Genomic DNA, 199,619 nt, shown 5'->3' with positions numbered 1-199,619 from the left:
CCGGCGAGGCCGCTGCCGCCGGTGTCGGTGGAGGCGGTCCAGGTGAGGGTGGCTCCGGTTGAGGTGAGGTTGGCGGCGGTGGGGGTGCCGGGGGTCGTCGGCGGCGTCGTGTCGGTGCTGCCACCGCTGTAGATGGTCGCCTCCTTGGCGGTGGACGAGATGCCGTTCGCGCCGTTGAAGATCCGCTGGCCCCAGGAGGTGAGGCTGCCGGCGTCGAAGTTGTTCGTCATGTCGAGATAGCCCACGTCGCTGCTGTTGCCGCTCCAGGACCAGCCGATGTAGCCGAGGCCGCGCGACTGCGCCTCCGACATGATCGTGTCCTCGTCGGGGTTGCCGTCGCTGTGGTTGTGCCCGAACTCGCCGATCACCAGCGGCAGCCCGGCGGTCTGGAAGGCGTTGAGGTAGGAGGTGACCTCGGCGGCGGTGTCGAAGACGCCGTACATGTGGACGGAGAAGACCGTGTTCCGGTCGGGGTCGGCGTTGAAGACGGTTCGGGCGTTGTCGCGCATGGTGAAGCCCCAGTCCTGGCCCCAGTTGGGGGCGTCGACCATGAGCAGGTGGTCGAAGCCCGCGTCGCGCATCCTGGTGATCGCGCTGGTGGTGGCCTGGGTCCAGCCCGGAGTGGTGGCGTTGTTGCCGAACGGCTCGTTGCCGATGTTGATGATGATGTTGTTCTCCTGGCCGTCCAGCGCGCTCTTGACGCTGATCCAGTAGCTGACGGCGGCGTCCAGGGTGACCGCGCCGCTCTGCTCGCCGTACCCGGTCGTGTCGTGGTTTTCGAGCACGCAGATCAACCGGTTCGTCTTGCAGAGGGCGACCACGTTGGCCACGTCGGCGGCGGTGTTGGCAGTCCAGCGGCCGCCGCTCAGTACGACGCGCACGGTGTTCGCGCGCAGTGACTTGATGCCGGCGAAGGACGCGGTCTGGCCGGTGTACCAAGTGTGTGCGTGGCTGGTGCCGCGCATGACGAAGGTGCTGCCGTTGGCCTCGACGATGTTCGTGCCGCTCACTCTCAGCCCGACGGCGGCGTTCGCGGGCGGCGCGGCCACCAGCATCGAGAAGAGCAGCGACAAGATCGCCGCCCCTATGAGTCCGAGTCGCGTTCTCATGGACTGCCTTTCATTGCATTAACCGGTTAAGTGAATGGTGTCGATTGATCGCCGGCGTGTGGGGAACACGGTTCCCGCGAGATCGGCGGGAGCGCTCGCATGGTCCTCAAATTCGGCGCGCGTGTATAGCGCGGCACCGCCCCGGATGGCGTCCGCCGTGTCCGGAGGGCCTGCGACATCGGCGCTTGTCGCCGGTGCGGGTGGCCGGCGGTTGAAAGTTTCAGGTCGGCTGCCGTGTCCCGGGCGGGAGCGTCCCGGTGCCGGTCGGGGGGCGATGCGGACGCTCCGGCGTCACGGAGGCCGGCCTCGTCGACCCCCTCGGGCCGCTGCCTGAAGGCATGATCCGCACGTCCGGCGGAGGTGAGTGCTTTGTGAGGGAAATGCCAGCGGGCCTGCCTAGATTCGTCATCGCCTGGGAAACAGGACGACGAACGGAGAACATCATGCGAACCAAGGGTTGTCTCGCACACGGCGGAGCCGTCTGCGGCAGGAGCGTCCGCGTCACCTGGCGGGGGGCGGGGGGGCCCTGGGGCGGGGGGGCGCCCGGGGGGGGGCCCCGGGGGCCCGCCCCGGCACGTCAGGTGACCGGTCGCATCGGGGCGATGACTCCCGCCGCGGTGGTGCCCGGGGAAGCGAGAAGGAGACGGGGTGGTCGGAGTGCGGTGGTATCAGGGGAACCGGCGACGGCGGGCGCGGTCCGTTACGACGTGGGGCGGCCAGGTGCTGAGGAAATGGTTTCGGCGAGACGCCGCTGGAGGGCGTCAGCGCGGGCGTCGTCGAGGGCGGTGAAGATCGCGGCGGCCGCGCGCCAGTGGGACCGGGCCGTCGCGAGGTCGCCCGACTCGCGTACGGCGTCGCCGAGCCGGCTGAGGAGGTCCGCCTCGCCTCGCCGGTCCTCGGACTCCCGCATCAGGTCGAGCGCCCGCTGGAACACCTGGGCCGCCTCGCCGTACTCGCCCAGGCCGGTGTGGGCGACGCCGAGGATGCGCAGGGCGTCGGCGCTGCGGTGGCGGTCGCCGAGGGCGGTGTAGAGGGTGAGCGCCTGGCCCGCGCCGGCCAGGGCCTCCGCGTGGCGGCCCGCCTCGTTGTCGTTCTGCGCGATGTCGTCGAGGGCCTCCGCCTCCAGCCGCCGATCGCCGATCTCGCGGGCGATGTCCAGCGCCTGGCCGTAGCAGTCGGAGGAGTCGGTCAGGCGGCCCAGCCGGAAGTACGCGGTGCCCAGGTTGACCAGCACGTCGCCTTCGAGATCGCGGTCACCGGTGCGGCGGGCCAGTTCCAGCGCCTCGCCGTGGCGGATGACGGCCTCGTCGACCCGGCCGAGCCGGGTGAGCACCAGAGCGAGATGGTTGAGGGCCAGACCCTCCTCCAGCGGCTCGCCCGCCAGCCCGCTCGACCGCGCCGCGACCTGGTAGAGCGCCGCCCACGCGGCTCCGGGAACGTGGAAGTCGAGGAAGGAGGCCAGCACCCTGGGCAGCCGCCAGGCGAGGTCGTGCCGGCCGCGCGCCGCCGCCAGGTGGGCGGCGGCCATCAGGTTCGGCAACTCCTCCTCGTACCATTCGACGGCGTCCTCCGCGTCGGCGAACGCGAGCGGGGTGACGTCGGCGGGCGCGGGACCGGGGAAGAAGGGACGGCCTCCCGGGGGGAGGTGCCTGGCGGCGTCGCCGGCGGTGTGGAGGTACCAGTCGAGCATCCGCCGCAGCGCGGAGTCCTGGTCCGCGTCCGCGCGGGCCCGTTCGGCGGCGTAGTCGCGCAGCAGGTCGTGGAAGTCGTAGCGGCCGGGAGAACGGGACCGGAGCAGGTGGTCGGCGGTGAGCCGGTCGAGGGACCGGGACACGGCCGCGACGTCCGTGCCCGCCAGGGCCGCCGCCGCGCCCGTGCTCACCTCCGACCCCGGATGCAGGCCGAGCAGCCGGAACAGGCGGGCCGAGCCGGGCTCCAGCGCGCCGTACGTCCAGGAGAAGACCATCCGCAGGTCGGTGTCGTCGCCGTCGCCGGTGTCGAGCGCGGCCAGCCGGGTGCGTTCGTCCCGCAGGTCGGCCACCAGCTTGCCGAGCCGTACCCCGGGGAACCGCGCCGCCCGCTCGGCGAAGATCCGGAGCGCCAGCGGCAGCCGGGCGCAGCGCTGCACGATCTCGCGCACCGCCTCGGGATCGGCGGCGACGCGCTCCCGGCCGAGCACCTCCGACAGCAGTTCGGCCGCCTCGGCGGCGGGCATCAGGTCGAGCACGACGCGCCGCGCGCCGTGTTGCACGACCAGGCCGCGCAGCTGGTTGCGGCTGGTGACCACGACGAGGCCGTCGGAACCGGGCATCAAGGGCCGGACCTGGTCGCTGCTGCCCGCGTTGTCGAGCAGGACGAGCATCCGGCGGCCGTTGAGCAGGGTGCGGAACAGGGCCGCGCGTTCGTCCAGCCCGGTGGGGATCCGGGCGGCCGGGGTGCCCAGGCCGCGGAGCAGGGTCTCCAGCGCGGTGGCCGGGTCGACCGGCGGCTGCGGGCCGTACCCGTGCAGGTCGAGGTAGAGCTGGCCGTCCGGGAAGTGATCGCGCACGCGGTGCGCCCAGTGGATGGCCAGCGCGGTCTTGCCCGAGCCCGCGGTGCCCTGCAGCGAGACGATCCTCGGGCCCGGGGACGGGGCGGTGCTCTCCAGCAGCCGGTCGAGGGAGGCCAGTTCCGCCCTGCGCCCGGCGAAACCTGGGATGTCGGGCCGCAGCTGGCGGGGCACCGGCTCGGCACGGGCGCCGTCGGTCGGGCCGAGCGCCGGGTCGTCGGTCAGAATCGCCTGGTAGGTGGCGCGCAGCGACGGGCCGGGGTCGACGCCCAGCTCCTCGGACAGCAGCTCGCTCACCGCGTGGTACGCCTGGAGGGCCTCGGCGTGCCGGCCGCCTCGGTGCAGGGCGAGCAGCAGACGCTCCCAGAACGGCTCGCGCAACGGGTGCGAGCGGGTCAGCTCCCGGAGGGCCGGGACGAGGTCGGCATGCCTGCCGGTCCGCAGCCCGACGTCCAGCCACTGCTCCTGGACCAGCAGCCACTCCTCCGTGACCGGCCCGGCCTCCTCGGCGTGCAGGGCGGCGGAGTCGACGTTGGACAGCACCGGCCCGCGCCAGAGCCCGATCGCGGCGGACAGGTCACGCGCGGCCGTCACCAGGTCGCCGGCCGCCGCAGAGGTCCGCCCCGACCTCGCGAGGGCGCGGAAGCGGAGCAGGTCGAGAGAGCCGGCGTCCACCTCGGCGCGGTAGCCGTCCTGGACGGTGCGGACCACCTCGCGCAGTCCCGGCTGGCGGCGCAGCCGGTTCACGTAACTGTGCACGGTCGCCTTGGCCCGGTCGGGGTCGTCGATCTCGCCCTCCCACAGCCAGGCCGCCAGCCGGGTGGCGGGCACGGTCTCGCCGGGGCGGAGCAGCAGGCCGGAGAGCACCACACGCAGCTTGTTGCCGCCCAGCGGCAGCTCGTGGCCGTCGTCGGCCACAACAAGTGGCCCAAGCACCCGAAATTTCACAAAATCACCCCCTGTTGACCTGCATAACATGCAAGGTCACGCTATCGCGTGCGGAAGGGGTGTCGATGATTATTCGACAGGGGACGAAGTGTCAGTGCCCGCCGACTCAGGCCGCGCCGCCTGATGGTTCGACGGACTGCGCGTGCCGGAAGACGTTGTTCGGGTCCCAGCGCTTCTTGGCCCGCTGCAGCCGGGCGTAGTTGGTGCCGTAGTAGAGGGTCGACCAGGGCACGCCGGAGGTGTTCCACTCCGGGGAGCCGAGGTCGACGTCCGGGTAGCCGATGTAGCAGCCGTCCGTGTGCGCGCTGTGCGCGGGCACGCCGTACGGGTACATGTCCCGGTACAGCGAGCGGATCCACCGCAGCTGGTCATCACCCGTCTGCCCCGCCGGCCAGTATGCCTGGTGCTGCAGTTTCATGACGGAGTCGCGCTGCACCGTCGCGGTGTCATCGGGCCGCCGCCGGTTGATCGCGGAGCCGTAGGAGTCGATCTGCACCACCGCGTCGAGGGGGACCGTGGTGTTCCTCTTCAGATAATCCCACAGCACGCCCACCTGGTCCTCCGGCAGCCGGGTGCGCATGTAGGCCGACTTGTGCTTGCCGCACCGGGCGTTGCTGTGCGGCACGCCGATGATCCTTTCGACTACATCCCAGGGCAGGGGGGCGGGTTCGGCCGCGCCGGTGAAGAGGTCGCCCAGCATGGCCAGGGCGGCGAACTCCCCGCGAGCCTCGGTGAGCGGATCGAGATCCCGCCCCACGCCCGCGTTGATCTCGTGCTGGAAGTCGGTGATCAACCTCCGGGCGTCGCGGACCCCGGAGTCGATCTGGGCGACCAGGCCGATCTCCTTGCCGCTGCCGTGGCTCAGCAACAGCATTCCGAACAGGGCGGCGTACTCGTCGTCCGGGCCGCCCTGGTGCCGCTCGAAGAAGGCGCCGTAGTTCTCCACGATCCGCCGGAAGCGATCCTCGTCGACGTGCTCCCACTTCCAGCCGCCGGTGGCGAGGAAGGCGCTCTTGGGGGCTTTGGGCAGACCGCGGAACCATAGTCGGGTGATGACGCCGAAGTTGCCGCCGCCGCCCCCGGTGTGCGCCCACCACAGGTCCGCGAGGGCCGGGTCGGTGTCGTCGGCGGTGGCGGTGACCAGCTCGACCTCGCCGTTCGCCGCCACGACGGCGACCTCGACGGCGTGCAGGTAGTCGACGGTGAGCCCGTGCTGACGCGACAACAGCCCGAACCCGCCGGCCACCACGTGCCCGCCGATCCCCACCGTGGCGCACGAGCCGCCGGGCAGCGTCCGGCCGGCCCCCACGTACAGCATCTTGTTGAGGTACCCGATGGTGACGCCCGCCTCGACGCAGACGGTGTCGGTGGCCGTGTCGACCTGGACGCCGTCCATGAGCGACATGTCGATGATCACCCGGACGTCGGGAGCGCACACGAAATCCTCGTAGCAGTGCCCGCCGGACCGGATGGTGATGCGCGACTTCTCCGGCGTCGACGGTTCGGCGAGGGCCTCCCGCAGGGCGTGCTTGACCTCCTCGCCGGTCCTGGGCAGCCGGATGTACTCGGGCTCGGCCCGCCATCTGGGGTTGTAACCGCGGCTGAGCGGGCCGTAACGGGGGTCGTCGGGCTCGATCTTGACGCCGGATCGCCGGTCTGGCCGCACCGCTGTCACATCCTCCAGGTCGGGGTACGGCCAGCGGAAGCTGGGCGGAGGGCGTGCCGTACCGGGTTGGTTCATACCCGGACGTGTACAATGTGTAGTTATGTGACTTCTAAAGGTGTCGGCCGGTGACGATTTCAGCCCGCTGGGTGTCACGGGCTCGCCTGCGATCGTGCCGGGGAGCCGCTGGGCTCGGCAGTGCCGCCGGTGCCGCCGGTCCTATCGGTCCTGTCGGCCGGGCGCAGGGCGCCGGCGCACAGCGCCATGGCCGCGATGACGCAGGTGATCAGGCCGAACGCGACCGGCAGCGAGGACGCACCGGCTATCCAGCCGGTGACGGCGGGCGCGACGAGCGTCGACAGGTAGGTGATCGTCGTGGCGCCCGCGACGCCCTCGCCGGCGGTCGGGGCGGCGTTGCCGGCGGCGGCGATGACCAGCGGCACGACCACCGCGACACCCAGGCCGATCAGCGCGAATCCCACGATCCCCAGGGCCGGTGCACGGGCCGCCACGACCACGACGCCGCCGGCCGTGGCGAGCACGGCGCCGGCGCGGACGGTCGCGACCGGCCCGAAGCGGCGGATCACCAGGTTGCCGCCCAGCCGGGCGAGGGCCATGCAGGAGGCGAAGACGGCGAAGCAGGCCGCCGCCACCCCGGCCCCGCCGCCGGTCACCTGGCCGATATAGATGGCCGACCAGTTTCCGCTGGCGCCCTCGGCGAAGGTCGCGCAGAAGCCGACGAAGCCGATGGCCGCGATCGACCGCGTGGGCACGGCGAAACGCGGCGGTGCCACACCCCCGGGCTCCGGGCGCGTGTCGGGCAGGCCCCGGCCCACCAGGCCGCCCGCCACCAGCAACGTCAGAGCCATCAGGCCGAGGTGGACCCGGGCGTCGACGCCGGCCTGTGCCGCCAGCACCCCGACACCGGCGCCCGCCAGGCTGCCTACGCTCCACATGCCGTGCAGTCCTGACATGATCGACCGACCCAGCCGCCGCTCGACCAGCACTCCCTGGGCCGGCACCGGCTCGACGCCCCCGTCGTCCTGGAGAACGAGGTGAACCTGGCCGCCATCGCCGAGCATCGCGCGGGCTCGGCACGGGGCAGGGACGACTTCGTCCTGCTCTGGCTCGACGACGGGGTGGGCGCCGCCGTCGTGCTCGACGGCAGGCTGCGCCGGGGGGTGTCGGGCGGCGCGGGGGAGATCGGGTACCTCGACGTGTCGGGAACCCGGCTCTGCGATCTGGTGGGGGCCGCCGCCGTGCGGAACCTGGAGGCGGACGCCGTGGCCGAACGGATCGCCAGGGGCGTCTTCCCCATGGTCGCCGTGCTCGACCCCGGGCTCGTCGTCCTCGGAGGTGAGATGGGCCGGTCGGGCGGCGAGGCGCTGGCGGCCCTGGTGGGCGTGCGCCTGGCCGCCCTGAGCCCGATTCCCACCCAGGTCAGGCCCGCCACCACCGGCGACGACCCGGTCCTGCGGGGAGCGGTGTTCACCGCGCTCGCCACGGCGCGCGACGACCTCTTCGGGCCTCCCGTGCCGTCGTCGGCAGGGTGACCGCCGCCGCGATCAGCGGCGGGGACGGTCGAGCCGCGCACGACGAGTCCGGGACGCATCAGCGGGGAACGGCTGGTGAGCTTCGCGTTGAGAGGCCGTCGGTTGAGCGGGTCTGATGGTTATGCTGGGGCTGCGGAGCGAAATGAGTGGGAAGTGGTCTGGGGGAGATCATGATCGTGGTGGGTGTGGACGGGTCCCGTGCCGGCTTGGAGGCGGTCGGCTGGGCCGTCAGGGAGGCCGCGCTGCGGCGGGCCGGCGTGCGGATGGTGCACGCCGTGCCGAAGTGGTCGATGGAGATGTCGGAGACCGTGCCGTACGCCGAGGTGGGCCGGTGGATGCGGGAGTGCGCGGCCGGCGTGCTCGCGGAGGCGGTCGAACGGGCCGCGCGGGAAGGGCTTGACGTGGCCGTCGAGTCCGAGTGCCTGCCGGGCGACCCCCGGCCGGTCCTGATCGAGTCGGCTGGTGATGCCGAGCTGCTGGTGGTCGGCAACCACGGGCTGGGCGGCTTCCGCGGGTTGCTCGTGGGATCGGTGGCCCTCGGGATCACCGGGCGCGCGCCGTGCCCCGTGGTGATGGTGAGCGGTGCGCCCGCCGTCGCGGACGACACGGACGAGGCCGCCCCGGCCGGCCCGGCGGCGCTGCCGCATGGCGAGGTGGTCGTGGGGGTCGACGGGTCCGACGGCGGATCGGCGGCGATCGGGTTCGCGTTCGCGGAGGCGGCGCTGCGGGGCGCCGAGTTGCGTGCCGTACACGCGTGGAATCATCTGGCCCCGGGGGCGGGGTTCGACCCGATACCGGTGATTCCGGAGGAGGGTGCGGAGCGGCGGTTGCTGGCGCAGGCGCTGGCGGGCTGGCGCGAGCGGTATCCGTCGGTGAAGGTGACCGAACAGGCCGATCGCGGACATCCGGTGGACGTGCTGCGCAACGCCTCGGCCCACGCCGACCTGCTGGTCGTGGGATCGCGGGGGCGCGGCGGGATGACCGGGCTGATCCTCGGCTCGGTGAGCCACGCCGTGCTGCACCACGCGAGCGGTCCCGTCGCGGTCGTGCCCGACGGCTGGCAGCAGCCGGTGCTCTCGCAGGCGTAGTCCCGCGCGGCTTCCGAGCTCTCAGACGATCATGTCCAGCCGGTGGTGGCGTGGCCTCGTGCGCGGGTTCCGCGGATGACCGGCGACGTGTGCATGCGCGGGCGTGGCCCGGCGGCGGATGTGAGAGTGCGGGGGCGTGACACCGGCCGGTCCGGGTTCCGTGGATGACCGGTGGACGTGGGGGCGTGGCCCGGCCGGATCGGGTCGTGTACCGGGCGGTCAGGTGGTGGCGGTGCGGTCGGCGTAGATCTGGGGGTTGCGGCCCTCGGTGACGATGGTGGCGGGCCAGCCGGGGTCGTACGTTCCGGCGGTCGCGATGCGTTGGTACGCCTGGCGTTTGTGCTCGCCGTCCAGCAGGAGGACCAGGCGGCGGGACAGGCCCGCGATGGTGGCGGGGCCGACGGTGACGCCGTGGTCGGGGACCTCCGCCGATGAGGCGAAGGCCGGGAAGGTGCCCAGGTTGTCGCGCTTGGTGGTCTCGGCCAGGCGGACGATCCTGGTGGCGGCCTCGCGCGGGGTGCCGGGCGGGTTGAACGCGACGTGCCCGTCCGAGCCGCCGCTGGCCAGGATGAACAGGTCGATGCCGCCGGCGTCGCGCAGCCGCTCGTCGTACTGCTCGGGAGCCGCGGGGTCCGGCAGCCACAGCCCCCCGACCGGTTCGGGCGCGGCGGCGGAGAGCGGGCCCGCGATCTCCTCCCTGCCGAACCGCCGGCAGCTGAAGTGCGCGTCCGCCGGCACGTGCGCGAACCCGCCGCTGGGACCGGGCACCACGTAGTCGTCCATCATCGCGATGACGAGGTGCCCCAGCGGCAGACGCCGCCGTGCCACCTCTGCGGCGAGCGCCGCGTAGGTGGGCCGGGGGGTGCGCCCACCGGGACAGCCGAGCAGGTACGGCACGCCTTCGGTCCGTGCCTTCTCGATGCCGTCGGCGATCTCCGCGGCGAGGACGCGGCCGATCGTGGCGGCGTCGGGGAACACCTGGACGGGGATGGTCATGGCGAGCCTTCCTTCCGCGTGGCCGGGCACCGTGGACGAGTTCCCGTCACCGGACCCGGGTGGGCGTGCTCTGGGGTGGATGCGATCGGGGTGGTGAGGGCTCGGTGGGATGGGGACCGAGCGGGCGGAACTTGGTGGACGCGATCGAGGTGGTGAGGGCTCAGGGGATGGGGACCGAGCGGGCGGAACCTGGTGGACGCGATCTAGGTGGTGGGGGAGCGGGCGTCGGGCGCTGGGGCGGCGGGGGCCTGGGTGGCGAGGGCGGCGCCGATCACGCCGGCGTCGGGGCCGAGGGTGGCGGTGACCATCCGTGGTCCGAGCGGGCGGCGGGCGGTGAGTTCGGCGAACCGGCGGGCGGCGGTCCGGGTGACCTCGGCTCCGCTGGTGCCGAGGCCGCCGCCGAGCACGACGAGGTCGGGGTCGAGCAGCGAGACGAGCCAGTCGGCGACCGTGCCGAGGGCGCGGCCCGCGCTGTCGGCGACGGCCCGCGCGGTGGAGTCGCCGGGCAGTTCCCTGGCTCCCGCCACGGGGACGCCGGTGGCGGCGGTGTAGCGCTCGGCCATGCCCTGCCCGGAGGCGTACCGCTCCAGGTTCCCCCGCCAGCCGGGGTCCACGACGGAGGGCACGCCCAGCTCGCCGAGCGCGATGGCCTCGCCGCGGCGGCCGGCGACGCAGACGCCGTCGAGGACGAGGGTGTGCGAGAGTCCCGTGCCCCAGGAGATGTAGAGGACCGACCGGAGGCCGGCGCCGGCGCCGAGCCGGGCCTCGGCGAGCGCTCCGCAGCGCACGTCGGACTCGATCACCACCGGTATCCCCGGCAGCAGCCGGGCGAGCAGGTCTCCCGGCTGCTCGCGCCAGGCCACCACCTCGTCACTGGTCAGCCTGCCCGCGCTGATGTACTCGGGGAACCCCGCGCCCACGGCGGTGATCGTCAGCCCGGCGGCTCCGGCGCGGGCGGCCAGTTCCGCCGCGACCCGCAGCGTGACCTCCGAGCCCGGATCGGCGCCGCGTTCGTCCCTGCTGGGCAGTGACCACGTCTCGCGGACCGTGCCGTCGCGGTGCACGAGAGCGCCGAGAACCTTGGTGCCACCGACGTCGATTCCCAGCAGAACATCGTGATCAAAAGGGTGCAATTGCAGTCTCCGGCCGCGTTTAGCCTGGTCGTCAGAGGTCTATATCAATCAGCGACCATACAACAGATCCACCTAATGTCTTAACAAAGTTTGACACGACCGCCCGTCTGCCAGTAGAAATCGTGCATACGGCGACAAACCGCCCCGAGTGCGTCTCTGTAGCCACTCGTCCCTGTAAGAGAGGGTATGCGCCTGATGTCCGGTGGTACCGATCTGCTCACCGTCGATGCGAGCCTGCCCGCGCCAGACCCCGATCTGCACTATCTCCACTACCCGATGGACGTGCCGGAGGGCTGCGCGGAGATCGAGCTCGTGCTGGAGTACGACAAGATCATGGACGTCGTCCAGATCTACGCCGTGCTGCTGGAGCCGGACGGCACCTTCCGCGGCCACGTCCAGTGCCCCGGCGGGCCCGGCCCTCGCCGCCTGACCATCGGGATCGGTACGGCCACCGCCACCCCCGGCTGCGTGCCCGGGCCGATCCCCGCGGGCCGCTGGACCGTCCGCCTCGACCTCGACCGGCACAAGCTGCCCGCGCCGTACCGGCTCACGGTGACCGCCACGCGGGGCACCGGCACGCCGGGCGGGCCCGCGAGGGAGATCGGGCCGGTGCCCGCCGAGCCCACGGGCGGCCCCGGCTGGTACCGGGGTGAGCTGCACAGCCACTCGATCCACTCCGACGGGCGCAGGCCCGTCGGAGACCTCGTCGCCGCCGCCCGCGCCGCGGGCCTCGACTTCCTCGCGGTGACCGACCACTTCACCGCGAGCCACTGGCAGGACCTGCCGGACCACGAGGACGACGGGATCGTGCTCCTGCACTCCATGGAGCTGACCAGCCACCGGGGCCACGCGAACCTGCACGGGCTCAGCCGGTGGGTGGACACCTACGTCGACCGGCCCGGTCACACCATGACCGACGTCGCCGCCGACGTGCACGCGCAGGGCGGGCTGGTGTGCGTCAACCACGCCTTCAGCGGCGACCAGTCGTGGCGGCGGTTCGAGACCGACTGGCGGGACGTGGACCTGATCGAGGTCTTCCACCTCCAGCAGGGCTCCAACAACGACGCCCAGGTCGGCCTGTGGGACCGGCTGCTGACCGCCGGCCACCGGGTGATCGGCGTGGCCGGCAGCGACTGCCACGACCCGCACGACCCGGGACAGGCGCTCGGCCAGGCGATCACCGTGGTGCACGCCGAGGAGGGCACCGAACGCGGCATCGTCGAGGGCCTGCGGGCCGGCCGGGTGTGGCTCCGCCGCGGCGCCGACCTCGACATGCGCGTCCACGGCGCGCCCATGGGCGCCACGGTCAGCGTGCCGGGCGGCGAGGTGCTGCTGGAGGCGGACGTGCGCGCGGAGGAACCCGTCGTGCTGTTCGTCATCCGCGACGGCCTGCTCCAGGCCGTGCTCCCGGTCGAGGAGAAGCCCGGGGAGTGGCAGCGGCTGACCCTCGCCGACCGGATCACCGCCCCCGGCTACTACCGGGTCGAGGTGCACGCGGATCCGGGTCGTCATGATCCCCAGTTCTGGGCGAGCTGCCTTCGGGACCACGGCTCGCTACGCGCCGCGGGCAACCCGGTGTGGGTACGGCCCAGCTAGGTGCTGGATCGTGCCAATCCCCCCGATTTCCTTCAGGAGAAGTCTCTGATGCGCTATTTGAAGGTTCTGAGTGTCGGCCTGCTCGCCGTCAGCCTGTCCACCTGCTCCGGCGTGCTGACCAACAACGCCAGCGGTTCCGGCAAGGGCGACGGCAAGTCCCTGACGCTCTACTCCGTCAGCGGTCCCGAGGTGACCGACCCCATCCTCGCGGAGTTCAAGAAGAGTCACCCGGACATCGTGGTGACCAAGATCGCCCTGCCGGGGACCGGTGAGGCGTTCGCACGGGTCAGGGCGGAGAAGGACCGGCCGCTGGGCGACGTCATCTGGGGCGGCTCGTCGGAGATCTACTCCTCGAACGCCGACCTGCTCGCCGCCGCCGAACTGCCGAACGACGCGGCGACCGCCGCGAAGGACCCCAAGCACATCTGGCACGCGACGGACCTGCTCTTCCAGGCGATCGCCGTCAACACCGAGAAGTTCCCCGACGAGTCCAAGCACCCCAAGACCTTCGAGGACCTGGTCCGGCCCGGCTGGGCCGGCGGGAAGATCGCGTTCGCCACGCCGAAGTCCTCGGGCACGTCCTACAGCCTGCTCACCACCATGGTCACGCTGCACGACTGGGACTACGTCACGAAGTTCGCCGCCAACGCGCGGATGCTCGACGGCTCGACCGCGATGTTCAACCTCGTCAAGGACGGCGAGGTCGGCACCTCCTTCATCAACGAGGACCTCGGCGCCAAGTGGGTCGCGGCCGGCGTCAAGCTGAAGCTGATCTACCCGGCCGACGGCGTGTCCAGCCAGATCGGGTCGGCCGGCATCATCAAGGGCGCCAAGAACGAGGCCGCCGCCAAGACCTTCGTCGACTTCCTGATGTCGAAGGAGGCGCAGCAGGTCATGGTGGACAAGGTCCAGCGCCGCTCGTCCCGCACGGACGTCACCGCGCCCCTGGGGCTGCCGCCCGTCGAGCAGCTCAAGCGCGCCGAGATCGACGAGACCTGGGCGGCCGGCGACAAGGACGAGATCCTCGACAAGTTCGACGCGGCCGTGAAGAGCGCCCGCTGATGACGGTGACCGAAGCGCCGCCACGACCGGGCAGGACGGCGGCCGTCAAGGCCGCGCGGTCCCGGTCGTGGCGTGACCCCTGGCGGCTCGCCGCCCTCTTCGCCCTGCTCATCCTGCTGATCTTCATCGTCTACCCGCAGCTCTGGATCGTCAGGTCGGCGTTCACGAGCGACGACGGCGCGTTCACCCTGGCCCGCTTCGTCGCCTTCGTCGGCGACGACACCTTCACCACCCCGCTGGTGCACAGCGTCGTCGTCAGCGTGGCCGTCGGGATCGGCGCCGCGCTGATCGCGGTGCCGTTCGCGTTCGTCATGGCGAGGTACCGCATCCCGGGCCGCGAGGGCATCCTCACCATGCTCACGATGGCCACCACCTCGCCGCCGTTCCTCGGCGCCTACGCGTGGCTGCTGCTCCTCGGCAGCGGCGGGATCATCACCAAGGGGGCGAAGGAGGCGGGGATCCCGCTGCCCTTCGACACGATCCTCGGCGTCGGCGGCATCATCTGGGTCGGCGTCTGGTTCACCTTCGCGCTGATCTTCCTGATGGTGTACGACGCGTTCCGCGCGGTGGACCCGGCACTGGAGGAGGCCGCCGCGTCCGTCGGGTCGCGCCCGCTGCGCACCCACTGGAAGCTCACGCTGCCGCTGGCCGTACCGGCCATCGCGACCGGGTTGTACCTGGCCTCGATGCGGATCTTCGCCGACTTCGGCACCCCCATGCTGATCGGCGGCGGCTTCCAGATGCTGCCCGTGGTGGTCTACCAGAACTTCCTGTCCGAGGTGCAGACCAGCACCGGCACGGCGGCGGCGGCCAGCGTGATGATGGTGCTCGTCTCGGCGGCGGCGCTCGTCGTGCAGCGCAGGATCGTGTCCAGGCGGTCCTTCGCCGTGACGGGCAGCAAGGTCCAGCCCCTGCGAGAGCTGCGGCCCGTGCCCCGGGCGTTCGTGCTGGCCGGCATCTGGATCACGCTGCTGATCTCCTTCGTCCCGCACATCGTGGTCGTCGGCACCAGCTTCCTGCGCTGGCAGTCGGGCATCCTGCAGTGGGAGCCGACCATGGAGAACTACAGCACCCTGCTGGCGGACTCCCTCCAGCCGATCGTGCTCAGCTTCGTCTTCGCCGGGATCGCCTGCCTGCTGGCGCTCGTGATGGGCGTGGTGGTGGCCTACATCGTGGCGCGCAAGAAGTTCAGGATCTCGGCCCCGCTGCTGAACAACCTGGTGATGGTGCCCTACATCCTGCCCGGCACGGTGTTCGCGATCGGGTTCATCCTGGCCTTCAACCACCTGCCGGTGATCCTCACCGGCACGGCCCTGATCCTGGTGGTCGCCTACTTCATCAGGCGCCTGCCGTACGTCATGAAGTCGATCGAGACGGCGCTCGGGCAGGTGCACCCCTCGCTGGAGGAGGCCGCGATGAGCGTCGGGGCCGCGCCGCGCCGCAGCTTCCGCGACATCGTGATCCCGATCATCCGGCCGGCGGTGATCTCGGGCGGCACGGTCGGCTTCCTGCAGATGATCACGGAGCTGTCGGCGACCGTCATGCTCTACGCCGTTCCCTGGGTGACCATGACCGTGGTCATCTTCACCAACGCCATGCAGCCGGGCAGCCCCTTCGGCGTCGCCTCGGCCATGACGACGGTGCTGATGGTGTCGATCTACATCCCGCTGTACCTGCTTCGCCGCAAATACAGGACCCTGTCCTTCTGATCCGGAGCCCCACCATGAAATCCACCAGCCTCGACATCCGCGTGGACGGCATCTCGAAGTCGTTCGGGCCGGTCAGCGCGTTGGAGTCGGTAGATCTGCACGTGCCCGCCGGGCAGCTCGCCACGCTGCTCGGAGCCTCGGGGTGCGGGAAGACCACACTGCTGCGGATCATCGCCGGCTTCGAGACGGCCGACGACGGCGGCATCCGGTTCGGCGAGAAGGACATCGCCAAGGTGCCCGTCTGGAAGCGGCGCATCGGATTCGTCTTCCAGAGCTACGCCCTGTGGCCGCACATGACCGTCGAGGAGAACGTCGCGTACGGCCTGCGCCTCCGCAAACTCCCCAAGGACGACGTCAAGGCGAAGGTCGCCCACGGCCTGGCCATGGTCGGCCTCACCGGCAGGGAGAACCGCCACCCCGGCCAGCTCTCCGGCGGCCAGCAGCAGCGGGTCGCGCTGGCCCGCGCCCTGGCGCTGGAACCCGACGTGCTGCTGATGGACGAGCCGCTGTCCAACCTGGACGCCAAGCTGCGCGTCGAGATGCGCAGGGAGATCCGCAGGATCCAGCAGGAGACCGGGATCACCGCGATCTACGTGACCCACGACCAGGACGAGGCGCTGGAGATCTCCGACGTCGTCGCGGTGATGAACGGCGGCAGGGTCGAGCAGGTCGGCACCCCCGAGGAGATCTACGAACGGCCGGAGACGACCTTCGTGGCCTCCTTCGTCGGCAGCGTCACCCTCCTCGCGGGCACCGTCGCGCCGGGCGGCGGGCTCGACCTCGACGGCCTGGGAACCGTGGAGTTCGGCGGCCCGCTCGGCGAGGCGGGCCGGCCGGTGACCGTCGCGCTGCGCCCGGAAGACATGAGCATCGTCGACGGTGGGCAGGCTCAGTTCACCGGGCGGGTGGTGCACAGCAGCTTCCAGGGCAGCACCCGCGAGTCGGTCGCCGAGCTTCCCGGCGGCCAGCGGCTCTGCTTCGAGCACCGGCGTCCCCTGACCACCGGCTCCGTCGTGGGCCTGACCGCCGACCGTCACACCGTCATCGTCAAGGACACGGGCGTCGCCTGACGTCCCCTCGCGTAACAGAGAGAAGTCATCCATTGCGTCTCGGCATCATCGGCCTCGGGCTCATCGCGCAGGCCGTACACCTGCAGAATCTCCAGACGCTGCGTGAGTCCTACCAGGTGACCCACGTGTGCGACCTGTCGTCCGCGCTCGCCGCGCAGGTCGCCGCCGAGTACGGCGGCGCGGTCAGGCACTCCGCCGACGCCGCCGAGGTGTTCGCCGACCCCGAGGTGGACGCCGTCCTCATCCTCACCCCCGGCACCCACGCCGCCCTGGCGCACCGGGCGTTGTCGGCGGGCAAGCACGTGCTGGCGGAGAAGCCGCTGGCGCACACCGTGGCCGAGGCCGCGGCGCTGGGCGAACTGGCCGCCGCGAAGGGCCTGGTGCTGCAGGTCGGCTACATGAAGATGTACGACCCGATCATGGCGAGGGCCCGCGCCGAACTGGCGAACATCGGCGCCCCCCGGCTGGTCCGGGTCACCGTCCTGCACCCGGACGACGAGCCGCAGTTCGCGCACGCCCGTCAGGTCAGGCACGGCGACGCCGACCCCGCCGCGATCCAGGCCGCCGTCGCGAGCGAACGGGACAGGGCGGCCGAGGCACTCGGCGACATCGGCGAACCGTTCATGTCGATCTACACCGACGTGCTCCAGGGGTCGGTCGTGCACGAGCTGTCGGTGCTGCGCGCCCTGTTCGGCGAGCAGCCGCTGACCATCGCGCACGCCCAGGCGGGAGACCTCCGGGCCGGCGTCAGGCTCACCGAGCCGCCGCAGCTCCAGGCGCTCGGCACCCTCGGCGCGAGCCAGCTCTCGCTGTCGTGGAACTGGCTGCCCGACCACCCCGAGTACGGCGAGGAGATCGCGGTGTTCGGCTCGGCCGGGCGGCTCTACCTGCGCATGCCGGGCCCCTACCTGCGCGACGCCCGCGCCGAACTGACCGTCGAGACGGTGCAGGGCGGCGAGCGGGCCACCACCCGGCTGCTCTCGGAGCACCGCACCGGCTTCGTGCACGAACTGCTCGCCTTCCACGCCTCGGTCACCGAGGGCGCGCCCGTCCTGTCCACCGCCGCCGGCGCGGCCTACGACATCGCCGCGCTGCAACAGCTCGCGTCGGTGCTGGCGCAGGCGCACGGCGTGAAGTCCGGAGGAGAATCCCGTTGAAGATCGCATCGGCCCCCTGCAGTTACGGCGTCCACGGACACTCGACCATCGACCTCCCGCCCGCCGAACTGCTCACCGCCATGGCCGCCGCCGGATACACCGGCAGTGAGCTCGGCCCGCCCGGGTTCTTCGGCACCCCTGAGGAGACCGCCCGCGTCTTCGCCGACAACGGCCTGACCGTCGTGGCCGCCTACGTGCCGCTGCATCTCTCGCTCTCCGACGAGGCGATGGCCGCCGACCTCGCCGGGATGCGGCACACGCTCGAAGAACTGCGCGCCTCCGGCAACCCCGACGCCAGGGCGGTGCTCGCCGACGAGGGCGATGACGCCCTGCGCGCCGACCCGTGGCGGGCCCCCGGCGAACGCGGCCTGGACCGCGCCGGATGGCAGCGCGCCGCCGAGCGGATCGCCGCCGCCTGCGAGGTCGTCAGATCGTACGGCGTGACCCCCACCTTCCACCCGCACTACGCCACCTACGTCGAGCAGGCGCAGGAGATCGACACGCTGCTGGAGCTGACCGACGTCGGGCTCTGCCTGGACAGCGGCCACTTCGCGCTCGGCGGCGCCGAACCGGCCGAGTACGCCGCCAAGTACGCCGACCGGATCAACCACGTCCACGTCAAGGACGTCAGGCACGCCGTCGTCGCCGAGGCGAAGGCCGCCGGGAACACCGACCTGGAGGACTGGTGGTCCCAGGTGAGCTGCCCGCTCGGCGAGGGCGACGTCGCGCTGACCGGCTTCCTCGCCGCGCTGGCGGCCGGCGGCTACGACGGCTGGCTCGTCATCGAACAGGACCGCGCCGCCGTCACCCCGCAGACCTGGGACGAGACCGCCGCCCACCAGCTGCACAACCGCGAATGGCTGTCCCGTGCCCTTTGACGTGCTGACCATGGGCAGGATCGGGGTCGACGTCTACCCGCTGGAGATCGGCGTCTCGCTCCGCGAGGTCAAGACCTTCGGCAAGTATCTCGGCGGCAGCGCCACCAACGTGGCCGTCGCCGCGGCTCGCCACGGCCGCGCGGCCGCGGTCGTCACCAGGACGGGCGCCGACCCGTTCGGCGAGTTCCTGCACGACGCGCTGCGCGGCTTCGGGGTGGACGACCGGTACGTCACCGCCGTGCCCGGAATGCCGACTCCGGTGACCTTCTGCGAGGTGTTCCCGCCCGACGACTTCCCGCTGTACTTCTACCGGTTCCCGACGGCTCCCGACCTGCAGATCCGCGCCGCCGAGCTGGATCTCGACGCGATCCGCGACACCGGGATCTTCTGGGTGACCGGCACCGGCCTCTGTCAGGAGCCCAGCCGGACCGCGACGCTGGCCGCCCTGGAGGCCCGCGCCAGAAGCGGCATCACGGTGCTCGACCTCGACTACCGGCCGATGTTCTGGGAGTCGCGGCAGGCCGCCGCCGAACAGGTCCGGCGGGCGCTGCCGTACGCCACCGTCGCGGTCGGGAACCTCGACGAGTGCGAGACCGCGGTCGGCACCCGCGACGCCGGGCGGGCGGCGGCGGCGCTGCTCGCGGCCGGCGTCGAACTGGCCGTGGTGAAGCAGGGCCCCGACGGCGTGCTGGCCACCGACGGGACGCGGACCGTGGTCGCGCCGCCGCTGCCGATCGAGGTCGTCAACGGGCTCGGCGCGGGCGACGCGTTCGGCGGCGCCCTGTGCCACGGGCTGCTGGCGGGCTGGGACCTCGCCAGGGTCATCCGCTTCGCCAACGCGGCCGGGGCGTTCGTCGCCGCCCGGCTCGCGTGCGCCGACGCCATGCCAACAGCCTCCGAGGTGGAGGCACTGCTGCGGGAAGGGCCTGATGATTAGAGACACGCTGGCGACGCTGGTCACCACGAGGGCCAACCGGCCCTCCGCGATCGCCGAGGCCGCTGCGCTGCGCGTGCGTCCCACCGGACTGCTCGGCGAGCACGGGAAGCTCATGGTGATCGCCGCCGACCACCCGGCGCGCGGCTCACTGCGCGCCGGGCGGCGGCCGCACGCCATGGCCGACCGGATGGACCTGCTCGACCGGTTGTGCACCGCGCTGGCCCGCCCCGGCGTCAACGGGGTGCTCGGCACGCCCGACATCATCGAGGACCTGCTCCTGCTCGGCGCCCTCGACGGGAAGGTGGTCGTCGGCTCGATGAACCGCGGCGGGCTCGCCGGCTCCGCCTTCGAGATGGACGACCGCTTCACCGGCTACGACGCGGGCAGGATCGCGGCGATGCGCTTCGAGGGCGGCAAGACGCTGACCCGGATCGACTACGAGGACCCCGCGTCGGTCTCCACCCTGGAGGCCACCGCCCGCGCCGTCAGCGACCTGGCCTCCCATGACCTGCTGGCGATGGTCGAGCCGTTCATCTCCAGCCGCGTAGACGGCGCGGTACGCAACCAGCTCACCACGGACGCCATGCTGAAGGCCGCCACCATCGCGGCCGGGCTCGGCAGCACCTCCGCCTACACCTGGCTCAAACTCCCCGTCGTGGACGACATGGAACGGGTGATGGCCGCCACCACCCTGCCCGTGGTGATCCTCGGCGGCGAGGTCGACGAGGACCAGGACGCCACGTTCGCGCGCTGGGGCAAGGCGCTCGCCTGTCCCACCGCCCGGGGCCTCGCCGTCGGGCGATCCCTCCTCTATCCGCCGGACGACGATGTCGTCTCCGCCGTCGACGCCGCTGTGGGGCTGCTGTGAACGTCTACCGGAAGGGCGAGCTGGCCGCCGGGCCGTACGAGCTGGAGGTAACGCCGGTGACCGCCGGGTGGGGGTTCTCCGGGCTGCGCGTCCTCGAACTGCCCGCCGGGGGCGAGCACACGTTCGGCACCGGCGAGGAGGAACTGATCGTGCTGCCGCTGCGCGGCGGTTGCGTGGTCACCGTGGACGGGGAACGGTTCGAGGTGACCGGCCGCGACGGCGTGTTCGAGCGGGTCACCGACTTCGTCTACGCGCCCAGGGACGCGGAGGTGCGGATCGCCTCGGCCGCCGGTGGCCGGTTCGCGCTGCCGTCCGCACGGGCCGGCCGCCGGCTGCCCGCGAGGTACGGCCCGGCGGAGGCGGTACCGGTCGAGATCCGGGGGAGCGGTACGGCGAGCCGCCAGGTCAACAACTTCGCCGCCGCCGACGTCTTCGAAGCCGACCGGCTGATCGCCGTGGAGGTGATCACCCCGGGCGGCAACTGGTCGTCGTACCCGCCGCACAAGCACGACGAGGAACGGCCGGGGGAGTCCAGGCTGGAGGAGATCTACTACTTCGAGGGCAACGGGTTCCAGCGGGTGTACACCTCGGGGCCGGGCCGCGAGATCGACGTGTGCGCCGAGGTCGGGCCCGGCGACGTGGTGCTGATCCCGCACGGCTACCACGGCCCGTCGATGGCGCCCCCCGGCTACGACCTCTACTACCTCAACGTGATGGCGGGCCCCGGCGAGCGGGTCTGGCTCGCCTGCGACGACCCCCGCCACGCCTGGGTGCGCGACACCTGGGCCGGCCAGGCCGCCGACCCCCGGCTGCCCCTCACCACCGCACAGGGGAGGACCTCGTGAAGCTCACCGTCGCCCAGGCGACCGTACGGTTCCTGGCCGCCCAGTGGAGCGAGCGGGACGGCACGCGGCAACGGCTGTTCGCCGGCTGCCTCGGCATCTTCGGCCACGGCAACGTCGCCGGCCTCGGCCAGGCGCTGCTGGAGGCCGGCGACGACCTGCGCTACTACCTCGCGCGCAACGAGCAGGCCATGGTGCACACCGCCGTCGGCTACGCCCGGATGCGCGACCGGCTGTCCACCTTCGCCTGCACCACGTCCATCGGGCCCGGGGCCACCAACATGGTCACCGGCGCGGCCCTGGCCACCATCAACCGGATCCCGGTCCTGCTGCTCCCGGCCGACACCTTCGCCACCAGGGTCGCCAATCCGGTGCTTCAGGAGCTGGAGGACCCCCGCAGCCACGACGTGTCGGTCAACGACTGCTTCAAACCGGTCTCCGTCTACTGGGACCGGATCCAGCGCCCCGAGCAGCTCGCCTCCGCGCTGCTCGCCGCCATGCGGGTGCTCACCGACCCGGCGGCCACCGGCGCGGTGACCCTCGCCATGCCGCAGGACGTGCAGGCCGAGGCGTACGACTTCCCCGACGAGCTGTTCGCCGAGCGCGTCTGGCGGATCCGCCGTCCCGTTCCCACGCCCGAGGACCTGGCCGACGCGGTGGAGCTCCTGCGCGCCTCCGCCGCGCCGCTGATCGTCGCCGGCGGCGGCGCCGTCTACTCGGGCGCGACCGACGCGCTGCGCCTGCTGGCGGAGACCACCGGCATCCCGGTCGCGGAGACCCAGGCGGGCAAGGGCGCGCTGCCGTACGATCATCCGTCCGCGGTGGGGGCGATCGGCGCCACCGGGACCACCGCCGCGAACGAGCTGGCCCGCGACGCCGACGTGGTGATCGGCGTCGGCACCCGGTGGAGCGACTTCACCACCGGGTCCCGCACGGTCTTCGCCCACCCCGGCGTCCGGTTCGTCAACCTCAACGTGGCTCCGGTGGACGCCTACAAGCATGCCGGCGTGCCGCTGCTCGCCGACGCCCGCGCCGGCCTGGAAGCCCTGTCCGCGCAGCTGTCCGGCTGGTCGGTGCCCACCGCCCACCGCGAGCGCGCCACGACGCTGGCCCGCGCGTGGGACGCGGTCGTCGAGCGGGCCTACACGCGTCGCCACCGGCCGTTGCCCGCCCAGTCGGAGATCATCGGCGTGGTCAACGCGCTGAGCGGCCCTCGCGACGTGGTCGTGTGCGCGGCCGGTTCGATGCCGGGCGACCTGCACAAGCTGTGGCGTACCCGCGACCCCAAGGGCTACCACGTGGAGTACGGCTTCTCGTGCATGGGTTACGAGATCGCGGGCGGGCTCGGCGTCAAGCTGGCGGACCCGGAGCGCGAGGTGTTCGTGCTGGTCGGCGACGGCTCCTACCTGATGATGGCGCAGGAACTGGCGACCGCCGTGCAGGAGGGGATCAAGCTCACCGTCGTGCTGGTGCAGAACCACGGCTTCGCCTCCATCGGCGCGCTGTCGGAGTCGGTCGGCTCCCAGCGGTTCGGCACCGGCTACCGGTACCGCGACGATTCCGGCCGGCTGGCCGGTGACCTGCTGCCCGTGGACCTCGCCGCCAACGCCGCCAGCCTCGGCGCCCGGGTGCTGCGGGCCACCACCGTCGACTCCTTCCGCGACGCGCTCGCCGAGGCCAAGGCGTCGCCGGTCACCACCGTCGTGCACGTCGAGACCGACCCGTACGTGCCCGCCCCCGACTCCGGCGTCTGGTGGGACGTGCCGGTCGCCGAGGTGGCCGCGCTCGACTCCACCCGCGAGGCCCGCGCCGGATACCTCGAGAACAAGCGCGCGCAGCGCGACTACCTGTGAAGGGCTGACATCTTGCGAACGATCGGTCACTGGATCGGCGGACGGCCGTCCACCGGCTCCGCCACCCGGCACGCCCCCGTCTTCGACCCCGCCACCGGGGCCGAGCAGGCCCGGGTGGTGCTCGGCGAGGCCGCCGACGTCGACCTCGCCGTCCGCGCCGCGGCCAAGGCGTTCGAGTCGTGGGGCACGGCCTCGCTGACCAGCCGCACCCGCGTCATGTTCCGCTTCCGCGACCTCGTCGAGCGGCACCTCGACGAGCTGGCCGAACTGGTCGCCGCCGAGCACGGCAAGGTCGTCGACGACGCGCGCGGCGAGGTCGTGCGGGGCATGGAGGTCGCGGAGTACGCCTGCGGCCTGGCCGAGCTGCTCAAGGGGGAGTACTCCCAGCAGGCGTCCACCGGCGTCGACGTCTTCTCCGTCCGCGAGCCGCTGGGCGTGTGCGCCGGTGTCTCGCCGTTCAACTTCCCGGTGATGGTGCCGATGTGGATGCATCCCGTCGCCATCGCCTGCGGCAACACCTTCGTGCTCAAGCCGTCGGAGCGCGACCCCTCCGCCTCGATCAGGATCGCCGAGCTGTACGCCGAGGCGGGGCTTCCCGAGGGCGTCTTCAACGTGGTCCAAGGCGACCGGGTGACCGTGGACGCGCTGCTCGACCATCCCGGGGTGGCGGCGGTGTCGTTCGTCGGCTCCACGCCCGTCGCGAGACACGTCCACGAGCGGGCCGGGCGCAGCGGGAAGCGGGTGCAGGCGCTGGGCGGCGCGAAGAACCACGCGGTGGTGCTGCCCGACGCCGACCTCGACTTCGCCGCCGACCAGATCGCCGGCGCCGCGTACGGCTCGGCCGGCCAGCGCTGCATGGCGATCTCGGCCGTCGTCGCGGTCGGCGACGCCGCCGGTCCGCTGGTGGAACGGCTCGCCGAGCGGGCCAGAGCGATCAAGGTCGGCCCCGGCCGGGACCCGGGGTCCGAGATGGGGCCGGTCGTCACCCACGCGTCCAGGGAGCGGATCACCGCGATCATCGAAGGCGCGGACGGCGTGCTCGTGGACGGCCGTGACGTGGCGGTGCCCGGGCATCCGGACGGCTTCTTCGTCGGCCCCACGCTGGTCGACGGCGTCACGCCCGGCATGGAGGTCTACACGGAGGAGGTCTTCGGGCCGGTCCTCGCCGTCCTGCGCGCCGAGACCCTGGACGACGCGATCGAGGTGATCAACGCCAACCCCTACGGCAACGGCACCGCGATCTTCACGAACAGCGGCGAGGCCGCCCAGACCTTCCGGCGCCGGGTCCACGTGGGCATGATCGGGGTGAACGTCCCGATCCCCGTGCCGATGGCCTACCACTCCTTCGGCGGCTGGAAGGACTCCCTCTTCGGCGACACCCACGTCCACGGCCCCGAAGGCGTTCGTTTCTACACCCGCGCCAAGGTGACCACCACCCGCTGGCCCCGATCCACCCCGGCCGGGCACACCTCCCTCAGCTTCCCCACCTCCGCCTGACCCCGGCACCCGTGCGGCGTGTCCACCAGGAACACGCCGCACGGGCGGCGGCAGGTCAGGGAAGGACGGCCAGTACCGTCCCGGCGCCGACGGTCAGCCCGCCCTCGCGGATCGCGAAGCCGAGCCCGGCCTCCAGAGCCACCGACCTGCCCAGCTCGACGATCGCCTCGACCGTCTCACCCGGCAGCGCCGTCCCGTCGCCGGGAAGCTCCATCCGTCCGGGCACGTCGGTCGTGCGCAGATAGAACTGCGGCCGGTACCCGCTGGCGACGCCCGTGCCGCGACCGCCCTCCTGCGCGCTCAGGAAATAGATCCTCGCCGACATCCGGCGATGGGCGGACTGGCTGCCGGGCGCGGCCAGGATCTGGCCTCGGCGCACCTGCTCGCGCCGTACCCCGCGGAGTAGCAGCGCGGCGTTGTCGCCGGCCTCGCCCCGCTCCATCGTCTTGCCGAAGGTCTCCACGCCGGTCACCACGGCGGTGAGCCGCTCGCCCAGCCCGACGGTCTCGACGGTGTCGCCGACCCTGACCGTGCCGCGCTCGATCGCCCCGGTCACCACGGTGCCGCGCCCGGCGACGGTGAGCACGCTCTCCACCGGCATCAGGAACGGCGCGTCCGTGTAGCGGACCGGCAGCGGCACGTGCTCGTCCACGGCCTGGAGCAGCGCCTCGATGGAGTCCACCCACTCCGGGTCGCCCGCCAGCGCCCGCAGCCCGGAGACCCGCACCACGGGCACGTCGTGGTAGCCGTGCTCGGTGAACAGGTCCGCCAGCTCCAGCTCGACGAGGTCGGCCAGCTCCGGGTCGGCGCCGTCGGCCTTGTTGAGCGCGACGACGAGGTGCTCGACGCCCACCCGGCGGGCGAGCAGCACGTGCTCCCGCGTCTGCGGCATGATCCCGTCGCGCGCGGACACCACCAGGATCGCCCCGTCGAGCTGCGCCGCCCCCGTGATCATGTTCTTCACGTAGTCGGCGTGGCCTGGCATGTCCACATGGGCGTAGTGGCGGGTGCCGGTCTCGTACTCCACGTGGGACACGTTGATGGTGATCCCGCGCACGGCCTCCTCGGGGGTCCGGTCGATCCGCTCGAATGGCACGTACTTCGCGCCGCCCCGGTCGCTCAGCACCTTGGTGATCGCGGCCGTCAGCGTCGTCTTGCCGTGGTCGACGTGACCCATCGTGCCGATGTTGAGGTGCGGCTTGGACCGCACATAGGCCTGCTTGGCCATTTCCCTGTCCTTCGATGCTGGTTCCTGCGGTGACCCGCGCGATCGCCCACCCTCCCCCGCCGGGTCACTCAGGACGACCGGGAAAGGGTCAGCGCTCCGCGCCGTCTAGCCGCACGGCGGCCGGCATCGGGGCACGCTCACGCACACCCGCGGCTGCGGGCGTCACGAGACAGGCGTGCCGGAACATGCCCCCAATGCTCAGGTACGGCCCGCCGGACCCGCAACCGGTTTTATCGCCGCGCGGCGAACCGTGGCGGCCCGGCCCGTTCCGGTCAGGGCGGTCGATGGAGCGCGTCGTCCGAAATTCCGGGTTCGAGGGTCGGGATCAGCGGGAATCCCGTTTATAAATCCTCGTCGAGGGGCCTGGAGGCGGCGCTGAGCACGCGAGATGTGGTCACCGTGCTGGCGGCCGCCGTGGTCATGTTGTCGCTGGCGGCGGCCCCGCGCCAGGGCACCGTGGCGCGATTCGCCCCGCTCGACAATCCCAGCGGCACGCAGCCGGGACTCGCGCCCACCACGTCGGCCGGCGACCGGGCGGAGGCGGTCAGGCTGATCAGGAGACTGCCGGTCGACGGCCGCGGCGCCAAGACGGGCTACGAGCGGACCAGGTACGGCGGCGCCTGGATCGACACCGCCCGCGACGTGCCGATGTCGCGCAACGGCTGCAGCACCCGCGACGATCTGCTCGCCCGCGACGGGCAGAAGGTCACGTACCAGAAGGGGTCCGACTGCTTGGTCACCTCGCTGAGGCTGCGCGACCCCTACACGGGCAAGACGATCGAGTGGCGCAGGGACCGCGACGTGGTGCAGGTGGACCACGTGGTCCCGCTCGCCTACGGCTGGCGGATGGGCGCCTCGCGGTGGACGGAGTCCAAGCGGCTGCGTTTCGCCAACGATCCGCTCAACCTGCTGCCCGTGCTCGGCACGGTCAACGAGGCGAAGGGCGGCTCCGGGCCCGCCTCGTGGCTGCCGCCCTCGCGCCGGGCCCGCTGCTCCTACTCCGTCCGCTTCGCCCAGGTCGCGCTGAAGTACCACCTGCCCGTGACGAGACGTGACAAGGCGGCGATGCTCGCCCAGTGCCGGTGACCCTCCGCGGAGCCGGGTACGCCCGGCTCATCGCACCTTTCCCGCCGTGAGGGCGGGCGCGTCCGGGTTCGGCCAGGGGTTGGGGCGGCACCCGCCGAGGGACTTGGTCTGCTGCGCCATCACCGGGGCCCGCCTGCCGGGCCCGGGGCAGGACTCGTGACCGTGGCCGAGCGCGTGGCCGACCTCGTGGTTGACGACGTACTCGCGGTAGGAGGCGAGGTCCCCGCCGTACTCCTTGACGCCGTGTGCCCAGCGCATCGCGTTGATGACCGAACGCGTGCCGTTCCAGCAGGACAGTTCGCCGCCCGTGCGCAGCGGCAGGCACTGGGCGTCGGTCAGCGCCGGGCTCGACAACGCCACCCTGACCCGCGCCGGAGGCCGGTCCACGCGCTGGAAGCGGTGACCCCAGCCGCGCGGGTCGTTGAGGATGCGGTGCACGGCGGCGGCGAACGCGCGCGGCCGGAAGGGCAGACCCCGCTCCACCTCCACCAGGTAGCGGACCACCTGCCCGCGCCCGTGCCCCGGAGGTGCAGTGCCGGAGACGACGCGGAAACGGCCACTCGCCGACCTCGGCACCCGCGTGACCTTCCGCTCCTTCCGCTCCTTCCGCTCCTTCCGCGCGGTGGCGGGCGTCGCCGAAGGGCTGACCGCGGGCGTGGCGCGCGGCGGCGGAGGGCCGGCGGCAGGAGGCGGTGACGGCGGGGGCGTGCCGCGGAGGAGCAGGAGCAGCGCACCCGTCGCGAGCACGCAGACCAGGAGCACGATTCGCCGCACCGGCCCGCCTCCCCATCGCGATTGGGGAGGGTTTGGTCATACCCGGTCTAGGTCGTGGTGATTCGTCGCCAGAGGGGATCGCGGTAGAGCACCATGGAGCCGTCGTTGCCGAGCAGCTCGTCGGGGGCCGAGACCATGACGAGCTCGCCCTCCTGTTCGAGCCGGAGGAGCAGGTCGCGGACCCGGGGGCCGACCGGCAGCCGCCCGGCGGGCAGGCCGAGCATGCCACGGACCGCGTCGGCCGCCTGCGACAGCGCGAACGGCTCGGGAAGCCGCCTGGTCACCTGCCGCACCAGGCCCACCGTGATCACCTGCTCGGCCTCGCCGTACGCCGTCTCCCACATCAGCTGGGCGCCGCGCCGGCCGGTGCCCGCGCAGGCCCGGCACGCCTCGGTGAACCCCGGGAGGACCTCGCGCGACGCCCGGCCGAAGCACGTCGAGCACTGGTCGGTCTCCATCGCGTGCAGCTCGGCCTTCACCCGCTCGCCGAGGGGGATGCCGCAGGCGCAACGGTAGGTCCGGTGGGCCCCGTCGAGCAGGGCACGATCGTCGGCATCTTCGGGGATCTCGTCCCAGTCCACGGAAATCGGGTGCTCGTTCATCGAGAGCTCCTTCGCTGGAGACCCTGGGCTTCAGCCCTGGGGAGGAATGCGAACCCGCCGCGTAGCGGCGTAAGGGAGGTCGGTCCGCGGTCATGGCGGAATGACATACCCAGGGGCGGTGTCGTTGTTAGGTTCCTGGTGTGCGGACGGCGTACAAGTGTCGGGCCTACCCGACCCCCGGACAGGCGGCGGCGCTGAACCGCACGTTCGGGTGTGTGCGCGTGGTGTGGAACCAGACCCTCGCCTGGCGGCGCCGCCGCTGGCATATCGAGCGGGTGTCCACGGACATGTCGCAGGCCAGCGCGTTTCTCACCGGGCTGAAACGTGCCGAGGGGTATGCCTGGCTGAACGAGGTGTCCTCGGTGCCGCTGCAGCAGGTGCTGCGCACCCAGCAGCAGGCGTTCGCGAACTTCTTCGCCCGCCGGGCGAAATACCCGCGTTTTAAGTCGCGGCACGGCCGGCAGAGCGCGGAGTACACCCGCAGCGGGTTCCGCTACCGCGACGGGCGGCTGCAGTTGGCGAAGATGGATACACCACTTGCGCTGGTGTGGTCCTGGCCCGGGGTGGACCCGGCGGCGATCGACCCGTCCACGGTGACCGTCTCCCGCGACCCCGACGGCCGCTGGTACGTCTCGCTGGCCGTCGAGGTCGCCGACCCCGGGCAGGCCCCCGCGACCGGCGTGGTGGTCGGGATCGACCTGGGCATCAAGGACTTCGTGGTCACCTCCGGCGGGCTGAAGGTCGCGAACCCTCGGGCTTTGGCCGCGCGGGAACGTAACCTGGCCCGGTATCAGCGCAGGATGGCCCGCAAGGTGAAGGGCTCGAACAACCGGGTGAAGGCGAAGGCGAAGGTCGCCCGGGCGCATCGGAAGGTCCGCGCGTCCCGCACGGATTTCCTGCACCGCACCTCGGCCGGGCTGGTCCGCGACCACGATGTGATCGTGATCGAGGACCTGGCGGTGCAGAACATGGTCCGCAACCGGTCGCTGGCCAGGGCGATCTCCGACTGCGGCTGGGGCGCCTTCCGCCGGATGCTCGAATACAAGTGCGCCAGGTACGGCCGCCGTCTGGTCGTGGTGGATCGCTGGTTTCCCTCCTCGAAGACGTGTAGCGGGTGCGGGCATCTGCTCGCGAAGCTTTCGCTTTCCATCCGGACGTGGCAGTGCCCGTCCTGCGGCACCCGGCACGACCGGGACGTCAACGCCGCGAAGAACATCCTGGCGGCAGGTCGTGCCGTGACCGCCTGTGGAGGTGACGTCAGACATTCCGGGCCTGCCCGGGTGCGGTCGCCGGTGAAGCAGGAAACCCAGCCTGTGAAGGTTGGAATCCCCTGCCTTCTTTAGGCGTGGGGAGGAAGTCAACGCCGCCACACTACCGAGCGGTCACCGGAATGGATCGCCCCGCTGCGCTGTTCGATCCGGGCGGAGACACGTTGTCGAGATCATGGAGGTTGACATGGGGAAACTGCCAGCAGGCGCGCAGGAACTGCTCCGCAAGCCGGTGCACGCGTGGGTCACCACCGTCCGGCCCGACGGATCGCTGCACAGCACGGTGGTCTGGGTCGACCTCGACGGTGACGAGATCATCTTCAACACGGCCGTCGGCCGGGCCAAGGAACGTCACCTGCGCGAGGACCCCCGGGTGTCGGTCAGCGTCCTGGACCCGGCGGACCCCTTCCACCTGGTGAGCGTCTCCGGCGAGGGCAGGCTCGATCTGGAGGGGGCCGACGACGTGATCGACGGCCTCGCCAAGAAGTATCTGGGCGTGGACAGCTATCCCTACCGGAGCCCGGACGAGCAGCGGATCAACGTGCGGGTCACGCCCGACGACGTGATCTTCAGCGCCGGGCGCTGAGTCACCAGCCGTACCTCGCGCGCAGAGCCGCGGCGACCTTGTCGAAGGGGGCGCGGCCGAGCGCGGCGGCCTCGCGCCGCATGCCATCGGGATGCACCCGCAGGATCCGGCTCGTGTCCACCCACGAGGGCCGGTTCTCCCCGTCCCAGGAGCCACGGCCGATGGCGACCCAGCCGGGGTCGCCGTCGTGGTTCCTGCTGGAGAGCTGAACGGCCAGCAGGGTGCCGGCTGTCTCCTGGGCGACGATGAGGACCGGCCGGTCCTTGCCCCTGCCGCGGTCCTCCTCGAACGGCACCCAGGTCCAGACGATCTCGCCGGGGTCGGGGTCGCCGTCGGTGCTCGGGTTGTAGGTGACGCGGACCCGGCCGACCCGCCCGGCCGACCCGGTGGAGTGCGGCCCGGTGGAGTGCGGCCCGGCCTGTCCGGGAGGGGCCGCCGGGCGGCGACGGAACAGGAGTCTTCTGAGGAGATCACGCAGACGGGACACTGCGGCACCCTACCGCCTGCCGGTGAACCCGGCGGGCGGGAGGTGCGTACCTCAAGGGTGTTGACATATCTTCGCCAGACCGCGCTGCCCGCCACGCTGCTGATCCTCGCCGCCGCCTGCGCGTCGGCCTGCTCCGCGGCTCCGGCCGCCGACGCCCCGAAGAAGGCTCAGGCGGCCGTACCCACGGAGACCGGCCCGCCGCCCACGGTGGAGGAGCTCGCCGCCCAGGTGGGATGCAAGCCCCGGATGCAGGTCGACGCCGAGGAACTGCGGACGGGCTACTGCAAGACCGAGCTCGGCAGGTTCTTCCTGTCCACCTTCGCCACCCAGCAGGGCAAGGACGAGTGGATGGACCGTGCCCCCGAGTACAACCCGCATCTCGTCGGCAACCTGTGGACCGCGCTCGCCGACCGGGCCGTGCTCGACCGGCTCCAGGCGGAGATCGGCGGCGACCTGCACCTGAAGGACCACCGGGTGACCCCGACCCCGTCTCCCGGCTAGCCGGTCAGCGGAAGGCCGGAGTGCCGGTGAGGACCTGGCCGAGGGTGAGCGCGTGCACCTCCTCGGTGCCCTCGTAGGTCGCGACCGACTCCAGGTTGAGCATGTGGCGCATGACGGGGTACTCCAGCGTGATGCCGTTGGCGCCGTGCACGCCCCGGGCCACGGCGGCGACCCGCTGGGCGGCCCGGACGTTGGCGAGCTTGCCGAAGCTGATGTGGGAGTGGTGCGCCCGGCCCTCGTCCTTGAGACGGCCGATCCGCAGCGCCGTCATGGTGGCGTGGTTGACGTCGATGAGCATGTCCGCGAGCTTGCGCTGGGTGAGCTGGAAGCCGGCGATCGGGCGGCCGAACTGCGTGCGGCTCTCCGCGTAGTCGAGCGCGGAGGTGAAACAGGAGCGCGCCGCCCCCGCCGCGCCCCACACGATGCCGTACCGGGCCTCCGACAGGCACGACAGCGGCCCTCGCAGGCCCTCCGCGCCGGGAAGCAGGGCGTCACCGGGCAGCCGCGCGTCCTGCAGGACCAGCTCGGAGGTGATCGAGGCGCGCAGCGACAGCTTCTTGTGGATCACGTTGGCGGAGAAGCCGGGGGTGTCCCGGGGCACGATGAAGCCGCGGATGCCGTCGTCGGTGGCCGCCCACACGACGGCGACGTCGGCGACGGAGCCGTTGGTGATCCACATCTTGGTGCCGTTCAGGATCCAGTCGGAGCCGTCGCGCCTGGCCCTGGTCCGCATGGAGCCGGGGTCGCTGCCCGAGTCGGGCTCGGTCAGGCCGAAGCAGCCCAGGGCGTCACCGGACGCCATCCTGGGCAGCCACTCCTGACGCTGCTCCTCGCTGCCGTAACGGTGGATCGCGGTCATCGCCAGCGAGCCCTGCACGGAGACGAAGCTGCGCAGCCCGCTGTCGACCGCCTCCAGTTCGCGGCAGGCCAGGCCGTAGCTGACGGCGTTGGTGCCCGCGCAGCCGTACCCGGACAGGTGCATGCCGAACACGCCGAGCGCGCCCAGGCCCTTGGCGACGCCGCGCGGGTCGGGAATCGTGCCGGCGTCGAACCAGTCGGCGACGTGCGGGAGCAGTTCGGCGGTGGCGTAGTCGCGCACCGTGTCGCGGATCGCGCGCTCCTCGTCGGTGAGGTCGTGATCGACGGCGAGAAAGTCGTGTGCGTCGGGTGTGTTCAACGGTTCGCACCTTCCTGGACGGGCGTCTTGGCCTGGACGGGCGTCTCGGCCTCGGCGGGCATCTGGGCTTGACGGACCACGCCGTCGCTCTCCAGACGGCGGATCTCATCGGGGGTCAGGTCGAGCTCGGCCAGCAGTTCCCTGGTGTGCTGACCCTGTAGCGGCGGGGGTTCGGTGCGGGGCGTGCCGCCGGCCAGCGTGAAACCGGTGCGCATCAGCTCCAGTAGCCCGGCGGTCGGATGGTCCACGGTGATCGTGGCGGGATCCTCGGCGGCGCGGATCGCCTCCAGCACGCCGCGGATCTTCCCGACGGGCACGCCCGCGTCGAGCAGCACCGTGGTCCACTCGGCGGCGGTCCTGGTCAGGAAGACGGCCTCCAGTTCGGGGATCAGCTCGTCCCGGTGCTCGATCCGCAGCGGATTGGTGCCGTAGCGGGGGTCGGCGGCCAGATCGGGGCGGCCGATGGCCACGCACAGGGCGCGGAAGAGCGCGTCGTTGCCCGCCGCGACGGTGAAGCCGCCGTCGGCGGCCTGGAACGTCTGGTACGGCACGACCGTCGGGTGCGCGTTGCCGTAGCTCACCGCCTCCTGCCCGGAGACCAGCGCGCTCTGCGCCACGTTGCCCAGCGCGGAGAGGGCCGAGTGCAGCAACGACACCTCCACCCGCTCACCGGCGCCGGTGAGCGCCCGCCGGTAGAGCGGCCCGAGGATCGCCACCGCGGCGTTGAGCCCGGCCAGCACGTCGGCGATGGCCACGCCCACCTTGGTCGGGGTTTCGCCGGTGATGTGCATCAGCCCGCTCTCGGCCTGCACGACCGCGTCGAACCCCGGCCGGTCGTCCTTGCCGAACCCGGTGATCGAACAGTAGACGACGCCGGGGTTGCTCAGCCGTACGGACTCGTAGCCGATGCCCAGGCGGTCGGCGACGCCCGGCCGGAAGTTCTCGATGATCACGTCGGCGCGCTCGCACAGGCGGGCGGCGACACGGCGGCCCTCCGGGTGCTTCAGGTCGAGCGCGATGTCGCGTTTGTTGCGGTTGACCGACAGGTAGTAGGCGGCCTCACCGCCCGCGGACGGCGGCCCCCACGCCCGCGTCTCGTCGCCGAGCCCGGGATGCTCGACCTTGACGACGTCGGCGCCCATCTCGGCGAGCAACATGGTCGCGTACGGCCCGGCGAGCACGCGGGAGAAATCGGCGACCCGGATCCCGGTGAGGGGACCGCTCATCAATGTCCTCCATAAGTTGGATCCAATATTAAGTCTTCAATCTGTGACAGGATAACCCCATGACGGACAGCCGCGTCGGACCGCCCCAGACCACCCAGCAATACGTGCTGGGAGAGCTGCGGCGGGCGATCCTCAGCGGAAGCCTGGCCCCGGGCAGCCCGATCAGGCAGGACGCGCTGGCCGAGCAGTTCGGGGTGAGCAGGGTCCCGCTGCGCGAGGCGTTGAAGATCCTGGAGGGCGAGGGCCAGGTGATCTATCGGCCGCGCCGGGGATACGCCGTGGCCGAGCTGGCGCTGGCGGACTTCCTGGAGGTCTACCGGATCAGGCAGATCCTGGAGGAGGAGGCGGCCAGGCAGGCGATCGGCCGGATCACCGAGGAGGACATCGAGCGGCTGGAGGAGGCGCACGCGGACGTCGTGGCCGCCGGGCGGGCCGGTGAGATCACCGCCATGGCCGCCGCCAACCGCCGCTTCCACTTCACCCTGATCGACGCGGCGGGCATGCCCCGGATCCGCCGGTTCCTGCGCATCCTCTGGGACGCCACCGACGTCTACCGCTCCCTCTACTACGGCGACGCCGGCAACCGCGACCGGGTCGACCACGAGCACCACGCCATCATCGACGCCGTCCGGGCCAGGGACGCCGACGAACTGGTCCGCCGCCTGGACGAGCACCGCTCGGGCACCATCGAGACCTTCAGCGCCTTCATCGAGGGACGCGAGGTCCGGGACGGCCATCACTGAGACGGCCGGAATCGGCGGGCCGGCTCGACCGGCGCCCCGCGATCGAGGTGCTGCTCGCGGCGGGCGCGGTCAGTGCCCGCCACCGAGCCGGGCGGGGAAGCCCCCGGTCGCCACCGGCCCCCAGCTAACGGGTGTGATGCGCAGCAGCGACTTGTCCTGCTTGACCATGGCCGCGCGGTAGTCGTCCCAGTCGGGGTGCTCGCCGGAGATCGACCGGTAGTAGTCGACCAGCGGCTCCAGCGCCTCCGGCATGTCGAGCACCTCCGCCTCCCCGTCGACCTGCACCCACGGCCCGTTGAAGTCGTCGGACAGCACCACCACGCTCACCCGGGGATCCCGCCGCGCGTTCACCGCCTTGGCCCGCTCCGGGTAGGTGGACACCACGATCCGCCCGGCCTCGTCGAGGCCGCAGGTCACCGGCGACGCCTGCGGCCCGCCGTCCCGCCGGGCGGTGATGACCAGCGCCCGGTGCCGGTCACGCACGAAGTCGAGCAACTGCTCCCGGGAGACGACCTCTGTCGTCGCGATCTTCGGACTCATACCTTCACTGTACGGCGAGCCACACCGGCGACCCGGGTGGGGCAGCCGCCTCCGGGGAGGGCCGTGTCAGCACGGCCCGGCACGGCGACCGCCCCCGCCACCATCGAGGGCGGCGACGTGCCAGCACGGTCCGGCACGGCGACTGCCCTCGTCACCATCGAGGGCGGCGACGTGCCGGCGCGGGCAGACTAGGAGCCGCCCTCCTCTTCCTCGATCCGCTTGTTCCACTCGCGCTTGGAGGACTGCCAGCCGTCCTCGTCGCTGCCGCGCCGCCAGTAGCCGGAGATGGACATCCGCTCCAGCGGAACGCCCCGCTCATTGCGCAGGTGACGGCGGAGATCCTTGACGAAGTGGGCTTCGCCGTGGACGAACACGTGCACGTCGCCCGCGGGGAAGTCGAGGGAGCGAACGGCCTCCGTCAGAGCCTCGCCGACAGGCGCGTCGCCACGGTGCAGCCAGACGACGGAGACCTCACCGGCGGTGTCCAGCTTCACCTCCTCCAGCGGGCCCTCCACCTCGACGAACACCCTGGCGGGCGCACCGGCGGGGAGCCGTTCCAGCGCGGCGGCGATGGCCGGCAGCGCGCTCTCGTCGCCCGCGAGCAGGTGCCAGTCGGCGGCGGGGTCGGGGACGTAGGCGCCACCGGGACCGGCGAAGTGGAGCACCTGGCCCGGCAGCGCGGCCTTGGCCCACGGGCCGGCCAGTCCTTCGTCGCCGTGGTAGACGAAGTCGATGGTCAACTCCAGGCTGTCCGGGTCCCACCGGCGTACGGTGTAGGTGCGCGAGCGCGGCCACTCCGCACGGGGCAGATCGCGGCGGATGACCGCCATGTCGAACGGCTCGGGATAGCTCACCCCCGGCACCGGGAACTGCAGCTTCACATAGTGGTCGGTGAAGTCGCCCGCGCCGAAGCCGCGCAGCCCTTCGCCGCCGAGGACCACCCGGATCATGTGCGGGGTCAGCTGTTCCACCCGGCGTACGACACCCCGGATGGTCTTGGGCGCCTTGCGCGCCGGTGCCTCTGCCATCAGCCACTCCGATCAATCGACTTAGGCCAGCCTAAGTTATGTGAGACACCGGTGGGGCGTCTGACCCCCGCAGGGCGGCTGGGTGCCAATGATCACCAGGAGCCGGGACGGCCAGACCTTTTCGCGTCATATGCGGGTCTGGCGGCGCCGATGGGGTGTACGCGCTGAGGGCGACTCCGGAGGGGGAGCCTTCCTGGCCCTTCGATATGCCGGGCCGGTGGTCACCCGGGGTGAGTTGACAGATACGGAGAGGCCTTGTTAGCTGTTCTCAACCACGCCATCGGACTCGTGCCGATGGAGGCAGGCCCCGCCCTTTCGGACGGGGCCTCATTCATTTATCGGATCTGCGGGAGCCAGGCCGCAGGACACTGGATCTCTCCGTCGTCGCCGTGCAGTTTCGTCGGAAACTGACTGGCTTCGAGCGCGCGCGTTTTGATCTGGCGTATGAAGGTCGGGCGAACTCGTTCGAGTGCGCCGCTCTGCCGGTTGATTCGTTGCGGGTTGAGGATGCCCACGGGCCGGCCATAGTCGTGACAGGCCATGCGGATGGGCTCGGCCAGATCCGCGTCGTTGCTGATCACCACGGCGGCTTCGCAGTCTCCTGCCAGGGCGTCGGCAATCAGGTATGCCCCGAGGTTGACGTCGGTGCCTTTCTCTTCGACCTTGATGACCTCCACGGTCTTGGGTCCGAGCACGGGAGGATGGGCGAGACGCATGCGTGTGGTGCTCACCTGGAAGCGGCCCAGGTGGATGCTGACGTGCGGGATCGTGCCGAGTGCTCGCAGGTAGAGATCCTGGCGATTGGGCTTGTCCGGGTCGTCCGGCCAGGCCCTGATCTTGGCCGTGAAGTATCTGACCCGATGGATGTCGTCTTCGGGCAGCAGACGCCGGGCCAGCGCGTCGAGATCCAGCCATTTGTACGGCGTGCCCTTGAGGCGTCCGTAGAAGAGGTTGAGGGCGTCGACGTAGACGTTGGTTATCACTCGGTAAAGACATCGCTACCGACTGTCACTATCATCCCTCTCGAATAATAGTTCGGGTGCGCAGTGGGACGGACGTAAACGGAGTTTCTGGGTCTAATTGAATTGCCCGTGATGTGCGCTTATTTCTGTTATTTCGGGATCATTCCGGGTTATCGTCGGCCCCGTTCGGGCGCGGTCGGCGGAGGGATGGGCGGATGAGCGGGTTACGGGTGGCCGTGGTCGGCGGCGGGCTGGGCGGGCTGGCGGCGGCGTTGTTCCTGCGGGCGGCCGGGGTCGAGGCCACGGTCTACGAGCAGGCGCGGGAGTTGCGCGAGGTGGGGGCGGGCGTGGGCGTCGCGCCCAACATGGTGCGCCTGATCGACAAGCTGGGGGTCGGCGAGCGGTTCCGTGACCTCGCGGTGTCGATGGAGGCCGCGTGGGAGTTCCGGCGCTGGCAGAACGGCGACGTGTTGTTCAGCCAGCCGATGGGAGCGGAGTGCGAGCGACTGTACGGCGCGAACTACTTCATGGCACACCGCGCCGACCTGCTCACGATGCTGCACGAGGCCCTGCCGGGCGACGCCGTACGGCTGGGCAGCAGGTGCGTGGCCGTACGGCAGGACGACGCGGAGGCCGAGGTGATCTTCGCCGAAGGCGGCTCCGTGACCGCCGACGTCGTGATCGGAGCCGACGGCATCCACTCGGTGATCCGCCCCGGCGTGGTGGCGGAACGGCCGGCGAGGTTCTCCGGGCTGTGCGCCTACCGCTGCCTGGTGCCCGCGGAGCTGGCGCCGCCGTTCGCGCGCCGGCCGGTGCAGACGCTCTGGCTGGGGCCGGGCCGTCACTTCGTGCACTACCCGATCAGCGGTGGCCGGGTGGTGAACGTCGTGGCCATCGTCCCGGCGGGTGACTGGCGGATCGAGTCGTGGACCGCCGACGGCGACCTCGGCGAGCTGGCCGCCGATTTCGACGGCTGGGACGAGCGGGTGCACCGGCTGATCAGCCCGGCCACCGTGACCAAGCGCTGGGCGTTGTACGACCGTTCGCCGCTGGAGCGCTGGACCGACGGGCGGGTAACGCTGCTCGGCGACGCCGCGCACGCGATGCTCCCGTTCTTCGCGCAGGGCGCCGCCCAGGCGATCGAGGACGGCGCGGTGCTGGCCGGCTGCCTGCGCGGGCGCACGGCCGCCGAGGTCCCCGCCGCACTGGCGCGGTATGAGGCGATCCGCCGGCCGCGCGCCGCCGAGGTCCAGCTCATGAGTCGTGGCCGGGAGGTGGCCAACCACCTCCCGGACGGGCCGGAGCAGGCGAAGCGGGACGCCGGGTTCGCCGACGGCGACCTGCTGCGGAAGAGCGCCTGGCTCTACGGCTACGACGCCGAGTCCGCACTGGCCTGAACGCCTCCCGCGCGCCGGGCGCAGGCCGGTGACCCGCATCGTCCCGAACCCTTGACCCCGCCCGGGTGCGCGGTCCTCACCTTTGTGCCACCCCGGGAGTCGTGCGGGAACCGCTGTGCCACCCCGGGAGCCGTGCGGGAATCGCTGTGCCATCCCGGGAGTCGTGCGGGAACCCGCGCGATAGTCGTACGGCGGAGCGCCCCCGACCCCCCGCTCGCGGTCGGGAAAAGGAGGGCCGACGTCGGCCCCGTTCTGGACGCGCGCGGTGGGCCGATGTGGAACACTCGGCTGGCCGCCGCCTCGCTCGCCGCGCCGCCGATCCCGGTGGTGTTCGCCGTGGCGTGGAATCGGTTCGTCGAAGGCTCGCGCACACCGGCCTGAAGGGCTGAACTTCCGGCGTCCCAGGCTTAGTCTGGTCTTGCGTCAACGGTCATCCTGGCGGGCGTTGACGTTGCCTACCTACTTTTCCTACATTGTAAGTAGGTTATTCTCTGGGAGGGGACATGGGCACTCCGCTCGACGCCGCGGTCGAGGCGGGCCGCTGGATCCGGTCGGCCGCAGTCGACGGGGACCAGGGACGATGGTGGCGTGCCAATCCCGATCCGAACGGCGCCTCGGCGGTCACCGGGCAGCCGCTGTCCCTCTACGCGGGGGCGGCCGGCATCGTGCTCTTCTTCGTCGAGCTGGCCGCCGCGACCGGCGACGCCTCCTATCTGGAGGACGCCACGCAGGGCGGCCGTCATCTGGCGGCCGCCGCAGGCCGGATGAACGACCTGACCCTGCACCACGGTCTCGCCGGCGTCGCGTTCGCGCTGGCCGAGGCCGGCTGGGCCACCGGCGAGGAGTCCTTCGAGGTCGCCGCCAGGGCCGCCGCCGACCGCATCGTCAGGAGCGTCCGCACCGTGGGCCCGGGCCTCGGCTGGACGGGCGACCCCGCCCAGAGCGGCGACGGCGGGATCATCCTCGCGTTGCTGCACGCCTCGGGAATCCTCGGCGTGCGGGCGTACGAGGAGGTCGCCGTGGAGGCCGGACGGCGGGCCGCCGACCAGGTCGTGCCCGGTCACCGGTTCGGTGAGGACGGCTGCGCCGGGCTGCCCGCCGACGCCGTCACCCCCGGTTTCCTGTCCGGCACCGCCGGGACCGCGTTCCTGCTCGCCCGGCTGTACGGCGTGACCCGCGAGGAGCCCTTCCTCACCGCCGCGCGCCGGGGGGCCGACTTCGTCCGCACCGTGAGCACCGTCGCCGGCCGGTGCGCGGTCGTGCCCCACCACGTCCCGCAGGGCCGGTCCCTGCACTACCTGGGCTTCTGCTCGGGCTCCGCGGGCGTGGCCAGGATGTTCTACGAGCTCTACCGGGTCACCGGCGACCCCGGCGACCTCGACTGGGTCGAGCGGCTCGCCCGCGGCATCATCCAGAGCGGCGCCCCCCACCAGCGGACGGACGGGTTCTGGGACGTCGACTGCCAGTGTTGCGGCGCGGCGGGCCTGCTCGAACTCTTCGTCGGCCTGTGGTCCGCGACCGGCCACCAGCCCTACCTCGACTTCGCCCACGTCCTGGCCGACTACCTCGCCGGCCGTGCCACCTCCCACGACGGCGCCGGCTATCGGTGGTACCAGTCCTACCGCCGACTCCGCCCCTGGGAGGTCACCGCCGACACCGGCTACATGGTCGGCGCCGCCGGCATCGCCTCCGCCTTCCTCCACCTGCACGCCGCCGACCACCCGGCCGAGTCCCCCCGCCTCATCCTGCTCCCCGACAACCCGTTCCCGGCGATCCCCATCCCCACCCCCACCCTCCAGGGTCCTGCCGCGGAGTGACCGGACAGGGCCCGGTCACCGGATCCGCGTCGTGTCGTCCAGGTCCCCGACCCGGCGGTCCTGCCGCGGAGTGACCGGACAGGGCCCGGTCACCGCCGTCCGCCGTCGCAGGTGAGGGCCCGCGGGAGTCGCCGCTTTTCCCCTGATGGCGCGGCGCCGTATCGGCCGGCCGTGTAGTGAGTTCTCCGGTTCGGGGCCGCGCGCGGCCCCGGCGCGTAGCGCGCGGACGACCCTCCCGGTCCGCCCCGGACGGAGCCCGGGACTCCTCCGGCCCTCGGGCTTCCGCCCACCCGGCCAGGTAACAGGATGACGAATGCCCATGGGACGCGCAATCATGATGCATCGACGGGCCATCCACAGGAGGAAACCCATGCACGGTCGCGTCCGGACCGTTCTGGTGGGGCGGGACGACGCGCTGCGCGCACTCGGGCAGGCGGCCGAGGAACCTGGGTTCACCTTCACCGTCGTCGTCGGCGATCCGGGGGTCGGCAAGAGCCGGCTGTTGTCGGAGCTCGCGGACCTGGCCGGCGAGCGGAAACTCGTCACGCTGGCGGGCCGGGCGACCGAGTTCGAGCAGGAGTTGCCGCTCGGCCCGCTGATCGACGCGCTCGACGACCACCTGGAGGGGCGCGCGGAGCAGATCGCCGAGCACCTGCCGGCCGCGCCGATGCGCCTGCTGGCCGCCGCCATCCCCGCGCTCGCCCCGCTGGCCGGCTCGGCGCCGGAGACCGACCTTTCGGGGCTGGGCCGCTACCGTCTCTACCGCGCGGTCAGGCAGCTGCTGGAGGAGCTGGCCGTGCCATCGGGCCTCGCGCTCATCCTCGACGACGTGCACTGGGCCGACGCGACGTCGATCGAGCTGCTCGACCACCTCGTACGTCATCCGCCACGAGGCAAGGTCATGGTGGCCGTCGCCTACCGGCCCGCGCAGGCGGGGCCCCGGCTGGCCGCCACCGCCGAACACGGCACCCGGATCGACGTGCGCCCGCTGACCAGGGCCCAGACGGAGGAACTGCTCGGCTCCGCGGTCGGCCGCGCGCAGATCCGCACGTTGTACCAGGCCAGCGGCGGCAACCCGTTCTACCTGGAGGCGCTGACCCGGACCGGCGGCGAGCCCGCCGCAGGCGAGGGCGAGAAGGGGGAGCTGCCGCCCGCGGTCTGGGCGGCGCTCCAGGTCGAGCTGAGCGGCCTGGACGCGGCGGCGCTGCTGGCCGCGCGGGCGGCGGCGGTGACCGCCGACGAGTTCGAGCCCGCGCTGGTCGCGGTCGCGGCGGAGATGACGGAGCCCGACGTCCTGCGGGCGCTCAACGAGATGGTGGCCCGCGACATCGTACGGCCGGCCGGCGCGGGCAGGTTCGGTTTCCGCCACCCCCTCGTGCGCCGCGCGGCCTACGCCTCGGCTGCTCCCGGCTGGCGTTACGCCGCGCACGCCAGGCTCGCCGACCATCTGCGCGACCTCGGGGCCCCCGCCACCGCGCGGGCCCATCACGTCGAGCGGTCGGGCAGGTTCGGCGACCGGGCGGCCGTCGGCACCCTGGTCGACGCGGCGCGCGCGGTCGCGGCCCGAGCTCCCGAGACCGCCGCGCACTGGCTGGAGGCGGCCATGCGGCTGTTGCCGGAGGTGGGCGGCGACCTGTCGGGCGACCGGCTGGAGCTGCTCCTCGAACTGGCGCGGGTGCAGAGCGTCAGCGGGCGGCTCGCGGAGGGCCGCGACTCCGCGCGCGAGCTGCTGCGCCTGCTCCCGGCGGGCGACCACGCGCGCCGGGCCCGGGCCGCGCGGCTGTGCGCGCTGATGGAACGCCAGCTCGACCGCCCGCACGAGGCGCGGACGCTGCTCCTCGACGAACTGCGGCAGATGCCCGACCCGAGGGCGCCGGCGGCGGTGCCGCTGCGAATGCGGCTGGTGGCCGAGAGCCTGATGCGGGTCGACTTCCGGGCCGCCCAGGCCGTGCTCGACCTGATGCCCGACGAGGCGGCCGACTGGGAGCCCGGCCTCTCGACCGGGGTGGCCGCGCTGCGGCCGATGCCCGCCTACGCGGCCGGGCGGATCGACGACGCCATGCGCTACATCGAGGTGGCCGACCGGCTCATCGGCGCGGCCCCCGACGACCATCTCGCCGAGTGGCTGGACGCCGTCGCCTGGCTGTGCTGGACCCAGACCAGCATGGGACGCCACGCGGGCGCGTTGCGGCACTTCGAGCGGGCCGTCGGCGTGGCCCGCTCCACCGGGCAGGCGTACATCCTCACCAACCTGCTGGCGGGCCAGGCCAGGACCTACAGCATGCTCGGCCGGCTGGCCGAGGCGCGGGCCACGGCGGAGGAGTCCGTCGAGGACGCCCGGCTGCTCGGCTCCGGCCAGCAGCTCGTCTTCGCCCTCACCCAGCAGTGCCTGTCGGCCTCCTGGTCGGGCGACGACGACGCGGCGCTGCGCGCGGGCGAGGAGGCGCTGCGCACGGGCGTCGGCGGGGGCGAGGTGTGGGGCGCGATGGCCCGGCACGCCATGGGGCTCGCGCTGATCAACGCCGGGCGGCCGGAGGAGGGCGCGAGCGCCGTGCTCGACGCCTGCGACCGGTTCGAGTCCCCGCGCCTGGACCGCGGCACCCTGTTGTGGTGCTGCGAGGCGCTGGCCCAGCTCGACGCGGCGGCCGGCCGGGTGGAGGAAGCCGGCGCCTGGGCGGCCAGGGCGAGCAGCCTGTCCCGGCCGGAACTGCCGGCCTTCGCGGGGCTGGCGAAACTCGCCCGTTCGCACGCGCTGCGCCCGCACGACCCCACCTCGGCCGCCGTGCTCGCCACCCAGGCCGCCGAACTGCTCGGCGGCGAACGGTTGATCGACGGAGGCCGCGCCCTGCTCGCCGCCGGTCTGGCGTACGGCGAGGCGGGGGAGCGGGAGGCCGGCCGTGAGCGGCTGCGCGCCGCCGCCGAGGTCTTCGCGGGCTGCGGCGCGCACAACCTGCACGCCCAGACCCTGCGTGAGCAGCGCCGTCTCGGCGTGCGGGTCGGCGCGTCCGCCCGTACCGCGAACGCCCGCGTGGCGAGCGGGCCGTACGGGCTGTCGCCGAGGGAGTCGGAGATCGCCGAGCTCGTCGTTCAGGGACACACCAACCAGCAGATAGCGGAGAAGTTGTTCCTCAGCGTGCGCACCGTCGAAACGCATCTGTCGAGGGTCTTCACCAAACTGGGCGTCACCTCACGTGTCGGCGTCGCCACCACACTCAACGCACGTGACTAGATATGTACGGGTTTTCCACGATGCCTGATCATCCGTGAAGTTGGCATTGTTGAGGCGTTCGCAAACGGGGAGGGCTGAGATGGAGCATCGCATCGCGCGCTTCACTCTCGACGGGGTCGAGGACGCGGAGATCTCCGTGCATCCTTTCGCCACGGAGGACGAGCTGGGCCTGAAGCTGACCAGGTTCCGCCGGGGTGAGAGCGACGACGTGGTGCTGCTCATCCACGGCCTGACCTCCTCCAGCGACATCTTCGTCATGCCCGAGATCCGGAACATGACGAACTTCCTGCTCGACAACGGGTTCGGCGACGTGTGGGCGCTCGACTTCCGGATGAGCAGCCACTTCCCCTACGACGTGGAGACGCGCGACCACACCCTCGACGACATCGCCCACTACGACCACCCGGCCGCCCTGGCGGAGATCAGGCGGCACGTGGGCGACCGCAGGATCCACGTCATCGCCCACTGCCTGGGCTCGGTGTCGTTCGCGATGAGCCTGTTCGGCGGGGCCGTCGACGGGATCACCAGCATGGTCGCCAACAGCGTCGCGCTGACCCCGCGGGTGTCGCCCTGGTCGAAGGTGAAACTGGCCTTCGGCGCGACCGCCTTCGAGTACCTCCTCGGCCTGCCGTACATCGACCCGCGTTTCCACGGCGCGCCCCCGCTCACCCGCAGGTGGCTGTTCGCGCGGGCGGTGTCGATGTTCCACCCCGAGTGCCGGGAGCCCGCCTGCCACATGCAGAGTTTCATGTGGGGGAGCGGCCGTCCCGCGATGTACCTGCACCGCAACCTCGCGCCCCGGACGCACCTCCACGAGCGGCTCGCCGACCTCAACGGGGCCTCCGGGGTGCACTACTACCGGCACATCCGCAAGATGGTGGCGGCCGGCCGCGCGGTGCAGAACGATCCGCACGACGCGCGGCACGAGGCGTTGCCGGCCGACTACCTGAAGGACGCCGGGAAGATCACCACGCCGGTCCTGTTCCTGACCGGTGACCACAACCGTGTCTTCACCGACTCCAACGTGTTCTGCCACAAGGTGCTGGAGAAGCTCGCTCCGGGCCGCCACGAGCTGCAGATGCTGCCCGGCTACGGCCACATCGACCCGATCATCGGCAAGGACGCGCACCTGGACGTCTTCCCGCGGATCGTCGACTTCATCAAGCGCCAGGCGGGCTGACCGGTGACCGTACGTGAGCATGTGGACGCCGTGGTGGTCGGCTCCGGGTTCGGCGGGTCCGTCACGGCCTGCCGGTTGGCCGAGGCCGGGCTGGGCGTGGTGCTGCTCGAACGCGGCCGCGACTATCCGCCCGGCAGCTTCGCGCGCACCCCCGCCCAGATGACCAGGGCGTTCTGGGATCCCGACGCCGACCTGTACGGGATGTTCGACGTGTGGGGGTTCAGGGGGTTCGACTCGGTCGTCGCCAGCGGCCTCGGCGGCGGATCGCTGATCTACGCCAACGTGCTGCTGCGCAAGGACGAGCACTGGTTCGCGCAGGACGAGGCGCAACCCGGCGGCGGGTACGAGAACTGGCCGGTCACCAGGGCCGACCTCGACCCGCACTACGACGAGGTCGAGCGGATGCTCGGCGCCACGCCGTACCCCCTGCACCGTCCCGCCTACGCGGGCACCGGCAAGACGCACGCCATGCAGGACGCGGCGGCCGAGCTGGGCCTGGAGTGGCGGCTGCCGCCGCTCGCGGTGAGCTTCGCGCCGTCGGCCGGGGCCGAGCCGGCGATCGGGGTGCCCGTCGCCGAGCCGTCCTACGGCAACCTGCACGGCGTCTCGCGGCTGACGTGCCGGCTGTGCGGCGAGTGCAACATCGGCTGCAACGACGGCGCCAAGAACAGCCTCGACCACACCTACCTGTCGGCCGCCGCGCACCACGGCGCCGACCTGCGCCCGTTGCACGAGGTCAAGGGCATCCGGCCACGGCAGCGCGGCGGCTACGAGGTCGACTACGTCGTGCACGACCCCGACTCCGGCGGCCGGAGCCCGGTCACCACGATCACCTGCGACCGGCTCGTGCTCGCCGCCGGCTCCTACGGCACCGCCTTCCTGCTGCTGCGCAACCGCGCGGCGTTCCCCGGGCTCAGCGATACGCTCGGCACCCGGTTCTCCGGCAACGGCGACCTGCTCACCTTCCTGCTCCGCGCCAAGGACCGCGGCAGGGTCAGGCCGCTCGACGCCAGCAGGGGCCCGGTCATCACCAGCGCCATCCGGCTCCCCGACGACCTCGACGGCGTCCCCGGATCGGGTCGCGGCGCCTACATCGAGGACGGCGGCTACCCCGCCTTCATCGACTGGATGATGGAGGAGGCCGATCTCGGCGACAACGTGGCCCGCGCGGCGAAGTTCCTGTTCGAGCGGTTCCTCGCGTTCTTCTCGCACGCTCCCGACACCAACTTGTCCAAGGAGTTGTCCGACCTCATCGGCTCGGGGGCGCTGTCCGTCAGCTCGCTGCCGTTGCTCGGCATGGGCCGCGACGTGGCCGACGGGGTGCTGCGCCTGCGCGGCGGGCGGCTCGACGCCAACTGGTCGGCGGTCACCAGCGAGGCCTACTTCGAGCGGGTCCGCAAGACCATGCAGCGGATCGCCGACGTGCTCGGCGCCGAGTACGCCGACAACCCCGCGTGGTTCCGCAAGCGGGTGATCACCGTTCACCCGGTCGGCGGGGCCCCGATCGGGCGGCACCCGGGCGAGGGCGTGTGCGACCCGTACGGCGAGGTGTTCGGTTATCCCGGCCTCTACGTCGCCGACGGCGCGGCGATGCCCGGTCCGGTGGGGACCAATCCGTCTCTCACGATCGCCGCCATGGCCGATCGCATGTGCACGCGTCTGCTGGAAACCCGGCCGGTGGGCGCTACGAAGGGGAGCAGGCCGGTGGGCGCCACCACCGGTCTGGCGGGAGGGGGTGGGGACGACGCGACGTGTGATCTCCCCGGGGCCGGCGGTCGTGCGGGCCGCGACGGCCGGGAAGATCACACGTCGCTGTCGTTCACGGAGGAGATGAAGGGCTTCTACCGGAACGGTGTGCGCAACCCTGACTCGCTGGGAGAGCCCTTCTCCTTCCAGCTAACGATCACCGCGGAGGACGTGGACGGCTTCCTGGACGACCAGGAGCACCTCGCCCGGGCCGAGGGATGGATTGACGCCGCTGCTTGCGGGGGCCGGCGTCCTGTCGAGCGGGGCTGGTTCAATCTGTTCGCGCCGGGGGGCGCGCCGGATCGCAGGCTCATGCGTTACCGCCTGCATTTCACCGACGGTGAGAACCGGCCCCGCACCCTCATCGGCTGGAAGAACGTCTTCCACGGGCCACCGTCCGACATCTGGCCGGCGACCACCACGCTGTACTTCCGGCTGCTCGACGGGCACATCGCCGAGGGTGACGACGACACGGCTCCGATCGCGGGGGCCGGAACGTTGCACATCGAACTGAGCGACTTCATCCGGCAGCTCACGTCGTTCCGCACGGAGGGACCGCGCGGGGTGGCGGCGCTCGACCGGTTCGCCCGGTTCTTCGCCGGCAACCTGTGGGACGTGTACGGTCCCGGCTGACCGGACCGCGTACGGCGGGCCGGGCCGGCGCCCCAGCGCCTGCAGCCGGCCGCCGGAGAGGTTCTCCTGCTCGCCGCCGCGTTCCCGGAAGTGTCGGGGGCGGGCCATAGGGTGAACGCATGGCGGATGTCGAGGTCGTGGGGGTCGCCGGGCGCGAGGTGAGGGTGACGAGCCCGGGGAAGGTGATCTTTCCCGAGGCCGGTCACACCAAGCTCGATCTGGTGCGTTACTACCTGTCGGTGGCCGAGGGGGCGCTGCGGGGGGTCGAGGGCAGGCCGATGATCCTCAAGCGGTTCGTGCGGGGGATCCAGACGGAGGCGTTCTTCCAGAAGCGGGCGCCGGACAAGCGGCCGGACTGGGTCGAGGTCGTCGAGCTGCGCTACCCGTCGGGGCGCACGGCGGACGAGGTGGTGGTGCGGGACGCGGCGCAGCTCGCCTGGGTGGTGAACCTCGGTTGTGTGGACCTCAACCCGCATCCGGTGCTGGCGGCCGACCTCGACCATCCCGACGAACTGCGGATCGACCTCGATCCCGTGCCGGGCGTCGAGTGGCCGCAGATCGTCGCGGTCGCGCAGGTCGCCAGGCGGGTGCTGGAGGACTTCGGGCTGACCGCCTGGCCCAAGACCTCGGGCTCGCGGGGTTTCCACGTATACGCGCGCATCGAGCCCCGGTGGACCTTCCCCGAGGTACGGCAGGCCGCCGAGGCGGTGGCCCGCGAGGTCGAGCGCCGGGCCCCCGGCATGGCCACCAGCAGATGGTGGAAGGAGGAGCGGGAGGGCGTCTTCGTCGACTACAACCAGAACGCGCGCGACCGCACCGTGGCCTCCGCCTACTCGGTCAGGCCCACCGCGGACGGCCGGGTCTCCACCCCGCTCGCCTGGGACGAGGTCGCCGCCTGCCACCCGGAAGACTTCACGGTCGCGACGATCCCCGGCAGGTTCGCCGAGCGCGGCGACCCCTGGGAGGGCATCGAGCGGTCGCACGGCTCGCTGGCGGATCTGCTGGAGTTCGCCGAGTCGCTGCCGCCGCACCCGTCGGCCAAGGGCACGATCCCGGTCGTGGAGGTGGCCAGGGCGCGTACCAAGGAGGAGGCGCTGGCGGGCCTGGAGGTCTGGAAGGCCCGCCACCCCGGGGTGGTCGCCCGGCTGCGTCCCGCCGACGTGCTGGTCGACGGCATGCGCGGCCGAAGCTCCGTCTGGTACCGCATCCGGATCAACCTCCAGCACGTCCCGGAGCCGGAGCGGCCCGAGCAGGAGCCGCTGGAGGTCGACTACGACCCCTGGGCGGGGCTGCGCGATCAGGAGGGATAGGATCGCCCGCCATGGCGGCAGATGCGATCGTGCGGCAGATCTCCACCGAGGTCGTCTACGTCAACGCGTGGATGAGCGTCAGGGAGGACCAGGTCGAGTGGCCTGACGGGACTCGCGGGATCTACGGGGTGATCGACAAACCCGACTTCGCGGTGGTGATCCCGATGGAGGACGACGGGTTCCACCTGGTGCAGGAGTACCGCTACCCGGTCGGGCGGCGCTCGTGGAGCTTCCCGCAGGGGACCGTCGCGGACGCGCCCGGCCCGGCGGAGATGGCCAGGACCGAGCTGGTGGAGGAGACCGGGCTGACGGCCGGCAGCCTGGTGGCCCTGGGCCGGCTCGACAACGCCCACGGCACCCTCGCCCAGGGCTTCCACGCGTTCCTCGCCACCGACCTCACCCGGGGGGCCGCCCGCCGCGAACCCTCGGAACAGGACATGGTCCAGCGGCACGTGCCGCGCGCGGAGTTCGAGGCGATGATCGGCGACGGTGAGATCACCGACGGCTGCTCGATCGCCGCCTACACCCTGCTGCTGCTCCATGAGCGAACCGGATGAAGCCCGCGGCGGATGGGTAGAGCAGTCTCGCCGGGGGCCCGATGACATGAGGAGTCGTGATGACGCACGAGCGTGCGGGGACACCTGCGAGGACGTCCGACCTGGTTGACGTGGCCAGGCTGGTGACGGCCTACTACGCACGGCACCCGGACCCGGGCGAGGTCGGGCAGCGGGTGGCGTTCGGCACCTCGGGGCACCGGGGGACCTCGTTCGGCACCTCGTTCAACGAGGATCACATCCTGGCGACCAGCCAGGCGATCTGCGAGTACCGCACGGCCCAGGGCGTGGACGGCCCGCTGTTCCTCGGGGCCGACACGCACGCGCTGTCCGAGCCGGCCAGGGTGTCGGCCGTGGAGGTCTTCGCCGCGAACGGCGTCCGGGTGCTGATGGACGTCCGCGACGGCTACACGCCGACGCCCGCGGTGTCGCACGCGATCCTCACCCACAACCGGGGAGGCGGGCGCGGCACGGCCGACGGCGTGGTGGTCACACCGTCGCACAACCCGCCCGCCGACGGCGGGTTCAAGTACAACCCGCCCGACGGCGGACCGGCCGGCTCCGAGGCCACCTCCTGGATCCAGGACCGGGCCAACGCGCTGATCGCCGGCGGCCTGAAGGAGGTGCGCCGGATCCCGTACGAGCGGGCCCTGGCCGCCGACACCACCGGCAGGTACGACTTCCTGGCCGCCTACGCCGACGACCTGCCCGCCGTGCTCGACCTCGACGCCGTCCGCGCGGCCGGGGTGCGGATCGGGGCCGACCCGATGGGCGGCGCGAGCGTGGAGTACTGGGGGGAGATCGCCGAGCGGCATCGGCTGGACCTCACCGTGGTGAACCCCGACGTCGATCCGACGTGGCGGTTCATGACGCTCGACTGGGACGGCAAGATCAGAATGGACTGCTCCTCGCCGTACGCCATGGCGTCACTGATCAAGAATCGCGACGCCTACCAGATCTCGACGGGCAACGACGCCGACGCCGACCGGCACGGCATCGTCACGCCCGACGGCGGCCTGATGAACCCCAACCACTTCCTGGCCGTCGCGATCTCCTATCTCTACTCCCACCGGCCGGGCTGGCCGGGGGCGACCGGCGTGGGCAAGACCCTGGTCAGCAGCAGCATGATCGACCGGGTGGCGGCCGATCTGGGGCGGCGGCTGGTGGAGGTGCCCGTTGGATTCAAGTGGTTCGTCCCTGGTCTGCTCGACGGGTCGCTCGGGTTCGGCGGCGAGGAGAGCGCGGGGGCGTCCTTCCTGCGCAGGGACGGGTCGCCGTGGACCACCGACAAGGACGGACTCATCCTCGCCCTGCTGGCCGCGGAGATCCTCGCCGTCACCGGGCGTTCGCCGAGCGAGCTCTACGCCCAGCTGACGGGCCGGTTCGGCGAGCCGGCGTACGCCAGGGTCGACGCCCCGGCCACCCGGGAGCAGAAGGCGGTGCTGGCCCGGTTGTCGGCCGACGACGTGCAGGCCGACGAGCTGGCGGGCGAGCCGGTCACCGCCGTGCTCACCGCCGCACCCGGCAACGGCGCGCCGCTGGGCGGTGTCAAGGTCTGCACCGCGAACGCCTGGTTCGCCGCCCGCCCCTCGGGCACCGAGGACGTCTACAAGATCTATGCGGAGTCCTTCGAGGGACCCGGGCACCTGGCGAACGTCCAGGAGGAGGCGCGGGCGATGGTCTCGGCGGCCCTGGGCTCCGCTTGAGCGGCGGCCGACGGCGTCTCCCGGTGTCTGCACGCCTGGCTAGGGTGGGGATGTGGCACAGCTTCCGTTGGACGTTCGTGAACTCGCCGTCGGCCAGCTCGCCGAACGGAGCGGGGTGGCGGTGTCCACCCTGCACTTCTACGAGTCGAAAGGGCTGATCTCCAGCCGTCGTACGGCGGGCAACCAGCGCCGCTACCCCAGGGACACGTTGCGCAGGGTCTCCTTCATCCGGTTGTCGCAGCGGGTCGGCATCCCGTTGACCCAGATCAAGGAGGCGCTGGACCGGCTGCCCGCCGGCCGTACCCCGACGCGGGCCGACTGGGTGAGCCTGTCCGAAGGCTGGCGGGCCGATCTCGACGCGCGGATCGAGCGGCTGCTGCAACTGCGCGACGACCTCACCGACTGCATCGGCTGCGGCTGCCTGTCGCTGGACAGGTGCGCGCTGGCCAACCCGCACGACCTGCTCGGTGAGCAGGGCACGGGCCCGCGCAGGCTGATCGCGGCGTCGGAGGCGCGGGCCGCCGCGGCCGCCTGCGAGCCCGAGCGGGGCTGTGCGGGCGGCGAGACCTGACGGCGCGGTAGTAGCGTCAGCACATGAGACTTGGAGTTCTTGACGTCGGTTCCAACACCGTGCATCTGCTGGTGGTGGACGCCCATCGGGGCGCCAAGCCGTTACCGGCCTTCTCCCACAAGGTGGACCTGCGGCTCTCCGAGCACCTGGAGGACGGCGATCGGTTGTCCGACAGCGGCGCCGAGCGGCTGCGTGAGTTCGTGGTGAAGGCCCTGGACGTCGCCGAGGACAAGGGCGTCGAGGATCTCGTGGCCTTCGCCACCTCCGCCGTGCGCGACGCCTCGAACGGGGAGTCGGTGCTCGCGGAGATCAAGGACGCGACCGGCGTGGGCATCCGGGTGCTCGCCGGGAAGGACGAGGCCCGGCTGACCTTTCTCGCCGTGCGGCGCTGGTTCGGCTGGTCCGCGGGGCGGTTGCTGGTGCTCGACATCGGCGGCGGATCGCTGGAGGTCGCCTCGGGCATCGACGAGGAGCCCGACGTGGCCGTGTCGCTGCCGCTGGGGGCCGGACGGTTGACGCGCGACTGGCTCACCTCCGATCCGCCGAAGCCCGACGAGGCGCGGAAACTGCGCAAGCACGTGCGGGCCGAGATCGCCCGCACGGTCGGCGACGTGGTCAGGTACGGCGTGGCCGACCGCGCGGTCGCCACCTCCAAGACCTTCAGGCAACTAGCCAGGATCGCCGGAGCCGCCCCCTCCAGCGAGGGGGTGCACGTCCGCCGCCTGCTCCGGCACGAACAGGTCACCGAGCTGGCCGACCGCCTCGTGCGCGCCACGTCCGCCGAGCGGGCCCGGCTGCCCGGGGTCTCCGAGGGGCGCGCGCCGCAGCTCGCGGCGGGTGCGGTCGTCGCCGACGCGGTGATGGACCTGCTCGGGATCGACGAGCTGGAGATCTGCCCGTGGGCGCTGCGCGAGGGGGTCATACTGCGGCGGCTCGACGTGATGCCGTTCCCTTCCTGAACAGGTGGGCGTGGGCCGCGGCGGCCCTCGTACCCTGAGAGCACCCTGAGTTGTCCCTGACTTCGGCGCCCGAGCCCGCCACGGTATGAATCGACCGCATACCGTGGTGGGCATGGGAAAGATTCTCTTGGGCATCGCGATCGTCGTGGTCGCGTTCATGGCGTTCGGCTGGTTGCTGGGGCTGCTCGGCACGCTGCTGAAATGGGCACTGATCATCGGGGCCGTCGTCCTCGTCGTCGGAGCCGTCTCCCGCTTCGCGCGGACGAGTAAGGACTGACCGTTACCGGTCCGCCGACGGGGTAGACCTACCGTCATGCGGGTCCACGTGGGCACCTCCGGCTGGCAGTACGCCGACTGGCGCGGCCGGCTGTACCCCCGTGGGCTGCCGCAGCGGCTGTGGCTGGAGAGATACGCCGAGTGCTTCGGCACGGTCGAGAGCAACAACGCGTTCTATCGGCTGCCGTCGGCGGAGATCTTCGCGAGCTGGCGTGAGCGCACGCCGCCCGGTTTCGTGATGGCGGTGAAGGCCAGCCGGTTCCTGACGCACATCAAGCGGCTGAAGGAGCCGCGCGAGCCGGTCGAGCGCCTGCTGGGGGCCGTCGCCGGGCTGGGCGACCGGCTCGGCCCGATCCTGCTGCAACTACCGCCCACGCTGCGCGCCGACCCGGCGCGCCTGGCGGAGTGCCTCGGCTGTTTCCCCGCCGCGATCCGGGTGGCCGTCGAGCCGCGCCACGAGTCGTGGTGGACCGACGAGGTCCGCGAGGTGCTCTCGGCGCGCGGGGCGGCGCTCTGCTGGGCCGACCGGCTCGGCCGCCCGGTCACCCCGCTGTGGCGCACCGCCGACTGGGGCTACCTGCGGCTGCACGAGGGCCGCGCCACCCCCCGCCCCTCGTACGGCGACGCGTCCCTGACGTCCTGGGTGCGGCGGATCGGCGACGGCTGGAGCGAGGTCTACGTCTATTTCAACAACGACCTGGACGGCGCGGCGGTGCGGGACGCCGAGCGATTTGGCCGCCTTGTCAAGGAAAGAGACGACAGTGTCGTCTAATGAGCAGACTTTGGTTGTGAGTTAAGCTTAAGACGCTTAGGGGCGGATGAAACGGGCAGCATCGTCTCTCGAACGGGCGAGGAGGATGCGGCGATGTTTTGGGAGCTCACGGGGACGGCTGTCTCGGTGGGGATGGTACTGGTCATGATCGTGCTGGCGCTGCCGGTGATCTCGGTTCTGGTGCTCGGGGTGCTCGCCTTACTGGCGTGGAACACGGGCAACCTCGAACGGCCGGGCGCGGCCCGTGCGAGGCGGGCGCTGAAGAAGCGGGCACGGAACGATCAGCGGGCGCAGGTGCGGACATCCGCCGTCCTGCGCCGGCTCAGCGGTCCCCGAGAGGGCAGTGCAGCGCCCGGGCGGGCGCACCCTCGACGAAACGCAGAGTTTTCTCCACACTGACCTCCGATCCGTGATCGACGGGCGTGACGCGCATGTCGTCGGCGAGTGCCCGCATGATCTGCAGGCCCCGACCATGCTCGGCGGTTCTGGGGGCTTCGCCGACGTCGTCCGGGTCGAACCCGCCGCCGTGATCGGTGATCTTTATGGTGCAGCGTTCCTCGTCGACCGACGCGCTCACGGTGTAGTTGGAGCTGGGGGCGGCGTGCCTGACGACGTTCGAACAGGCTTCGGACAAGATGATGCGGATGTCGTCGCGCACGGGGGGAATCACGCCCAGCGAGCGCAGGGCCGTGTCGAGCAGGTGCCGGATGAAGGGGACGCTCGAGGCCTCCCGTGGCAGTCGTAGTGCGATAGTGGCCTCCATGCTCTGTCAACTGCCCGGAGCGCCGCGTTCAAACCTCCGGAATCGGGCCCAGGGCGTCGTTTCGCCCGTCGTCCCGGATCATCTGGTTGATCGTCTCCACGAGCTCCTCCTGGTCGTAGTCGCCTTCGGGGAGCTTGTCGAAGTAGGACATCACATCGGCGGGCAGGCCGGCGGTGATCATCCGTTCCAGGATCGCCACTCGGTTGACCCGCTCCTGCCCGGTGTAGAGCCCGTCGATGAGGTCTCTGACGTGCGTCGTCTCGCCGTTCTCCGTCATGCGACGGTGGTTCCCCCGGCTGGACGGCCGCAACCAGGGAGAAGAACGTTTTAACACCCTCGCCCCCTGGTGGCCGGTACTTCTCGGCCGGAGTGGCGTTTTGGGAGTTGATTCGTTTTAATCGTGGGTCATGAGCATCTATGCGGCCGTCGATCTCGGCGCGTCCAGCGGCCGGGTCATGACGGTGGAGCTGTCGGGCGGTGAGGTGCGGCTGGCGGAGACGCATCGCTTCGCCAACCGCCCGGTGCGCGCGGGCGGCACGCTGTACTGGGACGTCCTCTCGCTCTACCAGGGGGTGCTCGACGGGTTGCGGCGGGCGGGCCCCGGCGTCTCCTCGATCGGCCTGGACTCCTGGGCGGTCGACTACGGGCTGCTCGACGGCGGCGGCCGGCTCCTCGGCAACCCCGTGCACTACCGCGACGAGCGGGCCGCCGGGATCATGGAACGGGTGGTCGCCGAGCTCGGCGCGGACACCCTCTACGCGACGAGCGGGCTGCAGTTCCTCCCGTTCAACACGATCTACCAGCTGCTCGCCGACCGTCTCGACGGCGCGGAGACGCTGCTGATGATCCCCGACCTCCTCACCTACTGGCTGACCGGGTCGGTGGGAGCCGAGGTGACGAACGCCTCGACCACCGGCCTCTACGACGTGCGGACCGGGGAGTGGGCCCGGCCGCTGATGGACCGGCTCGGCCTACCCGGCCGGATCCTGCCGCCCCTGCGGCAACCGGGAACCCCGGCCGGAACCCTGCGCGCGGATCTGGATCTCGGGCCGATCCCGGTGACCGCCGTCGCCTCCCACGACACCGCCTCCGCCGTGGTCGCGGTGCCCGCCGCCACGGACAGGTTCGCCTACATCTCCTCGGGCACCTGGTCCCTGGTCGGGGTCGAGTTGCCCGCCCCCGTCCTGTCCGAGGCGGGGCGGCTGGCGAACTTCACCAACGAGGCGGGCGTCGACGGCACCACCCGCTACCTGCGCAACGTGATGGGCCTGTGGATCCTGCAGGAGTGCCTGCGCGTCTGGGGCGGGCCCGACCTGCCCGCCCTGCTGGCGGAGGCCGGGCAGGCTCCGCCGTACCAGGCGGTCATCGACCCCGACGACCCGTCCTTCCTGCCCCCGGGCGACATGCCCGCGCGCATCGCGGAGTTCTGCGCCCGCACCGGTCAGCGCCCGCCGGAGGGCCGCCCCGCCGTCGTGCGCTGCGTGCTGGAGAGCCTCGCGCTGGCCTACCGCCGCGCCCTGCGCGACGCCGTACGGCTCAGCGGTCGCGACGTCGAGGTGATCCACGTCGTGGGCGGCGGGGCGCGCAACGAGCTGCTGTGCCGTCTCACCGCCGACGCCTGCGGCCTGCCGGTGCTCGCCGGGCCGGTCGAGGCCGCCGCCCTCGGCAACGCGCTGATCCAGGCCCGCGCCCGTGGCGAGGTCGGCGACCTCGCCGAACTGCGCGCCCTGGTACGGCGGAGCGAGCCGATCGCCGCCTACGAGCCGCGGGGCGACCCGTCGAACTGGGACGCGCTGGAGTCGCGTCTCTAGCCCTCAGCGGTGGGGACGCGCCTCCCGGTCCCGGAGCGCGGGGCATGGCGATCATCTCCGGGGAGAGGGTGCCTAGGCGTGGGACTCGCGCGGAGAGTGCCAGGCCTGTGACTTGGATCGAATGACGTCTTTGCTCGGTATCTGTCGTGGTCGCTTCGGCCGTTGTGGTGGGTTGTGCTCTGAACGCCGCTGCCCGGTCCGGATTTCCGGACCGGGCAGCGGCGTTCAGATGAAGGTGTATCCAGAAACCGTACAGTCCCAAGCCGGGACGACGAGGACGTCCGGGCGGGCCGGATGACCTCCAGGGTGACGCCCTCTGACCCGGCGCCGGTCGCCGTGCCGGCCTACGACCTCATTCCCATCTCAGCAGGCGTGACAGTGTGATGAGGTGCGAGGCGTTGGTGGGGGTGAAGTTCGTGTATTTGGTGGCGGTGAGCGTCCATACCTGCCTGTCGAACTCGGTGAGTTCCAGCCAGGAGTGCAGGTAGTAGTCGACGCCGTTGGGCGCTCCGGTGCCGTCGACGTAGAGGGCGAAGACGGGGGCGGTGGCGGAGCCGTTCCACATTTTGGTTTTGAGGGTGTTTTTGAAAGCGGTCATGTCTGTGGCCGTGAAGACCTGGCCGCGTCGGTAGGACTCCACGAAGGCGGACAGGTCTACGTTGCCGTGCGACAGGTCCTCTTTCTTGGTGGTGTAGGTGCCGTAGTTCCAGATGTAGGCGCCGGCGGAATTGATGAGCTTGCTTTTGGTCCATTGGGCGATCTTGGTGGCTCTGGCAAGGTAGGTGGGGTTGCCGTTGATCTCGTGCAGGATCGTGAGCATGTTGGCGAATGCCAGGGACATGTTGAAGGGCAGGTCGTCGTAGGCCCTGGTGTGGCTGAAGGTGTCGACGTTGGGTGGCTGCTGATAGGAGGTGCCGTTCCAGGTGTTACCGAGATATGTGCTTTGTTCCCAGCGGGGGATGATCTGGGTCTCCAGGAACGTCTGGTAGGCGGCAGCCTTAGCGCCATATCCCGATAGAGCCGGATTTTTCGCGACAAGTCTGATGAATTCTGCGATCGGTATGCCGATCATGCCGTCGTGCACGATGTAGGGGAATATCCCGCTGAGCCGGACGTCGTCGAAGTAGGCGGAACCGCTGACCGTATACGAAGCATGCTCCAGCCATACCTCCGGCGACCGCCCGGCCGGAATGTCGCAGGTGGTCTGCTTCAGCGCCCAGGTGCTGGTGGTGTACTCCAGCATGCACAGCGTCGTGGACCCGTCGCGCAGCACGATGCGCCCGACGACCGAGCCGGTGCGCTTGCCCCAACCTCGCAGGACATGCCTGGTGCCGCCCTCGTAACTTGCGCCGATCTTCTGCCGGAGCTTCTTCCACTTCGTCTGATCGGACACCACCCGCACGGACTGGGTGCCCGCGCTGCTGCCGGGAACGTCCGTGGTCCGATAGATATGGCTGCCGGTGTCCTGGAACCTGCTCCAGTTGGCGGGCAGGGTGGCATCGCCGGAAGCCGCCGTCTCGAAGCTCGGATTGGCCAGTTCGGGGGGCGAGTACTGGCTCGTGCTCCAGCCGCGGAAGCCGTCGCCGTCGACATCGTCGGCGTTCGCGATGATCGTGTCCGCATGCGTGACGATCTTGTCCAGCCAGGCGGTGTCCTGCGTCGCGGCGTAGACGTCGAGGTAGCTCCGCATGATGTAGCTCTCGCCCCACGCCAGGTTCGCGCTGTTCGGATCGGTGTAGACGGCCTGGCCGATCTGCGCCTCGAGCGCCTTGTACTTGGTGAGCCACACGCTCTCGGCGGCAGCCGGAGTGGGCAGCAGCAGGGCTGCGGCCACGATCAGGTTGCCTATCATCACTGCCCCCTGCGGGCGTGCCAGTTGAGGTAGGCGACGCAGCCCAGATAGGAGCCCAGCTGCGGCGGCACGGCGCGTGCGTCGTAGATCGAGCGGGAGTGGCTGAACACCGCGTCGTCCCACTGCGCCACCGCCATCCACCGGGGCGCCTGCAGGTACTGCCCGGCGCTGGTGGTGCTGCCGGTGCCGTTGACCCGCTGGTAGGCGGTCGGATGCCCATCGGCGCCGACGGGCGCGATCAGGTTCCGGCTGTAGGTGCGCGCGAACCTGGCCATGTCCTCGCCCTTGTAGAACAGCCGGTTACGGAAGACGACCGCGGCGAACTCGACGTCGATCGCACCATGGCTGAGATCCTCGAGAGCCCGCCCCGGAGTGGCGGACGGGGTGTACTCGGAGACGCCGTCCGCCTTGGCGAAGCCGTTGTAGACCTTGCCGAACTTCGGCCAGTACGACCACACGTAGGCGTCGTCCGCGTCCAGCGTGAGCTCGCGGGCGAACGTGCGCGCCAGCCGCTGCGTCCGGTCCCGGTAGAACGGATCCCCGGTGGCCGCGGCCAGTTCGGCGTAGGTCTGGCCGAGCGCGAGACTCTGGTTCGTGGGCTGCTCGGTGCCGTCGTTCGGCAGCGGCGTCCCCTTGTTCCACACGAAGTAGCCGTAACCATCCTCGGTCTGCCGCCACTCGTCATCGTGGACCGCCGCCGCGTTCCTGGCCGCCTTGAGGTACTCCACCGCCTTCTGCCGATATTTGGGTACGGCCAGCAGCCTCGGGCTACGGAAGACGATCTTCGCGAACGACGCCATCGGATAGGTGATCATCCCGGTGTGCACGGTGAAGACCACCGGCTGGGAGGTGAACGGGGTCGTCCCCAGCACAGGCGAGGCGTTCCCCGACGGCGACGGCCTGAGCTCCCGCGCCGTCACCAGCGTCGGCGTCGGATAGGCGTCCAAGATCCGGCGCACGGCATAGTCGGCGGCCGCTGGGTCCATCGACAGGTCGGGGAAGGTGGCGACCAAATTCGTCCGGTCATTCTTCACCTCAAGGGTGAAGCGGCCCTCGACGCTGCCTGCCCGGACCGTGGCGACCGCGTTGTCCGCATAGGCAAGGGTCCGCACCTCCAGTAGCGGCGTGCCGTCCGCGTCCTTCAGGGTGGCGATGCCCGCCGAGTAGGGAGCCATGGCCCGCCAGGCGGGCGATGACAGGCCCCGGTGGTCCTTGACCCCGCGCACCGAGTCGCGGGTGGCCAGCACCAGGTCGATATTCGTGATGAGCCGGTCGAGGTAGTAGGTGTCGTGGTAGGCCTCGTACATCCGGATGAACCCCGCCATGATGTACGACTGACCCCAGGCCAGCCCGCCGTGCTCGTTGTCGTCGGTCGGCTGGCCGCCGTTGCCGCTCTCGTGGAAGGCCTTGTCGAACAGGTCGAATGTCTCGCGCGAGGTGTAGTCGTAGCCCGCGGTGGCGCGGGCCGTGCCAGAGAGGGGTCCGAGGGCGCCCAGGGCCAGGGCGCCGACGATGAATTGCCTGCGGGACAGTTTCATGCGACTACCTCCGGGGGTGAGAGGAACGGCGTCAGCCCTTGACCGCGCCGCGCATGCCTTCGAGGACGTGTCGTTGCATGAGCATGAAGACGACTACGACTGGGATGATCGGTCCCGGCGGGGAGCGTGCGGACGTTTGTGCCGGTGAGCCCGGCGCGGTAGGCGATCCCGAGCGCGATGGGTTCCCCACGTGCAGGAAACCAGGATGGCTGTGATCATTGGGCCGAACAGCGGAGAGGCGCTTCGCGTGACCGCCGTTTACCGGACACACCCGTCAGCGGGGGGAGATGGCTATGCGGATGAGGTTGCGGCCCTTGATGCCGTAGAGGGCCTTGTGCGATGGGTCGATGTTGAGCTTGGAGCCGCCGCCGAACCAGTCGCTGGCCAGGCCGGTCACGATCTTCTTCGCCGTCCAGGCGCGGAGGTCGATGCGGTAGACCGCGTCGACGTCGCTGGTGTAGGCGGTGAAGCCGGCGATGAGCAGATCGCCGCCGCGGTTGTTCACCTTGAGGGTGCGGGTGATCTTGCGCTTCAGCAGGTGATACTCGAACAGGATGCCGGTGTTGGTGATGCCGTAGACCGCGAGTGGGGTGTGCGCGAGGTCGGTGACACTGGCGATGCCGGGCAGCGGCTCGAGTTCCCATTTCACCTTGCGGGTGCGCAGGTCGAAGGCGGCCAGTTTGGCCGTCGGAGTCACCGGCGGCGAGCCGAGGCCCTCCTGGGTGCTGGTCCCGAGGTAGAGGGTGCCGAGGTGGGCGGTCACCGAGAAGACGGTCTGCCGCTCCACGACGGGGCGGTAGGTGTCGACCTTGCCGGTTCTGGGGTCGTAGATGTCCAGGGCGCCGTTGGGGTGGCCGGGCTCCGGCTGGGTGGGCATGGCGATGAGGCCGGTCAACGGGTCGTGGCACAGGTCTTTGGGGCGGTCCTGGTTGTGGCCGGTGCGGAAGAGGAGTTCGGCCTCGGGGTCACCCGCGTGGTGGGAGTAGAGCGCGGCCTGGGTGTAGATGCCGAGGTAGGTGGTGTCCTTGATGGTGATCATGGTCTTCGGCTCGCCGGGGATGGGGAGCCTGGTGACCTTGCCTGTGGCCAGGTCGTGGAGGTCGGCGCCGCTCTTGCCGCCGACGTAGACGCGCTCGCCGTCGGAGTGCACGGACATGGGCGCCTCGGGCGCCGCCCTGAAGCCCCGCTGCACGTGGCTGAGGTAGTCGATCTTCCCGGTCGCCGGGTGGTAGACGAAGATCCCGCTGTCCTGCAGGCCGTAGATCTGCCCCTCGAACTCCAGGATCCGGCTGGTTGCCGCCTCCGGGAAGGGCACGCCGAGTACCTCGTACTTGTCGTCAGCGATGTGGTAGCGGTAGAGGGTCCCGGAAGGACGGCCGGCGAAATAGACCCAGCCGTCGTGGATCAGCACCGCGACGACGTACTTCTCGCCCGGCCCCGTCGCTTTGACGATCTTGTAGTTGGCCGGGTTCGCCTTCTCCACCACGACCAGTTCGGCCAGCGACAGCACGCCGCCCGCGACATGTGTGTCGGAGCTGGACATGCTCGACACCCAGTCACGGTCGGCCAACTCGGCGGGGAGCAGGTCGCGCTTCTCGCCGGTCTTCCTGTCGATCGCGATGAGGTGGGCGTTGCTGCCGATGCCGGCGTATACGTGGGTGGCGTCGGCCTGGATGCTGCGCACGTACGACTCGCCGGGCGCGGGCTGGCCCAGGTCGCGGCTGATGCCGGTGGCGGGGTCGTACTCCACGACCCGGCCGGGCTCCGACATGCCCAGGTAGATCTTGCCGTCCGGCGAGGCGGCCATGGTCCAGATGAAATGGTCCGGGTACTCGGCGAGCTTGGTGGTCGTGCCGGTGAGCGTGTCGATCTTGTAGAGGTCGGATCTGGAGTGCGTGCCCACGTAGACGTCGGTGCCCACCTTGCACATCGCCCAGATGCCCACGCCGGTGGGGATCTCAAAATGGGTGGTGACCGTATCCTTTTCAAGGTCCCACGCGCCCACGACATTGGGCGACAGGCCGCGTGAGCCCATGTAGAGGACGTTGCCGACGAACTCGCCGTTGCCGAGGGGGCTGGCGACGCTGGCCGGGCCGAGGTCGGTGATCATGCCCTCCGGTTCGCCGGTGGCGGCGGACGCGGGGGTGGACGGCAGGGAAACCGTGACGGCGGACGCGGCTGCGGCCTGGAGGAAACGGCGGCGGGGGATCATTCGCTGGTGCTCCCTTGTGAAGTTTGGCCGCACGCTATAACGGCCTAGGCCGTAATGTCTAGATCGAAGAGTGGTACGGCCTTGCGCCACGCACGACCGCGAGGCCGATCTGGACCGGATCGAGGAGGTCACCTGTCATTCAGGATTGGCGCGCCGGCCTGCTCACCGATGTCGGCACCCTGCACCTATGACTCCGGTGCGGTCCGAGATCGTCTCCGCGCCGCCGGGATCGACCAGTCCGCGATCCAACTGCGAGGAGCCCAGGTCTCCGGCGTGAAGAAAGCAACCGATCCATCTCGGACCGCGATGGATCGTCGAAGCGACCAGCACGTGGTGGTCGAACTACGGCCGGCTTCGCCGCACCACCGACCGCGGAGCCCGGGACCGCCACGCCGCGCTCTGCCGCGCCATGACGGTCCTCATCGTCGGTCGGCTCATCGGCCGGCGCGACCGATGGAGCCCTGTGACGCCTATCTGCTCAGGTCCCTATTCGCTGGAGACCAGTTCGAAGGCGACCTCCAGGGCGGCCTCCTTGCGCTCCTCGTCGGTGATGCCTTCGCTCATCGGCAGGAATGCGGCGGCGTGCACCGCGAACAGCCCCAGCGAGCTTTTCACCCTGGTGACAGGGGAGGCGTCGGGCGCGTGCAGCAGGGCGACCAGGTCCATCATGAGCTCGCGGTTCTTACCGACCGTCGGGTGGTCGCGCAGCGCCGTCTGGTTGCGCTCGAAGAAACGCATGATCGCGGTACGGTGGGCGCTGTAGAGGTCGTCGCAGTAACGGCGGACGATCTCCCTGCGGGTCTCCACAGTCTGGGGTTGGCCGCGCGCCCAGTCAAGGATGCGCTGGATGTCACCCAGGCGGCCCTCTGCCAGGCTCGCCACGATGTCGTCCTTTGACCGGAAATGGTAGTAAAGGGCCGCTTTGGTCACGCCGAGCTCCTCGGCGATCTCACGCAGGGAGGTCGCCTCGTAGCCCTTCTCGTTGAACAGCTCAAGGGCCACCCGCTGGATCCGGGTACGAGTGTCGGCCTGGTCCCTCATATGTTTTTGCATCCTTATTAACTTGACGGCCGGTAAGTAGCCTTCTAATCTCGTCATCCTACCGAACGCTTGCCGGTCGGCAAGTAAGGAAGCTGGGGGACACGTGAACGAGATCACCGAGGTGCCCGGACGGCGACGAGAAGTCATGATCGTACTGCCCGGGTTGATGCTGGCCATCGTCCTGGCGATGCTGGACAACATGATCGTCGGTACGGCGATGCCCCGCATCGTCGGCGAGCTCGGCGGGCTGGCGCACCTGTCCTGGGTCGTCACCGCCTACGTGCTCGGCACCACCGTCTCGACCCCGATCTGGGGCAAGATCGGTGACCTGTACGGCAGGAAGTCCATCTTCATGGCCTCGATCGTGATCTTCATGATCGGCTCGGCCCTGTGCGGGATGGCCGGTTCCGCGCTGCTGGGCGGGCCCGCGGACGGCATGGCGGAACTGATCGCCTTCCGCGCCCTGCAGGGTCTCGGCGCCGGTGGCCTGATGGTGAACGCGATGGCCATCATCGGCGACCTGGTCCCGCCCCGCGAGCGCGGGCAGTACCAGGGCATCATGGCCGGCGCCATGTCCCTGGCGATGATCGCCGGGCCGCTGGTCGGCGGGTTCATCACCGACCACCTCGACTGGCGCTGGGCCTTCTACGTCAACCTGCCGTTCGGCGCGGTCGCCCTGGTGCTGCTGGCACTGCGGCTGAAGCTGCCGAAGTACCGCACCGAGCACCGCATCGACTGGCTGGGCGCCGCCCTGCTCTCGGTCGGCATCACCGCACTGGTCCTGATCGCCACCTGGGGCGGCAACCAGTACGAGTGGGGCTCCCCGCAGATCCTCGGCCTCGGCGCGCTCGCGGTGGTCACACTGGTCCTGTTCATCCCGGTCGAGCGCCGGGCGGCCGAGCCCATCATGCCGCTGAACCTCTTCAGAAACCGCAACTTCACGCTGATCTCGCTGATCGGCTTCCTGCTGGGCTTCGCGATGTTCGGCGCCATCACCTTCCTGCCCCTCTTCCAGCAGACGGTCCAGGGGGCGTCGGCGACCAACTCCGGCCTGCTGCTGCTCCCGATGATGGCCACCGCCATGGTGGTGTCGCTGTTCGTCGGGCGCGCGATCACCAAGACCGGCAAGTACAAGATCTATCCGGTGATCGGCGGCGTCGGCATGGCGGTGGGCATGTGGCTGCTCTCGCTGCAGGGCGTGCACACCCCCACCTGGCAGACCGGGGTGTTCATCGCGGTGCTCGGCCTCGGGATGGGCTTCCTGATGCAGACCACCATGCTGATCGCGCAGAACAGCGTCGAGCAGCGCGACCTCGGGGTGGCCAGCAGCGCCTCCACGTTCTTCCGGTCCATCGGCGGCTCGTTCGGGGTCTCCCTGTTCGGCGCGGTCTTCAACAGCCGCCTGGTGGCGGACCTGACGGAGAAGCTCGGACCCCAGGGGGCCAAGCTCGCGGACGCGGGGGGCCAGCTGTCCCCGGCGGCCCTGGGGCAGTTGCCCGCGCCGGTGCGCTCCGGGTTCCTGGAGTCGCTCGCCTCGGCGATCTCCGGCGTGTTCTGGTGGGCTGTGCTCTTCGCGGTGGTGGTTCCCCTGCTGGCGGCCTTCCTGAAGGAGATCCCGCTCCGCGGCGCCGCCCCGGGCGAAGCCGTCCCCGATCCCAAGGACACGGTGACCGCACACGACTGACCTCCCGTTACCGATGCCGGGGGATGGGCAGCAACCGGGGAGAGGGGAACTGAGGCAGGGAGGTCACCGTGAATGAGAACATGCCCGAGCGCGACCCGCGTTCGAGATTCGAGGACGAGGGCATCCCCGACCTGCAGGACGGCATTCCCGGCCAGCAGTGGGCGGTCGACCCGCAGGAGGCCCCGCTGCCCGGCGACGAGCCGGTCGCGATCGACGACTACGGCACCACGGCCGCGGAGGAGCACGGCCACGAGTCGCTGGACGGCCGCCTCGACCGTGAGATGCCCGAGGAGCAGGCGCTCTTCGACTCCCCTCCCCAGGCGGACGAACTGGAGGGGGAGGAACCGCTGGGTGAGGCCGAGGAGGAGGAGGTTTTGACCGAGGAGAGTGGTCTCGGGGTGGGTTCCGACCTCGACACCCGCTACCAGCGGGACACCGGAACCGACCCGGAGTGGACCGCCCAGCCCGAGGAGCCGTCGGGGACGGTGTGGGACGAGCCCCGCCGGGCCGGCCGGCTCGTCGGCCCCGGCGAGGGCGCCCACGCGGACACCGAGGCCGACGAGATCGCCACCGAGGTCGGTCCCGACGGCGGCGGCTTCTCGGCGGAGGAGTCCGCGGTGCGCGTCGATCCCGAGTGAGACCGGGCGGCGATAATTCACATGCCGGCGGCTGGGGGTCAGGGTCACACTGACCCCATGGAGACGACGGAACCGCTCGCCGGCCACGTGATCAGGCGGCCCCGGATCGAGGACGCGGCGCAGATCCACGAGTTGGTGGCCGCCTGCGACACCCGGGTGCTCGGCAGGCCGGACACGACGCTGGACGACATCGCCGACGAGCTGGGCGAGCCCGGCTTCGACCGGGACCTCGACGGCTGGCTGGTCCATGACCTCGACGGCGCGCTGGCCGGCTGGGGGTGGGCCTGCCGGAAGGGCGCGGGCGACATCGTGGACATCGACGTCGTCACCCGTCCGGACGTGCCCGAGGTCACCGCGTGGTTGTGGGAGACCGTGACCGAGCGGGGCCGGCGGATCGCCGCCGGCCTCGGCCACCCTGGCGTACGGCTCGACATCGGGCTCTACCGGGGAGACCACGGCAAACGGGCGGTCGCCGCCGCCCACGGGTTCGCCCCCGCGACCAGCTTTCACCGGCTCCGCGCCGACCACGAGGGACCGGCGGCCGCGAAGGCGGCGATCCTGCCGGGCGTCACCTTCCACCAGGGACTCACCGAAGAGGTACGCCGGCAGGCGCATCTGGTGAAGCAGCGGGGATTCGCCGGGCACTTCGGGTTCGCGCCCCTGCCCTACGACGAGTGGTGCGCGGAACTGGTCTCCTCCAGCAGCCACGACTGGGCGCAGCTGCTGCTCGCCCGGGTGCATGGGGCGCCCGCCGGGATGCTGCTCGGCACCGACCACTTCGCCGCCGACGACAACTGCGGTTATGTGCGCAACATCGCCGTGCTTCCCGCCTTCAGAGGCAGGGGGCTGGGGCGCGCGCTGCTGCTGCGGGCCTTCGCGGCCGACGCGGGCCGTGGCAGGGTGGGCACCTACCTGCACGTCGACGCGGGCAACAGCACCCCGGCGCTGGCGCTCTACCTGTCGGCGGGGATGCGGGAGGTGCTCGTCATCGACGTGTGGCGCAAGACGCTCTGACCGGTCCGCGCCATCTCCGGCGGGGACGAATCGACGACGACCTCCGCACCCGTTGGTCGCCTGAGATCGGCGAGCCGGGTCTTCCGCCGCCGGACGTGGCCCCGCCCGCCCGATCCTGTCACGGAGTGACCCGGTGGGCCGCCAGATGGGTGAGGACCGACTGGTTGGCCTCCCACCCGTCGGGGAACTTCACCGGCACCCCGAGCTGCACCGGCTCCGCCGAGGGGTGGGCGTCGAGCAGTTCGGGGATGCCCGCCCTGGCGACCACGACGCAGGCGTGCCGGTGCCGCGACGTCAGCACGCACAGCCTGCCGGACTCCAGGTGGAAGGCGGTCGCGTCGCGCCGCCCCGACAGCGGGTGCAGCACGATCGTCACGTCGTACTCCCTGCCCTGGAGGCGGTTCGCGGTGTCCACGGTGATCTCGGGCGGCACCCCGGCCGCGCGGATCGCCGCCACCTGGTCGCGGTGCGCGGCGCCGACCGCGATGCGGTCCGGGCCGACCGGGTGCTCGCCTCGCTCGGAGACCGCCACGGGGGCGCGCTGCACCAGACGGGTGGCGAGCAGCGCCACGGCCCGTACGGCCTCCGCGTCGGTGCGCACCGTGTGCCGTTCCGGCAGCTCGTACAGCGCCCAGCCGGTCGCCGCCGCCTCCTCTAGGGCCCGGTCGAAGGAGGTGCGCATGCCGTCGGCGGTGAAGCGCAGGCTCCGGTCGTCCGGCCCGGTGCCCGCCCGGAATCCGGTGAACGGGTAGAACGCCTCGGACACGACGGGAGCCGCCGAGGCGGGCAGTCGCCAGGAGACCGGCAGCCGGTGCACCGGCAGGTCCGGGTTGTGCCGCAGCAGCACCGACACGGCGCTCTGCACCGGATCCCACGACAGGCCCGCCCAGCGATCGCCGTCCACGACGGAGAACGGGTCGAGCTGTCCGGGGTCGCCGACGAACAACGCACGCTCGAAGTTGCGGGCGATGCGCAGCAGCTTGTCCGAGCGCATCTGGTACGCCTCGTCCACGATCGCCCACGGCCAGGTCCGCTCGCCGATCCACGCCCACTTGTCGGCGGTCGCCACCACCACCGCCGGGTCGCCCAGATCGGGCACCTTGGCGGCGACCCGCACGTTGCCGTGCGCGAGCAGCCGGGCCGGTGCGCGGTACGCGGAGGCGGACAGCCGCCCGATCGGCAGGCCGGGATGCTCCGCGGCGAGCCGGTCGATCAAGTCGTCGACCTGCTCGTTCGTCTGCGCCACGATCATCAGGGGGTCGCCGGTCTCGGCGATGTGCCCGGCGGCGCGCACCACCAGCGTCGACTTGCCCGCCCCCGGCGGCGAGTCCACCACCACCCCCCGGTGCCCCGGCAGATCGGCCAGCACCGCCGCCACCACCGCCCCGGCCTCCGCCTGCGGGGTCCCGGCCAGGCTCGTTCGTGAGGTCATCGAAACTCCTTAGGCGTGAAGAACCCTGGCTTCGGGCGGGGCAGGGAACGCGGCGCGGGCCCGCAGGACCCCGGTTCAGGGAGAGGAGGGGTCATTCCCAGTGTTCGGCCGCGTCCGCGTCGTCGGGGACCCATTCCTCCGGCGGCCCGCCGTGGGTCCACGGGGTCAGGTCGGGGTCGGGCAGCGACGCGGACGCCTGGAAGTCGTCGGTCAGCGAGGTGTAGCAGACCCGCTCGCCCACCGCGGGCACCGCGCCCGGGGACGGGGTTTTGCCGCGCCCCATCCCCTTGGTGATCTTCAAGGTGATCTCGCCGCCGTCGGTGGCGACCAGCTCCGCCTCCTGGCCGCGCCGGTCCGGAGTGCCCACGGCGGTGCCCGCGGCGAGCCGTACGGGATCGACGGTGCGGATCGTCACCAGCGGGCGGAGCTTGCGCGAGCGGCCCTCGCCCTCGGTGTGCTCGGGATCGGCGGCGATGACCTCGCCGGCGAACGCCTCACCGGTCAGCCGGTACTCCGCCATGATCAGCGGATCGTCGTAGGCGCGCTGGACGTCGAAGGACACCCGGGCCCGCTCCATCCTGGCCAGCCGGGACGCGGCGGCGACCGCTCCGTCGCGGCGGGCCTGCGGCGGCCCGCCCTCGGCCACCCGGCCGAGGAACTCGGTGAAGGCGCCGCGGTCGTACTCCCAGCGCCGGGTCACGCTCGCCCCCGCGGGCAGCCCGCGCAGCAGCTCGGCCGCCCGCCACACCAGCCGCCACGTCGGTTCGAGCTGGGTGCGCACCGCCTCGCGCACCCGCTCCACCGCGCGGGCCGTCGGCGCGCGCGTGTACCCCTCGATGGCGGGCGCGAGCACCTCGTTGTCGAAACCCGGATCGGTCGCCGGCCCCGCGGGCGGCCACAGGAGCGGATCCTCGGCCTCCTGCGCGGCGCGCAGGCCGGTCAGGCCGGGCGGCGGGTCGATCCAGCCGAGCAACGCGGCCAGATTGGCGTCCTCCAGGCCGCTCTGCCCGCTCGTCCAGTGCAGAGCCAGCGCGTCGGTGGCGGAGACCAGCAGCGAGGAGCCGGGGTACGCGGCCCGCTCGGCGAAGAACGTCAGCCACCTGCCGAGCACCGGAACCGAGGGATGCACGGGATAGGGGCCCTCGGCCCGCCGGAACCTGGTGGACCGGCCGAGCAACCCGGTGAACGCCGCCGCCTGCCCGTTCGGCACCAGCACCTGCGGCGCGGACAGACACCGCTCGTACGGCTCCGCCCCCCGCCGCGTGGCGGTCTCGGTCTCCTTCGCGAACCCCTCCACGTACGGCAGGAGCACCTCGGCCAGCTCGGCGGCGAACGCGAACCGCAGATCCCGGTCACGCGGCTGCGGCACCACCAGCAGCCGCGGCGAGCCGGGATCGGTCCCGATCATGGCCGCCAGCGGCGCGGCCGCCTCGCCCGCCATCCGCAACGGGATGAACACCATGGGCGCCTCGGCGATGTGGCAGTGCCGTACCGTGGCGGCCGGCTGGGCCCGGCCCTCCCGCACCGCGCGCAGCCGCGCGAGGGCCGTGAGCGCGCTCATCGGGCGGGTTCCAGCGACTCGGCGCGCAGCCGGTCGGCGAGGCGGAGAAGACGGGCGATCTCCTCCTGGCCGTCGGCGGGGCCGCGGGTGCCCTCGGCGAGGGCCAGCGCCTCGTCCACGCCGGCGACGCCGCCCAGCTCGTCGCGCACGTGCCGGCCGAGCAGGTCGGTGGAACCCTCGTCGCGCGCCTCGTCGCGGCAGAACAGGCACATGTCGCAGGTGGATCGGCATTCCGGGGCGTAGCGGGCGGCGACCGTGCCGATCGCCTCGGCCAGCTCGGCCACCGGGCGGGTGGGCACGCCGTCCGCGTCGGCCGCCAGGTCGAAGGTCAGCCCGGACGGCAGGCCGGAGACGAGGTCGCCCACCCCCGTCATCCTGGCGAGCTGCCTGCGCAGCACGGCGAGTTGCCTGCGCACGTCGACCAGGGTCGCGACGGGCCGGTTGGCGAAGTTCTCCGGGCAGACCAGGATGACCTCGTGGGAGACGCGGCCGGGATCGTGTCCGAGCTCCTCGACCAGCCGGCGCAGGGCCAGCACGTAGACGGCCGCCTGACGGGCCGCGGCGGCGACCTTCGCCGGTTCGGCCTGCCCGTCGATCACCGCGAAGGACTTGATCTCCACGATGTGGAAGCGGCCGCCGAGCCGGAAGGCGACCACGTCGGGCTCCAGGTAGGAGGTGTGGCCGGCGATCTCCAGGCTGAGCAGCGGGTGGTCGTAGAAGGTGCCGGCGTCGTCGCTGTCGCGGGCGGCCCGGTCGATCAGCGCCCGGGTGTGGGCGTGCCGGAGGTGGGCGCCGACGTCGGCGGCGTCGTGGTACGCGACCAGCGGGATGGGCAGGCCGAGCACCTCGCGCAGCAGCCGCAGCAGGCCGGCGCAGCCGTTCGCCTTCACCTGGGCCTCGAAGACGTCGCCGCGGGTGATGGCGAAGCGTGACTGGCCGAAGGGCGCGGGGAAGCCCAGGTGCCTGGCGGTGGAGTCTTTGTCGATGCCCGCGGCGTCGAGCACCGCGCGGCGCGCACAGCCGGGGTTCGCGGCCAGGGCCGCGATGGCCCGGGCGTCGTGCGGGCGTGGCGGCACGGGCCCCCTCAGGGCGTCGAGCCGGTCGGTCGCCATCATGCTCCTCTCTGGGCGTGACTCAGCGTAGCTGCTCCGAACAGCTGTTCCACGTCGCCGAGCTGTCGCGCGGCGCGTTCCGCGGTGCCGGCCCGGCCGGCCGTGTCGGCCTCCAGGTGCACCGTGAGCTCCGCGGCGGCGGCACGGATCACCGTCTGCGGCTCGGCGCCGCCGAACCGCTCCACGGCGCCGGGGATGTTCTGCGCCATCCGCGACAGCAGCCGCAGCGCGCCGGGCGGGGCGTCCTCGCCGGCCCTGGTCAGCCTGCCGAGGTGCTCGGCGATCCGGCTGGCGGAGACGAGGAAGTCGACGCGGTGGCTGAGCGGGCCGACGATCCTTTGTTCGAGCGGCCAGGTGCTGACGGCGAGCAGGCCGCGGGCGGGGGACAGGCGGTCGGTCAGCGCCGCGCACAGGTAGTAGGGCCGGGAGAAGGGCGCGGTGCGGAAGGACCGTTCCTCGTCGCGGCGCAGGCTGGTGAGCCGCCCGGCGCTCAGCCCGCCGGCGAAGAACGCCTCGTGTACGGCTACGACCAGCCGGGCGGCGGTAGGCACGCCGAGCAGGGCCAGGGCCTGGTGGACCTGTTCGCGCACGGGCAGCAGCGACGGCGTCCCGGCGGGCTCGGGGGCGTCGCCGTGCTCGGCGGACACCGCGTCGTCCCAGGCCAGCTCGGCTTTTCGCAGCTCGCCCCGGAGCGAGCGCGCCAGCGTGCTCTGCCTGGCCTTCACCGCCCGGCGGACCTCGCCCCTCAGCTCGCCGATCCGCCGCTCCAGGGCGTCTAACGGGTCACTCACGGCGGGCAGCGTAGCAGGAGCTTCCGCGTGTCTCCCTTGAGTTCCACGGATTTCCAGCATTAAAGTGAAGGCCATGCTTCGGTAATGGTGCGAAAGGGGCAGGCGATGCGGAACCTCTCGTTTGGCCGGACAGTCCACCTGCTGGATGTGGAGAACCTCGTCGGATCGGCCCGCCCGGGCACCCGCGAGGTGGCCACGATGATGACCCATTACCGCAGGCGCGTGCCCGCCGGAGTCATGGACCAGTACGTCGTGGCCGTCAACCACGGGGCTCTGCTCACGGTCGGCATGGCCCTGACCGGAGTTCAGCTGCTGGCCCGCTCCGGCCGCGACGGCGCCGACAACGCGCTGCGCGAGGTGATCATGCTGGACCACCTCGACGCCAGGTTCGAGCGGGTGGTGATCGGCTCGGGCGACGGCATCTTCACCGAGCTCGCCGCCTGGCTCGCCGGCCTGGGCATGCTCGTGGTGGTGGTCTCCCGGCCGGGCGCCCTCAGCCACGGGCTCCGCCGTACGGCCCGCGAGGTCATCCCCCTCGATCTGGCCGCGTGATTGAACACCTGTGATCGTTTGGGTAACGCTATGGTGACATATCGCCTGTCAGAGGATGAGGACCGACAGACTGGGGCCCATGGTGAAGTGGATTCTGGTGGTCGTGGGGGTGCTGCTGGCCCTGATGGGGATCCTGTGGACCCTTCAGGGGCTCGGGTTCGTGGGCGGCAGCGTGATGTCGGGCGCCACGGAGTGGGCGGTGATCGGCCCGATCACGGCACTCGTCGGAGTGGGCCTGGCCGTGGTCGGCCTGCGCCGGGCACGCTGACTCCAGCGCGCGGCCGGGCACGCTGACCACTGGCACGGCACCCACTGGTACGGAGCCGGGCACGTCGGCCTGCCGGCGGGTGAGCCGGGTGTGGACCCGGGGGTGACTCCGGTGACTCCCGCCGTACGGCCGACGACGGTGTGCCGCCGGCCGTACGGTTCGGTCAGGTCGCGGTCGTCGTCGGCGCGGGGGGCGCCTCCGTCGGCGAGGGAGCGGTCGTGCCGTCCAGCTCGAGGTCCTTGACGCGGGGGTCGCCCTCGTCGGCGAGGTAGTGGTCGGGCCGGGTGGTGTCGGTGCCCTCGGCGACGCCGGCGCGGCGGCAGATCACGGTGGCCACGGCGGCCACCACCAGGTTGACGATCAGGGCCAGCAGGCCGGCGTAGACGGTGGTCGTGGTGTCGAAGCCGAGGTTCCCCAGTGAGAAGGCCGAGCCGCCGAAGTGCGCCTTGCCGCTGACCGGGTTGGGGATCGTGTAGAGCATCATGACGCCCGCGGCCATGCCCGCGACCCAGCCGGCGACCAGGCCGCCACGGTGGAACCAGCGGGTGTAGAGGCCGATGGCGACCGACGGGAGCGTCTGCAGGATCACGACGCCGCCGATGAGCTGCAGGTCGATGGCGAACTGCAGATCGAGGAAGATGATGCAGAGCACCGCGCCGATCTTGACGGCCAGCGAGACCAGCTTGGAGACGCGTGCCTCCTCGGCGTCGGTCGCGTCCGGCTTGAGATATTCGCGGTAGATGTTGCGGGTGAACAGGTTGGCCGCGGCGATCGACATGATGGCCGCGGGAACCAGCGCGCCGATGGCGATCGCGGCGTAGGCGACGCCGGTGAACCAGTCGGGGAACATCTGGTCGAACAACCGGGGCACGATCGTGTTGTTGTCCTTGCCGATCGGGGTGGTCCCGGCCGCGATCGCCATGTAGCCGAGGATCGCGATCAGCCCGAGCAGCAGGCTGTAGGCGGGCAGCGCCGACATGTTCCGCTTGATCACGTTACGGTTCCGCGAGGCGAGGACGCCGGTGATGCTGTGCGGATAGAGGAACAGCGCCAGGGCGGAGCCGAGCGCCAGCGTGACGTACTGGAGCTGGTTGCCCGCGTTGAGCAGGATCCCGTCGCCCTTCGCCGCGGAGTCGGTGAACTTCTGCTGGGCCTTGTCGAAGATGCTGTCCCAGCCGCCGAGCCGGGTCGGAATGTAGACGATCGCCACCAGGATCACGATGTAGATGAGCGTGTCCTTGACGAAGGCGATCAGCGCGGGTGCGCGCAGCCCGGACTGGTAGGTGTACGCGGCCAGGATCGCGAACGCGATGATGATCGGCAACTGGCTGAAGAACCCGGTGCCGGTGATGCCCATCGACTTCAGCACCGCCTCGATCCCGACGAGCTGCAGCGCGATGTAGGGCATCGTCGCCACGATGCCGGTGATCGCGATCAGCAGCGCCAGCGTCGGCGAGCCGAACCTGGCCCTGACGAAGTCGGCCGGGGTGACGAACCCGTGCACGTGCGACACCGACCAGAGCCTGAGCAACACCAGGAACACGATCGGATAGACGATCACGGTGTACGGCACGGCGAAGAAGCCCATCGCGCCCGCGCCGAAGACCAGGGCGGGCACGGCGACGAAGGTGTAGGCCGTGTAGAGGTCGCCTCCCACCAGGAACCAGGTGATCCACGAGCCGAAGTTGCGCCCGCCCAGCCCCCACTCGTTCAAGCTGTCCAGATTCTCCGGCCGCCGCCAGCGGGCCGCCACGAAACCCATCACGCTGACCGTCAGGAAGAGCACCGTGAAGATGATGATCTCGGTTACGTGCTCGCTCATCGGCCGTTCCTCCGAGACACGCGATAGACGATCGTGGTGCAGGTGACGCCGATGGCGATGAAGGCGAGTTGCAGCCAGTAGAAGAGCGGGAAGCCGAAGAGGCGGGGTTCGTCGGAGTTGAACAGGAACGGCAGCAGGGGGATGATGATCGGCAGCACCAGCAGCCAGTTCCACGGGCTGTGGTCACTTCTGGCGGTCGGCGGCCGGTCGGTGTTCGGTGCGCTCAACGGATCTCCTTGGGCGTGCGGAGAGAATGCTGACACGGGAGCGTAGTTTCACCCCGGCGTGCGGAAGCTCACCGATCGCCGAACGGGCGTGTTGGCGCGGTGAACGGCTGAGGGGGGCTTGCGGACGCCGGACGGCCGAGGGCGGTCACACGGTCCGGTCCGCCGCTGTCCTCGGCTCGTGCCTGACGTCGCCGGGCTGGTCCAGTTCGCGGATCCAGGCGGCGAACTCCACCAGGATGCCGTCGGGGTCCTTGAAGTAGATCGAGCGGACGAAGACGCCCTCCCGCATCGTCGGCGCGATCCCGAACTCGCTGTCGTCGTGGTTGAGCAGCACGCTCACGTCGACACCTTTGGCGACGAGCTTGTCGCGGTACTCCTCGATCTTCTCGGGGGACACGTCGAAGGCGACGTGGTTCATCGATCCCACGGCCGAGAGCAGTTCGCCCCGGTCCGGGAGGTTCCTCGGGGCCGAGACGCCCGGCACCGGCTCGGGGGCGTCGGGGAACCAGAAGAACGCCAGCGCGTCGCCTCCGCCGCAGTCGAAGAAGAAGTGCTGCCCCCAGCCCATCGGCAGCTCGATCGTCTTGATCAGCGGCATGCCGAGCACGCCGGAGTAGAAGTCGATCGTCCGCCGCATGTCGGAGCACACGAGCGCCAGGTGGTTCACCCCGCGCAACTCGAACTCGCTGTTGATCCTGCCGGCCATGGTTCGCCTCCCGTCGCGGTAATCGACTGCTTATCACAGGTGCGCGGGCGACACCACGCTCCCGCCGCGAACGGTTCGTTGCATGATCACCGCAGTGGGCGGTAATCTGTACGGCATGCGACACCGTCCAGCCCTTCAGTGGTGGCGCCGTCAGTAGGCGGCGCTGGTTTCGCATTCGCGATTTTCTCGACGGCCGCCCCGAGTGGCGGCCTTCTGCGTGTCCGCCCCGGGGCATCGATCAACCGGACTAAGGGGCGACACAGGGTGGAGATCAGCGGATATACCACTGCGGGGGGAATCGGAGTCGAGGTCTCGACGTCCGACGTCCCCGAGACGGTGCTGGAGGAGGTCGTCAGCACGCTGGGGGAGCGGCGCGGCGGCGTGCTCTCCTCCGGGATGGAGTACCCGGGCCGCTACAGCCGCTGGCACCTCGCCTACATCGACCCGTGCCTGGAGATCGTGGCCAGGGGACGGCGGATCTCGGCCCGCGCGCTCAACGCCCGCGGCAAAGTGGTCCTGCCGGCCGTGGTGACCTGCCTGCTCGCGGCGGGCAAGCCCACCGGGGAGCCCTCGGACGAGCACATAGAGATCTACGTGGCCGAGTCGGAGGACCTCCTCCCCGAGGAGATGCGCAGCCGCCGCCCGACGGTCTTCACCGCGCTCCGCGAGGTGATCGCCGCCTTCCGGGGCGACGACGAGCACCTCGGTCTGTACGGCGCGTTCGGCTACGACCTGGCCTTCCAGTTCGAGCCGATCCGCCAGGTGCTCACCCGCCCCGCCGACCAGCGTGACCTGGTGCTGCACCTGCCCGACCGGGTCATGGTCATCGACCGCAAGCGGGAGACCAGCAAGGAGTACCGCTACGAGTTCACCGTCGACGGGGTCTCGACCAGCGGCCTCGCGCGCTCGGGGGAATCGGTGCCGTTGCCGTCCGCGCCCCCCGAGGTCCCGGCGGACCCGGAGCGTGGGACCTACGCCGAGGTCGTCGCCGCGGCCAAGGAGAAGTTCGTCAGGGGCGACCTGTTCGAGGTCGTCCCCGGGCAGGTCTTCCACGCGCCCTGCACCGACCCCGCCTCGTTCTACCGGGGCCTGCGGCACAGCAACCCGGCGCCGTTCGAGTTCCTGTTCAACCTCGGGGAGGGCGAGCACCTGGTCGGCGCGTCCCCCGAGATGTACGTCAGGGTGAGCGGCGACCGCGTCGAGACCTGCCCGATCTCGGGCACCATCGCCCGGGGCAGCACCCCCGTCGAGGACGCCGAGGCGATCAGGACCCTGTTGTCCTCCGTGAAGGAGGAGTCCGAGCTGACGATGTGCACCGACGTCGACCGCAACGACAAGTCGCGGATCTGCGTGCCCGGGAGCGTCCAGGTCATCGGCCGCCGCCAGATCGAGATGTACTCCCGGCTGATCCACACCGTCGACCACATCGAGGGCCGGCTGCGCCCCGAGTTCGACGCCCTCGACGCCTTCCTCACCCACATGTGGGCCGTCACCGTCACCGGCGCCCCCAAGACCTGGGCGATGCAGTTCATCGAGGACCACGAGGCCACCACCCGCCGCTGGTACGGCGGAGCCGTCGGGTTCGTCGGCTTCGACGGGACGATGAACACCGGGCTGACCCTGCGCACCGCGCAGATCAGGAACGGCGTGGCCATGGTTCGGGCCGGCGCCACGCTGCTCTACGACTCCGACCCGGAGGCCGAGGAGCGCGAGACGGAGCTGAAGGCCAGCGCCCTGCTCGGGGCACTGGCGGCGGTGGGCGTCGAGGAGGTCCCCGCCGTGCCCGGTCTGCCGCCCGCGGAGCGACCGGGCGAGGGCATGCGAGTGCTCCTCGTCGACCACGAGGACTCCTTCGTCAACACCCTGGCCGACTACTTCCGCCAGCAGGGCGCGAGCGTCGTCACGCTGCGCCACGGGTTCCCGCAGACGATGATCGAGGAGGTCGCGCCCGACCTGGTGGTGCTGTCCCCGGGCCCCGGCTGGCCCTCCGACTTCGGGGCCGCCGATCTGGTGGCGGCCCTGTACGAGCGGCGGCTGCCGGTCTTCGGCGTGTGCCTCGGCCTGCAGGCCATGGTGGAGCAGGCGGGCGGCGAGCTGGAGCTGCTGTCCGCCCCCGAGCACGGCAAGCGCGGCCTGGTCCGCCGGCTGGGGGACAGCGCCCTGCTGGCCGGGCTGCCCGAGGAGTTCACCGCGGCCCGCTACCACTCGCTGCACGCCAAGCAGGCGGGGGTGAAGGGGTTCACGACCAGCGCGCTGACCCCTGACGGCGCGGTGATGGCGATCGAGGACCCGGTCAACCGGCGCTTCGCCGTACAGTTCCACCCCGAGTCGATCCTCACCGCGCAGGGCGGGGCGGGCGCGAAGGTCATCGCGAACGTGCTGCGCCTGACGCGAACGGCGGCCGCGGAGGTAAAGGGCAGGTAGAACGCCGCGCCGGGCGGACACGTGGCCTCTAGGCTCCAGCGGGTCCGTGTCCGCCCGCACGCTCCGCGGAAGGAGGTGCCATGTTCCCCCCCGGCCTGCCGGACCAGGTGCGCGAGGCGCTGCTCGCCCCGCTCGTCGACCACCACTGCCACGGGGTGCGCCGCGACGATCTCGGCAGGGCGCGGTTCGAGCTGATGATCACCGAGGCGGCCACCCCCGCACCGCCCGGCACCACCCATTTCGACACCCCGGTCGGCGCGGCCATCCGGCGCTGGTGCGCGCCCGTCCTCGACCTGGAGCCGCACGCGCCGCCCGCCGTCTACCTGGCCAGACGGTCGGAGCTCGGCGCGGCGGAGGTCAACCGGCGGCTGCTCGGCGAGTCGGGCATCGTGGCGTTCCTGGTGGACACCGGCCTGAACACGTCCGAGACGCTGTCGTGCGCGGAGATGGGCCGGCTCGGCGGCGCCGCCGCCGACGAGATCGTACGGCTGGAGCAGGTCGAGCAGGCCGTCGCGCTCGCCGGGCCCGCCGCCGTCGACTACCTCGACGACGTCGTGGGCGAGCTGGCCAGGCGGGCGGCCAGGGCCGTCGGGCTGAAGTCGGTCATCGCCTACCGCGACGGGCTGGAGTTCGATCCGTCGCGGCCCAGCCGGGGCTCGGTGATCGCCGCGGCCAACCGCCGCCTGGCGGAGCCGGCCAGGCGGCTCACCGACCCGGTGCTGCTGCGTCACCTGCTGTGGTCGGCCGTCGACGTCGCGCGGGAACGGTCGCTGCCGATGCAGTTCCACTGCGGGTTCGGCGACCCGGATCTCGACCTGCACCGCACCGACCCGTCGTTGATGACCGGGTTCATCCGGGCGGTGCAGCCGCTCGGGATACCGGTGGTCCTGTTGCACTGCTATCCCTTCCACCGGCAGGCGGCCTACCTCGCCGGCGTCTTCCCGCACGTCTACGTCGACGTCGGCCTCGCGCTCACGCACACCGCCGCGGGGTCGGCCGCGGTCATCGGCGAGCTTCTCGAACTGGTTCCCTTCCACAAGCAGATGTTCAGCTCCGACTGTTACGGGGTGGCCGAGACCTGCCATCTGGGGGCCCTCTACTACCGGCGCGGGCTGGCGCGGGCGCTCGGCAACCGGATCTCGGAGGGGGAGTGGAGCGCCGGCGACTCGGCACGGATCGCCCACATGATCGGTTCGGGCAACGCGAGACGGGTCTACCGGTTGTGAGCGTCCCCCGCCGCCGCCGGACGCGGAGGGCACCCACCCGGCCTGTAATGTGGGGGCCGCCCGAGTTCGCGATGAAGGGGATCAACAGGTGGAAGACAGCCGGCCGCGGTTTCTCGACGACGTCACGGTGGAGCTGGTCAAACACAGCGCCGCGGATTCCGATGTGCTGTTCGCGGCCCGTGTCTCCACCGCCGGGGAGCAGTCCCTGGAAGAGGTGAACAAGGACCCGGAGCGCTCCAAAGGGCTGATCAACTTCCTGATGCGCGACCGGCACGGCAGTCCCTTCGAGCACAACTCGATGACCTTCTTCATCAGCGCGCCGATCTTCGTCTTCCGCGAGTTCCACCGGCACCGGGTCTGGTCCTACAACGAGGAGAGCGGCCGGTACCGCGAGTTGCAGCCGGTCTTCTACGTGCCCGGCAGGGACCGCAAACTCGTCCAGGAGGGCCGGCCGGGGCGTTACGTCTTCGTTGAGGGCACCGACGAGCAGCACAAGCTCGTCACCGAGGCGATGGAAAGCTCCTACCGGCAGTCGTACGCGGCCTACCAGGAGATGCTGGCGGCCGGGGTGGCCCGTGAGGTGGCCAGGGCGGTGCTGCCCCTCGGCCTCTTCTCCACCATGTACGCGACGTGCAACGCACGGGCGCTGATGCACTTCCTGTCCCTGCGCACCAATAACGAGGACGCCAAGGTCCCCTCGTTCCCGCAGCGTGAGATCGAGATGGTGGCCGAGAAGCTGGAGACGATCTGGGCCGGGCTGATGCCCCTCACCCACGCCGCCTTCGTCGCCAACGGCCGCGTCGCCCCCTGACCGTCCGCTCTCAGGTCAGCGCGGGCAGCACGTAGACCTCCGCGCCCGGCGGCATAGCGCACTCCAGGCCGCCGAGCCTGCGGGTGTCCTGCCCGTACACGAACATGCTGATGTTCCGCTTGACGTGGCCGTACTCGTCGCACAGCCGTTTCTCGAGCAGGGGATGGGTACGGCGGAGCTTGCCGAGGGCGGTGCCGAGCGTGGGATGGGTGTCGTCGTCCTGCGCCACGGCGAAGACCCGCACCTCACTCGCCCCGCTGACCCAGCGCCGCAGCGTGCTGGGCAGCACGAACGTCACGAGGGTCACGGGCCTGCTCATGAGGTCATGGTCATGGCGACGGGCGTGCCGGTGGGCACGGTCACAGCACCGTGGCGCGCACGGTGAGGACGTCGGGCAGGTGCCGTGCGATCAGCGACCAGCTCTCGCCGTCGTCGCGGGAGCCGTACACCTCGCCGTCGCGGGTGCCGAAGAACACCCCGGCGTCGGAGGCGCACATCGCGTCGCGCAGCACGGCCGCGTGCACCGGCGTGTCGGGCAGGCCGTCCGCGAGCGCCCGCCAGGAGCCGCCGCCGTCGTCGGTGCGGTAGACGCGGTAGCGGTTGCCGACCGGCACGCGGTTGAGGTCGGACTCCAGCGGGAGCACGAAGACCGTGTCGGGCCGGCTGGGGTGGACCACGATCGGGAAGCCGAAGTCGGAGGGCAGCGAGTCGCCGATGGAGCTCCAGGAGGAGCCGAAGTCGTCGCTGCGGTAGACGCCGAAGTGGTGCTGGAGGTAGAGCCGGTCAGGCCGCTCGGGATGGAGGGCGACCTTGTGCACGCACTGGCCGAACTCCGGATACTGCTCGCCCTCCGGCAGGAAGGGGGCGCGGATCCCCTTGTTGGCGGCGCTCCAGCTCTGCCCGCCGTCGGTGCTGCGGTAGAACCCCGCGGCGGAGACGGCGACGGCGATGGTCTTGGGGTCGCTCGGGTGCGGCAGCACGGTGTGCAGGCACAGGCCGCCGCCACCCGGCTGCCAGCGCTCCCGGTGCGGATGCTCCCACAGCCCCTCGACCAGCGAGAAGGTCTCGCCCGCGTCCTCGCTGCGGAACAGCGCTCCCGGCTCGGCCCCGGCCCAGACCACCCCGGGCTCGGCGGGGGAGGGCTGGAGCTGCCACACGCGGGCCAGGGTGGCGCCGGTGCCCTCGGGGAAGGCGACGGGCGGCCGCTCGGACTCCTGCCAGGTCTCCCCGAGGTCGTCCGACCACATGATCGAGGGCCCGAAGTGGCCGTACTCGATCGCGGCGAGCAGTCGCGGCGCCGGTCCGCGGGTGTCGATCGCCACCGCGTGCACCGCGATGGTCGAGAACTGGACCGGATCGACCTCGAAGGGTCCGTCATCCGCGGCGCGCGCCAGGAACAGTCCCTTGCGCGTGCCGATCGCCAGGAGCGTGTCGCCCATGGCCGGCCCTCCCCTCTTACTCTCGATTCGAACACTGGATCGGCATCATCGTGTCATGTTGCGGGGCGGGCTGCCGGGCTCTGTGCGATTTGCGTCGGCGGTTCGTCCCGCGTCTCGCGAATACCCGCTGATCGGATGGGCGACGCGGCCGGCGGCTGGGGCCTGTCGGTCCAGCCGGAGTTCCGGGCCGCCCCGTGGTCGATGACGAAGCCGGGCTCGCGCTTCCTGTATGCCCCCACCAGGCTCGACAGTACCTTTCTGGTCGCCGGGAACTGTCGAAGCGGTTGCTGCCGGCCACATGGCCGTGGTCCGGCCTGGACGGGGTGGGCGGGCTCCCATCGGCTGCCGACCGGCCATCGTCACCGGCCGCTCGCGCCTACCCGGGAGGTAATCGCCGCGATTCTCTCCCGCCGATAGCGTTGGCCGCATGACATCAGCGGTGGTCGAACGTGAGGAGAGCGTCGGTGATCTGCTGCGCAGCTGGCGGCAGCGGCGCAGGGTGAGCCAGCTCGACCTGGCGATCGAGGCGGAGGTCTCGGCCAGGCACATCAGCTTTCTGGAGACCGGCAGGGCACGGCCGAGCCGTGAGATGGTGCTGAAGCTGGCCGGGCACCTGGATCTGCCGCTGCGTCACCGCAACCGCCTGCTGCTGGCCGCCGGGTTCGCCCCCGTCTACCGTGAGCGCGAGGTGGCCGCACCGGAGATGGGCCCGGTACGGCAGGCGCTGGACAAGATCCTCGCCGGTCACGAGCCCTACCCCGCCCTGGTCGTCGACCGGGCATGGGACCTGGTGGCGGCCAACGACGCGGCCGGGATGTTCCTCGAAGGGGTGCCCGCGCACCTGCTGGCCGAGCCCGTCAACATCATGCGGCTCTCCCTGCATCCCGAGGGCATCGCCCGCCATCTGGTCAACCTGCCCGAGGTCAGGGCCCATCTGCTCGCCGGGCTGCGCCGCCAGGCGGAGCTGTCGGGCGAGGGCGTGCTCGCCGACCTGCACGACGAGCTGGCCGCCTACCGCTATCCCGGGGTCGACCTCAACGTCGCCCTGCTGCCCGGCGGCTCCGACATCCTGGTGCCGCTGCGCATCCGGCACGGCGACACCGTGCTGTCGATGTTCACCACGATCGCGACCTTCGGCACCCCCGTCGACGTGACCGTCGCCGAGCTCGCGATCGAGACGTTCTGGCCCAACGACGAGGAGACCGCCGCCTTCTTCAAGAACTAGGCGAGGTAGCGCCGCCGGAGCGCGGACAGCCCGGCGGCCCCGATGACGCGGGCCGGCGCGGTGAGGACGAGCAGCGGAGTGCCGGTGAACTTCCCTCGGCAGGGATTCCGGGGGCGGCACGATGGTGTTCGCGATCCGGTGGCCGACGCCGAGGGCGGGCCCGATCGACTCGCCGAAGAGCTGCCGCGTCAGGAACACCACCCAACCGACGGCCACGGCGGCCGGCGCACCCTCGCTGTGACGAGTGTCACAGCGAGCACGGCGAACCTGGGCGCGTGATCGGGGCTCAAACTGGCGTGAACAACACATTCCGTACGCTGATCGTGGCCGCTGCCGCGGCGGCCGTCGTTCTGCCGGGCGCCTCGGCCCAAGCCATGGCGACCCCCGTCTACAAGAAGCCGAAGATCTTCGGCACGACCTTCCAGCCGGACACCGGCCACGACTTCTCGAAGAGGATCCACCCCCGCCGCAACGGCATCCTGCGGGGCTGGATCACCACAGTGCAGGGTCAGGTCGCCGAGTACGAGCCGATTCGATGGAAGAAGGGCACCAAGACCGAGGGATACTTCGTCGGCCCGCCCGAGGGCGACGTGCAGGCGTACGCGTCGCCGATCTCCTCCAGCGTGCGATTCCTGAGCGCGCATGGATGCAAGGCCTCGATGACCGACCTGACGGTGGACAGGCGCACCGGCCTGGGGAACAAGCGCTGCTCCAGGAGCACGCTGATCAAGCGGGCCAAGAAGCCGGCCCCCCGTCCGGCGCTGATCACCGTGCACCGCGGTCACATCGTGCAGGTCCAGGAGATCTTCACCCCCTGACGTCCGACGCCCCTGCCGGGAGGCGTGGTCTGCCGCGGCCGCCGCCTGGGGGCGGGCGAAGTAGAGGCTGCGGTCATGCCTGGCACGAGTGGACGCGACACGTGTCCCTCCGGTTACGGACATCGGTGAGCCGGAAGCCGCCCGGGACGAGCGGCCACATCGGGTTGGGCACGAGGACGGCCGGTCGCCGAACAGGCAGGCGACGACCGGCGAGCGGCTCGACCTCGAGCCTCACGGCTCGCCGGGGACGGTGTCGCGGTGGATGCGGGTGAGCGGCATCCCGCCCTGCTGGAGCCGGCGGACGGTCTCGTTGACCATGGCCGACGGCCCGCACACGTAGGCGACGTGCTCCCGCCAGGAGCGAAAGCGTCCCACCACGTCGGGCAGCCGGCCCCGTACCCCGTCGTAGCCCGGCTGGTCGGAGATCACCGGCAGCACCCGCAGCGACGGGTACCCCGCCCGCATCCGGTCCAGGTCGGGCAGGTCGTACAGTTCGCCGGTGCGCCGCGCGCCGTACAGCAGGTGGATGGCGGGACGGTGGCCCGAGCGGATGACGTGCTCCACGATGGCCTTGAGCGGGGCCAGGCCGGTGCCTCCGGCGACCGCGAGGATGTCGCGGCCGGTGTCGTGCGACGGGGTCATGCCGCCCATCGCCGGGCCCAGCGTCACGGTGTCGCCGGCGCGCGTGTGCCTGACCAGCGTGCCGGACACCCACCCGCCGGGTACGGCGCGCACGTGCAGGCGCATGGTGCCGTCGGCGCGCGGCGCGTTGGCGATGGAGAAGGCGCGCCACACCCGCGGCCAGCGCGCGGTCTGCACGTTCACGTACTGCCCGGGCTGATACGGCAGAGGCTGGGCCGGGCGCAGGGTGATGACGGCGATGTCGGCCGTCCGGCACTCGTGGTCGATCACCTCGGCCGGCCACCACGCGGGCGCGACCCCCTCGTCGGACCTGGCCGCCTCGATCATGAGGTCGGCCGCGGCCCGGTAGGCGGCCACCCAGGCGGCCTCCATCTCGGTGGACCAGATCTCGGCGGCGAAACGCCTGGCGGTGGCGATGAGGGCGTTGCCGACCGCGCTGTAGTGCTCGGCGAGCACGCCGTACTTGCGGTGGTCGCGCCCGAGCTGACCGAGATAGGAGGCGAGGGTGGCCGGGCTGTCCACGCTCCAGACGATCCGCGTCAGCGCGCTGAACAGGCGGTCGCGCTGCACGTCCATCGCGGGCGGGAACATCCCCCGAAGGTGCGGGCTCTCCGCGAACAGGCGGCCGTAGAAATATGTCGCGGCCGGGACGGCCGCGGGTTCGATGAAGGCGAAGCTCTCCTTGACGAGACGCGGATTCAATAACATTTACCGGAACCCACCCTAATCGATCGAAATTTCGTCCGATCGCCTTGACGCACCTCTCTGACGGTTCCGGGTGATGAGTGATCGGTGACCCCGGTCCGTCCGATCGCTCGAATTAGAGTCTTCCACCGTTACTTGGACGACACAACCTACTTGCCGCAATATGGTGCGTAAGCGAACTGTTCGTAATTGCAGTGTGATTATCCGTGATCAAGAGAATTGATGGGCGCAAGAGGTGAAAACGAATCATGTTCACCATTTATCGGGTGGCTGGTCGTGGGGCCGTGTTCGCTGATCCGGTGTCACCTGACGTCGAATTCATTGCCCCGGATCGGCGAGGGTGCGGTGGTGCGAGCCGTTCGCCGAGCGTCGTAAGCAAGCTCACGTTTGCACAGCCCCTGAGGGGGGTCGCCGATGGCTTCGACGCGGGCGCACTGTGCCTGGAGTCGCTGCTCACAGGCGGGGTCCGGCGGGTCGGCGAGCTGTCGCGCCACGAGTCGCCGCGGGATCCCGGCGACTCGGTCGCCGACCGGCGACCTCCCGTCTGCACGTGCCTCCCGGTTCGGTGACCCCCGCGGACGTGGACGCCGCCCGGGTGCCGCGGGACGCGCTGTGGCGCCTCGCCGTGGCCCTGGTGCGCGGCCCGGGTGCGGCGGGCCCGGGTGCGCGGCACGGCGGGGGACGCGGGGGACGTGGGCGACGTGGGTGTGGTCAAACGGGCCGCCGCCTCGCCCCCGGCGCCGCGCGTGATGACGGACGGGACGGTCGGTGGGGCCGCGCCGGTGACGGTCGGGGCGATCGGGTCCAGCGTGGCGCGCGATGCGGTGGAGCTGCTCACCGGGCCGCCGGCGCCGCGAGTGCGCGGCGGCCGACCGCCGGCTCGTCTTCGTCGACATCTCCCGGCCGGGCCGGCGGCGGTGGTCCCGATGGAAAGATGTGAAAACCGCGACAAAGTACGCGCTCACCGAGGTCGTGGGGCCGGAAGATTGCGAAGAGACGGCACCGATACCCCAGATGCGTAAGACTACCGAAATGTTCTGCGCCATGATGGGATCGCGACTGGAAATGGGGTGGGTGTCGCCCGCGACCGGGTGGTACGACCTCGCGCATGCCCCTCTGGAGATCGAATGTCCCGACCGCTGATCGGTATCACCGCTTATCTCGAGGCCGCCCGCTGGGGAAACTGGGTGCGCGAGGCGGTGTTGTCGCCTCCCTCCTACGCGGGGGCGGTGACGAAGGCCGGCGGTGCGCCCGTGGTGTTACCGCCACTGCGCCTGGACTCGATCGACGACTACGTGCGCGGCCTCTCGGGGGTGATCCTCGGCGGCGGGGTGGAGCTCGACGCCACCCTGTACGGAGGGACGCACGACGAGCGCGTGGAGGATCCTCAGCCGCACCGTGACCGGTTCGAGCTGGCGCTGGCCCGCGCCGCCGTACAGGCCGGGGTGCCGGTGCTCGGGGTCGCGCGCGGGATGCACGTCCTCAACGTGGCGCAGGGCGGCAGCCTGATCCCGTGGCTGCCCGAGGTGGTCGGCCACACGCGGCACGGCGAGGCGGGACTCCCGCACACGATCCAGGTCAGCGTGTCCAGCAAGCTCGGCAAGGCAGTGGGCGACCGGGTCGAGGTGACCGCGCCGCACCGGCAGGCGGTCAAACGCCTCGGCACCGGCCTGCTCGCCGTGGCCTGGGCCGACGACCAGATCATCGAGGGCGTGGAGCTGCAGGGCCACAAGTTCGCGCTGGGCGTTCAGTGGCACCCCGAGCGCGGCGAGGACAACAGCGTGATCGAGGCGCTGGTGGAGGCGGCGAGGCCCTGACGGTTAGGGTCCGGTCATGGCGGATTACCGGGGCTACGAGCGTCTGAGGATCGACTGGGCGGCGGACGGTGTCCTGCGCGTCGTGATCAGCGAGCCGCGCAGGCTGAACGCGGTCGACATGACCGGCCACCGCGAGCTGGCCGAGATCTGGCGCGACGCCGACCGTGACGACGACGTCCGGGCCGTGTTGATCAGAGGCGAGGGCGCGGCGTTCTCCGCCGGCGGCGACCTGTCCATGATCGAGGAGATGACCCGCGACCACGCGACCCGGATGCGGGTGTTCGGCGAGGCCCGCGACATCGTCTACAACGTGCTCAACTGCTCGAAACCGGTCGTGTCCGCGATCCAGGGCCCGGCGGTGGGCGCGGGCCTCGCCGTCGCGCTGCTCGCCGACGTCTCGGTCGCCGGACGGACCGCGAGGATCATCGACGGCCACACCCGGCTCGGCGTCGCCGCCGGCGACCACGCCGCGATCATCTGGCCGCTGCTGTGCGGGCTCGCCAAGGCGAAGTACCACCTGCTGCTCTGCGAGCCCGTCAGCGGCGCGGAGGCCGAGCGGATGGGCCTGGTCAGCGTGTGCGTCGAGGACGACCAGGTGCACGACGAGGCCCTGCGGATCGCCACCCGCCTGGCCGCGGGCTCGGCGGAGGCCATCCGCCTGACGAAGTACGCGCTGAACAACTGGCTGCGCCTCGCCGGGCCCTCCTTCGACGCCTCGCTCGCCATGGAGTTCCTCGGCTTCACCGGTCCCGACGTCGCCGAGGGCGTCAGCGCGCTGCGCGAGAAACGCCCCCCGGACTTCGCCTAGGGCTGCCTCGGCCGGCGGGCGTTGTAGACGAACGCGGGAGGCAGGTTGCGCCACACGGTCCGGCCGGGAACGACCTCCTCGAAGGTCGTCCGCAGCAGATGGCGGAACCTGCGGGCGGTCGACAGCGGCACGGCGTGCGCGTAGGCGAACGTGGTGAACGCCCCCGAGGGCAGCAGCGACCGCGTGACGGCGCTCAGCAGCCGTCGCTGGAGGTCGCCGGGGAAGGCGGCCCACGGCAGGCCGCTGACGACGACGTCGGCGTGCGTCAGGCCACGCTCGGCCAGCAGTTCGGGCAGGGTCGCGGCGTCGGCCGAGACGATGTCCACCTTCGGGAATCTGCGGGCCAGCCGCTTCGCCATCGGCTCGTTGATCTCGATGGCCAGGTGGTGACCGCGACCGCCCAGCCGTTGCTGGATCGCCGCCGTGAACGGGCCGGTGCCCGGCCCCAGTTCCACGATCACCGGGTCGCCGGTCTCCGGCACCGGTGACGTCACGACCTCGGACAGCCGCCTCGAACTCGGGGCGACCGCTCCGATCACGGTGGGGGCGCGCATGAACTGCTCGATGAAAAGCGAAGCATCACGGGGCATACTTATGACGGTAGAACCTGTGGAACAGTGTTTGGTCCATCGCGCGGCCGATCTTTCGGCCACAAGGAGGAGATATCCTCCGGCCGGCCTGCGGGAGGGTTCCGGCTCCCGGACGATGTCCTCCCTCGCCAGGGGGCGCGAAGCCGGGGTCCAGGCGCCCGTGGTGGTCTTGGTTCTCGGCCTGGCCGACGCCGGGTTTCGCCCGGTGAGCCGATGATCCGTCGTCCCCTTTCGCACGGCGGGGCGGTGCGCGCGGGTTGCCGGAGGGAACAGTAGGGTCGGCAGCGTGAGCGTGAATCCCGCCGAGGACCGGATCTGGACGGTTCCCAACGCGCTGAGCCTGGCGCGGCTGCTCGGCGTGCCCGTCTTCCTGTGGCTCGTGCTCGGACCCAAGGCCGACGGCTGGGCGGTCGGGCTGCTCATGCTCGCCGGCTTCTCCGACTGGCTGGACGGCAAGATCGCTCGCGCCTGGAACCAGACGAGCAGGCTCGGCCGGATGCTCGACCCGCTGGCCGACCGGCTCTACATCCTGGCGACCCTCTTCGGGCTGGCCATGCGGGAGATCATCCCGTGGTGGCTGGCCCTGGCGATCCCGTTGCGCGACCTGTTGCTGGTGGTCATCGTGCCGCCGATCCTGCGCCGCCTCGGTTACGGCCCCGCCCTGCCCGTGCACTTCCTCGGCAAGGCCGCCACGGCCAACCTGCTCTACGCCTTCCCCCTGCTGTTCCTCGCCTCGGGCGACGCCTGGTACGCGGACCCGGCCCGTGTCCTCGGCTGGGCGCTCGCGATCTGGGGCACGGGCCTGTACTGGTGGGCCGGGGTGCTGTATGTGGTACAGGTGCGCCACCTCGTAAAAGGAGCAAGGACACCGACAAAGGGGTGATCCGTGAAGGCCGTAGTGATGGCTGGCGGGGAGGGGACCCGGCTTCGGCCGATGACCGCTAACCAGCCCAAACCTCTGCTCCCTGTGATCAATCGGCCGATCATGGAGCACGTGCTCCGCCTCCTGCGGCGGCACGGGCTCACCGAGACCGTGGTCACCGTCCAGTTCCTCGCGGCCCTGATCCGCAATTATTTCGGCGACGGCGACGAGCTCGGCATGAGCCTCTACTACGCCACGGAGGACATGCCGCTGGGCACCGCCGGCAGCGTCAAGAACGCCGCCGACAAGCTGCGCGACGACCGGTTCCTGGTCATCTCCGGCGACGCGCTCACCGACATCGACCTGACCGACATGATCCGCTTCCACCGCGACAACGGCGCGCTGGTGACCATCGGCCTCAAACGCGTGCCCAACCCACTGGAGTTCGGCATCGTCATCGTCGACGACCAGGGCCGGGTGCAACGCTTCCTGGAGAAGCCCACCTGGGGCCAGGTCTTCTCCGACACGGTGAACACCGGCATCTACGTCATGGAGCCCGAGGTCCTCGACGAGGTCGCGGCCGGCGAACCGGTCGACTGGTCCGCCGACGTCTTCCCCCGTCTGCTGGCCGCCGGCGCCCCGCTGTACGGCTACGTTGCCGAGGGCTACTGGGAGGACGTCGGCACCCACGAGAGCTACCTCAAGGCCCAGTCGGACGCGCTGTCCGGCCGTGTGCGGGTCGAGATCGACGCCTTCGAGCTCTCGCCCGGGGTATGGGTCGCGGAGGGCGCCTCCGTCGACGCGGACGCCGTCCTGAAGGGTCCCCTCTACATCGGCGACTACGCCAAGGTGGAGGCGGGCGCCGAGTTGCGGGAGTACTCCGTGCTCGGCAGCAACGTCGTCGTCCGCGAGGGCGCCTTCCTGCACCGGGCCGTGGTCCACGACAACGTCTACATCGGGCCGAGCGCCAACCTGCGCGGCTGTGTGATCGGCAAGAACACCGACGTGATGACCGGCGCCAGGATCGAGGAGAGCGCGGTCATCGGCGACGAGTGCATCATCGAGGCCGAGGCGTACGTGTCCTCCGGCGTCAAGATCTACCCGTTCAAGACCATCGAGGCCGGCGCCGTCGTCAACACCAGCGTGATCTGGGAGTCGCGCGGCCAGCGCAACCTCTTCGGCCCGCGGGGCGTCTGCGGCCTGGTCAACGTCGAGATCACCCCCGAGCTCTGCGTACGGCTGGCGAGCGCGTACGCCACCACCCTCAAGAAGGGCGCGTCGGTCGTCACCTCCCGCGACTCCTCACGCGCCGCCAGGGCGCTGAAACGCGCGGTGATCAGCGCGCTGAACGCGGGCGCGATCGACGTGCTCGACCTGGAGGCCGCGCCGTTGCCGGTGGCCCGGTTCCACACCTCCCGCACCGCCGCCGTGGGCGGCATCGCCCTGCGCACCACGGCGGGCGACCCGCAGAGCGTCGACATCGTCTTCATGGACTCCCGCGGGGCCGATCTGTCCCTGGGAGCCCAGCGGAAGCTGGAGCGGGTCTTCTCCCGGCAGGAGTTCCGCCGGGCCTTCCCCGGCGAGATCGCCGAGCTGAGCTTCCCCGCCAGGACCGTCGAGGACTACGCGCACGAGTTGCTGCGCTGCGTCGACATGACCGGCGTGCGCGGCACCGACATGAAGGTCGTCGTCGACTGCGCGGGCGGCACGTCCTCCCTGGTGCTGCCGAGCCTGCTCGGCAGGGTCGGGGTGGACGTGCTGACCGTGAACAGCCGCCTCGACGACTCCTCGCCCACGGAGACGCTCGCGGAGCGCCGCCGCGACCTGCAACGCCTCTCCGAGCTCGTCTCCTCCTCACGGGCGGCCTTCGGGGTGCGCTTCGACCCGGTGGGCGAACGGGTCGCCCTGGTCGACGAGAAGGGCCAGCTGATCAGCGAGGAGCGCGCCCTGCTGGTGGTGCTCGACCTGGTGGCGGCCGAGCGGGGCGGCGGGCGGGTGGCGCTGCCCGTCACCACGACCCGGGTCGCCGAGCAGGTCTGCCGCTTCCACGGCGTCCAGGTGGAGTGGACCGCCACCGCCGTCGACGCGCTGACCTCCGCCGCCACCGGCGAGGACATGGTCTTCGCGGCCGACGGGCGCGGCGGCTTCGTGGTGCCCGAGTTCGGCCCGACGGTCGACGGCGTGGCCGTCTTCATGCGGCTGCTCGGCCTGGTGGCCCGCACCCGGCTGTCGCTGAGCCGGATCGACGCGAGGATTCCCGAGGCCAAGCTGCTCAGACGCACGGTGCCCACTCCGTGGGCGGCCAAGGGGGCGGTCATGCGCTCGGTGATCGAGGCGGCCGAGGGCTACCGCATCGACACCACCGACGGCGTCCGCGTGGTCGACGACGACGGCGGCTGGGCGCTGGTGCTGCCCGACCCCAGCGACGCCGTCACCCACCTGTGGGCGGAGGCGCACGACATGGACTCCGCGCAGAGCCTGCTGGAGCGGTGGGCCAGAGTCGTCGAGCAGGCCGCCGGGACGTGACAAAAAGAATCTTGCCACGATTCGGGGCCGATCATGCCGAACGGCGCGGCGGCATGGACCTTGAGGCGTGCTCAACGGTAGCTTTGTCTACGTCCGAACCCGCCGTGCAGCCCCGCCTTGACCTTTGACTCTCAGCCGCGTATGTTGCGGCATTCGCAGTTCCTGGAACGTTGAGAAGCGAAGAGCGAGGCGCGCAGCCGTTACCACCGTAACCGCGTCTTCGCGGTAGGAGGCCGAGCCGATCGATGCCGAGCGTCTACTGCACGCAGTGCGGTCATGCCAATCCCGAGGATGCCCGTTTCTGCTCGCGATGTGGGTCGCCGTTGAGCCGGGTTGAATCACCGGGTGACACCACGTCGACGATCTCCATAGCCGGGATCGAGGCGTATGAGGCCGAGACAGGGGAGGCGCTCCTCGCAGAGCGGGCGGCGGTGGAGCAGCTACCGCCGGACACCGCGTTGCTGGTCGTGATGCGCGGCCCGAACGCGGGCAGCCGCTTTCTGCTGAACAACGACCTCACCACGGCGGGTCGCCACCCCGAAAGTGACATCTTCCTGGACGATGTGACGGTGTCACGCAGACATGCCGAGTTCTACAGGCGGGGTGGCGGCAGCTTCACCGCGCGAGACGTGGGCAGCCTCAACGGCACCTACGTCAACCGGGAGCGCATCGAGGAGGTGCCGCTCCACGGTGGCGACGAGGTGCAGATCGGGAAGTTCCGCCTGGTGTTCCTCACAAGGGGCGCTGGGGGGCCATGAGCGCGCAGGCCGCCCGCTCCCATATGAGCATCGGGGAGGTGCTCTCCCTGCTCCGGGGAGACTTCCCCGATGTCACGGTGTCCAAGATCCGCTTTCTTGAGGGTGAGGGGCTGATCGAGCCGCTGCGCAGCCCCTCCGGCTACCGCAAGTTCACCCACGCCGACGTCGAGCGGTTGCGCTACATCCTCACGGAGCAGCGCGACCGCTACCTCCCGCTGCGGGTCATAAAGGATCACCTGGAGGCCGCGGACAAGGACGACCCCGACCTCGCCCGGCCACGGGCGCTGCACCCCGAGCCCGAGGAGGTGCGGCTCAGCCGTGAGGAGCTCCTCTCGGAGAGCGGCATCGACGACGAGACGCTCACCGAGTTGGAGGACTTCGGCCTGCTCGCCGCCGTGGCCAGGCGCTACGACGCCGACGCGCTGGTGGTCGCCCGCAGTGTCGGCTCGCTGGCCGCCTACGGCCTGCACGCCAGGCACCTGCGGGCCGTCCGGGCCGCGGCCGAGCGCGAGGTGGGGCTGGTCGAGCAGGCGGTGGCCCCGCTGCTGCGCAGGCGCGCCCCCGGGGCGATCTCCTTCGCCGACGATTCCGCGAGTGAGATCTCGGGGCTACTGTTGGAGATCCACGCCGCGCTGGTCCGCGCGGGGGTACGTGGCGTACTGGGCCGTTGACCACCCATCGGGCCGTTCACACCTCAGCGAGTGTTACGTTGAATTGCGGTGTTGAGCGACCAGTGGTGATGGAGAGCGGGCCCGACGCGGTGCGGCCGAAGAAGGTTCGCCACAACGGATACGGAGCAGCCCGTGTTGCAGATGGAGGTCGTGGGCGTCCGGGTCGAGATGCCCACCAACCAGCCGATCGTCTTGCTCAAGGAGGCTGACGGGGAGCGGTATCTGCCGATCTGGATAGGCATGACCGAGGCGACGGCCATCGCCATGGCCCAGGCGGAGGAGCCTCCGCCCAGGCCGCTGACCCATGACCTGTTCAGGGACGTACTGGACGCGCTCGGCGTGCGGTTGCGCAATGTGAACATCGTGTCACTGCGTGATGGCATCTTCTTTGCCGACCTGGTGTTCTCCAACGGGGTCGAGGTGAGCGCCCGGCCGTCCGACTCCATCGCTCTCGCCCTGCGCACCGGGGCGCGCATCTTCGCCAGCGAAGAGGTCGTGCAGGAGGCCGGAGTGACGATCCCGGATGACCAGGAGGACGAGGTGGAGAAGTTCCGCGAGTTCCTCGACACCATCACCCCGGAAGACTTCGGCCGTGCCGGGTGAGATGGTTTGTAGTGCTTTTTGTTACGCTCGCGACGCGCCGGGCCGGATCGTTGACTGCGGATGACCACGGTCCTACGGTGCAAGTGAACCCTGCGGTTGTAATTCACGAACCCCCAGATCAGACCGCGGGATGAGAGAAAGCCGGAGGTCCGCAGTGGCGGTCAGCAGCGGCGAGGGAAAGACAGCCGGCCAGGACGACCCGGGGCCGCGTGAGGACGCGCGCCAGCGTGCCGGTGAGCAGGGGCTGCTCTTCGACGAGCAGCCGAGGACAGTGCCCGCCGACATCGGGTATCGGGGCCCGACCGCCTGCTCGGCGGCCGGGATAACCTATCGTCAGCTCGACTACTGGGCGCGCACCGGCCTGGTCGAGCCGGGAATAAGAGCCGCGCAGGGATCGGGCTCACAGCGGCTCTACAGCTTCAGAGACATCCTGGTGCTCAAGGTCGTCAAGCGGCTGCTCGACACCGGGGTCTCCCTTCAGCAGATCCGCACCGCCGTACAGCACCTCAGGGATCGCGGGGTCAACGACCTCGCGCAGATCACCCTGATGAGCGATGGGGTGAGCGTCTACGAGTGCACCTCGGCCGATGAGGTGATCGATCTGCTCCAAGGCGGTCAGGGCGTGTTCGGCATCGCGCTCGGCCGGGTGTGGCGCGAAGTCGAGGGATCGCTCGCGGAGCTGCCGGGGGAACGCGCGGAGGCCGATCCTGGCCTCCGTGACGAGCACCCGAGTGACGAGCTGGCGCGGCGGCGCAAAGCGCGCAAGACAGGGTAGAAGAAGTCAAGGCGGGCAGGACCGGGTAGGGTTGAGGGGAAGGCCGACGACCCTGTGCGGGAGAGTCCTCGACGCCGCCGCGGCGGCGAATCGGGGCGCCGAAGGAGCAACCTCCCCGGAATCTCTCAGGCATCCGTACCGCACGGACGAGGCGCCTCTGGAAAGCAGGTGTGCCCGCCAGGCGCATCTCACCGACGGTGCAAATCCCCAACGGCGGGGATGAAGCTCTCAGGTTGCCATGACAGAGGGGGAGATCCGGCATACGCCCGCGCCCAGCGCCGGTCTCCACAGCCTCGGGAGGCTTCTTCCATGACTGATCTGTCACCCCTCGGCGAGCTCGCCGCTCCGCCGTTCGCCACCCGCCACATCGGGCCCTCTCCGGCCGAGCAGGCGCGGATGCTGGAGGCCGTCGGCTTCGCGTCCGTGTCCGACCTGGTGGGCGTGGCCGTTCCGGAGGCGATCCGCGCCAAGGACCGGCTGAAACTGCCCCCGGCCGCGAGCGAGACGGAGGCGATCGCCGAGCTGCGCGCGCTGGCCGGCCGCAACCGGGTGCTGACCTCCATGATCGGGCTCGGCTACCACGACACGGTGACGCCCGCCGTGATCCGGCGCAACCTGCTGGAGAACCCCGGGTGGTACACGGCCTACACGCCCTACCAGCCCGAGATCTCCCAGGGCCGGCTTGAGGCGCTCCTCAACTTCCAGACGATGGTGGCGGACCTGACCGGGCTCGACGTGGCGGGCGCGTCCCTGCTCGACGAGGCCACGGCCGCCGCCGAGGCGATGACGCTCGCCCGCCGCGCCGGCCGTGTCAAGAGCCAGGTCTTCGTCGTCGACGCCGACGCGCTGCCGCAGACCAAGGCGGTGCTGCGCACCCGGGCCGAGCCGCTGGGCATCGAGCTGGTGGAGTCCGATCTGCGTGACCCGGACCTGACCGGGCTGCCGGAGTGCTTCGGCGTGCTCGTGCAGTATCCCGGCGCCAGCGGCAGGATCGCCGACTTCCGCGCCGTCGCCGAGCGGGCCCACGCTATGGGCGCCCAGGTGGTCGCCGCCGCCGACCTGCTCGCGCTCACCCTGCTCACCGCCCCGGCCGAACTGGGCGCCGACATCGCGGTCGGCTCCACGCAGCGGTTCGGCGTGCCGCTGGGCTTCGGCGGCCCGCACGCGGCGTTCATGGCGGTCCGCGAGGGCCTCCAGCGGCAGTTGCCGGGCCGCCTGGTGGGCGTCTCACAGGACGCCGACGGCCGCCCCGCGTACCGGCTCGCGCTGCAGACCCGTGAGCAGCACATCCGCCGGGAGAAGGCCACCAGCAACATCTGCACCGCGCAGGTGCTGCTGGCCGTGATTGCCGGCATGTACGGGGTCTACCACGGCCCCGAAGGGCTCACCCGGATCGCCAGGCGCGCCCACCGGCACGCGGTGCTCCTGGCCGAGGCCCTGAGCGCGGCCGGCGTCGAGGTGGTGCACCGGAGCTTCTTCGACACCGTCCTGCTGCGGGTGCCCGGCCGGGCGGGACAGGTCGTCCGCGCCGCCGCCGTACGGGGGGTCAACCTGCGTGAGGTGGACGCCGACCACGTGGGCGTCTCCTGCGACGAGACCACCACCGCCGGGCACATCGGCTCGGTGCTCGCCGCGTTCGACGTCGACGGGGTCGACGTGGCCGACCTCGACGTGGCGACCGGCGACACGCTGCCGCCCGCCCTCGCCCGCCGTACCCCCTTCCTGACGCACCCCGTGTTCCACGCGCACAGGTCGGAGACGGCCATGCTGCGCTACCTGCGCAGGCTCCAGGACAAGGACATCGCGCTCGACCGGTCGATGATCCCCCTCGGCTCCTGCACGATGAAGCTCAACGCCACCACCGAGATGGAGCCGATCACCTGGCCCGAGTTCGGCGGCATCCACCCCTACGCGCCGCAGAACCAGGTCGCCGGCTACCTCGACCTGATCAAGGACCTGGAGGGCTGGCTGGCCGAGGTGACCGGCTACGACGCGGTCTCGCTGCAGCCCAACGCGGGGTCGCAGGGCGAGTTCGCCGGGCTGCTGGCCATCCGCGCCTACCACCGGGCCGGGGGGCGGCCGGACCGGGAGGTGTGCCTCATCCCGTCGTCCGCGCACGGCACCAACGCCGCCAGCGCGGTCATGGCCGGGATGCGGGTCGTGGTGGTGGCCTGCGACGACAACGGCAACGTGGACCTCGCCGACCTCGACGCGAAGATCGGCAAGCACCGTGACGAGCTGGCCGCGATCATGGTGACGTATCCCTCGACGCACGGCGTGTACGAGGAGACCATCACCGAGGTCTGCGCCCGCGTGCACGAGGCCGGCGGTCAGGTCTACGTCGACGGGGCCAACCTCAACGCGCTGGTCGGGCTGGCCAAGCTGGGCGAGTTCGGCGCGGACGTCTCCCACCTGAACCTGCACAAGACCTTCTGCATCCCGCACGGTGGCGGCGGTCCGGGCGTGGGCCCCGTCGCGGTCCGCGCCCATCTGGCCGGCTACCTGCCCGGTCACCCGCTGCACGACGGCTCGGAGGTCGGGCCGGTCTCCGCCGCGCCGTACGGCTCGGCCGGGATCCTGCCGATCTCCTGGGCGTACATCAGGATGATGGGCGGCGACGGGCTCACGGCGGCCACCGAGCAGGCGATCCTGTCGGCCAACTACCTGGCCCGCAGGCTCGCCCCGCACTACCCCGTGCTCTACACCGGCCGCGGTGGCCTGGTCGCCCACGAGTGCATCATCGACCTGCGGCAGCTCACCAAGGAGACCGGGGTTACCGTCGACGATGTCGCCAAGCGGCTCATCGACTACGGCTTCCACGCCCCGACCATGTCGTTCCCCGTCGCGGGCACGCTCATGATCGAGCCCACCGAGAGCGAGGACCTCGCCGAGCTCGACCGTTTCTGTGACGCCATGATCGCGATCAGGCGGGAGATCTCGCGGGTGGCGACCGGCGACTACGACCGCACCGACAACCCGCTGCGCAACGCTCCCCACACCGCCGACGCGCTGGTCGCCGACGTCTGGCCGCACCCGTACGGCCGGACCGAGGCGGCCTACCCGGTGCCGGACCTCCGCGAGGGCAAGTACTTCTCCCCGGTCCGCCGCATCGACCAGGCCTACGGCGACCGGAACCTCGTGTGCTCCTGCCCGCCGATCTCTGCCTACGAGGACTAGCGGCTGCCACGGCGCGTCAGCCTGTTCGGACGGCCCGGCCGGGGTATCGGCCGGGCCCGCCCGTTCAGCCCAGCCGGCCCAGGTCCAAGCGGTCGATCAGCCCGGCGTCGGTGAAAGCGGCTACCAGTTCGGCACGGCCCTCGGTGAAGTGGGACCAGCTGTCGTAGTGGACGGGAACCACCCGGCGGGCGTCGAGGATCGTGACGGCCTCGGCGGCCTGGGCGCTGTCGAGGACGATGGGCGCGCCGTCGAAGATGACGGGGACGCGGGGAGCCCCGGCGAAGAGGATGGCGGTGTCCACCGGGCCGAAGCGCTCGGCGATCTGCTTGACCAGATCGAGCGAGGCGTTGTCCCCGCTGACGTAGACCGTGGGCAGGTCCTCCCCGGTCAGGACGAATCCGACGACCTGGCCGGTGATCGGTTCGACCTCCTCGCGTGCGCCGGGCCCGTGGATGGCGGGCACGCCCGTCACGGTGATCGTGCCGCCGCCGGGGCGGTCCAGCTCGATCGGCTCCCAGTCGGCCAGTCCCTTGGCCCCGCTCCCAAGGCGCTGCCCGCCCCCGGGGGTGGTGAGGGTGAGCGGGACGTCGGCGAGCAGGGCCCGGCCGGAGTTGTCGAGGTTGTCGGGGTGCTCGTCGTGGGAGAGCAGGACCACGTCTATGCGGCCGAGGCCGGCCGGTGCGGCGGAGGAGGGCTCCGTCTTGGTCAGGAGGCCGCCCGGCACCTGGTAGTCGCCGGGAGCGTCGAAGGTCGGGTCGGTCAGGAACCTCAGACCGCCGTATTCGAAGAGGGCGGTCGGGCCGCCTAATACGCGGACGGGGAACTGCTCATCGGCAGAAGTCATGACGAATTCCTCACGGATGAAGGCTTGTCTATCCGTGAGTGACAGTAGTTGTTCCTCACGGATGAACGCAAGTCGTACCATGAGAGCCATGAGGGAAACCCCGACCGCCGAGTCCGCGTTGCCGCCCGCGCCGGGGGCGGAGCAGTACCTCGCCCTCGACTTCGTCAACAGCGCCATCGCTCAGCCCGGCGGGCAGTTCATCGACCTGCTCGGCACCCCGGCCACCGCCAACCAGTGGCTGGTCGGACGCGGCCTCTTCCCCGGCGACGCTCTCGCCGTGCAGGAGATGTGCGCCGCACGGCTCCGGTCGCTACGCGAACAGATCAGAGCACTGCTCGCCTGCCAGGTCGGCGGGCACCCCGCGTCGCCTGGGGCCCTCGCCGCCGTCAACGCCGCGCTCACCCTCGCCCCCGCCGCCTCCCTGCTGCACTGGGACCCCACTCGCGGCCTGTACCGCGAGGCCTCCTGCCCCACCGACCAGTTCCTCGACCACGCCCTCGCGGTCCTCGCCGCCGACGCCGCCGACCTGCTCACCGGCCCCGACGCCGAACGTCTCACCGCCTGCGACTCCACCCCCTGCAACCGCTACCTGCTGCGCCACGGCCGCCGCCACTGGTGCTCCACCCGCTGCGGCGACCGCGCCCGCGCCGCCCGGGCCTACGCCCGACGGTCGAAGGCGGACTGACGAAGCCTGCCCGAAGGGACCCTGCCGGTCGACGCTTCGGCGCGGATCTCGGAGTTCTTGACGTTTCCACCTTTGATGAAGTCAGCGTTGGGGCGAAAAGGTGCTGGATAGGGTGATTCGCGCGAGCGGCGAATACGCCGTGGGGAAGGCTCTGACGCTGCAAGGTGAGTGACGCGTGGCCGTACGCTGGCGAGGTCTTCGGGGGAAGGCCGTGGTCGGGAAGCTCACGGGCAACCGGCTGACCGTGGTGATCGCGATCGGGTTGGTGACCCTGCTGACCGGCTCGGTCCTGCTGTTCGGAGTGGGCGTGTCCAGCGCGCGGCCGGAGCTGGCCAACATCGGGGCCTGGCTGGCCAGCGCGATCAACGGCGAGGTCTCGCACGCCAACGGCCTGTCCGGGCAGGTGGACGCCCGGGTCAAGCTCGCCTCGGCCAAGGCAGGCAAGCTGAAGGTTGTCGAGGACGGTTCCAGCGTGCTGGTCGTGGACGAGGAGACCGGGGCGGTCAGCCGGATCGACCCGACCCAGCTCAACGTCGCCCAGACGGGCAACCTCGGGGCCTCGGGCATGCAACTGGTGGCCGGCGGCGGCAAGACGTACGCCGTGGACCCGCGCAAGGGGACCGTCCAGCAGATCGACCCGCTGAACCTCAACACGCTCGGCAGCCCGGTCGCCCTCAAGCCGCCCCTCGGCCAGGCGGGGCTCGACAAGCACGGCACGCTCTGGGTGCCGGTCCCCGCCGAGGGGAAGGTCGCGCAGGTCAAGGGCGCGCAGCAGGGGACGGCCGTCGATGCGGGCGAGCCGGGTGACCCGCTGTCCCTCACCATGGCGCAGGGCGTGCCGGTGGTCACCAACTCCGCGTCCGCGACCGCGATGGTGATCGGCCCGACCGCCACCCGGCTGAAGGTGAGTCTGCCCTCCACCGTGACCGAGGCCGGGCGCGGCGGCGTGCTCGCGCCCGCGCACACCGAGGGCCCGATCGTGCCGATCCTGGCTCCCCGGCAGGGCGCCCTGGTCCTCGTCGACACCGCCGGCGGCTCGCTCGACACCGTGTCCGTCAGGGGCGGCAAGCTCGGCGCGCCCCAGGCCCTCGGCCGCCGGGTCTACATCCCCGACGAGGGCAGCGGCACGCTCATCGTCTACGACGCCGCCGCCGGGCGGTTCGACCCCGAGGTGTCCGTCACCGGCAAGGCCGGCGACCTGGAGGTCTTCGTCAAGGACGGCCTGCTCTGGGTGAACGACCAGGGCAGCGAGACGGCCCTGGTGGTGCAGCAGGACGGCAGCACCCACCGGGTCGGCAAGTACGGCAGGCCGACGCCCGGCCCCAACACCGCCACGATCACCCCGATCCCCATCCCGACCAGCGTGCCCAGCAGGCAGCCGGTGACGCCCCCGAGGCCCACCGGGAAGGCCGGGAACACGCCGGGCCCCACGGCGACCGTCACCGTGACGCCCACGCCCACCGTGACCGCCTCCCCGAGCCCGACTCCGACCGGGACGCGCACGTCGTCGCCGCGGCCCACGCCGACACCCACCCCGACGCCCACGCCGCCCAGCGCGCCGAGCACGGTCACGGCGCACTCCGGTCCCGGCTGGATCGAGGTGACGTTCAGCCCGTCGGGGACCGGCACCCCGACCGGCTACACGCTGAAGGGCGCGTCGGGCGACGTCAGCCCGTCGAAGGTGAGCCCCGACGGTCCCTTCCAGTTCAAGGTCACCGGTGGCGACTGCGCCCAGGAGTACTCCTTCCGGGTGGCCGCCGAGTACGACGGCGGCGAGGCGGTCTCCGAGCCGAGCATCCCGGTACGGCCGTGCGTCGCGCCCGGCAAGCCGTCCGGCTTCGAGGCCAAGGCCAAGAACCACGGCGCCGACCTGACCTGGTCGGCCCCCGAGAACGCCAAGGACGGTGCCACCTACGTCCTCTCCGGCCCCGGCGACCACCCGGCGAACCCTGAGGGGACGAACGCCGAGGTCACCGGGTTGAAGAACGGCCAGGAGTACACCTGGACCATCAAGGCGAGGAACAACGCCGGGGAGAGCCAGGAACAGGCCGAGGCCAGGGCCAACCTCCAGCCGCCGCCCGCCCAGTTCCAGAACGCCAACAACGACGATCGGAACACCTTGATCAGGCCCGGCCCGTCGGCCGACGGCGAGGCCGGAACGATCCTCAAGGGCCAGTACATCACCCTGACGGTGCTCTGCCAGGTGAAGGGCGCGCACTACACCGACACGGACACCAACCAGAGCAGCGACGTCTGGAACAAGGTCGAGTCCGGCAACGGCAACGGCTATCTCAACGACGTGCTCATGGCCACTCCGAAGGGGGGCTTCCCCGCCGCTCCGCTGTGGGAGTGTGAGTGATCGTCAGGCCGCCTCAGGGATGCGAATGATCACCAAGACCGGTTGGGGGACCCTCGCCGCCGCCGCGCTGCTCTACGGCGCGGGGGGCCCGCTCGGCTTCCGGTTCGCCGCCGTGCTGGCCGCCGGTGCCGCCGCCGCCGTCGCGGCGAGCCTGCTGTGGACGCTGGGCCGCCCGCGGCTGGCCGTACGAAGGGAGATCACTCCGGTCAAGGTGACCAGGGGAGAGGCGGCCATCGCCATGCTGAACGTGCGGAACCTGGGCCGGATGGCGCGCGGCGGGCTGCGGGCCGAGGACGCCTGCCTGGGCACGCCGCTGGCGGTCGAGGTCCCCCGGCTCCCCAGGGGCGCCACCCGGACCGTGTCGTACCGGCTGCCGACCCGGCGGCGCGGCGAGATCGCCGTGGGCCCGCTCCGTCTGAGCAGGGGCGACCCGTTCGGCCTGGCCAGGCGCACCACACAGTACGGCGGCGCCGACACGCTCCTGGTACGGCCGCGCACCGTCCCGCTCGACCTGCTCTCCGCGGGCCGCAGCCGCCACCTGGAGGGCGTGTCCACCGGGGCGGCGCCGAGCGGCACGGTCGCGTTCCACACGCTGCGCGAATACGTGATCGGCGATGACATGCGGCACGTCCACTGGCGGTCGAGCGCGCGCACCGGGGTGCTGATGGTCAAGCAGCTCGTCGACATCAGCCTGCCGCACACCACCGTGGCCTTCGACACCCGCCCGGGAGCCTACGAGGGCGACGACGACTTCGAACTCGCCGTCGACGCCGCGGCCTCCGCCGCCTGTTCGGCCGCCCGCCGGCACTACCCGGTCCATCTGCTGACCGGCGCGGGGACACTGCTGACGACGAAGGGCTCCCCCGCCGAGGCGGAGGAGGTGCTCGACCGGCTGGCCCTGGTGGAACGGGAACCGGACGCCAGGCCACCGCTGGACATCGTACGGCGAGCCCCGGCCGGCGGGTCCCTCGTCCTGGTCAGCGGGGCCCGGGACGCGCTCGCCCAGGCCGCCTCGCTGCGCCGCCGCTTCGACCGGGTGGTCTGCGTCTGGGTCCAGGCCGCCGAGGACGGTCCCCGCCTGGCCATCGCCGACGTCTCCGTCGTCGAGATCGCCGATCTGGACGACCTGCGAGCGGGGTGGCCGAGGTGACCACTGGTGCCGGGGGTACGGGAGGCGCCGGTCCGGGCGTGCGGCGGGTTCTCGCCGTTCTCGTGGTGGTGGCCCTCGCGGGCGTCGCGGGGCTAGCGTTCGACGGGGTCTTCCTGCTCGGCGACCTGGTTCCCGTCGTGGCGGTCGCGGCGGCGGTGCCGGCCGCGGTGTCGGCCGTGCTGTACGGCAGGCTGCCGCTCTGGTGCTCGCTCGTCGTCAGCCTGCTGAGCTGGACGCTCGTCGTCTCCGCGACGCTGTTCCGCGCCCAGGCCACGGCCGGGTTCCTGCCCGGCCCCGGGACCCTGAGCGGCGCCGTCCTCGGCGTGCGCGACGCCTGGAAGGCGCTCCTCACCACGATCCTGCCCGCCGCCCCCGCCCCCGGGACGATCGTCCTGGTGCACGCCCTGGTCTGGCTGGCCGCGCTGGCCGGCGCGGAGACGGTGCTGCGCACCGGGACCAGGGTGTTGCCGGTCGTGCCCGCCGCCCTGGTGTTCCTGGTGGCGTCGGTGCTGGGTGTCGCGGGGGTGGGCTCCGGGTTCCCGTGGGCGTCGGCCCTCGTCGTGGGGGCTCTGCTCCTCGCGCTGGTGCGCGCCGCGGGGTCGGCGCGGACGGCCGTCGCCGGCGTGGTCGCGTTGCTCGTGCTCGGACCGGCGGCGGGCGTCGCGGGTGCGATGATCCCGGTCGCGGCCGAGCCGTACGACGTGCGCAGGCACGTGACGCCGCCACCGGCGCGGCCGCTCCAGGGGGTCAGCCCGCTCGACTACGTCTCCTCGTGGCTGCAGAACCCGCAGCGGCCGATGTTCACGGCGCGGTCCGGCACCGACGCCAACTGGCGGCTGGCCGTGCTCGACCGGTTCGACGGGGCCGCGTGGTCGTCCACCGGCGGGTTCCTGCCCTCGCAGGGGCGGGTGCCGCCGTCCGCGAGCGAGGGCGACCGCGAGGAGGTGGAACAACGGGTGACGATGGCGGGCCTGCCGGGGGTCTGGCTGCCCGCCGCGGACCGGCCCCGGTCGGTGAGCGGCGCCGCTGTGACGGTCGACCCGGTGACCGGCGTGCTGACCAGCCCGACGCCGGTGCGGGAGGGGATGACGTACACCGTGACCTCGGCCGTGCGGGAGTTCTCCACGGCGGAGTTGCGCGACGCCGTCCCGACGCGGAACCCGACGGCGCTCGAACTGCCCGCCGCGCCGGGCGGGCGCACCGCGCCGCAGGTGGCGAAGTTCAGGAGGCTCGCTCAGGACGCCACGAAGGGGGCCCGCCGTCCGATGCGGCAGGCCGTACTGCTCGCGGAGTATCTGCGGCGCCGGGCGGTCTACGACGTGAACTCGCCCCCCGGCCACAGTTACGGCAACCTCGACTTCTTCCTGCGGCAGGAGCGGCGCGGGACCACCGAGCAGTTCGCCGCCGCGTTCGCGGTGCTCGCGCGGACCCTCGGGCTGCCCAGCAGGGTCGTCGTCGGATTCCAGCCGGGAACGGTCGCGGACGGCGAGCGGCGGGTGCTCTCGGGTGACGTGCTGGCCTGGGCGGAGGTCGAGTTCACCGGGCTGGGGTGGGTGCCGTTCTACCCGACGCCCCCGCGCGGCGACTCGGCGGGCGACGGGGAGACCGCCGAGGGGATCAGCGAGCGGCGTCAGCAGATCGAACGGCAGATCGGCTCCGAGAGCGCCGAATCCGAGCCGACGCCCCGTCCTTCGCCGTCCAAGAAGCCCACCCCGCGCGGTGACCCGCGGGAACGGGACGCCGAGCCGCCGTGGCCGCTGATCGCCGGCGCCTCCGGGGGCGGGCTCGTCGCCGTCTACCTGCTCGCCGTCCTGGTCGTGCCGGTGTGGAGGCGGTGGCGACGACGGCGAGCCGGTACGCCGGAGGCGCGGATCGAAGGGGCGTGGCGGCAGACCACCGGCCGGCTGCGCGCGGTGGGCGTCCCGGCCTCCTCGTCGCTCACGGCCGAGGAGGTCGCGGCCATCGGCGCGTCGGCGTTGCGGGATCCCGCCGCGGGCGCGCATCTCCGGCCGCTGGCCGGGCTGGTGAACCTGACCTGGTTCGCGGACGGCGGCGGCCACCCGGACTGGGCCGCCGCCGACACCGCCTGGGAGCACAGCGCGGCCGTGGACCTCATGGTCAGACGCGAGGTCACCCTGCCGCGCCGGATCCGCCGCCGTCTCGGCCCCGGCTCACTCTCCCGCTGAGCCCGCCGACTCAGGGGGAGGTGAAGACGGTCACCGGAGCGGTGGCCGGCGGCGAGGCCGGAGGCAGGACGATGGGCGGCTGAACGTCCTCGGGGGTGTCGCCGGTGTCGCCGGTCTCCGTTCCGCCGCGAATGCAGAGGGCGGGGGACCAGGCCACGGTGGACGGCCGGCCGAGGGCCACCACCACGCCCGCCTTGAAGCAGTACGCGGTGGCCGGGTCGAGGCCGCCGACGGTGAAGGTGCTGGTGGAGGCGTCCATGGTGGTGAGCGCGGGGGCGCCGGGGGAGCGCTGGAGCACCATGGGGTAGTCGCTCCTGCGGGCCAGCCGCCACGACAGGGTCACCGTCGCGCCGTTGTCCGTCACGAGCTTCAGGGCGCGCGGACGGGCGGCGGCGAGGGTCGCGGGATCGACGCGCTTCTTCGAAGGACGGGCCGAGGGCGGAGCCGATGGCTCCGTGGAGACGACGGCGTCCGGTGCGGTGGGGCCGGGGGTAGCGGGGGCCTCGGTGCCGGGCTCGCCGGCGGCAGGCGTGAGCTTCACGGGGCCGCCGCGCACGATCGCCGTGATCACTCCGCCGATGCCGATGACGACGGCGAACGCCAGCACCGCCGCGACGACCGGCTTCGCCGACGACTTCGCCGCCTCGGCCGGGCCCGTGCTCCCCGCCATGGTCGCCTTGCCCGATGTGCTCGCGATCCCCGGGGGCCGGGGCCTGCCGGCGGTGAACGGGGGCGCGGACTGACGGCTCGCGGCGACGGGCGGTGATGCCGGGGCGACGAGCGGGGGAGCGGTCTGGTGGTTCGGGGTGGTGAAAGGGGAAGCCTGGGGAGTGGCCTGGTGGTTCGGGGTGGCGGGCGGTGATGCCGGGGCGATGAGCGGGGGAGTGGCCTGGTGGTTCGGGGTGACGGGCGGTGATGCCGGGGCGGGAAGCGGTGGTGTGCCGGACTCGGGGCGGGGCAGGGCCGGGGCGACCGGCCAGACCAGCCGGTCCGGCGAGCGGGGCGCTTCGCGGGTCAGCTCGCCGGGATCAAGCGGCGGCTCGATGGTCCACACCAGGATGCCGTCGTCGGGGCCCCCGCCGTCCGGCGAGCCCTGGGCGGGGCTGGGCGGGGGAGCGGGCCGGGTTCCCGCGACGATCAGATCGGCCAGGAGTTCCGCGAGGGCGAGCGCGGTGGGCGGACGCTCGGCCGGGTCCTTCGCCATGGCCTGGCGGATCGTGTGCAGGACCGGGGCCGGCACGTCGGGCCGGGCGATGCCCGGCGGGTCCTCGGTGAGCACGCGCAGCACGAACTGAGCCATCGCCGTGCGGCCGTCGACGTGGAACGCCGGCCGGCCGGCGAGCAGCTCGTACAGGGTCGAGCCCAGCGAGTAGACGTCGGAGGCGGGCGTGTGCGGTTGCCCGTTGAGGACCTCGGGGGCGAGGTGCGCGGGGCTGCGGACGGGCTCGGCGGGCGACTCGCCCAGGTCGGCCAGGCGCGCGACGCAGAAGTCCGCCAGGGCGGGCTCGCCGCTCGCGGACAGCAGCACGTTGCCGGGCTTGACGTCTCCGTGCACGATCCCGGCCTCGTGGGCCGCCGCCAGCGCGCCGGCGACGGCCATCCCGGTGCCGAGCACCTCCCGCAGGGGCAGCGGCCCGATGCGGCCGAGCCGGTCGGCGAGCGTGCCGCCCTCGTAGAACTCCGAGACGATGTACGGCCGGCCGGACCGGGTCACTCCGGCGGCGAGCACCGCGACCACGTTCTGGTGGGCGGAGAGCCGGGCGGGCAGCAGGCACTCGCGGGCGAACCGTTTCAGCCCCCGCCTGCGCGTCTGCTCCACGGACAGCACCTTGACCGCCACGATCCGGCCGGGATCGCGCTCGGGATGCGCCCGGTAAACCGTGCCGATGCCGCCCTGCCCGATCGGCTCGAGCAAGGTGTATCCGGAGACCTTCTCGGTCTCCGTGGCCGAGGCGGTCAATCGAGCACTGCCGGCGAGCCGGCGTCATCGGTGCCCCAGATGTCGTCGTCCTCCAGCAGGGAACTGATGCGGTTCTGGGTCTGCTCCTGGCCCGGCTGCCCGCCGCCCATCATCGGCGGCATCATGCCGAACGGTCCCCCGGCGGCCCCCGCGCCCCGGCCCCCGGCGACGACGCCGCCGTTCGCCGGCCCGCCGGCCTGGGCGCTGACCGGTGCAGGACCCCCGGGGCCGGTCCCGGTCGACGGTCCCAGACCGGTGGTGGTTCCGTTGGTTCCGTTGGTTCCGTTGGTTCCGTTGGGGCCGAAGTTGGGATTGGTCAGGGCGGTCTCGGGCACTCCGGAGAGCTGGGTCTGCCGGCCGTACTCGGGGACCTGTTGCCGGGTCGCCGCGTTGAGGTCGGGATTCTGCGTGGTCGGCACCTGCGGCCCGGGAAGGTCGGGGGAGGACGGATCGCCGGGATCCCGCGGGCCGTTCAGGTCAGGGGTGTTCGGCCCGGCCGGGCCGGGCGTCTGCCATGGCGGGACGGTGCCGCCGGGCTCCTGCGGCCCGGTCAGGTCGCCGAGGCCGCCGTCCAGCGGGGTGGAGCCGTAAGGGTCGGGGACGCCGCCGAGTCCGGGAGAGGATCCGAGGCCGCCGAGCCCGTTCAGGCCGCCGAGGCCGGACCGGTCGGTCGCCCCCGGATCGTCGCCGGGCGTCACGGCCGGGAGGTCCTGCCGCAGGAACAGGGGAGTCGGGTCGTAGACGTCGCCCACCAGGCGCCGGTTGAGCTCCTGGAGGTGGACCCGGGCCACCTCGTCGCCCCGCTCGGGCAGGTGCTGCACGAAGAACGGCAGCAGGGTCTCGCCGCACCAGCGCAGGCGGGGGGCGATCTGCTCGGACGTCCACTTGACGTTCGCCAGGGTCTCCTGGAGCTTCTGGACGTCGTCGAGTGCCTTACGGGCCGCCTCGCCGCCCCAGTTCTCGGCGATGACCTCCGCCTGCCTGCGCAGCGTCTCGACTGACTGCACGCAGCGGGTGCGGATGTCCTCGTACCCCTGCCCGGCGGCGATGACGCCGCCCGTGTTGATCGTCGACGCGTCGTGGCCCAGCACCTTCCGGACCTCGTCGTGTGTCTGGTAGGGATGCTCGATCTCGGGTCGTTTCACGCCCGACCTGAGGGGGTGGCTCTGCTCGCCGCCCGCGTCGCCGACCATCTCGTCCTCCGTCAGGTGTGCTGGGCGATGTCCGCGGCGCTCTTCTCGTCGTGCGCCCTGCTGTTGTCGGCACAGGCACGGAGGGCCTGGACGATCGCTTCGTACTGGATGAGCGCCTCGGAGAGGACCGAGGCGGTGGTTGACTGGCACTGCGCGACCATCGGCTGCATCTCGTGAGCGGTCGGCCAGCTGCCGAAGTCGCCGTCCTGCGGGGCCAGGCGTTCCTGCAGTATCCGTTGCAGGGCCCCGTCGCCGTCGCCCTTGAACTGGTCGAGGTCGCGCTGGAGCTCGTCGGTGATCGCCTTGAACGCCTCGGGATTGATGAAGGTCTCCTCCCGCACCAGGGAGGGGTCGACCCGCATCGCGTTGAGCCAGTCGTCGTGCGTCTTGACCGAAGGTGGCGCGGGTGGGGCGTGCATGGTGTTCAGCGTGTTGTGGTAGTCCTCCCAGAACTCCCGCTTCGCCGCCTCCGGGTCCTGAGCCGAGTCGCCCGCGAGCAGGCCCACGAGTGCCGCCCCGCCGAGGACGGCGCCGATGACAAGTGGCGCGACCATCGAATCCCCCTTGACGCCATACGTCAGAATGCATTCGCCGTAGATGTTATTACAGATATCCCACGTTGATGTCAGCATATACGGCAAGTGAGGAAATGTTAGGAGAGGCCGCCTATGACGGTCTATAGCAGTTTATTCGGCTGCGCGACTTATATTTCACGATTTCTGGAAATGTTCGGTCGGCGGGAAAATTTACGGCCGCGCCGGGGAAACACGGTCGCCGTCTGTGCCGCTGTCATGGTGGTCTCGGGGATGCCGGCGGCGCCGGCCGCGTCGGCCGCGTCCCGAGTGGCTCCGGCCTGCACGCCGGAGCCCGGGGTTCGCGACGTCGAAGGCATCCCGTGGCCGCAGGAGCGGCTGAAGTTCAGGCAGGCGTGGAAGCTCACCCGGGGTGAGGGGGTGGTCGTCGCGGTGGTCGACAGCGGGGTGGACGCCTCCCATCCGCAGCTCGCGGGCAGGGTGACGGACACCGTGGACCTCACGGGGACGGGCGCGCGCGACTGCGTCGGGCACGGTACGGCCGTTGCGGGGATCATCGCGGCCCGCGACCTGACCGCGCGCGGCGTGCCGTTTCTCGGCGTGGCGCCGGACGTCCGGATCGTGGCCGTCAAGCAGACGGACCAGCGGGACGGGAGGGTGTCCAGGCTCGCCGAAGGGATCAGGCGGGCGGCCGACCTCGGCGCGGACGTCGTGAACGTGTCGGTGCAGGCGTCCGACCAGGCCGACCTCAAGGCCGCCGTCACCTACGCCCAGGGGAAGGACGTCGTGATCGTCGCGGCGGCGGGCAACGTCGAGAAGGAGGGTGGTGGGAGCACCACACCGGCCTATCCGGCGAACTACCCCGGCGTCATCGCGGTCGGGTCGGCCTCCCGTGACAGCTCCCGCTCGGAGTTCTCCAACGGCGCGACCACGGTCTCGGTCACCGCTCCCGGCGCGGAGATCACGAGCATCTGGACGGGTGGCGGCTACCGGACCGGTCTGGAGGGCACGAGCTTCGCCACGCCGTACGTCGCGGGGGTGGCGGCGCTGGTCAGGGCGCGTCACCCCGGGCTGGACCTGTGGCAGGTGAAGCGGCGGATCGAGGCCACGGCCGACGGCGGGGGCGCGGCGGGGACCGGGGCGGGCATGGTGAACCCGGCGCAGGCGGTGAGCGCGGCGCTGCCCGACGGTGTGCGGCGCTCCTTCAGAGCCCAGCCGGTCATCGTGGCCAAGCGGGTTCCGCCGGACGAGCGGATGCTGTCGATCGCGATCGGGGTCGCGGCGGTCGCGGTCGCGGTGAGTGCGCTGGTGATCTTCGTGGCGGTGACGGTCCCACGCGGCAGGCGCAGGCGCTGGCGCCCTGGCGTTTCAGGATTTATTGAATAGTTTCATGTCAAGAGACGAAGTAAATGTTCAGAATCCTTGTAAGTAGTTGATGGGGTGTTATTTCTACCCCTAGTCTCTCTTTTCATAGTGGGGGAGTTCTTGTCCGGGCCTCCACGGGGGAACTCGCGGAGGTGAGTGGTGCAGCAACAGCAGTACGACGATGGAAGCCAGCTTCTGGCGGCCACGCGTGCGTCGGACGCACACGCGTTCATCGTGCAGATCCAGACGCGGCTGCGGGAACTCAACGGGAGCGTCGGCACTGTCTGGACGGGTACGGCCGCGACCGCGTTCAGCCAGGTCGTCAACGAGTGGGACCCGCAGTTCACCGCGGTGATCAGGTCGCTGGAGAGGATCGCGACGACGCTCAAGGACAGCGACATCTCCTACCAGAATTCCCAGACATCCGCCGAGGAGCTCACCCAGCAGCTCAAGGCCGCATTGGGTGGCGACCCGGCAGCGGTCGTCTAAGTCACAGCCGGTCTCGACGGAGAGGAAGAGAACGATGCCGAACCCGGGGGAGCGGATCTCCGCCCACTTCGATGGTATGAACAGCCTGGCCGAGGAGCTGAACAGCGCCTACACCCAGTTCATGGGTGAGCTTGAGGACATGGAGAACGACCTCAAGGTGCTGGAGACCTGGCAGGGGGCGGCCGGAGACGTGTACCGCGAGGAGAAGCTGAAGTGGGACCAGGCGCAGTTGCAGGTCTCGGCGACCTTCCAGCGGCTCGCGCCGACCATGCAGAACGCCAATGACATCCTGCAGGAAGCCGAGAGGCAGAACGTCGCCCGGTGGTGATGGACCCGCTCGACCTGATCTCCCCTGATCCCGGCCCCGAACTCTCCATGGGCATGGACGAGCTGCTGCTGGGGCGGGACTGGGAGTGGTACCGGATCGATCCCTCGACGGCGGGCGATCGGATCGTGTGCAAGCCCGACACCTTGCGAACACTCGCGGGCCGGATGTCGCAGGACGTGTTGGCTCCCCTGGAGGCGGCGCTGGGGGCGCTGCCCGCGTTTCCCGCCGGCGCAGCGGGAAACTGGGACGTCGCGGCGGGCTACGAGGCGGCGCTGCTGCGCGGCGACGACGCGACGCGGCAGACGCTCCAGTTGGTGATCCAACAGGTCCAACAGGTGATCGACAACGTCAACGGCACGGCGGACGCCTTCGAGAACGGCGATCTCCAGGCTGTCGCGAGCACCCCGAAATCAAGCTGAGGAGTGTGTGGTGGGCGAGCCGCCACCGATCAGGCAGGGCTCGCTCCCACACGTCCCCGGCGAGGCGTACGGCGGGCGCGACCAGATCAGAGGACTGGTCCAGTCGGCCGACCCGCCGCGGTTCGAGGCGGTCGCGGCCGGCTACGAGGCCACCGCCGAGGTGCTGTACAGGGCGTTCATGGACCTCAGCTCGTACGCGACGAAGCTGGTCGCGGAGGACACCTGGGGCGGGGAGTCGGCCAGGGAGGCGCTGGGCCGCATGGAGCGGATCCAGCGCTACGTCGAGAGCCTGCACGACGCCGTCGGGGTCATCCCCGCCGCGATCCGCCCGGCCGCCCAGGCGCTGGCGAGCACCAAGGCGTCCTTCGAGGGCGCCACCGAGCCGGAGTACATCGACGGAGACTACGGCTCCGGCCAGGTTCTGGTGGGGCCGAACGGCGACCAGAAGGCCCAGAAGATCATGGGCGAGCTCAACGGCAGCCTCGGCCGGGCACACGACGCGCTGCCGCCGACGTTGCCGTGGGACTCCGCACTCGCCGCGGCCGGCCCGCCGGCGGTTCAGCCTCCGCCCGGGGGCGACGCCCAGCCGCGTCCGCCGGGCGGCACCACCGGCCACGCCGTACAGTCGGCCGTCCACACCACGCCGTCGCCGGGCCCGCACTCCTCGAACATCCCCGGCGGTCTCGCCGCCACCGGCTCCCCGTCTCAGGGACCCGACCCAGGTGGCACAGGCGCCCAGGGCCCGGCCTTTCCACCGGTCGGCGGGGAGGCCGGGCAGGACGGCCCCGCGGGGAAGGACGACGGAAAGACCGGCCTCGCCGGGACGCAGCCGCCTCCCGGCCAGGCCCCGCAGACCAAGGTTCCCGAACCGGTGCCCGACCGGCCCGCCACGCCGCCTGCTGACACCGTGCGCCCCCCGGACACCCGCACGCCGGTCCCCGAGACCAGAACGCCGGTCCCCGAGACCCGCAACGCGAACACGTCGCCCAAGCCGGAGAGCGGCCCGTACGGCCCGCAGACGAACACCACGGAGCCCGGCGCCCGCCAGGAACCACGGGTGAACCCCGCGCCGCACGGGACCGCGGACGTCCGCCCCGGCACGGTCCCCGTGGTCGGCGGCGGCCCGGCCGGCGGCGCGGCGGGTGCGGGCCACGGCGGCGGCTTCCCGTTCCTGCCGATGGGCGGGGCGGGCGGCGCGCAGGGCGGCGAGACCCAGCACACCACGGGCCCGGCTCTCCCCCCGGACGACGAGGACTTCTGGGGCCGGAGACGCGACACCAGCCCGCCCGTCATCTCCTGACCGCCGCGACCAGCGATCCCGCCGGGCGGCCGGAGTCCGTCCAGGTCATCCGCCGGCGGCTGTGAACAGCGACTTCCGGAAACCCTGCCCGCCCGTTCGTGTCCGGCGGGCGGACTCAGCCGGCCGGACTCAGCTGGCCGGGGTCAGGTGCCAGAGGTCAGGTGGCCGGGCTCAGGTGGCGGGTGTCAGGCGGCGGGCGGCCGGTCCGAGGGTGCGAGGTAGGCCGACTGGATCAGCCGGGCCCCCGAGCGCCGGTCGACGTGGTATCCCCGGCCGGTGGGCAGGGACTGGGGGCGGACGTTGCCGAAGAGCTGGCCTTCGTCCCTGGAGCCGGACATCATCAGCGCGGGGCTCGCCATCTCCTTCAGCCGCCGCACCACCGGGTCCATCATGGCCCGCCCCGCGCCGCCCATCGTCCGCCCGAGGACCAGGTGCAGCCCGATGTCGCGCGCCTGCGGGAGCAGGTCGCCGAGCGGCGCCAGCGGGTTGGCGGAGGTGGCCACCAGGTCGTAGTCGTCCACGACGATGTAGAGGTCCTGGCCGGTCCACCAGCTACGCGAGCGCAGCTGCTCCGAGGTCAGGTTCGCGGGCGGCAGCCGGGTCATCAGCACCTCGCGCAGGCTGTTCACCAGGGCGGCGGCGGCCGTGCTCGACGCGGCGTAGCCGATGCGGTGCTCGGTGTCGGCGGTGTCCAGCAGCGAGCGCCGGTAGTCGATGACGACCATCCGCGCCTCGCCGGGCGTGTGCCTGGCCACGATGCTCTCCGCGATCACCCGCAGCAGGTTGGACTTGCCGCTCTCGTTGTCGCCGAAGACCACGAAGTGCGGGTCGGCGTCGAAATCGAGCAGGACGGGAGCCAGGGCGGCCTCGTCGATGCCGATGGGGATCTTCGGCCCGGTCTCCGCCGGTCCGGGAAGCGTGTGGAAGGGCAGCAGGCCGGGCAGCAGCCGTACGGGAGGGGCGGCGGGCCCCTGCCACGCCTCGGCCATGGCGGCGGCGAGTTCGCGCACCCCCGCGGCCAGGTCCTCGACCGCCTGCCGGCCGTCCACCCGGGGCAGCGCCGCGAGGAAGTGCATGCCCTCGCGGGTCAGCCCCCGCCCGGGCGCCCCCTCGGGCACGTTCGCCGCGATCTTGCGGTTGATCTCCGACTCGAACGGGTCGCCGAGCTTCAACTCCAGCCGGGTCGCGAACAGGTCCCGTACGGCGGAGCGGAACTCGGTCCACTTGTTGCCCGTCGCGACCAGGTGGATCCCGTACCCGAGGCCGCGGGCGGCCAGGTCGGTGACGGCCGGTTCGAGCGCGTCGAACTCCTGCCTGAGCGTGGACCAGCCGTCGATGACGAGGAACACGTCGCCCCACTCGTCGTCGGGGAGTTCGCCCCGCGCCCGCATCCGCCGGTAGGTCGCGACCGAGTCGATGCCCCGCTCGACGAACATCCGCTCGCGCCGTTCCAGCAGCCCGGTCACCTCCGCCACCGTGCGCCGGACCCGGTCGCCGTCCAGCCGGGAGGCGACCCCGCCGACGTGCGGCAGCCCGGCCAGCGAGGACAGGGTGCCGCCGCCGAAGTCCAGGCAGTAGAACTGGACCTCGCGCGGCGTGTGGGTGAGCGCGAGGGAGACGATCAGGGTGCGCAGCAGCGTGCTCTTGCCGGTCTGCGGCGCGCCGACCAGCGCCGCGTTGCCGGCCGCGCCGGACAGGTCCAGCCAGTACGGGTCGCGCCGCTGGTCGAAGGGCCGGTCCACGATGCCCGCCACCGCGTGCAGCCGTCCGGGCCGGTCCTGGGAGGTGCCCGCCGCGGTGAGCCCGTGGGTGGCGGTTCGCTCCAGTTCGGGGAGGAGCTGGTCCAGGGTGGCGGGCTCGGCCAGCGGCGGCAGCCAGATCCGGTGCGCGGCCGGGCCCTTGCCGGTGAGCCTGCGCACGACGATGTCCAGCAGCGTCTCCTGCGGCGCGGGTTCCGCCGCGCCGGGCGCGGCCGGGCCGGGGTCGGCGAGCGCGGGCAGCGGCACCCGCTCCGCGCCGTACCAGACGATCTTGCCCTGGTGTCCCCGGTGCCGCGGCGCGGCCTGTTCCTGCCTGACCGGCTGGTACCGCCCGGAGACGTAGGCGGCCTTGAACCTGGTCATCCCGGTCGTCTCGAACATCAGGTAGCCGTTGCCCGGTTCCGAGGGCAGCGAGTACGCGTCGGCGACCCCGAGCACGGCCCGGCTCTCCATCGCCGAGAACGTGCGGAGCCCGATCCGGTAGGACAGATGGGTGTCCAGGCCGCGCAGCCGCCCCTGCTCAAGGCGCTGCGAGGCCAGCAGCAGGTGCACGCCGAGCGAGCGGCCCAGCCGTCCGATCATCACGAACAGCTCGGCGAACTCGGGCTTGGCCGACAGCAGCTCGCTGAACTCGTCGAGTACCAGGAACAGCGTCGAGATCGGCACCAGCGGCGTCCCCTGCTCGCGCGCGTGCTCGTAGTCCCTGACCGACGCGTAGTTGCCCGCCGAGCGCAGCAGTTCCTGGCGGCGCACCATCTCCCCGTGCAGCGCGTCGTACATCCGGTCGACGAGCGGCAGCTCGTCCTCCAGGTTGGTGATCACCGCGGAGACGTGCGGGAGCGTGTCCAGGCCGAGGAAGGTCGCGCCGCCCTTGAAGTCGACCAGGACGAAGTTCAGCACCTCGGAGGAGTGGGTGACGGCCAGGGCCAGCACCAGTGTGCGCAGCAGCTCGCTCTTGCCGGATCCGGTCGCGCCGATGACCAGCCCGTGCGGCCCCATGCCGCCCTGGGCCGCCTCCTTGATGTCCAGCTCGACCGGACGGCCGTCGCCGCCCACCCCGATGGGCACCCGCAGCCGGTTGCGCGCCGGGCGCTGCTGCCAGGTCACCGACGGTTCGAGCCCGCGGGCGTCGCCGAGCCGCAGCAGGTCGGTCAGCGTCATGTCCGCCGCCAGCGCGTCCTCGGTGGCCTCGGTCTCGCCGCCGGACACGCCGGTCCGCAGCGGCGCGAGCTGCCTGGCCAGCGCGCGGGCGCAGGTGACGTCGAACCTGTCGGGCCGTCCCAGCGGGGTGCCGACCGGCTTGCCCATCTCGTCCTCGCGGATCCGCGCGACCAGCTCCGCCGTGACCTCCAGCCGCAACGTGACCTGGGCGGGGACGGCGTCGGTGACCTCCCCCGACAGGTCGATGACCGTCACGCCCTCGATGGGGTCGGTGCTGAGCTGCGCCCCCGCCGTCACGCTCCCGCCGTCGAGGATCACCACGTGGTACGGCAACGCCTCGGCCGACATCCCCCGGCTGAACCGCGGCCGGTCCTTCAGCTCGCCGCCCAGCAACTCGTCCAGCTCGCCCAGGCTCCGCGTGATCAGGCGTACGGCTCCCGCCCCGTCCTGCTCGGCGGGGTGCAGCGCGTGCGGGAGCCACTTGACCCAGTCCCAGTCGGCGATCCGCTCCGGCGACGCGCACACGGAGATCCGCAGTTCGTCGGGGGAGTGCAGGGACACCAGCTGCGCGATCACGGATCGGACCAGGTCGCGGACCGGCTCCGGCTCGCCCGTCGGGACGATCCTGGCGAAGGAGTGCAGGGCCAGCGCCACCGGCAGGTCGGGGACCGTGCCGTGGGTCCGCACGAAGCGCCGCAGCGCCCCGGCCGACATCGGATCGAGGTCCTCGACCGGTTTGCTCTCCGGCGGGACCAGCGTGATGGCCAGGCGCTGCGCCGAGGTGCCGATCCGGACCACGCAGAAGTCCTCGTCCCGGGGCCTGCGCTCCCACAGCCGCGAGCTCATCACCACCGACCACAGGGTGGCCGGGTCGGGATGGTTCCAGGTCATCGCCTCGCGCTGGCGCACGGCGGCCTTGCGCACGCGCCGCCGTACCTGGGTGAGGTAACGGAAGTAGTCGCGGCGCTGCCCGTTGATCCGCCCCTTGCGCTCGCCCGACTGCCTGGCCACCTGGCCGAGCGACATGCCGACCATGGAGACGGCGAACAGCCCGCTGGCGACCAGCATCAGCGGGTTGGTGCGCCCGCCCGCGGTGAACATCAGGCCCATCGCGCCCGCGCCCGCGAGCATCGGCAGGTAGGTCAGCATCTGGGTGAGGCCGCCGCCCGGGATCGTCTCGGGGATCTCCGGCGGCGATTCGAGGATCACCTCGCCGGTCGGCGGCTCCGGCGCCGGGCGGCGTTCCGGCCGCCGGACGATGATCGTGCTGTTGCTCATCCCGCCCCACCGACAGTCCGCCCCGTTTACCGGCAAGCCAATCGCATCGGACCCCCAATTGCCTGATATTTCGAAGTATCTAGATGCATAGAGGCCTTTTGCCGATATGCGGGGAGTTGTCAATAAACTCTGGCGGGTGAACCTGACTGGAACCGACCTGTGCCGGGTAACGGTCGTCACTCCGCGCCGCAACCTGGACGTCGGGCTGCCCGCCGACCTGCCCATCGCCGACATGCTGCCCACACTGCTGCGGGTGGCGGGCGGCGGCCTGGCCGACGCCGGGCTCGCCCACGGCGGATGGGTCCTCCAGCGCCTCGGCGAGCCGCCGTTCGAGCTGGCCGCCACCCTGTCGGACCTGGAGGTGCGCGACGGGGACGTGCTCCACCTGCGCCCGCGCGGTCACGAACTGCCCCAGGTGGCCTTCGACGACGTGGCCGACGCCGTCGCCACCGGTATCAAGGAGCGCACCGACCGCTGGGCCCCCCGCCGCACCAGGACCTTCGCCCTGGCGGCGGGTACGGCGCTGCTCGGCGTCGCGGCGCTCGCCCTGCTGGCGGCCGGCCCGCCGTGGACCCTGCCCGCGATCGAGGCCGCCGTGGCGGCGGTGCTGCTGCTCATGGGCGGCACGGCGCTGTCCAGGGCCGCCGGGGACGCGGGAGCGGGCGCCGTACTCGGATTCGCGTCCCTGCCGTTCGGCTTCATCGCCGGGCTGCTGCTGCCCGCGCCGCCGATCCCGCTGGCCGGGATGACGGCCGCGAACCTGCTGGCCGCCTTCGGGCTCACCATGATGCTCGCCACCACGGCCGGATTCGCCGTGGCCAAGGGCCTGCCCAGCTTCCTCGGCGCGGCCGTCGCCGCCTTCTTCGGGCTGCTGGGCTCGGCGGTCACCCTGTTCTTCGAGGTGCCGGCGGCGGGGATCGCCGCGGTGCTGGCCGCCCTCGCCGTGGGCCTGACGACCGTGACGCCCTCGTTGGCGTTCCGGCTGGCCGGCCTGCCGCTGCCCGCCCTGCCGACCAACGCCGAGGAACTGCGCGGCGAGGGCGGCGACCTCGACGGCCGCATGGTCCTGGACCGCACGGTGGTGGCCGACCGGTTCATCGGCGGCCTGCTGGGCGGGGTCGCCCTGGTCGCGCTCGGCGCCCAGGCCCTCCTGGTGACGACGGGCACCTGGGTGACGATCACCACCAGCCTCACCCTGTCGTGCGCGCTGCTGATGCGGGCCAGGGCGTTCGAGGGACGGGCCCAGCGGATGTGGCTGCTCGTCTCCGGGCTCGCCGGGATCTGCCTGCTCGCCGTGGCCGTGGCGGTGGGCGCGGGCTCCACCGCGGTCCTCGGCGTGGTCGTGCCGGGGCTGCTCGTGGTGGCCGTGCTGGTGGTCTGGATCTCGCTACGGCTCGTGACCCGCAAGCCCTCGCCGCTGTGGGGACGGCTCACCGACGTCGCCGACATCGTGCTCATGCTGGCCCTGATGCCGCTGGCGCTCGCCGTACTCGACGTCTACCAGGCGATTCGTGCCTTCGTGAGCTGATCTCAGTAGGGCTGGTATCCGCCGCCGTTGTTCAGCGAGTCGATGCCCGGGTGGCCGTTGAGGGAGCCGTAGCGGCTGAAGGTGTAGCGGACCCCGGCGATGATGTTGTCCACCGGGTTCCAGATGTTCCCGTGGCCGGGGAGCGCGTTGCCGTTGAACGTGGGGTCGATGGTCTGCATCAACCCCTTGGACGGGGTGCCCTTGGCGGCGTTGGAGTCCCACAGGTTGATCGCGTTGGGGTTGCCGCCGGACTCGTGGTGGATGATCGTCCAGATCTTCTCGATGTCCGCGGGGTTGTCCGGGCTCACCTGGTAGCCGTTGTCGCGCAGGATCGCGAGCGCCTGCTTGATCCACTCGACCACCTCGGCCTTCGGCGCGGGGATGTTTCCGCCCGGTGGCGGCCCGCTCGCGCCGTACCCGCCGAAACCGGTGGCGCCATCACTGGTCCCGCTTCCGCTCCCGTCGCCCGAGGCGGTCGTCACGTCCGGCATGGGCACCCACGAGCCGCCCCTCGCCGGGACGAACTCCTGCTCGCCGGGGAGACGCATCGCGGTGAACTTCGCGTTCAGGTCGCCGGCCGCCTGGTCGAGGCCGGACATCGCGGCCTGCAACCGCCCGTTCGCCGTCGTCTCGTACTGCCGGGCCAGCCCGAGCTCCTCGTTCACGATCGCCTCGATGCCGGGCCTGAGCTGGTCCTCGGTGAACTCCCCGGGCTGCCCGCGGTAGGCGTCGATCCGGGTCACGGCGCTGTCGCGGCGGCCGGTGACTCCGGCGACGGCCTCCTCCAGGGCCTTGGCGGCGGAGTCGAGCCGGTCGGCCGCGCCGGTCAGCGCGGTCTGGACGGCGTCACCGGACGTCCCGAAGGCCCGCATGTAGCCGACGAAGGCGTCGGCCGAATCGCCCGACCAGGTGCCGTTGACCTGCTTCACCGCCGCCATGACCTCGTTCGTCCCGCGCGAGCAGCCGGTCGCCGCCTCCCGCCAGCGGGTGGCGGTCGCACGGATGGCGCCGGGATCGCCGGTGACGTCGCCGAGCAGCTGATTCAGCGGCGCCACGTCCTCGGTGGTGCCCATCAGGCGCTCGTCGCACGCGTGGGCGTCGCCGCGTCCTCCGCGCCGCGCAGGCTCGCCGACACGGCCTCGACGGCTCGTGCGATGCCGCCGAGCAGGCTCTCCGCCGGGGCGAACTGCCCGGCGGCGGCCGTCTCGACCCCGCCGGTCGCCTTGGCGACGGCCTCGGAGGCGTCCAGCCGCCCGAAGATCGAGGCATCGCACGCGCCTGGCGTGAACCCGTCGCCGATCCCGCCGAAGACGCCGGTCTGGGCGGCGGCCACGCTGCCGCACTCCTCGAGCGCCCGGTAGTTCACCTCGAAACCCGCCACATGTCCCCCAGCAAAAGAGTTCGTCGAGACGATCCGACCATGTAGCCACCGAAGGAACCCGATATTTCGGCAAAAACGGAACCGTCAGCCGTCGTCCAACTCGGCGGCGGTCTCCGGCGGCTCGCGAAGCGGCGTGACCCACTCGAAGCCCTCATATCCCCGGGGCAGCGGGCCGCGCTCCGGCCGCCTGAACGGCACGGGCAGGTCCTCCGGCTTTTCGTCATATGAAAGCCGGAGAGCGTTCACGCTTCTAGAAACGTGAACGCGTTCGCCCTTCCCGCCTTCCGACCCGATAGCTTGCTGACGGCAAGTGTCCGCGGCGACGGGGGTGGGCGTGCAGAGCCGCCGTGATCTCTACCAGGCGTACCGTCTCACGATCCAGCGCGTCGGCCTGGCCCTGATGCAGAGCGAGCCCGACCGTTCGGAGTGGCCGCTGCGCCGGCAGAACATCGGGTTCCTCGCGGGCATCGCCGTCGCGGTCCTGATCGGCGTCGGCTTCGCGGTCTGGGGCCTGCTGCGCCCCGCGGGCGGCAAGTCGCTGGAGAACCCCGCCACGCTGATCGTCGAGCGCGAGACCGGCGCCCGCTACGTGTTCAGCCAGCAGGAGCGACGGCTGATCCCGGTGGCCAACTACGCCTCCGCGCGGCTGATCCTGGACTCCGCCGTCATCACCGAGCAGGTGGTCGCCCGCGAGGCCCTGCAGAAGTACGAGCGCGGGCACGCGGTGGGCATCGCGGGCGCCCCCGACTCGCTGCCCGCCTCCGGCCTGCTCGTACGCGGGCCGTGGCCGGTCTGCGTCCGCCAGGGGGAGGACGAGGCGGGCGGGCGCAAGCCGTACGTGACGCTGATGGCCGGGACCGACGTGGGCGGGCGCCCGGTCGGCGACGACAGCGCGCTCATCGTGGACGTCGGCGGCCAGGCCTGGGTGATCTGGCGCGACACCCGGATGCGGGTCACCTCGCCCGGTGTCCGCAGCCTCACCCCCGACGAGCCCGGCGCCGTGCCCGTGGACTGGCTCAACGCCCTGCCGGAAGGCTCCGACTTCGCCGCGCCGGCCATCCCGGGACGGGGTCGTCCCGCCACCGGCCCCGGAGGCGACGCCGCCGCCGTCGGGCAACTGTTCCGGGTCGCCCCGGTGGCGGGGAGCGGCCCCCGCTGGTACGTGCTGCTCGCCGACGGGCTGGCCCCGATCAGCCACACCCAGGCCGTGCTGCTGGCGAACGCGCCGGAGAGCAAGGCCGCGTACGGCGGGGGCGCGGTGGTCGAGATCGACCTCGACGCCGCCACCGCCAACGCCGCGCCGCAGTCGCGTGCCCGCCTGCCGGGCGGGGACCTGCCGAAGTCGATGCCGAAGATGATGGCCTACGACGCGGCGAGCCCGCTCTGCGCGGTCTACTCCAGCGCCGCGAAGGGGTCGGCGCGGGCCAGGCTCGTCGTCGGCGCCAAGGTGCCGGAACCGCGCAAGGACGCCTCCGACCTGCTCCGGCTGCCTCCCGGCCGGGCGATCCTCGCCGGGCTGCTCCCCGGCGACGGCCAGCTCGCCGCCGTCCAGACGTACTACCTGGTGACCGACCAGGGCCGCCGCTTCGCCATCCCCGACAAGGACCTGCTCCCCAAGCTCGGCTACAGCGTCAAGCAGGCGACTCCGGTGCCCGCCAACGTGCTGCAGCTCATCCCGCAGGGCCCGGCGCTGGACCCGGCGAAGGCCCGGCTCCCCGTCGTCCCGCCGAGCTGATCATGACTGTTGTGGGCATGTCGGGCGACGGGCGGGGCCGGAGTCGTTAGGCTCGGGGTGATCATCGATTGGAGCTTGATGACACCCCCCGAGCTGGAGACGCCCGCGCTCGACACCGCGCGCCGCCTGGCGGAGAGCGGTGACCTCGACGGCTCGGCCCGCATCCTCGCGGAGCTGGCCGCCGACCCCGGCCACCCCGACCACGCCCAGGCCGCCGTCGGCCTCGCGGTGGTGCTGCAGGAACTCGGCGACGCCGAGGGAGCCCGCGCGGCGGCCCGTACGGCACTGGCCACCGGGCACCCCGAGTTCGCCGCGCAGGCCGCCTGCCACCTGGCCGGCGGCTTCGAGCGTGACGGGCTCACCGAGCAGGCGAGGGCCGCCTGGCAGGCGGTCATCGGCCTGGCCCGGGCCGACTACCTGCCGGTGGCGCACCTGGCCCTGGCCCGGCTGGCCGGCGACCCGGCGGAGGCCGAGCGGGCGTTGCGCGAGACCATCGCGACCGGCGACCCCGACTTCGGCTCACGGGCCGCCCAGTGGCTCGCGGAACGGCTGCTTGAGGACGGCGAGCCCGGCGAGGCGGCCGAGGTGCTGCTGCACGCGCTGCGCACCCCCGGCATCGAGGACGCGGCCCGGCTCCGTGTCCTGCTCGGCCTCGCCCACCTGGAGCTGGCCTGCGCGGAGTTCGCCGAGGCGGTGGAGGAGAGCCCCGAACCGGAGACGGGCGCGCTGGCGATCGAACTGCTCGCCCGCACCCTCCCGTTGCGGGGACGCGAGGAGGACGCCGAGCGAGTGTGGGCCTACGGGCTGGAGCACGACGACCTCGACCTCGCGGCCGAGGTCCGCCTGCGGCACGCCCGGGAGCTCTAGGGCGCACCGGGCCGATGGCGTCCGTGTACGACGGGGAGGTCAGCGGCGGCGGTTGATCGCCGCGGCGAAGTTGATCAGTACGATGCCGGTCCAGGACACCAGCAGGCCGATGGTCCCGGAGGTCCCCGCGGCGATCCCGGTGAGCGGGATGCCGAGGCCCATCGAGATCAGTGCCGTCCACAGGGCTTCGTTGCCGCTCTTGGCAGGCGGGGGAGGCGGGGGGGACGGGCCCAGCCGCGCGTTCACCTCGGAGTGGACCCGCGCCGCGATGGCGGCGTCGACCTTGTCGACGAACGACTCGACGAGCGCGGACTCATACTCGGGACCGAGTTCCCTGGCGGCCTCGACGGTCGCGCGCAACTCATCACGTGGCAGGTAGTTTTCCGGCACGATGCCAACCTAGACAACCCGGCGGCGGAATCTCATCGTCCGAACGGACGGATGTCATGTCGTGCTCAGGGATGACGTCTCACTGGGCGGGCCGCCGCCGTTCCGGCCGGTGACCCGGCTACGTTGAACGGCATGCGGATCACCACGGCGCAGGGACCGGGAACGGTCGTAGTCGAAGAGGCGGCACGGGCACGGATGGTGCTGGTGCTCACCCACGGGTCCGCCGGGGGAGTCGATGCGCCCGATCTCCTCGCGGTGCGGGACGCCGCGCTCGACGCCGGGGTCACGGTCGCGCGGGTGACGCAGCCGTTCCGGCTGGCGGGCCGCCGGGCGCCGGGGGCCGCCGCGCGGCAGGACGAGGCCTGGGTCCTCATGGTCGGCAGGCTGATGCGCAAGCTCGGCGCGCGCTACGCGGGGCTGCCGCTGGTGCAGGGCGGGCGAAGCAACGGCGCACGGGTGGCCTGCCGTACGGCGGGGGCGGTGGGGGCGGCGGGGGTGGTCGCGCTGGCCTTCCCGCTCCACCCGCCGGGCAGGCCGGAACGCTCCCGAGCCGACGAGCTGAGAGGCGCGGGAGTAGACGTCCTGGTGGTGAACGGCGATCGTGACCCGTTCGGGGTGCCGGACGAGGCCGATGCCGCCCCGCTGGTCGTGCTACCGGGTGAGGGTCACGATCTCAAGAAGAACCCCGCCCGGGTGGGAGAGGTGGTGGCCGAGTGGCTGCTCGGCCGGATGGCCTAGAGGGAACCTCAGGCCGCGCCGAGCAGCGGGAGCGGCCGGTGCGGGTCGATGACAACGCCGCTCGGCAGGAGCTCGCCGGTGTCCTCGAACAGCACCACGCCATTGCAGAGCAGGCTCCATCCCTGCTCGGGGTGGGCTGCGACGGTGCGGGCGGCTTCGTGGTCATGCGCGTCCGCGGACGGACAGCACGGGTCGTGCGGGCACATCGGTAGTGCCTCCGGATCTCTCGTGGTCGGCTCGTCGGGACGTTTGGGTCCCTCTCCCTCTGTGACGACGGGCGAGCAGCTGGGGTTGACGTGTGGCGAACCACACATTGACAGAACAAGTGTGCGGTGCAATCACTTCCCGGGGACATAGTCCGTTAGGACGGTTCCCACCTAGCGGATGGGTGGTCCACCAGGAAACGGTTCTGTGACCTATCACACAGGGTGCCCTATGGATAATAACGGTCCAAGCGCGACACGCTGCCAGATCGGTAAAATTCGCTTTGCCTTAACCGGCAAGCCCTTTGAGCAGGGCGGACAATCCCTGCTCGAAGGCCGTGTCGCCATCGGGATCCCGAGCCGCCGGCTGGGCCTTCGGGTCCGCCCACTCGGTGTGCTGCAGTTCCACGGCCACGCTGCCGAAGACGTAGGCGCGCATCGCGCGCACGCCTGCCGGCGGGTCGCCCAGCCCCGCCTCGCGCAACTGCTCGGTCTGCTCCCTGATCGCCGCCGCGGCGCTGCCCCGCGGCGGCTTGGTCATCGCCAGCGCGAGCACCCCGGGATGGGCCAGCAGCGCCGTACGGCTCGCATGGCACCACGCCCGGGCCAGGTCCTGCCACGAGGAGGGGGCGGTCTCGACGTTCACCGTGGTGACGTGCTGGGCCAGCGCGTCGAGCAGGGCCTCCTTGCCGCCGGGCACGTGGTGGTAGATGGCCATCGCCTCCACCTGCAGCGCGTCGCCGAGCCGGCGCATGGTCAGGCGCCGCAGGCCCTGGGCGTCGGCGATGTCGAGCGCGGCGTCGATGATCCGCTCGCGGGAGAGCGGGATGGGTGGTCGCTTGGCGGGCATGGGGATCATCCTGCCAACGGAGCCTTACTGTGTAAAGGGCGCCGCGCGCAGACTGTACGGCCAGGCACTGTAGGGTTTCCCTGACAAGCGTGAGAGATCGCCGGGTCCGCCCCGGCGAAGGCCCGAGGAGGGGCAGGCGATGGCGTTCTTCCGACCGCGTGTGAGCCGGGAGGCGGAGGTCCGTTACCACGCCGACCAGGAGGTCGGCAGGACATTTCCGCAGCTGCTCGAGAAGGCTCGTGCGGCCGAGCATGCGTACCGTGAGGTGGCCGGCGCCGTCGAGCTGCCGACCGAGCGGCTGCGCGCCGCGGGCCTGGAGTTCGACCGCACGCTGACCGAGGCGCTCCGGGCCGCCGAGGCGAGCCGTCGGGCCACCTTCGGGGTGAAGGCGTACGACGACCGCATCGCGCGCCGCAAGGGCCGTGCGACCCCCGAGGGGGCGAGGTGGACCGCCGAGGTCGACCGCCTCCGCACGTTGCGCGAGGAGCACCGCATCACCGGTATCGCGCGCCTCCCGCGTCCCGTTCCCAGCACGGTCAAATCCTGATCCGAGCGTACGGAAGCCCGGCACCGCACGCGGTGCCGGGCTTCTTCGCTACCGGGGTCAGCTCGCCCAGTCGAGCAACGGGCGGGTGTTGCTGGGGTGCCGCAGCTTGGACAGCGACTCCTTCTCCAGCTGCCGGATCCGCTCGCGGGTGAGGCCGAGGTACTTGCCGATCTCGTCGAGCGTGTGCGGCTTGCCGTCCACCAGGCCGAAGCGCAGGGCCACGATGCGGGCCTCACGCGGGCTCAGGTTGCCGAGGACGCCGCGTAGCTGGTCGGCCAGGAGCTGACGGTCGACGATCTCGGACGCCTCCGGTGAGTCGACGTCCTGGATCAGGTCTCCGATGGTGGTCTCACCGTCGTCGCCGATGGTGGCGTTCAGGCTGATCGGCTGGCGGCTGGTGCGCAGCAGCTCCTCGATCTGGTCGGGGCTCTTGTCCAGCTCGACCGCCAGCTCCTCGGGCGTGGGCTCCCTGCCCAGGCGCTGGTGCATGTCGCGCTCGATCCGCGAGAGCTTGGACAGCAGTTCCAGAACGTGCACGGGCAGCCGGATGGTGCGGGCGGAGTCGGCGAAGCCGCGCTGGATGGCCTGCCTGATCCACCACATGGCGTAGGTCGAGAACTTGTAGCCCTTGGTGTAGTCGAACTTCTCCACCGCGCGGATCAGGCCGAGGTTGCCCTCCTGCACGACGTCGAGCAGCGCCATCCCGCGGTCGGTGTACTTCTTGGCCACCGACACCACCAGGCGCAGGTTCGCCTCCAGCATGTGGTCCTTGGCCCGCTTGCCGTCCTGCACCACCCACTCCAGCTCGGTGCGCGTGGTCTCGGGCAGCTGGGTCTCGCTGTCGAGCTTGTGCTCCGCGTAGAGCCCGGCCTCGATCCGCTGCGCCAGCTCGACCTCCTGGGCCGCGGTGAGGAGCGTGCGGCGGCCGATGGACTTGAGGTAGGTGTGCACGGAGTCGCCCATGACGGAGGACTGGTCGTCCAGGTCCATGGTGGAGGACTCGCGCTCGGGCTCACGCTCGGGCTCCTCGGTGTCGGACCACTCGTCGTGCTGGTCCGTCACGTCCTTCGCAGGTTCGGCCGACTTCTTCTCGGCGGCCTTGGACCTGCGGCTCGCCACCTTGGTCCTGGGCTTCTTGACAGCTGACTTCGCGCTCAGTGCGGGCTCCTCGTCGGCGCCGAGGCTCACCCCGGCCTCGGTCAGGTCGCGCAGTATCGAACGACCCTCCGCCGGGCTGATCTCCGCTGACGCGAACGCATGACGAAGCTCGTCGAGAGAAAGGTGACCCTGTGCTCGCCCTCGGTCGAGCAGCTGGTCGAGTGACGTCGGGCTGACCTCGGGCGGGGTCGCCACGGCGGTTCGCGACATGAGGGCACCTCCTCCTCAGGGGGAGTCATCTGTCAAGGCGGGTTTTCGGGTGGGGCGGCCAGGGAGCCGCTCGGCGCACCAGTATCAATAACGCCGCAGAGCGCAGTAAATTCCCATCCGGCTGTCCATATTGCGGTCGGCCCCCGGGATGGCCTGACATGGCTAGGGCGGGCCACCTGTCCGGGCGGCCCGCCCTGCCGGCTGTGTGCGGGCCCCTAGTCGGATTTCTTCGAGAACGTCACCGCGGGCATCGGCATCGGCTCCGCCTCTTCGAGCCGGTCGGGCGTCCAGTGCTCACCGACCTTCCCAGGCTTCGGGTTGATCTTCTCCGACACCACGTAGTCCTCGGGGGTGGGCGTCGTCTTCGGCTCGGCGGGCGAGTCCTCGGGGCCTGGCGTCACCACGGTCCTGGTCTCCTGACTGACCGTGTCGAGCCGCCCCGAGGAGGCGGCGGCGGCGACGGTGAAGCCGCCGACGAGGACCACGCCCACGACTCCGGCGGAGATCCACATCTTGCGGTTCGGGTTCATTCAGGCTTCCTTCCTCAGTCCGGCTTCTCTTATAGACGTCACCGGAGGGCGAGTGGTTCCGTTTTGCAGGATTCTGGTTACATGTGACTAGTCATTCGCAGGGCTGCCAGATCGGGTTTTCCGTTGGGCAGCAGAGGCAGTTCGGGTAGCAGTACCAACTCCTTCGGCGCGGCGTGCGCGGGCAGGTCCTGTCGGCAGAAGTCACGCAGGGTGCCCAGGTCGGGTGGGCCGGCCGGGTCGGCGGGCACCACCACGGCGACGACCCGCTCACCCCACTCGGGATCGGGCCTGCCGACCACCACCGCGTCCGCGACTCCGGGGTGGCGGGCCAGCACGGCGGCGGTCAGCGCCGCGACGACCTTCTCCCCGCCGGTGTTGATCACGTCGTCGGAGCGGCCGAGCACCCGCAGCCTGCCGGCGGACACCTCGCCCAGGTCGGAGGTCAGGAACCAGTCGCCGTCGCGGGCGGCCGCCGTCAGATCGGGCCGCAGCCGGTAGCCGGAGAACAGGACGGGCCCGGCGAGCCGGATCCGCCCGTCGTCGCCGACTTTGAAATCTACATTGTAAAGGGGCCGGCCGTCGTAAACGCAGCCCCCGCACGTCTCGCTCATGCCGTACGTGGTGACGATCCGGCCGCCCGCGGTCCTCGCCTCGGTGAGCAGCCCGGCGGGGGCCGCCGCCCCGCCCAGCACGATCGTGCGGAAGACGGACAGATCCGCGCCGAGGTCGAGCAGACGGCGAAGCTGCGTGGGGACCATCGAGACGTGCTCCGCGCCGGAGGCGAGCACCGCCCCGGCGGAGAAACCCGGATGGATGATCGGCTCGGTGCCGGCGAGCATGGCGCGTACCAGCACCTGCAGGCCTGAGACGTGGTCGGGAGGCAGGCAGCACAGCCATCGCTCGCCGGGTCGCGCGCCCACCCGGTCCAGGGACGCCTGCGCCGAGGCCCGCAGCGCGGCGGCCGTGAGCTGCACCCCCTTGGGCGTGCCCGTCGAGCCGCTGGTGGCGATGACGACCGCGACCTCGGCCGGCACCGGCACGCCGTCCTCGCGCCGCCGTACGCCCTGGGGCGTGACCACGTGTGCGGGCCGCAGCGCCGTGAGCGCGGCGGACAGCGCCGCGGCCGGGAGCGCGGGGGAGAGGGGGAGCACGGCCGGGCCGTCACCGTCGAGGGCGGTGCGCAGGGCCGTGAACAGGGCCGGGCCCGGCGGCAGGATCAGCGCGTGCAACTCCCGGTCCCCGGCCGGGGACCGGGGCTCCGCGCGCACAGGTCTGACTGCCACGGACGTAAGGTTAGTGCCGATCGCCTGATCGCGTGATTCGCCGCCGGTCGTCCGCACGCCGTGTCGGGCCCGGTGCCGAGCGGCCCGGTGACGGACGCGCAGGGTCAAGAGGGCGGTCCGATCCCCTCGATGCCGCCGATGAAGGACATGGGGCGACTTCGACGTCCGAGCGATTGCCCCGCGATAGCCCATGGGGCGCGCGCGAGCCGGGACGGGCGAGGCCGTAGATTACAGGGCGAGCCTGCTCCGCCGATGCGATGCTCATGCGGACCAGGGGATATGCCAGAGTATGTGCGGCCCGCTCTCGGGAGGGCCGTACGATTCGGGATTACGCAAGACGGCTGATCAGTCTTGTGCCGACATGCCGGACAACCACCGAGGAGGGTGCTGTTCGGCGGGTGAGAGCCCTGGCGCGAGGGCTCCAGTGAGGGAGGGGACGGTCGTGAATACGATCGACTGGAAGCGGTCGGGCGAGTACGAGGACATCGTCTACGAGACCGCCGAGGGCATCGCGAAGGTCACGATCAACCGGCCGGAACGGCGCAACGCCTTCCGCCCGACCACGCTGTTCGAGCTGCAGGACGCGTTCAACCACGCGCGCGACGACGGCGAGGTCGGTGTCGTCATCCTCACCGGGGCCGGCACCGAGGCCTTCTGCTCCGGCGGCGACCAGAAGATCCGCGGCGATGACGGCTACATCGGCCCCGACGGCATCGGCCGGCTCAACGTCCTCGACCTCCAGGTGCAGATCCGGCGGCTGCCCAAGCCGGTCATCGCGATGGTCGCCGGTTACGCCGTCGGCGGCGGGCACGTGCTGCACGTCTGCTGCGACCTGACCGTCGCCGCCGACAACGCCCAGTTCGGCCAGACCGGTCCCAAGGTCGGCTCCTTCGACGGCGGCTACGGCGCGTGGCTGCTCGCCGAGACCGTGGGACTGAAGAAGGCCCGCGAGATCTGGTACCTGTGCCGCCTCTACGACGCGCAGGAGGCCCTGTCCATGGGCCTGGTCAACAAGGTCGTCCCGCTGCAGCGGCTGGAGGAGGAGACCGTCGAGTGGTGCAGGGAACTGCTCGACAAGTCGCCGCTGGCGCTGCGCATGCTCAAGGGCGCCATCAACGCGGTGAGCGACGGCGCCGCCGGGATGCAGCAGTTCGCCGGCGACGCCACGCTGCTCTACTACATGAGCGAGGAGGCACAGGAGGGCCGCGACGCGTTCAAGGAGAAGCGCAAGCCTGACTTCACCCGGTTCCCCCGCCGCCCCTGACCACCGCAAGGAGCCCACGCCGTGAATCCCGCAACCGCACTGGCGACCGTGCTCGTCGATGAGATGGTGCGTTGTGGCCTCAGCGACGTGGTGCTCGCCCCCGGCTCCCGCTCGGCGCCGCTCGCCATGGCGATCCACGCCGAGTCGCGGCTGCGCCTGCATGTGCGGATCGACGAGCGGTCAGCGTCCTTCCTGGCTCTCGGCCTGGCCCGCCGCGGTGAGCGTCCGGTGGCGCTCGTCTGCACGTCGGGCACGGCCGCGGCCAACTTCCACCCGGCGGTCATCGAGGCGCACGAGTCGGGCGTCCCGCTGCTCGTGCTCACCGCCGACCGGCCGCCCGAACTGCGCGGCACCGGCGCCAACCAGACGGTCGACCAGGTCAAACTGTACGGCGAGGCGGTCCGCTGGTTCACCGAGGTGGGCGTCCCGGAGGAGCGGCCCGGGCAGGTGGCCTACTGGCGCTCCCTCGCCTGCCGCGCCTACCAGCGCGCGCTCGGCCCGACCGATCCCGGCCCCGTGCACCTCAACCTGGCCTTCCGCGAGCCGCTGATCCCGGACGGCGACACCACCTGGTGCGAGCCGCTCGACGGCGACGCCGCAGGGGCGTGGGTGCGCGCCCGGGTGGCGCCCCCGCCGGTCGCGCTCCACATCCCGCCGACCCGGCGCGGCGTGCTCGTCGTCGGCGACGGCGCGGCCAACGTGCGGCGCTACGTCGCGGCGGCCGGCATGGCGGGCTGGCCGGTGCTGTCCGAGCCCAGCGGCGGAGCCCGTTACGGCGACCACACGATCTCCGCCTATCACTTCCTGCTGGGCACCCCCGAGTTCGCCGACGCGCACCGGCCCGAGGTGGTGGTCACCCTCGGCCGGCCGGGTCTGTCCCGGCCGCTGATGTCGTGGCTGCAGCGGGCCGATGAGCACATCGTGGTGGCGCCCGACATGACCCGCTGGCCCGACCCGACCCGCTCGGCCACCCAGGTGACGCAGGCGGCGGAGATCGCGGTGGCCGCCGGCGACGACGCCTGGCTGCACTCCTGGCGGCACGCCGATCTGGCCGCCCGGGTCGCGGTCGACGGGATCCTCGACGCCTCGGGGCTGAGCGAGCCGCGTATCGCCCGTGACCTCGTCGACGTGCTGCCCAACGGTTCGCTGCTGTTCTGCGGCTCCTCCATGCCGATCCGCGACCTCGACCAGACGATGCGGCCCCGGCGCGGGCTGCGGGTGCTCGCCAACCGGGGCGCCTCCGGAATCGACGGGACCGTGTCCAGCGCGATGGGCGCCGCCCTGGCCCACAACGGCCCCTCCTACGCCTTGATCGGCGACCTGTCCTTCCTGCACGACCAGAACGGCCTGATCACCGGACCCCGCGAGCCGCGCCCCGACCTGTGCCTGGTCGTGGTGAACAACGACGGTGGCGGGATCTTCTCGCTGCTGCCCCAGGCGGCGCTCCGCGACCCCTTCGAACGGGTCTTCGGCACCGCCCACGGAGTCGACCTGGCCTACGTCGCCGCCGCGACCGGCACGCCGTACACCCAGGTCACCGATCCCGACCAGCTCTCCAAGGCGATGCGGGGCGAGGGGCCGAGGATGATCGAGGTCCGCACCGACCGTGAACAGAACGCGATCCTGCACGCCGCCATGCGCGACGCCGCGCAGGACGCGATCCGCGCGGGCGCCGCGTAGGAAGGGGTGCGGCCGGAACACGGCTGAGGCAGGGCGCGGCTCGATGACACGACGATGGTTCGGGCCGGTGTCGAGTTCGGGGCGGCCCGCCTACGGGACTACTGGTTGCGGACGAGGTCCAGCAGCGCCGCGTGGGTCTCCTGGTCGGCCGCTGCGATGAGCCCGCCCGTGCCGGTCTGCGGCGGCCGGCCGTCGAGGCCGGTCACCACGCATCCGGCGGCCCGGCACAACGCGATCCCGGCGGCGAAGTGCACGCTGTCATGCAGCCGGCCGTCGGTGACGTAGCCGGCTCGCCGCCCGGCGGCCACCCAGGCCACCGCCAGGGTGGTGGAGACGACGCGCGGGCGGAACCGTTCAGCGAACCCCGGGTCGGCGAGCAGGGCGACGGCACGGAAAGCGGGCGAGTTCGGGAACGGCGGGTCGAGGTTGACGTCCACCAGCCGCGAATCCGGCGATGGCCTGAGCGGCTCGTCCACTCCGTCGCGGCGGACGCGGGCGTGCACGCCGTCGGTCCAGAACACCTCGTCGGCGAACGGATCGGCCGAGGCCGCCACCGTGACGTCCGGGCCCACGCGCAGGGCGACGTTCACCGCGACCAGCATGTTGCGCACGGCGTAGTTCAGCGTGCCGCACAGCGGGTCGACCAGCCACCTGCGCTCGGCCTCCGCCGGGCCCGTACACCCGCTCTCCTCGCCGGTCACGGCATCGCCGGGCCGGGCGGTGCGAACGACGTCCAGGATGACCCTCTCGGCTTCCAGATCGGCGGCCGTGGCGAAGTCACCACCCTGTTTCGCCACACGCACCGGCGACGCGCCGAACATGGCCCGCACGACGGCGGCTCCCGCCTGCGCCGCCGTACGGGCCAGTTCACCATCCGTGATCGACATGAAAGGCAGGGTAGTTCAGGCGGTCCGGGCCAGCCGAACAGGCCCGGAGCTCCCGCCGCGAGGGCAAGACGCGATCCTCCGGCGCCGGCGACGCGCAGGGTCATGAGGGCGACGGCCCGTCAACCCGTCGTGCTGGACGCGGTTCCGCTCGCGTCGGGCGATCAGGTGATGTCGCGGCGCAGGGTGAACAGGCGGGCGGCGAGCACGAGCGTGGTCACGTAGGCCGCGAACAGCAGGCCGCCGCCCCAGGCGGGCAACAGCGCGCCGCTCTCCAGGTGCATCCCGCCGACCGCGCGGGCGGCCCCCGTGGGCAGCCACCTGCCCACGTCGGGCAGCAGGCTGGACAGGAAGTAGTCGCCGTACATGAACCACAGCAGCGCCACTACGAGGGCGACCACCTGCTTACGGATCAGCGCGCCCAGCGCCACCCCGAACAACCCGTACAGCGTCGTGCTCGCCACCGCCCCGAGCAGGACCAGCGGCACCTGCGGGGTCATCATCGGGTGGCCGCGAAGGGCGAGCAGCGCGGCCCCGGCGGCCAGCGTCGCCAGCGCGGACACGACGGCGATGGCCAGCCCGACGAGCCCCGACGCGACCAGCTTGGCCGCCACCACCCGGCTCCGCGACGGGGTGACCAGGAACGCCCAGGTGATCGTCTGGTGGCGGTACTCCCCGGTCATGGCCAGCACGCCGAGCACGAGCGTGAACACGTAGGCCTGCTGCGCCATGTTGTAGACGTTCTCCACCCGGTGCTCCATCGGCATGGCGCTCTCCAGGTCCAGCAGGAACACCGGCAGGACGGCCCACAGCGCGCAGGTCAGCGGGGCGATCGCCGCGAGCACCCAGGTCGTGCGGCCGGCCCGGGCCTTGAGCAGTTCGGCGCGGATGAGACCGTTCATCGGGTGGCCTCCAGATAGAGATCTTCGAGGTTCGTGCCGGACGTCAGGGTGGCCTGCCGTACGAGGGCGCCGCGCGCGATGATGACCACCTGGTCGGCGATCTGCTGGATCTCGGTCAGCACGTGGGTGGAGACCAGTACGGCTCCGCCCTCGTGGGCGTAGGCGCGCAGGAAGCCGCGCAGCCAGTGGATGCCCGCGGGATCCAGGCCGTTGGCGGGCTCGTCGAGGATCAGCACCCCGGGGTCGCCGAGCAGGGCCGTGGCGAGGGCGAGCCGCTGACGCATGCCCAGGGAGTAGTGGCCGACCTTGCGGTCGGCGGCATCGGCGAGATCCACCAAATCCAGGACGTGGCCCACCCTGGCGTGGCCCAGGCCGGCGGCGGTGGCCAGGACGCGGAGGTGCGTCCGGGCGGTCAGCGCGGGGTGGAAGGCGGTCGCCTCCAGCACGGCGCCGACCTTGGTGATCGGCTTCTCCAACTCGGTGTAGGCCCTGCCGTCGATGGCCGCCGCGCCCTCGGTAGGTGTGACGAGCCCGAGGATCATTCGCAGCGTCGTGGTCTTCCCGGCGCCGTTGGGGCCGAGGAACGCGGTGATCGTGCCGGATTCGACGGTGAACGAGAGGTCGTCCACGGCGCGCACGTCGCCGTAGTCCTTGCTCAGGTGACTCGCGGTGATGGCTGACATGAGGGTGAGCCTGACTCAGGTCGCCCCGATGATTCACGCGTCCGGGGGTGGACGAACGCGACTCCACCCTGGGGCCGATGGTGTCCCCCTCGGCCGAGGGCTAGCGTGGCCGGGTGGCCTTCTCCCACCGTCCCCTCCTGCGCCGCGTTCTCGGTGTGATCCTGGCCGTCTACCTGGTGTACGGCCCGGTCATCACCACCGTGGCGGCCACCCAGCGGTGGGGCTGGGGTGTGTTCGTGCCGGTGCTCCTGCTCGGGGCGGCCACGGTTCTCGGCGGCCTGGCGGGGCTGGCCGGCCGGGGGCCCGGTCATCTGCTGGTGTTCACCCTCGCCGGTGGGCTGGCGCTGCACGCGATCGAGCCCTTCACCGGTTTGGCGTTCCCCTTCGTGGTCGTGTTCTTGGCGCCGCGCCGTCTCCGGCTCCGGTGGGCGATCGCGTTGTCCGTCGTGGACGTCGTGGCGACGGCGGGCGTCTGCCTGGCGATGGGCCTGGACCTCGGTACCGCGCTGGGCCTCCCGGCGGGCCTCGCCTACTGCTCGATCGTGGCCTTCCTGGTCCACCAGCTCTCCCTGACCCGGACCCAGGCCACCGCGGCCGCCGAGGCGCAGGCCCGTGAGGCGGTGCACGCGGAGCGGAGCAGGCTGGCCCGCGAGATCCACGACATCCTCGCCCACTCCCAGTCGGCGCAGATCGTCCACCTGGAGGGGGCGCGCCTGCTGCTCGAACGCGGCGAGGACCCGGCCGGGGCGCTGACCCGCGTGAACCTGGCCGTACGGTTGGCGCGCGCCGGTCTGGAGGAGACCCGCCGCGCCCTCGACACGCTGCGCGGGCAGGAGCTTCCACTGGCCGAGCGGCTGGACTTGCTGGCCGTGGAGTTCCGCTCGATCACCGGTGCGGCCTGCGCCGTCTCGGTCATGGGCGACCTCGCCCCGCTCAGCTCGGGCGCCCGCCTCGCGGTGGCCCGCACCGCCCAGGAGGCCCTGACCAACGTGCGCAAACACGCTCCCGGCGCCTCGGCCAGCGTGTCGCTGAGTCAGGAGGGAGGCTGGTGTGAGCTGGAGGTGCGGGACCGGGGCGGCCGGCCCGTCGGCGAGCAGGCGACCGGCGGTTACGGCTTGGTCGGCATGCGCGAACGTGCCGAGCTCATCGGCGGCTCCCTCACCACGGGCGCGGACGCCGACGGCTTCCGCGTGTTCCTGCGCGTCCCGACCTGAGCGCGTTCGTGCTCACGTGCAGGCCCGGTCGCCGACGAACGGCGATGATGATCGTGGCGGTTCGTCGGGCGAGACGCCGGGCCAGGTGGAAGGAGAGAGCGAGGCGATCGGGAGCGGCCGGTCGGCCGGGTGGGTATGGCGGAGATCCGGTGGTGGGCGTGTCCGGTGGGCTGAGGTGAGGACGTGGTGGGTGGCGATGGGACGGGGCGTGCCGACGTGACCGGGCCGGTGCGGGTGCTGGTGGCGGATGATCAGACGGTGGTCCGGGAAGGGCTGGTCCTGCTGCTCGGGCTGTTACCCGGGGTCGAGGTGGCCGGGGCCGCCGCCGACGGTGCGGAGGCCGTACGGCTGGTCGGCTCCGTGCGGCCCGACGTGGTGCTGATGGATCTGCGGATGCCGAGGATGGACGGCGTCGAGGCGACCCGCAGGATCCGGGCGGCGCACCCGGCCGTTCAGGTCGTGGTCCTGACGACGTATTCCGATGACGAGTCGGTCTTCGCCGCCCTGCGCGCGGGCGCCCGCGGTTTCCTCACCAAGGACGCCGACGCCGAATCGCTCGCCCGCGCCATCACCGTCGTCGCCGGCGGCGAGGCCGACTTCGATCCCGGGGTCCAGCGCCGGCTGGCCGAGGCGGTGACCCGCAGGCCGCCCCGGGCAGGTGACCTTCCCGACGGTATGACGCCGAGAGAGGGAGAGGTGCTCCGGTTGATCGCCTCCGGCCGGTCGAACGTGGAGATCGCCGAGGAGCTCCACATCTCCGCGGCGACCGTCAAGACCCACATCAACAACCTGTTCGCCAAGGCGGGTCTGCGTGACCGCGCCCAGGCCGTGACGTACGCCTTCCGCCACGGCCTCGCCGGCTGAACGGGACGAAGGATCAGCCGGGTGGTTCTTCGCGTGCCGGGACGAGGTGCCAGAGAGAGGTGGTCTCGGCGGCGCGCGCGGCGTGCAGGGGGTCGGTCTCGTCGGCGACGCGGGGGTGGGTGGGTTTGGCGTCGGTGCGCGCGGCGACCGTGAGGCCGGCCTCCTCGAAGAGCGCGTGAAGCTCGGCCCTGGTCCGGAGGCCGAGATGCTCGGCCAGATCGGAGAGGATCAGCCAGCCCTCGCCGCCGGGCTCCAGATGCGCGGCCAGGCCGGTGACGAAGCCGCGCAGCATCCGGCCGCCGGGGTCGTACACCGCGTGCTCCAGCGGCGTCCCGGCACGGGCGGGGAGCCACGGCGGGTTGCAGACGATCAGGGGCGCGCGTCCGGCGGGGAAGAGATCGGCCTCGACGACCTCGACGCGGCCGGTCAGGCCCAGCCGCTCGACGTTCTCCGCCGCGCAGGCCAGCGCCCGGGGATCCTGGTCGGTGGCCACGATCCGGTCGACCCCGCGCTTGGCCAGGACCGCGGCGAGCACGCCGGTTCCGGTGCCGATGTCGTACGCCAGGGTCGTCGCGGGCAGCGGCGCGGTCGCCACCAGGTCGACGTATTCGCCGCGGACGGGTGCGAAGACGCCGTAGTGCGGGTGGATCCGGTCGTCCAGCGCCGGCACGTCCACCCCCTTCCTGCGCCATTCGCTCGCGCCGATCAGGCCCAGCAGTTCGCGCAGCGAGATCGCGGACGGCTCGTCCGCCTCGCCGTACACGTCGGCGCAGGCCTGCCGTACGTCCGGTGCGCGGCGGAGCGGGATGACCCAGCCCGGGTCGAGGGGGATCAGCAGCATGCCCAGCGTGTGGGCGTGCTGGGCGCGGGCCTGGCGGAGGGCGTGGAAGGCGTCGGCGGGGGTGGGCGGGGGCCGGCGGGGCTTCCGGGTGGCGCGGCGGGTCATGGCCTGCAGGAGCTGCCGCGCGTTGTGGTAATCGCCGCGCCAGAGGATCGCGGTGCCTTCGCAGGCCAGGCGGTAGGCGGAGTCCGCCGTCATGCGGTCGTCCGCGACGACCACCCGCGCGGGCGGCGGCCTGCCGCTCTCCGAGCGCCAGCGCACCGAGTGCTCCTGATCGCCCTCGTTCCAGGTCAACTTCACCGTGCCACCGTAGCCGGGTTCACCGGGAACGTCGTTTCGAAGGGGCGGGTCAGCGTTCGATGAGGGTGACTTCCAGCGAGTAGTGGGAGGCGCGGTAGACGTGCGAGCCGTGCTCCACGGCGCGTCCCTGGTCGTCGTAGGTGGTGCGGACCATGGTGAGGAGGGGGGCGCCCCGGCGCTCGGCGAGGAGCTTGGCCTCCGGGACGGTCGCGGCGCGGGCGCCTATGCGCTGGTTGGCCACGCGCATGCGGACGCCCGCCGCGCGCAGGACCTCGTACAGGCCGCGTTCTTCGAGGCCCTCGGCGGTGAGGGGGACCAGGGCGAGCGGGAGCCAGTTGTGCATGATCGCGAGTGGCTCGCCCGAGGCGTAGCGGAGGCGCTCCAGCCGGAGGATCTCGGCGCCGGGCGCGACGCCGAGGATCTGCGCGACGTCCTCCTCGGCGGGAGCCGGTTCGAGGGTGAGGACGCGGGTGGCGGGCTCCTGGCCGGCGCGGCGGAGGTCGTCGTAGAGGCTGGTCAGCTCGACCGACCGCTTGACCTGCCCGTGCACGACCTGGGTGCCGACGCCGCGTTTGCGCACCAGCAGTCCCTTGTCGACGAGATACTGGATCGCCTGGCGGATCGTCGGGCGGGACAACCCGAGGCGATCGGCGAGCAGGATCTCGTTGTCGAGGCGGGAGCCGGGCGTCAGGTCGCCTCGGCGGATGGCCTCGGCGATCTGTTCGGCGACCTGGAAGTACAGCGGCACCGGGCTGGACCGATCCAGGTCGATCTCAAGCTTGGTGCTCATGGACGCTCCTCCACAGCCGGCGGTTCGTCTCGCGGGCATACTCTCTGTGATCAGTTTAGCGGACATCAGAATGTCCTGACAAATAAGCACCCGGTGACCGTGGCGCGCCCGGCGTGCCGTGAATGTCCTTTCGCAGGGCGCGACCCGGCCGGGATGAAGGACGCGGGGGCCTGCTGGTTGACTGCGGTGGAGCGATCGTCGTGCCGGCCTCGGCGCGACGGTGCCGACGAAGCCGGGCGGCAACGGCGGGATGTCGTCGCCGTCCGACGGAAACGCCGTGGTCAGGGACCTGCGACGGCTTCTCGACCTGCTGGAGGACATGTGGACTTGAAAGGCTCCCAGGAGCTCGCCGACATCGCCCTGCTCGCCGCCCGCTCGGTCGGGGACCGGCTGCGCGGCGCGTTCCGCTCGCCGCTGGTGGTGGAGACGAAGCGCGACTTCCACGACCCGGTGACCGAGCACGACAAGGCGGCGGAGGAGACCATCCGCGAGGTCATCGCCCGCCACTGCCCCGGCGGCGTCGTCATCGGCGAGGAGGGCGGCACCCGGCCGGCGGCCGACCACGATCGCGACGTCGCCATCGCGGATGGCGAGGAGGTGCGGTGGTTCGTCGATCCCATCGACGGGACGGCCAACTTCGCGGCCGGGGTGCCGTTCTTCTGCGTGTCGATCGCCGCGGCGGTGGGGGACGAGGTCGTGGCGGGGGTGGTGTACGACCCGGTTCGGGGGGACGAGTTCGTGGCCAGCCTCGAAGGGGCCTACTGCGGGGACGTCAGGTTGCGGAGCGCGGGGGCGACGCGGGATCGGGAGGCGATGTTGCTCAGCAGTTACCCGACCCCGCGGGACCTGGACGAGGAGGGCGATGAGGCGCTGCGCAGGTTCGGCCGGTTGATCCGGTCGTTCGCCGCCGTGCGGCGGCCGGGCAGCGCGGCGTTGAAGCTCGCGCACGTCGCGGGGGGCTGGGCCGACGCCGCGCTCGGGCTGGGGGCCAGCCCGTGGGACGTGGCGGCGGGCTCGTTCCTCGTCCGGCAGGCCGGCGGCGTCTACATCCCGCTGTCCGGGGCGGTGCTGGAGCCGGGCGGTTACCTCGCGCACGTCGGCGGCTTCGACCTAGCGGGGTCGGCGCTCGGCGCGTTCGTGCCCGGGGGAGGACACGCGTGATCCGCTGGATCGTCACCGATCTGGACGGCACCCTGATCCGGCGGGACCTGGCGATGGTGCCGTCGAGCAGGGCGGCGCTGCGCCGCTTTCAAGCCGCGGGCGGTGAGGTGGTCATCGCCACCGGCCGCGGCGAGCGATCCGCTCGCCGCTACTACGAGGAACTGGAACTGTCGAGCGGCGCGATCCTCTACAACGGGGCGCGGACCGTCGATCTGCGGACCGACGCCGTGTTGCGGACGCGGGTGCTGGCCGAGGAGGCGTGGGCGGCCCTGCGCGTGGTCCTCGACCGGCTGCCCGAGGGCGTCTATCCGGTGGTCTTCAGCGGGCACGACGAACTGGCCGTGCACGACGTCCCCGAGCTGCGCGAGTACGAGCGCCGTGGCAACGGCTCGCTGCGGCGCCCGCCGGACGGGAACGGGAACGGGCCGTGGGGAGCGGTGGCCGGCGCGGTCACCAAGTGCATGCTGATCGGGGACCTCGCGGCCCTGACCGGGCTGGTGATCCCGGGGGCGACGCTGGTCCGTTCGGCGGACTCCTACCTGGAGGTGCTGCCGGCCGGGGCGACCAAGGGGGCGGCGCTGAGGGAGCTGGCCGCGCTGCGCGGGGTACGGCTGGAGGAGATCGCGGCGATCGGCGACAACCCGAACGACCTGGACATGATCGGGGTCGCCGGGCTCGGCGCGGCCGTGGGCGACGGGCATCCGGACGTGCGCGCCGCCGCCGACGTGGTGGTCGGGAACTGCGCCGACGGCGCGGTGGCCGACCTGGTCGAACTGGCGCTCGCGGGCTGAGGGCGGGAGGCCCGGCGGGTTTCGCTCCGCCGGGCCTCCCGGCCGTCAAGAACCGCGCAACGTGGTCCCGTCGCGCGAGGCTGGAGAGCAGACCAGTCCTCAACGCCCTGCGGAAGGGTCAGGTCCGCACGGGCGTCGTCTCCTCGATCGTCTGGATGGGGTCAGTCGCGCGGGTGCCAGCCGTCGGTGTCGGTGTCGAGGTCGAGCTGGTCTGCGATGTCCTCCCATTTCACGAACTTGAAGTCGGTGTTCTCCCGGTCGGGCGTCCCGGGGGTGTTGACTCCGTCGTGCGAGACGAACAGGCCCTTGCCGTAGCGGGCGCCGAGGGGCACGTTCGTGACCATCGAGCCGTCGCTGGTCTCGACGCCGTCGAGCGATCCCGCCGCGGCGACGCGGAACCGGCCGACGTACTCGTTGCCGCCGGCGCGCTCGTAGACGGCGAAGGTGTCGTCACCCTGGCTGGAGGCCAGGAGGTAGCCGCCGCCGTCGCCCGTGTGGTAGATCGTCAGCCCTTCGGCATCGGCGGCCAGATGCTCGCCGCCGACGCCGGGGTCGATGCCGGGCACGCACTCCTCCGTCGCCGGATCGTAGGCGCCGGGCACGCCGTACTCGCGGACCTTGTCGACGAGCACCGGGTCGCCGGTCAGGTCGGCGCGCATCCGCCAGATGCCCACGTCCTCCTGGGCGGCGTAGAGCACGTCGCGGTCGCCGTCGACCACCATGCCCTCGACCTGGGGCTGCTCGCCCGGTTCGTTGCACGGGGTCCACGAGCCGCCCCCGGGCAGGGTGAAGGAGGCGGGCAGATCGATGGTGCGCACTCGCCGGTAGCCGACCCTGCCGCCCGGGGTGGCGGCGAGCTTGAGCAGCCCGACCGAGGTCAGGTGCCGCCTGCTCACCAGCGCGTAGTCGCCGGTCCTGTCGTTCCAGGTGGCCAGGCCGTACGCGGTCTCCTGGTCGTTGACCTGCTGCTGGGTGGTGTTGAAGACGAAGGGTACGGCCGGGTCGGTGACGTCGGTCAGCGGCGGGCGACCGGCCGCGGCCTTCGCCGGATCGACCGCGTAGAAACGCACGTGGTCGCGGCCCCGGTCGGAGACCACCGCCAGATCCACCTTGGCGCCGGTGGCCAGACGGAAGCCGTAGACCAGGTCGACGTTGTTGAAGCGGCCGGGCTCGTCGTCGGGGCCGGGCGCGGCGGGAGCGGGGATGTGCTGGAGTTGCGCGCCGCCCAGGTCGTAGACGTACAGCCCGCCCTCCTTCGCGGTGGCGACCACGACGCTCTTGCCGGATCTGGTGGGATGGATCCAGATGGCGGGATCGTCGCCGTTGGCGTTGCCGCCCGCGGCGTCGTCGAACAGCCCGGGGGTCTCGGACTGGGCGTGCACGGTTCTCACCCCGCCGGCCTCCGCCGAGGAGACGGCGGTCAGACCGGCCAGGCCGAGCGCGAGGGCGAGCAGGGAGAGTCTGGAGAGCGGACGCATGGCGCCTCCACCTTGGGGGCTCGGGTGATCATCAAGGATCTTCCTGAGGTCAAGGTAACGGCCGGCCAACCCCGCCGCAACGGAACATCACGATGTCCTGACATAAAGAGGAACCGTGGCCGAGCCGAGTGGACGAGTCGAACCAGTTGAGAACTCGTCCACGGCGTCCGCGAGGGTCTCGTTTCAGGTGCCGACGTAGGCCGCGAGGTGCTCGCCGGTGAGGGTGGAGCGGGTGGCGACGAGGTCGGCGGGTGTGCCCTCGAAGACGATCCGGCCGCCGTCGTGCCCGGCGCCGGGGCCGAGGTCGATGATCCAGTCGGCGTGCGCCATGACCGCCTGGTGGTGCTCGACGACGATGACCGACTTGCCGGAGTCGACGAGCCGGTCGAGCAGGGCGAGCAACTGCTCGACGTCGGCGAGGTGGAGGCCGGTGGTCGGCTCGTCGAGGACGTAGACGCCGCCCTTCTCGGCCATGTGGGTGGCCAGCTTGAGCCGCTGCCGCTCGCCGCCGGACAGCGTGGTGAGCGGCTGGCCGAGGCTGAGGTAGCCGAGCCCGACTTCGGCGAGCCGCTTGAGGATGGCGTGCGCGGCCGGCGTGCGCGCCTCGCCGGCGCCGAAGAACTCCTCGGCCTCGGTCACCGACATCGCGAGCACCTCGCTGATGTCGCGGTCGCCGAGGTGGTATTCCAGCACCGACGCCTGGAACCGCTTCCCCTCGCACTCCTCGCAGGTGGTGGCGACGCCGGCCATCATCCCCAGATCGGTGTAGATGACGCCGGCGCCGTTGCAGCTGGGGCAGGCGCCTTCGGAGTTGGCGCTGAACAGCGCCGGCCGCACGCCGTTGGCCTTCGCGAACGCCTTGCGGATCGGGTCGAGCAGCCCGGTGTACGTCGCCGGGTTGCTCCGTCGCGAGCCGCGGATCGCGCCCTGGTCGATCGAGACCACACCCGCGCGGCCGGGGATCGACCCGTGCACGAGCGAGCTCTTGCCGGAGCCGGCGACGCCGGTGACGACGGCGAGCACCCCGAGCGGGATGTCGACGTCGACGTCGCGCAGGTTGTTCGCCGTCGCGCCGCGGATCTCCAGCTTGCCGATGGGCTCGCGGACCTTCTCTTTGACGGTGGCCCGGTCGTCGAGATGGCGGCCGGTGAGGGTGTCGCTGGCCCGCAGTCCCTCGACGGTGCCCTCGAAGCAGACGGCGCCGCCCGCCGTACCGGCGCCGGGGCCGAGGTCGACGACGTGGTCGGCGATCACGATCGCCTCGGGCTTGTGCTCCACGACGAGCACCGTGTTGCCCTTGTCGCGCAGCCGCAGCAACAGGTTGTTCATCCGCTGGATGTCGTGGGGGTGCAGGCCGATGGTCGGTTCGTCGAAGACGTAGGTGACGTCGGTGAGCGAGGAGCCGAGGTGGCGGATCATCTTGGTGCGCTGGGCCTCGCCGCCCGACAGCGTGCCCGACGGCCGGTCGAGCGAGAGGTAGCCCAGCCCGATCTCCACGAACGACTCAAGGGTGTGAAGCAGCTTGGCGAGCAGCGGCGCGACCGGCGGTTCGTCGAGGCCACGGACCCATTCGGCCAGGTCGTTGATCTGCATCGTGCAGGCGTCGGCGATGTTGGTGCCATTGATCCGCGAGGAACGGGCCTCCTCGCTGAGCCGGGTGCCGCGGCACTCGGGGCAGGTGGTGAAGGTGACCGCCCGGTCCACGAACGCCCGGATGTGCGACTGCAGCGCCTCCTTGTCCTTGGACAGCATCGACTTCTGGATCTTCGGGACCAGGCCCTCGTACGTCAGGTTGATGCCTTCGACCTTGATCTTGGTCGGCTCCTTGTAGAGCAGATCATGGAGCTCGGCCTTGGTGTACTTGCGGATCGGCTTGTCGGGGTCGAAGAAGCCGCAGCCGCTGAAGATCCGGCCGTACCAGCCGTCCATGCTGTAGCCGGGGATCGTGAGCGCGCCCTCGTTGAGCGACTTGGACTCGTCGTAGAGCTGGGACAGGTCGATGTCGGTGACCCGGCCCATGCCCTCGCAGCGCGGGCACATGCCGCCGGTGACGCTGAAGTCGCGCCGCTCCTTCACACTCTTCCCGCCGCGCTCGAACGAGACCGCACCCGCTCCGCTGATGGAGGCGACGTTGAAGGAGAAGGCCTGGGGCGAGCCGATGTGCGGCCGGCCGAGCCGGCTGAAGAGGATGCGCAGCATCGCGCTGGCGTCGGTGACGGTGCCGACCGTGGAGCGAGGGTTGGCCCCCATCCGCTCCTGGTCGACGATGATCGCGGTCGTCAGCCCGTCGAGTATGTCGACCTCCGGCCGCGCCAGCGTCGGCATGAAGCCCTGCACGAAGGCGCTGTAGGTCTCGTTGATCATCCGCTGTGACTCCGCGGCGATCGTGCCGAACACCAGCGAGCTCTTGCCCGAGCCGGAGACGCCGGTGAACACCGTCAGCCGGCGTTTCGGGATCTCGACGCTGACGTCCTTGAGGTTGTTCACGCGCGCGCCGTGCACGCGGATCAGGTCGTGGCTGTCGGCAGCGTGCAGCGCAGGCGACTGCGAATCCGTCCTCGTGGCCATGCTCATCGTTTCTCCATCTGTTGCGGGGCCGCCTTGGCGGTCTCCATCGGCGTCGCCTGGCTAGATTTAACCAGCTTTGAGCTGTAAGTCTGGTTCTCCTTCGTCGGCGCGATCGTGGCAACGCCTGATCGGCGGTGTCGGTAGTCGGTCAGGGCTGCGCCGGACGGCTCAGCGGAGCTCGTTGATGCGGATCAGGTTGCCCGCGGGATCGCGTACGGCGCAGTCGCGAATGCCGTACGGCTGCTCGGTCGGCTCCTGGACGACCTCGGCGCCGCCGGCCCGCAGCCGCCCGAAGGTGCCGTCGAGGTCGGCGGTTGCCAGGAGGATGCCGGCGTAGGTGCCCTTGGCCATCATCTCGACGATGGTACGGCGCTCGTAGTCGGTGACGCCGGGGTCGGCGACCGGCGGCTCCAGGACGATGGACGTGCCGGGCCGGCCGGCAGGGCCGACCGTGATCCAGCGCATCCCGTCGTATCCGACGTCGTTGCGGACCTCGAAGCCGAGGGTGTCGCGGTAGAAGGCCAGGGAGGCGTCCGGGTCGTCGTGCGGGAGGAAGCTCGCGTGAATCGTGATGTCCATGGAGGTCACGCTAGGTGCGGCTCGGCGACCGGCGCTTCTCGATTCCTGATCGGTCTGGTCACCTGTTCGGCCACGCACGACGGGTGGGGGTCAGGTGTCTGAGCGGCGCGGGGCCAGGCCGTGCTCGTAGGCATAGATGACGGCGCGCACCCGAGTGGGCAGCCCGAGCTTGCGGAGGAGGCTGGCGACGTGGGTCTTGACCGTCCCTTCCTCGATGGTCAGGGCTTCGGCTATCTCCGCGTTGCTCAGCCCTCGGGCCAGTTGCTGGAGCACCTCGAACTCACGAGCGGTGAGGCGCCGTCGCGCGTCGGTGGCGGACGCGGGTGACAGTCTCGCGAAGCGGTGGATCAGCCGGGTGGTGACCTGCGGGTCCACCAGCCCGTGTCCGCGGTGCAGCGCCCGCACCGCCTCCAGGAGCAGCTCTGGGTCACTGTCCTTGAGCAGGAACCCCGCGGCCCCTGACTGGAGTGCGCCGAACAGGTACTCGTCCGTGTCGAACGTCGTCACAGCGAGCATCCTCGGCGGCGCCTCCACGCCGGCGAGCTGCCGGATCGCGGAGATCCCGTCGACGTACGGCATGCGCAGGTCCATCACCACCACGTCGGGGCGCCGCCACAGCGCCTGGTGCACGGCCTCTGCTCCATCGGCCGCCTCACCGACCACCTCGACGTCGGGTTCGCCGTCCAGCGTCAAGCGCAGTGCTTCGCGTACGGCCGGTTGGTCATCGGCGATCACCACCCGAATGGTCACGCCGTACTCCTCCCACGGGTCGGCCGGATCGGCATGCGGCGCACGCCGTGATCCCGGACTGTCGACGTCGGGCCGTCCGTCATCCCGGCCCCTCGCGTCGTGCCGGCTGACTGCGCCAGATCTTCGGCGATGCCGAGCCGTCCGCGAGCGGCACGACGGCCTCCACCAGCCAGCCGTGATGCTCTCCGGGACCCGCCGTGAGCGTGCCGCCATGCTGGTGCACGCGTTCGCGCATGCCCCGGATGCCCCGCCCCTCCGCTCCGGCGCGGGCCCGGCCGTCGTCCGTGATCGAGATCGTCACCGCGGTCCGGCCGTGCCGCAGCCGCACCTCCACCTTGGTGGCTCCCGAGTGGCGGGCGGCGTTGGTGAGCGCCTCCTGCACGACGCGGTAGACCGTATGGCCCACGCCGCGTGGCAGCGGGGTGCCGGGGCCGGCGCGGTGGACCGAGATCCGCAGGTGCGGGGTGGAGAGCCGCCGGGCCAGGTCCTCGATCTCTTCCAGGTCCGGTCCGGCGGGTTCCTCGCGCAGGGTGTCGAGCATGGCGCGCACCTCTTTCAGCGCGGCGGAGGACAGGTCGGCGATGGTGCCCAGTGCCCTGTCGGCGGCCGGCGCCTGGCCGCGCGAGGCCCGGCGGGTGGCCATGGCCTGCATGCGGATCGCGGTGAGGTGGTGGCCGACGCTGTCGTGCACGTCGCGGGCGAGCCCGGCGCGTTCCTCGGCCATGGCGCGCCTGGCCTCGGCGTGGTCGAACCGCGCCGCCTGTGCGGCCCGTTCGCCGTGCAGCCGCAGGGCGTGGCCGACCGCGACCGGGGCCACGCCCATGATGACCAGGTCGGTGACCACCGAGAGCCCTTTGTGGGCCTGCGGTATGAGCAGGCCGTAGCCGGTGGTCCAGGCGATGGACAGGCTCATGACGAGCCATGGGCGGCGCGGCAGGTGGAAGGCCGCCGCGCCGAACATGACCATGGTCACCAGCCGGCCGGGCCAGCCTGATATCACCAGGCCGAGGAGAGCCACCGCTGCCGACAGCAGCGCTCCCGCCAGCGGGAGGCGTACTCGCAGTGTCAGAGGCAGCGCCGCGGCGAGGCCGGCGGCCGCCAGGAGGGGGAACCCGGGTCGCGGTGGCTCGCCGTCGAGCATGGCGAACGCGGTGAGCACGGTCGTGGCCGCGAGCACGAGCAGTCCCTCCCTGGCGTACACGGGGCTTCGCTACTTCGCCGGTCCGCAGGAGGTGCCGCGCGGCGGCATCGTGCCCGTGGTCAGGTAGCGGTGCACGTGCTCGCGTACGCACGGGTGGCCGGAGAAGTAGAGGGCATGTCCCCCTACGGCCTTCAGATAGCGGGCGCCGGGAAGCTGGGCGGCCAGTCGGCGGCCGTCGGCGGCCGGGCTGTTGTCGTCGTGTTCGCCGTTGGCGATGAGCACGGGCGGCAGGCCCGGTGTCTTGATGGGGTGGGGCGGGTACGTCCTGGTCGGCGGCAGGCCCGCGCAGTGGTTGGCCATCGGCCATACCATCCGCCATCCGATGCGAGGCGTATCGCGGCGCAGAGCGGTCTCCAACGTCTTGAGCTTGTCGTAGCCGGGGTAGGGCAGGTCCGCGCAGAGGACGACGCGCGACAGGTCGGGGTCCGGCAATCCTTCCACCTTGGCGAAGAACGAGGCGTCACCGGCCTGCGCCCGCGCGAGTCCGGCGGCCAGGCGCTCCCAGGTGGCCTGGTAGGTGAAGTTGACGCGGGAGGCGATCTGGGTGTCGCTGATCCGCACGTCGGGACCGGCTTCGGGGGCGGGGATGGGCTCGCGGCGGGCCGTGGCCATCACCTCGTCCCAGACGGCCAGGGGGTCCTTGCCGCGCAGCGCGCAGGTCGCGGTGCTCTCGCACCAGGCGGCGAAGCGTTCGGCGTTGGCCTCCAGGGCCCGCGCGCGCGGCCGGAGCCACTCGTACAGGTCGGGTGTGGTGTGGTCCCACACGCTGTCGAGGTACATCCGGCCGATCTTTCGGGGGAACAACTCGGCGTAGGCCTGCCCGAGCACAGTGCCGTGCGAGTTGCCCAGGTAGGTCAGTTCGGTCTGGCCGAGGGCCTTTCTGATCGCCTCCATGTCGTGCGCGATCTGCCAGGAGTTGAGTTTTCCCGACAGCGTACCGGCCTCCTTGGCGCATGCTTTTCCAAACGTACGATTCTTCGCGGCGTAAGCGTCGTAAGCGGGCTTGTTCGGAAACACCCACTCGGTGGCGTAAGGCGCGGGGACAGGGCAGTTGATCACAGCGGACTTGCCGAACCCCCGCGGGTCGAAAATCACCACGTCGAACCATTTTGTCAGGTCTGTGAAGTATTTCTTTCCTTGACGGAGCAGCGAGATCTGCTCGCCGGGTCCACCGGTGTTGACCAGCAGCACGCCTTTCTTACCGGCCTGATCCTGGGCGGGCAGCTTGGCGAGACCGATCGCGACCTTCGGCCCTGATTCGCGAGCCCAGTCGGCCGACACCTGTATCTGCGCGCATTGCAGACCGTCTCCGCAGTCCTGCCACGATATCGGCGTGGTCGTGGCAGGGGCGACGGCGGTGACCGCGCCGATGACGAACGAGGCGACGATGTTCATGCCGGAAGGATGGCCGGGGCCGTACCGCCCGCGCGTCCCTCTTTCTGCATATCTTTCACTGAAGGCGGCGGCCCGCCGCAGCGGCACAGATCGCGTGCGGAGCAGACCTCCCGGGGATGCGCGATCGTACGTCGCGCCGGAGTCGCCCAGCCTCTCTGGCGTCCCACCCCGCAGGGGCCGCTCTGGCGAAGGCCTCAACGCGTAGTTCGTCCCACTTCAACACGTCTCGTTACCAGCGAAGACGGGCGTTGCTCTCCTGGCTAAGTCTTAATGTCACGACAAATTGTTGACATGTGGGTAATGCCACGGTTACAAACCAGGGGCGGGGGGATCTCGCGGAACGACCCGGAGGTACCTGATGAGGCGAAGCAGATGGCTGGCCGCGGCGGGCCTGCTGACCACCCTTGCCCTGAGCGGCTGCTCGAACGACGCGGGACCCGGCGGCGAGCCCGCCACCAGCGCGGCGGCCGCGCCGGAAGGCGCGGGAACCTACTCGGTGATCACTCACGGCGCGGCCGGCGACTCGTTCTGGGACGTGGTCAAGAACGGCGCCGAGGCCGCCGGCCGGCAGTACGGCGCGAGCGTGACCTACCAGGGGGACGGCGACCCCGCCCGGCAGTCCCAGCTCATCGACCAGGCGGTCAGCCAGAAGGTCGACGGCATCGTGGTCTCGCTGGCCAACCCCGACGCGTTGAAGGAGTCGATCGGCAAGGCCGTGGCCGCGAGGATCCCGGTCGTCACCATCAACTCGGGCGTGGCGGCCAGCAAGGAGTTCGGCGCGATCACCCACGTCGGCCAGTCGGAGGACGTCGCCGGGCGCGGCGCGGGGGAGAAGCTCAAGGCGGACGGCGTGAAGAAGCTGCTGTGCGTCATCCACGAGGCCGGCAACATCGGCCTGGACCAGCGCTGCAACGGCGCGACCGAGGGCCTGGGCGGCACGGTCGAGCGGCTGCAGGTGGACGTGAGCAACCTGGCGGACGCCACCTCCAAGATCACTGCCAAACTTCAGACGGACACCGCGATCGACGGGGTGCTGGCGCTCAACCCGGCCGTCGCGGTGGCCGCCCGCGACGCGATCGCCGACGGCGGCTCCAAGGCGCGGCTGGCCACCTTCGACCTGTCCGCCGACGTGGTCGCCGCCATCCAGGACGGCGAGATCCTGTTCGCGGTGGACCAGCAGCAGTACCTCCAGGGCTGGCTGCCCATCACCTTCCTGCACCTGCACAAGACGAACCTGAACACCGTGGGCGGCGGCCTGCCCGTGAACACCGGTCCGGGCTTCGTCACCAAGGACACCGCGGCGCAGGTCGCCAAGCTCGCGGAGGGCGGGACGAGGTGACCGCCGGCACCGTGGACGAGCGGGTGGCCGACACCGGTCGCCTGCGCCGTATGCTGATCCGTCCCGAGCTGGGCGCGGTGGTCGGCGCGATCGTGGTCTTCGCGTTCTTCGCGAGCCAGTCGGCCACCTTCCGCTCGGTCGACGGGGTGGCCAACTGGCTGGATCCGGCCTCGACGCTGGGCATCATGGCGGTGGCCGTCGCGCTGCTGATGATCGGCGGGGAGTTCAACCTCTCGGCCGGTGTGCTCACCGGCACCACCGGGCTGATCCTGGTGACCCTGGCCACGCGTTTCGGCTGGAACGTCTGGGCCGCGATGCTCGCCGGGCTGGCCGTCGCCCTGCTGGTCGGCTTCCTGAACGGGCTGATCGTGGTCCGCACCCGGCTGCCCAGCTTCATCGTCACCCTGGGCACCTTCCTGATGCTCCAGGGGATCAACCTGGGCGTCACCAAGGCGCTCACCGGAACCGTCCAGGTCAGCGGACTGCGCAGGGCCGACGGTTTCGAGAGCGCGCGGGCGGTTCTCGCGGATTCGGTGACGATCGGCGGCACCGGCTTCCGGGTGGCCATCCTGTGGTGGATCGCGGTGACCGTGCTGGCCACCTGGGTGCTGATGCGCACCAGGGCCGGCAACTGGATCTTCGCGGTCGGCGGCGACGACCGGGCGGCCAGGGCGGTGGGCGTCCCGGCGGAGCGCACCAAGATCCTGCTGTTCATGACCACCGCGGGGGCCGCCTGGCTGGTCGGCTCGATCCTGGCGCTGAGATTCACCTCGGTGCAGGCCAACGCGGGTCTCGGGCAGGAGTTCATCTACATCATCGCCGCCGTGATCGGCGGCTGCCTGCTGACCGGCGGGTACGGCTCGGCCGTCGGCGCCGCCATCGGCGCGGTGATCTTCGGGATGGCCGACAAGGGGATCGTGTTCGCGGGCTGGGACGCCGACTGGTTCAAGTTCTTCCTCGGCGCCATGCTGCTGCTGGCCACACTGGCCAACCGCCTGGTCCGCAGGTACGCCGAGGAGGTACGGCATTGAGCGCGCGGCCGCCCCTGATCGAGACACGCGGCGTCGGCAAGGCGTTCGGCGGTGTGATCGCCCTGCGCGACGTCTCGCTCACCGTCGAGGCCGGGCGGGTCACCTGTGTCCTGGGTGACAACGGCGCGGGCAAGTCGACCCTGATCAAGATTCTCTCGGGAGTCCACCCCCCGGACGAGGGGGAGTATCTGGTGGACGGCGAGCCGGTGCGTTTCGCCGGGCCGCGCGAGGCCCTGGACCGGGGCATCGCGACCGTCTTCCAGGACCTGGCGATGATCCCGCTGATGTCGGTGTGGCGGAACTTCTTCCTCGGGTCGGAGCCGACGCGCGGCTCGGGCCCGCTGCGCCGGTTCGACCGCGCGGCGGCCAGGCGGATCGCCCGCGAGGAACTGCGTGCGATGGGCATCGACATCCGTGACGTGGACCAGCCGGTCGGCACGCTGTCCGGTGGCGAGCGCCAGTCGGTGGCGATCGCCCGCGCCGTCCACTTCGGCGCGCGGGCGCTGATCCTCGACGAGCCCACCTCGGCGCTGGGCGTCAAGCAGGCGGGCGTGGTGCTGCGCTACGTGGCCAGGGCGCGCGATCGCGGGCTCGGCGTGGTCTTCATCACCCACAACCCGCACCACGCCTACCCGGTGGGCGACAGGTTCCTGCTGCTCAACCGGGGCAGGAGCCTCGGTGAGCACGCCAAGGCCGAGATCACCAAAGAGGAACTGACGACCCTGATGGCGGGCGGGGCCGAGCTTGAGGAACTCGCCCACGAACTGGCCCGCGACGACGATAACGGATCTACTTTGTAAAGGCGCCGGGCCGGAGCGATAACCTGGCCCGATGGCCACGCCGTACCTCACCCCACGACGACCCGCCGAGCACGAGATCGAGGTGCGCCGCTCGCGGTTCGTGTGCGCGGTGGCGAGTGTGGCGAGCGAGGGTGAGGCGCGGGCCTTCGTCGAGGGACGCAGGCGGCTGCAGCCGGGCGCGAGCCATCACTGCTCGGCGTACGTGATCGGCGGCGACCGGCACCTCCAGCGGGGAGACGACGACGGCGAGCCGGGCGGGACGGCGGGCACGCCGATGCTGGAGACCCTGCTGCGGCGTGGCTACAGCGACACCGTGGCCGTGGTGACCCGCCACTTCGGCGGGGTGCTGCTCGGCGCGGGCGGCCTGGTGCGCGCGTACGGCAGGGCGGTGGGGGAGGCGCTGGACTCCGTGGCCGCCGTCGAGATGGTCCCGGCCCGGGTGGTGACCGTACGGATCGGCCACGCGTACGCCGGCCGGCTGGAGAACGACCTGCACGCCTCGCCGTACGACGTGCGGGAGGTCGGTTACGGCGCCTTCGTCACGATCGAGGCTGGTGTGCGGGAGCAGGACCTGGACGGATTCCGGGCCTGGATCGCCACCGTCACCGCAGGTCGCGCCGAGGTCGTGCCCGGCGAGACCGTCTTCGTCGCCGCCTGATCTCCTTTGCCCCCGTTGTTGCGGGGAACTTTCGGCGCTATGGTTCGTTAGTGAAGTAATGAACCAGAGAGGTGCCATGTTCGACGACCGGAGCCCGATCTACCGGCAGATCGCCGACCAGATCAAGGCCGACGTGCTGAGCGGGGTGCTCGACGGCGACGAGCAGGTCATGTCGACCAACCAGTACGCCGCGTTCTACCGCATCAACCCCGCGACAGCCGCGAAGGCGTTCCAGCAGCTCGTGGACGAGGGCGTCCTTTACAAGAAGCGAGGTATCGGCATGTTCGTCAGCCCGACGGCCCGCGAGGCCTTACGAGACGACCGGCGGAAGAGTTTCTTCGCCGACGTGGTGGACCCGATGGTCGCCGAGGCGAGGGCCATCGGCATCCCGCTCGACGAGGTCGTCGCCAGGATCAGCGGGCACGCGAAGGAGGAGGGGCGGTGACGCTGAGCATCGAGACCGAGGCCCTGCGGCTCGACTACGGCAGCACCAAGGCCCTCGACGGCCTGACGTTCTCCCTCGGCGGCGGGAAGATCTACGGCCTGCTCGGCCGGAACGGGTCCGGAAAGACCAGCCTGCTGACGATACTGGCGGCGTTCCGGAAGGCCACCGCGGGGCGCGCCCTGGTCGGCGGCCGGCCGGTGTGGGAGAACGCCCCGGTCACCTCGCAGGTCTGCCTGATCAGGGAAGCAGGAGAGGCGGCTGGCGTCGGCACCGCGGACGACGCGTTCTACTTCGCCGAGGCGTTGCGGCCGAACTGGGACGGTGAGTATGCCGCCCGGCTGCTCGACCGGTTCGAGGTGCCGCGCGGCAAGAACGTCGAGCAGCTCTCGCTGGGCAAGCGGTCCGCGCTCGGGGTCACGCTCGGCCTGGCATCCAGGGCCCCTGTGACCATGTTCGACGAGTCCTACCTGGGGATGGACGCGCCGTCGCGCTACGCCTTCTACGAGGAACTGCTGGCCGACTTCATGGCCAACCCCCGCACGGTCATCATGTCCACCCATCTGATCGAGGAGGTGAACGCGTTGTTCGAGGAGGTACTGATCATCGACAGGGGGCGGCTGGTCCTCCAGGAGGACACCGACACCCTGCGTTCGCGCGGTGTGTCGGTCACCGGGCCCGAGGAGGTCGTCGACCGGTTCGTGGCCGGGCTGACGGTGCTGGGCGACAAACGGCTCGGCCGTACGAGGTCCGCGATGGTCTACGGCGAGATGGGCGAGACGGAGCGCAGGAAGGCGGTCGAGGCGGGGCTCGAACTCGGGCCCGTCGCGCTGCAGGACCTGTTCGTGCACCTGACCGCGAAGACGGAGGAGGCGGAATGAGCCGCGGACGCCTGGTCTTTCCCAGCCGGTTGCTGCTGGCCAACCTGTTCGTCGGCGGCGGTCTGTATCTGGCCCTCCTCGTCGTCATCGCGTGCATCGCGCTCGGCATCGGCACCTGGGGGGATCTCACGTCCAGCGTGTGGGAGAAGGCGATGCAGTTCCCGCGCTGGTACGCGCTCTTCGTGGGCGTCTACCTCATCCGCATGTTCCTGCCGGTCTACATCGCGCACGGCCGGACGCGCCGCGCCTTCGCCGGTCAGGCCGCCCTCTTCCTCCTGGTCTTCGCTCCGGTGCTCGCGGTGCTGATGACCCTTGGCTACGTCCTCGAGGGCTGGCTGTACGGCGTGGGCGGATGGCCGCACGCGCTCTCCGACGAGCACCTCTTCGCCGCTACGGGTGACCTGCCGCTGGTGTTCGTGGAGCACTGGGCCCACTTCATGGTCTGGCTGGCGGCCGGCGCGTTGCTGGGTGCGGCGTTCTACCGGCTGGGCGCAGGGGGCGTGCTGCTGATCCCGGTCGCCGTCGCCTTGGCCGTTCCGCTGCAGAGCACCGTCGGCGCCCCACGCTTGATCCCGCTCGTCAGCGGGCGGCTGGCTCTCCCCCTGCCGGAGACGACGGGGATGGTGGTGCTCACCGCAGCCGGTGCCTTCCTGGTGGCGTTGCTGCTGACCTGGGCCTTCGTTCGTGACATGCCGATCCGCAACCCTGCCTGAAAGGAGATGAGATGGCAGTGCTGGAGGTCAGCGGCCTGTGCAAGAGCTTCGGCGAGACCCTCGCCGTGGACGGGCTCGGCTTCTCGGTCGGAGAAGGCGAGACATATGGTCTGCTCGGTCCCAACGGCGCGGGCAAGACCACCGCGATCTCGATGATCGCCGGGGTCCTCGGCCGCGACGGCGGGGAGGTGCGCGTCGGGGGACAGCGGCACCATCCCGCCGGCCGGCGCACCAAGGCGATGATCGGCTATGTGCCGCAGGAGCCGGCCCTCTACCCCGACCTCACCGGCAGGCGGAACCTGCGGTTCTTCGCCCGGCTGCACGGCCTGGCGCGCGAGGAGGCCGGTCGCAGGGCGGCGGAGGTGCTGGAGCTCGTCGGGCTGACCGGTCGCGGCGACGACCTGGTGGGGACCTACTCCGGTGGGATGGCGCGCCGGCTCAACATCGCGGCCGGCCTGCTCAACCGGCCCCGGTTGCTCATCCTTGACGAGCCGACGGCCGGCGTCGACCCGCAGAGCCGAAACGCCATCTTCGACGCGGTGCGGCGGCTGACGGCCGACGGCGTCGCGGTCCTCTACACCACCCACTACATGGAGGAGGCCGAGCGGCTGTGCGATCGGGTGGGCATCCTCGACGGGGGCAGGATGCGGGCCGAGGGCACCCGGCGGGAGCTGGTCGCCCTGGTCGGCGAACGCGACCAGGTGACCCTGCGGGCCGAGGGCGATCTGGGCGCCGCCGTACGGGCTCTCGCGGCGATCGCGGAGGCCGGGGAGGTGAGCGAGCGGGAGGACGGTGTCGAGCTGCTCGTGCGTGACGCGCGGGCGGTGCTGCCGCGCATCCTGGCGGCGGTCACGGGGACGGGGGCGTCGGTCGGCTCGGTGGAGGTCCGCGAGCCGGATCTGGAGGCGGTCTTCCTGCATCTGACCGGACGGGCGTTGAGGGACTGACGATGCGCACAATGATGATCATCTTGGCCAAGGATCTGTGGCTGCGCTCGCGGGACAGCACGCTGCTGGTCTACGCGGTCGTGCTCCCGCTGGGCCTGGCGTTCATGTTCAACCTGGTGCTGGGCGGCGGCGGCGGGGATCGGCTCGGCGCCCGGTACGGCGTGGCGGACCAGGATCGCGGCCCGGCGGCCACCCGGTTCGTGACCGGTGTGCTGCGTCCGATGGCGGCGCAGGGGCTGATCACCCTGCACGCGGTGACCTCGCGGGAGGAGGGCAGGAGCCGCACCGAGCGGGGGGAGCTCGACGCGGTGTTCGTGATCCCGGAGGGGTTCTCCGCGGCCGTCGGGGCGGGCCGGGCGACGACCCTGGAGGTGGTCGGCGACGTCGACGCGCCGATCGCGGTCCAGGTCGCCCGCGAGGCCGCCCAGGCGTACGCGACCGAGCTGCGTTCCCTGCGCCTGGCGTCACCCGACGGCACGGCCCGCGATCTCCCTCCCGCGCCTCTGACGCTGGTGGACGACGCGTCGGCGGTGACCAGGCAGCTCGACACCACCACGTACCACGCGGCGGGCATGGCGGTGTTCTTCCTCTTCTTCGCCGTCATGTTCGGCGCGACCGGAATTCTCGACGAGCGGAGCGCGGGCACCCTGGCCAGGCTGCTGGCCGCGCCGGTCTCCCGGCACGCGATCCTGGCGGGCAAACTGCTCGGCGGCGTGGTGGCCGCCGTGGCGGGGATGGCGATCCTGGTCGTCGCCTCCACCCTGCTGCTGGGGGCGCGCTGGGGAGACCCGCTCGGCGTGGCCGCCCTGGTGGTGGCGGGGGTGCTCGCCGTCACCGGGCTGACGGGCGCGGTCGCGGCCTTCTCCCGCACCTCAGAGGAGGCGTCGAACCGGCTGTCGGGGCTGGCGATGGTTTTGGGGCTGTTCGGCGGCGCGTTGTTCCCGGTGGCGCAGCTCGGCGGGTTCGCCGCGGTCGCGAGCCTCACGCCGCACCACTGGTTCCTTCGCGGCCTCGCCGACCTGGCGGGCGGCGGTTCGGCCGGGGAGGTCCTGGTCCCGGTGGCGGTGCTCCTGTGCTTCGCCGTACTCGGCGGCGCGCTGGCCACGGTCAGGATCGGAAGGTTGATGCGGGTATGAAGGTCTGGATCATCGCGGGCATGAACCTGCGCAGGACGTTCAGCGAGCGGACCAACGCGTTCTTCATGATCGCTATGCCGTTCCTGATGATCTTCGTGATGGGGCTGCTGTTCGGTCCCGGTCAGCAACTCAGGCTGGGGGTCGCGGGTGGTGACCAGGGACCGTTGGCCCGCGACCTGGTGACGGCGCTCACGAAGGGGGAGCGGGTCGCCGTCGAGCCGTTCGGCGGCGCGGACGCGTTGCGCCAGGCGGTCGAACGCGGTGAGGTCCAGGGCGGGCTGCTGATCCCGGCGGGCTACGACGCCGGGCTGCGCGGCGGCGGCGGGGCCGAGGTGCGCTACCTCTCCCGCGCGAGCGATCTGCGGTCCCTCGACCTGACCGCGTGGGTGCGCTCGGTCGTCCCGCAGGAGGCCGCGGTGCTGCGCGCCGCCCGGCTCGGCCCGTTCGACGAGAGCCTGGCGGCGGCCAGGAGGGCGGAGGCGCCCGGTGTGGAGGTGAAGGTCTCCACGGCCGGAGAGGCGATCTTCCCCGAGGGGCTCGGCGCGTTCTCGGTCTCCGCGCCGTCCCTGGTACTGCTCTACACCTTCCTGTCCTCGCTGACCGCGGCGGTCGGACTCGTCGCGCTCAGGCGTTCCGGCATCGCGCGGCGGATGTACGCGACGCCGACTCCGGCCAGGACCCTGGTGGCGGGGGAGGCGCTCGGCCGGCTGTTCATCGCCCTCGCGCAGGGTTTGCTGATCATGCTCGGCTCGGCGTTGCTGTTCGGCGTCGACTGGGGCGATCCGCTGGGCGCGGCGGCGTTGCTCGTCCTCTTCGCCATGGTGGGCGGGGGAGCCGCGATGCTGCTCGGCTCGCTCTTCGACAAGGAGGGTCCCGTGTCGTCGGCCGCACTGATCATCGGGATGGGCCTGGCGGGGGCGGGTGGCACGATGGTCCCCCTGGAGTCGCTCGGCGAGACGATGCGGTCCGTGGCCCGCTTCACCCCGCACGCCTGGGGCTACGAGGGCTTCGCCGAGCTGGTACGGCACGGCGCGGGCGTCACCGGGATCCTGCCGCAACTCGGCGTCCTCGCCGGCTTCGCCGCGGTTCTGTTCTCGGCGGGGGTGTGGGCGCTGCGCCGGGCGCTGATCCGGCCCTGAGGGAGTGGTCCCGGACCAGCTGACCTTTGCGCAAAGATCGCCCACGCAAATTGATGTTCGCCCGCCGGGAACGGTGTGCCCTTCACGAACCGGCACGCCCGGCTCCGACTGGAGCCGGGCGTGCTCAGCTGCGTGACGTCCCGACGGAGGGGGACGGCCGTCACACGGCATGCGTCTTGGTGACGGAGAGTTCCGTATCGCCGAGGAACAGCCACTCCGGCGGCGCGATGAAGCCCGGGAGGCCCGACAGCGCGCCGGGCGAGGAGCTCACGTCCGTGATTCGCAGCCGGACGGTCCCAGCGCCGGCCGGGAAGGCCAGGGAAGCCTCGACCCATTCCGTTCCGGGGGCGTAGAAGATGAATCCCGCTTCGGGATGCGCCGTGATGGGGCGGCCCTCGACGGTCAGCGAGCGCAGGGTGGCGGTGTCACCGTCCACCCGCAGCCCGACGGCGTCGGCTCCGCGTTCGGTACGGATCAGGACGCGCAGGGTGCGCACGCCGTCCCGGGTTCTGTCCGCGCGCACCTTGAACGAGGGGGCCGGCAGCGCGGCGGCGTCCGCCGGAGCGAGCAGTTTGTCGTCGCCCCACAGCTCGGCCGGGCGCCCGGGCGGATCGACCCCGCCGAAGCGGCGTGCCCACGTATCGGGCGCCTTCGAGGTGAGCCAGACGGCCTTCCCCGTGTCGGCGTCCAGGCCGTACGCGAGGCTGGTCCGCCTCGGGTGGTCCTTGTCGACTCGCTCGGTCATCAGGCCCGTCGCCAGCAGGGCGATCGAGACGGCCAGGGCCGTCAGGGGGACCAGCGGGGAACGCCGGCGGGGCCAGACGGTCTCGGCCAGCGGCAGCAGCAGCCCGCAGAGCAGGACCGTCAGCGGCATGACGGCGTAGCCGACGTACTTCAGGCCCGTCGGCAGGACGTTCCACGCGCCCGGGGCCAGGATGAGCGCGGCCGGGACGAGTCCCGCGGCGAGTGCCACGACACGCCATCGCGGCGGGCAGCGGAGGGCGGCGAGTCCGCCGAGCGCCGCCCCCAGCGCGGGCCACGCGGCCAGGTGCGAGGCCCCCGGCGACACGATGCCGAGCCCGAACGACATCAAGGCCGCCCAGGTCAGCATGCCCAGTGCCAGTTCCGCGGCGCCGAGGCGACGGCGCAGCAGGGCATACCACGCGACCGTGATCGTGCCCGCGAGCGCCAGCACGGCGAAGTAGAACGCCTCCGGCTGGTACGGCGTCGTGGTCGCGGTCCCGCCGAGTTCGGGCCTGATCGTCTTGATCAGGTCCCAGAAGACGCTGCCGACGCCCACCGCGAGCCCGAGCGGGATCAGGCCGAGCGCGGTCGCGAGGAGCGTCCGCCGCAGCGTGACCACACCCCGGCGGCGCGCCAGGAAGATCAGTCCCAGGGCCGCCGACAGGGCGACGACGCCCAGCAGGGTCGCCGTCCAGGTCGGATAGCGGACCAGGAGACCGGGCGGGAGGTTGAAGTAGACCAGGTCGTGACCGGCGGTCAGCCGCGCGAGATCGGCTCCGCCGAACGCTCGCGCGAGGGCCAGCGTGTTGTCGCCCATCTGCTGCAACGTCGCCAGGTCGACGTGCGCCGGGTCGTCGAGCACGCTGTGGTAGTAGGTGCCCGCGTTGGCGTACGCGGAGTCGAGGACGGCCATTCCTCCGGGTTTGAAGGCCGTGAAGTCGGTGTCGTTGGGGAGCAGCCGCATCAGCTCGGCGAAGGCGGAATCGGCCACCGGCTGAGGCGCCGCCGATCCGAACGTGGAGATCAGGCCGGAGTTGGGCGTGGTGGACCGGAACATCAGAACCGGGCCCTTCGCCCCACGTGCCTCGTTGTTGATCACGACGCTGCTGCCCTTGGCGAGCGGGTGCCCGGCGACGAACGCCTCCGCGCCGAGGAGACCGGGCTCCTCGCCGTCGGTGATGAGGAACACGACGTCGTTGCGCAGCCGTGTGCCGCTCGCGGTCAGCGCCCTGGCCGTTTCGATCGCGCTCGCCGTACCGGCTCCGTCGTCGTTGGCGCCCGGCCCCTCCGGGACCGAGTCGTAGTGCGCCGTGACGAAGACCCGCCCGGTGGGAGCGGTGCCGGGGATCACGGTCACGATGTTGAAGACGCGGCCGGTGGTGGCGGGGGACCCCTGCTCGGTGCGCGGCGCGACGCCCACCGCCTCGTGGACCTCGGGCCGCAGCCCCAGCCGGCGCAACTCGTTGACGAGGTATTCGCGGACGCGTCCGTGCTCGGCCGTGCCCATCGGGTGCGGCTTGGTCGCGAAGTTCTCGATCTGGGTCAGGGCTCGTTGAGCGCTGAACTCCCGGGCCGGTGCGCCGGCCGGGCTCACCGATGAAGGGGTGATGTCCCAGATGGCCCCGATGGCGATCAGCACAAGCACGCCCAGAGCCGTCAGTCCGGCGGCGAAGGATCGGTGTCTGGCTGTGGCGGAGGCGTCGCCGTCCCCGGGTGATGCCGTCATCGTCGTTCACTCCCGTGTTTCTCGTTCCCGCAAGTCCTGGCTGTGGCGGTCCGGGGCGACCGTGCCGACGTCGCCGGTCCGGCGGCGTGAGCAGGGCGGTTCCGTGGTGCCGTGGCCTCCGGCGAGGCGGTCGGCCGGGTCGGCGTTCCGTTCGTCACGCGTCGGAGTATTGCAGAATAAATTCTGCATAGAAAACTCCGCAAAACTGTACGGGCTCGATGTACGCTGATCGTCGTGGGGGACAGAAAAGCGATGCGAACGCTCAGTGATCCAGGTGCGCTGAAGGCGCTCGGTCATCCGCTGCGCCAGCGGATCCTCCGCCATCTCGGCGTGCACGGCCCGGCCACGTCCACCACCCTGGCCCACGCCCTCGGGGAGAACACGGGGACGCTCAGCTATCACCTGCGCCAGCTGGAGCACCACGGCTTCATCGAGGAGATCCCCGAGCGCTCGGCCGGGCGGGAGCGCTGGTGGCGGCAGGTCAGCCGGGACCTGAGGTGGCCCTCACCGGACGAGGTGGACGAGGAGTCACAGAAGATCCTCGATGAGATCACCGAGTTCAAGATCGACGAGGAGGTGGCGCTCGCCCAGCGCTTCTTCGCGGACCATCGCAGATACGGGGAGTGGGCGAAGGCGTCCCGGGGGCTCACCCACCTGACCCAGCGGGAACTGGCCGAGTTCTTCGAGGCGTACATGGAACTGTTGTCCAGGTTCGGCCGCTCATCGGAGGAGGCGTCCCCCGGCGCGCGGCCGGTGTTCCTGAGATTCTTCACGATGCCCGCCACCGAGGATCCCCCGGCGACGTGACCTCCGTTCCCCGGCGGGCCGCGCCGAATCGGGAGGCGTCGAGCACGTCGGGACCCCCTCTGAGGTCGCATTCAGGACATCCTCGCGTAGCATGAGGGCCGCGTGCCGTATCCACGATCCTCCGAAGGATGCCCCGGCCCTGAGGTTTTCCGCACCCCCTTCCTGAGGTGGTGCTTCGGGGAACCGGTGGCGCACCGCATCCCCAACCACACGAAACGTTCAATATCGTTTGTGCCATGGACACGGTTAACACGGAAATAGGGGGGATCGCCGGGTGGGCGATCGGCCTCATGGAGCAGATGGGCGAACCCGGCGCGGGTCTCGCCATCGCGCTGGAGAACCTCTTCCCGCCCCTGCCGAGCGAGGTCATCCTGCCGCTGGCGGGATTCGCGGCGAGCAGGGGCGACCTCAGCCTGGTGGGCGCGATCCTGTGGACCACGATCGGTTCGGTCCTCGGCGCGCTCGCCCTGTACGGCGTCGGCGCACTGCTCGGCCGTGACCGGACGATCGCGATCGCCTCGAAGCTGCCACTGGTGAAGATCGCCGACATCGAGAAGACGGAGGCGTGGTTCGCCCGGCACGGGGTGAAGACCGTGTTCTTCGGCCGGATGATCCCCATCTTCCGCAGCCTCATCTCGGTCCCCGCCGGTGTCCAGCGCATGCCGATGACGAAGTTCCTCCTGTTCACCACGCTGGGCAGCTTGATCTGGAACACGATCTTCGTGATGGCGGGCTATCTGCTCGGCGAGAACTGGGGCGTGGTCGAGGAGTACGCCGGGGTGCTGTCCAAGGCCGTGATCGTCGTCTGCGCGCTGGCCCTGGTCTGGTTCGTGGTGACGCGGTTCACCCGCGAGCGGCGGACCGGGCGGCACCGGGAGAAGATCTGAGGGCGGTGCTGCGGCGATGGGCGCTGGTCGGCGCCGGGCTCGCCCTCGGCACGGTGACCGCCTTCGTGTCGATCGGTTTCCTCCTCGGTTCCGGCCTGGCGATCCTTCCCGTGCTGGCCTGGCCGCGCCCCCGCGCCGCCGTAGTCGGGCGGGTGCACGCCGGCGCCCGCCTGCTGGCCGGCTGGGACCGGCGCCGCCTGGCGCGGTACCTCAACCGGGAGATCGCGGCCGACTACGACGGCGGACGGGCCCTGCGTTACCTCATCTCGCACTGCGGCGTGGGGCTGCTCGGCTTCGCCGTGTTGTCCCTGCTCGTGCTCGGACTGGTGGTGATGATGTCGATGGTGCTCGCGTGGGCCACAGGATTCCCATGGGCGTTGCTGGAGGACGCCGGTGGAGTCACCACCCAGACCATCCTGTGGGTGCTCGCCCCCGGCCTGGTGCTGCTCTACCTCAACCTGACCGGCATCGCCGGGGTCGCCGGCCTGGAGCGCCGGCTGGCCACCCGGATCCTCGGCCCCAGCCCCACCGAACTGCTCCAGCGGCGCATCACCGAACTGTCCGACACCAGGGCCGGAGTCGTGGCGGCCGTCGACCAGGAGCGGCGGCGCATCGAACGCGACCTGCACGACGGGGTCCAGCAACGGCTCGTCGCACTCGGCATGCTGCTGGGCAGGGCACGTCGCCAGGGCGACTCCGCCCTCCTCGAACAGGCCCACGAGGCGTCGGCCGAAGTGCTGCGCGAGCTGCGGGAGGTGGCCTGGCGCGTCTACCCGACGGCCCTGGACACCCTCGGCCTGCGCGACGCGCTCGCCGCCGTGGCCGAGCGGTCCGCCGTGCCCGTGCGCATCACGTACGGCCTGGCCGAACGGCTGCCCACGCACGTCGAGACGGCCGTCTACTTCGTGGTGTGCGAGACCGTCACCAACGCGGCCAAGCACTCCGGCGCCGGGCGGATCACCGTCAGCATCACCGCACCGGGCACAATGATCGTCGTGCGCATCCATGACGACGGCAGAGGCGGTGCCGACCCGCTCGGCGGCGGCCTGTCCGGCCTGGCCCGCAGGGTGGCGGCGGTGGACGGCCGGTTCGCCGTCGACAGCCCGGCCGGCGGCCCCACCGAGATCACCGTGGAGCTGCCATGCGGGTGATCCTTGCCGAGGACTCCACGCTGCTGCGCGAAGGGCTGGTGCGCCTGCTGGCCGAGGAGGGCCATCAGGTCCTCGCGGCGGTGGGCGACGCGGACGCGCTGCTGGCGGCGGTGGGCGAGCAGACGCCCGACATCGTGGTGGTGGACGTGCGGATGCCGCCCACGCACACCGACGAGGGTCTGCGCGCCGCGCTGGAGATCCGCCGCAGCCGACCGGGCATCCCGGTGCTGGTGCTGTCGCAGTACGTCGAGAAGCGGTACGCGACGGAACTGCTGACGGCCGAGCGCGGGGGAGTGGGTTACCTGCTGAAGGACCGTGTCATGCGGGTCGGGGAGTTCCTGGAGGCGCTGGAACGGGTGGGCGGCGGGGGAGCGGCCTTCGATCCGGAGGTGGTCCGGCAACTGCTGGCGCGCACCACCCACGTCGACCCGCTGAGCAGGCTGACGCCGCGTGAGGGCGAGGTGCTCGGGCTGATGGCCGAGGGGCGTACCAACGCGTCCGTCGCCGCGCGGCTGCACGTGTCGCAGAGCGCGGTGGAGAAGCACGTCAACGCGATCTTCGACAAGCTGGAACTCTCCTCCGCCGAGGGTTACAGCCGCCGCGTGCTGGCCGTACTGCGTTATCTCGGCTCCTGACGCGGACCGGTACCAGGGGTCGTGACCCGCGGACGATCGGTGCTAGCCCTCCAGCGCGTACTGCATGACGCGGAGTTTCGCCTGGGCCTCGGCGAGTTCGGCGGCGGGGTCGGAGTCGCCCATGATGCCGCAGCCGGCGAACAGGCGGGCCCGGTTGCCCTCGATCGAGCCGCAGCGCAGCGCGATGCCCCACTCGCCGTCGCCGCGCGCGTCGATCCAGCCGACCGGCCCGGCGTAGCCGCCGCGGTCCATGCCCTCCAGTTCGCGGATGAGCCTGGTGGCCCGGCCGGTGGGGGTGCCGCCGACGGCGGCGGTCGGATGCATGGCGGCCACCACGTCGAGCACCGAGGCCCCGTCGGACAACCGGCCGCTGACCGGGCTGGCGAGATGCTGCACGTTGGACAGCACCAGGAGTTCGGGTTCGCCCGGCACGGTCAGCTCCTTGCAGAGCGGGCCGAGGGCGTCGCGGACCGACTCCACCGCGCAGGCGTGCTCGTGGCGGTCCTTCTGCGAGGCGAACAGGCTGGCGCCACGGGCGGCGTCGTCCGCCGGCGAGGAGCCGCGCGCGATGGTCCCGGCCAGCACCAGCGACTCGATGTCCTCCCCCGTGCGCCGGACGAGCAACTCGGGGGTCGCGCCGACGAGCCCGGCGCAGGAGAACGCGTAGCACTCGGGGTAGCGGCGGCTCAGCCGGGACAGCAGCAGGCGCACGTCGATCGGGTGCTCGGCGATCGCGGTGAGGTCGCGGGCGAGCACGATCTTCTCCAGGTCGCCGCGGTTGATCCTGGTCACGGCCTCGGCGACGGCGTGCTGCCACTCCGGCGCGGTCAGGCCGCCGTCGCCGTAGAAGATCGGACCGGGATCGCGCGGCGGGGTCACGACGCCGGGCGGGGCGTCGCCGACGGTGGTCAGCCAGGCCCGCCCGCCGCGTCTGGCCAGCACCACCTGGGGCACCACCAGCACCGAACCGGGGGAGTCGGCGTCGAAGGTGAAGGAGCCGAAGGCGACCGGGCCGGAACCCGGCACCCGCACCTCGTCGCGGACCCGGGCCTCGCCCAGGATGCGCCCGGCCCACTCGCGCGCCCACGCGAACCGGCCGGGACCGGGCGGGACGGCGACGCGGGCCGCCTCTCCCCAGCCGACCATGCCCTCGCCGTGCCTGATCCAGGCGTAGGGTGCGGTCTCCGGCAGACGGGCGAGCAGGTCACCTGGATCGGCGACGGCCGTCGTGCGGACCATGAGGGGACGGGTCAATCCGAGCGTGACACTCACCCGGCCCACTCTAGGTGGAAACTGAACGTGTTCGAAAGGCGGCCCCGACTTGACGGACGGGCAACGCGCTGAGCAGCACAGGTGCAATAGCTTGTCAAGGAAACCAAGGCACTCGGTTACATGTGGTCACGATTGCGCTGCACAGTGATACAAGCGAGCCAGGAGTGATCTCATGCGGAGGTGCCATGGTTCGCGCGTCGGTCACCGCTCTGGCGGGTGCGGCCCTCGTCTCGGCGGTCTGCCTGGTCCCCGGCCAGGCCTCGGCTTCGGCCTCGATCTGGCCGCCGGGGGTCATGGCCGCGCTCGGCGACTCGATCAGCGCCGGGTTCAACGCCTGCGGGTGGTACGTCAAGTGCACCTCCCGATCCTGGTCGGCGGGTGACCACGCCGATGTCGACAGCCACTACCTGCGCCTGCGCCGGGCGGACGGGCAGATCTCCGGCCACAACCTGAACCTGGCCAAACCGGGCGCGACCAGCGCGGAGCTGGCCGTACAGGTGCGGGAGGCGATCGAGCGGCACGCCGACTACGTCACCATCCTGATCGGCGCGCAGGACGCCTGCGTCGACGACGAGGCGGGGATGACCCCGGTCGCCGCCTACCGCAGGAACATCGGCAGGGCGCTCGACCTGCTCCGCACGGGCGCGCCGCAGGCCAGGGTGTTCATCGCCAGCATCCCCGACATCAAGCGGCTGTGGCGGGTCGGCAAGGACAACGCGTTCGCCAGGACGTTCTGGTCGGTGGGCAGGATCTGCCAGGCGATGCTGGCCCGGCCCACCTCCACGGCGCGGGCGGACCAGGCCAGGCGAGACCGCGTGCGGGCGCGCGTCATCGCCTACAACGACGCGCTGGCCGACGCCTGCAAGGGGTACGGCGTGGCCTGCCGGTTCGACGGCAACGCGCTCTTCACCTATCCCTTCACCCTGAGCCACATCAGCAAGTGGGATTTCTTCCATCCCAACGTCACCGGGCAGCGGGCGATCGCCTCGCGTACCGCCGCCGCGCTGCACGACTGGCCGTTGCCGGTGCCGCTCACCTGAGCGTGACGGCGGGCTCCCCGCTGATCGTTCCGGCGACTCCCCCCACGGTGTCGGGTGGACGCCCGTGAGCAGGGCAAAGAAACGCTGCGGCCGCTTGCCCTGACACAGGTGTGGGTAGGCGTATCACAGGGCTCAAGCCCGGCTCGCGTGATTCGGGCGAACCCGCGGGAAGACCACGGGGACGCCGTAGAGCAGGCAGGAGTGCGCCATGTCCGATCCGGAGGCGCGGATGCTCGGCGAGCTGTTGCACGACAGCCACCTGGCCTCACTGGAGGACGTGCCCGCCCTGGTCGGGATCCATGCCCGGCTGGCCGGTCTCTCGAAGTGCGAGATCTATGCGGCCGACCTTCAAGGGCAGTTCCTCGTGCCGTTGCCCGGTCAGCGGGACGACTCCGGGGAGGCGCTTCCCACGCTTCGGATCGACGCGACCTTGGCGGGGCGGGCCTTCCGCAACGTCGAGGTCGCGTCGACGCTCGCCGGTGAACCCTCCCAGAGCGAGTCCGCCGAGCCCGTGTCCGGGGCGGGGCCACGGCGGCTGTGGGTCCCGCTGCTCGACGGCACCGAGCGGGTCGGCGTGCTCGGCGTGACGGCGTCCGCCGGTGACGAGAAGGTCATGTGGTCGGTGACACGGCTCGCCGCCCTGATCGCCCTGCTGGTGGTCAGCAAGCGTCGCTTCAGCGACAGCTATTCGCGGGCCGTGCGCACCCGGCCGATGGACCTGTCCGCCGAGATGTTGTGGGCGGTGCTGCCGTCCGGCACCTTCGCCGACGACAGGGTGGTGGTGAGCGCCGCGATGGAACCGGCCTACGAGGTGGGCGGGGACGCGTACGAGTACGCGATCGACGGCGACCGGCTGTATCTGTCGATCTTCGACGCGATGGGGCACGACATCTCCGCCGGGCTCACCGCCACCATCGCCATAGGGACCTGCCGCAACACCCGGCTCCAGGGAACGGATCTTCTCGCCGCCAGCGAGGCCATCGACGAGGAGATCGACAGGCAGTTCACCGACGTCCGGTTCGCCACCGGCATCATGGCCTACCTGCACACCCGGAGCGGGCGGCTGACCTGGGTCAACCGGGGGCATTACCCGCCGCTGATCCTCCGTGACGGCCATCAGGTCGCCATCCTGGACACGCCGCCCAATCCGCCGATGGGGTTCCGGATGGGACTGTCGGAACCTCTGGCTCGATACCAGCTCGAACCAGGCGATCGGCTGCTGCTCTACACCGACGGCATCATCGAGGCGGAAAGCCCCGGCGGGGAGCGGTTCGGGCTGGACCGGTTCACCGACTTCATCATCCGCCGGGAGGCCGACGGACTCGCCGCCCCGGAGACCCTGCGCCGGCTGATCAACACGATCCTTTCCTACCAGGAGGGCCGGCTGCAGGACGACGCCACGGTGCTGATGGTCGAATGGCACAGCCAGCGCCACCACCAGCTCACCCTGTGACAGCCCGGCCGGGTCAGGCGCCGCTCCCCTCCGCTCATGATCCGGTTGCGGTCCCGGCGGCCCGCTGCAGGCGCGCGGTCAGCGTCCGGAGGTGTTCTGCCAGCTCGGGCGGCTCGTGGATCTCGAACTCGAAACCGAACGCGGCGACCCACACCGCGAGCTGGTCGAGGCTGTCCGAGCCGATGCGCAGGGTGCAGGTGTCCTCGCTGACGGGTTCCACCACGCCGATCGTGGGAGGAACCTCGTCGGCCACCTCCCTGGCCGAGCCGTGCATGGTGAGCACCGCCTGGTAGCGGTAGAGATCCGTGGTCACGCCCATGGCGAAGTGGGCGGCCAGGTCCGCCGCGGGGAGCGGCCTCGGGCTGAACCGGGGGCCGGTGGGGATGCGCGTGGACAACCTGTCGACGCGGAATCTCCGCCAGTCCGACCTTCCGACGTCCCAGGCGAACAGGTACCACCGCCGTCCGTTCTGGATCAGCCGGTAGGGCTCCACGTCCCGCACGCTCGCCGTACCGTTGTGCGCGATGTAGTCGAAGCGCAGCCGCCGGTGGTCGCGCGCCGCCGAGGCGATCGCGGTCAGCGTCGCCGGATCGACCGTCGGGCCGAGCATCGGCATGGTCACCATGGCAGAGCTGAGCGTGCCGACCTGGTGGCGCAGCCGCGAGGGCAGCACCTGTTCCAGCTTGGCCAGCGCCCGTACGGAGGTTTCGGCGATGCCCGTGACCGCGCCGCCGGCCGCCGTCCGCAACCCGACCGCGATCGCGACCGCCTCGTCGTCGTCCAGCAGCAACGGCGGCAGTGCGGCACCCGTGCCCAGCTGGTAGCCACCGCCGACGCCGGCGACGGCGTCGACCGGATAACCCAGGGCCCGCAGTTTGCCGACGTCGCGCCGTACGGTCCGGGGACTGACCCCGAGGCGTTCGGCCAGGGCCGATCCCGGCCAGTCGCGGTGGGCCTGCAGCAGACCCAGCAACCGGAGCAGCCGGGCCGAGGTTTCCAACATGAGACGACTCTCGCACCGATCGCGGACAGCAGCTGACCGCGATCGCCCTCATGGCCGGCCGCTTCGGGCGAAGCCGGCGTGCGGTCGCCGTCAGACGGGTTCGAATTCTCTGGTCAGGTGGGACAGCAGCTGGGCCGGGGCGTCGTGCTGGATGACGTGGCCCGCGTCGTCCACCCAGTGGAGTTCGGCGTGCGGGATCCGGCTGTGGAGCAGTTCGGCGAACTCGGGCGGCATGAGGCGGTCCTCGCGGCCCCAGATGATCCGGGTCGGAATGGTGATTCCACCCAGCAGGGCCTCGAACTCCTCCGTCTGGGCCTGCTCGGCGTGGCGGTACTGGCGGTAGAACGCCGCCTGTCCGGCGGGACCGCGCCACGGCGCGAGGTAGGCATCGAGCACGCCGGGCTCGTAGCCGTTGTGACTGGCGAGCCGGAGGTGGCTCGCGACCAGCGCCTCGTGGGCGTATTCCGGGAGTTGCCGGAAGATGTCGGCGTTCTCCCTGATGAGCCGGAAGAAGCCCGTCCCCCACTCGCCGCCGCTCACGGCGTCGACGAGGGTGAGATCCCGGTATCTCGCTCCCTCCAGCAGGAGCGCGCGGAGTGCCACCGCCCCGCCGAAGTCGTGCCCGACGACGCTGGGCTCGGACAGTCCCCAGTGCGCGAGCAGCCGTGCGAAGAGCCTGCCCTGGGCGGCCAGGCCGACGTCCTGCCCGTCGTGTTTGTCCGACTGGCCGTAGCCGAGCATGTCCCAGACGTAGACCTTCCGCGTCCGGGAGAGCGCCGGAGCGATGTCACGCCAGATGAAGGACGAGAACGGCGAGCCGTGCAGGAGAACGACGGGATCGCCGGCTCCGAACGACGCCCATCGCACGACGCCGCCGGGTGTCTCGAACTCTTCTCGCAGGTCCCAGGTCATCTCACAGCCTCCTTGGTGGTCGGTTCCCATCGGACGTTACCAGCTAAAGCCGATTGCTGGTAACGTGGCAGGCATGCGGCGGAAACCGGCACCCGAGGAACTCGCAGTGGTCGAGGACTTCTGCAACACGGCGACACATCTCCACGGCGAAGACGTCCTCGCGCGGCCGGACACCGCCGCCGCCTGGCTGGCGGCGCACTCCGGACAGGCGTCCCTCGGACAGCCCGAGCTGGAGGCCCTCGTGGCCGCCCGCGAGACCATCCGGGCCTTCATCGCGGACCGGACGGACCCCGAGGCGATCCGGAACGTCAACGCCTTGATCCAGGCCGTCGCCGGCCCGCCGGCCATCGGCCCCGACGGCACCCTCGCGATCCGGCCGGCCGTCGGCGACCCGGCCGCCGATCTCATCTGCGCCGTCCTCGCCGCACTGCTCGCGCACGGCCTGACCGGTCAGGGCGGCCGGCTCAAGGCATGCGCCGCCCCCGAGTGCCGGTGGGTCTTCTACGACCGGGCCCCCTCGGGTAACGGCCTCTGGTGCGACATGGACATCTGCGGCTCCCGCCACAAGATGCGGGCTTATCGGGCCCGCGCCGACCCGAGCTGACACGGCCGCGGCCGAGCGCGGGCCCGCGAACGGAGGACCCCCGTCGAGCCCCCGGTCGCGACGGGTGCCCGAAGCGCGCCCAACCCGGACGGAGCCCGTGTGCGCAGGAGCTGGAACAGACCAGACGAGCCGATAACTCAGCTCAGCAGTTCACGGACCAGGACGTCGCCCCACCATCGCTCGACGCGATCGGGTGACCACCCGCGCTCGGCGGTGAGGGTGGTGTAGACGTCGATGGTGCAGATGGCCGCGTAGACGTCGACGGCGGTCTCCACGTCCAGCCCGGCGCGCAGGGTCTCGTCCGGCCAGGAGGAGAACACCTGGACGCGGGTCTCGTCGCCGCGGCGGCGACCATCGTGGTACACCGTGGCCAGGTCCGGCTCGGTGCGGCCCGCCTCCCGCAGGAGCACGATGATGTCGCCCGCGCGCTCGTACAGCCGGCGGTCGAAGCCGGCCATCGCGCTCAACTGCCGCGACGGATCCGCTGCGGAGTCTTCCAGCTCGGCCAGCATCCGCGGCGCGTCGCCGTGCAGGTCGGCCGAGTCGGCCAGGGCCCGGGTCAGCCCGATTTTGTTCCCGTATGTCGAGTAGACCGTCGGCACGGACACGCCGGCCTCGCGTGCCACGTCGCGCACCGTCGTCTCCGCCCACCCTCGGGCGAGGAAGAGCCTGCGGGCGGCGCGGGCGATCTCGGCTCGGGTCGCCAGCGCCTGGGTGGTACGGCGCAGCGAGTCGTAGCGACGCTGCCCTCGTTCCTCGTTCATGATCCCCCATGGGTTTACGCTACTTATAATCAATATAGGGTGCGTCAAAAGCAGATGTCACGACGCAAAGCTAGCTGGAGGCAAGCACATGAGACTCGTGATCTTTGGGGCCAACGGCCCGACAGGGCGGCTCGCCACCGCCCAGGCGCTCGCCGAGGGCCACACCGTCACCGCCGTCACTCGGCATCCGGAGACGTTCCCCATCAGCGATCCCGTGCTGGACGTCGTGAAGGCGGACGCCCTGGACCCCGAGGCGGTGGATCGGGCGGTGGCCGGGCATGACGCGGTGATCTCTACGCTCGGTGTCCCCTACGGCTCCGAGGCCGCCACCATGTTCTCCGAGTCCGCTGAGAACATCATCGAAGCCATGGCCGCACACGGCATCCGGCGCCTGGTCTGCGTGACCTCGACCGGCGTGCCGATGGAACCCCCGACCGGCGAGACCCTCATCTATCGCAAGGTGATCATGCCGCTGCTCATCAGGATGGGGCGTCCGCTGTACGAGGATGCCGGCCGTATGGAGGAGATCGTGGCCCGTACCGACCTCGACTGGACCGTCATCCGCCCCTCGGGACTGTTCGACGGCGGCGCGGTCACCGACTACACCGTCGGCCCGCCGCAGATGGTCGGCCGGTTCACCGCACGTCGCGACCTGGCGGACGCGCTCATTCGCGAGGCCGTCGACGGTAGCAACGTCCGCTCCATCGTCGAGGTCATCACCACCGAGGGCACGCCGAGCATCTACCGCGTGTTTCTGAAGGAAGCGCTCCGTATCGGCGGCGGTACCGCGTGAGGGCACGCGGTCGGCGTCCACAGCGGCCGAGGGCTCCTCGGTGCCGAGGTCGCCGGCGAGGTGGTCGGAGGGGACGAAGAGCCGCCAAGCCGAGGTGCTGATCGGAGCGGCCAGGCGTGTTGTGACAATGTGCGAACGATCGGATACCTAAAGTCGTCATATGGACGCCTTGGATCTCGCTCGGTGGCAGTTCGGGGTTACCACCGTCTACCACTTCCTGTTCGTGCCCGTCACCATCGGGATGTCGCTGCTGGTGGCGATCCTGAACACGGCCTGGGTGCGCACCGGCAAGGCGGCCTACCTGCGTGCCACCAAGTTCTGGGGCACCCTCTTCCTGATCAACTTCGCCATGGGCGTGGTGACGGGGATCGTACAAGAGTTCCAATTTGGGATGAACTGGAGCACCTATTCCAGGTTCGTCGGCGACGTCTTCGGCGCCCCGCTCGCGCTGGAGGCCCTGGTGGCGTTCTTCCTCGAGTCCACGTTCCTGGGCCTGTGGATCTTCGGCTGGGACCGGCTGCCGAAGATGGTCCACCTCGCCTGCATCTGGGTGGTCGCGATCGGCACGATGGTGTCCGCCTACTTCATCCTGGCCGCCAACTCGTTCATGCAGTGGCCGGTCGGTTTCACGCTCAACGGGCGAGCCGAACTGGCCGACTTCGGCGCCGTGCTGACCAACAAGGTCCTGCTGGCCACCTTCCCGCACACCATCTTCGGCTGCTGGCTGGCCGGTGGGGTGATCCTCATGGCCGTCTCCTCCTGGCACCTGGCCAGAAGGAGGGACACCGACGTCTTCCGCCCTTCGCTCCGGCTCGGCGTGGCCGCGGTGCTGATCGGCGCGGGTGGCGGTCTCATCTCCGGCGATGTCCTCGGCAAGATCATGACCCAGACGCAGCCGATGAAGATGGCCGCCGCCGAGGCGCTCTACGAGACCCGGCAGCCGGCGCCGTTCTCGCTCTTCACGATCGGCACCCTCGACGGCACCAAACCGATCTTCCGGCTGGAGGTCCCGCACCTGCTGTCGTACCTCGCCACCGGCTCGCTCAACGGCAGGGTGGAGGGCATCAACGACCTCCAGGCGGCGTACGAGCAGAAGTACGGCCCCGGCGACTACCGCCCCTACATCCCGCTCGCCTACTGGGGCTTCCGGCTGATGATCGGCTTCGGCATGCTCGCCGCACTCGTGGCGCTCGCCCTGCTCTGGCTGACCCGCGGCGGGATGGTACGCGGCAGCAGCCGGATCTGGCGATTGGCGGTCTGGTCGGTCGTGCTGCCCTTCCTCGCGCACAGCTTCGGATGGATCTTCACCGAGACGGCCAGGCAACCGTGGATCGTGTTCAGCCAGATGATGACCGCCGACGGCGTCTCGCCCAGCGTCGGCGCGGGTACGGTGCTCACCTCGCTGATCGTCTTCACCCTCGTGTACGGCGTGCTGGCCCTGGTCGAGGTCGGCCTCATGATCAAGTACGGCAGGGCGGCCCCGCCGTCCGCCGGCGACGACGAGCCGCGCGACGACGGCACGACGTCGTTCGCCTACTAGTTCGCCTACTAGTTCGCCTATTAGGAAGGACCGGCCAGTGGAGCTCACCGACGTCTGGTTCGTGGCGATCACCGTCCTGTGGGTCGGCTACTTCGTCCTGGAGGGGTTCGACTTCGGAGTCGGCATGCTGCTGCCGGTCCTGGCCAGGGACGAGCCGGAACGCCGGGTGGTGCTCGGCACGATCGGCCCGGTCTGGGACGGCAACGAGGTGTGGCTGATCACTGCGGGGGGCGCGACGTTCGCCGCTTTCCCGGAGTGGTACGCGTCGCTGTTCAGCGGGTTCTACCTGCCGCTGCTGCTGATCCTGGTGGCGTTGATCCTGCGCGGGGTGGCCTTCGAGTATCGCGCCAAACGGGACTCGGCGAGATGGCGACGGCGGTGGGACGTGGCCATCGTGTTCGGCTCGTTCATGCCCGCGCTGCTGTGGGGGATCGCGTTCGCCAACATCGTGCGGGGCGTGAAACTCGACTCCGAGCACGAGTACGTCGGCACGTTCTGGGATCTGCTCAACCCGTACGCGCTGCTGGGCGGGCTGACGACGCTGACGCTGTTCGTCGCGCACGGCGCCGTCTTCCTGGCGTTGAAGACCATCGGGGAGATCAGCCGGCGCGCGGCCGTGCTCGCGCTGCGGTCGGGGGTGGCGGCGGCCGTGCTCGCGGTGGCCTTCTTGACCTGGACGCAGTTCGAGGGCGGGACACCGGGCACCGCGGTGCTGGCCGCGCTCGCCGTCCTCTCCTTCGCCGCCGCGCTCGGCGTGCTCGTCAAGGGTCGTGACGGCTGGGCGTTCCTCCTGTCGGCCGTCGGCATCGGGATGGTGGTGATCAGCCTGTTCGCCGTCCTCCACCCCGACGTCCTCCCGTCCACGATCGACCCGGCCTACAGTCTGACCGTGGAGAACGCGGCCGCCACACCGAAGACCCTCGGCATCATGACCTGGGTCGCGGTGATCTTCCTGCCCCTGGTGCTGCTCTACCAGAGCTGGACCTACTGGGTCTTCCGCCGCAGGATCGGAGTCGGCGACACTCCGCACCACTGACTCGCCGCATACGCCGGGGCCGATTTCTCCGATCTCCGTCCGGAAAGCAGTTCATCCGAGGACGGCGCGATGCCGGTGGCCGGCCATCAGCGAGGTGACGAACGGCATGTGCCCCGTCGCCACCGCCGCGAAGTCGGCCGGGTCGACGCCTGCCGCGACGGCGTGGCCGAAGCCCGCCGGCGCGCCCCAGGCCAGACCGAACAGGGCCGTGTCGTACACCGGGGTCGGCGCCGGATCAGCACCGAGATGCATGGAACTGCCCAGGCCCGCCGGCGCCGACCGGTGCGTGCCGAAGGCCCGGCGGCGTCCGCAGGACGGATGAAAAACAGGACACAAGACGTCAGGTTTTAGAGCGATCATGGGTTCGCCGGTCGGCACCGATCTGCGGCACGGGCCGCATCAAGACCGGCCACGTGCTGAGAGATCTGGGGAAGCGGCCGCCCAGCGCCGTTGTGACGAGCGGCCGCCGCGTAGTGGCGTGATCGGTTGCTCGGCATGGGTGGGGCGCCTGTCCGCCCATGTTCTGCTGTGTTGCGAGAGGGTGGACGAAGGTTGACTGCGTTCGTACGGGACGTCGCGAGTATGGGGTGCGAGGCCATCGAGGTGGTGGGGGCTCGTACCAACAATCTGCGGGACGTGTCGGTGAGCATCCCCAAGGGGCGACTCGTCGCCTTCACCGGGGTGAGTGGCAGCGGCAAGACCTCGCTGGCCATCGACACCCTGCACAACGAGGCCCAGCTGCGGTATCTGGAGGGGCTTTCGCCGTTCGTGCGGCAGTACATCACCCAGCGCAATCGGCCGAAGGTCGACCGCATCCTGGGACTCGGCGCGACGCTCGCGGTCGACCAGCGCCGGCTGAACCGCAACCCCCGGTCCACGGTCGCGACGATCACCGGCATCGACGGGCATCTGGGGCTGCTGTACTCGCGCCTTCCGGGGATCGGCGCGGACCCGGCGGCGGAGCGTGGAGACGGGCATCTGACGACCGCTCATTTCGACCGCAATACGCCGGAAGGGAGCTGTGCGGACTGCCACGGGGTGGGCGGGCGCTGGCAGGCGCAGGAGGGCCTGGTCATCACCCATCCGGACCTTCCGCTCTTCGAGGGGGCCTCGCCCTGGTACGCGAAGTGGCGGTCGGGGGAGCACGCGTTCGTACCGGCGCTCGCCGAGAAGCGTGGCGTGGACCTCGATCGGCCGTGGCAGTCGCTGCCTGAGGAGTTCCGTCACTGCGTGCTGTACGGCACGGGCGACGAAAAGATCGAGGCGACCATCGACATGACGAACAAGAACGAGACGGCTCTGGTGACCTACACCTCGAGCCAGCCGCTGCGGGGCGCGCTCGCCGAGGTGGAGCGGGTGTTCGTGAACGCCCAGACCTCCAGCGCCAAGCAGCGCTACCTGCCGTACATGCGCAAGCAGCCGTGCGGCACCTGCGGCGGCAGCGGGTACGACCAGGTGGCCCGGTCCGTGCGGCTCGGCGGGCTGACCTATCCCGACCTGCTCGAGGTGGAAGTACGGGAGGTGCGCAGCTGGGCGAAGCGCGTGGCGGACGACCTGGACGCCCGGCAGCGCGAAGTGGGTGAGCCGCTGCTGCAGGACCTGGGCCGCAGGCTCGGGATCCTCGACCGGCTCGGCCTGGCCCACCTCCAGCTGTCCCGGAGCGCGGCGACGCTGTCCGGGGGTGAGTTGCAGCGGACCCGGCTCGCCGCGCAGCTCAGCACCGAGCTGAGCGGCATCATCTTCGTCCTGGACGAGCCCGGGACCGGACTGCATCCGGCGGACAAGGCACACCTGCTCGACATCGCCCTGGAGCTGCGCAAGGCAGGCAACACGGTGCTCCTGGTCGAGCACGACCCTGAACTGATCGCCCGGGCCGACTGGGTGATCGATATGGGGCCCGGCGCGGGCCGCCTCGGCGGTGAGATCCTGGTGTCGGGGCCGCCCGCCGACGCGGCCGCCCACCCGACGTCGCTGACCGGACGCTATCTGGCCGGTGAGGGGCCGCGGCTACGCCGGACCCGCCGCCCGGCCGGGGATGACACCGGCTGGGTGGAGCTGCACGGCCTGCGTGCGCACAACGTGACCGCGGACCTGGTGCGTTTCCCCGCCGGTCGGCTCACCTGCCTGACCGGGGTGAGCGGCAGCGGCAAGAGCAGCCTGCTCGGCGCGCTCGCGGCGAGCGTGGAGGCCGCCCTGAACGGGACGACGACCGACACGGTGCGACAGGTGACCGGCCTCGAGGGGTTCGACTGGGTCGCCGTCGTCGATCAGGAACCGCTCGGGCGGACGCCGCGGTCCAACCCGGCCACCTACAGCAAGGCGTTCGACATTGTCCGCAAGCTGTTCGCCGCAACCGACGTGGCGCGCGGACGCGGGGTCAATGCCTCCTGGTTCAGCTTCAACACCGCGGGTGGCGGCCGCTGCGAAACCTGCACCGGTTATGGCCGCAAGCTGGTCGACATGCACTTCCTGCCGGATGTGTGGGTGGTCTGCGACGCGTGCGAGGGTCGGCGCTACAAGCCGGAGGCCTTGGAAATCAGGTATCAGGGGTTGGCCATCGATCAGGTGCTGGAGCTGACCGTCGCCGAGGCTGTGGAGCGGTTCTCCGCACCCCGGCAACTCGCGGAAACCCTGGGAGCCTTGAACCAGGTCGGGCTTGGCTATCTCCAGCTCGGCCAGAGCGCCACAGAGTTGTCCGGCGGCGAGGCGCAGCGGCTGAAGCTGGCGTCCGCGATCCAGCGCGGCGCCGCGGGCCGCAAGGCCGGCCTCGTCGTTCTCGACGAACCCGTCTCGGGCCTGCACCCGTCTGACATCCAGCGTGTGGTGGATGCGCTCGATGTGTTGCTCGACTCGGGCAACACCGTCGTCGTGGCCGAACATGACATCCCCGTCGCCGCGTCCGCGGACTGGGTGATCGACCTGGGGCCGGGAGCCGGTCCGGACGGGGGTGCGGTGGTCGCGGAAGGCCCCCCGGACGCCGTCGCGACCGCGGACACCCCGACCGCCGGTTTCCTCCGGCGGTACGCGGCGGGCCTGCCGCTCCTGGAAGTGCGGGAAGGCGCGCGCCGCTGAGGGGCGGGGCGCGTCTTGCGTCACGTCCTGCATCGCACACCTCCAGCATCGCGGGCAGCCGTTCGCTGGGATGATCGCCGGGTGGACAAGGACCTCTCCGCGGCTCTCGATGTCGTGCTCCGGGACGTGCGCTCGCACTGCGCCGTACAGCCCGATGTCCGCGAGGGCGAGGTGCGGAGCTGGGAGGAGCCCTTCGTCTGGCTCTACGCACCCGATGGATCCGGGCGCGGCGTCTCAGCGCCCTCTGGTGGTGGTGCCGAACAGATCGCCGGGCTGGCGGACCAGGTCCAGGAGTGGGCGGTCGAGGCGTTGTGGTCGGAAGGACTGTCCGCGGTGTGGCCGCAGTGCCCGGCTCACCCGGACTCCCATCCGCTGTCCGCCGCCGTCGAGGGCGGAACCGCGGTGTGGTCGTGCCCTCGGACCCGGAGCGTGGTCGCCCCCATCGGACGGCTGGCCGGACCTCCGGAGGATCCTGGCGGGCGTCCATAACGGGTCCCGGTGGCAATGAAGAAAGTCGCCGCCACCGGTTACGACCAGTGCGTCGGCGTTCCTCCGGCGGACAGCCGCGAACGCCTGGCGTACCCGCTCGTCATGCTCGCCGAGAAGGTGATGAGGAACCCTCCCAAGGCCGGGTCGGCCACGAAGGCGAGCACGAGCGGCCATCCAGCAGCGATATTCGGTCGACGGAGCTGGAGAAGCCCATGGCGATGTGGGTGGGGTTGCTGGTCTAGCGGTTGAGTCCGAAGAGCTCTCTCGTGGCTTGGACGGCGTCGGGCTCTCCTCGCACGTGGAGGCGGCTCCAGTGGCCGGAGATGGGGTTCGACATCTACCGGGTCATCGTCGGTGACCGCCACTGGGTTCTCGACTGGGCGCTCACCGCCGTTCTCACCGACCCGGACGGCGATCGACGCCCGATCCGCTTCGACTGCCTCGACGTGGTCACGCTCGACGACAACGGACTGGTCGAACGCAAGGACACCTTCATCGACCTTCCCCAGGCCCAGGCCGCGCTCACCGCCGCCGCAGCGGCGGCCGGATCCAGGGGCCGCTCATGACACCGAAAATCGGAGTGTTCCCGCCCGCCCGAGAAGCACTCCTCAACGGCACCCTCATCGCCGAGGTGCTCGACTTCGCGAAAGAGGCGGAGAGCGCCGGGTTCGACCCGGTGCGGACGGGTGACTCATTAGTACTTGGGGTTGGGTCAGATTGGGTGCGGTGGTCAGTGACGGCGCGCTGTGATGATCCAGGCACGCGAGTCGAAGTACACGCCGCTGTCGGTGTTGTGGGCGGCGAGGGTGGCGCGTAGCCGCGTGCGTGCTTGCTCGGCTGTCGCGGTGTCGAGGTTGGCAAGCAGGTCGTTGTATTCCCGTAGGCGGAGCACGTTATCGAAGGCGGTGGCGGTGTCCGGGCCGTAGAAGACGGGCTCGTGCACGTCGGTGAAGCTGATTTGCGTGAAGCCTGCCGCCGCCAGGATGCCTTGCGTGGTGGTCGGATCGGCGAGTGAGAACGGGCCTGGACCACCGGTGGGAGGGGCGGGCGTGGCCGTTGCGGCGGTGAGGCTCTGGCGGATCGCGGAGGCCCATTCATTGCGGTCGCGGTCTTGCCAGACCAGCAGCACGAGGCGCGCTGCGGGGCGCAGAGCGCGCCCGATATTGGTGAACGCGGCGACGGGGTCGGCGAAGAACATCGCTCCGAACCTGCTGATACAAAGGTCGAAATGTGTCGAGGGGAAGCGGTGAACCTGGGCGTTCGCCTGCTGGTAAGTAATGTTGGGCAGTCCCTGGTCGTCACTGAGCTGACGGGCCCGTTCGAGCATTGGTGCAGAGAGGTCGACGCCTACCACGCTTCCGTTGACGGCGGCGCGGGCGGCCTCGCGCGTGGGCTGCCCCGTACCACAGCCGATGTCGAGCACACGGTCGCGCGAGCCGACGCGGGCAGCGGCACGGAAGAGTTCGTTGTGCAGACGCAACTCCGCGTCGTAGTCGAACAGGTCGGTCTGCCTGGTCCCGTGCTCACCCGCGGTCGGCTCGGAGTTCGGCCGCATCTGGGTACCCTGCTGGTCGGACATCACTGTCACCGGATCCTCTCGATACCGATTCGACATGGTGGTCGGTCGTGTGGATGGCGATGTCTCAAGGCTCTATCGGGCCCTTCGCGGAGTACGCCTCGCATCTGGTCCAGCGCACTGTTTCCGGCGGGAGGTCCGCCAGCCACCAGGTGTCACCAGGCCCATCACGAGCAGCAAGAGCCTGATCTGCGCGCACCCCAGCAGCTGCCGACGGGTCACGGCCAGTCGACCCAGACCGCCACGCCCCGCCAGCGCCCCGCCCACCAGCAGGCCAGCCGTCAGGAAGCGGACACCGGCGCTCACGAGGGGCGGCATCTCCTCGTCCATGATCCGGATCGCGAGGTAGGTCGAGCCCCGGGCGACGTAGACGATCGCCAGGGCGGCCCCGGCGAGCAGGGAGAGGGCTTCGAGCTTTTGTCGGTGCAACGGTGGTCACTGTCATGCCAGCCACGCTAGGAGCCAGGCGCCATCGTGAAAAGCGATTGTTTCCGATCAACTCGATCGCTGGAAGCGATGGCTGGGAGTCGAGTCTGGTCACCACGAGTTGGTCGCCCTCGCGGACGATGAGGAGGGCCTTGTCGAGTTCGGGTCGGCGGGCGAGCTTGCCGCCGGCCTTGTCGGTGAAGATCTTCTCGTAACCGGCCGAAGAACCGGCTTCACCTCGACGTCAGCCTGATCGACGGCAGCACCGAGGACGAGGTAGATTGCTCGGCCTCGGCGCCACCAAGACGGATGTGGGCCAGGGCTCAGACCGAAACTGGGTGGTCATGGCAGACCCCGAGGGCAACGAGTTCTGCGTCCTGCGCACCCTGGCACCGCAGAATTGATCGACGGCGAGGAGGTGGCGCCGGGCCGGTACCGGCTGCAGCTCGGCGACGCCGACCCATCCGATCGACGGTGGCGGCCGTCACAGGAAGTCCACGTCCTGGGCCAGGACCACCTGCTCGGAGTAGTTGATCGTGTTGGTGGCCCGCCTCATGTACGCACGCCACGAGTCCGAGCCGGACTCGCGGCCGCCGCCGGTTTCCTTCTCGCCACCGAAGGCGCCGCCGATCTCCGCGCCTGACGTGCCGGCGTTGACGTTGACGATGCCGCAGTCGGCGCCGTCGGCGGCCAGGAATCGCTCGGCCTCACGCTGGTCACGGGTGAAGATCCCGGATGACAGGCCCTGGGGCACGCCGTTGTGCAGTGCGATGGCCTCGTCCAGCTCGGAGTACGTCAGGACGTAGAGGATCGGGGCGAACGTCTCCTCGCGCACGATGCCGGTCTGCGCGGGCATGCGGACCAGCGCAGGCCGTACGTAGCAGGCGTTCGGCGAGGTGTCGGCGAGCTCGCGGTCACCACCCACCAGCACCTTTCCGCCCTCCTCCGTCGCGCGGGCCAGCGCCTGCCGCATCCGGACGAGGGCGGCCTCGTTGATCAGCGGTCCGACGAGCGTCGCGCCGTCGAAGGGGTCGCCGACCAGCAGGCGCTGGTAGGCCGCGGTGAGTCTGGCGATCAGCTCGTCGGCGACGTCTTCGTGGACGATGAGGCGCCGCATGGTGGTGCACCGCTGCCCGGCGGTGCCAGCCGCCGCGAAGACGATGGCGTTGACCGCGAGATCCAGGTCCGCCGACGCGGTCACCACAGCGGCGTTGTTGCCGCCCAGTTCCAGGATGCTCCGGCCGAAGCGGGCGGCCACCCGCGGCCCCACGGCACGCCCCATACGTGTCGAGCCGGTGGCACTGACCAGCGCCACCGACGGGGAGTCCACCAGCCGCTCGCCCACCGCTGCGTCGCCGAGCAGCACCTGGTGCACCTTCGGCGGGGCGCCGGTGTCCGCGATGGCCCGATCGAGCAGGGCGGCGCACGCCAGCGCCGTCAGCGGGGTGAGCTCCGAAGGCTTCCAGACCACGGTGTCACCGCAGGTGAGGGCGATCGCGGTGTTCCACGACCAGACGGCGACCGGAAAGTTGAACGCGCTGATGACGCCGACGACGCCCAGCGGGTGCCAGGTCTCCATCAGGCGGTGCCCGGGGCGTTCCGACGGCATGGTGCGCCCGTAAAGCTGGCGGGACAGGCCGACGGCGAATTCGCAGACGTCGATCATCTCCTGGACCTCGCCCAGGGCCTCGGAACGGATCTTCCCCGCCTCGATGGCCACCAGCTCGGCGAGATCGTCGCGGAACTCGCCGATCAGCTCGCCCAGCCGTTTGACCAGGGCGCCACGAACCGGGGCCGGAGTGGTCCGCCAGTGGAGGAACGCCGCATGAGCGGCGGCCACGGCCCCGTCCACGTCGTCGGCGGTCGATCCGCCGATCCGGAACAGCGTTTCCCCCGTCACCGGGGTGCGGGCGGTCAGCAGGTCGCCGTCGATGGCCGCGAGGTCGACCCCGCAGTGCCGCAGTGCCGTACGGGCGCCGGCTCGCAGGTCGTCGGTGGTCGTCATGATCGCTCCTGAGAGGTGGGGGAAAGGCCAAGGGCGGTGATCTCAGCGGGTCTCACGGGGTCGTCGACGAGGTCGCGTCGAAGCAGTGCGCCACGGACGGCGAGAGCTTGCTCTTGATCACCCGTTCGCTCGGCGTTCGCGGGAAGTCGTCCACGATCTCGACATAGCGCGGCACCTGGAAGTCGGCGAGGCGTTCCCGGCACCAGTAGAGCAGCTCCGCGACGTCCAGCGTCGTGTCGCCCGCGAGCCGGATGAATACCTTGATGTCCTGCTCGCCGACCTCGGCCGCGACACCGATCATCGCGCTCTCCGCCACCGCGGGATGCGTGTTGAGCACCGTCTCGACCTCCCAGGCGGATACGTTCTCGCCGCGTCTGCGCACGGAATCGGACGCCCTGCCGATGAAGTGGAGGTTGCCGTGCTGGTCGAGGCGCCCGAGATCGCCCGTGCGCCACCAGCCGTCGCGTCGCGCGGCACGGGTCTGCGCCTCGTCATGGAAGTAGCCGGGTGTCACGATGGGCAGCCCGGCCGAGCGCACCACGATCTCCCCGGGTTCACCGGCCGGGACCTCGGCGCCGTGCTCGTCGTGGATCGCGGCTCGCAGGTACGGCAGGACCCGGCCGACGCCGGCGTGCGGACCGGTGGTGTTCACCGAGAGGAAACTTGACGCTTCGGTCTGCCCGTAGCATTCGGCGATCCGCACGCCGAACCGCCGCTCGGCCTCCAGCCAGGTCTCCGTGGTGACCCCGCCGCCCCAGGCCAGCCGTACCCGGTGGGAGAACTCCGCCTCCGAAGGCGGCCTGCCGAGGAGCATCCGCAGGATCCCGCCGAGCTGGTGCACGTGCGTGGCGCCGGAATCCCGCACCTGGTCCCAGAACCGCGAGACCGAGAACCGCTCGACGACGGCGAGCGAGACCGGCCGGAGTAACGGGACGAACAGCATCTGCGCGCCGCCGATGTGGCACAGCGGCTCCCACAGGAAGTAGACGTCCCCGTCCCGCGGAGCGGTGGTGAACAGCGCGCCGAGGGCCGCGGCACGCAGCATGCGGTCGGTCACCCGCACGCCTTTGGCCGGGCCGGTGGTACCCGAGGTGTAGATCAGGCCGACCACGTCGTCCGGCCCGGCGGCCGGCAGGGCCGGCGCGGCCGCCGGGGCGTCGCCGAGCCAGCGCAGATCGACGCGCTCGCCCGCACGGGCCCGGGTGATCACCGGCGGCGGCGGCTCGGGCAGCACGCCGGTCAGCCGGTCGGCGTAGGAGCGGTCCACCAGCACGAGCCCGGGTTCGCCGTCCCGCAGCACGTGTTCGAGCGCCGCGCCACGCAATCGGGGATTGATCGGCAGCCAGGTGGCGCGCAGCGTGATGAGCGCAAGGATCACCGCGATGTGGTCCGGGTGGTTGGGCAGCAGCACAGCCACCCGATCGCCCGGCCGTACGCCCAGCGCGGCCAGCCGCGCGGCCCCGGTTCGCACCTGGTCGGCGAGTTCGCCGAGGGTCAGCTCGGCGCCGCCGAAGACGCAGTAGCGCGAGTCCGGCCGGTCCCCGGCCGCGCGCGCGAGCAGTTCGGGGACGGCCGCGCCGGTGATGATCTCCTGCCAGTCCGCAGGGGCTTCGCCGTCGGGCATTACCTCTGCTCCCTGGACTTCTGCTTCCTCGCGGTGAAGAACTCGCGCATCACCTGCTGCGGTTGCCCGGAGGCCCAGGCCTTCTGGTCGATGGCCCGTGCCGCCTCGAACGCCTCCCAGAGCCCGGGTGTGATCAGGTCGCGGTACCGCTGCTTGGTCAGCGCCACGGCCACACTGGGCTGCTCGCCGAGCTGCGCCCCCACCTTGACGGCGGTGTCCAGCACGTCACCCTCGGCGACCACGTGATGCACCAGGCCCACCTGCCGCAGCTCGTCGATGTCCATGAGCCGGCCGGACAACATCAGTTCGAGGGTCCGCGAGGTGCCGAGGGCGCGCATGGTCAGGTACATCCCGGTGACGCTGGGGATTCCGGACGACACCTCGGTCTGGCCCATCCGCACCCCTGGGTGGGCCACCCGCACGTCGCACAGCATGCTGAGCTGGTAGCCGGAGCCGGCGGCGACGCCGTTGAGCGCGGCGACCACCGGCTTGTCGATCTCGAGGATGGCGCGGTAGAGCGAGCGGAAGTTGTCCAGCCACGTGTCCACGTTCTCCGGCCCGAACTCGGCCGTCTCGGCGAGGTCCTGGCCGGCGCAGAACGCGCGGTCACCGGCGCCGGTGATGACGACGGCCCTGGTGCGCTCGTCCGCGCCGAACTCGGCGAACCGGCGGCGGACCTTGTCCTGCATGGCCATGTCCCACGCGTTCAACGACTCGGGGCGGTTCAGGGTGAGTACGGCGACGCCGTCGATGTGCCGTACGAGGACGTTGTCATCGGTCATGCTCGGTTCCTTTCAAGCGTGCGGGAACCGCCCTGTCGACTCGAATCTCCGAGTTGTCCCCGCGCAGCATGGAAACGCGCGAGGTCTCGGGCAGGCGGAGGATGGGCACCAACGCGACGAGCGCCAGCACGATCAGGTAGTAGGCGGGCGAGATGTCGGAACCCGTCTGGTTGACGAGGTATTGGCCGATGAACGGCGCGGTGCCGCCGAACACGGCGTACGCGATGTTGTATCCCAGGGCCGCGCCGGTGTAGCGGATCGCCGCGGGGAAAAGCTCGGCCTGCGCGACGGCCACCACCGACGCCACCGCGACCAGCGGCACGGTCAGCATCACCTGCCCGAGCACCGCGCTCCCCAGCCCACCGGACCCGGCCACCATATAGCCCGGTACGGCGAGCACCGCGAGCGAGAGCGCACCCGCGAGGATCACCCGTTTTCGCCCGATGCGGTCCCCGAGCAGGCCCATGATCGGGATGAGCACGCTGTACGTGCACAGGGCCAGCGCGTTGGAGAACAGCGCGGTCGTCTCGTCCAGACCGGCCACGGTGCTGAGATACGTGCTCATATAGCTGGACATCGTGTAGAACGCGACCGCGTTGAGCGAGGCGACACCGATCAGAGTGACTAGCTCCGGGATGTAGTTCCGCAGCACCTGACGCACCGGTGCGTGTTCCACCTTGCCGGTGCTTTCGAGCGACCGGAAGACCGGCGTGTCCTCCAGCCGCAGCCGGACGTACAGGCCGACCAGCGCGAACGGCGCGGCGAGCAGGAACGGGACCCGCCACCCCCACGACAGGTACGCCTCCTCGGAGATGGTGCTGCTGATCGCCAGCACCATGAGGGCGGTCACCGCGAAGGGGAGGGTCTGCGTGCTGTTGGACAGGCCGGACCACATGCCGCGCCGGTTCGGCGGGGCGTACTCGCTGAGGAAGGTCGCACCGCCGGACGACTCACCGCCCGCCGAGAACCCCTGGCACAATCGCAGGACCGCGAGCAGGATCGGCGCGGCGACACCGATGCCGCCATACGTGGGCAGCAGCCCGATCAGCGTGGTGGCGGCCCCCATCAGCAGCAGGATGATGGACAGCGTGTTGCGCCGGCCGATGCGATCGCCCATCCGTCCGAAGAAGATGCCACCGGCCGGGCGGGACAGGAAGGTCACCCCGAAGATGGCCAGGGTGCCGAGCAGGGCGGTCACCGGGTCGCCTTCGGGGAAGAACAGGGTGGCTATCGCCTTGGTGGAATAGGCGTAGACCGCGAAGTCATACCATTCGACGAAGTTGCCGACCGCGACCCCGGACAGTGCGCGTGCGGCCATCTTGCGGTCGCGTACCGGCCCCGAATTCGAGGATGTTGCTCGCTGCGTCATGGACTCTCCTCACCAAAGCCAACGGCCGGTGTCGGTGAACTCCCAGACGTCCACTCCGTCGCGGATGGTGAAATCGCTCGCCACGTGCCCGTTGAGCATTCGCGTGGCGGCGCTGTGAAACTCGAAGAACGCGGATCTCAGCTCGGCGGGATGGCTCGCGTCGAAGGGGTTCGCGGAGCGCACGAGCAGCCGGAACGTCCTCTCGTCAACGCGTTCCAGGGTGGCGTCGCGACGGGTGGCGCTGACCAGGGCGTGGTGGAATCCGGCGATGTCGGCCACGGTCGTCCCTTCGACGCCGGCCTTTGCCGTGAGCTCCGGGGTGAGCTGGATGGCCAGCATGCGCATGGCGGATCGGACGAGCTGGTGAGTCGTCAGCGCGCCGTACCGCTCGTACAGGCACTCCACGGTCGAACGCACATAGCCGGCGGAGAACTTCGGGCGGGCCTTGAGAATCCGCGCCTCGGGCCACAGCTCCGGATCTAGCACGGGCGCCCGCGCCGGGTCGAACTCCGGCGTGCGCGCCACCACCTCGAATCGCATCGTCTCGTCTTCGGTGAGCTCGTGGTCGTGCTCGATGAAGTAGCCCTCGTCGTAGGGGTCGCCCTCCATGGAGAACTTCGTGCCGACGTAACCAAGCCGCGGGCAGCCCATGTAACGCCCGTTCCGGGGGTGCCAGGAGCTGAACACGGTGCGGCGAATCGACGCGGGCATGGCGATCAGCGCGACGCCCGAGTACATCCACATCGGTGCGCGGTACCGGATCCACACCTTGCGGGGGGATTCCTCGGCGTACTCCATGTCCAGGCCGCCGATGATGTTCGTGAAGTAGTGGTACTTGGCCGCCGCGACAGCCGGAGGGTCCTCGTGGATGCCGAGCTTCTTCAGGCCCTCGGCGTACCGGTCGCCCTGGTGGCTGGTCAGCACCCGGAACCACAGGTCGTTGACCGCGGCCTCGCCCTTCTCCCGGAAAGTGATCGCGGTCAGCGCGGAGAACACCTTGCTGTAGAACATGGTGGACAGTGCCGAGCTCGCCCGCAGTTCGGCCGGCTCGCCGGTGTTGCTTGTGCTCACGGAGTTCCTTTCAGGCTCAGTACTCGCGTCCGGGTGGCCGGCTGCGCAACGGAGCACGGCTGATCTTTCCCGACTGGGATCGGGGGAGTTCGTCCACGAACTCGACCAACTTGGGATATCCGAACGCGGAATGCTCCCGCCGTACGAAGTCCTTTATCTCATCGGCGAGTTCGGCGCCCGGCGCAATTCCCGGCTCCGGAATAACGAACGCCTTCACCCGCTGGCCGCGTTCGGAGTCGGGGACGCCGATGACCGCCGCCTCGGCTACTCCGGGATGCAGTGTGCAGGCGCGCTCCACCTCGCCCGGGCTGATCCGATATCCAGAAGATTTGATCACGTCGTCGTTGCGGCCGATATAGAACAGGTAGCCGTCTTCGTCGGCGTATGCGCAGTCTCCGGTGTGAAACCAGGTGCCGCCGAAAACGCGCTCGCTCTCCTCCGGCATGTTCCAGTAACCGAGCGGGTATTGCGGATTGTCGCGCGCCCGCAGGCAGATCTCACCGACCTCGCCCACGGAAAGTTCACGTTCGTGCTCGTCGAGCACCCGAATATCCCAGCCGGGAACGGGCAGCCCGAGTGACCCGGGTTTCACCGGCACGCCGGGGAAGTTCCCGGCCATCGGATACGCCTCGGTCATCCCGTAGTTCTGCAACACGGGTATCCCGAACTGCTCGGCGAACCACTCGCTCTCCCGTTCGCCGAGCGGTTCGTTGGCGCTGCAGCACACGCGGAACGCCTGCGGAAACCGCCGACCGGCGTCCGGCACCTGCCGCATCATCAGGCGCAGCCCGGTGGGGTTGACGAAGATGTTGCCGACCTGGTGCCTGGACAGCGCGGCGAGCAGGCCCTCCGGGTCGTAGCGCCGATCGGTGGCGTAGACCAGGTTGACGGCGCCGCGCCGCCACGGCCCGAGGATCTTGTAGACGCCCCAGGCCCAGTCGCCCATCCAGTACGAGATCTCGCCGGAGCGCAGGTCCTGACAGTAGCCGAACTCGTTGTGGCCGATCAGCCCGCGATGCGGGGACACCACGCCCTTCGGCCTGCCGGTCGAGCCCGACGTGTAGTAGAGCAGTGCCGGGTCGTCGGCGGCGGTGTCGACCGTCTCGGCGGTTCGGGGGTAGTGCTCCACGGTTTCCGGGCCGTCGACCACGAGGGTCGCCTCGGCGCAGTCGGAAAGTCCGCGGGCCGCGTTCTTCGCGTCGGTGACGAGCAGGCGCACCCCGGCGTCGGTAAGCCGGTAGCGGAGCGAGTCGTCGCTCCACAACGCCGCCATCGGAACGCCGATGGCGCCGATCTTGAGTACCGCGATGATCGCGGCGGCGGCCTCCGGCAGGGGTGGCAGCAGAATCGCGACGCGGTCGCCCTTGCCCACCCCATTCTCGATGAAACAGTTCGCGAACTGATTGGTCAGGTCCTGCAATTCTCCCCACAACACCTGCCGATCGTCGCCGCTGCCATCGGTCCAGATCATTGCCAGTTTGTTTCGGGGATGTTTATCCGCCACGTCGGCGGCCACGTTGTACCGGTCGGGGACGATCCACTTGTGAGCTGCGAGCATTTCTTTGTACAGCGACAGATCAACCACGTTGCTTCCTGACGCGCTGGGGGAGGAGCCCATTGGTGGAAAGGCTCCGGCGAGGCCACTTCCGAATGGGCGCCGAGCGGGGTTCCTCGCTCGCCTATCGAAACAGCAGCCATGAATACGTTGGATGAACGGCGGTAAAGCCGATCGTAAACAGGGCTGCGCATGAGGCGCAATACAAGCCAGTGCGAGAGAAACTTGCCGGTGCGTTAAGCCGGTCTTGCGCTGGGACCTCAGCCCGTCAGACGGATCTCCTCCTGAGACCTCGCGCCGCGACCTCAGCCCGTCAAGCGGATCTCCACCTGACGACCTTGCATCGGGACCTCAGCCCGTCAAGCGGATCTCCACCTGGAGCGTGCCGCACGCGCGGCGCAGGGCATGCAGCGCTTCGCCGAGCAACGGGTTCGAGTTCGCCGTCCGGTGCAGTGCGAGCACACGGCGATGGGTGCGCGACGCCGGAAGCGGTTCGGCGCGGATCGCGTCGTCGGGCGTGTGCGCGAGACCGGGCACGACCGCCACGCCCACCCCGGCGGCGACCAGGCCGCGCACCACGTCGTAGTCATTGCTCCTGAACGCGATCTTGGGCTCGAACCCTCGCGCCGCGCAGAGCCTGGTGAGGCAGGTCGCCCCTGGCGTGTCCTCCTGACTGGAGATCCACTTCTCCGGTCGCAGCATCGCGAGATCGGTGATCGCCCCGGGGTGCGGATATCCGGCGGGCAGCAGCAGAACGAGATCTTCGACCAGCAGTTCGACCGGTGTGACCTCCGCCGGCCACGTCATGGGCACCAGGTCGTAGGCGTACACCACGGCGATGTCGATGCTTCCGTCGATGAGCGAGGAGGAGATTCTGTCGGGCTCGCCCTCGTCCAGCAGGACCTCGACGCCGGGGTGCGCCTCCACCAGGCTGGCGATGACCCGCGGCACGATGCGCGCGTTCGCGGTGGGGAAGCTCCCCAGGCGCAGCGAGCCGAGTCGCCCGGCCACCCGGGCGGCGACGTCCTCCTGTAGTTCCTCGATCGCCACCAGCAGGTCGGTGCCGCGCGCCGCGATGAACTGCGCCGTGGCGGACGGTCGTATCCCGTGCGCCTCACGCTCGAACAACTGCGCCTTGACGACGCGTTCCAGTGCGGCCATCTGCTGGGACACCGCGGAGGAGGTGTAGCCAAGTCGTCGTGCGGCCTCGGCGAACGAACCGGTCTGGATCACTTCGGCGAGTGTCCGCAGGTGGCTGGGGTTGAGCATTTCGTCACGATACCTACTGCCTATCCGATATGTGCAGTGGGTAACCGCGTAGGGAGACGACCCGGCCGAGCAGGATTCGCGGTCCGGGTCGGCATCCAGGCTTGATCCGATCGGTGCCGCGGGACGATCTGGTGGCCTGCCATCTGGCCGACCGATCCTGAAGGTTCACCGGCGGCAGAAGAGCATGTGGGCCGGTGCCGCCCTACTTCGCGATCGCCTCGCGTACGGACGGGACGATCTCCCGGGCCCAGCGGGCCAGGAGGGTGCGGTCTGGGGCGCCGTGGCCGGTGGAGAAGAGCGTGAAGCCTGACGCGCCGTGCTCCAGCACGGCTCCGGTCAGTTCCTCGACCCACTGGCCTACGGAGCCGCCGAGCCAGCGGCCGTCGCGGTCGCGGGTGGCGGACAGGGGCCGGTCGGTGATGCGTCCGGGGAAGTTGAAGACAGTGCGGATCTCGCTCGGATCGCGGCCGGCGGACGCCGCCGCTTCGTCGATGATGGGCCGCGAGGCCCGGTGGCGTTCGCTGAGCCAGTCGGCCGCGTGGCCGGGGATCCAGCCGTCGGCCACGCGGCCGGTGGCGGCCAGGGATTTCGGGCCGACCGATCCGGTCCACACGGGAGGCGCGGCGACGGGAGCGGGCTCGATCTGGTTCACCTGGTAGTGATCGCCCTGGTAGGTGACCGGGGGACCGCCGCCCGACAACAGCTTGACCAGGACGATCGCCTCCTCGAAGGCGTCCACGGCGTCGCCGGGCGTCAGCCGCGGCACTCCCATGTCGACGATGCGATCCCACGACCCGCCGGCGCCCATGCCGAGCACGATCCGGCCGCCCGACAGTGCCGACAACGATGTCACCGTCCTGGCCAGCATGGGCGCGGGCCTGGTCGGCAGGTTGGTGACGTTGGTGAAACCGGCGATGCTCTGCGTACGCCCGAGAATGAAGCCGAGCGCGGCATAAGCGTCCAGACCTCGGCCGTTGTAGGGATGGTCCGACAGGGTGAAGAGGTCGAGCCCGTCCCGGTCGGCCTGCTGGGCCATGCGCAGCAGATCGGGTATGTCGTCGATGCCGGAATGCGCGCCAAATCCGAAGACGACGTCATGTGCTGACAACGTTCTACCTTTCCGTGCAAACGGAGATGGTCGAGTTCGTACTACGAACCATATTAGTTCGCAGCGCGAACTTCAACTCCCCTCGGCTCAGCGCACGGGATCTGGTTCCATGAAGACGGTGGGAACCTTGTTGTCCGTCACGATGCGGCCGAGCAGGACGGCGAGCGTGTCGCGCTCCGCTGGAGCGAACCCCGAGGTCATCTCCTCGATGCGGCGGCAGGTCTCGGTGTAGAACTCGTCGGCGAGCTTGGCGCCCCGGCTGGTGAGCGCCACCCTCACCGCGCGGGAGTCCTGGGGGTCCGGTTTGCGCTGAACCAGGCCGTTGCGCTCGGTGCGGTCCACCAGGCCGGTCAGGCTCGACTTGGCCAGGCCGAGCGTCGCGCCCAGCTCGCTCATGCCGTACGGCTGCGCCATCAGGACGCACAGCAACTGGCCCTGCTGCTGGGTGAGGCCGTGCTCGCGGGCGGAACCCGCGTACACGGCATTCACCAGGAATGTGGACCGCACCAGCGCGGCTACCGTCCCGATCTGGCCGTCAACATGTTCACTCACTGGGCCATGGTAACAAAATTCGTGGGACGAACTACCGCCTGATGACCGTGTTCTGAGCCCGCCGCGGACGGGTGAACGGTGGCCCTGCCTACGACCCGGTTCCGGCCCCGCCAGGGGCGCTGTTGAAGATCGGTGGACGTGGGGCATCGGGTCATTGGTTTCGGGTCTGGTAGGCGTCTCGGCTGGCCTCGATGTGCGAGATGTGCTCGATGGCCCAGCCGGCGAGGGCCAATGCGGGGGGAATGAGGCTCTTGCCGGTGGGGGTCAGTGCGTATTCGACCCGTGGCGGGACCTCGGCGTACACCGTCCGGGAGACCAGGCCGTCGCGTTCGAGGTTGCGGAGCGTCAGGGTCAGCATGCGCTGGGAGATCCCGGGGATCTGCTGGTGCAGGTCGGTGAAGCGCAGGCATCCCCGATCGAGGGTCACCACGATCAGCAACGTCCATTTGTTGCAGATGCGGTCGAGGATGGCGCGGATCGTCCGTCCTCCATCTCCTCGGATCATGCAGGTGTGCTCGTACTCCGACATGACAGCCCCCTGTGCGTAACGCACATGCATGTGCCTTTTGTAAGGCTTTCAATAGTGACGCATCATGAGGCTACTTACGACTGGTAACCATCATGGCCAGCGCCACGTCACTAACCTCCGAGGTGTCCTTCATGGAGATTTCCTACTGGATCGTCGCAGCACTCCTGGGCGCCTTCTACCTCTACGCCGGAGGCAAGAAGGTCACCCAGAGCCAGGAGCGGCTCCAGCCGATGATGGGCTGGGTCGACACCGTTCCCATGCCGCTAGTCCGCTTGATCGGAGTCCTGGAAGTCCTCGGCGCGGCCGGCCTGATCCTGCCGCCGCTGACCGGGATCGCACCCTGGCTCGCCATCGCCGCGGCGATCGGCCTCGTCCTGATCCAGATCGGCGGCATCGCGGTCCACCTGAGCCGCGGCGAGGCCCGGCAGATCGGACTCAACATCGCCCTCCTGGCAGCCGCCGCAGCAACGCACCAGCTGGCTGTCAACTTGACCCGGCCCTGAAGGGCCGGGTTTGGAGGTAGGGCGCCACTGGGTGTGGTGTGACCTCCTCCGTCCAGGCCACCGGCGGGGTGGCTGGGACGCGTGACTCACGCCCCGCAATCCACGCAGCCTCGCCGCGTGCGGCGATGTTGCGGGAGGCATTCCGGTCGGCGTGGGCAACGACCCCGCAGTTCCGGCAGATGAAGAGGGCCTGGTTGACCCGGTTGTTCTTCTCGATGTGGTGGCAGTCGGCGCATTCCTGACTGGTGTACGCCGGATCGACGTGCACCAGCGGGACGCGCGCCCGCCGTGCTTTGTACGCAAGGAAGGTCCCGAGCTGGTGGAAGGCCCAGGAGTGGAGCGTGACCCGTTGGGGCTTGCGGAGCCGTACCCTCTCCCGGATTCCGCCCAGGTCTTCCAGGGCGATACCGGAACAGGTGCGTGCGGCCTCGGTCACGATCTTCTTCGAGATGATGTGGTTGACGTTCGCGGCGTGCCGCTGCTCTTTGCGGCGGCGGTGCTTGAGCCGTCGTCTGGCGGACGTGGTGCCCTTGGCCTGGAGCTTGCGGCGAAGTTCGAGCTGCCGCTTGCGGTGCCGGTTCAGCGCACGTCCGCTGAACGGTGTCATGCCGTCCACGGTGGCGATGTTGACGATGCCGAGGTCCACGCCGAGCCAGCCGTCGGGGTGCTCGTTGACCGGGGCTTCGGCTACCTCGCACACGGCGATCAGGTAGAAGACGCCGTCGCGTTCGATCAGATCGGACTCGCCCTTGCGATGCTCACGCAGCGTCTTGAGCGCGTCGGCGGAACAGGCGAAGCGGACGTTCTTGATCCGCCCGGCGGTGGTCCAGATACTGACGGTCTGGGCGTCGTACTGCCAGCTCAGGCACCGGTCGTCGTATGGGTGCGCCGCCTGCGGGCGGAAAGTGATCGGCTTGGACTCCGCTTTGGTCCGGCGTTTGGCGCCTTTCTTGCCGAGGTTCCCGGCACGGATGTTCGCCTTCAGTGTGGTGTAGGCGTCGCGGACCTTCTTGATGGTGTGCTGGGCGGCCTGTGCCCCCAGCCCTCGCGTCCTCAACTCGGCGTAGGTGTGTTTGCGCAGCTCATACTCGCGCGGCACGCCGTGTTCGAATGCCACGGCCGACACCCAGTTCGCGGCGTCGTTGACCGCGTGCAGGGTCGCCGACAGCGCGGGGGCCTGATCGGCCTCCGGCATCAGTTTCACCTGCACGACGATCTTCATGTAGCAGATCGTACAGTTGGTCTATGTCACCGCGCTGGGAGTCGAACCAAATATTCGCAGGGCCGTACGGTCGAGTGCACCCTCTATGTACATTTGGTCTTCATGCCCAGGTATCGGCGCGAGCCGTTCACCGACGAAAATCCTCACGCGGTGCGAAGGAATCATGCGGACCGTCCGCGCCGATTTCGAGACCGAACTGGTCGAGTTCAACGGCGAGCGTGACCACGTGCATCTGCTGGTGCGCCACCCGCCGAAAGTCTCCCTGTCCAGGCTGGTCGGCTCCCTCAAGGGCATGTCCGCCCGAAGATTTCGACAGGAATATCCCGGCTACATCCGCACATTCCTGTGGGTGCCCGCTTCTGGTCGGCCTCGTACTTCGCAGCCTCGTGCGGCGGAGCACCGCTGTCCATCGTCAAAGAGCGCATCGAGAACCAGAAACGCCCAGGCTGAGCCGTTCTCCGGAGGTTGCCGTCACCGCACCGCTCGGCCCTTGGCGGGCCTGCCGCGCTGCTGTTTCCTATCGGGCGTGGACGCCCGGGGTTCCACGACAGACCGCTCTGAACCGGCTGCCCGACGTCCCGGCCCGACCGTCAAGGCCTCCACTCGGGTCCGTGTCACCAGATGCAGTGCGCCACGAGGCGCTGATTTGTCCGAATGGAGGTGGAAGACCACCATCCCGTGGGGAAGATCGGGCCTCTTCCCGGATCTTCGTCGCGTCGGGTTTCTCCGGGAGGGGCTTCAAGTAAGCTCCTGCTCTCGCGGCGATCGTCGCGGATGCCTTGGCGAGCGGTACCGAGGCGCCGCTCGATTTCATGTCGCCGCGGCGGTGGCGACGCGAGGGCGATCCTGCGTCCATGTGAAGGGGGGCGCCCACATCATGCGCGAGAGTATGAGGTCGCGTCCGCCGACCGTGCAGGAGTTCGTACTGGAGGAACTGCGCCGAGCGGTGGTCAGCGGTGAGCTCAAGCCGGGGCAGCCGATCCGGCAGGAGGCGATCGCCGCAGACCTCGGGGTGAGCAGGGTTCCGCTGCGTGAGGCGCTCAAGATCCTGGAAGGCGAAGGCCAGGTGGTCCACCGGCCGCATCGTGGCTACATGGTGGCCGAGCTGTCATTGCCCGACCTGCTGGAGGTCTACCGGATTCGGGAGATCCTGGAACCCGAGGCCGTTCGGTCCGCGGTCGAGAAGCTCACCGATACCGACATCGAACGCATCATCGCCGCGCAGCACGACGTGGAGATGTCATCGGCGCAGGGCGACCTGCAGGCGATGACCGTGGCGAACCGGCGGTTCCACTTCGCCATCATCGACGCCTGCCAGATGTCGCGGCTGGTGCGGATCATTCGGAATCTCTGGAACGCCACCGACGCCTACCGTTCGGTGTACTACAACTCGGCGGGCAACCGCGAGCGTGTCGAGCACGAGCACCGAGGGATCGTCGAGGCGGTCCTGCGCCGGGATGCGGAGCAGTTGATCCAGGCGCTGGCGGAACATCGTGCCCATGCGGTCGACGCGCTCAGCGCGATCTTCGAGCCGGCCGTCGAAGGGTGAAACCTGCGACCCGGCCTGTCGCGGCCGGTCTCCGCGACGGCCGGACACCACCACGAGGGCGAGCTCAGGCCCCGTAAGGCGTGGCAGAACAGCAGTGTTCGTCAGGGCGCGCCAGTACGGCGAGCGTCCTGCTCTGGTTGCTTCGAGGGGGTGGTCAGTCGTGCCAGCGGGGCGAGGTGGTGCGGGGCGGGGTGAACGAAGCCTGTAGATGGATGAGGTGGGGGCCGGGGCGGCCGGCGGCTTCGCGCAGGGCGCCGGGCAGATCTCCGTCTCCTGGCAGGTCGATCACGTCGACGCCGAACGCGCGCGCCAGCGCGGGGAAGTCGGGCGCCGCGAGGTGTACGCCCCGCTCGGGATCACCGATCCGTTGCTGGTCGTAGCGCAGCATCCCGTAGCAGGCGTCGTCTACGACGAGTACGGTCACCGGAAGCTGTTCCTGGACCAGGGTGGCGAGTTCGCCGACACCGAACAGCAGGCCGCCATCGCCGCATACGGCCAGCGTGGGCGTGCCGGACACCGTCGCGGGGCCGATGGCGGCCGGCAGCGCGTAGCCGAGGGTGCCCCAGCCGACCGGGTACTGCAACCTGCGTGGCCGGCCCATCGCGGCGTAGCCGCCCACCCAGTAGCCTGCGATCGCCATGTCGGCCAGTACCGCACCCTCCACGGGCCAGGCCTGTTCGACCGCCTCGGCGAGGGCGAGCCCGCCGTCGTCCTCGCCGCGGAGCCGGGCCCGCACCTTGGCGCTGACGTCCAGGGCGTCGATCCAGCCTGCCGTGCGCGGGGCCACGGCGTGGGCGAGCTCCCGCAGCGCCAGCGCCGCATCCGCCAGAACAGGGACGTCGGGGGAATAGTTCTTGTCCAGGTCGACCGGATCGCAGTTGATCGACACGAGTCGCGGCGGCCGGGGCATGGACCAGTTGCGGGTGTTCATCCCGTCCAGGTCGCTGCCCACGACCACCAGCAGGTCGGCATCTCCCAGCAGGGCGGCGACCTCCGGCTCATGCGGGGGCGCGGCGACCAGGCAGGGGTGGCCGTCGGGCAGCACGCCTCGCGCCCCGTAGGTGGTGACCACGGGCGCGTTCAACCGGCGGGCGAGGGTGTCCAGCTCGGCCTCGGCGTCGGCCGCGACGGTGCCGCCACCGACCCACAGCACGACCCGCTCGGCGCGGTCGATCTCGGCCACCGCCGCGGTGATCTGTTCGGCCGAGGGCGGTACGCGTCGCGGTTGGGAGGTCTCGACGGGCGGCGCGGGATGATCGAGTACGTCGGTGGGCACATCGAGATAGACCGGGCCCCGCGGCCAGGTGAGCGCGGTGCTGATCGCCGCACTGACCGCCTCGCTCACCTGCTCGGCGGTCCTTGGCCGGTACACCGCCTTGGCCAGCGGCTCGAAGAGCGCCGCCTGGTCCGCGCTCTCGTGCAGGATGCCGCGGACGACGCCTGGCCTGCGCAGGGTGCTGGACACCTCGCTGGCTACCAGCAGGACGGGACTCTGCGAGGCGGCGGCTTCGCCGAAGGCGGCCAGCGCGTTCGCGGCGCCCGGCCCTGTCGTGGTCAGCGCTACGCCCAGGGAACCGGTCGCGCGGCTGGCGCCGTCGGCGGCGTACACAGTCGTCTGCTCATGGCGGACGCCGACGATGCGCGGTCCGCCCGCGCCCTGCTCGCGCCAGAACGCCAGGTTGTGCACACCGGGTAGACCGAAAACGTGGTCGGTTCCGGCCGCTGCGACGGCGTTGAGGATGCGGCCTGCGGCGCTAGGCATGTTGCTACTCCTGTGTCCTGACCAGGGAAGGTCATCGCAAGGGTTCGTTAAAATTGGATCCACTATACATTCGCCAACCTGAACTCTTGGCTGAATCCCGGACCAGGAACGTCTCGGAGATGACGTCGGCCGTGTCGTCGGGGGAGCCGGTACGGCGGGCGGCGTACTGATGTATCGCCGGGTAGTACGCGTCATAGATCGCTTCGAAGCGATCTCGGTGTGTCACGAAATCTCCTTGCCGCAAGGTGTCGGGACACCTGGTTAATGTCCGGCACCTTGCGGAATGTGACAGCTCGGTGTGAGCAGTTCGCGATCGGGTGTGCCGCCGACAGCGATCTTCTCGAACAGCTCAAAACTGCGCATGGTCCCGCACGCCGACCGGCCGGGCCGACGGACGCCGACGACACTCCTGCCATGAACATGCGTGACACGCGGGCGGCTCCGGAGCGGATGAAGTTCGAGGGTGCCGTCTACGGTTCCCTGCTGGCGGCTTCCGTGGTCGCTGGCAGCGCGGTGGACGGCACGCCCATCCCGGCCGGGGATCTCGTGGTCGTGCTGATCAGCACGGGGGTGGTGTTCTGGATCGCCCACCTCTACGTCCACCTGGTGAGCGGCGGAGCCCACCCGCTGACATGGAGGCGGCTGCGCGCCGCCGGCCGGCGGGAATGGCCGCTGGCCCAGGCCGCGTTCCCGCCCGCCATAGCCGCCGCCCTGGCCTCGGCGCTGGGGCTGTCCGACGTGGTGGCGTCCTGGGCGGCGATGGCCGTGGCGGTGGCGAGCCAGGTCGCCTGGTCCGTCGCGGCCGCGATCGGCGGCCGCGCCTCCACGGGAGTCGTCGTCCTGTCCGGAGCCGCCAACCTCGTGCTGGGCCTGGCGATCGTCGCACTCAAGACCCTGCTGGCCCCGCACTGACAGCCGGAACGGCCGCGCGCGTACCTCGTGATGCCGTTCTCGTCACCGGTGTGCGCCCGGCCCAGCAGGACCTGATCGGGCGGGCAGACGGCGGGGATGCCGTCCGATTGGCCTGCCAGTAGGAGTGGAACGGCGAACCGGGTGGCGCGGTGTGTTTCTGGCGTACTCCGGCTGTCCCCCTGGTGGGCAGGCCGCGGTGTTCCTCGGCGCTGTCGACACCTGGCCAGACATCCCATGACGTCACGATGTAGTCGTCTCGCCCGCCGTCATAAGTCGTGGAACTTTCATGGCCTGTGGCCACAACTGGCCCACGCTCACCTGGCGAGCCCCCTCGATCGCTGCCCAACCGAAGGACCACACACCCCCTGCTCCATCGCGGGGTTCATCCCATCACCGCCTAGGTGCAGGAGTGGTCGGAACGCTTCCTAGCGACACTTGGGGCATTGTTTAATTCTCAATTATTTGTTCTCATGGGGCCCTTGTCCCCTCCTGCGAAGGAACGGATTTGAGGTACCTGGGCCACGAGCCAGAGCGTCGTTCCGCAACTCGACCGCAGGCCATGGAACGACCTTGGTCTGCACCTCTGCTGGACCACCTGTCACCTGAGGATCGCCGCCTCTTCCAGCTGTTCGGGAAGGGCCCGAATCGGGCGGTTCCTCATCAGTACATCCATCGGGCATTCGAGCGGTGGGCCGCGGTCACCCCGGACGGGGTCGCCGTAGAGCATCTCGGCGAGACCGTCTCTTACCGTGAACTCGACCGCCAGGCGAACCTGCTGGCGGGCCTGCTGGTCCGGCACGGCGTTCGGCCAGGGGACAACGTCGGGCTGTTCGTCCGGCGCGGGATCCCCATGATGGTCGGACTGCTGGCCGCGTTGAAGGCGGGCGCGGCCTACGTGCCGCAGGACGTGGACATCGCCCCGGAGGAGCATCTCCGCCATGTCATCGCCACGGCGGCCACGCGGGTGATCCTCACGCTGTCGGACGTGGAGGAGCGCATCCCGGCAGGTGCCGGGCAAGTGTGCGTCCCCATCGACGCCGTCATGCGGGACGGTGGCCAGCGCGCGTTCGAGCCCGTCGATCCTGCCGGGGGCTGCTATGTACTGTTCACCTCCGGCACGACAGGAAAGCCCAACGGTGTCATCGTCACCCATCGGAACGTCTGCAACGTCCTGCTCACCGAGCCCGGAGACCTCGGCATGCGCCCGGGCTTGCGGGTCGGGCAGATCCTCAACATCGGGTTCGACATGGCGGCGTGGGAGATTCTGGGTGCCCTCTCGCACGGCGGGACGCTGGTCATCCGGGGGAAGGACATCGCCGAGACCCTGACGGACGTCGAGGTGGTGATCGCCACCCCGACGATCCTCTCAACGGTCGATCCGGGGCGCTGCCGCCGGGTACGGGTAGCGGCCGTGGCTGGAGAGCCGTGCCCCCGCGCGCTCGCCGACCGGTGGGCGGCCGTCGGCACCTTCTACAACGCGTGCGGCCCGACCGAGACGACCATCGTCAACACGATGCAGCGTCATGATCCGGCGGCGATCCGGCTCACCATCGGCCAGCCCACGCCCAACAACACCGTGTACGTGCTCGACGAGCATGGGCGCCCGTGCGCCATCGGTGAGATCGGCGAGATGTGGGCCGGCGGCGAGTGCGTGTCCGCGGGATATGCGGGGAACCCCGAGCTGACCGGCGAACGGTACGCGCCGGATCCATTCCTCGGCGGGGGACGGCTGATGTTCAGGACGCGGGATCTGGGGCGCTGGACGCCCGATGGCGAACTGGAACACCTGGGGCGGACCGATGACCAGGTCAAGATCCGAGGGTTCCGGGTCGAGCTGGACTCGGTCTCGGCCGTCCTCGAGGCGTTGCCCGGATGCGATCGCGCGGTGACGCTCAAGCTCGACGACCGGACCCTCGTGTCGTTCGTCGCCGGGGCGCATGTGGAACAGGAAGCAGCCCGAAGAGCGGTCGCCGCCGTGCTTCCTTATTACTGCGTGCCATCAGCCGTGTACGAAATGGGAGCGCTCCCACTCACCAGTAGAGGGAAGATCGACAAGGAGGCCCTGCTCCGGCTGGCGGTCGCGGAGGTGGCTTCATGACGACGATCGACGCAGGAGAAGGGGTCGCACGGCGGTCGCCGGTCGAACTGCCTGAGCTGACGTCGCTGCCGCGGCGCGTCCTCAAGCATCCGCGTCTCATGCATTACAACCGGCTTGCGGCCTTCGTCCTTGCGGTGAACCTGGTCGTTGTCTCGTACGGGCTGGGCTCGGGCGGGTGGTGGTCGCGGGACGGGGTGGACCTGCGTGCTCTGTCGTATGCGGCGCTGGGGAACTTCGCGCTGGCCGTCATCATCCGGCAGCAGTACGTCGTCAACCTGCTCTTCTGGCTCGCCATCCGGCCGCCCACCACGTGGCCGCTGCGGGTCCGGTGGGCGCTGGCCAAGGTCTACCACTTTGGCGGTCTGCACATCGGCGGCGCGCTGGCCGGGACCCTCTGGTTCCTCGCGCTCGTCGGTGGGCTGACCCACCACGCGGTCCTGGGCCTGGGCGGCGGTGCGACGGCCGGGACCGTCGCGGTCTCCTACACGCTGGTGGCGCTGCTCATCGGCATGGTGGTCACGGCACTGCCTCCGCTGCGGTCCAGGTTCCATGACCTCTTCGAACGAACGCACCGGTTCGGCGGCTGGACCGTGCTGGTGCTCTTCTGGGTCCAGACAGTGCTGTTCGCGCGGGCCGCGGAGCAGAGCCTCGCGGCGGCGCCTGGCATCTGGGTCCTGGCCGTGATCACGTTCAGCATCGCTCTGCCGTGGCTGCGGCTGCGGCGGGTGCCGGTGGTCATCGAGCGACCGTCGTCACATGTGGCGCTGGTGCACTTCGACCACGGTGTCACGCCGTTCGCGGGCTCCTCGACGGCGGTCAGCCGAAGCCCGCTGCTGGAGTGGCACTCGTTCGCCAACGTCCCGACCCCGGGACGACCGGGGTTCCGGCTCACGATCTCGCGGTCGGGAGACTGGACCGGGTCCTTCATCGACGACCTGCCCTCGCACGTGTGGGTCAAGGGCATCACCACCGCCGGCGTGGCCAACATCGAGACGCTGTTCACCAAGGTGGTGTACGTGGCCACCGGCAGCGGCATCGGGCCGTGCCTCCCCCACCTGCTCGCCGCGGAGGTCCCGTCCCGGCTGGTGTGGTCGGCACGCCGGCACCGGAAAACCTACGGTGACGCGCTCGTCGACGAGATCCTGGCCGTCCAGCCCGACGCGGTCCTCTGGGACACCGCCGAACACGGCAAGCCCGACATGGTCCGGCTGGCGTACGCGGCGTACGCCGAATTCGGTGCCGAGGCCGTCATCTGCATCTCGAACAAGAAGCTCACCTGGCAGGTCGTACACGGCATGGAGCGCCGCGGCATCCCCGCCTACGGCGCGATCTGGGACTCCTGAGGAGGCAACGATGCACGTGAAGATCGATCGTGCCGGCCGCGCTGTCACCGTGCGCCTGCACCGCCCCGAAGTACTGAACGCACTGAACACCGACCTGATGAACGACCTGTTGGGCGCGCTGCGGCCGCTGGACCGCGACCCGGGCGTCGGCTGCTTCCTGATCACCGGCTCCGACCGGGCGTTCGCCGCCGGGGCCGACATCCGGGAGATGGCCTCCAAATCCGCGACCGACCTGGCCGAGGAGGACTTCTTCGCGGGATGGGAGGAGTTCGCGGCGCTGCGCACTCCGAAGATCGCCGCGGTCGCGGGGTACGCGCTCGGCGGCGGCTGCGAGCTCGCGATGATGTGCGACGTCATCATCGCCGCCGACACCGCGGTCTTCGGACAGCCCGAGATCCGGCTCGGGGTGATCCCCGGCATCGGCGGCACCCAGCGTCTCACCCGCCTGATCGGACGGGCCAAAGCGATGGACCTGATCCTCACCGGGCGCACGCTCAACTCCGCGGAGGCAGAAGGCGCCGGCCTGGTCTCCCGGGTGGTCCCAGCCGACCGCCTCTTGGAGGAGGCGACGCAGATCGCAGCCACGATCGCCTCGTTCAGCAAACCGGCGGCCGTGGCCGCCCGGGAAGCGGTCAACCGGGCAGACGAGACTTCCCTGCGCGAGGGTCTGCTCTTCGAGCGACGCGTCTTCCACGCCCTCTTCGCCGGCGATGACCAGACAGAGGGCATGCGCGCCTTCCTGGAAAAACGCGCACCGTCCTTCAACGAAGGCTAGTAGCACTTCGTTGAATTGGTCCTTAATTGGCCTGCAGAATCGGATCTTATCGCGTGTACCGATTCCTGCCAGGCTGAGTGGCATGACAACGACAACGACCCGCTTCGACGGCCGGCTCCTCACCCCTGGCGACGCCGGCTACGACACCGCCCGTACCGTCTGGAACGCCATGATCGACCGGCGTCCACGCATGATCGTCCGCGCGGCGAGCGTCCCCGACGTGGTCGCCGCCGTGCGGATGGCCCGGGAACTGGACCTGGAGATCGGCGTGCGCTGCGGCGGCCACAACGCCGCCGGCTTCGCCGTGCCTGACGGTGGTCTCATGATCGACCTGACGCCCATGGGCGGCGTGCGGATCGACCCGGCCCGTCGCCGGGCCCGGGTGCAGGGCGGCGCGCTGCTCGGCGCGCTGGACCGGGCGTCCCAGGCGTACGGCCTGGCCACCACCGCCGGCAACGTCTCGCACACCGGCGTCGGCGGGCTCACGCTCGGCGGCGGCATGGGCTGGCTGGCCCGCCAGTACGGCCTATCCTGCGACAACGTCGTCTCCTACACGATGGTCACCGCCGAGGGGGACGTGGTGACCGCGAGCCGCGCCGAGAACCCCGACCTGTTCTGGGGCCTGCGCGGCGGTGGCGGCAACTTCGGCATCGTCACCGAGTTCGAGTTCCAGTTGCATCGCACCGGCACGCGGACGCTGGTCGCCGAGTTCGACTTCCGCGCCGAGGACGCCGTCCCGGTCATCGAGGGCTGGCGCGACCTGAACGCCGTCGCGCCCCGGCAGGCGACGTTCACCGCCGGTGTCGGCAGCGGTCCCGCCGGCCCGATCGCCACGCTGGGGTTCGTGTGGGTCGGCGACCCGGCCGAGGGCCGCCGGCTGCTCCCCGCGATGCGTGCGCTCGGGCGTCCCGTCGCCTCCCGCGTCACCACACCGTCCTACCTCGAACTTCAGCGACGCGACGACTCCACCGGCGGCCACGCCTACCGCCGCTACTCCAAGGCTCACTACCTGCGGAGCTTTCCCACCGCGGCGA

The 199,619-nt window shown here is 71.0% G+C and carries 178 protein-coding genes, 2 pseudogenes and 1 riboswitch (1 of these 181 only partly in view); of the genes and pseudogenes, 104 read left to right on the top strand and 76 right to left on the bottom strand.

Annotation, left to right across the window (positions count from 1 at the left end; all coding sequences use genetic code 11):
• Positions 1-311 precede the first annotated feature (311 nt).
• The 4 genes and pseudogenes from MBA17_RS50355 to MBA17_RS11020 form a co-directional block, all read right to left on the bottom strand.
• Positions 312-965: pseudogene (locus tag MBA17_RS50355) on the bottom strand (cellulase family glycosylhydrolase); the annotation flags it as partial.
• Between the two features lie 844 nt (positions 966-1,809).
• On the bottom strand, positions 1,810-4,593 hold the full coding sequence (locus MBA17_RS11030) for an AfsR/SARP family transcriptional regulator (protein ID WP_238496243.1): 2,784 nt from the start codon (positions 4,591-4,593) through the stop codon (positions 1,810-1,812).
• A 118-nt stretch (positions 4,594-4,711) separates the two neighbouring features.
• Entirely contained in the window at positions 4,712-6,346 is a 1,635-nt protein-coding gene (locus MBA17_RS11025) for an FAD-binding oxidoreductase (RefSeq protein WP_238496242.1), read from the bottom strand.
• Positions 6,347-6,420: 74 nt separating this feature from the next.
• Entirely contained in the window at positions 6,421-7,350 is a 930-nt protein-coding gene (locus tag MBA17_RS11020) for an MFS transporter (protein WP_238496241.1), read from the bottom strand.
• Between MBA17_RS11020 and MBA17_RS11015 the strand changes: the two genes are divergently transcribed.
• Complete coding sequence (locus tag MBA17_RS11015) at positions 7,324-7,821, top strand: ROK family protein (RefSeq protein WP_238496240.1); 498 nt, start codon at positions 7,324-7,326, stop codon at positions 7,819-7,821. The genes MBA17_RS11020 and MBA17_RS11015 overlap by 27 nt on opposite strands.
• 146 nt (positions 7,822-7,967) lie before the next feature.
• A complete protein-coding gene (locus MBA17_RS11010; protein WP_455432736.1) occupies positions 7,968-8,909 on the top strand; it encodes a universal stress protein in 942 nt (313 codons plus the stop codon).
• 219 nt (positions 8,910-9,128) lie between these two features.
• On the opposite strand, the gene MBA17_RS11005 is transcribed toward MBA17_RS11010, so the two are convergent.
• Positions 9,129-9,905, bottom strand: coding sequence for a 6-phosphogluconolactonase (locus tag MBA17_RS11005; RefSeq protein ID WP_238496239.1), 777 nt, complete (start codon positions 9,903-9,905; stop codon positions 9,129-9,131).
• A gap of 203 nt (positions 9,906-10,108) precedes the next feature.
• Complete coding sequence (locus MBA17_RS11000) at positions 10,109-11,038, bottom strand: ROK family protein (protein ID WP_238496238.1); 930 nt, start codon at positions 11,036-11,038, stop codon at positions 10,109-10,111.
• Positions 11,039-11,233: 195 nt separating this feature from the next.
• On the opposite strand from MBA17_RS11000, the gene MBA17_RS10995 reads away from it, so the two are divergent.
• Genes MBA17_RS10995 through MBA17_RS10945 form a run of 11 tightly spaced genes read left to right on the top strand, consistent with a single transcriptional unit; the run spans position 11,234 to position 24,507 of the window.
• A complete protein-coding gene (locus tag MBA17_RS10995; RefSeq protein ID WP_238496237.1) occupies positions 11,234-12,634 on the top strand; it encodes a CehA/McbA family metallohydrolase in 1,401 nt (466 codons plus the stop codon).
• Positions 12,635-12,691: 57 nt separating this feature from the next.
• Complete coding sequence (locus tag MBA17_RS10990; RefSeq protein ID WP_238496236.1) at positions 12,692-13,696, top strand: extracellular solute-binding protein; 1,005 nt, start codon at positions 12,692-12,694, stop codon at positions 13,694-13,696.
• Positions 13,696-15,405 carry an ABC transporter permease gene (locus MBA17_RS10985; RefSeq protein WP_238496235.1) on the top strand — a complete coding sequence of 570 codons (1,710 nt, stop codon included), beginning with the start codon at positions 13,696-13,698 and terminating at the stop codon, positions 15,403-15,405. The genes MBA17_RS10990 and MBA17_RS10985 overlap by 1 nt, the downstream gene beginning before the upstream one ends.
• Before the next feature lie 14 nt (positions 15,406-15,419).
• Positions 15,420-16,475 (top strand): ABC transporter ATP-binding protein, encoded by a 1,056-nt coding sequence (locus MBA17_RS10980; protein ID WP_238496234.1) that lies wholly within the window; start codon positions 15,420-15,422, stop codon positions 16,473-16,475.
• 32 nt (positions 16,476-16,507) lie between these two features.
• Positions 16,508-17,632: a Gfo/Idh/MocA family protein gene (locus MBA17_RS10975; protein WP_238496233.1), complete on the top strand. Its 1,125-nt coding sequence runs from the start codon at positions 16,508-16,510 to the stop codon at positions 17,630-17,632.
• Positions 17,629-18,510 (top strand): sugar phosphate isomerase/epimerase family protein, encoded by an 882-nt coding sequence (locus tag MBA17_RS10970; RefSeq protein WP_238496232.1) that lies wholly within the window; start codon positions 17,629-17,631, stop codon positions 18,508-18,510. Before MBA17_RS10975 ends, MBA17_RS10970 begins: the two co-directional genes overlap by 4 nt.
• A gap of 10 nt (positions 18,511-18,520) precedes the next feature.
• Entirely contained in the window at positions 18,521-19,447 is a 927-nt protein-coding gene (gene iolC / locus MBA17_RS10965; protein ID WP_238496260.1) for a 5-dehydro-2-deoxygluconokinase, read from the top strand.
• The gene (locus MBA17_RS10960) at positions 19,440-20,315 is read left to right on the top strand and encodes a Cgl0159 family (beta/alpha)8-fold protein (protein ID WP_238496231.1); all 876 of its coding nucleotides are present in this window, start codon (positions 19,440-19,442) and stop codon (positions 20,313-20,315) included. Before iolC ends, MBA17_RS10960 begins: the two co-directional genes overlap by 8 nt.
• Positions 20,312-21,160 (top strand): 5-deoxy-glucuronate isomerase, encoded by an 849-nt coding sequence (gene iolB, locus MBA17_RS10955; RefSeq protein ID WP_238496230.1) that lies wholly within the window; start codon positions 20,312-20,314, stop codon positions 21,158-21,160. The genes MBA17_RS10960 and iolB overlap by 4 nt, the downstream gene beginning before the upstream one ends.
• Positions 21,157-23,010, top strand: a complete 1,854-nt coding sequence (gene iolD / locus MBA17_RS10950) for a 3D-(3,5/4)-trihydroxycyclohexane-1,2-dione acylhydrolase (decyclizing) (protein ID WP_238496229.1) — start codon at positions 21,157-21,159, stop codon at positions 23,008-23,010. The genes iolB and iolD overlap by 4 nt, the downstream gene beginning before the upstream one ends.
• Before the next feature lie 9 nt (positions 23,011-23,019).
• A complete protein-coding gene (locus MBA17_RS10945) occupies positions 23,020-24,507 on the top strand; it encodes a CoA-acylating methylmalonate-semialdehyde dehydrogenase (protein ID WP_455432741.1) in 1,488 nt (495 codons plus the stop codon).
• Positions 24,508-24,562: 55 nt separating this feature from the next.
• Here MBA17_RS10945 and tuf read toward each other — a convergent pair whose 3' ends face one another.
• The gene (gene tuf, locus MBA17_RS10940) at positions 24,563-25,735 is read right to left on the bottom strand and encodes an elongation factor Tu (protein WP_238496226.1); all 1,173 of its coding nucleotides are present in this window, start codon (positions 25,733-25,735) and stop codon (positions 24,563-24,565) included.
• Positions 25,736-26,125: 390 nt separating this feature from the next.
• Here tuf and MBA17_RS10935 point away from each other — a divergent pair, with 390 nt between their 5' ends.
• Complete coding sequence (locus MBA17_RS10935) at positions 26,126-26,821, top strand: HNH endonuclease family protein (protein WP_238496225.1); 696 nt, start codon at positions 26,126-26,128, stop codon at positions 26,819-26,821.
• Between the two features lie 27 nt (positions 26,822-26,848).
• Here the strand turns inward: MBA17_RS10935 and MBA17_RS10930 are convergent, their stop codons facing one another.
• Together MBA17_RS10930 and MBA17_RS10925 are read right to left on the bottom strand one after the other, a co-directional pair.
• A complete protein-coding gene (locus MBA17_RS10930) occupies positions 26,849-27,595 on the bottom strand; it encodes a DUF3152 domain-containing protein (RefSeq protein WP_238496224.1) in 747 nt (248 codons plus the stop codon).
• A 47-nt stretch (positions 27,596-27,642) separates the two neighbouring features.
• Positions 27,643-28,197, bottom strand: a complete 555-nt coding sequence (locus tag MBA17_RS10925) for a hypothetical protein (RefSeq protein WP_238496223.1) — start codon at positions 28,195-28,197, stop codon at positions 27,643-27,645.
• Positions 28,198-28,337: 140 nt separating this feature from the next.
• Between MBA17_RS10925 and MBA17_RS10920 the strand changes: the two genes are divergently transcribed.
• Together MBA17_RS10920 and MBA17_RS10915 are read left to right on the top strand one after the other, a co-directional pair.
• Positions 28,338-29,540, top strand: coding sequence for an RNA-guided endonuclease InsQ/TnpB family protein (locus MBA17_RS10920; protein ID WP_238496222.1), 1,203 nt, complete (start codon positions 28,338-28,340; stop codon positions 29,538-29,540).
• A 112-nt stretch (positions 29,541-29,652) separates the two neighbouring features.
• On the top strand, positions 29,653-30,051 hold the full coding sequence (locus MBA17_RS10915; RefSeq protein WP_238496221.1) for a PPOX class F420-dependent oxidoreductase: 399 nt from the start codon (positions 29,653-29,655) through the stop codon (positions 30,049-30,051).
• 1 nt (position 30,052) lies between these two features.
• Here the strand turns inward: MBA17_RS10915 and MBA17_RS10910 are convergent, their stop codons facing one another.
• Positions 30,053-30,538 (bottom strand): type II toxin-antitoxin system PemK/MazF family toxin, encoded by a 486-nt coding sequence (locus tag MBA17_RS10910; protein ID WP_238496220.1) that lies wholly within the window; start codon positions 30,536-30,538, stop codon positions 30,053-30,055.
• A 60-nt stretch (positions 30,539-30,598) separates the two neighbouring features.
• On the opposite strand from MBA17_RS10910, the gene MBA17_RS10905 reads away from it, so the two are divergent.
• A complete protein-coding gene (locus tag MBA17_RS10905; RefSeq protein WP_238496219.1) occupies positions 30,599-31,039 on the top strand; it encodes a hypothetical protein in 441 nt (146 codons plus the stop codon).
• Between the two features lie 4 nt (positions 31,040-31,043).
• Here the strand turns inward: MBA17_RS10905 and MBA17_RS10900 are convergent, their stop codons facing one another.
• Together MBA17_RS10900 and MBA17_RS10895 are read right to left on the bottom strand one after the other, a co-directional pair.
• Positions 31,044-32,216 (bottom strand): acyl-CoA dehydrogenase family protein, encoded by a 1,173-nt coding sequence (locus tag MBA17_RS10900; RefSeq protein WP_238496218.1) that lies wholly within the window; start codon positions 32,214-32,216, stop codon positions 31,044-31,046.
• On the bottom strand, positions 32,213-33,442 hold the full coding sequence (locus tag MBA17_RS10895; RefSeq protein ID WP_238496217.1) for a CaiB/BaiF CoA transferase family protein: 1,230 nt from the start codon (positions 33,440-33,442) through the stop codon (positions 32,213-32,215). Before MBA17_RS10895 ends, MBA17_RS10900 begins: the two co-directional genes overlap by 4 nt.
• A gap of 59 nt (positions 33,443-33,501) precedes the next feature.
• Here MBA17_RS10895 and MBA17_RS10890 point away from each other — a divergent pair, with 59 nt between their 5' ends.
• On the top strand, positions 33,502-34,185 hold the full coding sequence (locus MBA17_RS10890; RefSeq protein ID WP_238496216.1) for a GntR family transcriptional regulator: 684 nt from the start codon (positions 33,502-33,504) through the stop codon (positions 34,183-34,185).
• A gap of 69 nt (positions 34,186-34,254) precedes the next feature.
• Here the strand turns inward: MBA17_RS10890 and MBA17_RS10885 are convergent, their stop codons facing one another.
• On the bottom strand, positions 34,255-34,725 hold the full coding sequence (locus MBA17_RS10885) for a PPOX class F420-dependent oxidoreductase (protein ID WP_238496214.1): 471 nt from the start codon (positions 34,723-34,725) through the stop codon (positions 34,255-34,257).
• A gap of 63 nt (positions 34,726-34,788) precedes the next feature.
• Between MBA17_RS10885 and MBA17_RS49335 the strand changes: the two genes are divergently transcribed.
• Positions 34,789-34,917: a hypothetical protein gene (locus MBA17_RS49335; RefSeq protein ID WP_274385199.1), complete on the top strand. Its 129-nt coding sequence runs from the start codon at positions 34,789-34,791 to the stop codon at positions 34,915-34,917.
• Here MBA17_RS49335 and MBA17_RS10880 read toward each other — a convergent pair.
• Complete coding sequence (locus tag MBA17_RS10880) at positions 34,914-35,753, bottom strand: siderophore-interacting protein (protein ID WP_238496213.1); 840 nt, start codon at positions 35,751-35,753, stop codon at positions 34,914-34,916. The two genes, MBA17_RS49335 and MBA17_RS10880, sit on opposite strands and share 4 nt — an antisense overlap.
• Positions 35,754-36,088: 335 nt before the next feature.
• The gene (locus MBA17_RS10875; protein WP_238496212.1) at positions 36,089-36,736 is read right to left on the bottom strand and encodes an NYN domain-containing protein; all 648 of its coding nucleotides are present in this window, start codon (positions 36,734-36,736) and stop codon (positions 36,089-36,091) included.
• 194 nt (positions 36,737-36,930) lie between these two features.
• On the opposite strand from MBA17_RS10875, the gene MBA17_RS10870 reads away from it, so the two are divergent.
• From MBA17_RS10870 to MBA17_RS10815, 12 genes are all read left to right on the top strand, one after another.
• Entirely contained in the window at positions 36,931-38,112 is a 1,182-nt protein-coding gene (locus MBA17_RS10870) for an FAD-dependent monooxygenase (protein WP_238496211.1), read from the top strand.
• Positions 38,113-38,615: 503 nt separating this feature from the next.
• Positions 38,616-39,929 (top strand): lanthionine synthetase LanC family protein, encoded by a 1,314-nt coding sequence (locus MBA17_RS10865; RefSeq protein WP_238496210.1) that lies wholly within the window; start codon positions 38,616-38,618, stop codon positions 39,927-39,929.
• A gap of 370 nt (positions 39,930-40,299) precedes the next feature.
• Complete coding sequence (locus MBA17_RS10860) at positions 40,300-43,158, top strand: helix-turn-helix transcriptional regulator (RefSeq protein ID WP_238496208.1); 2,859 nt, start codon at positions 40,300-40,302, stop codon at positions 43,156-43,158.
• A gap of 79 nt (positions 43,159-43,237) precedes the next feature.
• Positions 43,238-44,338: an alpha/beta fold hydrolase gene (locus MBA17_RS10855; RefSeq protein ID WP_238496207.1), complete on the top strand. Its 1,101-nt coding sequence runs from the start codon at positions 43,238-43,240 to the stop codon at positions 44,336-44,338.
• A gap of 3 nt (positions 44,339-44,341) precedes the next feature.
• Positions 44,342-46,717, top strand: coding sequence for a GMC oxidoreductase (locus tag MBA17_RS50350; RefSeq protein ID WP_238496205.1), 2,376 nt, complete (start codon positions 44,342-44,344; stop codon positions 46,715-46,717).
• 119 nt (positions 46,718-46,836) lie between these two features.
• Positions 46,837-48,027, top strand: a complete 1,191-nt coding sequence (gene ligD / locus MBA17_RS10845; protein WP_238496204.1) for a non-homologous end-joining DNA ligase — start codon at positions 46,837-46,839, stop codon at positions 48,025-48,027.
• An 11-nt stretch (positions 48,028-48,038) separates the two neighbouring features.
• Positions 48,039-48,584: an NUDIX domain-containing protein gene (locus MBA17_RS10840; protein WP_238496202.1), complete on the top strand. Its 546-nt coding sequence runs from the start codon at positions 48,039-48,041 to the stop codon at positions 48,582-48,584.
• 59 nt (positions 48,585-48,643) lie between these two features.
• Positions 48,644-50,287, top strand: a complete 1,644-nt coding sequence (pgm, locus tag MBA17_RS10835) for a phosphoglucomutase (alpha-D-glucose-1,6-bisphosphate-dependent) (RefSeq protein ID WP_238496201.1) — start codon at positions 48,644-48,646, stop codon at positions 50,285-50,287.
• 52 nt (positions 50,288-50,339) lie between these two features.
• On the top strand, positions 50,340-50,858 hold the full coding sequence (soxR, locus tag MBA17_RS10830; RefSeq protein WP_238496200.1) for a redox-sensitive transcriptional activator SoxR: 519 nt from the start codon (positions 50,340-50,342) through the stop codon (positions 50,856-50,858).
• A 23-nt stretch (positions 50,859-50,881) separates the two neighbouring features.
• The gene (locus MBA17_RS10825; RefSeq protein ID WP_238496199.1) at positions 50,882-51,817 is read left to right on the top strand and encodes a Ppx/GppA family phosphatase; all 936 of its coding nucleotides are present in this window, start codon (positions 50,882-50,884) and stop codon (positions 51,815-51,817) included.
• 112 nt (positions 51,818-51,929) lie between these two features.
• Positions 51,930-52,094, top strand: coding sequence for a hypothetical protein (locus MBA17_RS10820; protein ID WP_238496198.1), 165 nt, complete (start codon positions 51,930-51,932; stop codon positions 52,092-52,094).
• A gap of 36 nt (positions 52,095-52,130) precedes the next feature.
• Positions 52,131-52,865 (top strand): DUF72 domain-containing protein, encoded by a 735-nt coding sequence (locus MBA17_RS10815; protein WP_238496197.1) that lies wholly within the window; start codon positions 52,131-52,133, stop codon positions 52,863-52,865.
• A gap of 322 nt (positions 52,866-53,187) precedes the next feature.
• Here MBA17_RS10815 and MBA17_RS10810 read toward each other — a convergent pair whose 3' ends face one another.
• Positions 53,188-53,628 (bottom strand): ATP-binding protein, encoded by a 441-nt coding sequence (locus tag MBA17_RS10810; protein WP_238496196.1) that lies wholly within the window; start codon positions 53,626-53,628, stop codon positions 53,188-53,190.
• Positions 53,629-53,656: 28 nt separating this feature from the next.
• Positions 53,657-53,905, bottom strand: coding sequence for a hypothetical protein (locus tag MBA17_RS10805; RefSeq protein ID WP_238496195.1), 249 nt, complete (start codon positions 53,903-53,905; stop codon positions 53,657-53,659).
• Positions 53,906-54,035: 130 nt separating this feature from the next.
• Here MBA17_RS10805 and MBA17_RS10800 point away from each other — a divergent pair, with 130 nt between their 5' ends.
• On the top strand, positions 54,036-55,439 hold the full coding sequence (locus tag MBA17_RS10800; protein WP_238496194.1) for a rhamnulokinase: 1,404 nt from the start codon (positions 54,036-54,038) through the stop codon (positions 55,437-55,439).
• 352 nt (positions 55,440-55,791) lie between these two features.
• On the opposite strand, the gene MBA17_RS10795 is transcribed toward MBA17_RS10800, so the two are convergent.
• The 4 genes from MBA17_RS10795 to MBA17_RS10780 form a co-directional block, all read right to left on the bottom strand.
• Entirely contained in the window at positions 55,792-57,291 is a 1,500-nt protein-coding gene (locus tag MBA17_RS10795; RefSeq protein ID WP_238496193.1) for a hypothetical protein, read from the bottom strand.
• The gene (locus MBA17_RS10790) at positions 57,291-58,829 is read right to left on the bottom strand and encodes a hypothetical protein (RefSeq protein WP_238496192.1); all 1,539 of its coding nucleotides are present in this window, start codon (positions 58,827-58,829) and stop codon (positions 57,291-57,293) included. The genes MBA17_RS10795 and MBA17_RS10790 overlap by 1 nt, the downstream gene beginning before the upstream one ends.
• A 274-nt stretch (positions 58,830-59,103) precedes the next feature.
• Positions 59,104-61,041, bottom strand: a complete 1,938-nt coding sequence (locus tag MBA17_RS10785) for a hypothetical protein (RefSeq protein ID WP_238496191.1) — start codon at positions 61,039-61,041, stop codon at positions 59,104-59,106.
• Positions 61,042-61,527: 486 nt separating this feature from the next.
• Entirely contained in the window at positions 61,528-62,082 is a 555-nt protein-coding gene (locus MBA17_RS10780) for a TetR/AcrR family transcriptional regulator (RefSeq protein WP_238496190.1), read from the bottom strand.
• Positions 62,083-62,185: 103 nt separating this feature from the next.
• Between MBA17_RS10780 and MBA17_RS10775 the strand changes: the two genes are divergently transcribed.
• The 3 genes from MBA17_RS10775 to MBA17_RS10765 all read left to right on the top strand — a co-directional run bounded on the left by MBA17_RS10775 (position 62,186) and on the right by MBA17_RS10765 (position 65,418).
• Entirely contained in the window at positions 62,186-63,766 is a 1,581-nt protein-coding gene (locus MBA17_RS10775; RefSeq protein WP_238496189.1) for an MDR family MFS transporter, read from the top strand.
• Positions 63,767-63,834: 68 nt separating this feature from the next.
• A complete protein-coding gene (locus tag MBA17_RS50345) occupies positions 63,835-64,404 on the top strand; it encodes a DUF5709 domain-containing protein (protein ID WP_238496188.1) in 570 nt (189 codons plus the stop codon).
• 57 nt (positions 64,405-64,461) lie between these two features.
• A complete protein-coding gene (locus MBA17_RS10765) occupies positions 64,462-65,418 on the top strand; it encodes a GNAT family N-acetyltransferase (protein WP_238496187.1) in 957 nt (318 codons plus the stop codon).
• Positions 65,419-65,536: 118 nt separating this feature from the next.
• On the opposite strand, the gene MBA17_RS10760 is transcribed toward MBA17_RS10765, so the two are convergent.
• From MBA17_RS10760 to MBA17_RS10745, 4 genes are all read right to left on the bottom strand, one after another.
• Entirely contained in the window at positions 65,537-66,850 is a 1,314-nt protein-coding gene (locus MBA17_RS10760) for an AAA family ATPase (RefSeq protein ID WP_238496186.1), read from the bottom strand.
• A 91-nt stretch (positions 66,851-66,941) separates the two neighbouring features.
• Positions 66,942-68,411, bottom strand: a complete 1,470-nt coding sequence (locus MBA17_RS10755; RefSeq protein ID WP_238496185.1) for a serine/threonine-protein kinase — start codon at positions 68,409-68,411, stop codon at positions 66,942-66,944.
• Complete coding sequence (locus MBA17_RS10750) at positions 68,408-69,526, bottom strand: hypothetical protein (protein ID WP_238496184.1); 1,119 nt, start codon at positions 69,524-69,526, stop codon at positions 68,408-68,410. Before MBA17_RS10750 ends, MBA17_RS10755 begins: the two co-directional genes overlap by 4 nt.
• Positions 69,523-70,314 carry a hypothetical protein gene (locus MBA17_RS10745; protein WP_238496183.1) on the bottom strand — a complete coding sequence of 264 codons (792 nt, stop codon included), beginning with the start codon at positions 70,312-70,314 and terminating at the stop codon, positions 69,523-69,525. Before MBA17_RS10745 ends, MBA17_RS10750 begins: the two co-directional genes overlap by 4 nt.
• A gap of 105 nt (positions 70,315-70,419) precedes the next feature.
• Here MBA17_RS10745 and MBA17_RS10740 point away from each other — a divergent pair, with 105 nt between their 5' ends.
• Both MBA17_RS10740 and MBA17_RS10735 read left to right on the top strand, forming a co-directional pair.
• Positions 70,420-70,866, top strand: a complete 447-nt coding sequence (locus MBA17_RS10740) for a PIN domain-containing protein (protein WP_238496182.1) — start codon at positions 70,420-70,422, stop codon at positions 70,864-70,866.
• Between the two features lie 79 nt (positions 70,867-70,945).
• Positions 70,946-71,134 carry a hypothetical protein gene (locus tag MBA17_RS10735; RefSeq protein WP_238496181.1) on the top strand — a complete coding sequence of 63 codons (189 nt, stop codon included), beginning with the start codon at positions 70,946-70,948 and terminating at the stop codon, positions 71,132-71,134.
• A 163-nt stretch (positions 71,135-71,297) separates the two neighbouring features.
• Here MBA17_RS10735 and mctP read toward each other — a convergent pair whose 3' ends face one another.
• From mctP to MBA17_RS10720, 3 genes are all read right to left on the bottom strand, one after another.
• Entirely contained in the window at positions 71,298-72,956 is a 1,659-nt protein-coding gene (gene mctP, locus MBA17_RS10730) for a monocarboxylate uptake permease MctP (RefSeq protein ID WP_238496180.1), read from the bottom strand.
• The gene (locus tag MBA17_RS10725) at positions 72,953-73,183 is read right to left on the bottom strand and encodes a DUF3311 domain-containing protein (protein ID WP_238496179.1); all 231 of its coding nucleotides are present in this window, start codon (positions 73,181-73,183) and stop codon (positions 72,953-72,955) included. The genes mctP and MBA17_RS10725 overlap by 4 nt, the downstream gene beginning before the upstream one ends.
• Before the next feature lie 145 nt (positions 73,184-73,328).
• The gene (locus tag MBA17_RS10720; protein ID WP_238496177.1) at positions 73,329-73,889 is read right to left on the bottom strand and encodes a VOC family protein; all 561 of its coding nucleotides are present in this window, start codon (positions 73,887-73,889) and stop codon (positions 73,329-73,331) included.
• A 264-nt stretch (positions 73,890-74,153) separates the two neighbouring features.
• Here MBA17_RS10720 and MBA17_RS10715 point away from each other — a divergent pair, with 264 nt between their 5' ends.
• From MBA17_RS10715 to thyX, 3 genes are all read left to right on the top strand, one after another.
• Positions 74,154-76,313 (top strand): anthranilate synthase component I, encoded by a 2,160-nt coding sequence (locus tag MBA17_RS10715; RefSeq protein WP_238496176.1) that lies wholly within the window; start codon positions 74,154-74,156, stop codon positions 76,311-76,313.
• An 80-nt stretch (positions 76,314-76,393) separates the two neighbouring features.
• On the top strand, positions 76,394-77,539 hold the full coding sequence (locus MBA17_RS10710; RefSeq protein ID WP_238496175.1) for an amidohydrolase family protein: 1,146 nt from the start codon (positions 76,394-76,396) through the stop codon (positions 77,537-77,539).
• An 88-nt stretch (positions 77,540-77,627) separates the two neighbouring features.
• Positions 77,628-78,350: an FAD-dependent thymidylate synthase gene (thyX, locus tag MBA17_RS10705; RefSeq protein ID WP_238496174.1), complete on the top strand. Its 723-nt coding sequence runs from the start codon at positions 77,628-77,630 to the stop codon at positions 78,348-78,350.
• Between the two features lie 10 nt (positions 78,351-78,360).
• Here the strand turns inward: thyX and MBA17_RS10700 are convergent, their stop codons facing one another.
• Positions 78,361-78,669 (bottom strand): ubiquitin family protein, encoded by a 309-nt coding sequence (locus MBA17_RS10700; protein ID WP_238496173.1) that lies wholly within the window; start codon positions 78,667-78,669, stop codon positions 78,361-78,363.
• A gap of 40 nt (positions 78,670-78,709) precedes the next feature.
• Positions 78,710-79,789, bottom strand: coding sequence for a WD40/YVTN/BNR-like repeat-containing protein (locus tag MBA17_RS10695; protein WP_238496172.1), 1,080 nt, complete (start codon positions 79,787-79,789; stop codon positions 78,710-78,712).
• Between the two features lie 427 nt (positions 79,790-80,216).
• On the opposite strand from MBA17_RS10695, the gene MBA17_RS10690 reads away from it, so the two are divergent.
• Entirely contained in the window at positions 80,217-81,014 is a 798-nt protein-coding gene (locus MBA17_RS10690) for a helix-turn-helix domain-containing protein (protein ID WP_238496171.1), read from the top strand.
• Between the two features lie 296 nt (positions 81,015-81,310).
• Positions 81,311-81,832, top strand: a complete 522-nt coding sequence (locus MBA17_RS10685; RefSeq protein WP_238496170.1) for a hypothetical protein — start codon at positions 81,311-81,313, stop codon at positions 81,830-81,832.
• 231 nt (positions 81,833-82,063) lie between these two features.
• Here MBA17_RS10685 and MBA17_RS10680 read toward each other — a convergent pair whose 3' ends face one another.
• A complete protein-coding gene (locus MBA17_RS10680) occupies positions 82,064-83,182 on the bottom strand; it encodes a globin domain-containing protein (RefSeq protein WP_238496169.1) in 1,119 nt (372 codons plus the stop codon).
• A 644-nt stretch (positions 83,183-83,826) separates the two neighbouring features.
• On the opposite strand from MBA17_RS10680, the gene MBA17_RS50340 reads away from it, so the two are divergent.
• The 3 genes from MBA17_RS50340 (at position 83,827) to MBA17_RS10670 (ending at position 85,804) form a co-directional block, all read left to right on the top strand.
• Positions 83,827-84,201, top strand: a complete 375-nt coding sequence (locus MBA17_RS50340; RefSeq protein WP_455432735.1) for a hypothetical protein — start codon at positions 83,827-83,829, stop codon at positions 84,199-84,201.
• A gap of 105 nt (positions 84,202-84,306) precedes the next feature.
• A complete protein-coding gene (locus tag MBA17_RS10675) occupies positions 84,307-84,996 on the top strand; it encodes a gamma-glutamyl-gamma-aminobutyrate hydrolase family protein (RefSeq protein ID WP_238496168.1) in 690 nt (229 codons plus the stop codon).
• 16 nt (positions 84,997-85,012) lie between these two features.
• Entirely contained in the window at positions 85,013-85,804 is a 792-nt protein-coding gene (locus MBA17_RS10670) for an enoyl-CoA hydratase/isomerase family protein (RefSeq protein ID WP_238496167.1), read from the top strand.
• On the opposite strand, the gene MBA17_RS10665 is transcribed toward MBA17_RS10670, so the two are convergent.
• Positions 85,801-86,394: a class I SAM-dependent methyltransferase gene (locus MBA17_RS10665; RefSeq protein ID WP_238496166.1), complete on the bottom strand. Its 594-nt coding sequence runs from the start codon at positions 86,392-86,394 to the stop codon at positions 85,801-85,803. The genes MBA17_RS10670 and MBA17_RS10665 overlap by 4 nt on opposite strands.
• A 286-nt stretch (positions 86,395-86,680) precedes the next feature.
• On the opposite strand from MBA17_RS10665, the gene clsA reads away from it, so the two are divergent.
• The 7 genes from clsA to gcvP all read left to right on the top strand — a co-directional run bounded on the left by clsA (position 86,681) and on the right by gcvP (position 95,766).
• On the top strand, positions 86,681-87,277 hold the full coding sequence (gene clsA, locus MBA17_RS10660; RefSeq protein WP_238496165.1) for a cardiolipin synthase ClsA: 597 nt from the start codon (positions 86,681-86,683) through the stop codon (positions 87,275-87,277).
• Between the two features lie 3 nt (positions 87,278-87,280).
• Positions 87,281-89,782, top strand: a complete 2,502-nt coding sequence (locus tag MBA17_RS10655; RefSeq protein ID WP_238496164.1) for a sugar phosphate nucleotidyltransferase — start codon at positions 87,281-87,283, stop codon at positions 89,780-89,782.
• Between the two features lie 245 nt (positions 89,783-90,027).
• On the top strand, positions 90,028-90,540 hold the full coding sequence (locus MBA17_RS10650; RefSeq protein WP_238496163.1) for an FHA domain-containing protein: 513 nt from the start codon (positions 90,028-90,030) through the stop codon (positions 90,538-90,540).
• Positions 90,537-91,211: a transcriptional regulator FtsR gene (ftsR, locus tag MBA17_RS10645; protein ID WP_238496162.1), complete on the top strand. Its 675-nt coding sequence runs from the start codon at positions 90,537-90,539 to the stop codon at positions 91,209-91,211. Before MBA17_RS10650 ends, ftsR begins: the two co-directional genes overlap by 4 nt.
• A 132-nt stretch (positions 91,212-91,343) precedes the next feature.
• Positions 91,344-91,814, top strand: coding sequence for a bifunctional nuclease family protein (locus MBA17_RS10640; RefSeq protein WP_238496161.1), 471 nt, complete (start codon positions 91,344-91,346; stop codon positions 91,812-91,814).
• Between the two features lie 154 nt (positions 91,815-91,968).
• Positions 91,969-92,589: a MerR family transcriptional regulator gene (locus MBA17_RS10635; protein ID WP_455432734.1), complete on the top strand. Its 621-nt coding sequence runs from the start codon at positions 91,969-91,971 to the stop codon at positions 92,587-92,589.
• A 47-nt stretch (positions 92,590-92,636) separates the two neighbouring features.
• A riboswitch (glycine riboswitch) is annotated at positions 92,637-92,740 on the top strand.
• A 158-nt stretch (positions 92,741-92,898) separates the two neighbouring features.
• A complete protein-coding gene (gcvP, locus tag MBA17_RS10630; protein ID WP_238496160.1) occupies positions 92,899-95,766 on the top strand; it encodes an aminomethyl-transferring glycine dehydrogenase in 2,868 nt (955 codons plus the stop codon).
• A gap of 64 nt (positions 95,767-95,830) precedes the next feature.
• On the opposite strand, the gene MBA17_RS10625 is transcribed toward gcvP, so the two are convergent.
• Positions 95,831-96,610: an MBL fold metallo-hydrolase gene (locus MBA17_RS10625; protein ID WP_238496159.1), complete on the bottom strand. Its 780-nt coding sequence runs from the start codon at positions 96,608-96,610 to the stop codon at positions 95,831-95,833.
• A gap of 88 nt (positions 96,611-96,698) precedes the next feature.
• Between MBA17_RS10625 and MBA17_RS10620 the strand changes: the two genes are divergently transcribed.
• The 4 genes from MBA17_RS10620 (at position 96,699) to MBA17_RS10605 (ending at position 102,990) form a co-directional block, all read left to right on the top strand.
• Positions 96,699-97,295, top strand: coding sequence for a CGNR zinc finger domain-containing protein (locus tag MBA17_RS10620; protein ID WP_238496158.1), 597 nt, complete (start codon positions 96,699-96,701; stop codon positions 97,293-97,295).
• A 175-nt stretch (positions 97,296-97,470) separates the two neighbouring features.
• On the top strand, positions 97,471-99,654 hold the full coding sequence (locus MBA17_RS10615; RefSeq protein WP_238496157.1) for a hypothetical protein: 2,184 nt from the start codon (positions 97,471-97,473) through the stop codon (positions 99,652-99,654).
• Between the two features lie 25 nt (positions 99,655-99,679).
• On the top strand, positions 99,680-100,804 hold the full coding sequence (locus tag MBA17_RS10610; protein ID WP_238496156.1) for a DUF58 domain-containing protein: 1,125 nt from the start codon (positions 99,680-99,682) through the stop codon (positions 100,802-100,804).
• Positions 100,801-102,990, top strand: a complete 2,190-nt coding sequence (locus MBA17_RS10605; protein ID WP_238496155.1) for a transglutaminase TgpA family protein — start codon at positions 100,801-100,803, stop codon at positions 102,988-102,990. The genes MBA17_RS10610 and MBA17_RS10605 overlap by 4 nt, the downstream gene beginning before the upstream one ends.
• Positions 102,991-103,000: 10 nt before the next feature.
• Here the strand turns inward: MBA17_RS10605 and MBA17_RS10600 are convergent, their stop codons facing one another.
• The 3 genes from MBA17_RS10600 to MBA17_RS10590 are packed head-to-tail and all read right to left on the bottom strand — an operon-like array spanning position 103,001 to position 106,697.
• The gene (locus MBA17_RS10600) at positions 103,001-104,950 is read right to left on the bottom strand and encodes a serine/threonine-protein kinase (protein ID WP_238496154.1); all 1,950 of its coding nucleotides are present in this window, start codon (positions 104,948-104,950) and stop codon (positions 103,001-103,003) included.
• The gene (locus tag MBA17_RS10595) at positions 104,947-106,143 is read right to left on the bottom strand and encodes a hypothetical protein (RefSeq protein ID WP_238496153.1); all 1,197 of its coding nucleotides are present in this window, start codon (positions 106,141-106,143) and stop codon (positions 104,947-104,949) included. The genes MBA17_RS10600 and MBA17_RS10595 overlap by 4 nt, the downstream gene beginning before the upstream one ends.
• An 11-nt stretch (positions 106,144-106,154) precedes the next feature.
• Positions 106,155-106,697, bottom strand: a complete 543-nt coding sequence (locus MBA17_RS10590; protein ID WP_238496152.1) for a hypothetical protein — start codon at positions 106,695-106,697, stop codon at positions 106,155-106,157.
• Between the two features lie 252 nt (positions 106,698-106,949).
• On the opposite strand from MBA17_RS10590, the gene mycP reads away from it, so the two are divergent.
• The 5 genes from mycP (at position 106,950) to MBA17_RS10565 (ending at position 110,577) form a co-directional block, all read left to right on the top strand.
• Positions 106,950-108,062 carry a type VII secretion-associated serine protease mycosin gene (gene mycP / locus MBA17_RS10585; protein ID WP_238496151.1) on the top strand — a complete coding sequence of 371 codons (1,113 nt, stop codon included), beginning with the start codon at positions 106,950-106,952 and terminating at the stop codon, positions 108,060-108,062.
• Between the two features lie 138 nt (positions 108,063-108,200).
• Positions 108,201-108,530 (top strand): WXG100 family type VII secretion target, encoded by a 330-nt coding sequence (locus tag MBA17_RS10580; protein ID WP_238496150.1) that lies wholly within the window; start codon positions 108,201-108,203, stop codon positions 108,528-108,530.
• Between the two features lie 34 nt (positions 108,531-108,564).
• Positions 108,565-108,858 (top strand): WXG100 family type VII secretion target, encoded by a 294-nt coding sequence (locus MBA17_RS10575; protein WP_238496149.1) that lies wholly within the window; start codon positions 108,565-108,567, stop codon positions 108,856-108,858.
• On the top strand, positions 108,858-109,277 hold the full coding sequence (locus MBA17_RS10570; protein ID WP_238496148.1) for a hypothetical protein: 420 nt from the start codon (positions 108,858-108,860) through the stop codon (positions 109,275-109,277). Before MBA17_RS10575 ends, MBA17_RS10570 begins: the two co-directional genes overlap by 1 nt.
• Positions 109,278-109,287: 10 nt before the next feature.
• Complete coding sequence (locus MBA17_RS10565) at positions 109,288-110,577, top strand: WXG100 family type VII secretion target (RefSeq protein WP_238496147.1); 1,290 nt, start codon at positions 109,288-109,290, stop codon at positions 110,575-110,577.
• Positions 110,578-110,762: 185 nt separating this feature from the next.
• On the opposite strand, the gene eccCa is transcribed toward MBA17_RS10565, so the two are convergent.
• Positions 110,763-114,776 carry a type VII secretion protein EccCa gene (eccCa, locus tag MBA17_RS10560; RefSeq protein ID WP_238496146.1) on the bottom strand — a complete coding sequence of 1,338 codons (4,014 nt, stop codon included), beginning with the start codon at positions 114,774-114,776 and terminating at the stop codon, positions 110,763-110,765.
• 136 nt (positions 114,777-114,912) lie between these two features.
• Between eccCa and eccD the strand changes: the two genes are divergently transcribed.
• Positions 114,913-116,304 carry a type VII secretion integral membrane protein EccD gene (gene eccD / locus MBA17_RS10555; RefSeq protein ID WP_238496145.1) on the top strand — a complete coding sequence of 464 codons (1,392 nt, stop codon included), beginning with the start codon at positions 114,913-114,915 and terminating at the stop codon, positions 116,302-116,304.
• Positions 116,305-116,306: 2 nt separating this feature from the next.
• Here the strand turns inward: eccD and MBA17_RS10550 are convergent, their stop codons facing one another.
• A complete protein-coding gene (locus MBA17_RS10550) occupies positions 116,307-117,377 on the bottom strand; it encodes a WXG100 family type VII secretion target (protein WP_238496144.1) in 1,071 nt (356 codons plus the stop codon).
• Positions 117,377-117,685: a hypothetical protein gene (locus tag MBA17_RS10545; protein ID WP_238496143.1), complete on the bottom strand. Its 309-nt coding sequence runs from the start codon at positions 117,683-117,685 to the stop codon at positions 117,377-117,379. The genes MBA17_RS10550 and MBA17_RS10545 overlap by 1 nt, the downstream gene beginning before the upstream one ends.
• 310 nt (positions 117,686-117,995) lie before the next feature.
• Here MBA17_RS10545 and eccB point away from each other — a divergent pair, with 310 nt between their 5' ends.
• Positions 117,996-119,420, top strand: a complete 1,425-nt coding sequence (gene eccB, locus MBA17_RS10540) for a type VII secretion protein EccB (RefSeq protein WP_238496142.1) — start codon at positions 117,996-117,998, stop codon at positions 119,418-119,420.
• A 78-nt stretch (positions 119,421-119,498) separates the two neighbouring features.
• Entirely contained in the window at positions 119,499-120,287 is a 789-nt protein-coding gene (locus tag MBA17_RS10535; RefSeq protein ID WP_238496141.1) for a tetratricopeptide repeat protein, read from the top strand.
• A 39-nt stretch (positions 120,288-120,326) separates the two neighbouring features.
• Here MBA17_RS10535 and MBA17_RS10530 read toward each other — a convergent pair whose 3' ends face one another.
• Complete coding sequence (locus MBA17_RS10530; RefSeq protein ID WP_238496140.1) at positions 120,327-120,677, bottom strand: hypothetical protein; 351 nt, start codon at positions 120,675-120,677, stop codon at positions 120,327-120,329.
• A gap of 132 nt (positions 120,678-120,809) precedes the next feature.
• On the opposite strand from MBA17_RS10530, the gene MBA17_RS10525 reads away from it, so the two are divergent.
• Positions 120,810-121,415: an alpha/beta hydrolase family protein gene (locus MBA17_RS10525; RefSeq protein ID WP_238496139.1), complete on the top strand. Its 606-nt coding sequence runs from the start codon at positions 120,810-120,812 to the stop codon at positions 121,413-121,415.
• An 8-nt stretch (positions 121,416-121,423) separates the two neighbouring features.
• Here MBA17_RS10525 and MBA17_RS10520 read toward each other — a convergent pair whose 3' ends face one another.
• Both MBA17_RS10520 and MBA17_RS10515 read right to left on the bottom strand, forming a co-directional pair.
• Complete coding sequence (locus MBA17_RS10520; protein WP_238496138.1) at positions 121,424-121,621, bottom strand: DUF5999 family protein; 198 nt, start codon at positions 121,619-121,621, stop codon at positions 121,424-121,426.
• 286 nt (positions 121,622-121,907) lie between these two features.
• Entirely contained in the window at positions 121,908-122,468 is a 561-nt protein-coding gene (locus tag MBA17_RS10515) for a TetR/AcrR family transcriptional regulator C-terminal domain-containing protein (protein ID WP_238496136.1), read from the bottom strand.
• 139 nt (positions 122,469-122,607) lie between these two features.
• Between MBA17_RS10515 and MBA17_RS10510 the strand changes: the two genes are divergently transcribed.
• Positions 122,608-123,015: a hypothetical protein gene (locus MBA17_RS10510; protein ID WP_238496135.1), complete on the top strand. Its 408-nt coding sequence runs from the start codon at positions 122,608-122,610 to the stop codon at positions 123,013-123,015.
• Positions 123,016-123,072: 57 nt separating this feature from the next.
• Here the strand turns inward: MBA17_RS10510 and MBA17_RS10505 are convergent, their stop codons facing one another.
• From MBA17_RS10505 to MBA17_RS10495, 3 genes are all read right to left on the bottom strand, one after another.
• Positions 123,073-124,383, bottom strand: a complete 1,311-nt coding sequence (locus tag MBA17_RS10505) for an RNA polymerase sigma factor (protein ID WP_238496134.1) — start codon at positions 124,381-124,383, stop codon at positions 123,073-123,075.
• Positions 124,384-124,598: 215 nt separating this feature from the next.
• The gene (locus MBA17_RS10500; protein WP_238496133.1) at positions 124,599-124,913 is read right to left on the bottom strand and encodes a hypothetical protein; all 315 of its coding nucleotides are present in this window, start codon (positions 124,911-124,913) and stop codon (positions 124,599-124,601) included.
• Positions 124,914-124,990: 77 nt separating this feature from the next.
• A complete protein-coding gene (locus MBA17_RS10495; RefSeq protein ID WP_455432733.1) occupies positions 124,991-126,196 on the bottom strand; it encodes an AMP-binding protein in 1,206 nt (401 codons plus the stop codon).
• Between the two features lie 451 nt (positions 126,197-126,647).
• On the opposite strand from MBA17_RS10495, the gene menB reads away from it, so the two are divergent.
• Together menB and menD are read left to right on the top strand one after the other, a co-directional pair.
• Entirely contained in the window at positions 126,648-127,460 is an 813-nt protein-coding gene (gene menB / locus MBA17_RS10490) for a 1,4-dihydroxy-2-naphthoyl-CoA synthase (protein WP_238496257.1), read from the top strand.
• A 21-nt stretch (positions 127,461-127,481) separates the two neighbouring features.
• Positions 127,482-129,140 (top strand): 2-succinyl-5-enolpyruvyl-6-hydroxy-3-cyclohexene-1-carboxylic-acid synthase, encoded by a 1,659-nt coding sequence (gene menD / locus MBA17_RS10485; protein WP_238496132.1) that lies wholly within the window; start codon positions 127,482-127,484, stop codon positions 129,138-129,140.
• 98 nt (positions 129,141-129,238) lie between these two features.
• On the opposite strand, the gene MBA17_RS10480 is transcribed toward menD, so the two are convergent.
• The 3 genes from MBA17_RS10480 to MBA17_RS10470 form a co-directional block, all read right to left on the bottom strand.
• On the bottom strand, positions 129,239-130,027 hold the full coding sequence (locus tag MBA17_RS10480) for an inositol monophosphatase family protein (RefSeq protein ID WP_238496131.1): 789 nt from the start codon (positions 130,025-130,027) through the stop codon (positions 129,239-129,241).
• Positions 130,028-130,188: 161 nt separating this feature from the next.
• Complete coding sequence (locus MBA17_RS10475; protein WP_238496130.1) at positions 130,189-130,926, bottom strand: ABC transporter permease; 738 nt, start codon at positions 130,924-130,926, stop codon at positions 130,189-130,191.
• Positions 130,923-131,609 carry an ABC transporter ATP-binding protein gene (locus MBA17_RS10470; RefSeq protein WP_238496129.1) on the bottom strand — a complete coding sequence of 229 codons (687 nt, stop codon included), beginning with the start codon at positions 131,607-131,609 and terminating at the stop codon, positions 130,923-130,925. The genes MBA17_RS10475 and MBA17_RS10470 overlap by 4 nt, the downstream gene beginning before the upstream one ends.
• Before the next feature lie 113 nt (positions 131,610-131,722).
• On the opposite strand from MBA17_RS10470, the gene MBA17_RS10465 reads away from it, so the two are divergent.
• Positions 131,723-132,823 carry a sensor histidine kinase gene (locus MBA17_RS10465; protein ID WP_238496128.1) on the top strand — a complete coding sequence of 367 codons (1,101 nt, stop codon included), beginning with the start codon at positions 131,723-131,725 and terminating at the stop codon, positions 132,821-132,823.
• A 216-nt stretch (positions 132,824-133,039) separates the two neighbouring features.
• On the top strand, positions 133,040-133,687 hold the full coding sequence (locus MBA17_RS10460) for a response regulator (RefSeq protein ID WP_238496256.1): 648 nt from the start codon (positions 133,040-133,042) through the stop codon (positions 133,685-133,687).
• Between the two features lie 13 nt (positions 133,688-133,700).
• Here the strand turns inward: MBA17_RS10460 and MBA17_RS10455 are convergent, their stop codons facing one another.
• The gene (locus tag MBA17_RS10455) at positions 133,701-134,828 is read right to left on the bottom strand and encodes a methyltransferase (RefSeq protein WP_238496127.1); all 1,128 of its coding nucleotides are present in this window, start codon (positions 134,826-134,828) and stop codon (positions 133,701-133,703) included.
• 49 nt (positions 134,829-134,877) lie between these two features.
• Positions 134,878-135,618, bottom strand: coding sequence for a GntR family transcriptional regulator (locus MBA17_RS10450; protein ID WP_238496126.1), 741 nt, complete (start codon positions 135,616-135,618; stop codon positions 134,878-134,880).
• Positions 135,619-135,939: 321 nt separating this feature from the next.
• Between MBA17_RS10450 and MBA17_RS10445 the strand changes: the two genes are divergently transcribed.
• The gene (locus MBA17_RS10445) at positions 135,940-136,779 is read left to right on the top strand and encodes an inositol monophosphatase family protein (RefSeq protein WP_238496125.1); all 840 of its coding nucleotides are present in this window, start codon (positions 135,940-135,942) and stop codon (positions 136,777-136,779) included.
• Entirely contained in the window at positions 136,776-137,570 is a 795-nt protein-coding gene (locus MBA17_RS10440; protein WP_238496124.1) for an HAD hydrolase family protein, read from the top strand. The genes MBA17_RS10445 and MBA17_RS10440 overlap by 4 nt, the downstream gene beginning before the upstream one ends.
• Positions 137,571-137,731: 161 nt before the next feature.
• Here MBA17_RS10440 and MBA17_RS10435 read toward each other — a convergent pair whose 3' ends face one another.
• From MBA17_RS10435 to MBA17_RS10410, 6 genes are all read right to left on the bottom strand, one after another.
• The gene (locus MBA17_RS10435) at positions 137,732-139,048 is read right to left on the bottom strand and encodes a phytase (protein WP_238496123.1); all 1,317 of its coding nucleotides are present in this window, start codon (positions 139,046-139,048) and stop codon (positions 137,732-137,734) included.
• Positions 139,049-139,231: 183 nt separating this feature from the next.
• A complete protein-coding gene (locus tag MBA17_RS10430) occupies positions 139,232-141,622 on the bottom strand; it encodes an ATP-binding cassette domain-containing protein (protein WP_455432732.1) in 2,391 nt (796 codons plus the stop codon).
• A gap of 162 nt (positions 141,623-141,784) precedes the next feature.
• Positions 141,785-142,195, bottom strand: coding sequence for a VOC family protein (locus tag MBA17_RS10425; RefSeq protein WP_238496122.1), 411 nt, complete (start codon positions 142,193-142,195; stop codon positions 141,785-141,787).
• Positions 142,196-142,285: 90 nt separating this feature from the next.
• Positions 142,286-142,945, bottom strand: a complete 660-nt coding sequence (locus MBA17_RS10420) for a response regulator (protein WP_238496121.1) — start codon at positions 142,943-142,945, stop codon at positions 142,286-142,288.
• A 79-nt stretch (positions 142,946-143,024) separates the two neighbouring features.
• Entirely contained in the window at positions 143,025-144,146 is a 1,122-nt protein-coding gene (locus MBA17_RS50335; protein WP_238496120.1) for a sensor histidine kinase, read from the bottom strand.
• Positions 144,147-144,155: 9 nt separating this feature from the next.
• The gene (locus tag MBA17_RS10410) at positions 144,156-145,541 is read right to left on the bottom strand and encodes an alpha/beta hydrolase (RefSeq protein WP_238496119.1); all 1,386 of its coding nucleotides are present in this window, start codon (positions 145,539-145,541) and stop codon (positions 144,156-144,158) included.
• A gap of 358 nt (positions 145,542-145,899) precedes the next feature.
• Between MBA17_RS10410 and MBA17_RS10405 the strand changes: the two genes are divergently transcribed.
• The 10 genes from MBA17_RS10405 (at position 145,900) to MBA17_RS10360 (ending at position 154,627) form a co-directional block, all read left to right on the top strand.
• Positions 145,900-146,880, top strand: coding sequence for a sugar ABC transporter substrate-binding protein (locus MBA17_RS10405; RefSeq protein WP_238496118.1), 981 nt, complete (start codon positions 145,900-145,902; stop codon positions 146,878-146,880).
• Positions 146,877-147,911 (top strand): ABC transporter permease, encoded by a 1,035-nt coding sequence (locus tag MBA17_RS10400; RefSeq protein ID WP_238496117.1) that lies wholly within the window; start codon positions 146,877-146,879, stop codon positions 147,909-147,911. Before MBA17_RS10405 ends, MBA17_RS10400 begins: the two co-directional genes overlap by 4 nt.
• Positions 147,908-148,711, top strand: a complete 804-nt coding sequence (locus tag MBA17_RS10395) for an ATP-binding cassette domain-containing protein (protein WP_238496116.1) — start codon at positions 147,908-147,910, stop codon at positions 148,709-148,711. Before MBA17_RS10400 ends, MBA17_RS10395 begins: the two co-directional genes overlap by 4 nt.
• Positions 148,712-148,742: 31 nt before the next feature.
• The gene (locus tag MBA17_RS10390) at positions 148,743-149,369 is read left to right on the top strand and encodes an IMPACT family protein (protein ID WP_238496115.1); all 627 of its coding nucleotides are present in this window, start codon (positions 148,743-148,745) and stop codon (positions 149,367-149,369) included.
• 76 nt (positions 149,370-149,445) lie between these two features.
• Complete coding sequence (locus MBA17_RS10385) at positions 149,446-149,814, top strand: GntR family transcriptional regulator (protein ID WP_238496114.1); 369 nt, start codon at positions 149,446-149,448, stop codon at positions 149,812-149,814.
• Entirely contained in the window at positions 149,811-150,692 is an 882-nt protein-coding gene (locus MBA17_RS10380) for an ATP-binding cassette domain-containing protein (protein ID WP_238496113.1), read from the top strand. The genes MBA17_RS10385 and MBA17_RS10380 overlap by 4 nt, the downstream gene beginning before the upstream one ends.
• Complete coding sequence (locus tag MBA17_RS10375; protein ID WP_238496112.1) at positions 150,689-151,405, top strand: hypothetical protein; 717 nt, start codon at positions 150,689-150,691, stop codon at positions 151,403-151,405. Before MBA17_RS10380 ends, MBA17_RS10375 begins: the two co-directional genes overlap by 4 nt.
• A gap of 11 nt (positions 151,406-151,416) precedes the next feature.
• A complete protein-coding gene (locus MBA17_RS10370) occupies positions 151,417-152,352 on the top strand; it encodes an ABC transporter ATP-binding protein (RefSeq protein WP_238496111.1) in 936 nt (311 codons plus the stop codon).
• Between the two features lie 11 nt (positions 152,353-152,363).
• Positions 152,364-153,488, top strand: a complete 1,125-nt coding sequence (locus MBA17_RS10365; protein WP_238496110.1) for an ABC transporter permease — start codon at positions 152,364-152,366, stop codon at positions 153,486-153,488.
• The gene (locus tag MBA17_RS10360) at positions 153,485-154,627 is read left to right on the top strand and encodes an ABC transporter permease (RefSeq protein WP_238496109.1); all 1,143 of its coding nucleotides are present in this window, start codon (positions 153,485-153,487) and stop codon (positions 154,625-154,627) included. The genes MBA17_RS10365 and MBA17_RS10360 overlap by 4 nt, the downstream gene beginning before the upstream one ends.
• Before the next feature lie 160 nt (positions 154,628-154,787).
• Here the strand turns inward: MBA17_RS10360 and MBA17_RS10355 are convergent, their stop codons facing one another.
• Complete coding sequence (locus MBA17_RS10355) at positions 154,788-157,097, bottom strand: M20/M25/M40 family metallo-hydrolase (protein ID WP_238496108.1); 2,310 nt, start codon at positions 157,095-157,097, stop codon at positions 154,788-154,790.
• A gap of 234 nt (positions 157,098-157,331) precedes the next feature.
• On the opposite strand from MBA17_RS10355, the gene MBA17_RS10350 reads away from it, so the two are divergent.
• The 4 genes from MBA17_RS10350 (at position 157,332) to MBA17_RS10335 (ending at position 160,577) form a co-directional block, all read left to right on the top strand.
• Positions 157,332-157,904: a helix-turn-helix domain-containing protein gene (locus MBA17_RS10350; RefSeq protein WP_238496107.1), complete on the top strand. Its 573-nt coding sequence runs from the start codon at positions 157,332-157,334 to the stop codon at positions 157,902-157,904.
• A gap of 236 nt (positions 157,905-158,140) precedes the next feature.
• A complete protein-coding gene (locus MBA17_RS10345; protein WP_238496106.1) occupies positions 158,141-158,791 on the top strand; it encodes a DedA family protein in 651 nt (216 codons plus the stop codon).
• A 5-nt stretch (positions 158,792-158,796) separates the two neighbouring features.
• Positions 158,797-159,942, top strand: coding sequence for a sensor histidine kinase (locus tag MBA17_RS10340; protein WP_238496105.1), 1,146 nt, complete (start codon positions 158,797-158,799; stop codon positions 159,940-159,942).
• Positions 159,933-160,577: a response regulator transcription factor gene (locus MBA17_RS10335; RefSeq protein WP_238496104.1), complete on the top strand. Its 645-nt coding sequence runs from the start codon at positions 159,933-159,935 to the stop codon at positions 160,575-160,577. Before MBA17_RS10340 ends, MBA17_RS10335 begins: the two co-directional genes overlap by 10 nt.
• Before the next feature lie 42 nt (positions 160,578-160,619).
• Here the strand turns inward: MBA17_RS10335 and MBA17_RS10330 are convergent, their stop codons facing one another.
• The gene (locus MBA17_RS10330; RefSeq protein ID WP_238496103.1) at positions 160,620-161,849 is read right to left on the bottom strand and encodes an isochorismate synthase; all 1,230 of its coding nucleotides are present in this window, start codon (positions 161,847-161,849) and stop codon (positions 160,620-160,622) included.
• 185 nt (positions 161,850-162,034) lie between these two features.
• Between MBA17_RS10330 and MBA17_RS10325 the strand changes: the two genes are divergently transcribed.
• Both MBA17_RS10325 and MBA17_RS10320 read left to right on the top strand, forming a co-directional pair.
• A complete protein-coding gene (locus tag MBA17_RS10325) occupies positions 162,035-162,889 on the top strand; it encodes an SGNH/GDSL hydrolase family protein (RefSeq protein ID WP_238496102.1) in 855 nt (284 codons plus the stop codon).
• Positions 162,890-163,097: 208 nt separating this feature from the next.
• A complete protein-coding gene (locus MBA17_RS10320) occupies positions 163,098-164,342 on the top strand; it encodes a PP2C family protein-serine/threonine phosphatase (RefSeq protein WP_238496101.1) in 1,245 nt (414 codons plus the stop codon).
• A gap of 34 nt (positions 164,343-164,376) precedes the next feature.
• Here the strand turns inward: MBA17_RS10320 and MBA17_RS10315 are convergent, their stop codons facing one another.
• Together MBA17_RS10315 and MBA17_RS10310 are read right to left on the bottom strand one after the other, a co-directional pair.
• Positions 164,377-165,345: a helix-turn-helix transcriptional regulator gene (locus MBA17_RS10315; protein ID WP_238496100.1), complete on the bottom strand. Its 969-nt coding sequence runs from the start codon at positions 165,343-165,345 to the stop codon at positions 164,377-164,379.
• A 90-nt stretch (positions 165,346-165,435) separates the two neighbouring features.
• Positions 165,436-166,257 carry an alpha/beta fold hydrolase gene (locus MBA17_RS10310; protein WP_238496098.1) on the bottom strand — a complete coding sequence of 274 codons (822 nt, stop codon included), beginning with the start codon at positions 166,255-166,257 and terminating at the stop codon, positions 165,436-165,438.
• Positions 166,258-166,330: 73 nt separating this feature from the next.
• Here MBA17_RS10310 and MBA17_RS10305 point away from each other — a divergent pair, with 73 nt between their 5' ends.
• Positions 166,331-166,861 carry a CGNR zinc finger domain-containing protein gene (locus tag MBA17_RS10305; RefSeq protein ID WP_238496097.1) on the top strand — a complete coding sequence of 177 codons (531 nt, stop codon included), beginning with the start codon at positions 166,331-166,333 and terminating at the stop codon, positions 166,859-166,861.
• Between the two features lie 137 nt (positions 166,862-166,998).
• Here MBA17_RS10305 and MBA17_RS10300 read toward each other — a convergent pair whose 3' ends face one another.
• Entirely contained in the window at positions 166,999-167,625 is a 627-nt protein-coding gene (locus MBA17_RS10300; RefSeq protein ID WP_238496096.1) for a TetR/AcrR family transcriptional regulator, read from the bottom strand.
• 88 nt (positions 167,626-167,713) lie between these two features.
• Between MBA17_RS10300 and MBA17_RS10295 the strand changes: the two genes are divergently transcribed.
• The 3 genes from MBA17_RS10295 to cydB all read left to right on the top strand — a co-directional run bounded on the left by MBA17_RS10295 (position 167,714) and on the right by cydB (position 170,994).
• Positions 167,714-168,418, top strand: a complete 705-nt coding sequence (locus tag MBA17_RS10295; protein ID WP_238496095.1) for an NAD(P)-dependent oxidoreductase — start codon at positions 167,714-167,716, stop codon at positions 168,416-168,418.
• Positions 168,419-168,578: 160 nt separating this feature from the next.
• The gene (locus MBA17_RS10290; RefSeq protein WP_238496094.1) at positions 168,579-169,958 is read left to right on the top strand and encodes a cytochrome ubiquinol oxidase subunit I; all 1,380 of its coding nucleotides are present in this window, start codon (positions 168,579-168,581) and stop codon (positions 169,956-169,958) included.
• A gap of 37 nt (positions 169,959-169,995) precedes the next feature.
• Positions 169,996-170,994 (top strand): cytochrome d ubiquinol oxidase subunit II, encoded by a 999-nt coding sequence (gene cydB / locus MBA17_RS10285; protein ID WP_238496093.1) that lies wholly within the window; start codon positions 169,996-169,998, stop codon positions 170,992-170,994.
• Between the two features lie 51 nt (positions 170,995-171,045).
• Here cydB and MBA17_RS10280 read toward each other — a convergent pair whose 3' ends face one another.
• On the bottom strand, positions 171,046-171,246 hold the full coding sequence (locus MBA17_RS10280) for a hypothetical protein (protein WP_238496092.1): 201 nt from the start codon (positions 171,244-171,246) through the stop codon (positions 171,046-171,048).
• Between the two features lie 243 nt (positions 171,247-171,489).
• Here MBA17_RS10280 and MBA17_RS10275 point away from each other — a divergent pair, with 243 nt between their 5' ends.
• The 3 genes from MBA17_RS10275 (at position 171,490) to MBA17_RS10265 (ending at position 175,121) form a co-directional block, all read left to right on the top strand.
• On the top strand, positions 171,490-174,066 hold the full coding sequence (locus tag MBA17_RS10275; RefSeq protein ID WP_238496254.1) for an excinuclease ABC subunit UvrA: 2,577 nt from the start codon (positions 171,490-171,492) through the stop codon (positions 174,064-174,066).
• A gap of 81 nt (positions 174,067-174,147) precedes the next feature.
• Entirely contained in the window at positions 174,148-174,555 is a 408-nt protein-coding gene (locus MBA17_RS10270) for a hypothetical protein (protein WP_238496091.1), read from the top strand.
• 323 nt (positions 174,556-174,878) lie between these two features.
• Positions 174,879-175,121 (top strand): hypothetical protein, encoded by a 243-nt coding sequence (locus MBA17_RS10265; RefSeq protein ID WP_238496090.1) that lies wholly within the window; start codon positions 174,879-174,881, stop codon positions 175,119-175,121.
• A gap of 164 nt (positions 175,122-175,285) precedes the next feature.
• On the opposite strand, the gene MBA17_RS10260 is transcribed toward MBA17_RS10265, so the two are convergent.
• The gene (locus MBA17_RS10260; protein WP_238496089.1) at positions 175,286-176,134 is read right to left on the bottom strand and encodes a class I SAM-dependent methyltransferase; all 849 of its coding nucleotides are present in this window, start codon (positions 176,132-176,134) and stop codon (positions 175,286-175,288) included.
• Positions 176,135-176,206: 72 nt separating this feature from the next.
• Positions 176,207-176,560, bottom strand: a complete 354-nt coding sequence (locus MBA17_RS10255) for a DMT family transporter (protein WP_238496088.1) — start codon at positions 176,558-176,560, stop codon at positions 176,207-176,209.
• 308 nt (positions 176,561-176,868) lie between these two features.
• Between MBA17_RS10255 and MBA17_RS10250 the strand changes: the two genes are divergently transcribed.
• The gene (locus tag MBA17_RS10250; RefSeq protein WP_455432740.1) at positions 176,869-176,961 is read left to right on the top strand and encodes a VOC family protein; all 93 of its coding nucleotides are present in this window, start codon (positions 176,869-176,871) and stop codon (positions 176,959-176,961) included.
• 80 nt (positions 176,962-177,041) lie between these two features.
• Here the strand turns inward: MBA17_RS10250 and amaB are convergent, their stop codons facing one another.
• The 10 genes from amaB to MBA17_RS10200 form a co-directional block, all read right to left on the bottom strand.
• Positions 177,042-178,562, bottom strand: a complete 1,521-nt coding sequence (gene amaB / locus MBA17_RS10245) for an L-piperidine-6-carboxylate dehydrogenase (protein ID WP_238496087.1) — start codon at positions 178,560-178,562, stop codon at positions 177,042-177,044.
• Between the two features lie 52 nt (positions 178,563-178,614).
• The gene (locus MBA17_RS10240; RefSeq protein ID WP_238496086.1) at positions 178,615-180,186 is read right to left on the bottom strand and encodes an AMP-binding protein; all 1,572 of its coding nucleotides are present in this window, start codon (positions 180,184-180,186) and stop codon (positions 178,615-178,617) included.
• Positions 180,186-180,968 carry an enoyl-CoA hydratase/isomerase family protein gene (locus tag MBA17_RS10235; protein WP_238496084.1) on the bottom strand — a complete coding sequence of 261 codons (783 nt, stop codon included), beginning with the start codon at positions 180,966-180,968 and terminating at the stop codon, positions 180,186-180,188. The genes MBA17_RS10240 and MBA17_RS10235 overlap by 1 nt, the downstream gene beginning before the upstream one ends.
• Positions 180,958-182,337 carry an MFS transporter gene (locus tag MBA17_RS10230; protein ID WP_238496083.1) on the bottom strand — a complete coding sequence of 460 codons (1,380 nt, stop codon included), beginning with the start codon at positions 182,335-182,337 and terminating at the stop codon, positions 180,958-180,960. Before MBA17_RS10230 ends, MBA17_RS10235 begins: the two co-directional genes overlap by 11 nt.
• Before the next feature lie 9 nt (positions 182,338-182,346).
• Positions 182,347-183,408 carry a hypothetical protein gene (locus MBA17_RS10225; protein WP_238496082.1) on the bottom strand — a complete coding sequence of 354 codons (1,062 nt, stop codon included), beginning with the start codon at positions 183,406-183,408 and terminating at the stop codon, positions 182,347-182,349.
• A gap of 16 nt (positions 183,409-183,424) precedes the next feature.
• A complete protein-coding gene (locus MBA17_RS10220; protein ID WP_455432731.1) occupies positions 183,425-185,026 on the bottom strand; it encodes an acetate--CoA ligase in 1,602 nt (533 codons plus the stop codon).
• A 288-nt stretch (positions 185,027-185,314) separates the two neighbouring features.
• Positions 185,315-186,232, bottom strand: a complete 918-nt coding sequence (locus MBA17_RS10215) for a LysR family transcriptional regulator (RefSeq protein ID WP_238496080.1) — start codon at positions 186,230-186,232, stop codon at positions 185,315-185,317.
• Positions 186,233-186,434: 202 nt separating this feature from the next.
• On the bottom strand, positions 186,435-187,340 hold the full coding sequence (locus MBA17_RS10210; RefSeq protein WP_238496079.1) for an LLM class flavin-dependent oxidoreductase: 906 nt from the start codon (positions 187,338-187,340) through the stop codon (positions 186,435-186,437).
• A gap of 87 nt (positions 187,341-187,427) precedes the next feature.
• Positions 187,428-187,892, bottom strand: coding sequence for a MarR family winged helix-turn-helix transcriptional regulator (locus MBA17_RS10205; protein WP_238496078.1), 465 nt, complete (start codon positions 187,890-187,892; stop codon positions 187,428-187,430).
• A 151-nt stretch (positions 187,893-188,043) separates the two neighbouring features.
• The gene (locus MBA17_RS10200; protein WP_274385197.1) at positions 188,044-188,451 is read right to left on the bottom strand and encodes a winged helix-turn-helix transcriptional regulator; all 408 of its coding nucleotides are present in this window, start codon (positions 188,449-188,451) and stop codon (positions 188,044-188,046) included.
• A gap of 101 nt (positions 188,452-188,552) precedes the next feature.
• On the opposite strand from MBA17_RS10200, the gene MBA17_RS10195 reads away from it, so the two are divergent.
• On the top strand, positions 188,553-188,924 hold the full coding sequence (locus MBA17_RS10195; protein ID WP_238496077.1) for a DoxX family protein: 372 nt from the start codon (positions 188,553-188,555) through the stop codon (positions 188,922-188,924).
• Here MBA17_RS10195 and MBA17_RS10190 read toward each other — a convergent pair.
• Positions 188,905-190,146 carry an RNA-guided endonuclease InsQ/TnpB family protein gene (locus MBA17_RS10190; RefSeq protein ID WP_238496076.1) on the bottom strand — a complete coding sequence of 414 codons (1,242 nt, stop codon included), beginning with the start codon at positions 190,144-190,146 and terminating at the stop codon, positions 188,905-188,907. The genes MBA17_RS10195 and MBA17_RS10190 overlap by 20 nt on opposite strands.
• Positions 190,147-190,239: 93 nt before the next feature.
• On the opposite strand from MBA17_RS10190, the pseudogene tnpA reads away from it, so the two are divergent.
• Positions 190,240-190,596, top strand: a pseudogene (gene tnpA / locus MBA17_RS10185) (IS200/IS605 family transposase).
• Positions 190,597-191,035: 439 nt separating this feature from the next.
• Positions 191,036-191,695, top strand: coding sequence for a GntR family transcriptional regulator (locus MBA17_RS10180; RefSeq protein ID WP_238496074.1), 660 nt, complete (start codon positions 191,036-191,038; stop codon positions 191,693-191,695).
• A gap of 154 nt (positions 191,696-191,849) precedes the next feature.
• Here MBA17_RS10180 and MBA17_RS10175 read toward each other — a convergent pair whose 3' ends face one another.
• Positions 191,850-193,457: a thiamine pyrophosphate-binding protein gene (locus MBA17_RS10175; protein ID WP_238496073.1), complete on the bottom strand. Its 1,608-nt coding sequence runs from the start codon at positions 193,455-193,457 to the stop codon at positions 191,850-191,852.
• A gap of 414 nt (positions 193,458-193,871) precedes the next feature.
• Between MBA17_RS10175 and MBA17_RS10165 the strand changes: the two genes are divergently transcribed.
• The 5 genes from MBA17_RS10165 to MBA17_RS10145 all read left to right on the top strand — a co-directional run.
• Positions 193,872-194,369 (top strand): hypothetical protein, encoded by a 498-nt coding sequence (locus MBA17_RS10165; protein ID WP_238496071.1) that lies wholly within the window; start codon positions 193,872-193,874, stop codon positions 194,367-194,369.
• A gap of 559 nt (positions 194,370-194,928) precedes the next feature.
• Entirely contained in the window at positions 194,929-196,467 is a 1,539-nt protein-coding gene (locus tag MBA17_RS10160) for an amino acid adenylation domain-containing protein (RefSeq protein ID WP_238496070.1), read from the top strand.
• The gene (locus tag MBA17_RS10155; protein ID WP_238496069.1) at positions 196,464-197,810 is read left to right on the top strand and encodes a ferredoxin reductase domain-containing protein; all 1,347 of its coding nucleotides are present in this window, start codon (positions 196,464-196,466) and stop codon (positions 197,808-197,810) included. The genes MBA17_RS10160 and MBA17_RS10155 overlap by 4 nt, the downstream gene beginning before the upstream one ends.
• 10 nt (positions 197,811-197,820) lie before the next feature.
• Positions 197,821-198,585, top strand: a complete 765-nt coding sequence (locus MBA17_RS10150; protein ID WP_238496068.1) for an enoyl-CoA hydratase-related protein — start codon at positions 197,821-197,823, stop codon at positions 198,583-198,585.
• Positions 198,586-198,667: 82 nt separating this feature from the next.
• Positions 198,668-199,619, top strand: partial view of an FAD-binding oxidoreductase gene (locus MBA17_RS10145; RefSeq protein WP_238496067.1) — the 5' portion only. It continues 404 nt past the right edge of the window; only the first 952 of its 1,356 coding nucleotides appear in the window; it begins with the start codon at positions 198,668-198,670; its stop codon lies off the right edge, out of view.

This window comes from Dolomitihabitans soli (assembly GCF_022213955.1).
GTDB lineage: Bacteria > Actinomycetota > Actinomycetes > Streptosporangiales > Streptosporangiaceae > Streptosporangium_A > Streptosporangium_A soli.
This window is presented reverse-complemented; position numbering and strand designations above follow the sequence as displayed.

Bases quoted from the DNA above. Each gene is read 5' to 3' on its own strand.
- MBA17_RS10505 (WP_238496134.1), bottom strand. From the start codon at position 124,383: ATGTCGCGAACCGCCGTGGCGACCCCGCCCGAGGTCAGCCCGACGTCA.
- MBA17_RS10590 (WP_238496152.1), bottom strand. From the start codon at position 106,697: ATGGTCGCGCCACTTGTCATCGGCGCCGTCCTCGGCGGGGCGGCACTC.
- MBA17_RS10785 (WP_238496191.1), bottom strand. From the start codon at position 61,041: ATGATCCCCCGCCGCCGTTTCCTCCAGGCCGCAGCCGCGTCCGCCGTC.
- MBA17_RS10860 (WP_238496208.1), top strand. From the start codon at position 40,300: ATGCACGGTCGCGTCCGGACCGTTCTGGTGGGGCGGGACGACGCGCTG.
- mctP (WP_238496180.1), bottom strand. From the start codon at position 72,956: ATGAGCGAGCACGTAACCGAGATCATCATCTTCACGGTGCTCTTCCTG.
- MBA17_RS10710 (WP_238496175.1), top strand. From the start codon at position 76,394: ATGTTCCCCCCCGGCCTGCCGGACCAGGTGCGCGAGGCGCTGCTCGCC.
- MBA17_RS10430 (WP_455432732.1), bottom strand. From the start codon at position 141,622: ATGAGCATGGCCACGAGGACGGATTCGCAGTCGCCTGCGCTGCACGCT.
- MBA17_RS10650 (WP_238496163.1), top strand. From the start codon at position 90,028: ATGCCGAGCGTCTACTGCACGCAGTGCGGTCATGCCAATCCCGAGGAT.
- MBA17_RS10365 (WP_238496110.1), top strand. From the start codon at position 152,364: ATGATGATCATCTTGGCCAAGGATCTGTGGCTGCGCTCGCGGGACAGC.
- MBA17_RS10680 (WP_238496169.1), bottom strand. From the start codon at position 83,182: ATGTTATTGAATCCGCGTCTCGTCAAGGAGAGCTTCGCCTTCATCGAA.
- MBA17_RS10890 (WP_238496216.1), top strand. From the start codon at position 33,502: ATGACGGACAGCCGCGTCGGACCGCCCCAGACCACCCAGCAATACGTG.
- MBA17_RS10980 (WP_238496234.1), top strand. From the start codon at position 15,420: ATGAAATCCACCAGCCTCGACATCCGCGTGGACGGCATCTCGAAGTCG.
- MBA17_RS10375 (WP_238496112.1), top strand. From the start codon at position 150,689: ATGAGCCGCGGACGCCTGGTCTTTCCCAGCCGGTTGCTGCTGGCCAAC.
- MBA17_RS10240 (WP_238496086.1), bottom strand. From the start codon at position 180,186: ATGCCCGACGGCGAAGCCCCTGCGGACTGGCAGGAGATCATCACCGGC.
- MBA17_RS10790 (WP_238496192.1), bottom strand. From the start codon at position 58,829: ATGAAACTGTCCCGCAGGCAATTCATCGTCGGCGCCCTGGCCCTGGGC.
- MBA17_RS10405 (WP_238496118.1), top strand. From the start codon at position 145,900: ATGAGGCGAAGCAGATGGCTGGCCGCGGCGGGCCTGCTGACCACCCTT.
- MBA17_RS10885 (WP_238496214.1), bottom strand. From the start codon at position 34,725: ATGAGTCCGAAGATCGCGACGACAGAGGTCGTCTCCCGGGAGCAGTTG.
- MBA17_RS10295 (WP_238496095.1), top strand. From the start codon at position 167,714: ATGAGACTCGTGATCTTTGGGGCCAACGGCCCGACAGGGCGGCTCGCC.
- MBA17_RS10595 (WP_238496153.1), bottom strand. From the start codon at position 106,143: ATGGTCGGCGACGCGGGCGGCGAGCAGAGCCACCCCCTCAGGTCGGGC.
- MBA17_RS10780 (WP_238496190.1), bottom strand. From the start codon at position 62,082: ATGAGGGACCAGGCCGACACTCGTACCCGGATCCAGCGGGTGGCCCTT.
- MBA17_RS10795 (WP_238496193.1), bottom strand. From the start codon at position 57,291: ATGATAGGCAACCTGATCGTGGCCGCAGCCCTGCTGCTGCCCACTCCG.
- MBA17_RS10880 (WP_238496213.1), bottom strand. From the start codon at position 35,753: ATGGCAGAGGCACCGGCGCGCAAGGCGCCCAAGACCATCCGGGGTGTC.
- MBA17_RS10570 (WP_238496148.1), top strand. From the start codon at position 108,858: ATGGACCCGCTCGACCTGATCTCCCCTGATCCCGGCCCCGAACTCTCC.
- MBA17_RS10305 (WP_238496097.1), top strand. From the start codon at position 166,331: ATGCGGCGGAAACCGGCACCCGAGGAACTCGCAGTGGTCGAGGACTTC.
- MBA17_RS10230 (WP_238496083.1), bottom strand. From the start codon at position 182,337: ATGACGCAGCGAGCAACATCCTCGAATTCGGGGCCGGTACGCGACCGC.
- MBA17_RS10300 (WP_238496096.1), bottom strand. From the start codon at position 167,625: ATGAACGAGGAACGAGGGCAGCGTCGCTACGACTCGCTGCGCCGTACC.
- MBA17_RS10700 (WP_238496173.1), bottom strand. From the start codon at position 78,669: ATGAGCAGGCCCGTGACCCTCGTGACGTTCGTGCTGCCCAGCACGCTG.
- MBA17_RS10805 (WP_238496195.1), bottom strand. From the start codon at position 53,905: ATGACGGAGAACGGCGAGACGACGCACGTCAGAGACCTCATCGACGGG.
- MBA17_RS10360 (WP_238496109.1), top strand. From the start codon at position 153,485: ATGAAGGTCTGGATCATCGCGGGCATGAACCTGCGCAGGACGTTCAGC.
- MBA17_RS10335 (WP_238496104.1), top strand. From the start codon at position 159,933: ATGCGGGTGATCCTTGCCGAGGACTCCACGCTGCTGCGCGAAGGGCTG.
- MBA17_RS10665 (WP_238496166.1), bottom strand. From the start codon at position 86,394: ATGCCCCGTGATGCTTCGCTTTTCATCGAGCAGTTCATGCGCGCCCCC.
- MBA17_RS10525 (WP_238496139.1), top strand. From the start codon at position 120,810: ATGCGGATCACCACGGCGCAGGGACCGGGAACGGTCGTAGTCGAAGAG.
- MBA17_RS10550 (WP_238496144.1), bottom strand. From the start codon at position 117,377: ATGGGCACCACCGAGGACGTGGCGCCGCTGAATCAGCTGCTCGGCGAC.
- MBA17_RS10755 (WP_238496185.1), bottom strand. From the start codon at position 68,411: ATGAGCGCGCTCACGGCCCTCGCGCGGCTGCGCGCGGTGCGGGAGGGC.
- MBA17_RS10670 (WP_238496167.1), top strand. From the start codon at position 85,013: ATGGCGGATTACCGGGGCTACGAGCGTCTGAGGATCGACTGGGCGGCG.
- MBA17_RS10535 (WP_238496141.1), top strand. From the start codon at position 119,499: ATGACACCCCCCGAGCTGGAGACGCCCGCGCTCGACACCGCGCGCCGC.
- MBA17_RS10810 (WP_238496196.1), bottom strand. From the start codon at position 53,628: ATGGAGGCCACTATCGCACTACGACTGCCACGGGAGGCCTCGAGCGTC.
- MBA17_RS10180 (WP_238496074.1), top strand. From the start codon at position 191,036: ATGAGGTCGCGTCCGCCGACCGTGCAGGAGTTCGTACTGGAGGAACTG.
- MBA17_RS10915 (WP_238496221.1), top strand. From the start codon at position 29,653: ATGGGGAAACTGCCAGCAGGCGCGCAGGAACTGCTCCGCAAGCCGGTG.
- gcvP (WP_238496160.1), top strand. From the start codon at position 92,899: ATGACTGATCTGTCACCCCTCGGCGAGCTCGCCGCTCCGCCGTTCGCC.
- MBA17_RS10160 (WP_238496070.1), top strand. From the start codon at position 194,929: ATGGAACGACCTTGGTCTGCACCTCTGCTGGACCACCTGTCACCTGAG.
- MBA17_RS10435 (WP_238496123.1), bottom strand. From the start codon at position 139,048: ATGCGTCCGCTCTCCAGACTCTCCCTGCTCGCCCTCGCGCTCGGCCTG.
- MBA17_RS10175 (WP_238496073.1), bottom strand. From the start codon at position 193,457: ATGCCTAGCGCCGCAGGCCGCATCCTCAACGCCGTCGCAGCGGCCGGA.
- MBA17_RS10610 (WP_238496156.1), top strand. From the start codon at position 99,680: ATGATCACCAAGACCGGTTGGGGGACCCTCGCCGCCGCCGCGCTGCTC.
- MBA17_RS10865 (WP_238496210.1), top strand. From the start codon at position 38,616: ATGGGCACTCCGCTCGACGCCGCGGTCGAGGCGGGCCGCTGGATCCGG.
- MBA17_RS10620 (WP_238496158.1), top strand. From the start codon at position 96,699: ATGAGGGAAACCCCGACCGCCGAGTCCGCGTTGCCGCCCGCGCCGGGG.
- MBA17_RS10320 (WP_238496101.1), top strand. From the start codon at position 163,098: ATGTCCGATCCGGAGGCGCGGATGCTCGGCGAGCTGTTGCACGACAGC.
- MBA17_RS10260 (WP_238496089.1), bottom strand. From the start codon at position 176,134: ATGTCCGACCAGCAGGGTACCCAGATGCGGCCGAACTCCGAGCCGACC.
- MBA17_RS10625 (WP_238496159.1), bottom strand. From the start codon at position 96,610: ATGACTTCTGCCGATGAGCAGTTCCCCGTCCGCGTATTAGGCGGCCCG.
- MBA17_RS10510 (WP_238496135.1), top strand. From the start codon at position 122,608: ATGGCGTTCTTCCGACCGCGTGTGAGCCGGGAGGCGGAGGTCCGTTAC.
- mycP (WP_238496151.1), top strand. From the start codon at position 106,950: ATGCCGGCGGCGCCGGCCGCGTCGGCCGCGTCCCGAGTGGCTCCGGCC.
- MBA17_RS10925 (WP_238496223.1), bottom strand. From the start codon at position 28,197: ATGAACGAGCACCCGATTTCCGTGGACTGGGACGAGATCCCCGAAGAT.
- iolC (WP_238496260.1), top strand. From the start codon at position 18,521: ATGGGCAGGATCGGGGTCGACGTCTACCCGCTGGAGATCGGCGTCTCG.
- MBA17_RS10735 (WP_238496181.1), top strand. From the start codon at position 70,946: ATGGTGAAGTGGATTCTGGTGGTCGTGGGGGTGCTGCTGGCCCTGATG.
- MBA17_RS10825 (WP_238496199.1), top strand. From the start codon at position 50,882: ATGAGACTTGGAGTTCTTGACGTCGGTTCCAACACCGTGCATCTGCTG.
- MBA17_RS10520 (WP_238496138.1), bottom strand. From the start codon at position 121,621: ATGTGCCCGCACGACCCGTGCTGTCCGTCCGCGGACGCGCATGACCAC.
- tuf (WP_238496226.1), bottom strand. From the start codon at position 25,735: ATGGCCAAGCAGGCCTATGTGCGGTCCAAGCCGCACCTCAACATCGGC.
- MBA17_RS10280 (WP_238496092.1), bottom strand. From the start codon at position 171,246: ATGCATCTCGGTGCTGATCCGGCGCCGACCCCGGTGTACGACACGGCC.
- MBA17_RS10265 (WP_238496090.1), top strand. From the start codon at position 174,879: ATGGGGTTCGACATCTACCGGGTCATCGTCGGTGACCGCCACTGGGTT.
- MBA17_RS10325 (WP_238496102.1), top strand. From the start codon at position 162,035: ATGGTTCGCGCGTCGGTCACCGCTCTGGCGGGTGCGGCCCTCGTCTCG.
- MBA17_RS10355 (WP_238496108.1), bottom strand. From the start codon at position 157,097: ATGACGGCATCACCCGGGGACGGCGACGCCTCCGCCACAGCCAGACAC.
- MBA17_RS10410 (WP_238496119.1), bottom strand. From the start codon at position 145,541: ATGAACATCGTCGCCTCGTTCGTCATCGGCGCGGTCACCGCCGTCGCC.
- MBA17_RS10675 (WP_238496168.1), top strand. From the start codon at position 84,307: ATGTCCCGACCGCTGATCGGTATCACCGCTTATCTCGAGGCCGCCCGC.
- MBA17_RS10800 (WP_238496194.1), top strand. From the start codon at position 54,036: ATGAGCATCTATGCGGCCGTCGATCTCGGCGCGTCCAGCGGCCGGGTC.
- MBA17_RS10450 (WP_238496126.1), bottom strand. From the start codon at position 135,618: ATGAGCACCAAGCTTGAGATCGACCTGGATCGGTCCAGCCCGGTGCCG.
- MBA17_RS10310 (WP_238496098.1), bottom strand. From the start codon at position 166,257: ATGACCTGGGACCTGCGAGAAGAGTTCGAGACACCCGGCGGCGTCGTG.
- MBA17_RS10690 (WP_238496171.1), top strand. From the start codon at position 80,217: ATGACATCAGCGGTGGTCGAACGTGAGGAGAGCGTCGGTGATCTGCTG.
- MBA17_RS10765 (WP_238496187.1), top strand. From the start codon at position 64,462: ATGGAGACGACGGAACCGCTCGCCGGCCACGTGATCAGGCGGCCCCGG.
- MBA17_RS10515 (WP_238496136.1), bottom strand. From the start codon at position 122,468: ATGCCCGCCAAGCGACCACCCATCCCGCTCTCCCGCGAGCGGATCATC.
- MBA17_RS10760 (WP_238496186.1), bottom strand. From the start codon at position 66,850: ATGACCTCACGAACGAGCCTGGCCGGGACCCCGCAGGCGGAGGCCGGG.
- MBA17_RS10740 (WP_238496182.1), top strand. From the start codon at position 70,420: ATGCGGAACCTCTCGTTTGGCCGGACAGTCCACCTGCTGGATGTGGAG.
- MBA17_RS10470 (WP_238496129.1), bottom strand. From the start codon at position 131,609: ATGTCAGCCATCACCGCGAGTCACCTGAGCAAGGACTACGGCGACGTG.
- MBA17_RS10480 (WP_238496131.1), bottom strand. From the start codon at position 130,027: ATGTCGATCACGGATGGTGAACTGGCCCGTACGGCGGCGCAGGCGGGA.
- MBA17_RS10995 (WP_238496237.1), top strand. From the start codon at position 11,234: ATGTCCGGTGGTACCGATCTGCTCACCGTCGATGCGAGCCTGCCCGCG.
- MBA17_RS10750 (WP_238496184.1), bottom strand. From the start codon at position 69,526: ATGATGGCGACCGACCGGCTCGACGCCCTGAGGGGGCCCGTGCCGCCA.
- MBA17_RS10190 (WP_238496076.1), bottom strand. From the start codon at position 190,146: ATGAAGATCGTCGTGCAGGTGAAACTGATGCCGGAGGCCGATCAGGCC.
- amaB (WP_238496087.1), bottom strand. From the start codon at position 178,562: ATGACGACCACCGACGACCTGCGAGCCGGCGCCCGTACGGCACTGCGG.
- MBA17_RS10370 (WP_238496111.1), top strand. From the start codon at position 151,417: ATGGCAGTGCTGGAGGTCAGCGGCCTGTGCAAGAGCTTCGGCGAGACC.
- MBA17_RS11025 (WP_238496242.1), bottom strand. From the start codon at position 6,346: ATGAACCAACCCGGTACGGCACGCCCTCCGCCCAGCTTCCGCTGGCCG.
- MBA17_RS10235 (WP_238496084.1), bottom strand. From the start codon at position 180,968: ATGACCGATGACAACGTCCTCGTACGGCACATCGACGGCGTCGCCGTA.
- MBA17_RS10425 (WP_238496122.1), bottom strand. From the start codon at position 142,195: ATGGACATCACGATTCACGCGAGCTTCCTCCCGCACGACGACCCGGAC.
- MBA17_RS10390 (WP_238496115.1), top strand. From the start codon at position 148,743: ATGGCCACGCCGTACCTCACCCCACGACGACCCGCCGAGCACGAGATC.
- MBA17_RS10165 (WP_238496071.1), top strand. From the start codon at position 193,872: ATGAACATGCGTGACACGCGGGCGGCTCCGGAGCGGATGAAGTTCGAG.
- MBA17_RS10960 (WP_238496231.1), top strand. From the start codon at position 19,440: ATGATTAGAGACACGCTGGCGACGCTGGTCACCACGAGGGCCAACCGG.
- MBA17_RS10345 (WP_238496106.1), top strand. From the start codon at position 158,141: ATGGACACGGTTAACACGGAAATAGGGGGGATCGCCGGGTGGGCGATC.
- eccCa (WP_238496146.1), bottom strand. From the start codon at position 114,776: ATGAGCAACAGCACGATCATCGTCCGGCGGCCGGAACGCCGCCCGGCG.
- MBA17_RS10575 (WP_238496149.1), top strand. From the start codon at position 108,565: ATGCCGAACCCGGGGGAGCGGATCTCCGCCCACTTCGATGGTATGAAC.
- MBA17_RS10870 (WP_238496211.1), top strand. From the start codon at position 36,931: ATGAGCGGGTTACGGGTGGCCGTGGTCGGCGGCGGGCTGGGCGGGCTG.
- MBA17_RS10855 (WP_238496207.1), top strand. From the start codon at position 43,238: ATGGAGCATCGCATCGCGCGCTTCACTCTCGACGGGGTCGAGGACGCG.
- MBA17_RS10215 (WP_238496080.1), bottom strand. From the start codon at position 186,232: ATGCTCAACCCCAGCCACCTGCGGACACTCGCCGAAGTGATCCAGACC.
- MBA17_RS11005 (WP_238496239.1), bottom strand. From the start codon at position 9,905: ATGACCATCCCCGTCCAGGTGTTCCCCGACGCCGCCACGATCGGCCGC.
- MBA17_RS10290 (WP_238496094.1), top strand. From the start codon at position 168,579: ATGGACGCCTTGGATCTCGCTCGGTGGCAGTTCGGGGTTACCACCGTC.
- MBA17_RS10500 (WP_238496133.1), bottom strand. From the start codon at position 124,913: ATGAACCCGAACCGCAAGATGTGGATCTCCGCCGGAGTCGTGGGCGTG.
- MBA17_RS10840 (WP_238496202.1), top strand. From the start codon at position 48,039: ATGGCGGCAGATGCGATCGTGCGGCAGATCTCCACCGAGGTCGTCTAC.
- MBA17_RS10150 (WP_238496068.1), top strand. From the start codon at position 197,821: ATGCACGTGAAGATCGATCGTGCCGGCCGCGCTGTCACCGTGCGCCTG.
- MBA17_RS10315 (WP_238496100.1), bottom strand. From the start codon at position 165,345: ATGTTGGAAACCTCGGCCCGGCTGCTCCGGTTGCTGGGTCTGCTGCAG.
- MBA17_RS10720 (WP_238496177.1), bottom strand. From the start codon at position 73,889: ATGGCCGGCAGGATCAACAGCGAGTTCGAGTTGCGCGGGGTGAACCAC.
- MBA17_RS10275 (WP_238496254.1), top strand. From the start codon at position 171,490: ATGGGTGGGGCGCCTGTCCGCCCATGTTCTGCTGTGTTGCGAGAGGGT.
- ftsR (WP_238496162.1), top strand. From the start codon at position 90,537: ATGAGCGCGCAGGCCGCCCGCTCCCATATGAGCATCGGGGAGGTGCTC.
- MBA17_RS10385 (WP_238496114.1), top strand. From the start codon at position 149,446: ATGTTCGACGACCGGAGCCCGATCTACCGGCAGATCGCCGACCAGATC.
- MBA17_RS10475 (WP_238496130.1), bottom strand. From the start codon at position 130,926: ATGAACGGTCTCATCCGCGCCGAACTGCTCAAGGCCCGGGCCGGCCGC.
- MBA17_RS10895 (WP_238496217.1), bottom strand. From the start codon at position 33,442: ATGAGCGGTCCCCTCACCGGGATCCGGGTCGCCGATTTCTCCCGCGTG.
- MBA17_RS10200 (WP_274385197.1), bottom strand. From the start codon at position 188,451: ATGCATGTGCGTTACGCACAGGGGGCTGTCATGTCGGAGTACGAGCAC.
- MBA17_RS10220 (WP_455432731.1), bottom strand. From the start codon at position 185,026: ATGGGCTCCTCCCCCAGCGCGTCAGGAAGCAACGTGGTTGATCTGTCG.
- MBA17_RS10695 (WP_238496172.1), bottom strand. From the start codon at position 79,789: ATGGGCGACACGCTCCTGGCGATCGGCACGCGCAAGGGACTGTTCCTG.
- MBA17_RS10820 (WP_238496198.1), top strand. From the start codon at position 51,930: ATGGGAAAGATTCTCTTGGGCATCGCGATCGTCGTGGTCGCGTTCATG.
- MBA17_RS10815 (WP_238496197.1), top strand. From the start codon at position 52,131: ATGCGGGTCCACGTGGGCACCTCCGGCTGGCAGTACGCCGACTGGCGC.
- ligD (WP_238496204.1), top strand. From the start codon at position 46,837: ATGGCGGATGTCGAGGTCGTGGGGGTCGCCGGGCGCGAGGTGAGGGTG.
- MBA17_RS10155 (WP_238496069.1), top strand. From the start codon at position 196,464: ATGACGACGATCGACGCAGGAGAAGGGGTCGCACGGCGGTCGCCGGTC.
- MBA17_RS10985 (WP_238496235.1), top strand. From the start codon at position 13,696: ATGACGGTGACCGAAGCGCCGCCACGACCGGGCAGGACGGCGGCCGTC.
- pgm (WP_238496201.1), top strand. From the start codon at position 48,644: ATGACGCACGAGCGTGCGGGGACACCTGCGAGGACGTCCGACCTGGTT.
- MBA17_RS10195 (WP_238496077.1), top strand. From the start codon at position 188,553: ATGGAGATTTCCTACTGGATCGTCGCAGCACTCCTGGGCGCCTTCTAC.
- MBA17_RS11020 (WP_238496241.1), bottom strand. From the start codon at position 7,350: ATGCTCGGCGATGGCGGCCAGGTTCACCTCGTTCTCCAGGACGACGGG.